A 228,699-nucleotide genomic window follows, 5' to 3' on the forward strand; every position below is an offset into this window, starting at 1 on the left:
GGCGGCGCACCATCGGTGACATCCTCACTGCGTATCCGGATGGCGACGCCATTGGCTTGCGCATTGAGGCGCAGCGCCACGGCGCCGTTGGTGTCAATTTCCGCCGCGATCACCGCGCGCGCCCCGGCTTTTGCCGCCGCGATGCCGACCAGCCCCGAGCCGGCGCCGAGGTCGAGCACGCGCTTGCCGGCGACGATCGACGGACGGTCGAGGATGTGGCGGGCCAGCGCCGCGCCGCCCGCCCAGACATAGGCCCAGTAGGGTGGCTGCGGCTCCGCCCGGCCCTCGTCACCGTCGTCCGGTTCGAGCAGCCGCCGCAGGCCGCTGCCGGGATGCGCCTGATAGAGCCGGACCTCCGGCACTGATGTCACCGGCGCCAGCCGCATGTTCGCCTTGATGAATTCCGCCGGCTCGGGTGCGTTCGCCCGCTCTCGCCTCAGGCCGTCCGTGGGATCCCTCAAGCCTGGTTCCGCAACGCGCGACGCAGGATCTTGCCGACCGGTGTCTTCGGCAGTTCGGTGCGGAACTCGATGTGTTTCGGGCGCTTGTAGCCGGTCAGGTTCTCGCGGCAGTAAGCCATCAGCGCCTCGACGGTGAGCGCCGGATCCTTCTTGACCACGAACAATTTAGGCACTTCGCCCGAATGCTCGTCGGGCACTCCGATCGCCGCCACTTCCAGCACGCCGGGGTGATGCGCCACCACTTCTTCCAGTTCGTTGGGATAGACGTTGAAGCCGGAGACCAGGATCATGTCCTTCTTGCGGTCGACGATCTTGGTGTAGCCGCGTTCGTCCATGAAGCCCATGTCGCCGGATTTGAAGAAACCGTCCCTGGTCATGACCTTGGCGGTCTCGTCGGGCCGGTTCCAGTAGCCGGCCATCACTTGCGGGCCGCGGATGCAGATCTCGCCCACCTCGCCGAGCGGCACGTCGTTGCCGTCATCGTCGCGGATGGAGATTTCCGTGGAAGGCAGCGGCAGGCCGATCGTACCGGTGAAGTCGCCGGAGCTGAACTTGTTGGCGGTCGCCACCGGCGAGGTTTCGGAGAGCCCATAGCCTTCGCTCACAGGGCAGCCGGTCAGTGCCTTCCAGCGTTCGGCAACGCCCTTCTGGACCGCCATGCCGCCGCCCAGCGTCAGGATCAGCGGCTTGAAGTCCAGCTTGCGGAAGTCCTCATTGTTGAGCAGCGCGTTGAAAAGCGTATTGAGGCCCGGGAAGATGTGCATCGGGTATTTCGCCAGTTCCTTGACGAAGCCCGGAATGTCGCGCGGGTTGGGGATCAGCACGTTCTGTGCACCCTGCTGCATGCCCATCAGCGCGTTCACCGTCAGGGCGAAGATATGATAGAGCGGCAACGCGCAGATGAAGTTGGGGTGCGCCGGTTTCGGCTTGACGGTGTAAGCGTCCTCCACCCACAGCGAATTCTGCGCAACGTTCGAAAGCACGTTGCGATGCAGCAGCACGGCGCCCTTCGAGACGCCCGTGGTGCCGCCCGTATATTGCAGGAACGCGATGTCGTCGCCAGAGACCGCAGGCGGCTTGAAGGCGATGGTCGCGCCGGTCTTGAGCACGGCATTGAATTTGACGTGTCCGGGCAGCGACCATGCCGGAACCATCTTCTTCACCCGCCGCACGACGAGGTTGACGATGGCGCCCTTGAGGCCGCCCAGCATGTCGCCCATGGCGGCGACGATGACATGCTTCACCGTCGTTCTGGCGATCACCGCCTGCAGCGTGCCGGCGAAGTTCTCGAGGATGACGATCGCCTGCGCGCCTGAATCATTGAGCTGGTGTTCCAGTTCGCGCGGCGTATAGAGCGGGTTGACGTTCACCACGGTGTAGCCGGCGCGCAGGACGGCCATCATCGCCACCGGATATTGCAGCACGTTCGGCATCATCAGGGCCACGCGCGCGCCCTTCTCCAGGCCTCTTGCCTGCAGGTAGGCACCGAATGCAGCCGACAGCCGCTCGAGCTCGGCGTAGGTGATAGACTTGCCCATGCACACGAAGGCCGGCTGTGCGCCGAATTGCTTGCAGGCGCCGACAAGAAACTCGCCGATGGACTTGTAGGGCAGGGCGCCGATCTCCGCCGGCATGTTCTTCGGATAGCTTTTCAGCCACGGCTTTTCCGGCAGGCCGGCGGTAAGCTCGGTGATCGCCTTCGGCAGGCCCCTCGAGGCGGACTTGGCGGCGGCCGGCTTCCCGGCCGCTGTCTTTCCGGTTGCCGGCCCGGTTGCCGGCTTGCCCGCCTTCGCGGTGGCCGCCTTGGCCTTTGTCGTGGCGGGTTTGGCGGCCGGCCTCGCCGCCGGCTGGGGGTGCGCTGCTTTAGCGGTCGACTTGGCCTTCGGCGAGGCGGCAGACCCGGCAGCCTTGGGTGCATCTGTTGGGGCGGCGGCCTTGGCCTTTGCTGTCGTCTTGCCTGCTTTTGCCACCTGTCTCTCCCTGTCGGCTTCGATCTGGGGCGCCGGCCTCCTGACAAAGCGTCCTCCACATCGGTCGCGGATTTCCGGGAAATCCGGCCATCGTCTATGTATTGTGTCTATCGGCGACCGTGCAAGTCTTGCCCCGGCGACAGGGCGGGGAAAGATTTGCCGCTGGACTCCGATACTCCAATCACCATCGCGTCGTGCCTCGGCGGGAAGGCGGACCTCCGACCGTCAGGCCGCCCCGGGTCGTTTCCGAAGGCGGAGGATCAATAAAAAAATGCAGTTGTTAACAATGTCGTGAGCGGAAAAGATTGCTCGTTTTTTCTATCGCTGGGGCACAATCCGGATTCTTTTCCTGCTTCCCGTGGGGTACGCACGCTAGGTGTTCCAAAGGCCAACAAACGGTGCTTATATGCGCGCTTCGCGAGCCTGATAGAGGGGCTTGAGAGAAAATCAGGGAGTGCTCAATGAAAAAGACAATGACTTTTGCAGCCGCGTTGCTGGCTGCAAGCGTCCTCAGCGGCATGGCCAGTGCCAAGACGCTCGTCTATTGCTCGGAAGCGTCGCCGGCCAATTTCGATCCGGGTACGACGACTGGCGGTAACGACTTCGACGCGTCTTCGCGCACCGTCTATTCGCGACTGGTCGAATTCAAGCATGGCGGCACCGAGATCGAGCCGGGCCTCGCCGACAAATGGGAAATTTCCGACGACGGTCTGGTCTATACTTTCCATCTGCATCCGGGGGTGAAGTTCCAGACCACCGACTATTTCAAGCCGACGCGCGACCTCAACGCCGATGACGTCGTCTTCTCCTTCGATCGCCAGTTCAACAAGCAGAATCCCTGGAACGGCGACAAGTATCTGCCGAACCTCACCTGGGACTATTACACCGGCATGGACATGCCGAAATATGTCGCCAAGTGGGAGAAGGTCGACGACCTAACCGTGAAGCTGACGCTGACCGAGCCGAACGCGCCGATGCTGGCCAATCTGGGCATGGACTTCGCCTCGATCGTGTCGAAGGAATATGCCGACCAGCTGCAGAAGGACGGCAAGATGGCCGACTTCTCGACCAAGCCGATCGGCACGGGCCCGTTCCAGTTCGTCGACTATCAGCTGGATTCGGTTATCCGTTACGCAGCCAACCCCGACTATTTCAAGGGCAAGGAGAAGATCGATGACCTCGTCTTCGCCATCACGCCTGACGCGACCGCTCGTATCCAGAAGGTGCTGGCCGGCGAATGCGACATCGCGCCCTATCCGAACCCGGCCGACATCGCCACCATCAAGGCCAACAAGGATGTGACCCTGATGGATCAGGCCGGCCTGAACATCGGCTATATGAGCTACAACACCACCATCCCGCCGCTCGACAAGCCCGAGGTGCGTCACGCGCTCAACCAGGCGATCGACCGGGAAGCCCTGATCAAGTCGCTGTTCCAGGACGCTGGCGCAACGCCCGCCGAGAACCTCATCCCGCCGACCATGTGGTCGTGGGACAAGGATGTGAAGACCGATGCCTACAACCCGGACGAGGCCAAGAAGGTGCTCGAGGCTGCCGGGCTGAAGGAAATCCAGCTCTGGGCTTCCGATCGCGTTCGTCCCTACAACCCGAACTTCCAGCGTGCCGCCGAACTGATCCAGGCGGATTGGGCCAAGGTCGGCGTCAAGGCAACCATCGTCAACTATGAGTGGACGAAGTACCGCGAGGAAGGCAAGAAGAAGGACCGTCCCGGCGCTTTCCAGATCGGCTGGACCGGCGACAATGGCGATCCGGACAACTTCTTCGCCACTCTCTTCGCCTGCTCCGCCATCGGCGTCTCGAACTATTCGAGCTGGTGCGACAAGGATTTCGAGGACCTGATCCAGAAGGCCAAGAAGACCAGCGACCAGGCTGAGCGCACGAAGCTCTATCAGCAGGCGCAGGTGATCTTCGCGAAGGAAGCCCCTGCTTTCCTCCTGGCGCACAGCCAGGTCTACTCGGTGGTTCGCAACAATGTCACCGGCTACAAGATGGATCCTCTCGGCATTCACCGCTTCGACGGCGTTGACAAGGCCGAATAATATTGCGAACGGGGCGGCGCAACTAGGCGCCGCCCCATTCCATATTGACGATGCTCCGATATCTTCTCAATAAAATTGCCCTCCTGATCCCGACCCTGGTCGGGATCACCATCTGTGCCTTCGCCTTCGTCCGGCTGTTGCCCGGCGATCCGATCCTCGCAATGGCCGGCGAGCATGGCGTCGCCCCGGCCCGCTACGAAGAGCTCAAGCAACAGTTCGGCTACAATCTGCCGATCTGGGAGCAGTATGCGCGCTATGTCGGCGAGGTCGCCACCGGCGATTTCGGCGTCTCCATTTCGTCCAAGCGCCCGGTCCTCGAGGAATTCAAGACGCTCTTCCCGGCGACGCTGGAACTGTCCTTCTTCGCCATGATCTTCGCCATGGTGATCGGCATTCCCGCCGGCATCTTCGCCGCCGTCAAGCGCGGCTCTTGGTTCGATCAATCGCTGATGGGCACCGCGCTTGTCGGCTATTCGATGCCGATTTTCTGGTGGGGCCTGCTGCTCATCATCTTCTTCTCCGGCTATCTCGGCTGGACGCCGGTCTCGGGCCGTATCGGCCTGCAATTCTTCTTCAAGCCGATCACCGGCTTCATGACCGTCGACAGCCTCCTCTATGGCAAGTGGGACGCATTCCGATCGGCGCTCAGCCATCTCGTCCTTCCGGCGATCGTGCTCGGCACCATTCCGCTGGCGGTAATCGCGCGCCAGACCCGTTCGGCCATGCTGGAGGTGCTGGGCGAGGACTATGTCCGCACAGCGCGCGCCAAGGGCCTGTCGTCCGCCCGCGTCGTTGGAGTGCATGCACTTCGCAACGCGCTGATCCCGGTCGTCACCACCATCGGCCTGCAGGTCGGCACGCTGCTCGCAGGCGCCATCCTCACCGAAACCATCTTCGCCTGGCCGGGCATCGGCAAGTGGATGGTCGATTCCATTTTCAAGCGCGACTATGTCGTCGTGCAGTCAGGCCTGCTCTTGATCGCTCTCATCGTCATGGCGGTGAACCTCATCGTCGATGTGCTCTACGCCGTCATCAACCCGCGCATCAGGGCGGCGTAGATGAGCCAGTCGACAGAAATCGCCCCGATGGCCGCCGGCAGCCCGGACCGGCTCACCGGCCTCAAGACCTTCTGGCACTATTTCTCGGTGAACCGCGGCGCCGTGATCGGCCTGTTCGTCTTCATCCTCCTGGTGCTGGCCGCGCTCTTCGCGCCCCTGCTCGCGCCCTACGCGCCGGATGTCCAGGACAAGACCGCTTTTCTGCGGCCCCCGGCATGGCAGGAAGGCGGCTCGACGCAATATCTGCTCGGCACCGATCCCGTCGGCCGAGATATCCTCTCGCGCCTGCTCTACGGCGCGCGCTTCTCGCTGCTGATCGGCGCGGTCGTCGTTACGCTGGCGCTCACCGGCGGCATCACGCTCGGCCTGCTCGCCGGATATTTCCGCGGCTGGGTCGATGTCGCGATCATGCGCGTCATGGACCTGATCCTGGCCTTTCCGTCGCTGCTGCTGGCCCTGGTTCTGGTCACCATCCTTGGCCCTGGCTTGTTCAACGCCATGCTGGCGATCGCGCTGGTCTTGCAGCCGCATTTCGCCCGCCTGGTTCGCGCGGCCGTCATGGCCGAGAAGAGCCGTGAATATGTCGTGGCGGCGAAGGTCGCGGGCGCCGGCCATATCAGGCTGATGCTTGCCACCATTCTGCCGAACTGCCTGGCGCCGCTGATCGTCCAGGGCACGCTGTCCTTCTCCAACGCCATCCTGGAGGCCGCAGCGCTCGGCTTCCTCGGCCTCGGCGCGCAGCCGCCGACACCGGAATGGGGCACCATGCTCGCCTCGGCGCGCGAGTTCATCCTGCGCGCCTGGTGGGTGGTGACTTTCCCGGGCCTTGCCATCCTCATCACCGTGCTTGCCATCAACCTGGTCGGCGACGGCTTGCGCGATGCGCTCGATCCCAAGCTCAGGAGGTCGTGATGGCGCTGCTCGACATCCAGAACCTCGTCGTCGAATTCCAGACCGCGTCGGGACCGTTCCGCGCCGTCGACGGCGTCTCGCTCCACGTCGACGAGCGCGAGGTGCTGGCCATCGTCGGCGAATCCGGCTCGGGCAAGTCGGTGTCGATGCTTGCCGTGATGGGTTTGCTGCCGTGGACGGCCACCGTCACCGCTGACCGCATGACCTTCAACGGCCGCGATCTCCTCAAGATGAGCCCGGGGGATCGTCGCAAGATCATCGGCAAGGACATCGCCATGATCTTCCAGGAGCCGATCGCCAGCCTCAATCCCTGCTTCACCGTCGGCTTCCAGATCGAGGAAGTGCTGCGCTTTCACATGGGCATGGACAAGGCCCAGCGCCGTGCGCGCGCGATCGAGCTTTTCAAGCAGGTGGGCATTCCCGATCCCGCCGATCGGCTCAATTCCTTCCCGCACCAGATGTCGGGCGGCCAGTGCCAGCGCGTCATGATCGCCATGGCGATCGCCTGCAACCCGAAGCTGCTGATCGCCGATGAGCCGACCACCGCGCTCGACGTCACCATCCAGAAGCAGATCCTCGATCTGCTGGTCTCGCTGCAGGCCAAATACGGCATGGGCCTGATCATGATCACCCACAATATGGGCGTGGTGGCCGAGACCGCCGACCGCGTCATCGTCCAGTACAAGGGTCGCAAGATGGAAGAGGCCGACGTGCTGTCGCTCTTTGAATTGCCGAAGAGCAACTACACGCGCGCTCTGCTCTCCGCGCTGCCGGAAAATGCCGTCGGCGACCGCCTGCCGACCGTGTCCGACATGCTGTTCGAGCCCGCGCCACAGGAAGCCAGGGTGACCGGAGCGGGCGCATGACCAAGGTCGTCGAAGGCAAGGACATCAAGCGGGACTACCATGTCGGCGGCGGCCTGTTCCGCGGCGCGCGCACCGTGCATGCGGTCAAGGGCGTCTCCTTCAGCGTCGACAAGGGCAAGACGCTTGCGATCGTCGGCGAGAGCGGCTGCGGCAAGTCCACGCTCGCCCGCATCATCACGCTGATTGACCCGGCGACGTCTGGCGAGCTGTTCATCGACGGCAACAAGGTCGACATCGCCAGGGACGGCCTGTCGAAAGAGATGCGCCGCAAGGTGCAGATCGTTTTCCAGAACCCCTATGGCTCGCTCAATCCGCGCCAGAAGATCGGCGATGTTCTCGGGGAGCCGCTGCTCATCAACACCGACAAGTCGGCCGAGGAACGGCGCGAACTGGCGATGAAGATGCTGAAGAAGGTCGGGTTGGGACCGGAGCATTACAACCGCTACCCGCACATGTTCTCGGGCGGCCAGCGCCAGCGCATCGCCATCGCCCGCGCGCTGATGCTGAACCCGAGCCTGCTGGTGCTGGACGAGCCGGTTTCGGCGCTCGACCTCTCAGTGCAGGCGCAGGTGCTGAACCTGCTGGCCGACCTGCAGGACGAGTTCCAACTGACCTACGTCTTCATCAGCCACGACCTGTCGGTGGTGCGCTACATCGCCGACGACGTGATGGTCATGTATTTCGGCGAAGCGGTCGAATACGGCCCGCGCGACGAGGTGTTCTCCAACCCTCAACACGCCTACACCAAGACGCTCTTCGCCGCGACGCCGCGCGCCGACGTGGCCTCGATCAAGGCGAGGCTGGCGAAGAAGAAGGCGGCCTGACGCAAGGCGTCAGGCACCGATCCATCACGACAACTTCGCGATAATCGCCCGCAGGGCTTCGCCGAATTTGTGCACTTCTTCCATCGTGTTGTAGTGCACCAACGAGGCGCGGATCGCGCCGCTGTCCATCGACAGGTTCAGCCGCTTCATCAGGCGCGGCGCATACATATGGCCGTCGCGGATGCCGATCTGCATGGCGGCCATCTCCTCGACGATCCGTTGCGGCGACAGCTTGCCGATGTTGAAGCAGAAGGTCGGCACGCGCTCGTCGATGCGCGCCTCGTCGGCAACGCCGTAGATGGTGGCGCCGCAATCCTTCAACACCTTCATCATCTCGCGCGCCAGCATCAACTCGTAACCACGGATGGCGCCCATACCGGCGACGATGTTGTCGCGGCGCGAGCGATTGTTCTCGGGCAGGAAGTTCCGGCCGATCGATTCAAGATATTGGACGGCCGCATCCATGCCCGAGACATTCTCGTAGATGAAGGTGCCGGCCTCGACCTTGTAGGGCGGCTCGTCGGGAATGAAATCCTCGCGGAAGGTGGGCAACCGCTTCAGCGTGTCGAAGCGGCCCCACAGGAAGCCCATATGCGGTGAGAAATTCTTGTAGCCGGAGCAGACGAGATAGTCGCAGTCCCAGGCTTGCACATCCATCAGCCCGTGCGGTCCGTAGTGCACGCAGTCGAGGAACACTTCGGCGCCGGCGGCATGCGCGATTTTCGCCACAGAGGCCACATCGACGATCGAGCCGATCGAATGCGCCGTCACCGTGCAGGCGACGAGCCGGGTGCGTTCCGAGACGAGCGGCTTGAGGTCGTCGACATGCAGGTTGCCGTCCTCGCGCATGCGCCACCATTTGAACTTGGCACCGGAGGATTCCAGCGCCAGCCAGGTGGCGATGTTGGCGTCGTGATCCATGTCGGTGACGATGATCTCGTCGCGCTCCTGAAGCATCTGGCCGATGCCGAGGCTGACCAGCCGGATAAACGAGGTCGCGTTCATGCCGAAGCAGATTTCGGACGGGCTGTAGGCGTTGATGAGGAGCGCAACGCTTGTCCGCGCCCGCGCGACCGACTGGTCGACGGTGACGCTGCGGCCATAGCGGCCGCCGCGCTGCACATTGTGCGAAACCAAGTGGTTGGTCACGGCATCCAGCACGCTTTGCGGGATCTGCGCGCCCGCGGCATTGTCCATGAATATGAAATCGCCGGCCTGCTTGAGCGCCGGGAACATGTCCCGGATTTTTCCGACGGGAAATGCGGCGGCGTTCATGCGGTCGGTCTGATGTCTGTTCACGGGGGTACGCTCCAGGGGGGAATTTGGACGGATCGATTGGTCAGGTCAGCGCGTCTTCTCGGTCTGGAAGCGGCGCTCCAGCAGGCTGACGAGGCGGACCATCGGCCAGAGGAAGATGAGATAGACCAGCGCCGCCCCGATCAGCGGCGAGGGGTTTGCGTAGAGCGACTGCGCATTGGTCGCCTCCTTCAAAAGTTCAGGCAGCGCCACGGTCGAGGCCAGCGAAGTGTCCTTGAACATCGAGACGCAGTTGCTGGTCATCGGCGGGATGACCACGCGGATCGCCTGAGGCAGCACCACCTTGCGCAAGGTCAGCATGAAAGGCAGGCCGAGCGCTTGCGCCGCCTCGAACTGGCCCTTCGGAATGCTTTCTATGCCGGAGCGGAACACTTCGGCAGAGTAGGCCGACATGATGATGGCGAATGCCGTCACGGCGGACGCCCAGGACGACAGGCGGATGCCGAGGAAAGGCAGCGCGTAATAGATCAGGATCAGCACCACCAGCACGGGCAGGGCGCGGAAGATGTCGGTATAGCCGATGGCAAGCCAGCGCAGCGGCTTCGGCCCATAGAGCCGCACCAGGCTGATCACAAGTCCGACAATTATGCCGATGACGATGCTCATCAGCCCGAGCAGCAGTGTGTTGAGGAAGCCGCGCAGCAGCGCCGGCAGGCTCGACGCAATGACCTCGGGGTTGAAGAAGGTGTCGATCAGCGACATGTGAGCGTTCCCGAACCGTTTGCGTCTTGCGACGCCAGAGCCAAGCCGGTTTACCGGGATCGGCGAAGCCTACCAGAGAGGGCCCCCGGGCAGGTCTTGTGTGAAACGGGACGTGCCGGCCTTGCGAGCCGGCACGTCGCCTTTGTCCGTCGCCGCTCAGGCCTTGGGCATCGGCATTTCCTTGACGGTCGAGGAGTCGGCCGGGGCATCGGTGCCGAACCACTTCTTGTGGATGGCGGCCAGCGTGCCGTCCTTCTTCATCGCTGTCAGCGCGTCGTTCAGCTTGCCGAGCAGCGGATGGTCCTTGCTCATCATCAGCCCGTACTGCTCGCCCGTCTTGATGCGCTGCTTGACGACGAGGTCCTTCATCTTCTGGAAGGAATACTGCATGCCCGGGATGTCGCTGACGGCGGCGTCGACGCGGCCCGCGCTGAGGTCGAGCAAGAGGTTCTGCTGCGTGTCGTAGCCCTTCACGTCGCTGAAGCCGTCGGCCGCCTGGTGGTTCTTGACCCAGGTCTCGCCGGTGGAACCGGACAGCACGCCGACGATTTTGCCCTTGAGGTCGGCCTCGGTGTTGATCGCGCTGTCGGTCTTGGTGGCGATGCCCATGTCGGAATCATAGTAGGGCTGGGTGAACGACAGCGTTTTCAGTCGCTCCGGCGTGATGGTGATCGAGGAGATCGCGACATCGATGCGATTGGAGCTGACAGCCGCAAACAGGGCCTGGAAGCCAAGATCGGCGATATCGGTGGTCATGCCGATGCGCTTGGCCGCTTCGTTGATGATATCCACCTCGAAGCCCTCGAAGGTGCCGCTCTCGTTCTTGTATTCGAAGGGTGGATTGGTCGGGTAGGCGCCGACATTGAGAACGTCGGCGGCATAAGCGGTGGCGGGGCCGGCGGCGATACCGATGGCCGCGGCCAGAACAAGCAGGTTGCGACGCGTAAAGCTCATTTGGTTTCCCTCTGGGTCTTCCCTCTGGTTGTCGATCGGGCGGGGCTTGCCCCGCACGGTTTCTTGCCGCCCCGCCTCCCAGCGGGGCGTCAATTCATGGCGGCGACCATGCGCTCCAGCGCGGTCGCGATCTGGTCGCGGTCACGGCACACACACATGCGCAGGAATGCTGCCGCCGAATTTCCAAACAGGTGACCGGGCGCCAGCCCGACCCGTGCGGTCTCCAGGATACTGGCGCAGACCTGCCGCGCATCGCTTTCGCCTTCCATGGCGAAGAAGGCATACATGCCGCCGCGCGGTTTGGTCGGCAGGATGATGCCGGGGATTTGCGCCAGCCTGTCATAGGCGAGGTCGAGGCCAGTCCTGATCCGCTGCCTGATTTCCTCCACCAGCGGCTCGCCCTGGCGGATTGCGGCAACGGCGCCCGCCTGGATCGGTGCTGCTGTGCCGCTGTTGACATATTGCGTCATCGCGCCAAGCTGATCGGCAACGCCTGAAGGATGCGTCAGCCAGCCGATACGCCAGCCGGTCATCGCCCAGGCTTTCGAGAAGCTGTTGACCGACAGCACCCGGTCGCCGTCCTCGGCGATCTGCAGGATCGAAGGCGCGACGTCGCCGTCGAAATAGAGCCGGCCATAGACCTCGTCTGAGATGATCCAGATGCCGGTGCGCCGGCTGAAATCAAGCAGCGCCCGCATCTCCTCGCGCGACGCGGTCCAGCCGGTCGGGTTGGACGGCGTCGACAGGAAGATGGCGCGGGTGCGCGCGTCGCAGGTTGCGAAAAGCCGGTCGAGATCGAGCTGCCAGTCGCCCTTGAAGTCGAGCGAGAACGGCCGCGGCTCGCCGCCGATCAGATGGATGGCATTGTGGATGTTGGGCCATTGCGGCGCGACATAGACAACGTTGGTGCCGGTATCGACCAGCAGTTCCAACGCCAGATAAAGCGCCTGCATGCCGCCCGGCGTCACCGTGGTGCGCGCGATAGGGATGGAGCGGCCGTGGATGCGCGTCTGGTACTCCGACAGCGCCTCGTTGAGCGGGCCGTGCCCGCGCATGTTGGGAACGTAGAAGGTCAGGCCCTCGTCGAAAGCGGCCTTTGCCGCGTCGCGGATGAAGGCCGGCGTCACCATGTCGCCCTCGCCGTACCACAGCGCGATCACATCGCCGAGTTCCCGGGCGCGGACCGCCAGGTTTGCGATGTTTTCGGTGTGCAAGTCGCGAATTTGCGCCCGCACGCCATCGAACGCATAGCGCGCGCTGGACGACGACTGGGGCAACACAAACGACAAGGACGGAACCCTCCCACCCGGAGCCCATGATGGACTGCCAGATCTCTCGGCACGGCAGCCGCAATCGACTTGGATGCTATCCAAAGTGCCGGGCTTTTCAAGGCAAAAGTTTTAAGCTTAAAAAATTCAGACGGCCCGTTGCTCCGCCGATACGCCTTTTGGCCTCTATTCCAGTTCCTCGCGCGCGGCGGCGCAGTTCGCTGCTGCGCCGGCGCCAAGGAACATCGTGTCGCTGGCCAGCACGAAGAAGCTCGCGCCGATGGCTGCCCATCGGCCGACATTTTGCGGGCTGGCGCAGAATATGCCGGCGGTCCTGCCATGGGCGAGCGTCGCGGCGATGATGCTCTTGATTGCCGCATCGAGCCTGTCCGCGCCCTTTGGCCCGACTGCGTCGATCGACACCGAGAGATCGCCTGGGCCGACGAAAACCAGGTCGATTCCGTCGACGGCCGCGATCGCCTCGATATTGGCCAGCCCTTGGGCGGTCTCGACCTGGACGGCCACGACGATCCGATCATTGGCGGCGGCAAGATATTCGGGAATGCGATAGCCGTAGCCGGCGGCCCGGCCGGGGCCGACGCCGCGATCGCCCATCGGCGGATAGCGCGAGGCCTTGACGGCCATCGTGGCCTGGGCGGCTGTCGAGACGCGAGGAACGAGCACGCCTTGCGCGCCGCTGTCCAGCGCCGACTGGATGGCTTCCGGCGCGTGTCCGGGAACGCGCACCATCGCCGGCACGCGATGCACGTCGGCGGCGCGCACCATGGCCTCGATCATGTCGCGCGAGATCTGCGCGTGTTCCCAGTCGATGCACAGGAAATCGAGACCGGAGGATGCCATCACTTCCACGGCGACCGGATGGGGAATTGCGACGAAGGACCCGATGAGGTTCGTCTTGCCGACGCATTTCTGGCGGAACTCGCTCATACCGATCCCCTGTTCGTGCTCCCAATGCATATCCGCAAACGACAGCGAGGCGAAGCTATTTCAGGCTTGAAATATTTTTGCCGGGGCCTAGCGTATCGGGCCTACTTACGCCCAAGGCTTCCGGACATGATCAAGGCACATCCCCTGCACGGCCCGAACAGATTGAAGCTCGGCGTCTTTTCCACGAACGCCGATGGCGGGCTTGCGATCACCGATGTGCCGGAGCGCTGGACGGCGAGTTGGCAGGACAATCTGACGGCGGCGCAGATCGCCGACCGCGCGGGCCTTGAATTCATGCTGCCGATCGCAAGATGGCGCGGTTTCGGCGGCCGCAACAAGGTGCGCGAATTCTCCTTCGAGACCTTCACCTGGGCCGCCGCCCTTGCCGCCGCCACCGACCGGATCGGCCTGTTCATGACCGTGCATGTGCCGCTGGTGCATCCGCTCTACGCCGCCAAGGCGCTTGCGACGGTCGACCATGTCAGCCAGGGCAGGGCGGGGCTCAACATCGTCTGCGGCTGGAACCCGAAGGAATTCGGCATGTTCGGCACGCCGCTGGTCGAGAAGGGCTATGACCAGGCCGCCGAGTGGATCGAGATCCTCGAACGTCTCTATGCCTCGAGCGAGCCGCTCGATTATGAGGGTACCTATTATCGGCTGAAGGAGGCAGTAAGCCGGCCGGCCAGCCTGCAGGTGCCGCGCCCGGTGACTATGAATGCCGCCTTCGGCGGTCCGGGCCGCGATTTCGCTGCTGCACGATGCGACTACCTGTTCACGACCTTTTCCGAGATGAGCGATGCCGGCAAGCATGTCGCCGACATCGGCGAGCGGGCCGCCAGGATAGGCCGCGACGTCGGCGTCTACACCGTGGCGCATGTGGTCTGCCGTCCGACCATGGAAGAAGCGCAGTCCTATTACACGCGCTACGCCGTCGCGATGGCCGATCACGAAGCGGTCGATGCCCACATGGCGGGCAAGAAGGAATTCTCCCAGTCGCACGACCCGCATGCCTATGACCGCTATCGCCAGCGTTTCGCGGGCGGCGCCGGCACCTATCCGCTGGTTGGCACACCGGAGACGATTGCCGCCGAAATGGCGGAAATTGCCGGGCATGGCTATCAGGGCATCGCGCTGTCCTTCGTCAACTACACGCAGGAACTGCCCTATTTCTGCGACCACGTGCTGCCGCTGCTCAGGCAGGCGGGGCTTCGCCAGTAGCTACTCCGGTATCACCGCGGTCGCCTGGATCTCCACCTTGGCGCGGTCCTCGACCAGCGCCACAACCTGCATGGCCGCCATCGCTGGAAAATGCCGGCCGATCACGTCGCGATAGGCCTCGCCGATGCCTTTGAGGTTGCCGACATATTCGGCCTTGTCGGTGAAATACCAGGTCATCGAGGTGATGTGCCGCGGCTCCCCGCCGGCTTCCGCCAGCACGGCGACGATGTTTGCGAGCGTCTGGCGCACTTGGCTCACGAAGTCGTCGGTCTCGAACTTGCATTCGGCATTCCAGCCGACCTGGCCGCCGACGAACACCATGCGGCCGCGCGCCGCGACGCCGTTGGCATAGCCGACCGGTTTGGCCCAGCCCTCCGGCTGCAGGATCGTGTGCATGTCTAGCCTCCCCAAATCAGATAGCGCCAGCAATAATGCCGTTCGAAAAATTCACAGGCCCGGCCGGCAACTCAAGCCGCTCCCATCACCTGCCTGGCGATCACCACTTTCTGCACGTCCGAGGCGCCCTCGTAGATGCGCAGCGCCCGGATCTCGCGATATAGGCTCTCGACGATGTGGCCCTTGCGCACGCCGTCGCCGCCGTGCAGTTGCACCGCCTTGTCGATCACTTCCTGCGCCTTGTCGGTGGCGAAGAGCTTCGCCATCGCCGCCTCGCGGGTGACGCGGGCAGCTCCCATGTCCTTGGTCCAGGCCGCGCGATAGATCAGCAGCGCGGCGGCATCGACATCCAGCGCCATGTCGGCGATGTGGCCCTGCACCATCTGCAACTCCGCCATCGGCGCCCCGAACAGTTTGCGTTCGGCGGCCCGCCTGACGCTCTCGTCCAGCGCGCGGCGCGCGAAGCCGAGCGCGGCCGCGCCTACAGTCGAGCGGAAGACGTCGAGCACCGACATGGCGATGCGGAAACCATCGCCTGGCTTGCCGATCATGGCGGAAGCCGGAACGCGGACATTATCGAAGGAGAGCCGCGCCAGAGGGTGAGGGGCGATGACCTCGAGACGCTCGGCGATGCCAAGACCACTCGTCTCGGCCGGCACTATGAAGGCGGAAATGCCCTTGGCGCCCGGCGCCTCGCCGGTGCGCGCGAAGACGACATAGAGGTCGGCGATGCCGCCGTTGGAGATCCAGGTCTTTTCGCCGGAAAGCAGGTAGTCGCCGCCGTCGCGGACTGCCGTCATCTCCATATTGGCGACGTCCGACCCCGAGCGTGGCTCCGACAGCGCAAAGGCGGAGATCGCCCGGCCTGCCCGCGTCTTGTCCAGCCAGCGTTGCTGCTCCGGCGTGCCGAACAGCGATATCGCGCCGGTGCCCAGCCCCTGCATGGCGAAGGCGAAATCGGCGAGCCCGTCATGGCGCGCGAGCGTCTCGCGCGTGATGCAGAGCGCGCGGACGTCGAGCGGTGCGGGGGCGGTCGGGTCGAGCGCCGTCGGCCTCAGCCAGCCGTCGCGGCCAAGCATTGCCACGAGTTGGCGGCAGGCGGCGTCGACGTCATGGTGGTCGACGGGTAGATTTGTCGCGCACCAGACGTCGAGTTTTTCGGCGAGCCCGCGATGGCGATCTTCGAAGAAGGGCCAGTTGAGGAAGGAGCGGTCTGGCATCAATTCCCCTCGAACACCGGCTTTTCCTTGGCCACGAACGCGTTGTACGCCCGCTCGAAATCGCCGGTCTGCATGCAGATCGCCTGCGCCTGCGCTTCCGCCTCGATCGCCTGGTCGAGGCCCATCGACCATTCCTGGTTGAGCTGCGTCTTGGTGATGCCATGCGCGAAGGTGGGCCCGGAAACGATACGCGCCGCCATGTCGAGCGCATCGGCCTCGAGCGCCGCCGGCTCCACCAGGCGGTTGTAGAAACCCCAGCGCTCGCCCTCAGTCGCGCTCATGGTGCGGCCGGTATAGAGCAGCTCGGCGGCGCGGCCCTGGCCGATGATGCGCGGCAGGATCGCGCAGGCGCCCATGTCGCAGCCGGCAAGGCCCACGCGGGTGAACAGGAAGGCCGTCTTTGCCTCCGGCGTCGCGATGCGGATGTCGGAGGCCATGGCGATGATGGCGCCGGCGCCGACGGCCACGCCGTCGACGGCGGAGATAATAGGCTTGCCGCAGTTCAGCATCGCCTTGACGAAGTCGCCCGTCATGCGCGTGAAGGCGAGCAGCTGCTTCATGTCCATCTTGACCAGCGGTCCGATGATGTCGTGGACATCGCCGCCCGAGCAGAAATTGCCGCCATTGGGCAGGAACACCACGGCGTCGACGTCGTCGGCATAGACTAGATCGCGAAACGTATCGCGCAGCTCGGCATAGCTGTCGAAGGTCAGCGGGTTCTTGCGATCGGGGCGGTCGAGCCGGATTTTCGCCACCTTGCCTTCGACCTGCCAGAGGAAGTGCTTGGGTTTGAGCTTCGCCATGGCGCTCATTCGCGTCCCTCCCAATTGCTGCGGAACGATTTCAGCATGCCGGCCAGCCGCCGCGCCTCATCGTCGCTGACATTGCCGAGCAGCTCTCCGACCCAATTCTCATGCGCGGCGGCGATCGCGGCGAAAGACTTCGTGCCGTCCTCGGTCAGCCGCACCATCGAGGTGCGGCGGTCGCCATTGCGCCGCGCCCGCGTCACCAGCCCTTCGGAAACCAGCCGGTCGACAATGCCCGTGACATTGCCGTTCGATACCAAAAGGAAACGCGACAGGTCGCTCATCAGCATGCCTTCCGGCACGCGGTAAAGCGCCGCCATCACGTCGAAGCGCGGCAGCGTCGTGTCGAACTCCTTCTTCAGCCGCTCGCGCAGCTCGGCCTCGATGGTGCGCGACGCGCGCAGCAGGCGTATCCACAGCCGCAGCCTGTCCTTGCCCGGACCGGCGGAAGTCGGTCCCGCTACCATGTCTCGCCTCCGGAAATAGAGATCGTCTGTCCGGTGATCGATCGCGCTGCATCGCTGCACAGCCACAGCACGGCGTCCGCGACTTCCTCGGGCTGGATGAATCGCCCTTGCGGATTTGTTGCCGACAGGGTCTTTCGCGCTTCCTCCGCCGAACGTCCCGTTTTCTCGGCGATGCGCCGGATGGACTCCTCCAGCATGTCGGTCTCGACGAAGCCCGGGCAGACGGCGTTGACGGTGACGCCGGATTTGGCGGTCTCGGCGGCCAGTGCCCGCATCAGCCCGACGACGCCATGCTTGGCCGCGACGTAAGGCGCGACATAGGCGTAGCCCTTCAGGCCGGCGGTGGAGGCCACGAACACCATGCGTCCAGCCTTCCGCTCCATCATGCCGGCCAGTGCCGGTTTCACGGTCAGGAGGGCGCCGGTGAGGTTGATGTCGAGCGTTAGCTGCCAGTCCGCTAAAGAGGTCTTGTGCGCCGGCGCGCTGCCTGCCATGCCGGCATTGGCAACGACGATGTCGAACGGTCCGCGCGCGGCTTCCGCCTTCTGGTAAACGGCCGCCATGTCGCCCTCGTTCGTGACGTCGGCGGCGAGTCCAAAGATGCGGTCATTCTCCTTGGCGACTTCGGCCAGCGCGGCCTCGCGCCGCCCGCAGATGGTGACGGCAACCCCGGCCTCTGCCAGCGCCAGCGCGATGGCCTTGCCGACGCCGGAACCGCCGCCGGTGACCAGCGCGTGCCTGCCGGTGATTTCGCGCGCGATGTTCATACTTTGAGCCCCGCCGCTGCTTCGCGTTCGGCCAGCCGGTAGATCTGGTCGCGTCCGGGTAGATAGGGATCGGGCCATTTGACGCCGCGATCGCCGAGCGTCACTGCCGCGTGCAGCGTCCAGTAGGGGTCGGCAAGATGCGGCCTTGCCAGCGCCACCAGGTCGGCGCGGCCGGCCATCAGGATCGAGTTGGCGTGATCGGGCTCGTAGATGTTGCCGACCGCCATCGTCGCGATGCCGACCTCGTTGCGGATGCGGTCGGAAAACGGCGTCTGGAACATTCGGCCATAGACCGGCCTGGCGGCGATCGAGGTCTGGCCCGCGGATACGTCGCAAAGGTCGATGCCGGCTTCGTGCAGCAGCCTGGCGATCTCGACCGCGTCGGAGGGCGTGACGCCCTCGATTCCCACCCAGTCATTGGCCGAGATGCGCATCGAGATTGGCTTTTCCGCCGGCCACACCGCGCGCACCGCGTGGAAGATTTCGAGCGGATAGCGCATGCGGTTTTCCAGCGAACCGCCATAATCGTCGGTACGGCGGTTGGTCAGCGGCGTGATGAAGGCCGACAGCAGGTAGCCATGCGCGGCGTGGATCTCCAGCATGTCGAAGCCGCAGCGCTTCGCCATCTCGGCTGAGGCGACGAACTGATCGCGCACCATGTCCATGTCGGCGCGGTCCATCGCCTTCGGCATCTGGTTCTTCGGCGACCATGGCACGGCCGAAGGGGCCATCACTGGCCAATTGCCGGAGGTGAGCGGCACGTCGGTTCCTTCCCAGCCGACGCGGGTTGAGCCCTTGGCCCCGGAATGGCCGATCTGGGCGCAGATCTTGGCTTCGGTCTCGGTATGGACGAAATCGACCAGACGCTTCCATGCGACCTCATGCTCGGGCTTGTAGAAGCCCGGGCATCCGGGCGTGATGCGGCCTTCCGGGCTGACGCAGGTCATCTCGATATAGACAAGCCCGGCGCCACCCTTGGCGCGCTCGGCATAGTGAGCAAAATGCCAGTCGGTCGGGCAGCCGTCGACCGCCTTGTACTGCGCCATCGGTGAGACGACGATGCGGTTGGTGAGCGTCATGTCGCGCAGCCTGAACGGCGCGAACATCGGCGCGCGGCGTAAGCTGTTGCCGCCGGCGCCGGCCTTGCGCTGGAACCATTCCTCGGCGTTCCCCAGCCATTCGGCGTCGCGCAGGCGAAGGTTCTCGTGACTGATGCGCTGCGAGCGGGTGAGCAGCGAATAGTTGAACTGAACTGGATCCAAACCGAGATATCGTTCGACTTCCTCGAACCATTCGAGCGAATTGCGCGCCGCCGATTGCAGCTTCAGCACCTCGGTGCGCCGTGCATCCTCATATTTGCGGAAAGCCGCTTCGAGGTCGGGCTCGGACTCGACATAGTCGGCAAGCGCCACCGCGCTCTCCAGCGCCAGCTTGGTGCCCGAGCCGATGGAAAAATGCGCCGAGGCCGCAGCGTCGCCCATCAGCGCCAGGTTCTTGTACGACCAGCGCTCGCACAGCACGCGCGGGAAGTTGATCCAGGCCGAACCTCTGATGTGGTTGGCGTTGGTCATCAGCTGATGGCCGCCGAGATGCTTTGCAAAGATGCGTTCGCAGGTCGCGATCGATTCCTGCTGCGTCATCTGGCCGAAGCCAAAGGCATTCCAGGTCTGCTCGCTGCATTCGACGATGAAGGTCGCGGTCTCGCTGTCGAACTGGTAGGCGTGCGCCCACACCCAGCCATGCTCAGTCTTCTCGAAGATGAAGGTGAAGGCGTCGTCGAATTTCTGTCTCGTCCCGAGCCACACGAACTTGCATTTGCGGGTATCGATGTCCGGCTTGAAGACATCGGCGAAGACGGCGCGCGACTTCGAGTTCAACCCGTCTGCGGCAACCACCAGGTCATGCGTCTCCATGAAGGGTCTGGGATCGGAAATCTCGGTCTCGAACATCATCTTGATGCCGAGCTCGCGGGCACGTCGCTGCAGGAGGATCAGGAGCCGCTTGCGGCCGATGCCGCAGAAGCCGTGGCCGGACGACACCGTGCGCACGCCGTCATGGATGACGGCGATGTCGTCCCAATAGGCGAAATGCTTCTTGATCCAGACGGCGCTGACCGGGTCGTTTTTGGTCAGGTTCTCCAGCGTCTCCGCCGACAGCACAACGCCCCAGCCGAACGTGTCGTCCGGGCGGTTACGCTCATAGACTGTCACTTCATGCGCGGCGTCGCGCAGCTTCAGCGAGATGGCAAAGTAGAGCCCGGCCGGCCCGCCGCCGAGAACCGCAACCTTCATGTCTTGCGATCTCCTCTAGGGCAATTCCAGGAAAAGTGCATAGCGGTCTTCCGTCCGGAATTGCGTGAAGCGCTTTAAAGGTCTCCGGGGCCGCCGAATGGACCAGCGGCTCCGACTGTCAGTATCACGCCCGCGACAAATTATTTCAAGCTTAAAGTTTTATAATTGAACGATGGCCGCGCGCGATCTTTATCGACTCATTTGGCCGGATCCTTCGGACTCCACAGCACCGTCTCGGCGCCCTTTTCATAGGCCATGCCATCCGGGTAGCTGATCGCCTCCAGCTGCAGTCCCCACGGCGCCTGGAAATAGAGGATGGTCTGGCCCGCGGCAGGGCCTTCCTTCACCGGCAGCGGTCCCATCCGGGTCTTCACGCCCTTGCCCTCGAGATAGCTCTTCGCGGCGGCGACGTCGTCGACATAGAAGGCGATGTGGAAGCCGCCGATGTCGCTGTTCTTCGGCGTCAGGTCCTTCTGGTCGGGCGCGGTGTATTTGAACAATTCGATGTTCGATCCATAGCCACAGCGCACCAGGGTGATCTCCTGGATCACCGCCTTGGGATCGACACCGAGCAGGTCCTGCATGAAGGTACCCTTATCGTCGGCAAATGGCCCGAAGGACATCGCCTTCTTGCAGCCGACGACATTGGTGAAGAAGTCGACGGCCTGCTTCATGTCCGGCACGGTTATGCCGGTGTGGTCGTGACCGCGCATGCCGGGGATCGCATCCGCCGAGGCGGCTCCCATTGCGCCGAACAAGGAGGCCGCGAGGATCGCCGCCTGGATTGCGTATTTCATGTCACCCTCCGTTGGCGGGCTGACTGTTCTTGCGCACATCCGAGGCCCGCTGGTCGGCGTGCGGATATTAAGAACTCACGTCATGCCGAGGCCTTGGGCTGCAGCCAGTCCGGATCGATCTCCGGCAGCGGGATGGCGGCGAGCAGGTCGCGCGTGTAGGTTTCCTTCGGGTTGTCGAACAGCGCGTCGGTGGCGCTGGCCTCGACGATCCTGCCTTCGCGCATGACGATGACCTGCTGGCAGAGCCGCCGGATCACCGAAAGGTCGTGGCTGATGAAGGCGACCGTCAGTCCCATCACGGCGGCGAGCTTTTCCAGCAGCGTCAGGATCTGCGCCTGCGTCGAGACGTCGAGGCCGGAGACGATCTCGTCGGCCAGCACGAATTTCGGCGACAGCGCGAGCGCCCGCGCGATGCCCACGCGCTGGCGTTGCCCGCCGGAAAGCTCGTGGCGGTAACGGCTGGTGAAGCTCTGCGGCAGGCCGACGCGCTGCAAGGCTTCCGCGACGCGCTCCTTCAGCCTGTCGCCAAGCCCGTTCTGCCTCAAGGGGGCTGCGATGATGTTGAAGATCGTATGCCGCGGATTGAGCGACGACATCGGGTCCTGGAAGATCATCTGCAGGTCGCGGCGCAGCGGCCTCAGCTCGGCTTCCGATAGGTGGCTGATGTCGCGCCCCTCCAAGCTTATCGAGCCGGCGCTCGGCTCGATAAGGCGCACCAGCGCGCGGCCGAGCGTCGACTTGCCCGAGCCGGACTCGCCGACGATGCCGGTGACCGATCCTTTGGGGAGGTCGAAGTCCAGCCCTTTGAGGATTTCGGCCAGCGGCGCGCGGCCGATCAGCGGCTTGCGCGTCATGTCGGGCAGCGCAACCTTCAGCCCGCGCACCGAAAACAGCGGCTCAGCCATGGCCCGGCCTCCAGTCCTTGTCGGCCGCCGCGATCTCCGTAGCCAGTCCGGCGAGCACACTTTCGTCCACCGGCTTCAGCGAGGCGTAAGGATCGGTGTAGCGCGGCGTCGCCGCGATCAGCGCCCGCGTGTAGGCGTGCTGCGGCGCCGCGAAGAGGGCCGCGGTTTCGGCCTCTTCCACCACCTTGCCGGCATAGAGCACCGACACTTTCTGGCTGATCTTGGCGACGACGCCGAGATCGTGGGTCACGAACAGGATCGCAGTGCCGTGCTCGCGCTGCAATTGCGCGATCAGCCGCAGGATCTGCTTCTGCACCGTCACGTCCAGCGCCGTCGTCGGCTCGTCGGCGACGATCAGCCTCGGCTCCGCCGCGAAGGCCGCCGCGATCAGCACGCGCTGACGCATGCCGCCGGAGAGCTCATGCGGATAGCTTTTCAGCACGCGCTCCGGGTCGCGGATCTGTACCTCGTCGAGCAATTGCCGGATCCGCTGGTCGGCCCTCTCGCCGCTCCAGCCGAGGATGCGTACCAGCCGGTCGGTCATCTGCGCGCCGATGCGGCGCGACGGGTTGAGCGCGGTTAGCGGATCCTGCGGGATCAGCGCCGTGCGCGCGCCGATCAGATTGCGCCGCGCCCTGGCATCGAGCCGGCCCAGGTCCTCGCCCTCGATCAGCATCTCGCCTTCGACGACGCGCACGCTTTTCGGGAGTACGCCGAGCACCGCCTTGCCGATCATCGTCTTGCCGGCGCCGCTCTCGCCGACCAGCGCGCGCACCTCGCCGGGCTGGACGATGAGCGACACCGAGCGCAGCACGCGCTGGCCGTTGGGCAGCACGGCGCTCAAGCGGCGGATGTCGAGGCACGCACTCATCGCAGCACCGGATCGAAGCGCGCCTTTAGCGCCTCGCCGAACTGGCTGAAGGAAAGCACTGTCAGGATCAGCGTGATCAGCGGGAACACCAGCACCCACCACGCCTGATGGATCGACAGCCTTCCCTCGGCGATGATGCTGCCCCAGGTCGGATCATCGGTCGAGATCGACAGGTTGACGAAGGACAGGATCGCTTCGACGATCACGGCAATGCCCATTTCGAGCGACAGCAGCGCCACCACCGACGGCAGCACATTGGGCAGCACTTCGCGCAGCATGATGCCGATGCGGCCATAGCCGGCAATGCGCGCGCTCTCGACATAATCCATGCGCGCCTGGCTCATCGCCTCGGCGCGGATCACCCGGCAGAAACGCGTCCAGTCGATGATCGCGATGGCGAGAATGACGGAGCTCAGGCCCGTGCCCAGCACCGCGACAAGCAGGATGGCGAACAGCACCGGCGGGAACGCCATCCAGACGTCGACGACGCGCGAGATGATGCGGTCGGCCCAGCCGCCGAAATAGCCGGCGATCAGCCCCAGCGCCGAGCCGAGAAGGCAGGCCGACGTCGCGGCGGCGAACGCGACGATGAAGGCGATGCGGCCGCCGAAGATCAGCCGCGACAACAGATCACGACCCAGGCTGTCGGTGCCCAGCCAATAACCGGGTTCGGCGCCGTCCAGCCAGAAGGGCGGCAGGCGCTCCAGCATCAGGTCCTGCGCCAGCGGGTCTTGCGGCGCGATCAACGGTGCGAAGATGGCGGCCAGAAACGCCAGCAGAAGCCAGCCGCCGGCCAGCCACAACCGTGGGCTCACGCCGCGTCGGGCGATGCGCGCCTCATCCATGGCGCAGCCTCGGATTGAGCAGCGCATACATCATGTCGACGGCAAGGTTGATGAGCACGAAGAGCAGCGCGAAGACCAGAACGATGCCCTGGATCAGCGGCAGGTCGCGGTTGATGACGGCGTCGATCGCCATGTTGCCGAGGCCCTCATAGGAAAACAGCCGCTCGACGATCACGGTGCCGCCGATGAGGAATGTGAACTGCACGCCGACCAGCGTCAGCGTCGGCAGCGCCGCGTTCTTCAGGGCTTCGCGCAGGATCACCTGGGTTTCGGAAAAGCCTTTCACCCGCGCGAGCACGACATAGTCGAGGTCCAGCACTTCCTTCAGCGACTGTTTGAGCAATTGGGCGATGATCGCCGCCAGCGGCAGTGCCAGGGCGACGGCCGGCATCAGCATGTGCTTCAGCAAATCCCAGGTCAGGTCGAAGCGCAGCCTGAGGATGCTCTCGACCAGGTAGAACTGGGTGACGAAAGGCAGGTCCAACTGCGGCGACACCCGGCCGGAAATGTCGAAGACAGGCACCAGCACGCCGAACAGAAGGATCAGCACAAGACCCCACAGGAAATCGGGGATGGAGAGCGTCGCGCCGCTGGCAATGTCGATGCCGGCTTCGACCGCCGTGCCGCGCGAGCGAGCGCCGAGGATCGCGGCAGTCGCGCCGATCGCGATCGCCATCAGCAATGCTACGGTTGCAAGCTCCAGCGTCGCCGGCAGCCGGTTGAAGACCAGGCCGAGCACGTCCTGACGCAGGGAGATCGATGTGCCGAAATCGCCGTGCAGCACGCCGCCGAGCCAGATGAAGAATTGCTGCACGATTCCCTTGTCGAGCCCGTAGAGCGCGCGCAGCCGCGCAATGTCGTCATCGCTGGCGCCGGGCGGCAACATCATGGCGATCGGGTCGCCGGGCGCCACGCGGATGACGACGAAGACGACGATGGCGACGCCAAACAGCGTCACCAGCATCGTCAACAGACGAACGAGGAATCTCTGCAGCACCATGCGCCGATATGTCCGGATGAGAATGCGCGCCGTCTTGCGGGCGGCGCGCGGGCAATCCGGCTATCAGGCCGCCGGGGTCATCAGCGCCGGCAGCAGCGCGCCGGAAATATGCTGTACGACATTGACCTTCTTCGAGTGCACGATCGGCTGCGCGTACTGGATCAGCGGCAGCACATAGGCCTGCTCGGCGATGTATTTGTCGACCGCCTTCCAGCCGGCGATGCGCTTGGCCTCGTCCTTCTCGCCCCAAAGCGGACCGATCTTGGCGTCGAGATCGTCCGTCTTCCAGGACGAGTGCGGCGACGGTCCGAACATGGCGAAGCCCGTCGAGGTGGTCGGGTCGCCAATGGAATTGCCCCAGTTGTAGAAGGCGGCCGGCGCCAGCTTGTGTGCGGCGCGCAGCTCGTAGTGCTTGGCGATTTCGTAGACCTCGATCTCGGCCTCGATGCCGACCTTGCGCCACATGCCGACGATCGCCTGCACCATCTCGTAGTCCTTGGGCTTGAAACCCTTGGTCGTCTGGATGGTGAACTTGGCGGGCTTCTTGGTCGAATAGCCGGAAGCAGCCAGCAGTTCCTTGGCCTTGTCCGGATTGTGCTCGACCTTGATCGACGGATCGAAGGCCGCATATTCCGGCGTCTCCAGCGTCGCGATCGGCAGGCCGTAGCCGCGCAGCAGGCGCTTGACCAGGAGTTCCTTGTCCACCGCCATGACGGCCGCCTGCCGGACATTCTTGTCGAGCATGGCGTCCTTGTTGTTGAAGAAGATCATGCCGATGTCGGAGACGTTCTTGATCGAGCCGGCCAGCCCGCTCTTCTTGATGAGGCGGTCATATTCCTCGTAGGGGATTTCGAGCGTCACCTGCGAGGAGCCGGATTCGATCTCGGCGACGCGGCTCGCCGCGTCGGTGACGAACTTGATCGTCACATTCTCAAAAGCGGGTTTCGTGCCCCAGTAATGCGGATTGGCCTTCAGCCGCAGGAAGGCATTGCGCTCGAACTTGTCGACCATATACGGCCCGGTGCCGATCGGCGCCTTTTCGAAGCCTTCGGCGCCGACCTTCTCGTAATAGGCCTTCGGCAGGATGTAGCCGGTCAGGAAAGACATCCACTTGAAATAGACAGGGTCGAACTGCACGACGTCGCCGGTGATCTTGTTGCCGTCGATCTTGAAATTGTTGACGTTCTTCCAGACGAACTGGATCGGGTTGCCGGTCTTCTCGTCGCCGGCGCGCTGCAGCGACCACACCACGTCTTCCGCGGTGAACGGCGAACCGTCATGCCATTTCACGCCGTCGCGCACCGTCATCGTCACCTTGGTGCGATCGTCGTTCCAGCCCCATTCGGTGAGCAGTCCAGGCGTGAAGGAAAGGTCCGGCTTCTGCCCGATGATCTGGTCGAACACCGACTGATAGAGGCCCTGGATGGTCGGGTTGACGGCCGACGGCCCGGTTGTCGGATCCCATGAGGGCAGGTTGACGTTGTAGGCGATGGTGAGTTCGTCCGCGGCCTTTGCCGCCCTCGGCAGTCCAAGCGTTGCCGCGCCGATCGCCGCCGCGCCATAGCCAAGCAAGTCACGTCTGTTGATGGTCATGGTCGTTCCCCTTGTTGGTTGTCATTTGTCCGCGCGGCGTTTTCGTTCGGTGGTGGGCAACCGCGCCTTGTCCATCCCGGAACTCTATCTCTTTGTCGAAGCATGATCTCTCTCCGAAAACCGGTTCCCGCTTTTCGGGATCATGCTCTAGTTCCCTCCCAGCTGCTGGGCGAGCATGAAGCCGGAGCCCGCGCCCGTCCCTGCGCCGGGCCATGTCGCGGCGCCCGTCAGGTAGAGGTTGGCGACCGGCGTGTTCCAGCGCGCGAAACCGCGCGCCGGACGGAAGAGGAAGTTCTGCGCCAGATGATGGCTGCCGCAGATCTGGTCGCCGCCGACGAGGTTCGGGTTCTCGCGCTCGAGGTCGAGTGGCGAGAACACGGCTCGGCCGAGGATCTTCTTGCGCAGGCCCGGCGCGTAGCTCTCGATAATGTCTAGCACGCGCTCGGCATATGCGTCCTTGATCGCATTCCAGTGGGCGGGTGCGATTGTGCCGGCCGCGTCGCCGAGGATCTCCGCCGGCAGCATGCGCACCTGCACCCACAGCACATGCTTGCCTTGCGGCGCGCGCGAAGGGTCGACGGCCGTCGGCTGGCCGACCACGAGCACCGGCTGGTCGGGTAGCAGGCCGGCGATCGCTTGCTGGTAGACGCGCGACATGGCGTCGAGCGACGGCGCCAGATGCACATAGGCGAACTGGCGAAGCTCCGCGCCGGCGCTCCAGTCCGGCAGGTCGTCCATCGCCAGATGGATCATCATCGTGCCCGGCGCGTGGCGGAACGTCTTCATCGCCGTGTCGAAGCCGGCGTCGCCCGAGCCGTTGGGCAGCAGCTTGCCCGGCAGCGCTTTCGGCGCGACACCGGCAATGACAGCCTTTTTCGCGAGATGAGTTTCGCCGGAGGCAAGCCTAACCCCGGTTGCCTTGCCGCCGGAAACCATGATCTCGGCGATTTCCGCGTTGGTGGTGATCTTGCCGCCGGCCGCTTTCACCATGCCGGCCAGCGCCCGGACGATGGTGTCGGCGCCGCCTTTGCCCAGCACCATGCCGAAACTCTGGTTGGCCATCGATTCCAGGTAGGGGAACACAGCACCCCCGGCGATGTCGGGCGCGAAGTCGAGATGCATGCCCCAGGCCGCGAGCGTCGTGCGCACATGCGGCGTCTCGAAATTCTCCTCCAGCCACGCGCGCGGCGACGACAGCAGCAACCGGGCCGTATCGAGGGCGCCGGCCAGGCCCTTCTTGCGCCACAGGTTCCAGCCCGTGCCGGCCAGCGCCCTAGCGCCCATCGGCGAGCCCAGCAGGCGGAACAGATGCTCGGCCTCGCCTGGAAAGGCGTCGACCAGGCGGCGCCATGCGGCGTCGTCAGCCACCGAGAAGGCGGCCAGCCGCGACGCCGTCTTTTCGAGGTCGTTGCTGACGCCGAACCATTTCCGGTCGGGAAAGGCGCTGGCGAAACAATCGGCCACGGGCGCGAATTCCAGCCCGTGGATTTTCAATTCATTTGCATATTTCCGGTGGAAGGCCGAGCCGGCGAAGAGGCTCAAATTCATCGCGCCGAAATCGTGTCGGAAACCGGGAAGCGTGTATTCGGCGGTCCGCACCGCGCCGCCGATTGCCTCGCTGCGCTCGAAAGCCGCTATTTTCCAGCCTTTGAGCGCCAGATGCGCGGCGCATGCCAGACTATTGTGGCCCGCCCCGACAAAGATGGCGTCGAACTCGCTCACGCCTCGCCCCAAAATGCTTTATGCTTAAAGATAATTGCAGATGCATATGTTTTCGTCTAGTAGGTATATTAAGGGCCGCAACGAGCCTTGATGATCACCGACAAGAGGGAACGAAAGACCATGGACACGCAGAAACTCCTCGGCGAGGTCGCCGGCCAGCTGCTCTCGGGCGCCATCAAGGTGGTCGACCTGTCGGCCCCGCTCGGGCCCGACACGCCCTTGATCAAGCTGCCGCCGGAGCTTGCCGTCGACACACCGAAGGTCGAGATCCACTCGATCTCCAAATACGACAAGAACGGCCCGTGGTGGGCCTGGAACTGGCTGAAGCTCGGCGAGCATTCGGGCACGCATTTCGACGCGCCGCAGCATTGGATCACCGGCAAGGATTATCCGGACGGCGCCACCGACACCATCCCCGCACAGAATTTCGTCGGCCCGGTCAACGTCATCGACTGCTCGAAGGAAGCTGCCGCCGACCACGATTTCCTGCTCACCGTCGACCATATCAAGGCCTGGGAGGCCAAGCATGGCGCCATCAATCCGGGCGAATGGGTGGTGATGCGCACCGACTGGTACAAGCGCAACGGCTCGGAAGCCGAGTTCCTCAACGCCAACGAGACCGGCCCGCACACGCCCGGCCCGACGGCGGAAGCCATCCAGTTCCTTATCAGCAAGGATATCAAGGGCTGGGGCTCGGAGACGATCGGCACCGACGCCGGCAAGGCCGGCGGCATGGAGCCGCCGTTCCCGGCCCACACGCTGATGCACAAGGCCAACCGCTACGGCCTCGCCAGCCTGTGCAATCTCGACCAGCTGCCGCCGAAAGGCGCGATCCTGATCGCCGCTCCCCTCAAGATCGAACACGGCACCGGCAGCCCGATCCGCGCTCTGGCGCTGGTGCCTCGGGGTTAAAGCCAAGGCCACGACGGTGACCGCCCCCGATCACATCATCGTCGGCAGCGGCATCAACGCCCTGGTCTGCGCGGCGATGCTTGGCGCCAAGGGTGCCAGGGTGCTTGTGCTCGAGCGCAACGACCGCATCGGCGGCTGCATGCGCACCGAGGAGATCACGGCGCCGGGCTTCGTCCATGACGTGATGGCAACGACCTTCGTGCTGTTCATCACGTCGCCGGCCTTTGCCGCGCTCGGCAAGGACCTTGCGCGGCACGGGCTGGAATTTTGCCACACCGCCACGCCGACAGGCGTGCTCACGCCCGACGGCCGCAATGCCGTCGTCACCACCGACCGCGCCGCAAACATCGCGGCGCTGAACCGGATCGCTTCCGGCGACGGCGACCGCCATGGCGGCGATGTCGGCGGTATCGAGCGCGATGCGGGGCTGCTCTTCGGCCTGCTTGGCGGCGCGCTCTGGTCCTATCCGACGACGAAGCTTGTCGCCGGCGAGGCCTGGCGGCGCGGCCCGCGCGAACTTGCAGCCTTCATGGGCGAGGCGCTGGTGCCCGCGCGCGGCTGGCTGGAAACGACTTACACATCCGATGTCGTCCGCGCGCTCTGGGCGCCCTGGGTGCTGCACGCCGGGCTTGGACCGGAAGATGCCTTCTCCGGCCAGATCGCCAAGGTCATCGCCTTCGCGCTGGAGGCGGCCGGCGCGCCGATCGTCAAGGGCGGCGCCAGGAACCTGCTTGCCGCCTTCGAGGCGCTGATCAAGGAACGTGGCGGCGAGATCCGCGTCAACGCCGACGTCGCCTCGATCGTCCGGAGCGGCGGCCGCGCCTCCGGCGTGCGGCTCGCCTCCGGCGAGACCTTGAGCGCCGCCAAGAGCGTCATCTGCTCGGTAACGCCGACGCAACTTTATGGCCGTCTGCTCGGCAACGATGCCCCACAGCGCGATGTCGAGGCGACGCGCGTTTATCGCTACGGCAAGGGCAACTTCCAGATCCATTATGCGCTGGACAAGCCGCCGGCCTGGCGCGGCGAGGGCCTCGACAAGGTGGCGCTGCTGCATCTGACGCCGGGGCTCGATGGCGTGTCGAAAGCCTGCAACGAGGCGGTGCGCGGCCTGCTGCCCGAGGTGCCGACGGTCTGCGTCGGCCAGCCGCATGCGCTCGACCCGTCGCGCTGCCCCGAGGGCAAGGCGATCCTCTGGCTGCAACTGCCCGAGGCGCCGCGCCACATCAAAGGCGATGCCGCGGGCAAGCTCGAAGCGCCCGCCGACGGCCGCTGGACCGATGCGTTGCGCGAAGCCTATGCCGACCGCGTCGAGGAGATCCTTGGCCATCACATCGATGGTTTCCGCGGGACCGTGATCGCGCGCCGCGCCTATTCGCCTGCCGATCTGGAAGCGATGAACGTCAATCTGGTCGGAGGCGATCCCTATGGCGGCTCGTCCACCGTTGACCAGTCCTTCCTGTGGCGGCCGTTCAAGGCGAGCCGCAACCACGAGACCGGCATCAAGGGCCTCTATCATATCGGCGCCTCGACCCATCCGGGCGCGGGCCTCGGCGGCGGCTCAGGCTTCCTTTTGGCGGGGCGGCTCTGATGGAACAGAAGCTCGCGGAAAAGCGCCAGCGCATCTCGACCCTCGGCCAGATCGGCCTGCAGCAATTCGCGCCCTATCTGATGAACCGGATCATGGGCCGCTACAACGCCACCTTGCGCGACGACTTCCGCAAGCAGGGCCTGACAATTCCGCAGGTGCGCACGCTGGCCGTGCTCTCGGTCACCGACGGCGTCACCGTCAACGATCTCTCGGTCTATACGGTGATCGAGCAGTCGACCTTGAGCCGCACGCTCGACACGCTTGAAGGCCAAGGCCTCGTGCGGCGAGAGCAGGGCGTCACCGACAGCCGCTTCCGCCATGTGTTCCTCACCGATGACGGACGCGCGCTCTTCACCCGCGCCTGGCCGGCCATGCATGACGCTTTCGAGGCGATGTTCGACGGTGTCGACGACGCCGAATACGCGGCGCTCATCGCGACGCTGCAGAAAATGCTGAACAATATCCGCAAGCACGAGATCTAGTGCATGTCGCCCAAAAGTGCATCCCGGTTTTGGGGAAACGACATGCATAAACAAAGACTTTAGATGTACGCGCCGCCGCTTGGCGGCAACGGAAGGAGGCAGAGATGGCCGAACGGTCTTTTGCCAAGGAAGTCGAAAAGCTGAGGCTAGGGGACGGCGAGGAGTTCGCCGGCGAGGGCATCCTCGCCATCACCAAGGCGCTGCTTCAATGCGGCGTCGGCTATGTCGGCGGCTACCAGGGCGCGCCGATCAGCCATCTCATGGACGTGCTTGCCGACGCGCAGGACATTCTGGGCGAACTCGGCGTGCATTTCGAGGCGAGCGCTTCAGAGGCGACCGCCACCGCCATGCTTGCCGCTTCGGTGCACTATCCCATCCGGGGCGCGGCCACCTTCAAGTCGACCGTCGGCACCAACGTTGCTTCGGATGCTCTAGCCAATCTGGCGTCGGGTGGCGTCACCGGCGGCGCGCTGATCATCGTCGGCGAGGATTATGGCGAGGGCTCTTCCATCATGCAGGAGCGCAGCCACGCCTTCGCCATGAAGAGCCAGGTCTGGCTGCTCGACCCGCGCCCGAACCTGCCCTCGATCGTCAAGGCGGTGGAGGATGGCTTCGAGCTGTCTGAAGTCTCGAACACGCCGGTGATGCTGCAGGTGCGCATCCGCTGCTGCCACGTCCACGGCCACTTCATCGCCAAGGACAACAAGCGCCCGCCTATGTCGGTTGCCGACGCTCTCTCGGCGCCGCGCCGCGACACCGGCCGCATCGTGCTTCCGCCCGCTTCCTTCCTGCATGAGAAGGAGAAGGTCGCCAAGCGCTGGCCGGCGGCGGTGGATTTCATCAAGAGCCGCAAGATCAACGAGATGTTCGGGCCGGATCACGGCTCCGTCGGCATTGTCATGCAGGGCGGCATGTATAATTCCGTCATCCGGGCGCTGCAGCGGCTTGGCCTTGCCGACACCTATGGCGACACCGACGTGCCGCTTTATGTGCTCAATGCCGTCTATCCGCTGGTCGACGACGAGTTCCTGTCCTTTTGCGAAGGCAAGCAGGCGGTGCTGGTCGTCGAGGAAGGCCAGCCCAACTACATCGAACAGGCCTTTGCCGCGATGCTGCACAAGGCAGGCCGCGGCACCAAGCTGGTCGGCAAGGAACATCTGCCGATGGCCGGCGAATACACCGGCCAGGTCATGCTCGACGGCATCGGCTCCTTCCTCCGCGCCAACGCTCCGCATCTGCTGCCCGGCGAGGTCCGCGCCCCGAACAAGCTTGGCGAGGGCGTCGATACGGCCGACCTCATCAATGTCGTTCCCGGACGTCCGCCGGGCTTTTGTGTCGGCTGCCCGGAGCGACCGATCTTCGCCGCGACCAAGCTGGTCGAGGAGGAGTTCGGCAAGCACCACATCGCCTCCGATATCGGCTGCCATCTGTTTTCGATCATGCCGCCCTTTGAGCTGGGCGCAACCACCATGGGCTACGGGCTGGGGCCAGCCTCGGCTTCCGCCTTCAATTCGCCGGAAGCAAAACGCCGCTCGATCTCCTTCGTCGGCGATGGCGGCTTCTGGCATAACGGCCTGACCTCCTCGATCGGCAACGCCGTCTTCAACAAGAATGACGGCGTCATCGTCATCGTCGACAATTTCTACTCGGCCGCCACCGGCGGCCAGGACATCCTGTCGTCGCGCGCCAACAACCGCACCAAGTCCACAAAACATCCGATCGACGAAGCGGTGAAGGGCATGGGCGTCAAATGGCTGCGCCACATCGACCGCACTTATGATGTCGGCAAGATGCGAGCCGCATTGCGCGACGCGTTGACGACCGAGGAGAAGGGGCCGAAGGTCATCGTCGCCTCGTCCGAATGCATGCTGAACCGCCAGCGCCGCGAGAAGCCGCAGGTCGACAAGGCGATCAAGGGCGGCGAGCGCGTGGTGAAGCCGAAATTCGGCGTCGACGAGGATATCTGCACCGGCGACCATGCCTGCATGCGGCTTTCCGGCTGCCCGTCGCTGTCGGTCAAGTCGCTCGACGATCCGCTGCGCGACGATCCTGTCGCCGCGATCGACCAGAACTGTGTCGGCTGCGGCAATTGCGGCGAGGTGGCGGATGCCGCCGTGCTTTGTCCGTCCTTCTACCGGGCGGACGTCGTCCACAATCCCGGCCGCTGGGACCGTTTCCTGGAAAGCGCGCGCCGCGCCGTCATCGGCTTGTTGCAGCGCCGTCGCGAGAGCCGCCGCCTGATGTTCGCCGATGCTTGACCAGGCCCCACCCTTGCACCCGAAAGCGGGCGCCAATGATGATGAGCGCGTGATAAAGCTTGCCGTGCTCGCAGTCGGCGGCCAGGGCGGCGGCGTGCTGGCCGACTGGATCACCGACGTCGCCGAGCGCAACGGCTACATCGCGCAGTCAACGTCGGTGGCCGGCGTCGCCCAACGCACGGGCGCGACGATCTATTACATAGAGATGGCCCGCGACACCGGCCGGCTGCCGGTCTTCGCGCTGTCGCCCTCGCAGGGCGACGTCGACATCCTGATCGCCGCCGAGCTTATGGAAGCTGGCCGCGCCATCATCCGCGGTTTCGTCACGCCCGAGCGCACGACGCTGATCGCGTCCTCGCACCGCATCGCCGCCGTCTCGGAAAAGATCGAGCCGGGGGATGGCCGCGCCTCGTCGGGCAAGGTGCATGCAACGGCTGAGGTTGCCGCGAAGCGCTTCATCGCCTTCGACATGGAGAAGATCGCCGCCGAGAACGGCACGATGATCTCGGCCAGCCTGCTCGGCGCGCTGGCAGGTTCGGACGCGCTGCCGTTCACGCGGGAAAGCTACGAACAGTCGATCGGCGCCGGCGGTCGCGGCGTGAAAGCCAGTCTCGCCGCCTTCGGCGCTGCTTATGATCGCGCGCGCGGCATCGCGGCCGCTCCGGCGAACGAGAAGGCAGTTGCGAAACCTGCCGCGCGGGAAGCCACGTCAACTGCGAAGGTCAGCGGACCGGAAACACTGGTGAAGGGCTGGCAGGAACTCGCCGCCCGCGTCGCGCGGCTGCCGGAACCGCTGCGCGACATGGCCGGACGCGGCCTGAGGAAGGTAGTGGACTATCAGGACATCGCCTATGGCCGCGAATATCTCGACCGGCTGGACAGAGCGATTGCGGTGGATGATGCGGCGCGCGGCTATGCGCTGTCGATCGCGGCGGCGAAACATCTCGCCAACGCCATGTGCTATGACGACATGATCCGCGTCGCCGACCTCAAGACGCGTTCGACCCGCGACCGGCGGGTGCGCAAGGAGGTCGGCGTCAAGGAAGGCTCCGTCCTGCAGGTCACCGAGTACTTCCATCCGCGCATCGAGGAGTTTTGCGGCACGCTGCCGTCAGGACTTGGCAGCTACATCGAGAGCCGCCCGAACCTCGCCGCCTTCCTCGACCGCCGCATCAATCGTGGGCGCCGCATCCGCACCGACAGCTTCACCGGCTTCGCCATGCTATGGTGTATAGGCGGCCTTCGCCGCTGGCGCCGCCGCCTGTTGCGCCACAAGGTCGAGGCCGGGCATCTTGAGCGCTGGTACAGCCTGGCGCTCGGCTATGCGCGCGGGGACTATGCGCTTGCCACCGAAATCCTGAACTGCCGCAGGCTGATCAAAGGCTACAGCGACACCCATGCCCGCGCCCAGTCGAAATTCGACCGTGTGCTGTCGGCGCTGCCCATGCTCAAGAGCCGTGAAGACGCAGCCGATTGGATCCGCCGCCTGCGCGAGGCGGCGCTGAAGGACGAGAAGGGCGACATGCTTGACGGCGCGCTGAAGACGGTGGCGACGCTGGGCGAAAGCCCGACCTGATAGGCGTCGAGCTGGCGGCGCGGCCTACTCGGTCGCTTCCCGTCCCGAGACCTGCTCGACGACGATCCGGAAAAAGACGTGCGGGATGCTATCTGATGTCGGAGGCGTGACAGGCTTGAGCGCGCCGGGCTCCCACCAGTCGGTATGCTTGCTTAGCACCGACCAGGCATGGTCGCGCTGAACCTTATGGCCGACCCGGTCCGGCAGTTCCTCATAGCGGCCGTCGACGATCACACTTCTCCATCCACGGCCCTGGGTGTGTTCATCGACCTGGGCGCACACCAGGGGATTGGCCCGCATCCAATCGATCTTCTTGCCCTCAAGCGAGAATGCATAGAGATGACTGTCGGCGTAAGCGTAGTTGAAGCATACGACGTAAGGTCGTCCGTCCTTCACGCATGCCAGATGGCCGGTGCGGTTCGCCGCCAGCAATTTCGTGCATTCCAAGGTAGAGAGCGTGCGGATCATCATCGCTATGATCTCCTGTTTTCAGCTGGCTTTCGGCCTTAACAATCCGTCAGTCCTTTCTCGCCAGTCGTCAACCCTAATGCGGGACGCCCCCTTGCTCGTTGATATGGATCAATTTGATGTCGGGCGGCCTGGGCTGGCCATTGCAACGGCGCGGCTTTTGAAGGCAAGCCGTCAGGCACTGAGTACCCAATCACCAAGTGCCGGAAACGTCGAACGGATCCAACGAGAATGTGATCGGTCTCGCCCGACGGATTTGCGCGTGTCTTCCGTTCAACGGCGGTAGGGATGAATGACGGAGACAGCGCATGTTCACCAAAAACTTTCTGCCCATCGCTTTGGCTGCCGGCACATTGATGTTGTCCGGCGCAGGCTCGGAGGCCATGCCGATGGCCAAGCCGAGCGCCTCGCCGCTGCCGGTCGAGACCATCGGCTGGCGCTGCGGCCCCGGCTGGCACATGAACCATTGGGGAAGATGCGTGCCGAACGGCCGGGTGATCATCCGCCCGATGCATCTGCGCCATTGGCACCCCGGCTTCTGGTATCACGGCCGCTGGCATCACGGTTTCTGGAGCTGATGATCGCTTCCGAGAGCGAAGAGAGCGCCCGCCCCGGAAACGGCGCGGGCGCTCTTTCACCTATGCGATGAGATCGCGCATCGGCTTCAGCGCGGCCGATTCCGGAAAGACCTTGTCGCCGAGCAATGCGGCGGAGAGCCCGAACTGATCAGCCAGCAGCCCCTTCAGCACCGCCCGCACATCACTGGTCGGTGCCAGATCACGCTGTTCGTAAAGTTGGGCCGGCTTCAGTCCGGGCCAGTCGGCGATGACGCGGCCGCCTTTGATCGCGCCGCCGGCCAGCAGCACCACGGTGCCGGTGCCGTGGTCTGTGCCGACCGTGCCGTTGATGCGCGCCGTGCGGCCGAATTCGGTGATAGCGACGACCGTCGTGTCTTTCCAGCGCGAGCCGAGCCCTTTCTCGAATTCCTCGAAGGCGCCGTCGAGGCCGCCGAGGAGATTGGCCAGCCGTCCGGTGGCGCCGCCTTCGTTGACATGCGTGTCCCAGCCGTCGAAGGCAAGCGCCGCGATGCGCGGCCCGTCGTCGGCCGCCATCAGCCTCGCCGCGCCTTGCGCCGACTGCCGCATGCCGGCGGCATTGTCGAGGCCGCCTTTCGGTTTCATCGTCTTGCCATCAAGCACGTCTCCCATTGCCATCCGGTCGGCGTCGAGGCCTTTCCGCAGCGCCGCCGCCAGCACCGGGTCGCGATGATCGTAGAGGTCGAGCACACGCTCGACCAAGGCATCGCCGGGCGTCGGCAGGGCTTGCGGGGCCCAGCCGAGCACCGGCGCGGCGCCGCGGATCACCAGCGGCGTCGATGGTCCGACCGCGAGGCCGCCGGCCTTGGCGATCCTGTCGCCGGCCGGCAGGCTGGCCAGCGCCCGGTTGAGCCAGCCGGTGGTTGCGTTGCCGGGGCCGGGCAGGCCACTCTCCAGCACGTCCTGTCCGTCGAAATGCGAGCGGTCGCGGTAGCCGGTCGCGGCCGCGTGCACCACCGTTGCCTGGCCCGCCCTGAACAGGCGCGCGAAGACCGGCATCGCCGGATTGACGGCGAAGAAACCGTCGAGCGGCAATGCCGGGTTGGCGCCTGAGAGCGAAAGCGCGATGTCGCCATGCAGGCCGGCATATTCCGGGTCGCCGACCGGCCCGACCGTCGACAGCCCGTCCAGCGCGCCGCGCAGCACGATGACGATCAGGCGCGGATCGCGATTGCCGGCGGCCCGCGCGAATCGCGGCAGATAGGCCCAGGCAAACAGCGCGCCGCCGCTCATCAGCACCGCGCGGCGGGACAGGTTCGGGGTTTCGCAAAGAAGGCTCATGACCGCATCTCCCGTTAACTCACCGGCGCTGGAACTCTGGCGCCATCAACAGCAGCGCCAGGCCCTGCTGCCTGGACTCCGCGCGCGAAATCGCCTGGCGTGTCTCGGCCGACACGGACGTGCCGATCAGCGACGCCAGCATCTCGTCGGGGTTGCCGATGTCTTGCGCCTGCCGGGCTGCCTGCCAGGCGATATCCAGCCGGGTCTTGAGGCCCTCGGGGGAGGTCCATGCATCCGTCTGATCGGAGAAGCCGTTCGGCCCGGGCGGCTGCCAGAGCGGTTCGCCAAGCGCCCTCAGCCAGCGGAGCGACCTTTGTGGTTCGTTGCCTCCGGTGGAACCGATCGCGCGCCGCAGCGCCACGACATAGTCCAGTGGAGAACGAAGCTTCGCCAGCGGCGTCGACCAGGCTTCCGGCATGTCGATAAGCGCCACGGCCATCGCCAGCAGATCGCCATCGGTCTTCGTGAAGACGGCGGCCAGGCGAGCGATCGCTGCCGGTGGCGGATCGTCCGAGATGAAATGACGGGCGAGCTTGGTGGCGATGTGCCGCGCGGTGGCCGGGTGGCGGGCAATGTCGTTGAGCGCCGCTTCGGCCTGGCCCATGCCGCCGCCTGGATAGGTTTTGCCAAGCAGCGTCGCTTCGCCCGGTTGGTGGGTGTTGGCGTTGAAGACGAACGCGCCCGGTTCCCCGAGCCGCCCGTTGCGGCCTGCCATTGTCCAGCCGGTCAGCATGCCGGCGAAGCTGGTGACGTCGGCCTGGCTGTAGCCGCTGCCGACGCCCAGCGTGTGCAATTCCAGTATCTCGCGGGCGAGGTTTTCGTTGAGGCCGCGACCGCGCCGCTTGCCGGCGCGGGAGTCCGGGCCGATCGACTGCTGGTTGTCGAGATAGAAAAGCATCGCGGGATGATGCTCGACCGCCAGCAGCATGTCGGCGAAGCGTCCGAGCGCGAAGGGGCGGATCGCCTCGCGCTCGAAGGCGCCGGCGCTTGCCCGCACGACCGGCGCCTTGGCGGCGGAGACGCAGAAATGGTTCGACCAAAAGCCGACCAGCCGCTCGACCAGACCGGCATCGGCATTGAGCGCCTTGTCGAAGCGGGCTTGTGCTTCGCCGCGATAGATATCGGCCTCCACCCGCGGCACGGCCGGCTTGCTGCCTGTCCCGCCTGAGCCGCCCGGCTCTTCAACGGCGGTCGGCGGGATGGTGGGTGCCGTCTTCAGATTCCTTGCCGCCTTGCGTTCCGCTGCCGCGGTCATGCTGGCCTGGATCGAAGCGGTGCTGTCCAGCAGCCCGGCATTCCTCGGATCGTCCGGAGAAATGAGCGCGATGTCCTGCTGCTTGAGCTCGGCCTTGAGGTAACCGCGCGGGTCGGCGGCGATCTTGCCGCGCTCGTCGCCGGGTCTTGCGCCCAGGCCGAAGCGGTTGAGCGCGACCAGGACAGGGTCCGGCGGCGTTGCATTTGAAGCGGTTAAGGCCAATCAAGCCTCCATCTCACCGGTCGGCGCTCGCCGCGTCGACCGGAATTGCTCCGGTCATCGGATGCCTCATTGATGCCGGCCGCAGCACAGGCATCGCGAGGCGGTTCTTACCAGCGGCGCCAGTGGTGCCAGTGGTGGTACGGATGCCAGGCCGGGCCGATATAGACGCGCGGTCCACCCCAGTAGTAATAGCCAGGATAGATCACGCGACGGTTGGGCACGCAGCGGCCCCAGTAGTTGGGATGCCAACCAGGGCCGCAACCCCAGGCGACATGCTCGACGAGCGCGGGCGCCGGCGCGACCGGTGCGATGGGCATCGCCGAGGCGGCGCTTGCGGCGGCCGTCCCGCCGATGGCGAGCGCGGCCGCGATCGAATATTTCATCAGACTGTTCATGGGATACTCCCGAAAGCTTGACGTTTAAGAGAACCTGCCCGCCGCCAGAGGCGGTCACAGGCTTGTCCCTGCTTCCCTTGAACGGGCGTGGCCGCGCTTTCCGTCGCCTCTCACGGCGTTTTTTTTGCGGGCGGCTGCTTGCCGGCACGCCGAAGCAAGGCGTCGGCTAGCAGCTGGCGATCTTGCGGTGAACCCGACGCGGCGAACTCGATTATGCTTTGCTCCAGCCGGGTGCGCACGGTGACGTCGGCATTGCGCGCACGGGCCAGGGCGGCCGCAAGCGCGTTCGTGTCGAGGGTCGGTTGCTGCAGGAGGTTGGCAGCCTCCCGCCGCGCGGCCTGTCCATCGAGGATCACGTCACGGGATTGGCGGCGCACCTCGCGCAGCGCCTGGCGGAAGATCTTGCGGTCGGCCGCAGGCAGTCGACCACCCGCCGATTCCAGCGAAAGGCCGGGATTGGATTTGCCGATCAGCCAGCCGGCTCCGCCGGCCAACGCTCCGATCAGAAAGACATTCAGCACCAGGGATGCCGCTACGAGACGGGGGTTCATAGATCCTCCTCGACCTGGTCGGCGTCGGGGCCGGCATCGCCGAACGACGTCGCATTGGCGTCCATCACATAGTGGTCCGCGGCAGGGTCCGGCGTGACCACGGTGATCAGCGCCAGCCCTGCCACGGCGCCGGCCAGGCCGACACCTGCAAGCCCGAAGCCCAGCCACCAGAACCGCCGCCGCCGCTTTTGCCTGACCGAGGTAACGGCCCCGGAGACAATCGCGCCATAAAGTGTCGGGCTGGGTGCTTTGACCCGATGCCGGTCAAGCATGGTGTCGAGCCTGCTGGCGTGCGCCAGGATAGCGCGGCCCTCGTCGGTCTCGGCAAACAGTATCGCGGCGGCCTGCTCGGCAGCCGGCCAGCGATGCAATGCGCCGCCATAGGCATCCGCCAGCGCGGCAAAGCGCTCGGCATCCATCGGTCCTTCAAACGGGTTCTCAGCCATTTCTTTCCCCCTTCCGCCGGTTTGACGTGGCCCCCCACGTTCTTGTCCGCAAAGCCGGCGACTCCTGCGCGGCCTCAGTCATCGCCATCGCCTCGGACGAGCATGGCCTGCAAGGAGCGACGACCCCGCGCGAGCAGGCTTTCCAGCGCATCGACGCTGATCTGCATGGCGCCGGCGGCCTCGATGTTGGACAGCTCCTGATAATAGACCAGCACGATCGCCTCGCGCTGGCGCGGCGCGATGCGCTGCAGCGCCTGGTTGACCCTGCGCTCTTCGTCGCCTGGCGTTGCATCGGGAAGCAGCGCTTCATCGGCGACCTCCGGCAGTTCGTCCGTCGTCCATTCGCGCCGGCGCCGCAGCCGGTCGTAGCAAACGTTGAGCGCGACCCGGTGGATCCAGGTGTCGAAACGCGCCTGTCCCTGGCGCCAGCCCGAGGCGTGGCGCCAGATGCGCACGAAGGTCTCCTGGGCGACGTCCTCGGCCTCCGCGGCATCGCCGAGCATGCGCGCGGCCAGGGCAAGGATGCGCGGCAGCTTGCGCGCCACCATCGTCTGCACGGCGGCGGGGTCGCCGGCGCCGATGCGCCGTACCAGTTCTTCGTCCGGATCGGCGCCCATCAAACGGGGCGCTCGAGACTGTCATTGTGCGCCATAACCTCTCGGTCATTGCTCCTGATTGGGAGCGGTTTTGTGGCCGGGCCTCTCGTCGGCGTCGAGCACGCCGTCGCCATTCTTGTCGAGCTTGGCGAAGCGCTTGGCGAGGAAGGCGTCGAGCTCGCCCCTGTCGACGAAGCCGTCCTTGTTGGTATCCATGCGCGCGAAGGACTTGGCCGGGTCGCCCTTGGCCTTGCGCGCGGTCTGGAAAGCGGTCCACTCGGCGAGGCTGACCTTGCCGTCATTGTCCGTATCCGCCCGCATGAACGCCTTTTCCCTGCGCGCTTCGAACTTCTCCAGCGTCAGGCCGGACTTGGCCGTAGCTGAAGTGCCCGGCGTCTGGGCCGGCGCGGGGGCAGGGGTAGGCGGCGTCGTCGTCTGGGCGACCGCGGCCGCGGTCTGCAAACCAAGGGCAACGACGATTATAGTGGCGCGGATCATGCTCTCGTCTCCGGTTGACGCGGCCATTGGCGGCCACGCTTCAGCCGTTAAACGCGGCGACGAGCGAAATCCGTCGGTCCTTTTGGACAGGACAGCAAATCCATCGGATCCGGCCGCGCCGGACCGCTTCCGAACAGAAGCGACGACTATCTCTGGTTGTCGACCACCACCAGCTGGTCCGGCTTGAAGCCGGCATGCTGCGGGGTCCAGACGTCGCCTTCGCGGTTGAACCAGTGGCACAGATACATGCCGGAGGCCGCACCATCGCTGACGGTCATTTCCGGGCCTCCGGATTTCAGCCTGACGACGTCTCCGGTCTTGAAACTATTGGGCATTTCGACCTCCCATGCTGACAGAGGGAGTTTCCCACCAAAGGCGATTCCCGACAATGGCCGAGCTGCGCCGATGACATGGTACAGGCTAGGAAGGCGTGAAAATTGATGCAACTTGCATGACACGCCGTGCAGCACTCCATGCGTGGTCGGATCGTGTCGAGGGCGTGAGGCCGAAGCGGGCGGTCCGATCGCTCCTTGTGTTCAATCGGTGTAGCGCTGCGGAGCCGGCGGCCGCGCCCGATTGGCGTGTCTTCTCAGGCGGAGGTCGGTCATGGACCGTTTATCGGGCCACCGTGCTTTTGCCTTCGTAACCGCTGCCGACAGATTGTCCGCTTCAACCCTTCTGATCTCGGTTGGACGCGGGCTGTTGCCGCCTGCTCCGAAATTGACGTGATAGACCGTCCATCTCCTCGGCACGGGCACGCGGATGGAAGCCCGGCTCGCTTTTTGTGGTTAGGACTTTGATGTCCGCAAGCCGGGCATGCGCCGACCGATGGGCGGGGGGCTTGGGGTTATCAGCCGGCGCGATCGCGAGACTGTCTGATTTGCCCGCTAACCCACAATCGACCGAGGTCCGTCCGGCCGGACGCATTGGTCCGAACGGGCCAAAGATATAGCCCCTTATTCCGTTGGGGCAGGTTGTCTGCGCCGGTGAACTTTTGCCGCCTGCCTCATTGCCTATGGCTGACCCATGGGCGGACCCCCTCAAACGAGCGGCCCCCGCAACAATTGGTTCTCGTGGAGAAATTTGGTGCCGCTTGCGTGACTCGAACACGCGACCCCATCATTACGAATGATGTGCTCTACCAACTGAGCTAAAGCGGCCCGGGAAGCGTCAGGCTTCCAGAATGGGCTGGGTGATAGACGCAACCGCTCCCTAATTCAAGATGGGCAGCGGTGAATTCCGGCCTTGTCGGCGGCAATTCCGATCTACGGTTACCGCGCGACGGGCGCAGGCGTTGCCTGCGGCGGCGTACTGGCCGACCGTCCTTTGCGCCTGGCTGGCCGGCGCGGCCGCGCTGGCGGTGACGAAAAATGTTGATTTTCCAGCAAAAAATGCCGAAATGGCGTTGGATACGCCGGCAAGGCAGCCGCTCGCCCGTTGATCGATTGGCCGCCTGCGGCTAACGATCAGGGAACTGTGAGCGAACGCGCAGAGGGAGCTCGCTTGGACCCCATCGAGAAAGCTATCCGCAATGCCTTCGAGAAGGGCAATGCCGAGGACCGGGTGTTCCGCGAGAGGGTCTATCGATCCGCCTTTGCGGCGCTGGACCGTGTCTTGCAGGCCAATCCGAACATCACGGTCGAGGCCGCCATCGGCCGCCGCAAGGCGGTGCAGGCCAAGATCGCCGAGATCGAATCCGAATTCCTGCCGGCCATCCCCGATGTGACGCTGCCGCCCGAAAACGTCGCGCCGGCCGGCAATGCCGCGCCGGGGCCCCGCGTCGACTATCCGGCCGCGTCGACCGCGCCATCGGTCGACGCGCCGCGGCCACCGTCGCAGACCGCGCCGTCGCCCTCCATCACGGTCGACGGCCCGGTGCAGTCCGATGCTTCGGACCGGCCGCGCTCGCGCGTGCTGCCGCGCGTGCCCGACATCATGCCGGACGAAACGGCGCTTCCCGACGCGCCGTCGCTGGATGATTCGCCGGGCGCTCCCGTCGGTAATGGCGCCCAGGTCGCGCCCGATCGCGACGAGCGGAGAATCAGGGGCCGGCGGCTGCCGCTGACCGCGATCTTCGTCGTCGCGACGCTGCTAGCCGCCCTTGGCATAGGCGGCTATTTCGCGAGCCAGACCGGGGTCTTCAAGACGGCCGCGCAGCTCGACACCGGTCCGCCGGAACCGACGCCGACCCTTGACAGCGAGGATTCGTCGCAGCCGGGCGATACAGGCTCGCCCCAGAAGCCGGGCGAGGCGGATCAGTCGAAGAACTGGATCACCATCTTCTCGCCCGCCGACCCGACCCATGTCAGCACGCCCTCCGACGCCGGCGCCGACGCGATGAAGGACGATACCGGCCAGTTCCTGCGCATCCGCTCCGGCGCCTCGGGCTCAGCCATAGCCTTCGATGTCGGGCAGGGCGTGCTGGAGAAGCTTGCCGGCAAGCATGCCATGTTCGACATCATCGCCCGCTCGGAAGAGGGCAAGGAGACGCAGATTTCGGTCGACTGCAATTTCGGCGATCTCGGCGATTGCGGCCGCAAGCGCTACGCGGTCGGTCACGAACGCAACGAATATCTGTTCGACCTGCAGTTTGCCGACAAGCACCCAGGCGCCGCCGGCACCATCGCCGTCAACTCCGACTTCGACCAGAAGGGCAAGTCCGTCGACATCTACGAGATACGCGTTTCGATCGCGCAGTGATCGCGTGTACTTATCGACGGGCGCGACGCACGCCACCCGTTGCTTCGCGCCAACCGCCCCTCGGGGGAGTATCACGTGGCGGCTGCTCCCGACCGCCCCTTGATGGGGAAGGTCGCGCCGCGGGCGCGGCTGGGGTGAAGCGCCGACGTCAAACCTGTTATCAATCCAGCAGCGCCTGTAGCGTCTCAATGCGGTCGGCTTCGGCGGCCGGCTTGTCCCATCGCAGCCGCGAGATGCGTGGAAAGCGCATCGCCACGCCCGATTTGTGGCGTGTCGAGCGGTTGAGGCCTTCGAACGCCACCTCCAGCACCAGGCCGTTCCGGCGGTCGGCACGCACCGAGCGCACCGGCCCGAAGCGCTCGATCGTGTTGTCGCGGACATATTTGTCGATCTCTCTCAGCTCCTCGTCGGTGAAGCCGAAATAGGCCTTGCCGACAGGCACCAGCTCTTCCGATCCCTCGGGACCGGACCAGACGCCGAAAGTGTAGTCGGAATAGAAGCTGGAGCGCTTGCCGTGGCCGCGCTGCGCATACATCAGAACCGCATCGATGGTGTGCGGGTCGCGCTTCCACTTGAACCACGGGCCTTTTGGCCGGCCTGCAAGATAGGGCGAATCCCAGCGCTTCAGCATCACCCCTTCGATGATCGGATGCGGCGGCGCCTGGCGCAGCCGCTCCAGCGCCTCCCAATCGGGAAACTCGACCAAGGGCGAGAGGTCGAAGCGGCCGGGGTCGAGGGTTTTGACGAAAGCCTCGAGCCGTTCGCGGCGCCGGGCAAAGGGCAGCGCGCGCAAATCCTCGCCGTCGATCTGCAGCGCGTCGTAGCAACGCATGAAGGCCGGATATTGCTGCTGGATTTTCGGCGACACGCTCTTGCGGTTCAGCCGTTGCTGCAGGTCGGAAAAGGTGCCGGTCGCTTCGCGCGGGTCGCCGACCAGCAGCTCGCCGTCGAGCGCGGCTTCGAAATTCATGGCCGCGGCAAGGTCCGGAAAGGCGCCGGACACATCGTCGCCGGTGCGCGAATAGAGCCTGCGCACGCCGCTTTCGCACACGGCCTGCACACGGATGCCGTCCCACTTCCACTCCGCCGCATAGGCGGTGTGTTCGAGTTTCTCGAGGTCGCCGTCGTCGACGGCGTTGGAGAGCATGACCGGCCGGAACAGCGCGAGCGCCGCGCTTATAGGCTTCTCCGCTCGCCCTTCCAGCCAGGCGAACAACTCGGTGTAAGGCGGCGTCAGCCCGTGCCAGAGCTCCTCGATCTCGGCGACGTCGACCTTGCCGAGATCGGCCAGAGCCTGCTTGGCGAGCCGCGCCGACACACCGATGCGCAAGCCGCCGGTCACCAGCTTGATCATCGCGAAGCGCGCCGAGATGCCGGCGCTGTCCAACAGCCGCGCCAGCACTTTCGGCCCGTCGGAGCGGCTCGCCGCCTGCAGCTTGCCGACCACTTCGGCAAGCGTCGGCGCGTGGTTCGGGATATGCCCCGCCGGTTGCGGCCAGACCAGCGATACGGTCTCGGCGAGGTCGCCGACATAGTCGTAGGAATAGCCGAACAGCACGGGGTCCATGCGCTCGACCACCAGCGCGCGCAGCATCGCCGGCTTCACTGCAGCGATGTTGAGGTCCCCGGTGATCGCCGCCAGCGCCAGCCCGCGATCTGGGTCCTCGACACTGCGGAAATAGTCGGTGAGCAGCGTCAGCTTGCCGTTGCGCGACGGCGTCAGCACGAGACGGTCGAGGAGCTCTGCGAAGCGGTTCACGTCAATCGCCCTCGTCCTCGTACCCGACCAGGTGCAGCGGCTTCGCCGCGATGCCTTCGAGCTCGCACCAGCGCACCAGCGCCTCCTCGCGGCCATGCGTGACCCAGATTTCCTCCGCGCCTGTCTCCTTGATCGTGAGGATCAGCTCATCCCAATCGGCATGGTCGGAAATGATCAGCGGCAGCTCGACGCCGCCCTGCTTGGCGCGTTGGCGGATTCGCATCCAGCCTGACGCGAAGCAGGAGATCGGGTCCGGAAAACGCCGCGCCCAGCGGTCGGCGAACGCCGAAGGCGGTCCGACGACGATCGCGCCGGCGAAATCGGCCTTGCCGCCCCTTTCGACCGTGGCCGGCTCCAGCCGGCCGAGATCGATCCCCTGGCCCTGATAATATTCGCTGAGCTTGGCCAGCGCGCCGTGAATGAAGATCGGCCTGTCATAGCCGGCATCGCGCAGCAGGCGCATCACGCGCTGTGCCTTGCCCAGCGCATAGGCGCCGATCAGGTGCGAGCGTTCGGGAAATTGCGCCGCCGATTTGAGCACGCGGGCGATCTCCTCATGGTCGGGCGGATGGCGAAACACCGGCAGTCCGAAGGTCGCCTCGGTGATGAAGACATCGCACCGTATCGGCTCGAACGGCAGGCAGGTGGCGTCCTTCTGCCGCTTGTAGTCACCCGAAGCGACAATGCGCATGCCCCGGTGCTCGACGCAGATCTGCGCCGAGCCCAGAACATGCCCCGCCGGATGAAAGGTGACGGCGACGCCGTTGACGTCGAGCGTTTCGCCAAGGACTGCCGGCTGCGTCGTTCCGGCAAAATCCTCGCCATAGCGCAGCCCCATGATGTCGAGCGTCTCTTGCGTGGCGAGCACCGAGCGGTGGCCGGAGCGCGCGTGGTCCGAATGACCGTGCGTGATCAGCGCCCGCTCGACGGGGCGTACCGGGTCGATGAAGAAATCGCCGGGCGGGCAATAGAGGCCCTCCGGCCGGGATTTGAGCAGTTCGCTGGCGCGCATGCCTGGAAGATAGTGGCTAAATTCTGCGCGGGAAGCCCGTTGCAAGAGACTGCTGACTCATCCTAAAGCCATCCGCGCCGTGCTGCTCGACGCGCCCTGCTCGTCCACCGGCACGGTGCGCCGAGGCTCAGCATCGCAGGTGGGATTCTTCACGAATGAAACCGCTCCAGGCCTCGTCGGGCGATTTGAATGCCGATCGTCGCGCCGATTTCGCCGAGATGCTGCTTGCCTCGGGCGAGCCTGCGCAGGCGGCGGAACTTCTGCTCGGCGCGTTGGAACTCGCGCCGCAATGGGCCGCCGGCTGGTTTCGCCTTGGCGAGATGCATGAGGCGGCAGGCCTGCTCGACCAGGCGGCGCAGGCCTGGGCCATGGCGCTGAAGCTGGAGCCCGCCGACCGTCTTGGCGCCGCGCTCAAGCTTCAACTGATCGGCAAGGCGCCCGCCGTCACGGCGCCGCCCAGCGCCTTTGTCGAGACCTTGTTCGATCATTACGCCGACACTTTCGAGGAGTCGCTTGTCGGGAAGCTGGGCTACCGGCTGCCGGACTTCCTCGGCCAGGCTATCCGCAAGGCGAGGTCCGACCGATTCCGGCTGGCCCTCGACCTCGGCTGTGGCACCGGCCTGATGGGCGAAAGGCTGCGCCCGTTCGTCGACCGGCTGGAGGGCTACGACATCTCGGCCGGCATGCTGAGGAAGGCAAAGGCCAAGGGCATCTATGACCTGCTTTCAAAGGCCGACCTTCAGCGTTTTTGCCACTCCGGCCTGGGAGCCGACCTCGTGGTCGCGGCCGACGTGTTCATCTATGTCGGGGCGCTCGAGGGAATCGTCGGCGCGGTTGCGGACATGCTTGCCGATGGCGGCATCTTCGCGTTCTCGGTCGAGACGCTTGCCGGCGGCGGTGATTTCACCCTGCGCCCATCGCGGCGCTATGCCCACTCCGAAGCCTATGCGCGACGCGTCCTTTCCGCCAACGGGTTTGCCGTCCTGTCGCTGGAAAGCATGGTCATCCGCCACGATCGGCGTGACCCGGTCGAAGGCCTTGCCATCGTGGCCGGCTTCCAGGCTAGAGCTGCCTCAAAGAAGAATTCGGCGACCGGTTGAGCCCGCGCTTGCTGCGAAAAAGCCTGAATGGCATGGTCGAGGTCGCGCGGGGCGGGTATCGAGTCTTTGTTCGTGCAATTTCGGGCGACATGCCGCTATGCACTTTTCCGGAATTGCTCCAAGGAGGGATCCATGCGCTGGACCATGGTTGCATTGGCGTCTTGCCTGACGGTCGCCGGCTGTGTCGGCGGCACGTCGATGGCCGAGCGACAGGACGAGGATATTCAATCCTCCTTGCAATATGACGAAGTGCCTTGCGATCAGTTGCTGGCGCAGCGCAATCAACTGGCGCAGCAGAACAACCTCCCAGTCACGGCCAAGCCCAGCTTCTCCAATCCGGCGATGGGCTTCGGCCCGTTCACGCCGGATATGCGCTCCAAGGCATCGCGCGACAGCAACAAGGCGAGCGGTGAGATCGACGCCATGAACCGCTCGATCGAGCGCCGCGATTGCGGCAAGCCGAAGAAGAAGGAAACCTTCGGACTGCCTGGCTCGAAACCGTCCTAATGCCCGAAAGTGCGCAGCGGTTTTGCGAAAACGACAGCGCGCCGCCAGAAATCAGTAGCCTGCCTCGCGATCGACCAGATTGTCGAGCTTTTCGCCGCGCTCGAAGGCATCCATCTGGCGAAGCATGATCGGCGCCAGGTGGGCCGGGTCCGACGTCGCCGCCGCGTGTGGCGTGATGAAGACTCTCGGATGGCTCCACAGGGGGCTCGTCTTCGGCAGCGGCTCGACCTCGAACACGTCGAGGCTGGCTTCTTTCAGCGTGCCGTCGTCCAGCGCGCGCAGGATATCGGCATCCTTCTGCAGCCGGCCGCGACCGGCATTGATCAGCACGGCGCCGCCGAGGCCGTTGCGGCGGCGCAGTTCCTTCAGCACGCCGTAGTTGATGATGCCTTGCGTGTGCGGCGTCAGCGGCAAGAGCACGACCAGGATATCGGTGGCATTGAGGAAGGGGATCAGCCCCGCTTCGCCGGCATAGGTCGAAACGCCTTTCATCGGCCGCTCGCTGCGCGACCAGCCGTTCACGGCAAAGCCGAGCGACAAAAGCACGGATGCCGCCGCGCGGCCGAGATGGCCGAGGCCCATGATGCCGACCGAAATGTCGCCGGCCGGGCGCTGCAGCGGCTCGTGCCAGATCTTCTTCGGCTGCTGCGCGCGATAGAGCATGCCGTGGCGATGGTGATCGAGCACCCGCCAGGCGACATATTCGGTCATGTACTGGGTGAGATTGTCGGCGACGACCCTGACGATCGGCACGGCTGGCAGGCCGGGATCGGCGAAGATATGGTCGACGCCCGCGCCGACCGAGAAGATGGCTCGCAGGTTGGGCAGCCGTGACAGCAGGTTCGGCTTGTGCTTCCACACCACCGCGTAGGCAATCGAGGGATCGTTGGCGCCGGCCGGCTCCAGCACCACCTCGCGCTCGGCCGCCAGCAACTGGTGCCAGCGCTGTGGATGAAAGGCCGTGACGGCAAGCAGGATTTTGCCCTTTTCCATCTGCGGATATGTCTTCCCTGTTTTGTCGGTCCTGGATTTGAGGAAAAGTGTGTAGCGGTTTTCCGTCCGGAGTTGCGCGAAATGGCTATTCGCTGACCACGCCAGTCGGCGCCGTCTCGATCTTGAAGGCCGCCGCCATCAACGCCCGCGTGTAGTCCGTCTGCGGGCTGCCGAAAATCTGCTCGGAAGGACCCGCTTCGACGACCTTCCCATTGCGCATGACTATGACGTCATTGGCAAGGGCGCGCACGACCTTGAGGTCGTGGCTGATGAAGAGAAAGGCGAGATTGTGCTTGGCCTGCAGGTTGCGCAGGAGATCGACCACTTGCGCCTGCACGCTCATGTCGAGCGCCGAGGTCGGCTCGTCGAGCATGACGAAGCGAGGATTGAGCACCATGGCGCGCGCGATCGCGATGCGCTGGCGCTGGCCGCCGGAAAATTCATGCGGGTAGCGGTAGCGCGTCTCGGGATCGAGCCCGACCTCGTTCAGCACTTGGACGACCTTGTCGTCACGCTCGTCGGGCGAGAGTTTGGGCTCGTGAATGCGCAGTCCTTCCTCGATGATCTCGGCGACGGACATGCGCGGGCTCAACGATCCGAACGGATCCTGGAAGACGATCTGCAATTCGCGCCTCAGCGGCCGCATGGCGCTGAAGGAAAGCTGGTCGATGTCGCGGCCGTTGAAATTGATCGCCCCCGTCGACGAGATCATCCGGGCCAGCGCCAGGCCCAGCGTCGTCTTGCCCGAGCCGGACTCGCCGACGACGCCGAGCGTCTGGCCGGCGCGCACGGTGACGTCGATGCCGTCGACGGCTTTCACATTGTCGACGGTACGGCGGAAGAAGCCGCGCTTGATCGGGAACCAGACCTTGATGTCCTTGCCGGTCATCACCGCCTTTGCGTCCGCGTTCGCCGCCGGCGGCCTGCCCTTCGGCTCGGCGGCCAGCAGATGCTTGGTATAGGGGTGCTGCGGATTGGCGAAGATCTCCTTGGTCGGGCCGGTTTCGACGATCTTGCCCTTGGTCATCACGCAAACCCGGTCGGCGATCTTCCTGACGATGCCGAGGTCATGCGTGATGAACAGCATCGACATGCCCTTGCGGCTTTTCAAGTCCGCGAGCAGTTGGAGGATCTGCGCCTGCACGGTGACGTCGAGCGCCGTCGTCGGCTCGTCGGCGATCAGAAGCTCCGGCTCGTTGGCCAAGGCCATGGCGATCATGACGCGCTGGCGCTGGCCGCCGGAGAGTTGGTGCGGGTAGGCGTCGAGCCGTTTCTCCGGGTCGCGGATGCCGACTTCGTTGAGCAACTCCAGCACGCGCGCCCTGGCCTGCCGGTCGCCGAGGCCCTGATGCAGCTTCAGCACCTCGATGACCTGCTGCTCGACCGTATGCAGCGGGTTGAGCGAGGTCATCGGCTCCTGGAAGATCATGGTGATCTTGTTGCCGCGCACGCCGCGCAAGGCTTTTTCTCCGGCTGCCAGCAGGTCGGCACCCTGGAACAGGATCTTGCCCGACGGATGGCTGGCCATGGGGTAAGGCAACAGCTTCAGCACCGACAGCGCCGAGACCGACTTGCCGGAACCGGATTCGCCGACCAGCGCCACGGTCTCGCCCTTGCCGATATCGAAGGACACGTGATCGACCGCCATCGACGATTTGCCGCCTTGCCCGAAGGCAACGCTCAAGTCGCGGACGGAAAGCAGGGCTTCGGTCATTGGAACGTCTTGCGCGGATCGAAGGCGTCGCGCGCCGCCTCGCCGATGAACACCAGCAGCGACAGCATCAGCGACACGGTGACGAAGCCGGAAATGCCGAGCCACGGCGCGTTGAGATTGCTTTGCGCCTGTTTCATGAGTTCGCCCAGCGAAGGCGAACCTGGCGGCAGGCCAAAGCCGAGATAATCGAGCGAAGTGAGCGTCGAGATCGCGCCGCTCGTCAAGAACGGCAGGAAGGTCAGGGTTGCCACCATAGCGTTGGGCAGGAGGTGGCGGAACATGATGGTCAGATTGGGCACGCCAAGCGCCCGCGCCGCGTTGACATACTCGAAGTTGCGCGCGCGCAGGAACTCGGCGCGCACCACGCCGACCAGCGCCACCCAAGAAAAGACCAGCATAAGGCCGAGCAGGATGAAGAAGCCCGGCGGCAGGATGGCCGAGATGATGAGCAGCAGATAGAGCACCGGGATCGCCGACCAAATCTCGATCACGCGCTGGAACAGAAGGTCGGTCCAGCCGCCGAAATAGCCTTGCACCGCGCCCGCTGCGACGCCGATCAACGAGGAGCCCGCGGTCAGGATCAGGCCGAACAGAACCGAGATGCGGAAGCCGTAGATGAGCCGGGCCAGCACGTCGCGCGCCTGGTCGTCCGTGCCCAGCCAGTTCCAGTTGCCGACGATGCAATCCGGATCGGCGGCCTTCTGCGGATACTGGCTGCAGCGCTTCTCCGCATCATATTCCCAAGAAGGTTTGGCCGGGGCGGCTTCGGGGATGGCGTTGTTGACCGTGCGGTAGGAATAGCGGACCGGCGGCCAGATCATCCAGCCATTGGCATTGATTTCGTCGCGGATGACCGGGTCGCGGTAGTCGGTCACGGCATAGAAACCGCCGAACTTCTCTTCCGGGTAGGCGACCAGCACCGGGAACAGGATCTCGCCCTTGTAGGAGACGATGATCGGCTTATCGTTGGCTATCCATTCCGAAAACAGCGACAGCACGAACAGGACCAGGAAGATCCACAGCGACCAGTAGCCGCGCCGGTTGGCCTTGAAATTCTGCCATCGACGGCGGTTGAGTGGCGACAGCCACGGCCGCCTGGTGCGTTTCGGCGGGCTTCCCGCGGCGGCCTCTGACATCAGACGTCTCTCCGCTCGAAATCGATACGCGGATCGACCCAGGTGTACATCAGATCGGACAGCAATCCGACGAGCAGGCCCAGCAGCGAGAAGATGTAGAGATTGGCGAACACGACGGGGTAATCGCGTTGCAGGACGGATTTGAAGCCGAGCAGCCCGAGGCCGTCGAGCGAGAAGATGTTCTCGATCAGCAGTGAGCCGGTGAAGAAAGCCGAGATGAAGGCGCCGGGAAAGCCGGCGATGACGATCAGCATGGCGTTGCGGAAGACATGGCCGTAGAGCACCCTGTGCTCGGACAGGCCCTTGGCGCGCGCCGTGACCACATATTGCTTGCGGATCTCCTCGAGGAAGGAATTCTTGGTGAGCAGCGTCGTCGTGGCGAAGGCGGACAGGACCAGCGCCGTCAGCGGCAGCGTCATGTGCCAGAAATAGTCGACGATCCTGGCCGGCCAGGACAGTTGGTCCCAATTGTCGGAAACGATGCCGCGCAGCGGGAACCAGTCCCAGAAGGAGCCGCCGGCGAACAGCACCATCAAGAGGATGCCGAACAGGAAGCTCGGAATGGCGTAGCCGACGATGACGACGCCGCTGGTCCACATGTCGAACGCCGAGCCGTCCTTGACCGCCTTGCGGATGCCGAGAGGTATCGAGATCAGGTAGGAGAGGATCGTGATCCAGATCCCGAGCGAGATCGACACCGGCATCTTCTCTAGTATCAGGTTGAGCACCGAGATGTCGCGGAAATAGCTGTCGCCGAAATCGAAGCGCAGGTAATTCCACAGCATCATGCCGAAGCGCTCCAGCGGCGGCTTGTCGAAGCCGAACTGCTTCTCGAGCTTCTTGATGAATTCAGGGTCCAGCCCTTGCGCGCCGCGGTATTTCGAGCCGACATCGCCCGCCGCGTCGAAATTGGCCCCGGCGACATCGCCGCCGCCGCTGCCGAGGCGATCATTGCCTCCCTGGTTGTTGAGGCTTGCGATGACCTGCTCCACAGGTCCGCCTGGCGCGAACTGGATCACGGCGAAAGAGATTGCCATGATGCCGAACAGCGTCGGGATCATCAGCAGGACGCGGCGCAGGATATAGGCGCCCATCAGGCGGCCGATCCCGCGTGAATGATCATGTCAGGCTTTGCCAATCTTTGCCGCCTTGCCCTTGTCGACCCACCAGAGCGTTTCGACCGGAAAGCCGAAATCGGGTTTCTGCTCGGGGAAGCCGAACATGTCCCAAAAGGCGCTTCGGTGATTCGCCAGGTACCAACTTGGAATCCAATCGCGCCGCGCGCGCAAGACCCGGTCGAGCGCGCGCATCGCAACCGTCAGGGTTTCGCGATCCTTGGCGGCGCCGACGGCATCGATCAGCGCGTCGATGGCCGGGCTCGCTATGCCTGGCAGGTTCCTAGAGCCCGCAATGCCGGCGCTGCGCGAGTGGAAGAAAATCTCGAGATCGTCGCGGGTCGGCGTGGCGCCGAAACTGAAAGCAGCCGAGAGCAGATCGAAATCGTATGTCGATTGCCTGAGCTGGTATTGCGCTGAATCGACGAGCCGGATCGAGGCGTCGATGCCGATCGCCTTCATGTTGTCGACCCAGGGCGAATAGATCTGGACGAAGATGTCGTCATCGGCGAGGATCTCGGCTGACAGCCGCCCGCCCTTGTCGTTGACGACGAAATCGCCCGAACGTTTCCAGCCCGCGTCGCCGAGAAGCTTGGCCGCCTTGCCGAGCAACTGGCGGTCCCGTCCCGAGCCGTTCGACACCGCCTGGGTCACGGCCTCGCCAAAGGCTTCGGGCGGAATCTGATCGCGCAACGGTTCCAGCAAGGCCAGTTCCTGCGGCGAGGGTTTTCCCTCGGCGCGATAATCCGACTTTTCGAAGCAGGACTGCGAGCGCTCGTAGGAGCCGTAGAAGAAATTGCGCCGCGTCCATTCGAAATCGAAGCAGAGCGCGATCGCCTGCCGCACGCGGGGGTCGCGGAACTGCTCGCGCCTCTGGTTGACGGCGGTGGCCTGCATGGAAGGCACTTTCTCAGCGGGGAACTCGCGCTTCACCACCCTGCCGTCCTTCACGGCCGGAAAATCATACCCTGTTGCCCAGATGCGCGAGACGAATTCCTCCTTGTAGAGGATCTCGCCCTTCTTGAAGGCCTCGAACGAGGCGTTGCGGTTCTGGTAGAACTCGATGCGGATACGCTGGAAATTGTTCTGGCCGCGATTGACCGCAAGGTCGTTTCCCCAATAGTCCGCAACCCGCTCATATTCGATCCAGGCGCCGGCCGACCAGCGGCCGACCTTATAGGCGCCCGAGCCGAGCGGCGGGTTGAGCTGCGAGGAATCGAACGGATTGGCGCTGAAGAAGGCCTTGGACAGGATCGGATACTGTACGACGTTGAGGATGGTGCGCGCCGTCTGCTTGCCGGTGAATTTGAGCTGCAGCGTGTGCGTATCCACCGCGATCGCGTCCTCGAGCTGCGCGAGCGGCAGCGAATAGTCCGGATGGCCCTTGTCCTTCAGCAGCTTGAAGGTGAAGGCCGCGTCCTCGGCCGTCAGCGGCGAGCCGTCATGAAAGCGCGCCTGCGGGCGCAGTGCAAAGGTGAAGCCGTTGCGGTCGTTGGAAAGCGTGACGCCTTCGGCGATCAGTCCGTAGACGGCGTCGGGCTCGTCCAGCGCCCTTGCCATCAACTGGTCGAAGCACAGCTCCATGCGCTGAGGAGCGGAGCCTTTCGGCACGAAGGCGTTCATCGTATCGAAGGTGAGCGGGCTCTGGTTGGCGCCCCAGTTGGGCGGCAGGAAATTGAAAGAGCCGCCTTGCGGCGCGTTGACATCGACATAGTCGAAATGCGTGAAATCCGGCTTGTATCTGAGATCGCCGAAAGCCGACAGGCCGTGCAGTTTGACGCCCGTGGCGGTGTCCGCGAAAGCCCTGCCGGGCAACAGCGCGGCGGCCGTCGCCGCGGCGCCGAGCGCCAGGAAGTCGCGGCGCGGAAGCACAGACCGCCGCCCCATCAGTTGCCGCTCTTGTATTTGGCGGCCAGCGCCTTTTCCTTGTCGGTGTCGATCCACCATGAATCGATGTCGGCGCCGCGGTAGCTGGGCTGCTTGTCCGGAATGCCGAACTTGTTCCAATAGGCCAACCACACCACCGCGCGATAGAATTGCGGCACCACATAGTAGTTCCACAAAAGCACCCGATCGAGCGCACGGGTGGTGGCGACGAGGTCCTCGCGGTCGGTGGCGAAGATGATGCGGTCGACCAGCGCGTCGACCACCGGATCCTTGATGCCCGAATAGTTGCGCGATCCCGGCGTGTCCGCCGCTTTCGAGCTCCAGAAGTCGCGCTGCTCGTTGCCCGGCGATTCCGACTGCTGGAGCAGGCTGGTGATGACGTCATAGTCGAAATTGTTGACGCGGTTGATGTACTGGGTCTGGTCGATGATGCGCAGACTGGCGTCCACGCCGATCTTGCGCAGGTTGGCGATCCAGTTGCCGGTCAGCACCTGGTCGGTTTCGTTCCAGCCGACGATCTCGAACTTGAACGGCTGGCCGGTCTTGGCATTGACCATCTTGCCGCCCTTGATCACCCAGCCTGCCTGGGCGAACAGGTCGACGGCCTGTTTCAGATATTTCCGTTCCGCCTGCGGCGAGTCATAGACCGGCAGCTTGAATTCCTGCGTGAAAAGCTCCGGCGGCAGCTTGTCGCGGTATTTTTCGAGGATTTCCAGCTCCTTGCCCTGCGGCAGGCCGCTCGATGCCAGCTCGGTGTTCTGGAAGTAGCTGGCGGTGCGGGTGTTGTAGTTGAAGAACAGCGTGCGGTTCATCGTCTGGAAATCGTATGGATAAGTCAGCGCCTCACGCACCCGCCGATCCTGGAACAGCGGCCGCCGCTGGTTGAGCATGAAGGCCTGCATCGGCTCCGGCGAAGTGGTCTTGAACTCCTTTTTGGTGACGTCGCCGGCCTTGATTGCCGGAAAATCATAGAACGTCGCCCATTTCTTCGAGCTGTTTTCCGGCTTGATGTCGTCGAGCCCGCCCTTGGTGAAGGCCTGCCACGCGGCGTTGTCGTCCAGCATGTAGGTGAAGCGCTGGGTGTCGAAATTCTCGCGCCCGATCTTCACCGGCAGCTTGGCGCCCCAATAGTCGGGCACGCGCTGCCAGACGATTTCCGAACCCGGCTTGAAGCTGGAGATCTTGTAGGCGGCCGAACCCAGCGGCGGCTCCTGCGTCGGCTTGGTGATATCGCGCTTCTTGCCGTTGGCGCCGGTTCCTTCCCACCAATGCTTCGGCAGCACGACGAGGTCGCCGAGGATCTTGGGCAGTTCGCGGTTGCCCTTCTGGTTGAAATGGAACTCGACCTCGCGGTCCGAGACCGCTACCGCTTCGGTCACATTCTCGAAATAGCGGCTGTACATCGGGCTGTTGGCCTTCAGCACCTGGAACGACCAGATCACGTCTTCGGCGGTGATCGGCTGGCCGTCATGCCATTTGGCGCGCGGGTCGAGCCGGTAGGTCGCCGAGGAATAGTCGGACGGATACTTGTAGGCGTCGGCAATCAGGGGATGGCTGACGCTGCCTTCGTCCGTCGCCTGCTCCATCAGCGTGTCGTAGAGTAGTCCACCGCCGAAGGGCTGCAGGCCCGCGGCCGGCGACCCTTGCACGATGTAGGGGTTGAAGCTGTCGAACGTGCCCTGGACGACGGAATTGTATGTGCCGCCCTTCGGCGCGTCCGGGTTGACGTAATCGTAGTGCGGGAAATTCTCGCCATATTTCGAAGGCCCGATCAGCGAGGACGTCGTGTGCCAGTCATCGGCGAGACCGGCCTGGAGGCTGGCGGCGAAGGCGATCGCAAACGCCGATGCGAAAAGCGTGCGGAAGCGGCCAACCTTCATGGGGTCTCCTTCGTCGCGAAATTCAATCACCGCAATCTAGATCATCTGACGCCGGTGAAAACCGCAAGGGCCGCCTTTGTTGCCGTCCTTACAGCTTTCCTAACAGAAAAGCCGGGACGAACCCGGCTTTTCCAAGGAAGTCTCTATGACAAATTATTATTGAGCGGGCGCGGCGGGCTTGGCCGGAGCGGCTCCCTCGGCCGGCTTGGCGGCGCCGTCCGCCGGCTTGGCGGCGTCGGCGGGCTTGGAAGCATCGGCGGCGGCCCCGGGCGCCGGCAGCGGCTTCGGATTATCCGACAGCGTGCGAAGATAGGCGATGACGTCGGCGCGGTCTTCATCCTTCGGCAGGCCGGCGAAGCCCATCGCCGTGCCCTTCACGAACTTCTTTGGCGAGGTGAGGAAGTGGTTCAGGTTGTCGTACGTCCAATGTTCCTGGCCGCCCTTGGAGAAATCCTTCATGCCGCTCGAATAGGCAAAACCGGCATGCTCGGCGACGGGACGGTCGACGATGTCCCAGAGATCAGGACCGACCTTGTTCGGACCGCCCTTCTCACCCGAGTGGCAAGCCTGGCATTTCTTGAAGATGGCGGCGCCCGCTTCCGCCTTGGCGGTGGCGAGCAGCTCGGCGATCGGCTTGGCTGCGGCCGCGGGAGCGGCCGCACCGCCCTCGGTCTGCTCCTGAGCTTCGATGGCGAAGCCGGGCTTTTCGGGTGCCGGCGAGGCGAACAGGCCGTCCGAGACGAGACCTATCGAAAAGATGACGAAGCAGGTTCCCAGAAATCCGCCGAGCAGCTTGTTGACTTCGTTGGAATCCATACGCCCCTTGCTCCCTTTTCCGGCGGACCGTCCCGTCCACTCCGTCCGTCGGTATCGCGAACTGCCTCGAAAGGCCAGTCAAATCGGGCGGAAACTAGGTCTTTTGCTCTGGCGTTGCAACACCTATAAGGGCGCGTCCAGTGAGACCTTTTGCCACTTTTCCATCCGCATTTTTCGACCGCCCGGAAATCTGATGTCAACCCTGATCCTTATCCCCGCCCGCATGGCCTCGACGCGCTTGCCGGGCAAGCCGCTGGCCGACATCGCGGGCGCGCCGATGATCGTCCATGTCGCGCGCCGCGCCGCCGAGGCCGGGCTCGGCCGCGTCGTGGTGGCGACCGATACGCCAACCGTTGCGGAGGCCGTGCGGGCGCATGGCTTCGAGGCGGTCATGACCCGTGTGGATCATGAATCGGGCTCCGACCGCATCTTCGAGGCGCTGACGGCGCTCGATCCCGAAGAACGAGTGGAAACGATCGTCAACGTCCAGGGCGACCTGCCGACCATCGATCCCGGGATCATCGGCGCGTCGCTGCGGCCGTTCGAGGACAGATCGGTCGACATCGCCACGCTCGGCGTCGAGATCGTGCGCGACGAGGAGAAGACCAATCCGAACGTGGTCAAGATCGTCGGCTCGCCGCTGTCGTCGACGCGGCTTAAAGCGCTCTACTTCACCCGCGCCACCGCGCCCTGGGGCGAGGGGCCGCTCTACCACCACATAGGCCTCTATGCCTATCGCCGCGCGGCGCTCGAGCGCTTCGTGGCGCTGAAGCCATCGCCGCTGGAGCGCCGCGAACGGCTCGAGCAGCTGCGCGCGCTGGAAGCCGGCATGCGCATCGACGCCGAGATCGTCAATTCGCTGCCGCTGGGCGTCGACACGCCCGACGACCTCGAACGGGCACGAAAGATCCTTTCAAACTGAGAAATCCGCATGGCCGAGAAGACGAACAGAATCTCTTTCCAGGGCGAACCCGGCGCCAATTCCGACACGGCCTGCCGCAACATGTTCCCGTCGATGGAACCTTTGCCTTGCCCGACCTTCGAGGACGCGTTCAACGCGGTCGAGACCGGCAAGGCGGAGCTCGCCATGATCCCGATCGAGAACACGATCGCCGGGCGCGTCGCCGATATCCATCACCTCCTCCCTGAATCGAGGCTGCATATCGTCGGCGAATATTTCCTGCCGATCCACTTCCAGCTCATGGTGCTGCCCGGCGTGAAGCGCGAGGAGATCAAGACCGTCCATAGCCATATCCACGCGCTCGGCCAGTGCCGCAAATACATTCGCAAGAACGGCTGGAAGCCGGTGATCGCCGGCGACACGGCCGGTTCGGCGAAGATGGTGTCGCAGGTCAAGGACCGCACCATGGCCTCGCTGGCTCCGGCTTTGGCCGCGGAACTCTATGGGCTCGACATCATCGAGAAGAATGTCGAGGACACGGACTCCAACGTCACCCGCTTCGTCGTGCTGACCAAGAGCAAGCAGTGGGTGGAGCGCCCCACGCCGGACGCCAAGATGATGACGACCTTCATCTTCCGTGTCCGCAACGTGCCGGCCGCGCTCTACAAGGCCATGGGCGGCTTCGCCACCAACGGCATCAACATGACCAAGCTCGAGAGCTACCAGCTCGGCGCCTTCACCGCGACGCTGTTTTACGCCGACATCGAAGGCCATCCGGACGACCCGCTGGTCAAGCTGGCATTGGACGAGCTGCGCTTCTTCTCACGCGAGGTGCGCATCCTCGGCGTCTACCCGGCAAGCGCCTCGCGCGAGCAATGGAAGGTTGCGGATTAGCCGGCGCAATTCAGATCAGGCCGGCCTGACCTGAATTTTCAGCCGAAGCCCAGCGGCACGTAGTCGATCTCCATGAACTTCTCGACCTCGGGCACCCAGCGGTCGCGCACGAAGGCGACGTGGTCGGGATGCTCGTTGTAGCGCGTGTAGGCGGCCTGGTCGGCGAACTCCATCGAGAAGCCGAACTGGTAGTCGTTCTTCGGGCTCACCTGCCGCAACTGCTCGAAATGCGTGACGCCCTTGATGCCGGTGAGGATTTTCTTCGCGTCGTGCAGGAACCGCTTTGTCTCCAGGGACTGCAGCGGATGCTTCAACGTGAACACGACGGTATGACGGATCATTCTTCTGCTCCTATTCGCTGTCGACCCAGGCGCGGATGAGGTGATGGGCGATCGCCCCTTTCGGCGGTGTGATCAAACCGCCGGCATGCTGCCTGTCCAGCATCGAGCGCACCTCGTCGCGAAGAAACCAGCGGCAGTCCTCCAACTCGTTGAGGTCGGCCTGGATATCCTCGTTGAGCGGCTCGCCGAAGCAGCCGATCATCAGTGAATACGGGAACGGCCAGGGCTGGCTGGCGTGATAGACGACGCGGCCGAGCCGGATACCGGCCTCTTCCAGCGTCTCGCGCCGCACCGCCGCCTCGATCGTCTCGCCGGGCTCGATGAAGCCGGCAAGGGCCGAGTACATGCCCGGCGCGAAATGCCGGCCGCGCCCCAGCAGGCATTTCTCCCGCGTCGCCGTCAGCATGATCGCCACCGGATCGGTACGCGGGAAATGGTCGGTGCCGCAGGCCGGGCAGTGGCGCCTGTAGCCGCCGGCGCGCATCTCCGATCGGTTGCCGCATTTCGAGCAGAAGGCGTGGCTGGCGTGCCAGGCGAGCAGCGCCGCCCCTTGCGCCAGCGCGCCGGCGGCCGCCTCGTCGATCAGCCCTTGCATATAGACGGAACGATAGTCGATCGCCTTGATCGGCGCTGGGAGATTCTCCGGCTCGATGCCCGCGGGCACGGCCAGCACCGGGCCGGCGTCGGAGAAGCCGAGCAGCACGCCACCATCGAGCGAGACATCGAAAGCGTCGCTCTCGGCCACGTCGAACCAGGGGTCGAACTTGCCGTCGTCGGGTTTGAGGTAGAGCCGGCCGGCATGCATCAGCATCAGTCGCGCGGTCGGGTCGGCCAGCGCCTTTTCGACTGCGTCGTCGGCGCGGTTCTCGGACTGCCGATCGATCCGGTTGCCGGCGAAACCGACGAATTGGCTCGGCTCGCGCAGGGGCGCGTCAAACAGGCGAAAGCTCATGGGGACTCGGTGGCTTGGGAGACTCGAAGGTGCTGGATGGACACTGGTCAGCTTATAACGCTGCCTTCATCGTTTCGGCAAACCGCCTGATGTCGGAGCGCTGGTAGGGTTCGCGCATGCCGTGCCCCCAGACCGGCCCCGGCCAGCCGGAATCGCCCTCGGAGCGGGCGACGACATGGACATGCAACTGCCGCACGATGTTGCCCAGCGCGCCGGTGTTGATCTTGGTGCAGCCGGTCACCCGCTTCAGCGCCTGCGCCACCATGTTTGTCTCGAAGGTGAGCATCGCCTGGTCGAGCGGCGTCATGTCGTGAAGCTCCTCGATGCCCGGCCGCTGCGGCACCAGGACCAGCCACGGCCAGCGGCGGTCGTTCATCAGCCTGAGTTCGCAGAGGCCGAGCCACATGAGCTGCTCGCTGTCGGCTTCCAGCCGGGCATCCAGCGTAAATCCGGCCGTCAGGCCAGGCTGCATCGGCGTTTCCCTCGCTTTGTGTATTATGTTCCAAACCGGTGAACGCTAGAGCGGCGGCAAGGTGGCTGCAAGCGATTCATTGGCCGCTGTCATCGATTTGAAGGTCTGCCGCCGGCGGAATATTCGGGTGGCTCTTGGCGATGCTGTGCCTCGGCCCTTGCATTTCGCCGCTGGATTGCCGATATGGAGCGCGGGAGGTTGGTGGTGGACGATCCACTCGCCAACCGGGTCAGGTCCGGAAGGAAGCAGCCCTAACGAGCCCGGAACGGGTCATTGTTCCAGCCTCCCGCCTCTTCGCCTTTCTCCCGCGACATTGACGGCGCCAAGCCGTGCGGGTGAGATTATGCGGGGGAATCGGCCGCCCTCCGTCGCGGTCCTGGGAGCTTTTGACGGCGAATGAGCGAAGCCGGGAATTTGGGGACCGAAAAGGCTGGCGCCTATCGCGTCCTGGCGCGCAAATATCGCCCTTCGAATTTCTCCGAGCTGATCGGCCAGGAGCCGATGGTCCGCACGCTGACCAATGCGTTTGCCACCGGCCGCATCGCCCAGGCCTGGATGCTGACTGGCGTGCGCGGTGTCGGCAAGACGACGACCGCGCGTATCCTGGCGCGGGCGCTCAATTACAAGACCGCGACCGTCGACCAGCCCTCCGTCGACCTTTCGATCCCCGGAGAGCATTGCCAGGCGATCATGGAAGGCCGCCATGTCGACGTCATCGAGATGGACGCCGCCTCGCACACAGGCATTGACGACATCAGGGATATCATCGACCGGGTGCGCTACGCGCCGGTCTCGGGCCGCTACAAGGTCTACATCATCGACGAAGTGCACATGCTCTCCACGCAGGCCTTCAACGGCCTTTTGAAGACCCTGGAAGAGCCGCCGCCGCACGTCAAATTCATCTTCGCCACCACCGAGATCCGCAAGGTGCCGATCACCGTCCTGTCGCGCTGCCAGCGCTTCGACCTGAGGCGCATCGATGCCGGTGCGCTGGTCGGACATCTGTCCTCGATCGCTGCCAAGGAAGGCATTTCCGTCGACGACGAGGCCCTGGCAATGATCGCGCGGGCCGCCGAGGGCTCGGCGCGCGATTCGCTTTCCATCCTCGACCAGGCAATCGCCCATGGCAGCGGCGCCGTCAGCGCCGACGCGGTGCGCGCCATGCTGGGCCTCGCCGATCGCGCCCGCATCATCGATTTGTTCGAGCATGTCATGAGAGGCGACGTTGCGTCGGCCTTGGCCGAGTTCCGCGCGCAGTATGACACGGGCGCCGATCCGGCCGCCGTGCTCACCGATCTTGCCGAGTTCAACCACCTCGTCACCCGGCTGCGCTTCGTGCCGACGGCCGCCGACGATGCGTCGCTTTCCGAGGACGAGCGCCGGCGCGGCGCCGAATTCGCCCGCACGCTCTCGGTGCGCGTGCTGTCGCGGACCTGGCAGATGCTGCTCAAGGGCATTCCCGAGGTGCAGTCCTCAAATCGGCCGGTCAGTGCCGGCGAAATGGTGCTGATCAGGCTGGCGCATGCCGCCGACCTGCCGACCCTGGACGAGGCGCTGAAGTCGCTGGAGGGTGCGGGGCCGCTGCCGAACGGCGCGCCGCGCGTCAATGGCGCCCCCGCAAATCCGGGCAACGGCGGCGGCGCAAGTGCCGTCGCGCAGACCCGGATGCCCACCTCAAATGGCGGCGCGCAGACCATGCGTCTGGTCGATGCGCAGCCCGTTCCGGAGGCCTACGTTGCGGCGCCCACGCCGGTCGCCGAGGTGCCTGTCGTTCCGGTCAAGTCGTTGGCCGACATTGTCGCGCTTGCCGACGCCAATCGTGACATGGCCTTCAAGGTGCTGCTGAAGCGTTGCGTGCGGCCGGTGCGCATCGAGCCCGGCCGTCTCGACGTGACCCTGACCGACGACGCGCCGAAGATGCTGCTCAACGACCTGACGACCAAGCTGCGCGCCTGGACCGGCCGCAACTGGCTGGTGTCGCTTTCGAAGGAAGAGGGCGGCCAGACATTGGCCGAGATGGAGACGACGAAGCGCGAGAACGCCTTCTCCGACGCCAAGAGCGACCCGACGGTCGCCGCCATCCTCGCCCGCTTCCCCGGCGCCAGGATCATCGACGTGCGCATTCCGGACACGCCGGACGTGGAAGAGGCCGAGGCCGAAGTGCCTGTGGAGCCCGCCGCGGATGACGACGAGATTTGAAGCAACAAAAGGACATTTGAGATGAAAGATCTTCTCGGCCTGATGGGCAAGGCGAAGGAAATGCAGGCCAAGTTCCAGGCCATGCAGGAAGAGGTCGCCACGCTCGAGGCGACCGGCCAGGCTGGTGGCGGTCTGGTCAGCGTCACGCTCACCGGCAAGTTCGAGATGAAGGCGCTGAAGATCGATCCGTCGCTGATCAAGGCGGACGAAGCCGAGATCCTCGAGGACCTCATCCTGGCCGCCTACAATGACGCCAAAAATAAGGTGGAGCAGGTCATGCAGGAGAAGACCAAGGCGTTGACGGCGGGCTTGCCGATTCCACCTGGAATGAAATTGCCGTTCTGAGCGGCGTCCGCCAGTTAATTGATTATGAACGGAAATTGAGCCCGAGCCCCGATATTAACCATTTGCCGGCGTTGCTCACGGGCTCATTTCGCGACTTTCATAAAGTTTTACCCAAGTCGAGAATTTGCTAACCCTCTAGCCATCTTTTTGCCTGAAAGAGTCTCATTCTTGCCACATCTCGGGGCGGGCTGGCATCTTGGACATGAGGCTTTTTTGGTGATCGCGACGCGATGGAAGACGCCGCTGCTGCTTATCGGCATCGTCACTTCCCCCTTGCTGCTGGCCGGCTGCAGCCAGACCACTTCATCCCATGGCATGTCGGTGTCGGGCCTGACCGATGCGCTGACGCCGAGCTTCCTGACGCGTTCCTCAAGCCATTCGCTCAAGGACAAGGAGTGCCTTCAAAGGGCGATGTTCTTCGAGTCGAACCGGTCGAGCCGCGACGGCATGATCGCTGTCGGCACGGTCGTGATGAACCGTCTGCGTTCGGGCCAGCATGGCAACACCATCTGCGAGGTCGTCGGCGAGAAGGGCCAGTTCGCGCCCGGCGTGCTGACGCGGCCGATGAATTCCAAGGCGCTGCCCGATGTCGAGGAAGCCGCCGAAGCGGTGCTGCGCGGCGAGCGCAAGGCCAAGCTCAAGAACACGATGTATTTCCATACAGCGGGCCTGCGTTTCCCCTACAAGAACATGCATTACACGATGGTGGCCGGCGGCAACGCCTTCTACGAGAAGCGAGGCCGCAACTGGCAGCCGCTGCCGGACGAGCCGATGGTCGCCATGGCTTCCGACAAGCAGCAGAAGGTCGACCCCGCCGCGCCCGTGCTGATGGCTTCCGCCGAACCGGTGGTCAAGACGATCGTGCGGCCGGATCCGGCCAAGCAGGCCGCGATGACGGAACCGGCGCTTCCGGCCAAGGCGGCTATCGTTCCGGCCGAAGAGACCTATGTGACGGCCGCCGCGGCGCCGTCGCAGAAATCCGGCCGCCTCGCGCAGAAGCAGCTCGCGCAGAAGCAGATGGTGGTGGCGATGCAGGAGCCGATGGCCGAACCGGACGCCTCGCGTTTCGGGGGTGCGCTCAAGGGCCGCTATATCACCTCGGTGCCCAGTGCGCCGCAGGAGGCGGCGATGGGCTTCCAGTCGACGCCTGAGAACACCGACGCCATCGGCGCGATGATCGTCAGCCAGGATCGGCCGCTGGAAACCAACTGACCCTGATCGCATTCAACGCGGGGCTCGTGATGGCAGCATGGCGGGCCCTGTTTCGTCGCGACAGTTCCAAACCGCTCGGAAAAATCCTAGATCAAGGCGATGTCGAAGAGAATCGCCGGTCCGGAAATCGAACGCCTGATCCAACTCCTGGCCAAGGTGCCCGGGCTTGGGCCGCGCTCGGCCAGGCGCGCCGCGCTCCATCTCATCAAGAAGAAGGAACAGCTGCTCGAGCCTTTGGCCGCCGCCATGGGCGAGGCGGTCGACAAGGTTCGCATCTGCTCGACCTGCGGCAATGTCGACACGTCCGACCCTTGCATGATCTGCACCGATGCGCGCCGTGACGCCGGCACGCTGATCGTCGTCGAGGATGTCTCGGACCTCTGGGCGCTGGAGCGGGCGGCCGCCATGAACGTGCGCTACCATGTGCTCGGCGGCACGCTGTCGCCGCTCGACGGTATAGGTCCCGACCAGCTCAACATCCGTTCGCTGGTCGACCGCGTCGCCGGCGGCGAGGTGAAGGAAGTCATCCTTGCGGTCAACGCCACCGTCGAGGGACAGACGACCGCGCATTATTTGACGGATCAGTTGTCGGGCTTTGATGTGAAGGTGACGCGGCTGGCGCATGGCGTGCCGGTCGGCGGCGAACTCGACTATCTCGACGAAGGCACGCTGGCCGCGGCACTTCGCTCGAGGACGGCGTTTTGAGGGGAATTGGGAGGATGCGCGCCATGACCGAGAGGCATCCTTCGAAGATTGTGCCGGGCATTCCGGGCACGAGAGGACGCGGCTTTTGTGTGCCTGCTCTCGCATTCCTGCTGGTCGCGATGATCGGACTTTATTCTTCCCCGACCCGCGCCGCTCCCATCGACGACCAGTTCCAGGCTTGGCTCCAAACCGACCTCTGGCCTGAAGCCAAGTCCAAGGGCATTTCGAAAAAAACCTTCGATGCAGCCTTCATCGGCGTGAAGCCCAACCTGAAACTGCCGGACCTCGTCATGCCCGGCGAGAAACCGACGACGCCTGAGAAACAGCACCAGGCCGAGTTCGGTCCTCCAGCCAATTATTTCGCAGAAAAGATCGTTCGGGCCGTGACCTCGGGCGCAAGGACGCGCGAGAGCGCCAACGCCAGGACGCTCGGTTTGATCGAGAAACGCTATGGCGTGCCGGGCGAGATCGTGCTGGCGATCTGGGGTCGCGAGACCGGCTTCGGCGCGGCCAAGATGCCATACGATGCCTTCGAGGTGCTGGGCACCGACGCCTTCATGTCGACCAAGAAGGATTTCTTTCGCACCGAGGTGCTGGCGGCTCTGGAGATCGTCGAACGCGGGCTGGCGCCGGTCAATGCGATGAAATCATCCTGGGCCGGCGCGCTCGGCCAGCCGCAATTCATGCCGACCTCCTTCCTCAAGCACGCCGTCGACTTCGACGGCGACGGTCGGCCCGACATCTGGAATTCCACCCCCGACGTGCTCGCCTCGATCGCCAACTACCTCGTCCACTATGGCTGGGTGAGGGGGCGCGGCTGGGGTGTCGAGGTGACGGTGCCGGCAAATGTCTCCTGCTCGCTCGAGGGACCCGACCAGGGCAAGAAGATCTCCGACTGGGTGGCGATGGGCATCAGGCGCGTCGACAACAGGGCGTTTGCGGCAAGCGAATTGAAGGCCGAAGGTCTCCTTCTGATGCCGGCCGGGCGCAGCGGACCGGCCTTCATCGTCACGCCGAACTTCTATGTGATCAAGCAATACAACAACAGCGACCTCTACGGCCTGTTCATCGGCCATGCCGCCGACCGCATCGCCAAGGGCGACGCCACCTTCGCCGGGACCTGGGGCGCGGTCGGCGATCTCCATCGCTCCGACATAGCCGCCTTGCAGCGCGCGCTGGAGGCCAAGGGCTACGATGTCGGCAGCGCCGATGGCCTGCCCGGCTTCAAGACCCGCCGCTCGATCGGCATCTGGCAGGCCAAGAACGGCAGGCCCGCCACCTGCTTTCCCGATGCCGGCCTCGTCGCGGCACTGAAATAGCTCCGAATTTTAGCAGATTTTTCCGGATACGCCGCGACGGTCGATCAGCCTGTGCGTCGACGGACCTCGGACGATCCTGGACCAATATGCCGTCGTGCAAATGCTCGTTGCCGGGTCGAGTGCTCCCCGTTATGGTGTTGACCAACTGGACAAAAACCGTCCGGGGGCCGCCATCCGGTCCGGCAGGAAAATGCCTCAGCCTTGAGCCGGGAACTCGGGGTCAACAAAACAGGGAACGATCACCATGATGCTGGAAAAGTTTGCTCTTCGCTCTCGCGCCTTGCTTGCGGGCGCCGCGTTGTCCGCGCTGCTCGTCGCGCCCGCTTTCGCGGTCACGCCCGCCGATACCTTGGTCGAGGGCTTTGCCATCGACGATATCATTTCGATGGATCCGGGCGAGGCGTTCGAACTGTCGACCGCCGAAGTCACCGGCAACACCTATGATCTCCTGGTCCGTCTCGACCTCAGCGATACCTCGAAGGTCAAGCCCGACCTCGCCGAGAGCTGGAGCGTTTCCGATGACGGCCTGACCTACACCTTCAAGCTCAAGCCGGGCATGAAGTTCGCCTCCGGCAATCCGATCACCGCGGCCGATGTCGCCTATTCCTTCGAGCGCGCCATCAAGCTCGACAAGAGCCCGGCCTTCATTATCAACCAGTTCGGTATCAGCGGCGACAATGTCACCCAGAAGGCCAAGGCAGTCGATGACACCACCTTCCAGTTCGTCGTCGACAAGCCCTATGCGCCGAGCTTCGTGCTGAACTGCCTCTCCGCCACGGTCGCTTCCGTTGTCGACAGCAAGCTGGTCAAGGAACATGTCGCCGCCGTCACGCCGAGCGCCGACTACAAATGGGACAACGACTTCGGCAACGCCTGGCTGAAGACGGGCTATGCCGGCTCCGGGCCTTATAAACTGCGCGAATGGCGCGCCAATGAAGCGGTCGTGCTGGAGCGCAACGACAATTACAATGGCGAGAAGGCAAAGCTTGCCCGCGTCATCTACCGCAACATGAAGGAAAGCTCCGCGCAGCGCCTGGCGCTGGAAGCCGGCGACATCGACGTTGCCCGCAACCTGGAGCCCAACGATCTCGACGCCATCGCCAAGAACGCCGATCTCACCACCACCAGCGCGCCGAAGGGCACGGTCTATTACATCAGCCTCAACCAGAAGAACCCGAATCTCGCCAAGCCCGAGGTGCGGCAGGCCTTCAAATATCTGGTCGACTACGATGCGCTGAGCACGACCATCCTCAAGGGCATCGGCGAGATCCACCAGTCCTTCCTGCCGAAAGGCGACCTTGGCGCGATCGACGACAATCCCTTCAAGCTCGACGTCGCCAAGGCCAAGGAACTGCTTGCCAAGGCAGGGCTGCCCAATGGTTTCAAGGTGACAATGGACGTTCGCACCGGCCAGCCGACCACCGGCATGGCGGAATCGATCCAGCAGACGCTCGGCCAGGCCGGGATCCAGTTGGAGATCATTCCGGGTGATGGTAAGCAAACGCTGACCAAATACCGCGCCCGCAACCATGACATCTATATCGGCAACTGGGGCCAGGATTATTTCGATCCGAATTCCAACGCCCAGACCTTCGCCTCCAATCCGGACAATTCCGACGCCGCCAAGATCAAGACATTGGCCTGGCGCAATGCCTGGGACATTCCGGACCTGACCAAGGAGACCGAGGCGGCGTTGCTGGAGAAGGATTCGGGCAAGCGCGCCGACATGTACAAGGACCTGCAGCAGAAGATCCTCGACACCAGCCCCTTCGTCATCATCCACCAGCAGCTGGAAGTGGCGGGCTTGCGTAAGAACCTCAAGGGCTTCGCGCTCGGCCCGAGCTTCGACACCAACTTCGTCGGTCCGGTGTCCAAGGAATAGTGTCTTCGGACGCCTCGCGTGAGCGTAGCTGAAAACCAGGTGGTGGCGGGGCGCGGCAGCGCCCGCGCCTTCGCCGTTCTGTCGTCTCTCGGCCGCTTCCTGGTCATTGCGGTGACGACCTATCTCGGTCTCCTCGCGGTGACCTTCTTCATCGGCCGCGTCATTCCGATCGATCCGGTTCTTGCCGTTCTGGGCGACAGGGCTCCCACCGCCGTCGTCGAGCGCACGCGCCGCGAAATGGGCCTCGACCTGCCGTGGATCGAGCAGTTCTACCTCTATGTCAAAGCAGCGCTGAGGGGCGATTTCGGCACCTCGGTGCTGACCACCAATCCGGTGATGTCGGATATCCGCCGCGTCTTCCCGGCGACCATCGAGCTTGCGACGCTGGGCACGCTGATGGGCGCCATCATCGGCGTGCCGCTCGGCGTACTGGCCGCGGTCAAGCGCGGCAGCCTGATCGACCAGATCGCCCGCGTCGTTGGCCTTATCGGCTATTCCGTGCCGATTTTCTGGCTTGGCCTGCTCGGGCTGGTGCTGTTCTACGCCAAGCTGCAATGGATCGCTTTCCCGGCGCGACTCGACGTCGTCTACGAATACACCTTCACGCCGATAACCGGCTTTTACCTGCTCGATGCCGCGATCCAGGGGCAGTGGGACGTCTTCCACGACGCATGGCGTCATATCGTCCTGCCGGCCGCGCTGCTCGGGTATCTGTCGCTCGCCTATATCAGCCGCATGACCCGCTCCTTCATGCTGAACGAGCTGGCGCAGGAATACATCGTCGCGGCGCGCGCGAAGGGCCTGTCGGAGACGCGCATCATCTGGGGCCACGCGCTGCGCAACGCCGCCGTGCCGATGGTGACAGTGATCGCGCTTTCCTATGCCAACCTGCTCGAAGGCTCGGTGCTGACCGAGACGGTCTTCTCCTGGCCGGGCATCGGCCTCTACATCACCAATTCGCTGCAGAATGCCGACATGAACGCCGTGCTTGGCGGCACCATCGCCATCGGCTCGGTCTTCATCGCCATCAACCTTCTGTCCGACCTGCTCTACCGGCTGCTCGATCCGAGGACGAAGGTTGGATGAGCGCTGAAATCATCCAATCCCGCCGCGAATGGCTGCTGAGCGACCGGCCGGCATCGCGCCTGCAGGCAAGGCTGGGCCGCGCCTATGTCGCCTGGCGGCGCTTCTCCGCCAATCGGCTGGCGCTGGTCGGCATGCTGATCATCATCGCGCTCTTGGTGGTCGCGGCTTTTGCCGATGTGCTGGCGCCCTATTCGCCGACCATTGGCGATCTGAAGAACGCTCGCCTGCTGCCGCCGGGCGCCGCGCACTGGTTCGGCACAGACGACCTCGGCCGCGACATCTATTCGCGCATCGTCTATGGCGCGCGCTGGACGCTTTACGTGGTGATCCTCGTCGCCGTCATCGCCGCCCCCATCGGCCTCCTGGTCGGCACTGTCGCCGGTTATGCCGGCGGCTGGACCGACACGATCCTGATGCGCATCACCGATATCTTCCTCGCCTTTCCGAAGCTGGTGCTGGCGCTCGCCTTCGTCGCGGCGCTCGGGCCCGGAATCGAGAACGCCGTCCTGGCGATAGCCATCACCTCCTGGCCGCCCTATGCCCGCATCGCGCGCGCCGAGACGCTCACGGTGCGCAACTCCGATTACATCAAGGCCGTGCAACTGATGGGCGCCTCGCCCTTCCGCATTGTGCTGCGCCACATCATGCCGCTCTGCATCTCCTCGCTGATCATCCGCGTCACGCTCGACATGGCGGGCATCATCCTGACCGCCGCGGGTCTCGGCTTCCTCGGCCTCGGGGCGCAGCCGCCTTTGCCTGAATGGGGCGCGATGATTGCGTCCGGCCGCCGCTTCATCCTCGATCAGTGGTGGGTTGCCGCCGCCCCGGGCGCGGCCATCCTCATCGTCAGCCTCGGCTTCAACTTGCTGGGCGACGGCCTGCGCGACGCGCTCGATCCCCGGAGTGGTGACCAATGAGTGGTGACCAATGAGTGGCGACACGCTTCTCGACGTCGACGACCTGCGCGTCACCTTCCCGACGCGCACCGGTCTGGTAAAGGCCGTGCGCGGCGTCTCCTTCTCGCTCGGTCGCGAGCGCCTGGGCATTGTCGGTGAGAGCGGTTCCGGCAAATCGCAGACCGGCCGCGCAATCATGGGCCTCACGCCGCCGCAGGCCGAGGTTTCGGCGAAGAAGCTCGCCTTCGACGGCATCGACCTGCTGTCCATATCGCTGCGCGAGCGCCGCGCGCTGCGCGGAAACCGCATCGCCATGATCCTGCAGGATCCGAAATATTCGCTCGACCCGGTGATGACCATCGGCCGCCAGATCGTCGAGACGCTGCGCACGCACGAAAAAGTCTCCAAGGCCGAGGCGCGCGAGCGCGCGCTGGCCATGCTGCAGGCGGTGCAGATCCGCGATCCGGCCCGCGTCTTCGACCTTTACCCGCACGAGGTCTCGGGCGGCATGGGCCAGCGCGCCATGATCGCCATGATGCTGGTCACCGGACCCGAACTGATGATCGCCGATGAGCCGACCTCGGCGCTCGACGTCACCGTGCAGCTCGACGTGCTCAAGATTCTAGACAAGCTCGTCTCCGAGCGCGGCATGGGCCTCATCTTCATCTCGCACGACCTGCGCCTGGTCTCCTCCTTCTGCGACCGCGTCGTCGTCATGTATGCCGGCAAGGTGGTCGAGCAGATCAAAGCGTCCGAACTGCGTGACGCCCAACATCCCTACACGCGCGGCCTGCTCAACTGCATGCCGAGGATCGGCTTCGAGCGCCATCCGCTGCCTGTCCTCGACCGCAAGCCGGAGTGGGCTGCATGACGGCCGCCATTACCCTCGAAGGGCTTGAGGTGGTCTTCGACCGTTTTCGCGCGCTGAAGGGCGTCAGCCTCGAAGTGCGGGAGGGCGAATCCTACGGGCTGGTCGGCGAGAGCGGTTCCGGAAAGTCGACGCTTCTGAGGGCCATCACTGGCCTGGCGCCTGTCGCTTCCGGCAAGATCACCGTCAACGGCAAGACCTTGGGCAAGACGCGCGACAAGGCCTTTTACCGCGAGGTGCAGATGGTGTTCCAGGACCCGTACGGCTCGCTGCATCCGCGCCAGACGGTCGACCGCCTGCTGCAGGAGCCCCTCGCGATCCACGGCATAGCCGACGGCGAGAAGCGCATCCAGCGCGCGCTTGATGAGGTCGGTCTCGGCAACGGTTTCCGCTTCCGCTATGCGCACCAGCTCTCTGGCGGCCAGCGCCAGCGCGTGGCGATTGCCCGCGCGCTGATCCTCGAACCTTCGGTCCTGCTGCTCGACGAGCCGACCTCGGCGCTCGACGCCTCGGTGCAGGCGGAGGTGCTCAACCTGCTGGAAGAGGTCCGGCGCCGCCGCAAGCTGACCTTCCTGATGGTCAGCCACGACCTCGCCATCGTCACCCATATGTGCGAGCGGCTGATGGTGATGCAGAACGGCGAGGCGGTGGAAACGCTGACCGCAAGCCAGCTGATCGGTCACCGCGTGAGCGAGGACTATACGCGCAATCTGCTCAGGGCGAGCGAAGGGTTCGTGCGGACAGCGTGACTTCGTCCGGAGGGGGCTATTTTATGGGCGAGTGGAAATTCTCAGATCCGCCCAATGTCGCGGTATTCGTGGACAAAGGCATCTTCCGCCGGGATGATTGGATCGCATATGTGTCGCATGATGACGAAGACGGTAGTTGGCAATTCCATAACAGCGCTCCGGGGCCTGTCGCTGATGACGACATAATGCTCGTCGGCCTGCAGGAAGTGGTTGAGCGAGATGAGAGCATTGTCGAACTAGCCGATTTGCCCGAGGGTTGGCACGCTTGGCGCAACTCGAAATCGTCGCCTTGGCAGCGTGCAAAATCGCCGCCCGTGGCTTTCAATGACAACGATGATCCGGCAGGAAGTTAAGTAGGGCTTTCTATCGGTTCGCCGGCATCGACAACCGGGAACTCCCGCCCATCCTTCGGCTCCTTGATCCTGAACCACGTCACATAAAGCGCCGGCAGGAACAGTAGCGTGATCGCCGTTCCCGCGATGATGCCGCCCATCATGGCGTAGGCCATAGGCCCCCAGAATACTTCGCGCGCGATCGGGATCAACGCCAGGCTGGCGGCGGCCGCTGTCAGCGCGATCGGCCGCATGCGATGCTCGGTCGCTTCGATCACCGCCGCCCAGCGGTCCTTGCCTTCCTTGACCAGATCCTCGATCTGCACGATCAGGATGACGGAATTGCGGATCAAGATGCCGATCAGCGCGAGCACGCCGAGGATGGCGACGAAACCGAGCGGCGCGCCGCTGGGCACCAGGGCCGCCACCACGCCGATCAGGCCGAGCGGCGCCACCGCCACCACCAGGAACAGGCGCTGGAAGCTCTGCAACTGCACCATCAGGATCGTCGCCATGGTGAACAGCATCAAGGGCACCACGGCCGCGATCGGCCCCTGGCTCTTGGCGCTTTGCTCGACGGTGCCGGCGGTCTCCACCGAATAGCCGGCCGGCAGCTTGGCGATGAAGGCATCGACCGACGGCTTCAGCTCATCGACGACAGTTGCCGGCAGCACGTCGCCGATCAGCCCGGCGCGCACGGTGATCGTTGGCGTCCGGTTGCGCCGCCACACGGTCGGCTGCTCCAGATCGTAGCGGAAGTTGGCCACGGCGGCGAGAGGGATCGATTCGCCGTTGCCGGTCGGCAATTGCATGTTCTGCAAGGTCTCGATCGAGCCGCGCTCGGCCTCGCGCGAACGCGCGACGACATTGATGAGATAGGTCGCGTCGCGCACCTGCGTGATCGTTGAGCCGCCAACCGTGCTGTTCAGCGCGCTGGCGATGTCGGACGAGGTGATGCCGAGCTGGCGCGCCTTGTCCTGCAGCACGTCGACCCGCAGCACGCGCTGCGGCTCGTTCCAGTCGAAGGTGGGCGCCGCCAGCTTGGGATTGGCCGAGATCACCCCGGCGAACTGCTGCGCGAGTTCCCTCACCGTCTGTATATCGGGACCGCCGACGCGGTACTGCACTGGCCGGCCGACCGGCGGGCCAAGCTCCAGCAATTTGACGAAAGCGTCTGTGCCGACGAACTCCTCGCGCAGCAGCTTCTCCAGCGCAGGCTTCAGCCGGTCGCGCGCCTCGAGGCTCTTGGTGACGATGACGGTCTGGCCGAAATAGGGATTGGCGGGCTGTACGTCATAAGCCAGAACGAAGCGCACGGCGCCCTGGCCGATATAGGAGGAGAAGCGCTCAATGTCGGGATTGCCGACGAGCGCCCGCTGCTCGAAGCGCTCCATCTGGTCGCGCGTCTCCGTGATCGAGGAGTTCTGCGGCAGGTTCCAGTCAACGATCAGCTCCGGCCGGTCGGACGGCGGGAAGAACTGCTGCTGCACGAGGCCGAAGCCGGCGACCGAGGCGGCGAACAGCAGCACTGTCGCGATGATTGTCAGCCAATGGCGACGAACGGAGAACACGAGCACGCGCCTGAACAGCAACGTGAAGCGTCCGGGCTGGTCGTGATGCTTGGCTTTCATCGTCGCCGGCAGGATGGTGACCCCAAGCAGCGGCGCGAACAGCACCGCCACGACCCATGACACGAGCAGCGATACCGCGATGACGACGAAGAGCGTGAAGGTGTATTCGCCGGCGGCGCTCGAATTGAGCCCGATCGGAATGAAGCCGGCGACCGTCACCAGCGTTCCGGTGAGCATCGGGAAAGCGGTCGAGGTATAGACATAGGTCGCCGCCTTGCGAAGATTGTCGCCGACCTCCAGCCGCGCCACCATCATCTCGACCGCGATCATCGCGTCGTCGACCAGAAGGCCGAGCGCGATGATCAGCGCGCCGAGCGAAATGCGCTGCAGCGATATGCCGAGATACTCCATGGCGGTGAAGGTGATGGCCAGCACCAGCGGAATCGACAGCGCGACGACGAAGCCGGCGCGCATGCCGAGGCTGATGAAGGAGACGGCGAGCACGATGGCGACCGCCTCGAACAGCGCCCGCGTGAAGCCCGATACCGCCTCCTCGACGATGACCGGCTGGTCAGCGACCAGATGCACGCCGACGCCGACCGGCAGGTCGGCCAGCACCTTGTTCATCTCCTCATGCAGCGCCTCGCCGAATTTGAGCAGGTTGGCGTTGGGTTTCATGCCGACGGCCAAACCGATCGCATCCTGGCCGTTGAAGCGGAACAGCGCCGTCGGCGGATCGACATAGCCGCGTCGGATCGTCGCCACGTCGCTGAGCCGGAAGAAGCGGTCGTTGACGCGTAGGTTGATGGCGCGCAGGCTTTCCTCGGACGCGAACTGGCCGCCGACGCGCACGCTGATGCGCTCGGGACCGGACTGGATGACGCCAGACGGGGTGATCGCGTTCTGCGCCTGCAGGCTGGCCACGATTTGCTGCTGGTTGAGGCCGAGCGCCGCGATCTGGCGGGTCGAGAATTCGAGATAGATCGCCTCGTCCTGCGCACCGACCAGATCGACCTTGCCGGCATTCGGCACGGTCAGGATCTTGGTGCGGACGTCCTCGACATAGTCGCGCAATTGGCGCGGCGTCAGCCCGTCGGCGGTGAAAGCATAGATGTTGCCGTAGACGTCGCCGAAGCGGTCGTTGAAGAACGGTCCCTGCACGCCCTGCGGGAATTGCGCCTTGATGTCGTTGACCATGTTGCGCACCTGAAGCCAGTTCGGCACGACGTCGCGCGCCTTGGTGGTGTCCTTCAGGTTGACGAAGATGACGGTTTGGCCGGCGGTGGTGATCGATTTGGTGTAGTCGAGGCTGTCGAGCTCCTCGAGCTTCTTCTCGATGCGGTCGGTCACCTGCTGCACCGTCTCCTTGACCGAGGCGCCGGGCCAATTGGCCTGGATGATCATGGTCTTGATGGTGAAGGCGGGGTCTTCCTCGCGGCCGAGATTGAGATAGGAGAAGATGCCAGCCACCACGAAGACCAGCATGAAATACCAGACAAGCGAACGGTGGCTGAGCGCCCAGTCGGAGAGATTGAAGCCCTTCATCAGATCCCGCCCTCCGGCACCTTGACCTTCTGGCCTTCGCTCAGGCTGTGGACTCCTGCGGTGACGACGCGCATGCCGGCCTCCAGCCCGTCGGCCACCGTGAAGCTGTTGCTGCTCTTGGACACGATCTTGATCTCGCGCATGCTCACGCTGGAGGATTGCGGATCGACGACCCAGACTTTGTCGGACCCGTCCTTCTTGAGCAGCGCCGACATCGGCAGTTCGATCGTGGGGCTGACCTTGGTCACGCGCGTCGCCGTGATCGTCGAGCCGAGCCGGAACGCCGTTGGCGGATTGACCAGCGTGAGCTTGACGCGCCGTGTGCGGGTAGCGCCTTCCGATTGCGGCGCGACCTCGCGCAGCCTGGCCTCGGTCTTGATGGTCGGCAGCGATTGCAGGGTGATCTCGAACGGCGTGCCGGCGGTCAGGTCGCCGGTCAACTGGTCGGGAATGTCGACCACGGCCTCGCGAGGATCGGTGCGCGCCACGGTGACGACGGTCTGCCCGGCGGAAACGGTTTGGCCCACCTCGGCGCCTGTAGCGGTGACGACGCCGTCGAAGTCCGAGAACAGGCGGGCGTAGCCGAGTTGCTCCTGCGACTTGGCCAAAGCGGCATTGGCGCGCTCGACGCCTGCTTCCGCTGCCTGCCGCGCCTGCTTCGCGGCATCGAATGTGGCTTGCGAGGTGTTGGCCGACGCAAGCAGCTGGCGCTGGCGTTCCTCGCTTGCGGCGGCGTTGGCGAATTGAGCCTGCGCATTCGACAGATCCGCTTTCGATGCCTGGACGGCAAGCTCCAGCGCTGTCGGGTCGAGCGCGGCGATCGTCGTGCCCTTGGTGACGAGGTCGCCGACCTTGACGTCGCGGGAGACGACGCGGCCGAGCAGGCGGAATGCAAGGTCGGCGCTGTATTGCGGCTCGACCGAGCCGGCGAACCCGAAGGTCTCGACCGTCTTCGGCTGGACTACCATCGACAGAACCGGCCGGATGACCTCCGGTGGCTTCTCCTGCGAACGCGAGCAGGCGGCAAGCGCTGCAAGGATAAGCAGGGCTGCGATGCGCGGCAGCAGGTTCATTGCTTTGCTTCCGCCACTTCGATCGTCTGTCCGGGGCTGAGCAATTGTCCGCCGGCGGTGACGACGCTCTGGCCTTCCTGCAAGCCCTTGGCGACGACGACCACGCCGGAATCAAAGGCGAGCACCTCGACCGGCGTCTCCTTCACCGCCTTGCTCGTCGGATCGACGATCCATACGGCTGGCTGGCCGCGGGTCGATGTCAGCGCCTGCCATGGCAACAGGATTGCTTTCACCGACCGGGCGCTGACCGTGCCGATGACGGCGGCCCCCAATGGCATGCCGACCGGCGTGTCGGGGATGCCGACCTTCACCCGGATCGATCCCGTCGCGGTATCGACCGCCGGCGAGATCTCACGCACTTCGCCCGCGGCCCGCACCTGCGGGTCCGAAAGCAGCGTGATCGTCACCGCGGGCGAGGGCGCGTTCTGCGCAACCAGCGTTTCATGAACGTTGAACACGGCGTCGCGATCGCCGTCCTCGGCGATCGTGAATACCGTCTGCGCCGCCTGCACCACCTGTCCGGCCTCGACCTGACGCGCCGTGATGACGCCGGCGGCCCCCGCCTTGAGCTCGGTGTAGGAGAGGTTTTCCTTGGCATTGGCCAACGCGCTTTGCGCGGCGTCGACGCTGCCCTGCGCCACTTTGAGTGTCTGGTTGGCGCTGTCGAAGTCGCGCCTGGTCGTGAAACCCTGCGAGAGCAGTGTCTTCTGCCGTTGGTAGGTGGCTGCGGCCTGGGTCAACTGCGCCTGCGCTGCATCGAGATCGGCCTGAACCGAGCGCAGATCCGAACTCCTGCTCCTGCGGGTCGATGCGGGCAAGCACCATGCCCCGTTCGACATGCTGGCCGACATCGACCAGTCGCTCGGCGACGCGGCCGCCGACGCGGAAGGAGAGATTGTTGAGCGTGCGCGCGGCGATCACGCCGGTCAGCGAGGTCCGTGGCGCATAATCGGCGAGCGCGACCGTCTGCGTGGTCACCATCACCGGCAGCTTCCTTTCCGCCGACTGCTTCTGGCAGCCGGTTGCCGAAAGCGCCGCGCCGGCACAGGCGATCGACAACAAGGTTCTTGGACGAAGAAAAAGGCGTAGCAGCGAAGACGGCAAGGCCGACGATGTCGCGTTCGTGCTCATGGTTTCCCTCAGTCCGTGGGAGCGGGTCCCGATGGGGTTACACGCCGCGGATGACACGAGATTAATCGATCGGCGGGAAAAGAAAACTATCTCCAGAGGGCATTTCGGCGGGCTGGTTAGGATCGCCTCTTTCTGCCTGACGCAATTCCTCACGGAAAGCCGCGCCGCATCATTGCTGGAATTGCTGCCAGGCAGGCCCAATCGACTGGCCATGGTGCCGACTTGAGGAAAACATGAAATAAGGACAGAAGGGTTCGACAAAACGAAACGGGCTTTCGCCCGATGAGGGATGAAATGAAGAATTCAGCTATTTCGGAACGCAAGAACCATTCGATCTCGCGTGGTGTCGGCATGACGACGCAGATCTATGCCGACCGCGCCGAGAATTCGGAAATCTGGGATGTCGAAGGACGCCGCTATATCGACTTCTCGTCCGGCATCGCCGTGGTCAACACTGGCCACCGCCATCCGAAGGTGATCGAGGCGGTCAAGGCGCAGCTCGACCGCTTCACCCACACTTGTCACCAGGTCGTGCCTTATGAGAGCTACGTGCATCTCGCCGAGCGTCTCAATGGCATGCTGCCCGGCAAGTTCGACAAGAAGACCATCTTCGTAACCACTGGCGCGGAGGCGGTCGAAAACGCCATCAAGATCGCCCGCAACGCCACCGGCCGCCAGGCGGTGATCGCCTTTTCCGGCGGCTTCCATGGCCGCACCTTCATGGGCATGGCGCTGACCGGCAAGGTCGTGCCATACAAGGTCGGCTTCGGCGCGATGCCGGCCGACGTCTTCCACGCCCCGTTCCCGGTCGCGCTGCACGGCGTTTCGGTCGCGGATTCTCTCGCCGCTCTCGACAAGCTGTTCAAGGCCGACGTCGATCCGAATCGCGTCGCCGCCATCATCGTCGAGCCGGTGCAGGGCGAGGGCGGCTTCTATGAAGCGCCGCGCGACTTCATGGCCGCGCTGCGCAAGATCTGCGACCAGCACGGCATCCTGCTCGTCGCCGACGAGGTGCAGACCGGCTTTGCCCGCACCGGCAAGATGTTCGCCATGGATCATCACGACGTGGCGCCCGATCTCACCACAATGGCCAAGAGCCTCGCCGGCGGCTTCCCGCTGGCGGCCGTCACCGGCCGCGCCGAGATCATGGACGCGCCCGGCCCCGGCGGCCTCGGCGGCACCTATGGCGGCAGCCCTATCGGCGTCGCCGCGGCGCATGCGGTGCTCGACGTGATCGACGAGGAAAAGCTCTGCGACCGCGCCAATGCGCTGGGCGCCAGGCTGAAGCAGCGGCTGGACTCGATCCGCGACGACGTGCCGGAGATTGTCGACATCCGCGGCCCCGGCTTCATGAACGCCGTCGAGTTCAACGACGTGAAGAAGGGCCTGCCGTCGGCCGAGTTCGCCAATGCGGTCAGGCTGAAGGCGCTGGACAAGGGCCTCATCCTGCTCACCTGCGGCGTATACGGCAATGTCATCCGCTTCCTGTCGCCGATCACCATCCAGGACGGCGTCATGACCGAGGCGCTGGATATTCTGGAGACCTCGATCCGCGAGGCGCGGGTGGCTTAAGGGCGCGCCTTGCATTCCTCCTGACGGCTTAGTCGAAGCGGTTGATGTGCCGTCAGGAGCTAGGATTCTGTAGCCAGACTGGAATATCCGTCTTGGCGTGCAGAACCCGCCAGACATCGATATGGTCGGTCTGTTCGAAATAGAAAATCAGATATGGATAGCGCTTGAATTGCACGCTGCGCAGACTTGGTAGTCCAATTTCATAGCCAAATCTCAGAGAGCCCGATCCCGGATGGCGGGCTATCAGTTGAAGGGCGCTTTCGAGGTCGTCCACGTAGCCCAGCGCCACGTGTGAACCAGCTTCTCGCGCATAATAATCAACAGCGTCCTCGATATCGCGCAGAGCACGGGTTCGAGGAATAATTGGCTTGGTGGCCACTAACTTATTGGCGCTGGGCTCGTTTCCTCAGCGCTGCGAAATAGTCGTCGTCAACAGCAGCAGCGGCCGGCGATGACGCACCCTCGAGGAGCAGGCGGCGAAGAAGCTGACGGTCCTGATCGCGGCGGATCAATTCACGCACATACTCGCTGCTTGTGCCATAGCCGCGATCCGTCACCTGCTGATCGACGAAATGCTTCAAGCTGTCGGGCAGTGAGATATTCATCGTGCTCATTCAGCCATTTTAAGGCTCATGGCAAAAATTGGCAATCTCTATGCGGTGGCCCTGGCCGATTCCATACCCTGGAACGCCGCAAGCGCCGCCTTCAGCGCGTCCGGCCCGCCTGCCACCGTCTGCGGCGTCGGCGAGAAGCCGGCGCCGAGCATCTTGCGGCCGAGCATGTGGTCGGCCGGCCGGTTGACGGATTCGATGCCGAGCAGCCGGTTGCCGGCATAATGGTAGATCGAGAACTTGTTCTCGGCCGGCTCGCCCAGCACGACATGGTGATCGCCGCCCTGCGTCAGCCCCACCATCTGCAGCTTCATGTCGCCGATGTCCGACCAGAACCAAGGCACAGCCGAGAACGGTTCGGCGTGGCCGAGGATGGTGCGCGCGGCAAGCCGCGCCTGGTCGGTGGCGTTCTGCACCGATTCCAGCCGCACGTTGCCGCCGGTGAACCAGTGCCGGTAGGAAGCGGCGTCGCCGACGGCGAGGATTTCGGGGATCGAGCTCCGCATATGCTGGTCGACGCGGATGCCGTTGGCGACCGCGATGCCGGCGGCCTCTGCCAACTCGACATTGGGCACCACGCCGATGCCGATGATCACCATCTGCGCCGGCAGGCGCTCACCGCCTGTCGTGATCGCGGCCGAGACATGGCCGCTTTCACCTTCCAGGCGGGCAACTGTGGTGCCGGTCAGGATGCGCACGCCGGTCGCCTCCAGCCGCTGGCGCACGTGCGCGGCGATTGTCGGCGCCACGGCCCGGCCGAGCAGCCGGTCGACGGCCTCGACGACGGTGACGTTACGGCCCGCGGCCCTCAATGTCGCCGCGATCTCGAGGCCGATGAAGCCGCCGCCGAGAATGACCACGTCCTCGGTTTGCGTGCTGAGCTCGCGGATCGTCCGCGCGTCGGCCAGCGAGCGCAGCGAGACCACGCCGGTGAGGCCGGCGCCGTCGAGTTTGAGCAGGCGTGGCCGCGAGCCGGTCGCAAGGATCAGCCGGTCGAAGGCGAGCTTTCCGCCGCCTGCGACATTCAACCGACCCCCGCTGGCATCGATAGCGTCGATGCGCAGGCCCGGCCGATAGTCGATAGTGTTGCCGGTGTAGAAGGCCTCGCCGCGCAGGGGCTGCGGCTTGGCCTCGGCGTCCTTGATGAAGGTCTTTGACAGCGGCGGCTTGTGATAGGGCAGTTCCTTCTCGTCGCCGACCAGGATGACAGGCCCTTCATAGCCCTCCTCGCGCAGACTGGCAGCGGCCTGCACGCCGGCATGGCCCGCACCGACAATCACAACCCCGTTCGTCATCGCAAACCCTTCTGCCAGCAAATATAGGCTCTTGCGCCAAGTGGCGATTGTCCGCGGACGCCGCAAGAGCCCACGTTCGGGTCGCATCGGGAACGGCTGCCTGTCAATCGAACCATCGGCGATTTCGCGGCAGGTGTCGGGCTTTAAAGTTGATAGTTCCAGTTTAGAATAGTTCTAAAGTATTGTTTCAATTGATTTTTTCTTCCTCGCCAGTTGACTTCCGGTCTCGTGGCCGCTTTATGGAAGGCCGCGCGCAAAGCGCAGTCCCTTTGATGTCTGGGCCTTGAACCCTTTCGATTGGAGGCAATTGGGTGTTTTTCTATCGCGAACCGCGCATCGGCGCGGCCACCAATTTTGCCGGCATGCTCATGCCTCGGCGCGCATGCGCACATGCGCCTTTTGCTGAATTTCCCTGGAACTGGAGAAAGATCATGACGGCACGTACTGGCGGCAGGCTGGCTGCGATCTGCGCCACGGTTGCGCTGACGGCGGCGGTGTTCGTGTTGCCGGCGAAAGCCGAGACCGACGCGAAGGCGGTGATCAAGACCTATGCCGACATCGCGCTGGCCAAATACGAGGATTCGCTGACCACCGCTGAGGCGCTGGACAAGGCGGTCGACGCGCTCGTCGCCAGCCCCTCCGCCGATACGTTGAAAGCCGCCCGCGAAGCCTGGAAGGCGGCGCGCGTTCCGTATCAGCAGACCGAGGTCTATCGCTTCGGCAACAAGATCGTCGACGACTGGGAAGGGCGCGTGAATTCCTGGCCGCAGGATGAGGGCCTGATCGACTATGTCGCCAAGAGCTACGGCACCGAGTCGGACGAAAACGCGCTCTACACAGCCAACGTCATCGCCAACAAGGAGATCGAGATCAACGGCAAGAAGGTCGACGCCTCGAAGCTGACGCCGGAATTCCTGTCCGGCACGCTGCAGGAGGCTGGCGGCGTCGAAGCCAATGTCGCGACTGGCTACCATGCCATCGAATTCCTGCTCTGGGGCCAGGACCTGCACGGCACCGGTCCCGGCGCCGGCGAGCGCCCCTACACGGACTACGACCTCAAGAACTGCAGCAACGGCAATTGCGACCGTCGCGCCGAATATCTGAAGTCGGCCAGCGATCTTCTGGTGTCCGACCTCCGCGAGATGGTCGACAATTGGAAGGAAGACGGCGCGGCGCGCAAGAACCTGATCGACGGCGATGCCAATGCCGCCATCTCCACCATCTTCACCGGCATGGGCTCGCTCTCCTATGGCGAGCTCGCCGGAGAGCGGATGAAGCTCGGCCTTTTGCTGCACGACCCGGAAGAGGAGCATGACTGCTTCTCCGATAACACCTACAACTCGCACCTTTACGACGCGATCGGCATCCGCGCCGCCTATCATGCCAGCTACACCCGGCTCGACGGCTCCGTGGTTTCGGGTCCGTCGGTGTCCGACATGGTGAAGGCCGCCGATCCGGCGATCGACAAGGAACTGTCGGGCAAGCTCGACGCCACCCTGGCCAAGATGGAGGCCATCAAGGCGCGCGCGCTTGCCGGCGAGGCCTACGACCAGCAGATCGCGGAAGGCAACACCGAGGGCAACGCCACCGTGCAGGCGGCGATCGATGCTTTGCTCGACCAGACCAAGTCGATCGAACGCGCCGTCGGCTCGCTCAAGCTGAACCAGATCGCCTTCGAGGGCTCCGACAGCCTCGACGCTCCCGACAAGGTGTTCAAGTAAGCTTTAGACGTACCCATCAAGCCAAGCGGCGCCGGACCGGCGCCGCCAGCCAGAGCAAGTCAATGCTGATCTGCCATTGCAACATCATAACCGAGAAGGAGATCGAGCAGACGATCGTCGGTCTGCTGGATGAGGATTCCTGGCAGTTGATCGTGCCAGCGAAGGTCTATCACGCGATGCGCAAGCGCGGCCGCTGTTGCGGCTGTTTCCCAAATGTGGTGGAAACGATCATTCGGGTCACCGAGAACTACCATGCCCGCACAGAGGTGGGCGGCGTGGATATCGTTTCACACCTGGATCGCGTGCGAGGCTTGCGCGGCCAATACGGGAGCAGAACCCATGAAAGGCGAACCGCAGATCATCGAGCGGCTTAACGAAGCCCTGTTCCTGGAGCTTGGGGCCGTCAACCAGTACTGGGTGCATTATCGTCTGCTCGAGGATTGGGGCTACACCAAGCTCGCAAAGAAGGAGAGGGCGGAATCGATCGAGGAAATGCACCACGCCGACAGGCTGATCGCGCGCATCATCTTCCTCGAGGGACATCCGAACCTGCAGTCCGTCGCGCCGCTGCGCATCGGCCAGAACGTCAAGGAAGTGCTCGAATCCGATCTGGCCGGCGAATATGACGCACGCACCGCCTACAAGCGCTCGCGCGAGATCTGCCACGAGGCCGGCGATTACGTTTCGATGAAGCTGTTCGAGGACCTTTTGACCGACGAGGAAGGACATATCGATTTCCTTGAAACGCAGCTCGATCTGCTGGCCTCGATCGGCGAGGAGAAGTACGGCCTGCTCAACGCCGACTCGGCCAACGAGGCGGAGTAAGGACATGCGGGAATGCGGCGCCCCGTAGGTTTTTCGGGCCGCTCGCGGCCGGCCGCAATTGACGGCCCGCCACTTCGGAAGATCCCGCGGTACCGGATTGGTCGCGGGGCATCGCTTTTGCTTGCGATCATGCTTTCCGCATCCGCCTTGGCCGTCGAGCCGGCAGCTCTACCGGCCAGCCGCACCGATCTGACGCCGAATGATCAGGCGCGGGTTCTGGCAGTCACCAAGCCGACCACAGATTTTACCAGGCCCGAGCCGTTTGAGCTGATGCAGGGCGGCGCCGGCACCTCGCTCAAGGACGTCAACCGCGACGCGTTCTCGCAATCCTCCGCCAACATCACCTTCGAGGAAGAAGCGACCTTCAAGCTTGGCAACGCGCTTTTCCGCAAGAACTGGGTGTCGTCGCCGTCCTCGACCCAGGCCTCGGACGGGCTCGGCCCGCTGTTCAACGAGCGCGCCTGCCAGAACTGCCATCTGAAGGATGGCCGCGGCCGCCCGCCGGAAGGCGCAGGCTCGACCTCGATGTTGCTCCGGCTTGCGCGCGACGCCGCCAGCGCGGAGGAAGAAGCCGAACTCGCCGACCACAAGGTGCTGAACTTTCCCGATCCGGTCTATGGCACGCAATTGCAGGATCTCGCGGTCCCCGGCCTCAAGGGCGAGGGCCGCATGCGTGTCGATTACACGCAAGAGAACGTGGCGCTCGGCGACGGCACCGTCGTTTCGCTGCGCAAGCCAAGCTACTCCGTCGACAATCTCGGCTGCGGACCGCTCGATCGCCGCACCACGCTGTCGCCGCGCCTGACTCCGCCGATGATCGGGCTCGGCCTGATCGAGCAGATCGCGCCAGTCGATATCCTCGCCCACGCCGATCCGGACGATCGCAACAGTGACGGCATTTCGGGCAGGCCGAATATCGTGCGCGACGAGTTGAGCGGCGAGGTGACCTTGGGCCGCTTCGGCTGGAAGGCCCAGGCAGCGTCGATTCGACAGCAGGCGGCCGACGCCTTCGCCGGCGATATCGGCATCTCGACGCCTGAAATGCCGAAGCATTGGGGCGATTGCACGCAAGCACAGAAGGATTGCCTTGCCATGCCGAACGGCGTGCAAGAACGCCTCGGCACCGCCGAGGCGCCGCCTCCGGTGATGGACCTCGTCACCTTCTATTCCCAGAACCTAGCCGTGCCGGCGCGCCGCGACATCGGCAACCCCGACATCCTTGCCGGCAAGAAGCAGTTCTACGAAATGGGCTGCATTGCCTGCCATACGCCGAAATTCGTCACCTTGCGCGGCACGCCCGACAAGGCGCAGTCCTTCCAACTGATCTGGCCCTATTCTGACTTCCTCCTGCACGACATGGGCGAGGGACTTGCCGACGGGCAGCGTGTGGGCGAAGCGAGCGGCAGCGAATGGCGCACCCCGCCGCTCTGGGGTATCGGGCTCACCGCGGCGGTCAACGGCAATGCCTTCTATCTGCATGACGGCCGCGCCCGCACGCTTGCCGAGGCGATCCTATGGCATGGGGGCGAGGGCCAGAAGGCGCGCGACCGCTTTGCCGGCGCCGCCACGGCCGATCGTGACGCGCTTATCAAGTTCCTGGAGTCGCTCTGATGTCGAAACGCGTCGCTCTGATGTCGAAACGTCTTGCCCTTGCCCTTCCGCTTTTTCTGGCCGCCACCTTGCCCGCATCAGCCGCGGTCAAGGCCTCCGATGTCATCGGCCGCGCGATCGACGGTTTCGTCCGCCCGGCCTATGCCAGCCTCGGCGAGCATGCGGCGGGTCTGACCAAGGCGGTGCGCCAGCTTTGCGAAACGCCATCCGAAAAGAATCTCGAAGCGGCGCGCTCGGCGTTCTCAGGCACCGTGGAGGCTTGGTCTGTAGCCGAGATCATCGCCTTCGGACCGATCAAGGAGAATAACCGGCTGGAACGGATGCTCTATTGGCCGGACCGCAAGAGCATTGGCCTGAGGCAAGTGCAGGCCACCCTCGCATCCAGGGATCCGTCAGCCGCCGATCCGACGCAACTGGCGCAAAAAAGCGTCGCCATGCAGGGCCTCGGCGCGCTCGAATATGTTCTTTACGGCGACGGCGCCGAAACCCTTGCCGGGAAGGATGATCCTTATCGCTGCGCTTATGGCGCGGCGGTCGCCGGCAACATCGAAACGATGGCCGGCGAGGTGCTTGATGCCTGGCAAAAGCCCGACGGCTTCGCGTCGCTCTGGGCCAATCCGGGGCCGAAGAACCCGCTCTACCGCGACGGCAACGAGGCGGTGACGGAACTCGTCGGCGTCTTCATAAACGAGCTGGAAATGATCCGCGACGTGCGGCTCAAGGGCTTTCTCGGCACAAGGCCTGATGCCGACAAGCCGAAGCAGGCGATCTACTGGCGCTCGCGGAACACAACGGCTTCGCTGGCCGCAAACCTTTCGGGTGTCGACCAGCTGTTCGAGGTTTCGAAGCTTGGCGACGCGCTTCCCGCCGATGCGCGATGGATGGCCGAGTCCATCCACATCCAGATCGCCAATGGCGTGGCGACCGCACAATCCGTCGACGGCCCGATCGACAAGGCGCTCGCCGATCCGGCGCTCCGCGACAAGCTCGAGCATTTCGCGCTGATAACCTCCAGCCTCTCGACCTTGATCGGCACGAGGATGACCGCCGAGTTCGGCCTGACCGCCGGCTTTTCGTCGCTGGACGGGGACTGAGCATGACCCCAAAAAGTTGCAGACTTTTTGGACAAGGTCACGCACCGAGGGAGATCGTCCCATGAGAACCGCCCTCATCGACCGCCGCGATTTCCTGCGCGCCGCGGGCGCCGGCTTTGCCGTCGCCATGGCGCCGCGTGCCTGGGCCGACACGCTTGCGGCGGACGCCGTCTTCGCCACGGCTTTCGTCAAGCGCGACGGCAGCTTCGGCGCCGCGGTGCTTTCCGAGGCCGGAAAAATCCTGCACATGATCGATCTGCCCGATCGCGGCCATGACGTCGCTTTCGATCCGGTGTCGAAGCGCTCGGTCGTCTTTGCCCGGCAGCCTGGCACCTTCGCGGTGGTCTTCGACCATTCCGGCAGCGACAAGCCGTTGACCATCGCCAGCATCGCCGGCCGGCATTTCTTCGGCCACGGCGTGTTCTCGCCCGATGGCGCCTTGCTCTATGCGACCGAGAACGACTTCGACAATGCGGCGGGTGTCGTGGGTGTCTATGACGCGAAGGCAAAGTTCAGTCGCGTCGGCGAGTTCCCGACCTATGGCATGGGTCCGCACGAGCTGCTCCTGCTCGGCGATGGCCGCACTTTGGTCATCGCCAATGGCGGTATCGAAACCCATCCCGACTATGGCCGCGCCGAGCTCAACATCGCGACGATGAAGCCCTCCTATACGCTGGTCGACCGCCTCACCGGCGACCTGATCGAGAAGCACGAATTGCCTCCGGCGCTGCATCAGCTCTCGATCCGCCATATGGACCGCGACCAGGCGGACACCGTCTGGTTCGGGTGCCAGTATCGCGGGCCGGCGACCGACAGCCCGGCGCTCGTCGGACGCGCCGCGCGCGGCAAGCAGCTCGAACTCCTGGAGATGCCGCGAGATGTGCTCTCCGGCTTGCGCAACTACATCGGCTCGGTCGCCGTCAATGTCGCGACAGGCACCGTCGCCGTCACCTCGCCGGAAGGCAATTCGATGGCCGTTCTCGACGCCGCCAGCGGGCGCGTGGTCGCGGCCAGGCCGCTGGTGGAGGTCTGCGGCCTTGCGCCTGACGGCGCCGGCTTCCTGGCTACGACCGGTGACGGTAAGATCGTCGGCGGCGCCGGCGCGATCCGTTCCGAGCCGGACTATGTCTGGGACAACCACGTGCTGCGCATCGCGGCCTCGGCCTGACAACAAGGTGCAGGTGTTGCGGTGAAGCTAAGCCGCTTAACATTTCTCCGCTCTGGGCCTTGCGGCGGCGTTCTATGCCGGGCAGAGGGAATTGTGTCTCGATCCAGTTCTTCAATCAGCCCACCGCCCGCATGATGCTGCCCGTATGAAGTCGCTCGTATGAAGTTGCTCGCCATCGACTGCGCTGCCAATCTCTGCGCCGCTTGCGTCTATGACGCGGACGCGGGCAAGGAGCTTGGCCGCGAGGTCCGTGATCTTGGCAAAGGCCATGCCGAGCATCTTATGGCTGTCATCGAGACGGCCCTGCGTGCCGGCGGGATCGGCTACCCCGGCCTTGACGCCGTTGCCGTCTCGATCGGCCCCGGCTCGTTCACCGGCCTGCGCGTCGGTGTCTCGACCGCCCGCGGTCTGGCGCTGGCGCTGAAAATTCCGGCAATCGGTGTGACGACGCTGGAAGCCCTGGCGGCTGAGGGAGCAAATGCCTTTCCCGGGCGCGCGGTGCTCGCGGCGCTCGACGCCGGCCGCGAGGAAATCCATGTGGCGCTCTACGATAAAGCGTTAGTTGAAGCTTACAGACCTTCGGCGGCCACGCTTTGCGAGGCGACGGCCATGGCCATCGGCGCCGAGGCGGTCCTTGTCGGCACCGCCGCGCCGCGAATTGCCGAGGCGGCCGGTCGTGCCTTCGATGCCGGTCCGGTTGCGGCCACCGCCGACATTTCGACCTATGCCAGGCTGGCTTCAGCCAAGGGGCCGGGCGAGAAGCCGAAGCCGCTCTATCTGCGTGGTGCCGACGCCAAGCCGCAGGCGGGTTTCATTCTTCCAAGACAAAATCACAAGGGCCAGAACGAAGACCAAGATCCTAAAAAGCAGGAGCCGGTTCCTGGGAAGGTTCATGGTCCTGAAGGAAACGACGCCTGATGCGCATACCTTTCTTTCAGCCGCGCCGCAGGGACTATGCCCTGGAACCGTTGACGGAGGGCGACTCCGCGGCGGTCGCGGCGCTGCATCGCGAGGATTTCGTGAGGCCCTGGACCGACGGCGAATTCGCCGCGCTCCTCGAACAGGAGACGGTGTTCGGCTATGCGGCGCGCGAAACCGGCCAGGGCGCCAAGCCTCCGGTTGGCTTCGTGCTGGCGCGGCTCGCGGCCGGCGAGGGTGAAATCCTGACCGTGGCTGTCGCCCGCTCGCATCGCCGCCAGGGCCTCGGCTGGCAGTTGATGGACGCGGTGCTGCGCGAACTTCATGCGCAGCGCGCCGAGGCGCTCTTCCTGGAGGTCGACGAGACCAATGCGCCGGCGATCGGGCTTTACCGCAGGCTCGGCTTCCAGCAGGTCGGTCATCGGCCGAACTATTATCGCTCGACCGAGCACGGTCCGACCGGCGCGCTTGTCATGCGCCGCGATCTTCGCTAGCCAGACGCCGGTTGGGGCCGGAGCGAATGACCAAGAAATTACGGATTTTCCTGGCGCTCGGCTACGTCGTCGTCTGTTCCCTGGTGCTGGTGCCGCTGCAGATGCTGTCGATGAAGACCGGGCTCTGGCCTGAAACCTTCATCCTGAAGATCTGGCATAGAATGGTCCTTCGGGCGCTTGGGTTTCGGGTGCATGTGAAGGGCGCGCTGACCGAGCAACGCCCCCTGCTGGTGGCGGCCAACCACATTTCCTGGACCGATATCATGGCGCTTGGCTCCTTTGCCGATGTGAAGTTCATCGCCAGGGCCGACATGGAGGGCTGGCCGCTGATCGGCATGTTGTCCAAGCTGCAGCGCACCGTCTTCATCGAGCGCGAGCGCAAGCGCACCTCCGGCGACCAGGCAAGCGAGATCGCCAGGCGCATGGCCAACGGCGATGCCATGGTGCTGTTCGCCGAGGGCACGACGGGCGACGGCAATCTCGTGCTGCCATTCAAGAGCACCCTGTTCGGCGCTGCATCTATGGCGATTTCGGAGGGCGCGACGGAGCAGGTCTTCATCCAGCCCGTCGCGATCGCCTATACGCGGTTGCACGGCATGCCGATGGGCCGCCGTCACCGCCCGATGGTCTCCTGGATCGGCGACCAGGATTTGATGCCGCATCTCAAGGGCCTGCTTGCCGAGGGTGCGATCGATGCCGAGGTGCATTTCGGCGAGCCGGTGCCGTTTTCCAAGGGCTCGAACCGCAAGGAAACGGCAAAGCTCATGGAAGCCAAGGTGCGCGAGTTGATGCAGGCCGTCCTTGCCGAACCGGCCAAAAGCCGGTGAGCCTGAGGCTGCGCGGCGCGATTCGGCCAGAATCGTCTGTTTTTTGTCACGAAAAGGCGATAGAAGCCCGCCGATGGAATTGAACACGATTGAGAGCCAAGGCATCGGCGCTGCCGCCGACCACTCGACCGGCACTGGCAGCACGGCGAAGAAGGTCTTCGTCAAGACCTATGGCTGCCAGATGAATGTCTACGATTCTCAGCGCATGACCGATGCGCTGGCCGCTGACGGCTACGTCGCCACCGACACCGTCGAGGACGCCGATCTGGTGCTGCTGAACACCTGCCACATCCGTGAAAAGGCAGCGGAAAAGGTCTATTCCGAACTTGGCCGCATTCGCGACATGAAGGCCGAACGCGCCGAAGCGGGCCGCGAACTTTTGATCGGCGTCGCCGGCTGCGTGGCGCAAGCCGAAGGCGCCGAGATCATCCGCCGCGCGCCGGCGGTCGATCTGGTCATCGGCCCGCAGACCTACCACCGGCTGCCCGACGTGCTGGCAAGGGTGCGTGGCGGCGAGAAGATCGTCGTGACCGAATACGCCATCGAGGACAAGTTCGAGCATCTGCCACAGCCGAAGCGCGCCGAGCTTGCCAGGCGCGGCGTGACCGCTTTCCTGACTGTGCAGGAAGGCTGCGACAAGTTCTGCACCTTCTGCGTGGTGCCCTATACGCGCGGCTCCGAAGTCTCGCGTCCGGTGGCGCAGATCGTTGCCGAGGCCGAGCGCCTGGCCGATGCCGGCGTGCGCGAGGTGACGCTGCTCGGCCAGAACGTCAACGCCTGGCATGGAGTTGGCGAGAATGGCGAGGAATGGGGTCTCGGGCGCCTGCTGTTTCGGCTGGCGGAAATCCCGGGCCTGGCGAGGCTGCGCTACACCACAAGCCATCCGCGCGACATGGACGACGAACTGATCGCCGCGCATCGCGACCTGCCCGCCTTGATGCCGTATCTGCATCTGCCGGTGCAGTCCGGCTCCGACCGCATCCTCAGGGCTATGAACCGGCGCCATACGGCGCGCGACTATCTGGCGCTCATCGGCCGCATCCGTTCCGCACGAACCGACATCGCCATGTCCGGCGACTTCATCGTCGGCTTTCCTGGCGAGACGGAAGCGGATTTCGAAGCGACGCTGAGGCTGGTGCGCGAGGTGGGTTACGCCTCGGCCTTCACCTTCAAATATTCGCCGCGTCCCGGCACCCCAGGCGCCGAGATGGACGGTCACCTCGCCGAGGCGGTGAAGGACGAGCGGCTGCAGCGCCTGCAGGCGCTGATCAATGAGCAGCAACGGGATTTCATCGCCAGCCTCGTCGGCCGGACCATCAGCACGCTGATCGAGAAGCCCGGCCGCCGCCCTGGCCAGATTGTCGGCCGCTCGCCATGGCTGAACCCGGTTATTCTTGACGACAAGGCCGGTGGAATCGGTGACATTATCGATGTGCGAATCACGAAGACGGGCCCCAACAGCCTGTTCGCCGAGTTGGCCTAGCCAAAAGCCTCGGCAGATGAGGAGAGACGGTTGAGCGCTGCCGAACTGAAGAATCCGCCCCAGAACCAGGCTTCCGGGGCTTCCGACATGGCGCACATCGTACTGACCTTCGACAACAACAAGCTTGCCAGCGCCCTTTACGGTCAGTTCGACGAGAATTTGGCGCGCCTCGAGCAGAAGCTAGGCGTGGATATCCGCTCGCGCGGCAACCAGCTTGCGATCAAGGGCTCGGCTTCCGCCGCCGAACAGGCGCGCCGCGCGCTGGATACGCTCTACGGCATCCTGCAGAAGGGGGTCGACATCGGCCAGTCGGATGTTGACGGCGCCGTTCGCATGGCAATCGCCGCCGACGACCAACTGACGCTGCCCACCATGGAGCGCAAGGGCAAGGTGTCGGCCGCCCAGATATCGACGCGCAAGAAGACGATCTACGCCCGCTCGCTGACCCAGGACGCCTATATGCGGGCGCTCGAGCGTTCGGAAATGGTCTTCGGCATCGGCCCGGCCGGCACCGGCAAGACCTATCTCGCCGTGGCGCACGCGGCCATGCTGCTCGAACGCGGCATGGTCGAGCGCATCGTGTTGTCGCGCCCGGCTGTCGAGGCGGGCGAGCGGCTGGGCTTCCTGCCCGGCGACATGAAAGAGAAGGTCGATCCCTATCTGCGGCCCCTCTATGACGCGCTTTACGACATGATGCCGGCCGACAAGGTCGAGCGCGCGATCGCGGCCGAGGTCATCGAGATCGCGCCGCTCGCCTTCATGCGCGGCCGCACGCTGGCGCATGCGGCGGTGATCCTCGACGAGGCGCAGAACACCACGCCGATGCAGATGAAGATGTTCCTGACCCGTCTCGGCGAGAACTCGCGCATGATCGTCACCGGCGATCCGACGCAGATCGACCTGCCGCCGAACACCAAGTCTGGCCTGGTCGAGGCGCTGCGCATCCTCGACGGCGTCTCCGGCATCGTCACCGTCCGCTTCAACGAAGGCGACGTGGTGCGCCACCCGCTGGTCGCCGAGATCGTCAAGGCCTATGACCGCGACGGCAAGCTGGCGCGAGGGCTCGGCGCCGAAAGCTGATCAAGGCTGCATGGCTGAAGACACCAGATCTCCTACCGGAATCCCGGTCGATATCGATATCTTCGTCGAAGCGGGCGCTTGGCCCGCGGAAGTCGAGTTGGCGCGTCTCGTCGATCGCGCCGTCGCAGCCGCCTTTGCCGAAACCGGCGTCAGCGGCGCCTCCGAGCTCAGCGTCGTCTTTTCCGACGATGCCCATATCCGGACGCTCAACGCCGAATGGCGCGCCAAGGACAAACCCACCAACGTCTTGTCGTTTCCGGCTTTTCCGTTTCCGAAAAGCGGTCCGTTGCCGCCAATGCTGGGCGACATCGTGCTGGCTTCCGAGACGGTGTCGCGCGAGGCCGCACTGGAAGACAAGCCGCTTGCGAACCATATCACCCATCTCGTCATCCATGGCCTCCTGCATCTTCTGGGCCATGATCACGAGACCGACGCCGAGGCCGAGGAGATGGAAGCGATCGAGCGCGCCGCGCTTGCGAGGCTTGCCATTCCCGATCCCTACGCGTAACAAAAAAGCTCAATTGACCCGATGGCGATGAACGACACACCAGAAACTGCCGCCCGTCCGGACGCCGGCAGTGCTGCCAAGCCTTCCGAAAAGACGGAAGAGGGCTCCAGTCCGAGTATTCCCACCGGCAGCGCGGCCGCGGAGCCGACGCATGCCGGTCCTTCCCTCTTCGACCGTGTGCTGGGCCTGTTCCGGCACCGCAACGGCACCAGCCTGCGCGAGGAGATCGCCGGCGCGCTTGCCGAGACGGCGACCGATGCCGGCGCCTTCTCGCCCGGCGAACGCGCCATGCTCAACAACATCCTGCGCCTGCGCGAAGTACGGGTCGAGGACGTCATGGTGCCACGCGCCGACATCGAGGCCGTCGAGATCAACACCACGCTTGGCGACCTGCTCGGCCTTTTCGAGCAATCCGGCCATTCGCGCATGCCGGTCTATTCCGAGACGCTCGACGATCCGCGCGGCATGGTCCACATCCGCGACGTTCTCGCCCACATCACCAAGGTCGCCCGTGTCAAGAAGGGCCGCACCAGAGCGAAGGCGCCGGTAACGACGGCGCTCGATCTTGCGCAGGTCGATCTCGCGCGCACCATCGGCGATCTCAATCTGATCCGCGAAGTGCTGTTCGTGCCGCCCTCCATGCTTGCCTCCGACCTGATGGGGCGCATGCAGACGACGCGCACGCAGATGGCGCTGGTCATCGACGAATATGGCGGCACCGACGGCCTCGCCTCGCTGGAGGACATCGTCGAGATGGTGGTCGGCGACATCGAGGACGAGCATGACGACGACGAACCGATGATCACTCAGACGGGCGACGGCGTGTTCGTGGTCGACGGCAAGGCTGAGATCGACGAGGTCGCCAAGATGATCGGTGAGGACTTCGCCGCCGGCGAGCACGGCGAATATGTCGACACCATCGGCGGCATGATCTTCAACACGCTAGGCCGCGTCCCGGCCAGGGGCGAAGTCGTGCAGGCCATTCCAGGCTTCGAGTTCCATGTGCTCGATGCCGACCCGCGCCGCGTCAAGCGCGTGCGCATCGTGCAGAGTCAGAAGGGCGAGCGTCAGCGCCGCCGCGCCGCGCGCGCCGAGCAGGCCTGACATCCCGGCATGCCATCCGGCGATCCGTTCAGGCACGCGGTTCTGGGCTCCGGCGTCTTCTACCGGGATCCGCGCGCGGCTATGGCCTTTCTGCAGGCGGCCTTCGGTTTCGAGCCGAGCATGCTGGTGAGCGATGCCGACGGGCGGCTTGTCCATGCCGAAATGCGCTTCGGCGACGGCTATATCGTCGTTGATTCCGAATGGGCCGATCATGTCTCCAGTCCCGCCTCCGTCGGCGGCAGGAACACACAGTCCGTCTATGTCCGTCTGCAGCAGGATCTTGATGTTCATTGTGAAAAGGCGCGTGCGGCGGGCGCGGTAATTCTCGAGGAGCCGGCGGATCATTTCTACGGCGAGCGGCAATATCGCGCCCGCGATCCCGAAGGTCATGTCTGGACTTTCACCCGGACCGTCCGCGTCGTGCCGAAGGACGAAGCCGAGCAATTGAGCGGCCTGCGGATCGACGGCTGGCATAGGTAGCACCATCGTGTATCAGCCCGCGCTTATCCGGGTTTGGAACGCCGGGCGGGGCCTGTTAAACCTCTAGCTCCCTGATTCGCGCGACTTGGGAAGCTGAATGCAGCGCTTTGCCGGCCGGATAATTCTGCTGTGGGGGTGGCGGCGGGCGCTGGTGGCCTTTGCCGCCGGGGCGCTGGCGGTGCTTGCCCAGGCGCCTTACGATTTCTTCGCGGTCTGCTTCGTTTCGTTCCCGGTCCTGGTCTGGCTGCTCGACGGTGCCACCGGCGAGGCATCCGACGGCTGGTTCAGGCGCCTGAGGCCGGCTTTCGCCACGGGCTGGTGGTTCGGTTTCGGCTATTTCCTGGCCGGCCTCTGGTGGATCGGCCAAGCGTTGCTGGTCGAGGCCGACAGCTTCGCCTGGGCCTTGCCTTTTGCCGTCGTCGGCATCCCACTCGCGCTGGCCTTCTTCTATGGCTTTGCCGCCGTGGTGGCGCGGCTGTTCTGGAGCAGCGATATCGGCCGTATCGCCGCCCTTGCCTTCGGTTTTGGCCTCGCCGAATGGTTGCGCGACTTCCTCTTCACCGGCTTTCCCTGGAATGCCGTCGGCTACGCGGCGATGCCGGTGCCGCTTCTGATGCAGAGCGTGTCGGTGACCGGCATGGTCGGCATGAACGCGCTCGCCGTTTTCCTGTTTTCGCTGCCCGCGCTGGTTGCGGCGCGCCGGCATCTGAGGCTGGGCCTTGCCCTGTTCGTCATCCTCGTCGCCGCCCATGTCGGCTTCGGCTATTTCAGGCTCGCCACCCCGGCCGAGCCGGCGACACGCTCCCTTGACGTCCGCATCGTCCAGCCCGCGGTCGATCTCGGCGAAAAGTGGGACGCCTCGGTGCGCGACCGCATCTTCGCAACTTTGCTGGGGATATCGGGGAAGGCGCCCGAAGAAGGTCATGCTAAGCCCCAGCTCATCCTGTGGCCGGAGACATCGGTGCCGTTCCTCTTCACCGAGCGTCCGGACGCGCTGACGGCGCTGGGCGACATGCTGGCCGACGGCCAGATGCTGATCGCCGGTGTCGTGCGCGAGGAGGGCGGATCGGCGAATGCCGGCAGCCGCTATTACAATTCCGTGGTGGCGGTCGACGACAAGGGCGAGATCGTCGATGCCGTCGACAAGGTGCATCTGGTTCCCTTCGGAGAGTATCTGCCCTTCGCCGATCTTTTCGAACGCTTCGGCATTGGCCAACTCGTTGCCGGACCGATGAATTTCTCCGCCGGCAACGAGCGGCATCCGATCAGCGTGCCGGGCGGCCTGCGCGCCGCCCCTTTCATCTGCTACGAGGTGATCTTTCCCGATCTCGTCGCCGCCGACGCAGCGTCGTCTGACGTAATCGTGAACGTCACCAACGACGCCTGGTTTGGCGACACGCCGGGCCCATACCAGCATTTCCGGCAGGCCCAGATCCGTGCGGTGGAGAATGGGCTGCCTCTGTTGCGCGCGGCTAACAATGGCATCTCCGCGATCGTCGATTCGCGCGGCCGAATCGTGGATGCGCTTGCCGTGAACGCGCGCGGCGCCATCGACGCCCACGTGCCGGTTTCCGGACGGTCCCTGCTCTCCCCCCAACAGCGGCGCATTAACGGATTGCTGATCATGTTGCTGTTTGCGCTGATTGCCTTCACGTTGAATGTAAGGCAGCGGCTACGGGTGAATTGACAGTCGGCACATTAGAAACTCATACTGTAACGCCTAAAATTTTCTTGAAGTCGGTTGGAGGGTTCTGTTGGGGCAGGTGGCTCCGGCTTCATATGGGCGGAACAAAATAGAAAAAGCCGGAAAAATTCGGCGAGGAAAAAATGACAGAAGAAAATAAGAAGAAGCCGAATCCGATCGATATCCACGTCGGGAGTCGCATCCGGCTGCGTCGCAATATGCTTGGAATGAGCCAGGAAAAGCTGGGTGAAAACCTCGGCATAACGTTTCAGCAGATCCAGAAGTACGAAAAGGGCACGAACAGGGTTGGCGCCAGTCGTCTGCAGGCGATCGCCTCCATCCTGAGCGTTCCCGTCGCCTTCTTCTTCGAGGATGCCCCAGGTGAGGAGGCCGGCGGTGCCAACCGGGGATTTGCCGAAGACTCCTCGATGGCATTCGCCATCGAATTCTGCGGCAGCCCTGAAGGGCTTCAACTCAACCGCGCCTTCGTCAAGATCGGCGACGTCAAGGTGCGCCGTCGGATCATCGATCTGGTGAAGGCGCTCGCCGCCGACGACACCGATTGACTGTCTCGTGTCACCGGCGGTACCGCTCCGCCGGTGGCATAGCCGGCCTTGCCTACATTCATGCCAGATCCGTCGCGCCGCTTGACGAGCAGCGCCCGGCACCGCTAACACGTGGCGCGCCAAAATCGGCAGCCTGCCGATCTTTTCAAGAGGGGACACCCGTGACGCGGCAGAATTATCTCTTCACCTCGGAATCCGTCTCCGAGGGTCATCCCGACAAAGTCTGTGACCGTATCTCCGACGAGATCGTCGATCTCGTCTATCGCGAGGCCAAGAAGACGGGCATGGATCCGTGGAAGGTTCGCGTCGCCTGCGAAACGCTGGCCACCACGAACCGCGTCGTCATCGCCGGCGAGGTCCGCGTCCCCGATACGCTTCTCAAGAAGGACAAGGCAGGCACCATCCTGAAGGATGCGTCCGGTCATCCCGTGGTCAACCCGACCAAATTCAAGTCGGTTGCCCGCAAGGCGATCCGCGAGATCGGCTACGAGCAGGCCGGCTTCCACTGGAAGAACGTGAAGATCGAGGTGCTGCTGCACGGCCAGTCGCCCGACATCGGCCAGGGTGTCGACAATGCCTCCGACCGTCAGGGCGAGGAAGGTGCCGGCGACCAGGGCATCATGTTCGGTTACGCTTGCCGGGAGACGCCGGACCTGATGCCGGCGCCGATCTATTACAGCCACAAGATTCTCGAATTGCTCGCCGCCGCGCGCCATGAAGGCAAGGGCGAGGCCGGCAAGCTCGGACCGGATGCCAAGAGCCAGGTCACCGTGCGCTATGTCGACGGCAAGGCGGCTGAAGTCACGCAGATCGTGCTCTCCACCCAGCACCTCGACGCGAGCTGGGACTCCAAGAAGGTTCGCGAGGTCGTCGAGCCCTATATCCGCGAGGCGCTTGGCGACCTGAAGATCGCCGAGGACTGCAATTGGTATATCAACCCGACCGGCAAGTTCGTCATCGGCGGGCCAGACGGCGATGCCGGTCTCACCGGCCGCAAGATCATCGTCGACACCTATGGCGGCGCGGCGCCGCACGGCGGCGGCGCCTTCTCGGGCAAGGACACCACCAAGGTCGATCGCTCGGCCGCCTATGCAGCGCGCTACCTTGCCAAGAATGTGGTGGCCGCCAAGCTTGCCGACCGCTGCACCATCCAGCTTTCCTACGCCATCGGCGTCGCCCAGCCCCTGTCGATCTATGTCGACCTGCATGGCACCGGGAAGGTGGACGAGTCGAAGCTCGAGGACGCGCTGCGCAAGGTAATGGACCTTTCGCCATCGGGCATCCGCAGGCATCTCGACCTTAACAAGCCGATCTACGCAAAAACCTCGTCCTACGGCCATTTCGGCCGCAAGGCCGGTCGCGACGGGTCCTTCTCATGGGAGAAGACCGATCTCGCCAAGGCGCTCAAGGACGCCGTCGCCGCCTGACGTCAACGGATGCAAAGCACAGACCGAGCCGGGCGACCGAAGGCTTCTTCGGCCGTCGGCACGGCAAGACGATACGCCCGCAGCAGGCAATTGCCCTTGATAGCGGCCTGCGCGAGTACCGGATAGACCTGACGGCGGAAGCGCCCGCGGATCTGACGGGCCTGTTCAAGGCGGAGGTTTTGGCGCTCCAGCTTGAGATCGGTTTCGGCGGTGGCGAGCATCTCCTGCATCGCGCCACCGAATCGCCGGCAATCGGCTTCATCGGCGTCGAGCCTTTCGTCAACGGCATGGCCAAGATGATGACGGCGCTCGGCAAGGCGCCGCTCGGCAATCTGAGGGTCTATGACGACGACGCCACGCGCCTGCTCGACTGGCTGCCGTCGGCCTCGCTCGACGGTGTAGACCTGCTTTATCCGGATCCGTGGCCGAAGAAGAAGCACTGGAAGCGGCGCTTCGTCAGCGCCGCCAATCTCGGCCGCTTTGCCCGCGTGCTGAAACCGGGCGGCAAGTTCCGTTTCGCCTCCGACATCGACAGCTACGTGAACTGGACGCTGCTTGCCTGCCGAGATCACGGCACTTTCACATGGCAGGCTGAAGACGCCGCCGGTTGGCACCGGCCTTACGAAGGCTGGCCCGGTACACGCTACGAGGCCAAGGCCATCCGCGAGGGAAGGCGGCCTGCCTATCTGACCTTCATCCGGAAATAGCGGGGCGATCCCCGGGCTCGATCACTGGCTGAAAACCCGCGCACTCTCCAATCAGGAGAAGGGCTTTACGGCCGTTCTCGTTGTCCACGAAGCCGGCCGGGTGGTTGGATATTATGGTTTTGGCCCCGACGGCCGTCGTGCCATCGATCTTGCCGCGATCGTCCCGCACGGGACAACCGCCCGACCGGGTGCCGTGCTTGGCCCTCGGCCAGCTTGCGACCGACATCGGTTGGGCTGGGCGCGGCATCGGCACGGGTTTGGTAAGGCATGCCGTTCGGCGATGCATTCAGACGGCGGAACGGATCGGAGGGCGCGCGTTGATGGTCAATTCCATCGATGCAGAGGCGGCGCGGTTCTGGTACCGCCACGGGTTTCTCCCGACGCGGGACTATCCGCTCATCCTATTCCGCTCGCTGGCGGCAATTGCAGCGTCGCTCACTGAGACCCAGAAATAACGCACGAAGTGTCAGCGGGTAGCGCTTCCGTTATGAGGCTGGAAGCGGCCGATCGTGTCTAAAGCCGCCGGATTGATGCCGGCTCCCGGCCGCGGCGGTGCGGCTTGCGGCCACGCTCGACGGCACGCGCCGCGGCCGCCGCGCCGCCGAATGTGTTGAAGAAGTCACCGATGATGAAAAGCAATCCACGGTCCATATGATCAACGGCGCGCCACACGCGCGTCCTTCTCTTTTGCCTTGCGACATAGGTGGTTGCTTGTGCCGCTGTCCACAAGGCGGCCTGCCGCATGGCGGCCATGCGCGGCCCGCAACCTCGCCGTCTCGGCATGAACTTCGCCCCGGACCGCCTGCAGGCTTGAAACGCAACCCGGGATCGTCTATATGAGCCTCAAATTCTTGGTCGGTATGACGAAGAGTGGGTCCACCCGGTCCCGCTCTTTTTTGTTACCTGCCGGCCGGAAACGAAGAAGCGACAGGGATCTGATGACTGCAGCGGCAAGCGAGGCCGACGACCGTATCATCCGCGAAAGCGGCATCGATGCGCGTATTGCGCTGATCGTGCAACCGGTGCTCAAGGCTATAGGCTTCCGTCTCGTGCGCGTGCAACTGACGGGCCAGAACGGGCTGACGCTGCAGATCATGGCCGAACGCGAGGACGGCACCATGACCGTCGAGGATTGCGAAGAGGTCAGCCGCGCGGTGTCGCCGGCGCTCGATGTCGAGGATCCGATCGAAAAGGCGTATCATCTCGAAGTGTCGTCGCCCGGCATCGACCGGCCGCTGGTGCGCAAGTCGGATTTCACCGCCTGGACCGGCCATCTGGTCAAGCTGGAGACGTCGGTCCTCGTCAGCGACCGCAAGCGCTTCAAGGGCAAGATCGCCGAGGCTGACGCCGACGGCATCCTGATCGAGCGCGACAAGGCGGCCTATGGCGAGGAGCCGACGGTGCGCGTGCCTTACGACGCCATCGCCGAAGCCCGGCTGGTGCTGACCGACGATCTTATCCGCGATGCCCTGTCGAAGGACAACCGGGCTCGCAAGGAAGCCAGGAAGCGCCGCGGCGAAGCGGAAGACGCCGCCGGCGAGGAAAATGAAACCGAACAGGAAAGTTGATTGAGTAGCCGGGCGGCATGCCCGGCGCGAAATCGGGAGAAAGACGATGGTTGTAAGCGCCAACAGGCTTGAACTGCTGCAGATCGCCGACGCGGTCGCGCGTGAAAAGTCGATCGACAAGTCGATCGTCATCGCCGCGATGGCCGACGCGATCCAGAAGGCGGCGCGCTCTCGTTACGGCCAGGAGACCAACATCCGCGCCGACATCAACCCGAACACCGGCGAGATGAAGCTGCAGCGGCTGATGGAAGTGGTCGAGAAGGTCGATGACTACGCGACGCAGATCGCGCTTTCCACCGCACGCGAGCGCAACCCGGACGCACAGCTTGGCGACTTCATCGCCGAGCAGCTGCCGCCGATGGATTTCGGCCGCATCGCCGCGCAGTCGGCCAAGCAGGTCATCGTGCAGAAGGTGCGTGAGGCCGAGCGCGACCGCCAGTATGACGAATACAAGGACCGTATCGGCGAGATCGTCAACGGCACCGTCAAGCGCGTCGAATACGGCAACGTCATCGTCGATCTCGGCCGCGGCGAGGCGATCATCCGCCGCGACGAGCTGATCCCGCGCGAGAACTACAAGTATGGCGACCGCGTCCGCGCCTATGTCTATGACGTGCGCCGCGAGCAGCGTGGCCCGCAGATCTTCCTCTCGCGCACGCATCCGCAATTCATGGCCAAGCTGTTCACCATGGAAGTGCCGGAAATCTACGACGGCATCATCGAGATCAAGTCGGTCGCCCGCGATCCGGGCTCGCGCGCCAAGATCGCCGTCATCTCGCGCGACTCCTCGATCGATCCGGTCGGCGCCTGCGTCGGCATGCGCGGCAGCCGCGTCCAGGCGGTGGTCGGCGAATTGCAGGGCGAGAAGATCGACATCATTCCGTGGTCGCCCTCGGCCGCTTCCTTCATCGTCAACGCGCTGCAGCCGGCCGAAGTGGCCAAAGTGGTGCTCGATGAGGACGCCGAGCGCATCGAAGTGGTGGTGCCGGACGACCAGCTCTCGCTGGCCATCGGCCGCCGCGGCCAGAATGTGCGCCTTGCCTCGCAGCTGACCGGCTGGGACATCGACATCCTCACCGAGCAGGAGGAGAGCGAGCGTCGCCAGAAGGAATTCGTCGAGCGTTCGGCGCTGTTCATGGAGGCCCTCGACGTCGATGAGATGGTCGGCCAGGTGCTCGCCTCCGAAGGCTTCACCAGCGTCGAGGAAGTCGCCTATGTCGACTCGGGCGAAATCGCCTCGATCGACGGCTTCGATGAGGACACAGCTTCGGAAATCCAGACCCGCGCCCGCGAATATCTGGAGAAGATCGAAGCCGAGCATGACGAAAAGCGCAAGGCGCTGGGCGTCAAGGACGAGTTGCGCGAGATCCCGGGCATCACCACCGCCATGATGGTGACGCTTGGCGAGGACGGCGTGAAGACGATCGAGGATTTCGCCGGTTATGCGGCGGACGATCTGATCGGCTGGAAAGAGCGCAAGGACGGCGAGACCAAGGTCTATCCGGGCGTGCTCGCCAGTCACGGCGTCTCGCGCGCCGAGGCCGAACAGATGGTGCTCGCCGCTCGCAGGCTGGCCGGATGGATCACCGAGGAAGAGCTCGCCGCCGAGCAGGCAGCGCCTGGCGAAACCGTTGGTGCGTGAGGTGACCACCAATCGCACAGACCGTGGACGAGATGAACGATCGCACTTGCATCGTTACGCGCAGGCAGGCCGAAGCGGATAAACTGATCCGCTTCGTCGTCGGCCCGGATTCGGCCGTCGTTCCCGACATTAAAAGGAATCTGCCCGGCCGTGGTTGCTGGGTCACCGCCGATCGCCTACATATCGAGAAGGCGGCGGCGAAGAACCTGTTCGCCCGCGCCTTCAAGGCTCAGGTGACCGTTCCATCCGATCTCGGCGGTATGGTCGACGGGCTGCTTTCCAGATCCGCTCTGGGTATGCTTGGCCTTGCCCGTAAGGCCGGCGCGGTCGTTCTTGGCGCCGCCAAGGTCGAGGGCGCGGTGCGCGACGGGCAGGCGCTGCTCGTGCTGCATGCGACCGAGGCTTCGGACGACGGTGTCCGCAAGATCAGTCAGGCGCGGCGGGCTACCGTCCATCTCGGCGGCCCCGCCATTCTTGCCTACAAACTTTTCTCCGAGGCCGAGTTGAGCTTGGCATTGGGGGGTACAAATGTGATACATGCTGCCGTTCTCGCGCAGGACGCGGGACTGGCGGTTGAGAAGCGCGTTGTGGCGCTCGACCGATATCGGGGCGGTACCCCGAACGATCTGGCAATGCTTGCGGCCGTTGCTGACGAAGATGATGCCGCAGAGGATATGGAATGAGCGATACGAAATCGGGCGACGACAAGACGTTGAGCGTTACGCCGAAGAAGACCTTGACGCTGAAGCGTCCTGGCATCGAGCAGGGCACCGTGCGCCAGAATTTCTCGCATGGCCGCACCAAGTCGGTCGTGGTCGAGACCAAGAAGCGCAAGTTCTCGCTGCCCGGCGACAAGCCGGAGCCGGTGTCGCCATCTGTCTTCACGCCGAAGCCCGTCGCCGCTGCTCCTGCTCCCGCCGCGCCTGTCGTGCAGGAAGCGCCCAAGGCGCCGCCCCCGCCGCCGGAGCGTTCGGGCATGGTGCTGAACGAGCTGTCGCGCGGCGAGATGGAAGCGCGTCGCAGGGCGCTGGAAGGCTCCAAGGCCCGCGAGGCCGAGGATCGCCTGCGTGCTCAGGAAGATGCCAAGCGCCGCGCCGAGGACGAGGAACGCCGCAAGCGCGAGCGTGACGAATCCGCGCGCCGTCAGGCCGAGGAGGAAGCTCGCCTGCAGGCCGAGGCCGAGTCGCGGCGCCGTGCCGAGGAAGAGGCTCGCCGTCGCGCGCCGCTGGCCGCCGAGGTCGCCTCGTCGGATGACGAGGAAGATGTCAAGCCGCGGCGTGCCGGTAGTTCCGGTGCTGCTGCCAGTGCGCCGGTGCGCCGTCTCGCCACGCCGGAAGTGGCACGGCCGGCCAAGCCGACCAAGGGCGAGGAAGATCGCCGCCGCGGCAAGCTGACGCTGAACTCGGCGCTGTCGGATGACGACGCGCGCGCTCGCTCGCTGTCGTCGATGCGCCGCCGCCAGGAAAAATTCAAACGCGCGATGCATAATGAGCCGCGCGAGAAAGTCATGCGCGAAGTGATCCTGCCCGAAACCATCACCATCCAGGAACTCGCGCAGCGCATGTCCGAGCGCGCCGTGGACGTGGTCAAGTACTTCATGAAGCAAGGCCAGATCCTGAAGCCGGGTGACGTCATCGACGCCGACACGGCCGAACTGGTGGCTTCCGAATTCGGCCACACGGTCCGCCGCGTCGCCGAGTCCGACATCGAGGAAGGCCTGTTCAACATCGCCGACCGTCCGGAAGACCTGGTGTCGCGTCCGCCGGTCGTGACGATCATGGGCCATGTCGACCACGGCAAGACCTCGCTGCTGGACGCGATCCGCAACGCCAATGTCGTATCCGGCGAGGCCGGCGGCATCACCCAGCACATCGGCGCTTACCAGATCGAGAAGAACGGTCACAAGATCACCTTCATCGACACGCCCGGCCACGCCGCCTTCACGGCCATGCGCGCCCGCGGCGCGCAGGTCACCGACATCGCGGTGCTGGTGGTGGCGGCCGACGACAGCGTGATGCCGCAGACGATCGAATCGATCAACCATGCCAAGGCGGCCGGCGTGCCGATCATCGTGGCCATCAACAAGATCGACAAGCGCGACGCCGACCCGCAGAAGGTGCGGACCGAACTGCTGCGCCACGAAGTGTTCGTGGAATCGATGGGCGGCGAGGTGCTGGACGTCGAGGTTTCGGCGACCAAGGGCACCAATCTCGACAAGCTGCTCGAGGCGATCCTGCTGCAGGCCGAAGTCCTCGACCTCAAGGCCAATCCCGACCGTACGGCGGAAGGCGCGGTCATCGAGGCGCAGTTGGACAAGGGCCGTGGCCCCGTCGCCACCGTTCTGGTGCAGACCGGCACGCTGATGCCGGGCGACATCATTGTCGCCGGCAACGAATGGGGCCGGGTCCGCGCGCTCGTCAACGATCGCGGCGAACATGTGCAGGAAGCGCCGCCGGCGATGCCGGTCGAGGTGCTGGGCCTCCAGGGCACGCCGCAGGCGGGCGACCGCTTCGCCGTCGTCAACAACGAGGCCCGCGCCCGCGAGATCACCGAGTACCGCCAGCGCCTGGCGCGCGACAAGGCAGTGGCCAAGCATGCCGGCCAGCGCGGCTCGCTCGAGCAGATGATGTCGCAGTTGCAGGCGAGCGGGCTGAAGGAATTCCCGCTGGTCATCAAGGGCGACGTGCAGGGTTCCATCGAGGCGATCAACGCCGCTCTCGAAAAGCTCGGCAACGACGAAGTCAGGGTGCGGATCGTCCATTCGGGCGCCGGGGGCATCACCGAAAGCGATGTCTCGCTGGCCGAGACGTCGGGTGCCGCGATCATCGGCTTCAACGTGCGCGCCAATGCCCAGGCGCGGACCGCCGCGGCCGCGGCCGGCATAGAGATCCGCTACTACTCGATCATCTACAACCTCGTCGACGACGTGAAGGCCGCTCTTTCGGGCATGCTTTCGCCGGAGCGGCGCGAGACCTTCATCGGCAACGCCGAGATACTCGAGATCTTCGACATCACGAAGGTCGGCAAGATCGCCGGTTGCCGCGTGACCGAAGGCAAGGTCGAGCGTGGCGCGGGCGTGCGCCTGATCCGCGACAACGTCGTCGTCCACGAGGGCACGCTGAAGACGCTCAAACGCTTCAAGGACGAGGTTTCGGAAGTGCCGGGCGGCCAGGAATGCGGCATGGCCTTCCAGAACTACGAAGACATGCGCGTCGGCGACGTCATCGAGTGCTTCCGCGTCGAGATGGTGAGCAGGACGCTCTAATTCGGGTACTTACCGAAGACAGACGGGTGGCGGCCGCAAGGCCGCCGCCTAAATTCCTTTGTGCATGCGAGACGTTGCATGCTCGACATGTGGCGTGGTCCCATCCCGCGCCTCACGATTTCAGGACCGAGGAAATGCCCCGTTCGACAACATCAGGCCCCTCCCAGCGCATGCTGCGCGTCGGTGAGCAGGTGCGCCATGCCCTTTCCGAGACGCTGCAGCGTGGCGAGATCATCGATCCGGTGATCGAAAACAGCGTGGTATCGGTCTCGGAAGTGCGTATGTCGCCCGACCTCAAGATCGCCACCGCGTTCGTTTCGCCGCTCGGCGCGGGCGACACAGGCGCCGTGGTCGAGGCGCTCAACAAGCATGCGAAGTTCATCCGCGGCCGTGTTTCGGGCGCGCTGAGGCAGATGAAGTACATGCCGGAATTCCGTTTCCGGCTCGATACCTCCTTCGACAATTTCGCCAAGATCAACGAACTGCTGAAGTCGCCCGAAGTCGCGCGCGATCTCGGTGACCACAAGGACGAGGAATAGTGGCGCGTCGCGGTAAGAAGAAAGGCCGGCCGGTTTCCGGCTGGGTGGTGTTGGACAAGCCGGTCGGCATGGGCTCGACCGAGGCCGTCTCCAAGATCAAATGGCTGTTCCAGGCCGAGAAGGCCGGCCATGCCGGCACGCTCGATCCGCTGGCCTCCGGCATGCTGCCGATCGCGCTTGGCGAAGCGACCAAGACCGTTCCTTACGTGCAGGACGGCGCCAAAATCTACCGCTTCACGGTGGCCTGGGGCGAGGAGCGCTCGACAGATGACCTCGAAGGCCCGGTGACCAACAGCTCCGGCCGTCGCCCGGCGGAGGCCGAGGTGAGGGCGCTCTTGCCGAAATATACCGGCATCATCATGCAGACGCCGCCGCAATTCTCGGCCATCAAGATCGCCGGCGAGCGCGCCTATGACCTCGCCCGTGAAGGCGAGACCGTCGAAATACCGGCGCGCGAGATCGAGATCGGCCGCCTCGACATCGTCGAGCACGGCGCCGACAGGACGGTTTTCGAGGTCGAATGCGGCAAGGGCACCTATGTGCGCTCGCTGGCCCGCGACATGGGCCGCGATCTCGGCTGCTTCGGCCATATCGCAGAATTGCGTCGCGTCGAGGTCGAGCCGTTCACGCCGGACGATTTCGTCACAATAGCCGAACTGGAAGCGGCCCGTTTTGGCGGCAAGACGCAAGCAAGCCCGGACGATGCCGAGGCCCCGGTCGATGAGGTTCCGGTCGATTTCGGCGCCATCGATGCGCTGCTGGTCGAAACGGCGGCGGCGCTCGATTGCCTGCCGCAGGTCGCGGTCAGCGACGATGCGGCGACTAAGATCCGTCTCGGCAATCCCGTCATCATTCGCGGTCGCGACGCGCCGGTCGAGGCCGAGGAGGCCTGCGCCACAGCACGCGGCAAGCTCGTGGCTATCGGCGCTATCGAGCAGGGCATGTTCAAGCCCAAGCGGGTCTTTGTCGGCTGAAATCGGTACAAGCGTTCGAGATTGACGCGGTTTCGGACGGAACGACCGCTGCGCGCCTTCCCTCGATTTGCTGCACGGTATGACGTTCCGTTCGCTCGTCCTCCGGATATAACTCTTTGTTGGAGCATGATCTTTTCCGAGAGCCGGTTCCCACTTTTCGTGATCATGCTCTAATCTCGGCTGAGCGCGGAGGCCCAGGGATTTCATGGCAAAGGATGATACAGGCAAGAAGCGGGCGCCGCAGATAACGCGCCGGCCGCCTGTCGGGGCCTCGCCGGGCACGCTTATAGCCGATCCGGCGGCGCGGCGCAGCGAGCTTCGGCTGACATTGATCTCGCCTCAGAAATACCAAACCATCGACAACGCCTCGATCGACGATCTCAACACCCACTGCGAGAAATGGCCTGTCGTCTGGCTGGATTGCACGGGGCTTGCCAACATCCCTCTGATCGAGGAGATCGGCCGCGTCTTCAACCTGCACCCTCTGGCGCTGGAGGATGTCGTCAACACCGGCCAGCGGCCCAAGGTGGATTTCTTCGAGGACCATGCCTTCGTCGTCATGCGCATGATCGACGATATCACCTCGCATCGCTACGAGCAGATCGCGCTGTTCTTCGGCGGCAATTTCGTCGTGACTTTCCAGGAACGCGAGGGCGATCCATTCGATCCGGTACGCAGGCGCATTGCGGCCTCACTGCCCAACCGGCTGCGTTCTCGCGCCGCCGACTATCTCGCCTACGCGCTCATCGATGCCATCGTCGACAGCTATTTCCCACCGGTCGAGGCGGCGAGCGAGATGGTCGACGGCATTGAGGACGAGATGCTGAACAGGCCGCACAAGCAACAGATGCGGCAGCTGCATGAACTGAGGCGCGACGCCAGCGTGCTCAAGGGCGTGCTGTGGCCGATGCGCGACGCGCTTGCGACGCTGATCCGCAACGAAGTGCCCTTCGTGAAGGCCGAGACCAAGATCTTCTTCAACGACACGCTCGACCATTCGCTGCGGCTGATCGAACTGGTCGAGAACCAGCGCGACATGCTGACCGGCCTGATCGAGATGCATCTGTCGCTGACCCAGGCCCACACCAACGACGTCATTTCCTATCTGACGATCGTCTCGGTGATCTTCATGCCGCTGACCTTCCTGGTCGGCGTCTGGGGCATGAATTTCGATCCGGAAAGCTCGCCTTGGAACATGCCCGAGCTCAAGGCCTATTACGGTTATCCGGCCTCGCTTGTGTTCATGGCGCTGGTCGCCGTCGGTCTGATTGCGTTCTTCAAATGGAAGAAGTGGCTGTAGCCATTGAATTCTCCCTTTTGGCTACCGGACCCTGCGACAAGCCGGCTTTACGATTGGGCTGGCGTTTTTTGCGGAATTGCCCTATATGCGCCGCAGCTTCGCGCCCTGACGCGTCGCTTGCACTGGCCCCTGCTGGACGACATCCCGGCTGTGGGCGTCCCGTTTCCTCCAACAGATAAGGAAAAGCACGATGTCGATTACTGCCGAGCGCAAGAAGGAACTGATGACCGAATTCGCGACCGCGAAAGGCGATACCGGGTCTCCGGAAGTCCAGGTTGCCATTCTTTCCGAGCGTATCAAGAACCTGACCGAGCACTTCAAGGACCACAAGAAGGACAACCATTCCCGCCGTGGCCTGCTTGCTCTCGTTTCCCAGCGCCGCAGCCTGCTTGACTATCTCAAGCGCAAGGATGACGGGCGCTATCAGACGCTGATCGACAAGCTCGGTCTTCGTCGCTGACGAATTGACCGGCGGGCTCTCCAAGGGGGGCCCGCCGGTCGCGCATTGGCGCATCGGATGGTCCGGTGCCTCGATGCTGGAAAAAGGAAATTCCCCTCCGCGCCTGGCGCGTTCCGGAAACATCGTTTTCGGCGTCATGCGCAGTGTCGGCCGATCAGTCGGCCAACCGGGTTCCGGACTGCAGAGGGCTATCCGGAACCGCCCATGGACGGTCATGGGGCAGGATTGCAGGATGCTCGCTCGGCTTGTGAGCCGGATTTATCGAGCTTCCCGTTGTCTTGCCCGTGGCTGCCCGAAGGAAGCTAGGGAAGGGAGAACCCGCGACCGTTAAGGACGGCGCGGCCCTTTCCGCATATGAAGGACAAGATATGTTCAATCAACACAAAGTGGAAATCGAATGGGGCGGCCGTCCGCTCATCCTGGAGACCGGCAAGATCGCGCGCCAGGCTGACGGCGCCGTGTTGGCCACCTATGGCGAGACCGTGGTCCTGGCCACCGTCGTCTCGATGAAGGAGCCGAAGCCCGGACTCGATTTCTTCCCGCTTACCGTCAACTACCAGGAAAAGACCTATGCCGCCGGCAAGATCCCGGGCGGCTACTTCAAGCGCGAAGGCCGTCCGAGCGAAAAGGAAACGCTGGTTTCCCGCCTCATCGACCGCCCGATCCGTCCGCTTTTCGCCGACGGCTACAAGAATGACACCCAGATCGTCGTTACTGTCGTCCAGCATGATCTCGAGAACGATCCGGACATCCTGTCGATCGTCGCCACCTCCGCCGCGCTCACGCTTTCGGGTGTGCCCTTCATGGGCCCGATCGGCGGTGCCCGCGTCGGCTACATCAACGGCGAATATGTGCTCAATCCGCATATAGACGAGATGCAGGAATCCAAGCTCGACCTCGTCGTCGCCGGCACCGCCGACGCCGTGCTGATGGTCGAATCCGAGGCCAAGGAACTCTCCGAGGACCTGATGCTTGGCGCCGTGATGTTCGGTCACAAGAGCCTCCAGCCGGTGATCGACGCGATCATCAAGCTGGCCGAGGTCGCCGCCAAGGAGCCGCGCGACTTCACCGCGCCGGATCATTCCGAGCTCGAAGGCGAGATGCTGAAGATCGTCGGCAACGAGCTTCGTGAAGCCTACAAGATCACTGAAAAGCAGTCGCGCTATGCCGCGGTCGACGCGGTCAAGGCGAAGGTCAAGGCCGCTTTCGCTCCTGCCGAGGGCGAGGAAGCCAAGTATACTTCCGAGCAGATTGGCACGGTCTTCAAGGAACTCCAGGCCAAGGTCGTGCGCTGGAACATCCTCGACACCGGCTCGCGCATCGACGGCCGCGACCTCAAGACCGTGCGCAAGATCGTCTCCGAGGTCGGCGTCCTGCCGCGCACCCATGGTTCGGCGTTGTTCACCCGCGGCGAGACCCAGGCGCTGGTGGTTGCCACGCTCGGCACCGGCGAGGACGAGCAATATGTCGATTCGCTGACCGGCATGTACAAGGAGAAGTTCCTTCTTCATTACAACTTCCCACCCTACTCGGTCGGCGAGACCGGCCGCATGGGCTCGCCCGGCCGCCGCGAAATCGGCCACGGCAAGCTTGCTTGGCGCGCGATCCATCCGATGCTGCCTTCGGCGGAGCAGTTCCCCTACACGCTGCGTATCGTGTCTGAGATCACCGAATCCAACGGCTCGTCCTCGATGGCGACCGTCTGCGGCACTTCGCTGGCGTTGATGGATGCCGGCGTGCCGCTGGCAAAGCCGGTCGCCGGCATCGCCATGGGCCTGATCAAGGAAGGCGAGCGCTTCGCGGTGCTCTCCGACATCCTGGGCGACGAGGACCATCTCGGCGACATGGACTTCAAGGTCGCCGGCACCGCCAACGGCGTCACCTCGCTGCAGATGGACATCAAGATCGAGGGCATCACCGAGGAGATCATGAAGATCGCACTGGACCAGGCCAGAGATGGCCGCCAGCATATCCTCGGCGAAATGGCCCATGCCCTGACCGGCGCCCGCCCCGAACTCGGTGAGTTCGCGCCGCGCATCGAGGTCATGCATATCCCGACTGAGAAGATCCGCGACGTCATCGGTTCCGGCGGCAAGGTGATCCGCGAGATCGTCGAGAAGACCGGCGCCAAGATCAACATCGAGGACGACGGCACGGTCAAGATCGCTTCGGCGAACGCCAAGGAGATCGAGGCGGCGAAGAAGTGGATCCACACCATCGTCGCCGAGCCGGAAGTCGGCGAGATCTACGAGGGCACCGTCGTCAAGACGGCCGACTTCGGCGCCTTCGTCAACTTCTTCGGCCCGCGCGACGGTCTCGTCCACATCTCGCAACTCGCCAGCGAACGCGTCGCCAAGACCTCCGATGTCGTCAAGGAAGGCGACAAGGTTTGGGTCAAGCTGATGGGCTTCGACGAACGCGGCAAGGTTCGCCTGTCGATGAAGGTCGTTGACCAGGCGACCGGCAAGGAAATCGTCCAGGAAAAGAAGAAGGCCGAGGGCGAGGAAGACGCCGCCTGATCGTCCTGATCGAATAAATCAAGACGGGCGCGTCGCAAGTCGCGCCCGTTTCTATTTCAGGGCCATGGGGACCCGTCCGCAATTGCATCGGAACGAAAGGTTCCAAGGAGCAGGTGAATGGCCGCGGAACCGCTCAAGACGCTGTTCTACCCGTTCGAGGCCGGGGCGCTGCCCCTGCCGGGAAAGGGTGCCCGCGTTCTGTTCCTCGGTGCCGAACCCGGCTTCCGTATGCCGGCAGTCTTCGATGCGACGCTGCATCTGGTACAGGGTTTCAGGCCACATTTTCGCGCCTTGCAGGCGTCTGGCTATGCGGTCACGCCGCGGGCGCAAGGCCAGGACTACGACATCGCCTTCGTGCTTGCCGGCCGGCATCGCGGGCAAAACGAGTTGCGCATCGCCGAAGCCATCGAGCGCGTCGCGCCGGGCGCGCTTGTCGTCGTCGCCGGTAGCAAGGACGACGGCGTTGACAGCCTGCGCAAGCGGATCAACGCGCTGGCTCCCCTCGAAGGCCATCTGCCGAAGCATCACGGCATTGCTTTCTGGTTCCGTAGGAACGGCGCGGAGGCGGCCGTGACTCTGCGCGCGGCCAACCTCGATCTTGTCATCGAGGGCGGCTTCAAAACCGCGCCTGGCATGTTCTCCTTCGATCGGATCGATGCCGGTTCGAAACTGCTCGTTGCGAGCCTGCCTGACGATCTAAAGGGCAATGTTGCCGACTTCTGCGCCGGTTGGGGCTATCTGGCAGAGGACGTTCTGCGGCGCTCGCAGGGCCTCACCGCGCTCGATCTCTACGAAGCGGATTTCGAGACCCTGGAGGCGGCCAGGGTCAACGTCCGTGGCGGCGCCATCGAGCCGCGCTTCTTCTGGATCGATCTGCTGACCGAGGCGGTCGAGCGGCGCTACGACGCGATCGTCATGAACCCGCCTTTCCACAACGGCCGGGCCGCCGATCCGGGTATCGGCGCAGGCATGATCCGCGCCGCATCAAGGTCGATGAAACCGGGCGGCCGCCTGTATATGGTCGCCAACCGCCAGCTTCCTTACGAACAGGTGCTGTCGGCGGCCTTTGCCAACCATGCCGAGATTGCCCGCGACGGCATGTTCAAGGTGTTTTGGGCGCGCCGTTGAAAGCAATTCCAGCAAAAGTGTGAAGCGGTTTTCCGTCCGGAATTGCGGCAGGGGAAAGCAATTCCAGCAAAAGTGTGAAGCGGTTTTCCGTCCGGAATTGCGCCGGGAAAGGCGAGTTGCCTACTGCACGCTGACGATGCGGGCGTGCTCGTGCGTGCCGAAGACGGGCCGCGCTTCGCCGAGCTCAACCTCGAGCGGCGCCGGCCGGCCGAACAGATAGCCCTGGACCACCTCGCAACCAGCGGCCCTGAGCAGTGTTGCCTGGTTCTCGGTCTCCACACCCTCGGCGATGATGCCGACGCCAAGCGCCCGCGACAGGCCGACAATGGTCGAGACGATCGCGCCGGAACTGGAGTCGGTGTCGATGCGGCTGACGAAGGAGCGGTCGATCTTCAGCTTGCCGAAGGGGAAGTCGATCAGGTAGCTCAGATTGGAATAGCCGGTGCCAAAATCGTCCACGGCCACCGAAATTCCCATCTCGGCAAGCTGCTCCAGGATCGTCGCGGCGCGGTCGCGATCCTGCATCATCGCCGTCTCGGTGACCTCGAGCTCCAGCCGCGAAGGCTTGATGCCGGTCGATTCCACCACCTCCCGGACGATCCCGACGAAATCCTTGGTCATGAACTGGACCGGCGAGATGTTGACGGCGACGAAGCAGTCCTGCGGCAGGTAACGGGCGTCGCTGCAGGCCTTGCGCAGCACCCATTCGCCGATCGGATTGATCATGCCGGTTTCCTCGGCGATCGGAATGAACTCCATCGGCGGGATCATGCCGCGCTCCGGATGCTTCCAACGGATCAGCGCCTCATAACCGACAACGCGGCCGCTCGGCAGGTCGAACTGCGGCTGATAGTGGAGGCTGAAGTCGCCACGGTCGAAGGCGATCTTCAGCTCGGCCTCTATCCATTGCCGATAGTCCGCCACGCGGCCCATGTCGGAATGGAAGGCACACCAGTTGCCGACACCGCTGGCGCGCGCGTTCTGCAGGGCCAGGTTCGAGCGGCGCAGGATCAGAACCGGGTCGACGCCGTCCTTCGGCATCGCCACGATACCGACCGACAAACTGACCGACTGCAGATGGCTCTGCAACTGATAGGGCTCCATCATCTCGCTGATGAGTTTTTCAATCAGCCGCTCCATCGAACCCCTTATGTCGCGGTCCGGCAGAAGCACCGCGAACTCGCCGGCGCCGATGCGGCCGATAACCGCGTTCTTCGGCATGTTCTCCTTCAGCCTGGCGGTGAAGGCGCGGATCAGTTCGTCGCCCTGGCTGTAGCCGATGGCGTCGTTGATCTGCTTGAAGCGGTCGATATCGATGTCGATCAGGAACACCGGCTCGCCGGTCCGGATCGTCCCGGAGGCGGCCTCGGCTATCTTGCTGACCATGGCCTGGCGTGAAAGCAAGCCGGTCACCTTGTCGAAATGGGTTTCCTTGAAGACATAGGCCGCCGATTCATCGACACCCGCGAAGAACGACAGCGCGGCGCCACCAGCGGCAAGCGCGCAGAGCGCGGCGATGACGCCTGCCATCGTTTCGGCCGGCATGCCGGCCATGCCGTCGCCGAAGCCGAACCTCAAGCCCCATAGACCAAGGATGAAACTGCCCATGCCGGAGCTGGCGATGGTGATCAGCCGGAACAACGGCGTACGTCTGGGATTGCTGACTGCGGGCATGCATGGTCCCCGGATTACGGGACCTTATAGCGGACATCTCCTTAAAATGAGTTTCCGCCAAAGAATCCAATTTTAACCGGAACAACTACTGCCGCGGCCGCAAGCTATTCGCGCGTGCCGTCGTTCTGCTTCAATTCCTCCAGTGCCGGCATCGAAACGATGTGGTAGCCGGAATCCACATAATGGATCTCGCCGGTGACGCCTGAAGACAGATCGGAGAGCAGGTAAAGCGCCGAGCCGCCGACTTCGTCGATGGTGACGGTGCGCCGCAACGGCGAATTGCGCTGCTGGTAGGAGAACATGTGGCGGGCATCGGACACACCGGAGCCGGCCAGCGTCCGCACCGGTCCGGCCGAGATGCCGTTCACCCTGATGCCGCGGGGACCGTAATCATTGGCAAGGTAGCGCACGCTAGCCTCAAGCCCGGCCTTGGCGACGCCCATGACATTGTAGTTCGGCATAACCCGGACCGAGCCGGCATAGGTGAGCGTGATCATCGAGCCGCCATTGCCCATCAGCGCGGCGGCGTTGCGCGCCACCTCGGTGAAGGAGTAGCAGGAGATCACCATGGTGCGCACGAAATTGTCGCGGCTGGTGTCGGCGTAGAGGCCCTTGAGCTCGTTCTTGTCGGAAAAGCCGATGGCGTGCACGACGAAATCCAGCCCGCCCCAGGCCCTGTCGAGGGTCTCGAAGGTCGCGGTGACCGAGGCGCTGTCCTCAACGTCACAGGGCACGATCAAGGAGGCCCCTACCTTCTCGGCAAGCGGCTTGACCCGCCGCCCGAACGCGTCGCCCTGGTAGGTGAAAGCCAGCTCCGCCCCATGTTCCGATAGCTTTTTGGCGATGCCCCAGGCGATCGAATGGTCGTTGGCGACGCCCATGACAAGCCCGCGCTTGCCCTTCATCAACCCGTCCATGAATGGCAATCCTTATGCGGAATAGCGCTGGAAAACCAGCGTTGCGTTGGTGCCGCCGAAGCCGAAGGAGTTGGACAGGACGGTGTCGATCCTGGCGTTGTCGATGCGCTTGCGCACGATCGGCATGCCCTCGAATTCTGGATCGAGCGCCTCGATATGGGCGCTCTCGCCGATGAAGCCGCCCTGCATCATCAGGATCGAATAGATCGATTCCTGAACGCCAGCCGCGCCCAGCGAATGGCCGGTCAGCGACTTGGTCGAGGTGATGTAAGGCATCTTGTCGCCGAACACCTCGCGGATGGCGCCCATTTCCCTGGAATCGCCGACCGGCGTCGATGTGCCGTGGGTGTTGATGTAGTCGACCGGCGACGATACGGTCGCAAGCGCCTGGCGCATGCAGCGCACGGCGCCTTCGCCGGAAGGGGCCACCATGTCGTAGCCGTCGGACGTCGCGCCGTAGCCGACGATCTCGGCATAGATCTTGGCGCCGCGCGCCTTGGCGTGTTCCAACTCCTCCAGCACCAGCACGCCGGCGCCGCCGGCGATGACGAAACCGTCGCGGTTGACGTCATAGGCGCGCGAAGCGGTCGATGCATTGTCGTTGAACTTCGACGACATCGCGCCCATGGCGTCGAAAAGGTCCGACATCGTCCAGTCGAGGTCCTCATGGCCGCCGGCAAACATCATGTCCTGCTTGCCCCACTGGATCAGCTCATAGGCGTTGCCGATGCAATGCGCCGAGGTCGAGCAGGCGGACGAGATCGAATAGTTGACGCCATGGATCTTGAACCATGTGGCGAGGGTTGCCGATGCCGTCGACGACATCGCCTTCGGCACAGCGAAAGGACCGATGCGCTTGGGACTGTTGTTCTTGATCGTGGTTTCGGCCGCTTCGACGATCGTCCGGGTCGAAGGACCGCCGGATCCCATCACGATGCCGGTCCGCTCATTGGTGATGTCGCTTTCGCCCAAGCCGGCATCGGCGATCGCCTGGTCCATGGCGACATGGTTCCAGGCCGCGCCTTGGCTCAGGAAACGCATGGCGCGGCGGTCGATCATCGGTGTGGGATCGAGCGTCGGCGCGCCCCAGACCTGGCAGCGGAAGCCGTGTTCGGCGAAGGAATTGGAAAAGCTGATGCCCGATTTGGCATCGTAAAGCGAGCTCTGCACTTCATTGGCATTGTTGCCGATCGACGACACAATGCCGAGCCCTGTCACTACGACCCGTCTCATTCGCAACTCCTTCCGGCGTATTCGGGCGTAAAACCTAGCCGGTTTTCGCCTGTCATCATACGCAAATAAACTGACGTGGCGCCCATTGGGTACACGGGCGCCGTGGCGAAAAACGGTCAGGCGGCCGACTGCTTGGACAGACCGACCTTCAGATCCGTGGCCGCGTATATGGGTTCGCCATCCGCCTTGAGCCAGCCATCGGCTATGCCCAGCACCAGGCGGCCGCGCATCACGCGCTTGAAGTCGACGCCGTACTCGACCTTCTTCACCGACGGTGTCACCATGCCCTTGAACTTCACCTCGCCGGTCGAAAGCGCCATGCCCTTGCCCGGTTCGCCGAGCCAGCCGAGGTAGAAGCCGGTCAACTGCCACATGGCGTCGAGACCGAGGCAGCCCGGCATGATCGGATTGCCGATGAAGTGGCAGGCGAAGAACCACAGATCCGGCTTGATGTCGAATTCAGCGCGGATGAAGCCCTTGTCGAAAGCGCCTCCGGTTTCGCTGATCTCGGTGATGCGGTCGAACATCAGCATCGGCGGGTAGGGCAACTGGGCGTTACCCGGCCCGAACAGGTCGCCGCGGGCGCAGGCAAGCAGTTCCTCGTAATCGTAGCTGGACTTTTGACCCGCCATCAAATTTTGTCCCCGTGTTCCTCGCGGGCGGCAGGGCGCCCTTCGGTGGTTTCCTAACACACTCTGTTTGCGGCCGGAAACCGGCGTTTGCGCTTAACCCGTGCGCCTGCCCGGGTCAATGCGCGCTATTGATCGCATTCGGACTACAGAATATATGTCGGCAGATGTCCGGTCTTGGCTTTTGACGTCTTTTTGCCAATCCGGAACTGTTGATGCGCTGGGCAACAAGCTTCGAAGCGAAGAGATGGATTCGGGCTACCGGAAGGAAAATGTGGCTGTGGACAAGCGGGTTCGCGAAGCCGGCCTGAGGCCGACGCGCCAGCGCATAGCTCTGGCCGACCTGCTTTTCGCCAAGGGCGACCGCCACCTGTCCGCCGAGGAATTGCACGAAGAGGCGATTGCCGCCGGCGTGCCGGTTTCGCTGGCGACGGTCTACAACGCGCTCCACCAATTCACCCAGGCCGGCCTGCTGCGCATCCTGGCGGTCGAAGGCGCGAAAACCTATTTCGACACCAACACGTCCGACCATCACCACTTCTACGTCGAGGGCGAGAACCGCATTTTCGATATTGAAAGCGGCCCGGTAACGGTCTCCAACCTGCCAGTGCCCCCCGAGGGCATGGAGATCGCGAATGTCGACATCGTGGTGAGGCTGCGCCCCAAGCGCCGCGACTGATCCGCTGGCGATGCGCCCGGTCGACCTGGCCGTCCGGCTGGAATGGGTCACCGCTGCCGCGGCGGCCATCATTTTCTACATGATGTCGGGCGTCTCGTGGTGGCTGTTCGCGCTGCTCATCCTGACCCCCGATCTGTCGATGCTCGGCTACCTAGCCGGGCCGCGCGCAGGCGCAATCGCCTACAACGCCCTGCACATCCTGATCTTGCCGCTGGTTCTTGCGCTCGCCGGCAAGCTCTTCGATAATTCAACGGTGACGGCGATAGCGCTGATCTGGATCGCGCACATCGCCATCGACCGCGCCCTTGGTTATGGGCTGAAATTGTCCACAGGTTTTCAGGATACTCATCTCGGGCGCATCGGGCGCCGTGGAGATGCTTCCGTCAGGCTCAGTTCTTGACTTTCTCGCCGGGATAGGCGCCCCAGACCTGCGACTGTGCCATCCAGCCGGTGTGTCCGTCGAAGGTCATTTCGCACCATTGGCCGTCGCATTTCTTGATCGAGCCGATTACGCCGGGCTCGATTATTGCGACGACACCGGCATCCTTGTCCGGCTCGTCGAGCAGGTTGATTTGACCACCCTTGCCGCGCTGCCAGGGCGCGACGATCGCGGTGCGGCGGCCGGAAAGCAGCGACTGGTTGATCCAGCCTTCCGACCCATCGGCATCGCGCACGCGGCGCCAAGTGTCGAATTCCTGGATGACTTCCATCGGCAGCCCGGCCTTCAGATACATCCAGTTGACGGAATAATTGGCGCCAGGGCCGACGCGCGAATTGACGCGGGCCGGTTTCAGGCTGACGAAGCGCGGCAGCGGCAGGCCGCTTGGGCCAAGCGTAATGGTTTGCGCCGGCGCGGCCGCGCTTTGCGCGAATGCCTGTGGCGCGCAGAGGAGGGTGCCAAGGATGGCCGCGCTGATGGCCAGGCGAAGCGACGCGAAACCAGACACTTTCATTCCTTTCGGCGCCGGTCCGTCGGATAAGCGCCCCTTTTTCTTTGTCTTCGACGGCACCGCTTGTTACAGGAGTGGGCTGATGCCGCGACTGGTTACAAGTTTCGCCTGTCTTGGTTAAAGAGGTCTCAACGAGATCGGTTTCGAGAGCATGATCCCGAAAAGTGGGAACCGGTTTTCGGAAAAGATCATACTCCAAAAAAGGGTAGGGTCAGGATGACGATCAAACGAAACGTAATCCTGATCTAGGAAGCTTCGGGGATAAAATGGCAGGCAAAAAACGGCCCCTCGTAGTGATCACGCGCAAGCTGCCCGACCCGGTGGAAACCCGCATGCGCGAGTTGTTCGACGCGCGGCTGAATGTCGAGGACCGGCCGATGACGCAGCCGGAGCTGGTCGCGGCGGTCAAGGAAGCCGACGTGCTGGTTCCCACCATCACTGATCACATCGACGCGGCGCTGATCGCCCAGGCCGGCGAAAACCTCAAGCTGATCGCCAATTTCGGCAACGGCGTCGACAAGATCGATGTCGCGGCCGCCGCCAAGAAAGGCATCACCGTCACCAACACGCCGAACGTGCTCACCGAAGACACCGCCGACATGACCATGGCGCTGATGCTAGCCGTGCCGCGTCGACTTGCCGAAGGCGCCAATGTGCTTACAAGCGACAAGAAATGGGCCGGCTGGTCGCCGACCTGGATGCTTGGCCGGCGCATCTGGGGCAAGCGTCTCGGCATCGTCGGCATGGGCCGAATCGGCACGGCGGTCGCCAGGCGCGCCAAGGCCTTCGGCCTGTCGATCCACTACCACAACAGGCACCGTGTGCTGCCGGCGGTCGAAGAGGAACTGGAGGCGACCTACTGGGAAAGCCTCGACCAGATGCTGGCCCGCATGGACATCATCTCGGTCAATTGTCCCTCGACGCCGGCGACGTTCCACCTGCTGTCCGGCCGCCGGCTGGCGCTGATGCAGCCTTCGGCTTACCTCGTCAACACGGCGCGCGGCGACATCATCGACGAGGAAGCCCTTGTCAAGCTCATCCATGACGGCAAGATCGCCGGCGCCGGTCTCGACGTCTATGAGCACGAGCCGGCGCTGAACAACAAGCTCCTGAAGCTTGCCGCCAAGGGCAAGGTGGTGCTTTTGCCGCATATGGGCTCGGCCACGCTCGAGGGCCGCATCGACATGGGCGAGAAGGTGATCATCAACATCCGCGCCTTCTTCGACGGCCACCGCCCGCCGGACCGCGTCCTGCCGCTGAGGACCTGAAGGCTTATGCGGCCACGGTGATCGCACCGTCCGCGGCGACGGTCAGCGCTTCTCCACGGTAGGCATCGAACTCGCCGCGGTCGAGCCGCACCGCAACCGGCGTTTCCCAGCCCATTTCGCGGGCGACGATCAGGCCGAGCAGAAGGATGGCGTCCGGCTCATGCAGCACCAGGGCTGCCGGCGCGCGCCCGTTATGGACGAGCTCCATCAGAACGGCAGAGGCCGACGACGAGCCGATCGTGCCCGGCAGGAACAGCACCCGGCCCGAAATCACTTCGCCATGTTGCGGATGGCGCACATCGGCGATGCGCCCGGTCCCGGGATCGACGCCGCCCCAGAAGCTGATCGGCGCCGACAGCACCAGCGCCTCGCCTTCGCCGGGCTTGCCCGGCACCAGGATCTCGGTTGCCGCGCTCATGCGGCAATATCCGAGAAGACAGGCTTGCCGAGAACCGCGCTTTCGACGCAATCGGCAAGCGAGGCGTAGAGCACCGCGTAGCCGGTGTTGCCTGGCGCGTAATGCGCGAACTTGCCCGAATTGGTCATCAGCACGCCGTTGCCCAGGTCCGGCATGATCGGCGTGACCACCACGCATGTGTCGGCGACGATGACGACGCCGCTTGCTTCGAGCCTGCTTCGCCGGCCCTCCTGCTCCAGCAGGGCAAGCGCGTGGCGGCCGGTGCAGGCATAGATAGGCACGGCAAGCCGCCGCCCGGCGATCAGCCGCTCCAGGCTGCCGAATTCGGCGGGCGACAGATGCGGGCTGCCGATCGCCACCGCATCGATCGTCTTGGCCGCCGCCGCGGTGGACAAGCCCGCGCGCGCCTTCGCCGCCATCTGAGGCGTCACGCGGATCACGGCCTCCGGTTCCGGCCCGGCCAGGATCGTTTCGACGTCAGGCGCCTCGGGCGTCACGCCGGCAATGTGGAACAGGCCTACCGCGCCGGAAGATGCGGCCGCCGCGCCGAAGGCTTTCAGCGCGTCCTCGCCGGGATGGCTGCCCACGCCTCTGACGACGCCGATCGCATTACCCACCTCGCGGCCATAGAGGCTGCCCAGGACAGGCCAGGCGACCTCCGAGGCTAGAAAGGAGGGCGACAGGTCCGAGACATCGAAAACGAGCCGTGCGCGGCGATTATCGGGACGGTGCAGGCCGTAATCCGGCGCGCGGCCGGTAAGCGCGCAGGCAATGTCGAGGAAATCGCCATAGCGGTTGGTGCGCGCGCCAAGCACCGAATTGCAGAAGACGACCGCATTGGACTCGCCCCAGGCCACGTCGCTGCCGAGCGCGGGCCTGTGCCCGGCCTGATAGGGCGCGCAGGTCCAGCTCTGTTCGCAGCCGAGCTTGCGATAGGCCTCCATCATCCGCCGCGCCATGCCGCGCCGCGGCTCCGCGAGACGAATGCGCGAACAACCCATAAGGTCGAGCGCTCCGACATTGAGCGTCGAGCGCACCGCCACCTTCGCGCTGCCTTCGACCAGCCTCTCCGCGAACAATGTGCCGGAATCGCCGTGATAGAGCGCCCCGTCGATATGCGCGGAAGCGATCGGGATGAGCCGAGGCGCGCCGAGCAGCCGGGCGCTTTCGGCGACGATACGCATCGCCATTCCGGCGCCATCCTGGCCGGCGGCGATCGCCTGTTCCTGCGGGCTGAGGGAGAGACTCACGACAGCACCTTTTGCATGGTGATGGAGGTCGGCCTGTCATAGCCCGCATGCGCCGTGCGCTCAGTCTCGCGAAAGCCGAGCCGGATGAAGGCTGCATGGTTCGACGTCAGTTCGATACGGGTCTGGAGCTCGATCCTATCCTTGACGCGTTCGCGGGCAAGATCCTCGACCGCCCGCATCAGCCGGGCCCCGATCCCCTGGCCTTGGAGCTGTGGCTCGACCGCGAGTTTACCGATATAGAAGTCCCGCTCCCGCTCCAGCGCGAAGACGCAGCCGACGATGCGGCCGTTCTCGACAGCTATAAAGCCGGCCTCCCGTTTCGCCTTCTCGCCAAGGCCGTCGGCCGTCAAGAGATGCGCCGACGACGGCGGATCGATGACCCCGTCCATATAGGCAAAGGCCCGACGGACCAGCGCGAGCAAGTCATCCCAGCGGTCGAAATCGGCGGCAAGCCGAACTATGGAGGGGCCGACGCTCTGGTCCATGCGCTCAGACGGCCTTGTAGCGGATAGTATCAAAGCGGGCCGTGAGCCCATCGTAGAGCAGCAGCCGCCCGATCAGGGGCTCGCCGATGCCGGTGATCAGCTTGATCGCTTCCATCGCCTCCAGCGCGCCGATGACCCCGGTCAGCGCGCCGACGATGCCCGCGATTGCGCAGGACGGTACCAGCCCTTCGGGAGGCGCTTCTGGGAACAGGTCGCGATAGCTCGGATTGCGCTTGCCCTCGGCGTCTGCCTCGAATGGCTTCAGCACCGTCACCGAGCCGTCGAAGCGGCCAACGGCGGCTGTGACGAGGGGTTTCTCCTCGTTGGCGCAGGCATCGGCGGCCGCGTAGCGCGTTTCGAAATTATCGGAACCGTCGACGACGATATCGTAGCGGGCGACAAGGGCAGGGGCATTCTCCGCCGTCAGCCTCAGGCGATGAGATTCCACCGTGACGTTGGGGTTGATGCGTATGATCGCTTCACGTGCGCTGTCGGTCTTGGCCATGCCGATCGTGTCGCTGCCGTGGATCACCTGCCGCTGCAGGTTGGACAACGAGACCGTGTCGTCGTCGACGATGCCGAGCGTGCCAATCCCGGCCGCGGCGAGATATTCGAGCACCGGCGCGCCGAGCCCGCCGGCGCCGATCACCAGCACCCGCGCCCGTTTGAGCTTCTGCTGGCCCGGCCCGCCGATCTCAGGAAGCACGATGTGGCGGGCATAGCGTTCGAGCTCTTCGTCGGTAAGGGCGGCATCGGTCATAGCCGGATCATATCGTGAGCGGAAAATCTTGTCATGCACGGGCAAAGCGAAGCTTTGTCCCGCCGGGCAAAGCCAGGCTTTGTCCCGCCAAGCAAAGCGAAGCTTTGTCCCGCAGTCCAAGCACCCGCCAGGTTGGTCAGCCGGTCGGACCGACGCTGCCGTGATCGACCGTCAGGAACTGCGCTCGGCCCTCGAGGCTGGAAAACAACGCGGCATCCGTGCCCGTCATGAAGGCCTGGCAATTCAGCTCCTCGAGGATGGAGAACAACGCCGCACGCCGGCCCGCATCGAGATGCGCGGCGATCTCGTCCAGCAGGAGGATCGGCGTCAGGCCCGACATCTCGCCGGTCAGCCTTGCATGCGACAGCACGATGCCTACCAGCAGCGCCTTCTGCTCGCCGGTCGAGCATAGATCGGCCGGCATCGACTTCGGCCGGTGCCGCACGATCAGGTCCGAGCGGTGCGGGCCGTCAAGCGTTCGGCCCGCCGCGCGGTCGCGCTCGCGGCCATTGGCAAGTACGGCGCGATAGCGTTCCTCGACGTCCACCGCCGGTGCGTCGCCGAGCGCGCTTTCCAGGTCGCCCGCGAGGCTGATGTCGGCTTGGGGAAACGGCCCGCTGCCAGGCAGCCTGTCGATCATGGCGGCGAGCAGGCGCACCAGCTCGGCCCGCGCCGCGGCGATCGCCACTCCGGTCTCCGCCATCTGAGTCTCGATCGCGTCGAACCAGGCGCCGTCACGGGAGCCATCGGTAAGCAACCGGTTACGGCCGCGCATCGCCTTCTCATAATCGAGCGCGCGCTGGCCATGGCCGGGGTCGATTGCCAGCACCAGCCGGTCGAGGAAGCGGCGGCGGTCCGCCGCCGGCCCGGGGAACAGTCCATCCATCGCCGGCGTCAGCCAGACGACCCGCAGCCATTCCAGCATATCCTCCGCCGATCGTGCGGGCGCTCCGTTTATCCGCACTCGCCTGCCGCTTTCGCCGGCTGTGTCGCCGCCCGAAACGCCAGTGCCGATCTCGACCTGGCCCTCCGGTCCCTCAACGCGCGCATGCAAGGCAAAGCCGCCATCGCCGCCTTCGCGCGCCACATCCGCATAGGGCGCGCGGCGCAAGCCCCTGCCTGGCGTCAGGAATGAGATTGCTTCCAGCAGATTGGTCTTGCCCGCGCCGTTGTCGCCCGAAAGCACCACCGCGCCGGGGGCGAACTCAAGCGACAACGCCGCGTAATTGCGGAAGTTGGTAAGTACTAGCTTACTTATATAGCTTTGCTGCCGAAGCTGTTTCGCATCCGCGGTCACGGCGACATATATGCCTGTCCCGGACCTAGACCCGCATCGGCATCAGCACGTAGAGCGCGGTTTCGTCGGCCATGTCATGGATCAGCGTCGGGGAGCCGGCATCGGCCAGCATGAACTTGGCTTCCGAACCCGTGAGCTGGGCGGCGACGTCGAGCAGGTATTTGGCGTTGAAGCCGATCTCGATCGGGTCCGACGAATAGTCTGCCGCCAGTTCCTCGGTGGCACTGCCCGAATCCGGATTGTTGACGGCCAAAGTGACCTGGCCGTCATTGATCGACAGCTTCACGGCTCGGCCGCGTTCGGAGGAAATGGTCGAAACGCGGTCGACGGCGGCGGCAAAGCTCTGGCGATCGATGATCAGCTTCTTGTCGTTGCCGGTAGGGATGACGCGCTGGTAGTCGGGGAAGGTGCCGTCGATCAGTTTCGAGGTCAACACCACGCTGCCGATGGTGAAGCGGATCTTGGTGTCCGACAGTTCGGTGGTCACCGGGACGTCGGGGTTGTCGATCAGCTTCTGCAACTCGCTAACCGTCTTGCGCGGAATGATGATGCCGGGCATGCCTTCCGAGCCGGCAGGCGCGTCGATCTCGGCGCGCGCCAGGCGATGCCCGTCTGTAGCCACCGAACGGAGCTTCAGCTTGCCGCCGACTTCAACGGCATGCAGGTAGATGCCATTGAGATAGTAGCGCGTTTCCTCCGTCGAGATGGCGAACTGGGTCTTGTCTATCAGTCCCTTGAGCGCTGCCGATTCCAGCCGGAAGATATGCGAGAACGAGCCGGCCGAAAGCTCCGGGAAGTCGGATTGCGGCAGGCACTGCAGGCGGAAACTCGACCGGCCGGAGGTGACGGTCATAGCGTTGCCGTCCTCGTCCGTCTTCAGCATCACTTCGGCGCCGTCGGAAAGCTTGCGCACGATGTCGTAGAGCAGATGCGCCGGCACCGTCGTCGCGCCGCCGCGCTCGACCTTGGCGGGCGTGGCCTCTGTCACCTCGAGATCGAGGTCGGTAGCCTTCATCTCAAGGCTCGCGCCCTCGGCGCTGAGCAACACGTTGGACAGGATCGGTATGGTGTTGCGCCGCTCGACCACGCGATGGACGTGGTTGAGGGACTTGAGGAGATTTGACCGTTCCAGGATAACACGCATGACGAAACAGGCTCGCTTCAATGAATGAACGGGTCACCGGCGGCCGGCACCCCGCGAAAGCCCTGAAAGGCTTTCAGAATCTCTGTAAGCTGACAGTAAAAAGCCTGCGAACGCAAGCCCGCGGCACCGGTTCCGGCCGGCTGCGCGGGCTTTCTGGGGATAAAGCCGGCGACACGCGTCGCCGGCCATTTTTGCACCGCCTCAAGCCTGGTCGTTGATCAGCCTTCTGAGCAGTTCGAGCTCCTGCGCAAGCGTGTTGTCGGCGCCCGAAAGATCCTCGATCTTGCGCACGGCATGAAGCACTGTCGTGTGGTCGCGGCCGCCGAAACGCCGCCCGATCTCCGGCAATGAGCGCGGCGTCATGACTTTCGACAGATACATGGCGACTTGCCGCGGCTTGACGATGGTGCGCGTGCGCCGGTTCGACAGAAGCTCGGTCTTTGACACGTTATAGTGGCGCGCCACGATGCGCTGGATGTCCTCGATGCGCACCCGCTTCGGCTCGCCCGAGCGGTAGATGTGGCCGAGGATCTCGTCAATGCGGTCTATCGTGATCTGGGGTTCGAAGGACTGGCGGAACAAGAGCTGGTTGAAGGCGCCTTCAAGCTCGCGTCCACTGCCGGTCACAGTGCGGGCGACATGCTCCAGGATCTCGTCCGAAATGTCCAGCGAGGTGTCATCGGACCCGGCCGTGGCGCGGCGCAGCTTCAGCATGCCCAGCCGCATGGCGAAATCCGGGGCCGACATTTCCAGCGCCACGCCTCCATTGAGGCGCGAACGCACGCGCGGCTCCAGCGATTCCAGTTCCGACGGCGGCCGGTCGGCCGCGACCACCACCTGCTTGGCGCTGTCGAGCAGCATGTTGATCAGGTGGCAGAACTCATGCTGGATCGATTTGCCCTGCAGGAACTGCATGTCGTCGATGATCAGGAGATCGATGTCGCGCAGTTGCTCCTTCAACGTCAGCGCGTTGTTGTCGCGGATCGCGGTGGCGAAGCGCCACATGAAATACTCCGCCGTCAGATAAACGACGCGCGACTTGGGATTATGCCGCAGCGACTCCGCCGCGATCGCCTGCAACAGGTGCGTCTTGCCGAGCCCCACTGTCGCATGCAGGAAAAGCGGGTTGAAACGCACCGCACTCGACTGCGATTCCGCCACGGCCCTGGCCGCGGCGAAGGCCACCCTGTTCGACGGTCCCTCGATGAAGGAGGCGAACGTGTAGCGCGGGTCGAGCGGCGACCCCAGCACATTGTGCCGGAACTCCGGTTCCGCGGACGCGCCCTGGCGGGGCGTCGGCACCCGCTGTTCCACTCGTCCGGCGCTCGCGGTGCCGTTGGCGAGCGCGGTATGCGTCTGCTTTGTCATCTTGCGCGCCGGCGCGATTTCCGGCTCGACATGGTTGCGCCCCTGGCGCGTTGCGGTGCGCACGACGATCTCGATCTTGAGGACGTCGGAATCCTCATGCCGCCACAGCTCCGCGATAAGCTCGAGATAGTGGCCGTTGATCCAGGATCGCAGGAAGGCCGTCGGCACCGAGATGCGGACAATGCCGCGGGAGGCCTCGGCGACCTTCATACGTCCAAACCAGCTCGAATAAACCTCGGCCCCGAGGCGCGCCTTCAACTGGGTCTTGACCCGCTCGAACTTCTGTTCCGCGTCGCTGGATGCCGCCACGTCGTCTCCCCCGACAAGAGTTGCTGAAAATGGGAGGTCGCCCACCATCTCCCTTTCAATGCCGCTTTGCATGATCAAAGTTCCTTGCCTTCTCGTACCCATTTCCCGCCGGGGATGCGCCTCCTGCATCCTTGGCCCGGCGACCTCATTTGCTGCGCTCACCGCCGCCGCCGGCAATGGTTGTCGCAGCTCGCGCAAAGGACCAGCCGCCGGCTCCGCACGCCGGCCTTCAACAAAGACAAGGCAATACTTCTCCCTCCGGCGAAAACGCCGGTGAGACATCGACTGCCATGTACAATTACGCCAGTCCCCTACCCGCACCGAAGAGACAAACCAAGCCTCACGCGGAATTGCTCCACGTCATGAATTCCGCCATTTTCTGCTGGCCGATTCAGGCTGGGTCAGGGGCTAGAGCCCATCCCTTCGATGGATGGGACATTACCGAAATCGCTGTGGATAGGGCAAGGCCACATCTAACGGTTTTTTAACGAATCTGGTCGCCGGACGGGGCTTGAAATCAGGTGCGGCGAGGGCACTTTTTGACAAAGCCATTGTGATTCAAACCCTTTTCCGGAGAATATGAAAAAGGCCGCCCGAAACGAAATATTCTGAAATAATTCTCTTGACAGCAACTTCTCCCCCGCTGCCGGACCTTGAGTTGAACAAGCTGTGGATGACCGGCTGCAAGCCTTTGAAAAAAATAATGATTTTTTGCCAGTCAAATCTGGGCAGGCACCAGGGGAAGGGCTTGCCGGCATCGGCGGCGCTGACTATGCCGGCAAAACATTACTGGCATGGGAATCGCGTCCCAAGCGTTGCTTGCGAGCCAATTTTTTAAGTACTTGCCGGCAAACGAAAAAACCCGGCCTCTGCGGCCGGGTTCAACATCGATCGGTTAAGGATTATTTCGGTCAGGCCGACAGCGTCTTGACCCGCTGGGCCAGCCGCGAAACCTTGCGGGAAGCCGTGTTCTTGTGGACGACGCCCTTGGTGGCGGCGCGCATCAGTTCCGGCTCAGCAGCCTTGAAGGCTGCCACCGCCGCCGCCTTGTCACCGGCGGCCAGCGCCTCTTCGACCTGGCGGACATAGGTGCGGACGCGCGAGCGGCGGTTCTTGTTGACCGCAGCGCGGCGGGCGATCTTGCGCGTAGCCTTTTTGGCCGAGGAAGTGTTGGCCATGATGCCTCTCTTCTGATCTGGTGAGCGCCAGCGATGTCGCAGGGCGCAAAAAAACAAACGGGCAGCCACGGGGCCGCCTCGGTTGGTGGGGCTTATAGTTCAGCTTTTCCGGCTCGTCAACGCCGCTTCGCGGTCTTTTTGGGCCTCGATGCTGTCCTGCAAAATCGCGGCCACCTGGGCGAAGACCTTAGCGGTTCGTGAAATTGGGCTTTCGCTTTTCGACGAAGGCGGCCATGCCTTCTTTCTGGTCGTCGAGCGCAAACAGCGAATGGAACAGGCGGCGCTCGAAGCGCAGCCCCTCGGCCAGCGTCGTCTCGTAGGCGCGGTTGACGGCCTCCTTGGTCATCATGACCGAAGGCATTGAGAATTCGGCGATCTTCGTCGCCGCCTTCAGCGCTTCGCCGAGCAACTCCGCGACGGGGACCACCCGCGACACCAGTCCGCAACGCTCGGCCTCGGCCGCATCCATCATGCGCCCTGTCAGGCACATATCCATCGCCTTGGACTTGCCGACGAAGCGGGTGAGCCGCTGGAATCCGCCCATGCCCGGCATGACGCCGAGCGTGATTTCTGGCTGGCCGAACTTGGCGTTGTCGCCGGCGATGATGAAGTCGCACATCATGGCCAGTTCGCAGCCGCCGCCGAGCGCATAGCCCGCGACCGCCGCGACGATGGGCTTGCGCGTTCGCGTGAATTCTTCCCAGCCGACGAAAAAATCCTGCGTGTAGGCGTCGGCGAAGGACATCGCCTGCATTTCCTTGATGTCGGCTCCGGCGGCGAACGCCTTTTCCGAGCCCGTGAGAACCATGGCGCCGATCCCCGCATCGGCGTTGAATGCGCCAGCCGCCGCCACCACCTCCGCGAGAACCTGCGAATTCAGCGCATTGAGCGCCTTGGGCCGGTTCAGCGTGATCAGTCCGACCCTGCCGCGCGTCTCGACGAGAATGGTTTCATAAGCCATGGCTTCGCTTCCTCCGGCGGCACTGGGATGATCGGTACCCGTTCCTAGCTTACCGCTGACAGGTCCGGCAATAGAAGGTCGAGCGGCCGCTTTGCACGATGCGCTCGATGTGGCCCCGGCAGCCCGGCTTCGGGCATGGCTCCCCCTCGCGATCGTAGACCGCGAAGGAATGCTGGAAATAGCCAAGCGATCCGTCGGCCTGGACATAGTCGCGAAGCGAGGAGCCTCCGGCGGCGATCGCGTCGGCGATGACCGAGCGGATCGCCTCGGCAAGGCGCTCGCTTTGTTCCTTCGCTTTCTTGGCCGACCCGGCAATGGTGCCGGCTTCGCGCAGCGGCGAGAGGCCGGCGCGCCACAAGGCTTCCGCCACATATATGTTGCCAAGCCCGGCGATCAGCCTCTGATCGAGCAGCGCCGCCTTGAGCGGCGATCTGCGTCCGTCGAGCAGCGACGCGAGCAGCGCCCCGTCAAGCGCGTTGCCGGTCGGCTCCACGCCCAGCCCGGCCAGCATCGGATGCGTGTCCGGCGCGCCTTCGGCAAACAGCATGAAGCCGAAGCGGCGCGGGTCGTTGAAGATGACGCGCGAACGCTCGCCCCTCGGCGAGACGACGTCGAACACGACATGGTCATGCGCCGCGATCTTCGAACGCTGGTGATGGAAGGAGCCGGGGGTGCCGCCGCTCCCGTCGGATTCGACCCGGAACGACCCCGACATGCCGAGATGGCAGATCAGCGTCGGGCCGTTCTCGACATGCATGGTCAGATATTTGGCGCGTCGGCCAAGCGCCGTCACGGTCTTGCCGGTCAGCCGCTGCGAAAAGCGTTCGGGAAAAGGGAAGCGGAGGTCGGGCCTGCGCGCCTCGACCTTGACGAGCCGCGCCCCTTCGAGCACGGGCTGCAGTCCGCGCCGGACGGTTTCGACTTCAGGCAGTTCAGGCATGGTCGCCTATCGTCGCTAGGAAGGAGGTCCCGTGGCGGCCGGCTGCGAGGCCAAGGTGATCCGCGACGGTCTCGCCGATATCGGCGAAGGTAGGTCTCAGGCCGATGTCGCCCCCCTTCAGGCCCGGCCCGACGCCGATCACCGGAACACGCTCGCGCGTATGGTCGGTGCCGCGCCAGGTCGGGTCGTTGCCGTGATCGGCGGTGAGGATCAGGAGGTCGCCCGGCCGGGCGCGCGACAGCGCCTCCGGCAGCCGGCGATCGAAGGCTTCTAGCGCGGCCGCATAGCCGGCGACGTCGCGCCGGTGCCCGAATTCGGTGTCGAAATCGACGAAATTGGCGAAGACCAGGTCGCCCTCGCCGGCATCGTCCATCGCGCCGAGCGCCGTGTCGAACATCGCCATGTTGCCGCCCGCCTTGCGCACCTCCGAGATACCGCGATGGGCGAAGATGTCACCGATCTTGCCCACGGCGATGACCTTGCTGCCGCGGCCGGTCAGCCGGTCGAGCAGTGTCTCCTCCGGCGGCGGCACGGCATAGTCGCGGCGGTTGTGGGTGCGCTGGAACGTAGCCGGTGTCTCGCCCACGAAAGGACGCGCGATCACCCGTCCGATCTTCAGGGGGTCGACCAGCCGGCGCACCGTCAGGCAAAGCGCATAAAGCCTGTCGAGGCCGAAATGCGTCTCATGCGCGGCGATCTGCAACACGGAATCGACCGATGTGTAGCAGATTGGTTTGCCAGTTCGGATATGCTCTTCGCCGAGCCGTTCGATGATCTCGGTTCCGGGCGCATGGCAATTGCCGAGGATGCCCGGCAACTTGCCTTCGCCGATGATCGCTTCGGTCAGCTCAGCCGGAAAGGCCGGCACGGTGTCGGGAAAATAACCCCAGTCGAAGCGCACGGGCAGGCCGGCGATCTCCCAGTGACCGGAGGGTGTATCCTTGCCGCTCGATACTTCCTGGGCGGCTCCGTGGAAGGACGAGGCAAGCAACGGCGGATTGATGTCGAGCGCAAGCCCGGTCGCCGTCCGTGCCGCCCTGCCAAGCCCGAGCGACATCATGTTGGGCACGGCGAGCGGACCTTTGCGCAGGCCTTGCCGATCGGCGCGACCTTCTCCACAGGCCTGGAAAATATGTCCGAACGTGTCGGCGCCGGCATCGCCGTAGCGTTCGGCATCGGCCGCGCCGCCGATGCCGAAAGAATCGAGAACGAACAGGAAAGCGCGCGCCATTGGTATCATTGTTGTCAGTCCTGGTCGCCAGACATAAGGTTCCCCGGCGGTGTTGGCAAATCGGAAACCAAACCGCAACCGCTTCGCGCCATAGTTGCGACGAGGCACGGATGCGGCGGGAGCAGGGCGAGCATGGCGAGGCGCGGCAAAACCGCGGCAAGGCAGGTCGTGAAAATATGCGCGGCCGCGCTCGTGGCGTTAGGCGCCGCTTCCTGGCCGGCATGCGCCGACTGGCGTGACGACATCGGCACGTTCCGCATTGGCATTGTCGCCGAGCCGGGTGGCGGCAACACCGTCTCCGGGCTTTCACGCCTGACGGACGCCTATGCCGATGCGCTGGGCATGAGGGTCGAGTTCGTCGTTGCGCGCGACTACGCCGCGCTGATCGAGGCGCAGGCGAGTGGGCGCGTGCAATACGCGATCTATTCGGCTCTCGCCTATGCCACGGCCTCCGAGCGCTGCGGCTGTGTCGAACCGCTGGTGGCTCCGGTCGATGCCGACGGCGCCGTCGGCATCCGCTCCGTCCTGGTGACGCGCGACGGCAGGCTGCCGGGTCTTGCCGCCATCGCTTCACATCGGATCGCGATCGCGCCGGCCGACAATGTCGGCGGCGCGTTGCTGCCGCTGGCGGCCCTTTCCGCCCAAGGCGTCAAGATTGCGCAGGATTCGCCGTTCCTGGCACGCGCTGCTTCGGCCACCGGCGCGGAGACGATGTTGAGCGGCGGCGAGGTGGACGGCCTGTTCGGCTGGGAGCCGGCCGACGCCGACGGCCAACCCGCCCGTTCCCGCGGCACGGTCGCGCGGCTGGAGGCCGCGGGCATCCCCGAGGCGTCGCTCCGGCTGTTGTGGACGTCGGGCTTGCTGCGCTACGGCCCGCACGCGGTGCGCAGCGATCTCGATCCGGAGGCAAAACGGCGGCTGACGGTCTTCCTGACCAATGTCAAATCACAGACGCCCGATGTCTACGACCTGCTCGAGCGGGCGCATTCCGGCGGCTTTGCGCCGGCTGCGCAGAAGGATTATGCGATGGCTCTGGCGATCGTGCGGCGGGAAACGGCCGCAAAAGAATAGCCTGTCAGCAGTCGCTGCAGGGAATCGTCGGGCTCCGGCGAGGCCGCAGGTAGTAGGTTTCGCTCATCGATATGTTGTTGAAGGCCGAGGTCAGCCCGAGCGTCTGCGAATTGTTGGCGGACCAGGTGATGATCGGTTTGTAGCCAAGGTCGCTTTCCACCCTCACCAGGAAGGTGTTGCGGATACTCAGCGTCGAGGGAACCGTGGTGATGGTGTCTTTTGCCGCGTCGACGCTGTAGGTGGTGCCCACGAGCTTGCGCGACCAAGCGACCTGCACCCTCGGCGACGCCTCGTCCGTTATCTGTATGCCCGTGATGATGATCGTCGGCAAAGAACGGTTGTAAGGCTGCAGCGTCGATGTGCCGATCTTCATCATCGCGTCGAGATCGGCCTTCATGACCGTCTGCTGTTGAGTTACGAGGTCGGCAACCATGCTGCCGATGCGGCTGACCTTCTTGCTGGTCTCGATGGCCTGCGAGGCCTCCATCGTGATGAAATACATGATGAGGAGCACCGGCACGATGAACGCGAACTCGATCGCCGCGATTCCGCGGCGATCGCGGCGGAACCGCCCCGCCGTTGCCGAGATCCATCGCAGTGCCCCCGCACTATGCATATCGTCCTCCACGCCGCGGCTTGGCCGTCGAGCAGTCTCAATTGTCGTTGAACGGTTCGTTCTGCCAGGTCACGGACGCGAAATGCAGCGTGTTGCCGTTCTTCAGATTGGCCATCGACTTGGCCATGAAGTCGGTCATCACCGGCCATTTGTAGAATACCCGCAGCATGTTGATGGACTCCGCCAGTCCCGGAGAGACGGTAGGGGTCGTCGAGGTCGTGCCTTGCGTCAGCACGATATCCCCATCCACGATCTTGAAGCCTGCCGTGGCAGCGTCGGCGAAACTCGAATATTCGCGCAGATCGACCAGCAGTGGAGCATTCGGTCCGGTATCGGTGCAGTTGTTGGAAACCATGATCTGCAGTTGATTGCAGATCAGTTGCTTGATGGAGGCTTCGGTGACGTTCGTCTTCTGCAACTGCCCGGTTCGCAACTGACGGGCCACGTCATCGGTGGCATTGGCCATTACCTCCTGGCCGGCGAAGGAGATGCAGCTCTCCAGGATAGCGAACACGAGCAGCGCGAACGGTATGGCCAGCATCGCGAATTCCATAGCCGTGCTGCCGCGTCTGTCGCTGAAGAAACCGGGGCCGGATTTGGCGCGCGCCTCGCCGTCCATTCCGTTGCCGGATGTGCCACCCTTGCTCATTTAAGTTCCTGCCGATCCCTTAGCGGTACCGGCGGCAAGGTTAGCGAAAACCCATTGAGGTCCGGTTTGGATGATCGTTAAATTCGCCGGGCAAGCTTTAAGCTGTCTTTAAGGCCAGCATGGGAGCCCCAGGTTGGAGTTCAGTGCGCGGCGCTTATTTCGGATTCGGAAGCCTTCTCGGCCTCGGTCTTGTAAGCACTCTCGCAATAGGGAGTGCAGGACATGGTCTGGACTTCGGCGCGCCTGTAGATTCGCACCGAGGAAGCAGCCTGTCGCACGACGGTCACCTGTTCATCGATGATAGGGCTGCCGTCCGAGTCGAGCACGACCAGATTGGTGACACCGAAACCCTTGCCGGTGAGGACGATGGTCGAGGCGTCTTGCACGGAGGCGTCGGCGATCGCAGGATTGCCGATGACAACAGTGTCGGCCGCGCGTGCCAATTTGACGATCTTCGCCTGGTTCATGGTGACTTCGATGCCCGCGCCGGCCCTGGCCGGGATGACAAAGGCAGCAACTGCCAGCAACGCGGCGACTGGAAACAGCGATCTCGACAACGTCATTGAAGCGCTCCGGGCGGGCAGATTCTTCAACGGAACATGAACGAGATTGGTGAACCAACGGTTAAACCGTGCCGGATGTCCATATAGAACGGTCTGCCCCAGGCTTCGCGCACCGATTGTAATCGCTGTTTAGTAATATTGCGGGAGCCGCTGGTTTCCTGGGCCCACACATGGCCGACGGCGCTTAGCCCACGGTTAACCACGCAGCGGGTTCGCTACGGGAAAGGAATCGGTAAGGCTGTTTATTAAGCCGATCGAAACGGCTTTTCCCTAGATTCGCGACATCCGATCAACCGCCAGAGAAGTTGACGGAAGTGCTGTAACACGTGGAGTAGGAGCTCTCGAATGTCTAATCTCATTGCACGTTTCGTGAAGGACGAATCCGGCGCGACCGCCATCGAATACGGTCTGATCGCCGCTCTCATCGCGCTCGCCATCATGATCGGAGCTGGCGCGCTCGGCACCTCGCTGAACGCCAAGTTCCAGAACATTGCCAACACGCTCAACGGCGCCGGCGGCTGAAAGCTGACGAGCCGGGCGATAAAATCGCGCGTTCGAATGAAGGGGCCGCCTAGGGCGGCCCTTTTCTTGTTCAGCAGACGATTTGAACGTCCAGCCTCACCGATCGTTAATCCAGCGCGCCTACGATGCCGCTGAGAAATCTGGCCCGGGGGCACGCCGCATCCATGCTTGAAGCCGTGATCTTCGTCATCTTTCCTTTCTGCATGCTCTTTGCGGCGATCTCCGACACATTGTCGATGACGATCGCCAACCGCGTTCCCGTGCTGCTGGTGGCGACATTCGGGCTTGTCGCGCCACTCACCGGCATGGACTGGGCGACCTATGGCTGGCACTTTGCGGCCGGCGCCCTGGTGCTGGTGACGACATTCGGCTTCTTTGCGCTTGGCGGCATGGGCGGCGGCGACGCCAAGCTTCTGGCCGCGACGGCTCTTTGGATGGGCCTCAACATCAACCTGGTCGGCTATCTGGTGACGTCATCCGTCATCGGCGGCCTGCTGACCGTCGCAATCCTCGCTTACCGGAAATCGCCGCTGGCCATGTATACCGGCCACAGCCGCTTCCTGCGCAACTTCGCCGACGAAAGCGTGGGCATACCCTATGGCGTCGCGCTTGGCGCGGGAGGGCTGATCACCTTTCCGGATTCGCCGCTGATGGTCTGGGCGCTGCATAGGCTCGCGGCGTAGGCTTGGCGAACATCGAGGCCGGCGATCCCCGGGCGGCATAGCCGGCTTTGCTAGATGCCCAGGCGGCGTTAGCCGCCTTTGTTAGACGCCGAGGCGGCCCGCGCCGCCTTTTTTGTTAACGCCGGGCCGTTAGATCTAATTTGAGTAAACCTTAAATTAATCACGATCGTAAGCATTGCATTAACCTTGTTTTGACGATTGCACCTGCAAAGTCCGGCCTGGCGAGGTGGTTTGCCACGAGGCGAAGGGTTTCGGACGAATGCCAGCATCCCGATTGATTATTCTGGGCGTGGCTGCGGTCGCGGCGGGTGGCGCGGGCTATGTCGCGAAGAACATGGTCACCACGCCGCCGCCCCAGGTCATTGTCGACGCGCCAAGGCAGCCGGCGATCGCACTGCAGGACGTGCTGGTGCTTTCGGGCGACGTGGCGATGGGCAGCCAGCTCGGCAAGAACATCAGTTGGGAACAGTGGCCTGCCGACGGCGTCAATGCCAATTTCATCACGCGCGCCGCCGAACCTGACGCGATCGAGAAGCTCAAGGGCTCCGTGGCGCGCGTCGCGATGTACACCGGCGAGCCGCTGCGCCGCTCCAAGCTCGTGGGCGAGGGGCAGAGCTTCATGTCGTCGATCCTGCCTTCCGGTATGCGCGCCGTCGCCACGGCGATATCGGCCGACACATCCGCCGGCGGCTTCATCCTGCCCAACGACTTCGTCGACGTCATCATGACCCGGCGCGCCGACACCGGCAATGGCGGCAGCGGTTTCAATACCGCGACGATTCTCAAGAACATCCGCGTGCTGGCCATCGACCAGACCATCCAGGAAGACGAGGAAGGCAAGAAGACCAGGGTCGGCCAGACAGCGACGCTGGAGCTGACGCCTCAGCAGGCTGAGATCATCACAGTGGCGCAGCAGATGGCAGACCGCCTGACGCTCGCGCTGCGTCCGATCACCGATATCCACGAAAAGAATACGGACGAAGCCGACTACCTGGTCAGCGGCAATGGCCGCCGCGGGACGGTGCGTCTGATCAAGTCGGGCGAAGTCTCCGAGGTGGGAGCAAGAAAATGAGCCTCAACGGTAAACTGCTGCCCTTCCTGTCCGCCGCGGCGATCGGCCTGCTCCTGATCGGCAACGCCGCCTCGGGGCTGGTCGAAGCAAAGGCCGCGAGCGCCAGCGTATCGGCCTCCGTCGCCACGCAGCGCGTCAAGCTCGGCCTCAACAAGTCGGTGGTCATCGATCTGCCGAACGACGCCTACGACATCCTCGTCGCCAATCCCGCGGTTGCAGATGCCGTGACCCGCACGGCGCGTCGCATCTACCTGTTCGGCAAGGCGGTGGGCGAAACCAACATCTTTGTCTTCGGACCCAATGGCGAGCAGATCGTCAGCCTGGACCTGGCCGTCGAGCGCGACGTTGCCGGGCTGGAGGACTATCTGAAGCGCTTCATCCCATCGTCGCAGATCAAGGTAGAACTCCTCAACGACAACGTTGTCCTCACCGGCACGGTCGACACGCCTCTCGATGCCAAGCGAGCCGTCGACCTGGCGACCATCTTCGTATCCGGTGGTGAAGCGACGACGGGTCAGTATTCGCAGACCGCCGCCGGCGGCTCGGTCAACGGCGGTGTCGACATCAACAACCCCGACCAGCAGCGCCGGGTCTCGAAAATTGTCAACCTCCTGCAGATCATCGGCGACGACCAGGTGACGCTCAAGGTGACCGTCGCGGAAGTGAGCCGCTCGGTGATGAAGCAACTCGGCGTCAATATGGTTGGCAACGGGGGAAGCAACGGGATCAGTTACGGCGCGATCAGCGACAATTTCATGGGCTTGGGTAAACAGCTGTCGAATTCGGGCGCGACCATCGGCAGCTCGTCACTGACAGCTTACATCAATGCCATGGAGCAGTCGGGGGTCATGAAGACATTGGCCGAACCGACCCTGACCGCCGTCTCCGGCGAGAAGGCCACATTTAAGGTTGGCGGCGAGTACAATATGGTGAGCGGTGTCACGGCCAATGTGTCCACCGACAATCAGACCGGCCTAAAGAACTATACGATGGACAAGATCGAGTACGGTATCGGTCTGGAATTCCAGCCGGTGGTTCTCTCGCCGGGTCGCATCAGCCTGAAAGTCAGGACAGCCGTCTCTGAGCCGACCACCGAGGAATCCGTATCGCTTTCCTCCGGCGTGACGAGCCCCGGCACCAACATCCTGTCGTTGCGTAAGCGCCTTGCGGATACGACGGTCGAATTGCCCTCCGGCGGCTCGATGATGATCGCTGGCCTGGTCCGCGACGACGTGAGGCAAGCTGTCGCTGGACTGCCTGGTCTCTCCAAGATCCCTGTCCTCGGCACGCTCTTCCGAAGCAAGGACTTTGTGCGCAACGAGAGTGAACTCGTCATCATCATCACGCCCTATTTGACACGGCCGGTGGCGCGCAACGATCTCGCCAAGCCGGATGACAATTTCAATCCTGCGAGCGACGGCGCCGGCATGTTCCTCGGCCGCGTCAACCGCGTCTACGGCACAATGCAGACAGACAAGCCCGCCGGCCGTTACCACGGCGTCGTCGGCTTCATCTACAAATGAGTGGGAATGCGGATATGTCCAAGTCAGCATCGAAGGTCGTGACGATCCGGGCGGTATCCGGCATCGCAAGAGTCCGTCGCTCGGCGCTCCCGGCCCTGGCGGTCGCGCTTGCTGCGTCGCTCGCCGGATGCGCCAACCGCGACAGCATCACTGTCGGATCGATCCCGGATGATTACCGCACGACCCATCCGATCGTCATCGCCGAGAAGAACCAGAAGATCGACCTGCCCGTCGGCGCCGGCGACCGCGGCATGACCGGCGCGCAGCGCGACGCGCTGCTCGGCTTTCTCGACGGATACGACAGGAGCGCCGCCCCGGCGCTGACGATCGCGATGCCTGCCGGCTCCGCGAACGAGGCTGCCGCCCGCGCTGCCGGCCGCGATTTCGCCCGGCTCGCCATGGCGGCGGGCGTCAAGCGCGACCGTATCGCCATGACATCCTACCAGTCGGCTGTGCCGGAGGCGTCCGCGCCGGTGCGCGTCTCCTTCGTCGCGGTGAGAGCCCAGACCGACAAATGCGGACGCTGGCCCGCCGACCTCCTGGAGACGTCGGAGAACAAGCACTATGCCGACTTCGGCTGCTCCTACCAGAACAATCTTGCGGCGCAGGTGGACAATCCCAACGATCTCATCGGTCCGCGCAAGCAGTCCGAGATCGATGCAGAAAATCGGGGCGCGGTGATCGACAAGTATCGCGCACGGGGAATCTCGGACGAGTTCCTTGGCAACTCGGAAGTGACTTACTGAGCGGCCGGACGACGAAGAGAGCAGTCACGGAAAGAGCATGACGATGAGCAATCTTGCCTACGACACGCCCTCGGAAACCGGCGACCTTTCGCAGCAGGACATCGCCGCCATGCAGGCGCTGCGTCCGGTGCCGCGCATTTCGATCCAGGCTTTCTGCGAGACCGAAGGCGTCGCCAGCCCCGTGGGGCGCGCAGGCGAGGATCGCCGCATGGCCAAGGCGCATCTCAAGGTCCACATGGGAGGCATCCCGACCGCGATCGAGTTCTATCAGTCCGCGCCGACGCCGAACCTGATCCTGCTGGAATCGCGCAGCGAACCGAAGCAACTGCTGGAGCAACTCGGTCAGCTCTCGGAATACTGCGATCCGTCCTCGAAGGTCGTGGTCATCGGCCACTACAACGATGTCGGGCTCTATCGCGAGCTGATCCGTTCGGGCATTTCGGAATATGTGATCGCGCCGGTCTCGATGACCGATATCGTCAGCGTCGTGTCGTCGATCTTCGTCGATCCGGAAGCGGAACCCATCGGCCGGTCGATCGCCTTCATCGGCGCCAAGGGCGGCGTCGGCTCCTCGACCATGGCCCACAACGTCGCCTGGGCGATGTCGTCGCTGTTCAAATCCGAAGTCGTCATCGCCGATCTCGATCTCGCCTTCGGCACCGCCAACATCGACTTCGACCAGGACCCGGCCCAGGGCATCGCCGAGGCCGTGTTTTCGCCTGAGCGGGTCGATGAGGTCTATCTCGATCGATTGCTGGCCCAATGCGCCGAACATCTGTCGCTGCTAGCGGCTCCCTCCACGCTGGAACGCGTCTATGATTTCGACGCCGAGGCGTTCACCCAGATCATCGAGGTGGCGCAGCGCAGCGCGCCCCTGGTGGTCCTCGATGTCCCTCACATCTGGAGCGGATGGACGAAGAGCACGCTGATCAAGGCCGACGAGATCGTCATCACGGCCACGCCCGAGCTCGCAAACCTTCGCAACACCAAGAACATGGTTGACATGCTGAAGCGGCTGCGTCCGAACGATCCGCCGCCAAAGCTGATCATCAACCAGGCTGGCGTGCCGAAACGGCCCGAGATCGCGGCTTCCGATTTCGCCGAGCCGCTCGGTATCACGCCGATGGCGGTGATCAACTTCGAGCCGCTCCTGTTCGGCAACGCCGCCAACAACGGCCGCATGCTGAGCGAGATGGACGCCAAGAGCCCGGTCGTCGCCACCATCAACGAGATTGCGCATGTGCTGACCGGACGCAGCGAAATCAAGGCAAAGAAGAAGGCAGGCCTGGGGTCGATCCTCGGCAAGCTCTCGCGCAACAAGAAATGACGCTGATTGAGCGGCATCGGGTAGTCGATCATGTTTGGTAAAAGAGGTAAGGACGACGGCAACCGGGTGACACCCGAATTCCGCCCGCCGGCATCCGCTCCCGCCGCTCCCGCTTCAGCGGGGACGATGACGGTCGAGCGGCCGGCTGCGCCGGCATCCAACGCGCCGGCCGCGCAGCCGGCTCGCCGTCCGGTCGAGGCTCCGCCGATGGCGCCCGAGCCGCCAAGAAAGGTCCAGCGAGAGCGCTCGGAGACCTACTACGACACCAAGAGCCAGGTCTTCTCCGCCCTCATCGATACGATCGACCTGTCGCAGCTCGCCAAGCTCGATCCAGAGAGCGCACGCGAGGAAATCCGCGATATCGTCAACGACATCATCGCGATCAAGAACTTCGCGATGTCGATCTCCGAGCAGGAGGAACTGCTCGAAGATATCTGCAACGACGTTTTGGGCTATGGACCGCTGGAGCCGCTGCTTGCCCGCGACGACATAGCCGACATCATGGTCAACGGCTCCAAGAACGTCTACATCGAAGTCAACGGAAAAGTCGAACAGACCGGCGTCCGCTTCCGTGACAACCAGCAATTGCTCAACATCTGCCAGCGCATCGTCAGTCAGGTCGGCCGCCGCGTCGATGAATCGAGCCCGATCTGCGACGCGCGCCTTCCCGACGGTTCGCGCGTCAACGTCATCGCGCCCCCGCTGTCCATCGACGGCACCGCGCTCACCATCCGCAAGTTCAAGAAGGACAAGCTGACGCTGGACCAGCTGGTCAAGTTCGGCGCCATCTCGCCGCAAGGCGCGGAAATCCTGAAGATCATAGGGCGCGTCCGCTGCAATGTCGTCATCTCGGGCGGCACCGGCTCGGGCAAGACGACGCTGCTCAACTGCCTGACCAACTATATCGACCGTGATGAGCGGGTCATCACCTGCGAGGACTCGGCGGAACTGCAACTGCAGCAACCGCATGTGGTCCGTCTCGAAACCCGGCCGCCCAATCTCGAGGGCGAGGGCGAGGTCACCATGCGCGACCTGGTCAAGAACTGCCTGCGCATGCGGCCCGAGCGCATCATCGTCGGCGAAGTGCGCGGACCGGAAGTGTTCGATCTGCTGCAGGCGATGAACACCGGCCACGACGGCTCCATGGGAACGATCCACTCGAACAGCCCGCGCGAATGCCTCAACCGTATCGAATCGATGATCGCGATGGGCGGCTATTCGCTGCCGCAGCGGACGGTGCGCGAGATCGTCGTCGGCTCGGTCGACGTGATCATCCAGGCGGCCCGCCTGCGCGACGGTTCGCGCCGCATCACCCACATCACCGAGGTGGTCGGCATGGAAGGCGACGTTATCATCACCCAGGATCTCGTCCTCTATAACATCAAGGGCGAGGACGCGAGCGGCCGGCTGGTCGGCGAGCATGTGTCGACAGGCATCGGCCGCCCGCATTTCTGGGACCGCGCCCGTTACTACGGCGAGGAGCAGCGCCTCGCCAATGCGCTCGAGGCGATGGAGAAACGCGCTGACTGATGCATCTGGAGGCCTGAAGCAATTCCAGGAAAAGTGCGCAGCGGTTCGCCGTGAGGAATTGCGGCCAAACGAGGAGACAGGTCGGTTCGCGGTTTATCTGAAACGGCGAAATACCTTGGGGTTCGCGGTCGATGTTCGGAATTGACACCACCGTATTGGCGTTCGTCGTGCTTGCCGGCTTCAGCGCCGGCGCGCTGGCCTATGCTTTCCTGTTTACGCGCATCGACAACGAGAAGCAGGCCGGCAAGCGGCTTCAGACCATCAAGACGGCCGAAACCGACCGGTCGGTGGTGAAAGCCACGCGCGACCGCGCCGCGGAAGCGGTCAAGCGGCGCAAAGGTCTTCAGGACTCTCTCAAGCAGCTCGACGAAAAACAGAAGACCAACGATCGCAACGTCAAGAAACCGCCCCTGAAGGTTCAGATCCGCCAGGCCGGCATGCAGGTTCCGATCGAGCGTTTCTATATCTATTCCGCGGTCTGCGGGATCATCCTGACGGCCTTTCTCTTTTTCCTCGGCGCGCCTCTGTGGGCTTTGCCAGGCGCCCTGTTGGCGGGCGGTCTCGGCCTGCCGCGCTGGTTCGTGTCGTTTCGCCGCACACGCCGCGTCAAGGCCTTCCTGGAAGAGTTCCCGAACGCGCTCGACATCATCGTGCGCGCGGTCAAGTCCGGTCTGCCGCTCAACGACGCGATCCGCTTGATCGCCAACGAATTGCCCGAACCGGTCCGTTCTGAATTCCGCCGCATCGTCGATTCCCAGCAGATGGGCATGTCGGTGCCCGACGCCGCCATGCGCATGACCGAGACCATGCCATGCAGCGAGGCCGGCTTCTTCGGCATCGTCATCCAGATCCAGTCGCAGGCCGGCGGCAACCTGTCCGAGGCGCTGGGCAACCTTTCGCGCGTCCTGCGCGACCGCAAGAAGATGAAAGCCAAGGTCCAGGCGCTTTCGATGGAAGCCAAGGCATCCGCCGTCATCATCGGCGCGTTGCCCTTCGTCGTCGCCTTCCTCGTCTACCTGTCGAGTCCGAACTACATCATGCCGCTGTTCACCACCAATATCGGCAACCTGATCCTCGGCTGCGCGGGTGTGTGGATGTCGATCGGTATCCTGGTGATGCGCAAGATGATGAACTTCGAAGTGTAGGGGGACGAATCAGGTGACAGAGCAGGTCGTCAAAACACTTACCGACCCTTCCTTCCTGATCGCGATGCTGGTCGGTATCGCCGTGTTCGCGACCGCCTTCACGCTCATGCCGGCGTTCGGCAGCACGTCGCTCAAGTCCCGCATGAAGAGCGTGGCGCTCGAACGCGACAAGTTGCGCGCCGAGCAGCGGGCGCGGCTGGCCAGCGAGGCCGACCGCCGTCGCAAGGGCCTGCGCGAGGAACAGTCCATCGGCATGCGCAACATCGTCGATCGCCTCAATCTTCGGCGCGCGCTCGTCGATGAAGGCACGATCCAGAAGCTCAAGGTGGCGGGCTTCCGTGGCCAGAACCCGATGACGCGTTTCCTCTTCTTCCGCCTCGTCCTGCCATTCGTCGGGTTTGCCTTGGCGGCCATCTATCTCTTCGTGCTGGGTGGGCTGCCGCAGCAGCCGCCTTTCATCAGGCTGTTCGTCTGTGTCGTTGTCGCCTATGGCGGCTTCTACACGCCGATCCTCTACGTCAACAACCGCGCGACCAAGCGCAAGCAGTCGATCCAGTTGGCGTGGCCGGACGCGCTCGATCTTATGCTGATCTGCGTTGAATCCGGCATGTCGGTGGAAGCGGCTTTGCGCAGGGTTGCCGACGAAATCGGCACGCAGTCGGTGGCGCTTGCCGAGGAATTCGTGCTCACCAATGCCGAGCTGTCCTATCTCCAGGATCGCAAGGTCGCCTATGAGAACCTGGCAAGCCGCACCGGCCTGGAATCGGTGAAGTCGGTAACACAGGCCCTGGTCCAGGCCGAACGCTACGGCACGCCGGTGGCGCACGCGCTGCGCGTGCTCGCCTCGGAGAGCCGCGACATGCGCATGAACGCCGCCGAGAAGAAGGCCGCCGCACTTCCGCCGAAGCTCACCGTGCCGATGATCCTGTTCTTCCTGCCGGTCCTGTTCGCCATCATCCTGGGTCCGGCCGGCATTCAGGTCAGCCAGCGCGGCATCTTCGGCGACCAGCACAGCTCCTCGAGCCAGTAGGCGGGCTGTTCTCATAAATCAAAGAGCCGCGCGGGGTTCGCGCGGCTTTTCATTGTCGAAGCGGTCGGCGCTTGGCGGCGCTGTCAGTTGGTGGCGACTTTCGGCTTGCCTTTGCTCTTGTCCTGGTCCTTCAACTGGCTCCAGGCGTTCTGCTGGGCAAGCATCTGGCGCAGATAGGCGATATTGGCCTGCGCCTGCTCGGGCGACAATTCCTGCGAGGCGATCTTCTCGGCTTCGTCGAAGCGGCCTTGCAGGCCGACGACCAGCGCGAGGTTCTGCCGCACCCGGCTGTCGGCGCCGGGCTGCTGCGCAGCCGAGCGCATGTAGGTTTCCGCGGTGCGCAGATCGCCTTCGAGCACATAGGACATGCCGAGATTGGACAGTACCGAAGGTTCGTTCGGCTTGAGCTCCAGCGCCTTGCGGTAATTCTGCCGAGCTTCGTCCTTCTGCCCCATCTGGTCGAGAATGGCGGCTTCCGCCGATACCAGCCTCCAGTCCGGATATTCCGGCGTTTGCGCGCGGCGCACGGCGTCGAGCGCCGGCTCGAACTGACCGTTGGCAGCGAGCGCCTTGCCGTAGGCGGCAAGCACGTCGCGATCCTTGGGGTAGGCGATCGCCAGCTTGCGCATCACCGCCAGCGACTGGTCGGCATCGCCGTCCATCTGCAGCGCCGCCGCGAAGTTCATCGCCAGGCGCCTGTCGTTCGGATTGCGCGCGTAGGATTCGCCAAGCCTGGATGTGGCCGTGTGCAGTTCGCCGGCCGACATCGTTTCCAGCGGCCTGCTGTCGGAACGCGAGATGGAACCGGTGGTCAATTGGCTGGTGCTGCCGCAACCCGCCACGCCGGCTGCAAGAGCCGCCATGAGCGCCGTGCTGATCAGATGCTTGGCTCTGAGGTTCAACGCTTTTATCGGCATCGGCGCCCGGTCTCCATTCCTGTGCGGCCATTGGCTGGCCGTCTTCCCTCCCGCAGAAATATTCTGTTAACCCTAACGGATCGTTAAGAAGCCGACTCGTCGCGTTCGGCCGGAGATCATCGCATGCCTGTCGAACTCGTCGAACAAAGGCCGGAAGCCGCCTTGCCTGTCTATCTGGTGGCAAAGGAAACGCTTGAAGCCGCGGCGCTGCCGCCGTCCGCCCTCGCCTGGGCCAGGGCCAACGGTTTTTCCGGCGAGGCCGGGCGCACGCTGGTCCTGCCGGGTGAGGGCGGTCGCCTTGCCGGCGCGCTGTTCGGCACGGGCGAAGGCGAAAGCGCGCTTGCTCTCGGCGCGCTCGCAAGGGCGCTGCCGGAAGGCGAATGGTATTTCGCGTCGGACTTGCGCCAACCCGGTCTGGCTGCGCTTGCGCTCGTCCTCGGCGGCTATGTCTTCACGCGTTATGGCAAGAAGCCAGGCAAGGCGTTGCGCTTTGCACTTCCCGAAGGCGCGAATGGCGCTCATGTCCGTCGCATCGCCGATAGCGTGTTCCTGGCACGCGACCTTGTCAACACGCCGACCAGCGATCTCGGCCCGGCCGAGTTGGAGGAAGCCGCCCGGAAACTCGCGGCCGACCACGCAGCCGATATCTCCGTGATCCATGGCGATGACCTCCTGGCGCGCAATTTCCCGATGATCCACGCCGTTGGCCGTGCCTCAACCGGAGCGCCGCGGCTGATCGACATGACATGGGGATCGAGCGCTGCGCCGAAGGTGACGCTGATCGGTAAGGGCGTCTGCTTCGACACCGGCGGCCTCGACATCAAGCCGTCATCGGGCATGCTTCTGATGAAGAAGGACATGGGCGGCGCGGCCAATGTGCTGGGCCTCGCTTCCATGATCATGGCGGCGAAGCTGAATGTCCGGGTGCGGGTGCTGATCCCCGCCGTCGAGAATTCGATCGCGGGCAATGCCTTCCGGCCAGGCGACGTGCTGCGCAGCCGCAAGGGCATCACCGTCGAGATCGGCAACACGGACGCCGAAGGGCGGCTGGTCCTGGCCGATGCGCTGGCGCTGGCTGATGAAGAGCAACCCGAATTGCTTGTCGACATGGCGACGCTCACCGGTGCGGCCCGTGTCGCGCTCGGCCCCGATCTGCCGCCTTTCTACACCGCCGACGAGGTGCTCGCCGCCGACCTCGCCGCCGCGTCAGTAGCGGTCGAGGATCCGCTGTGGCGCATGCCGCTGTGGCGCCCCTATGATGGGAAGCTTTCCTCCAAGGTTGCCGACATCAACAACGTCACCACGGACGGTTTTGCGGGATCGATCACCGCGGCGCTTTTTCTCAAGCGCTTCGTCGAGAAGACGGAGCGTTGGGCGCATTTCGACATCTTCGCCTGGAATCCGGCCGATCGCCCCCATGGCCTGACCGGGGGCGAGGCGCAGGGTATTCGCGCGCTGGAGCGGGTGATTACGCAGCGATTTGTCTAGGGCAATTCCAGCAGAAGTGCTTGGCGATGCTCCGTCCGGAACTGCGTAAAAACAGAGACTTAGAGCGGTTCCGCGATCCCGGGAGACGCTGAACCGCTCCACGCCGGAAGATCGAGGCGGCGCAAAAAAGCCGTCACTGAAACGGAACCGAAACAATTTGCCGGCATGCTGGGGCGATGTCGATCTCGATGCGCCCGAGTCAGGCCTTGCGACTGTGGCAGCAGGTGATGCTGGCCCAGGTGCGCGAAGGCGCGCCGGATCTCACCATGCGCCAGACGGCGATCCTGTTCACCATCTATCTCGATCCGCCGCCGCACACGGTGCGCGGGCTGGCCGCCAGGCTCAACGTCACCAAGCCGGTCATCACCCGCGCCCTCGACACGATGGGTGCGCTGAAGCTGGTCTCGCGCCACCGCGACGAGCTCGACAAGCGCAACGTGCTGATCCGGCGCACGGTGGAAGGCGCGCTCTTTGTCGAACGCTTCGGCGATGGTATCGTTGCCAGGGCGCAAGAGCTGCCCATCTGACCTCGTCGCCGCCATCCGACCCCATCGCAGATTGACTGGATTATCGATTTGACCGCCAGGGATGCTCGCCTTCATGCCTTCCGCTCCGACCTTGCCGATGCGAGGCTGAAAGGTGAGGTCGCCGCCGACCGCTTCGTCACCGGCCGCCCGGCGCGTATCACGGCGTCGGTCGCCGACCTGCGCAAGGCGCCGCGCCCCGACGCGGGCGTGAACACGCAGGCGCTGCTTGGCGACGACGTGCTCGTCTTCGAGGATGCCGAAGGCTGGGCCTGGCTGCAGACCGAGCGCGACGGCTATGTCGGCTATGTGGCGGACAATCTCATTGGCGCGCGCGAACAGGCGCCCACGCACGTCGTTTCGGTGCCGCGCACGTTCCTCTATCCCGGACCGGATCTGCGCTTTCCGATAAGCGGACAGTTGTCGATGGGCTCGACCGTGACGGTGACCGGCGCGGCCGAAACGCGCGGCACGCATTATGCGTTGTTGCCCTCCGGCCAGGCGATCATCGCCGGCCATTTGCGGCCGACCGCCGAACTGGCCGGGGACTACGTCACCGTCGCCGAAAGCTTCCTGGGCACGCCCTATCTGTGGGGCGGGGTCTCCGGCTTCGGCATCGACTGCTCCGGCCTCGTCCAGCTTGCGATGCGCATGACGGGCAGGCACGTGCTGCGCGACTCCGACATGCAGGCCGCGTCGATCGGCACGCCGATAGAGCTGGGTCCCGACTATTCAGGACTCCGGCGCGGCGACCTCGTCTTCTGGAAGGGCCATGTCGCGATCATGACCAACGAGAAAGACATGATCCACGCCAACGGCCACACCATGCTGGTCTCGCGCGAGGGGCTGAAGGAAGCGGTCGACCGCATCGGCTATCTTTATGGCGGCCCGACGGGGTTCAGAAGGCCCTGATCTTTCCTTCTCGCCGTAAACGGGGCGAGGAGCGATGATCCCTTTTTGTTCCGATTTTCCTTGGCGATCGCGTGCCGCCGCGCTACCTCTTGCGGGTGACCGAGCAGCCGCGCCTTGCCGAACAGAATGCCGCCGTCCTGCTGCCCGAGCCATTCGTCAAATGGTTCGGCGAAAAGGGCTGGTCGCCGCGCGCCCATCAGCTCGAGCTGCTGGCGAAGGCTCAAGGCGGACAATCGGTGCTGCTGATCGCGCCGACCGGCGCCGGCAAGACCCTGGCCGGCTTCCTGCCGTCGCTGACCGAGCTTGCCGATCGTCCCAAGCGCAAGCCGGGCCAGGCGCATCGCGGCATCCACACGCTCTACATCTCGCCGCTTAAAGCGCTGGCCGTCGACATCGAGCGAAATCTCGGCAAGCCGGTCGAGGAGATCGGTCTGCCGGTCACCATAGAGACCCGAACCGGCGACACGCCCTCGCACAAGCGCCAGCGGCAGAAACTCGCGCCGCCCGATATCCTGCTCACCACGCCCGAGCAACTCGCGTTGCTGATAGCCTCGAACGACGCCAGGCGCTTCTTCGAGGACCTTCGCTATGTCGTGCTCGACGAATTGCACTCGCTGGTCACCTCCAAGCGCGGACATCTGCTGGCGCTCGGCCTGGCGAGGTTGCGGGCCTTTGTGCCCGGCCTGCAAACGATAGGCCTCTCAGCCACCGTGGCCGAGCCCGACGAATTGCGGCGCTGGCTGGTCAGCCAGGCTTCTCCCGGTGCCATGTCCGAACTCATCGTCGTCACGGGTGGCGCCAAGCCCGAAATATCAATCCTCGACTCGGAAGAGCGGGTGCCTTGGGCCGGACATTCGGCCCGCTACGCTACGCCCGAGATCTATCGCGAGATCAAGCGGCACAAGACCACGCTGCTGTTCGTCAACACGCGCAGCCAGGCCGAGCTGCTGTTCCAGGAGCTATGGCGCGTCAATGAGGATACCTTGCCGATCGCGCTCCATCACGGATCGCTGGATGTCGCCCAGCGCCGCCGCGTCGAGAAGGCCATGGGTGAGAATGCGTTGCGCGCCATCGTCGCTACCTCCACGCTCGACCTCGGCATAGACTGGGGCGACGTCGATCTGGTCGTACATGTCGGCGCGCCGAAAGGCGCCAGCCGCCTGGCGCAGCGCATCGGCCGCGCCAACCACCGCATGGACGAGCCGTCGAAGGCGATCCTGATCCCGGCCAATCGCTTCGAGGTTCTGGAATGCCGCGCCGCGCTGGATGCCAACTATCTCGGCGCCCAGGATACGCCGCCGCTTGTCAATGGCGGGCTGGATGTCTTGGCGCAGCACGTGCTGGGCTGCGCCTGCGGCGCGCCATTCCATGCCGATGCGTTGTTCGATGAAGTGAGGACTGCGGCACCCTACGCCAGCCTGGACAGGCCGACATTCGACCGGGTCATCGACTTCGTCGCGACCGGAGGCTACGCGCTGAAAAATTACGAGCGCTATGCCCGCATCCGGCAGACCAGGGAGGGTTTGTGGCGCGTATCCCATCCCCGCGTCGCCCAGCAGTACAGGCTGAATGTCGGCACCATCATCGAAGTGCCCGCGCTCAACGTTCGCTACGTCCAGGCCGGGAGCAGGGGGGCAGCCTCGCGCGGCGGCAGGGTGCTGGGAAAGATCGAGGAAGCATTTCTGGAGACTTTGACCCATGGCGACACCTTCATGTTCGCAGGCAAGATCCTGCGCTTCGAAGGCATTCGCGAGAACGAGTGTTTCGTCTCGAACGCACCGGGCAGTGACGCGAAGGTGCCCTATTATGGCGGCGGCAAATTCCCGCTTTCGACCTATCTCGCCGAGCAGGTTCGCGCCATGCTCGACGACCCGCAGCGCTGGAAGAAGCTTCCCGAGCAGGTCGCGGATTGGCTGCGGTTCCAGGCAGACAAATCCGTTCTGCCGAAACGCGACGACCTTTTGATCGAAACCTTTCCACGCGGCAACCGCTACTACCTCGTCGCCTATCCGTTCGAAGGCAGGTTGGCGCATCAGACGCTCGGCATGCTGCTCACGCGACGGCTGGACCGGGCGGGCGCGAAGCCGGTCGGTTTCGTGGCCACGGACTATGCGCTGGCCATCTGGTCGCTGGCCGACATGGGCCGGATGTTCAAGAACGGGAAACCGTCGCTGGCCACGCTGTTTGATCAGGACATGCTGGGCGATGATCTGGAAGCCTGGTTTGCCGACAGCTGGCTTCTCAAGCGCACCTTCCGCAACTGCGCGCTGATCTCCGGACTGATCGAAAAGCGCCATCCGGGCAAGGAGAAAAGCGGCCGCCAGGTCACCGTCTCGACCGACCTGATCTATGACGTGCTGCGCACCCATGAACCCGACCATATCCTGCTGCAGGCCACGCGCACGGACGCGGCGACCGGCTTGCTGGATGTCAGTAGACTTGCCGAGATGCTATCGCGCATTAGCGGTCGAATCATGCATAAGAACCTCGAGCAGATATCGCCGCTTGCCGTGCCGATCATGCTTGAAATCGGCAAGATGCCGGTGAATGGCGAGGCGGACGAGGCGCTGTTGATGGACGCCGCCACCCTCGTCGAAGAGGCCATGGGGCCTGAGATGACCAACTGAAAGAGAGGGCTGAGAGGGGATGAATTTTTCGCTGACGCGCGCAACGCTGATCGCCGAGGCCGACCTTGTCGGCATCGCCGGCGAACGCGCAGTCTGCGACCGGCGCGGCGTTCTCTATTTCCCCGACCTGCGCCTGCTAGCGGTCTCCGACCTGCATCTTGAGAAAGGCTCGTCCTTCGCCAGGCGCGGCGCGCTGATCCCGCCTTACGACACTGGCGCCACCTTGCTTCAGCTGCAGGCGGTCATCGCCGACTACCAGCCACGCATCGTCGTCAGCCTCGGCGACTCTTTCCATGACGGCGGCGGCGCTGACCGCATGCATTCGAGCTTCCGCGAGCGGCTGGAGGCGATGATGGCCGGCCGCGACTGGTTCTGGGTAGCCGGCAACCACGACCCGGAAGCGCCGGCAGACCTGCCGGGCGAGACGGTCAAGGAACTCGCCATCGGCTCGCTGATCTTCCGCCACGAGCCGTCGAAAGTCCGCGTCGAGGGCGAGATCGCCGGCCATCTCCACCCTTGCGCGCGCATCGTCCAGCGCGGCCGCTCGGTCAGGCGGCGCTGCTTCGCCGGCGATGGCGGCCGCATGATCATGCCGGCCTTCGGCGCCTATACCGGCTCGCTCAACGTGCTCGACCGCGCCTATGCCGGCCTGTTCCGGCTGGAAACGCTCGTTGCCTATATGCTCGGCGCCCAGCGGATTTTCGCTATCTCCCGCCCAATGCTGCGGCCGGGGTGAGGACTACTCTCGCCCGTAATAGAGCGTCACCGTGTGCTTCGCTTCGGCGAAGAACAGCCAGCGCTCGACCAGTATGCCGGTGAGTTGTGCGATGGCTGCAAGCACGGATGCGATCGTGCCCAGCGGCCATGGCACAAAGAACACGGTCACCAGCAGGACAGCGGGCACAGCGAAAGCCAGCGCCTGCGTGACCCGCCGAAGCTTCGCGCTGTGCTTGCGCGCGATGCGGAACCCCATTTCCTTCAGCAGGTAGTTCTCCTCGGTATGCGGCCATTCGATCGATCGCACGGTGCCGCCGGCGAAGCCTGTCGCCGTGTTGGCGGTGGTGGGGATTTTAAGGTGGTCGTTGTGCCGCCAGGTCGCGAGCTTCCAGCCCCAGCCGACCAGCGTGGCAAATAGAGCCCATATGAGCATCGCCGTTGAACCCAGCTTGAACGCCTGGAGCAAGGCGTTGGCGAGAACGCTTCCGGTCATCGCTGCGAAGATAAGATAAGCCGGCAAAGTATAGCGGCTGTGCCATTGCGCGATCGGCTTCAGCGAGGCATAGATCATCCCGGTCGTACAGACCGTGACCACGGCACCGGCTGCCGCCATCAGCCCGGCGACCGTCGCCCAGCCGCCGCTCTTGCCGAGAAACACCCAGCCAATGGCGAAGAGGCAGGCCGGAATGAAGGTCGCGACCGACGCCACGCCCTCGCGTGACAGCCACGAGCTGCGCCATTGCGAAAAGGCGCGCCAGGCCCGCTCGGGCCGGCCGAGATGGCCGGTCGAGGAGAGCAGGCCGGCGGCGATCAGGCCCAGAGCCAACGACATGCCGATGAGGCCGAGCCAGAAATCGGCCGGGATCGCTCCAAACCCGCCGAGCAGGCCGAGCAGCGCCAAAAGGCCGTAACCGGCCCCGGTGGCGGTGGTGAAGAATACGACCGAGAAAGCGGGATGCATGGTTGCGCGAAGCTAGTTCGAAAGCATGCGGTCGATCCAGCCGAGGAAACCGCCCTCGGCTTTGATCGGCTCAAGTGCAGGAGCGTTCACCTTGGCGGCACGTTCGCTGCGCGCGCGCGGCGGCAGATATCTGTTGGTCGGCTTGTAGCCGAGCTCCGGCATCAGCGCCACGCCGCCACGCTCCTCGACAAGCTGCGAGATCGCCGAGGCCGGATCGCCGAGATCGCCGAAATGCCGGGCGCTGGTCGGACAGGCGGCGACGCATGCCGGGATGCGGTCGTCCTCGGCCAGATTGTCGTTGTAAATGCGGTCGACGCAGAGCGTGCATTTCTTCATCACGCCCACATCGGTATCGAACTCGCGCGCGCCATACGGACAGGCCCAGCTGCACAGCTTGCAGCCGATGCATTTATCCTCGTCGACCAGCACGATGCCATCCGAGGCGCGCTTGTAGGAGGCGCCGGTCGGGCAGACGGTGACGCAGGCCGGCTGCTCGCAATGCAGGCACGAGCGCGGGAAGTTCACCGTGCGGCCGCCCAACTCCGTCGTGTGCTCGTAACTATGCACCCGGTTGAACCAGACGCCGTCGACATGCCCGCCATAAGGGTCGATGTCGGTCAGCGGCGCCATATGGCCGCCGGTGTTCCATTCCTTGCAGGCGGTGACGCAGGCCTGGCAGCCGACACAGGTGTCGAGGTCGATGACGAGGCCGAGCTTTTTCTCGGTCCGGGGGGAAGGCAGGTCATTCGGCGGCTTCCCTCTTCATGCGGAACGCAGCGCCGAAGCGAAGCACATCCGGCGAAAGCTCGAAATGCGGCGGGCGTTCGAAACGCTCGAATTGCGGTTCGGTGAAGCCGGCTTCCTCAGCCGCGCATTTGACGATCCGCACGCGAAGGTCGAACCACGCCGCCTGTCCCGTGACCGGGTCCGAATTCGAATAGCGTTTGCCATTGGCGTCCGCGGCTGTCCGGTCGCCGATGACGTGGTTTAGCAGGAAGCCGCGGTTGCTCTCCGCCGCGTCGTCCTTCAGGCCCCAGCTGCCGCGCCGCTTGCCGATCGCGTTCCAGGTCCATACCGTATCCGGGTTAACGCCGTCGATCAGCTTGATCTGGCCCTTCACCCGGCCGGCGACGCTTTCGATCCACACCCAGTCGTCGTCCGCAAGGCCACGCCTGCCAGCCGTCTGGCGGTGGACGAACAGCCGGTTCTGGCTGGTGATCTGCCGCAGCCAGGCATTCTGCGAGCCCCAGGAATGGTACATATGCATCGGCCGCTGCGTCAGCGCATGCAGCGGATATTCTTCGAGATCGACGGTGGCCTCCTCGAAGGGCGCATACCAGAAGGGCAGCGGGTCCATATAGGCCTCGATGCGGCCCCGCTCCGCATCGGGCGGCTGCGTCTTGCCATGGCCGCGCGCGGCGAGGCGAAATCGCTGCATCGGTTCGGAATAAAGCTGGAAGACGATCGGCTCGGCCTTTGGGACAAAACCCATCTCGACGGCGAAGTCGAGATAAGCGCGGTTGCCCATCTTGTAGTAGCGCTGGTCGTCGGCGAATTCGTGGTGCCAGAAGCCGCCATTGTCGATGTAGCGCTGCAATTGGTCGGGGTTGGCGTCGCCTTTGCCGATCGATCCGCCGTCCTTACCACGCCAGCCAGCTAAAGGGCCGATGCCGGGCGTGCGCTGATGGTTGACGATGTAATCGGCATAGTCCCGGTACTTCGCCGAGCCGTCCTCGTCGACGAAGCCGGGCAGACCGAGCCGTGCGCCGAGCTCGATCAGCACCGACTGGAACGGCCGCACGTCGCGGTCCGGCTGCACCACCGGATGGCGTATGGCGTCGGCGGCCCCGTCGGCATGGCTGATCGGCCTGTCGAGCAGGCTGATGCAGTCGTGCCGCTCGAGATAGGTAGTGTCGGGCAGCACCAAGTCCGCGAAGGGCACGGTCTCGGAATAATAGGCGTCGGAGTAGATGATGAACGGGATCCTGTAGGCGCCCGCCTCGTCCTTGTCGGTCAGCATGGCAATCGTCTCGACCGTGTTCATCGACGAGTTCCAGGCCATGTTCGACATATACATCATCAGCGTGTCGATCGGATAAGGGTCGCCGGCCCAGGCATTGCGGATGACCGAGTGCATCAGCCCATGCGCAGCGAGCGGCGCCTCCCAGGAATAGGCCTTGTCGATGCGGGTGGGCTTGCCGGCCTCGTCGACGAGAAGATCTTCCGGCCCGCAGACGAAGCCGAGCGGCATGCCGTCGAGCGGCGTCGCCGGCTGGGCGTCTTTTCCGCATGGCTTCGGCCCAGGCGGCGCCGAGCGCGGATAAGGCGGCTTGAAGCGGAAACCGCCCGGAACGTCCACCGTTCCCAGCAGCACCTGCAGCAGGTGGATGGCTCGGCAGGTATGAAAGCCGTTGGAATGGGCCGAGATGCCGCGCATGGCGTGCATGGATACCGGCCGGCCTTTGATCGTCTCGTGCCGGCGGCCGGCCCAGTCGGTCCAGGCGACCGGCAGTTCGATCGTCTGTTCGAAGGCGACATGCGCCAGTTCCGCGGCGATCCGGCGAATAGTGTCAGCGCAAAGGCCGCAGCGCTCCGCCACGGCGTCGGGCGAGTAGGCCTCGTCGAGATAGCGCTCCGCAATGAGCTGGAACACAGGCACGCAGCGCTGCCCGCCTACGTCATAGCTGCCGGTCAGCGCCGGCTTTGCCGCGGGGTCGGCCGCGTTGACCGGCCGCTTCGCCACCCTGTCCCACGCAAGCGGATTGCCTTCCGCGTCGCGAACGAACAACCCGTCATCGGCGCGCCCCGGCTCCTGCACGACCAGCACGGGCGCGTTGGTGTAGCGCAGCAGATAGTCGAGATCGACGCGGCCTGCCTTGAGCAATTCATGGACAAGAGCCAGCACGAACAGGCCGTCCGTGCCGGGCCGGATGCCGATCCAGTCGTCGGCGATGGCGTTGTAGCCGGTACGGCAGGGATTGATCGAAACCACCTTGGCGCCGCGCGCCTTGAGCTTGCCGAGGCCGATCTTGATCGGGTTGGAATCATGGTCCTCGGCGACGCCGAACAGCATGAAGTACCGGGTGTTGTCCCAGTCCGGCTCGCCGAACTCCCAGAACGAGCCGCCGATCGTGTAGAGCCCGCCGGCTGCCATGTTGACCGAGCAGAAGCCGCCATGCGCGGCGAAGTTGGGCGTGCCGAATTTCGACGCCCACCAGCCGGTCAGCGATTGCGACTGGTCGCGTCCGGTGAAGAAGGCGAGTTTTCTCGGGTCGGCGCGGCGGATCGCCGACAGCCGATCGGTGGCGATGGTCAGCGCTTCGTCCCACTCTATCTCGCGGAACTCGCCCGAGCCGCGCGGCCCCGTCCTCAGCAGTGGTTTCCTCAGCCGCGCCGGGCTGTAATGCTGCATGATGCCGGAGCTGCCCTTGCCGCAGATTACGCCGCGGTTTACCGGATGGTCCTTGTTGCCGTTGATGTAGCGGACCTTGCCGTCCTTGATGTGGACGTCGATGCCGCAGCGGCAGGCGCACATGTAGCAGGTGGTCTTGGCGACACGATCGGAGACGCTTGGCGAGGTCTCGACGCCGTCGCCCTCATTTGGTGCGTGGGTGTCGGCCAGCGGCCGCTGGGAGGCTGCGGAATTGGCGCCGCGCGGCGCGGCTTTGCTCATGATCCGCGAGCGCTCTTGCCGTTCGTCGTCTTGGCCTTTGTCTTGGGTCCGGGGCCGCGCATGTAGTGGAGCTCAGGGTGGTAGCGCTCGCCGGCGAACTGCCGTTTCAACCGTCGGCTCCAATGCGCGAACAGGGATTTGAAGCGCCCCATCATTTCCAACTCTTGGCGCAGAACGGCCAATTTTTTCCAATCTCGAGCAAAAACTTAGAACAAAGCAATTGATGCGTCTAACAAGCAGCTCTTGTAATTCCAATCGATTTTGCTTCTTAGTAGTCCATGACCCTCGATCAGTTGCGCATCTTCGTCGCCGTCGCCGAGCACGGCCACATGACCAAGGCCGCCGAGCGACTGGGCATCTCGCAGTCCGCGGCGTCCGCCGCCATCCGCGCGCTCGAAAGCCAGCATGGGGTGCGCCTGTTCAATCGGGTCGGCCGCAACATCGAATTGGCCCAGACCGGCCACCGCTTCCTGCCGGAGGCGAAGGCGGTTCTGGATCGCGCCGCGGCCGCGCGCGGCGTGCTGGAGGATGTCTCGCAGACCATCGCCGGCAGCCTGTCGATCGCGGCCAGCCAGACCATCGCCAGCTACTGGCTGCCGCGCCGCCTGGCGTCCTTCCACGAAGCCTATCCGGCCGTGAAGCTGAGCGTGACGATCGGCAACACCAGGCAGGTCGAGACCAATGTGCTGGACGGCCGAGCCGATTTCGGCTTGGTCGAGGGCCGCACTGAGTCCGACATCCTGCGCCGCGCCACTGTCGATGAGGACCGCATGATGCTGGTCGTGGCGCGTTCGCATCCCGAGACACCGATGACGCGAGCCGGAAACCTCGATATCAGGGCGCTGCGCTGGATCATCCGGGAGGGCGGGTCGGGCACGCGGGAGGCGCTGGAGGATTTCGCGCACGGCCAGGGGGTTCCGCCGGCGGAGCTGCAGATATTCCTCGTCCTGCCCAGCAACGAGGCCGTTCGCCAGGCGGTGGAGGCCGGCGCTGGGGCCACGATCATCTCGGAGCTCGTCGTCGCGCGCTCCCTGGCGGAGGGCAGCCTCAGGGCGGTGCCGGTCGAATTGCCGAAGCGCGACTTCGCCATGATCACACACCGTGACCGGCAGGCGAGCCTCGCCCAGATGGCGCTGAAGGCGCATCTCACCGGGAAGGTGGAAACGCCGGCAAGCGCGGAATAATCAGGCGTATTTGCGCTGCGCGTCGAGCGCCAGCCCAAGGCCGACCGAGCCGAACATGTCGCCTTCGATGACGCAGGCCTGCGGCACCAGCGACAGGATTTGTTGCCTCGCCAGGGGGATCGCGGTCGAACCGCCGGTGAGGAACACGGCGGTGATGGCCGAGGCGACAATGCCGGCGTCGGCGATCGTCTGTCTCACCGTCGCGGCCACGCGCTCGATGTCGCCGCTGATCGTCTCCTCGAGACCGGCGCGCGTGATCTCGGATGAGAAATGCGCGCCGGGCAGCGACACCTTCACCTCGGCCGAGGGCTGGTCGGTCAGCGCGATCTTGGCCCTTTCGACAAGCCCCGCCATCGCATGGCCATAGCGATGCTCGACGACATGGATGAACCGGTCGACGAGGTCGGCGCGTTCGGCCTCGTAGCGGATCTGTCGCAGGTCGTTCATCGCCCTGGCGGTGTAGACGAGGTTGATGCGCTGCCAGGTCGCCAGGTCGATGAAATAAGCCGCCGGCAGGTTGCGCTTGTGGTCCTTGGTTCGCGTCAGATAGCCGAGCTCTGGCATGACATGGGTGATGCTGAGCAACCGGTCGAAATCGGTGCCGCCGATATGGATGCCGCGGTTGGCCAGGATATCCGCCTTGCGGTCGGTCGAGCGCGCGCGCTCCGGCGAAACCCGCACGATCGAGAAGTCGGAGGTGCCGCCGCCCATGTCGACGATCAGCGCCAACTCCTCGCGGGCGACCTTCTGCTCGTAATCGAGCGCTGCCGCGATGGGCTCGAACTGGAAGGCGACGTGCCTGAAGCCCTGCGCGCGGGCGGCCTTTTCCAATTCGCCCTGCGCCTTCGAGTCGGCGGCCGTGTCGTCGTCGACGAATTGCACGGGCCTGCCGAGCACCACGTTCTCGACCGGACCGCCCGCGTCGTCTTCCAGGCGCTTCTTGAGATGATCGATGAACAGGCCGATGATGTCGATGAAGCCGATCTGACGTGCCTTGATGCGCGTCTTCTCATTGGCGAGCGAGCTGCCGAGAACGCTCTTCAGCGAGCGCATCAGACGGCCTTCGATGCTGTCGGTGTAGTCGCTGATCGCGCGCCGGCCGAAATAGGTGTGGCCGTCCTCGAAATTGAAGAACACGGCGCTCGGCAAGGTCGGTTGCTCGCCTTCCAGCGCCACCAGTCGCGCCCGGCCGTTGCGGATCACGCCCACGGTGGAATTGGACGTGCCGAAATCGATGCCGCCGAATGCCGATCGCATCGCAGCCTCCTGTCGTTGTTCGATAGCGGCAGGCCAACGCATTGCGCGCCGACGTCCGGAAGGCCGGACCGCTCTATCGAAATTGAATGTATTGCTTGTCCCTAGGGCTGGGAGGCGGCGGTTTATCGCATCATCGCCAGGAGGGAAACCCCTTTCATCTTCAATCCTTGCGGAAGATGAGCCGGCCCAGCCAGCCGGTCAGCATGGCCAGCGATATGGCGAACACGCCATAGAGGAAGGAATATTCATGCGCGACGCGGAAGATCGACTGCTCGAAGCCGGACTTGCGTATTTCGAGCTGGGCCGAGCTCTCCTTGATGAACAGGCCGCTCTTGAACAGGAACGCGCGCGCCTTGTGCGTGCCGACCGGAACATTGGGCGCCAGGCGCACCGTGGCGCGAAATAGGTTCTGCGACAGGAACTGGACGCCGCCCACATTCTCGCTGTAAAGGCCGGTCGCCGCCTTGCGGTCGCGAAGCGCGGCGGTGAACTCCTCGATGGTGGCCGGGTTGTCGGTCTCGTCGGCGGGTTTCATGTAGAGGTTCTGTGCGCCGAGCGAGAGCTGCTTGTATTTGGCGGGCTCGGCGATGTCCTGCAGCGGTCGTGTCGTCGCGACGGAATACGAGACCGGCACGTTCTCGAACGTCTCAGAGTCCAGGTTGATCCAGACGCCGAGCACGCGGTCCTTGCGCCGCACGACAACAGGACGTGGCGGTCCTTCGAGCACGACGATCACGTCGTAGCGCCCCTGGCGCGCGACCAGCGGATCCGCATTCTCCAGCGATCCGAAGATGGTGAGGTCGGCGCCCGAGAAACCGGCCGTGATCGAAATAGCGTCGGTCGACAGGCCGATCTGGATGCTTTCGGCCGGCGGCGTCTGCGCCGTCGCCGGGGAAAGGGCTAGGAGCATCGACAACGTGACGGCGGCTGCAAATGCTCTCAATCCCGCCATCAGTTGAGGCCCGCGGCGGAAAGCGAATAGAGGTTGGGTGGCGTCACGAAGAGATCGGCGGCAAGGCGGATGGCCACGGCCAGCACCAGCATCGCAAGCAGCGCCCGCAACTGTTCGCCGCGCAGCCTCTGGCCGGCCTTGGCGCCATATTGCGCGCCGGCGACGCCGCCGGCCATAAGCAGGAAGGCCAGGATGACGTCGACCGTCTGGTTGGTCGTTGCATGCACCAGGGTGGTGTAGGCGGAGGTGAAGATGATCTGGAACAGCGAGGTGCCGATAACGACATTGGTCGGCACCTTGAGCAGATAAATGAGTGCCGGAACCATGATGAAGCCGCCGCCGACGCCCATGATCGACGACAGGAAGCCGATCGCGGCGCCCAGGCCAAGCACCGGAATGACGCTGACGAACAGCTTCGAGGCGCGGAAGCGCATCTTGAACGGCAGTCGGTGGATCCAGTTGTGCTGCCCGGATTTCTTGAGCACCGGCGCCGCGCCGCTGCGGCTGGCGCGCAGCGCGTTGACGCTTTCCACCAGCATCAGCCCGCCCACCGTGCCGAGCAGCACGACATAGAGCAGCGAGATGAAGAGGTCGAGCTGGCCGAGGCGGCGCAACAGCGCGAAGACGAATATGCCGGCCGTCGAGCCGACGATGCCGCCGACCAGAAGGACGCCGCCCAGCTTGAAGTCGAGCGTGCCGCGCTTGAAATGCGAGAGCGCGCCGGAGAAAGAGGAGGCGATGACCTGGTTGGCGCCGGTGGCAACCGCGATCGCCGGCGGGATGTTGTAGAAGATAAGAAGCGGCGTGATCAGGAACCCGCCGCCGACCCCGAACATGCCCGACAGGAAGCCCACCGCCGCGCCCATCGCCAGCAGGACGAAGACGTTGACGGAAATTTCCGCGATCGGGAGATAGATGCCCACCCGTCTGTCTCGATCAGTTTGCTTGTCGGCGCATTGTGCCGTCCCGGACAATAAAGCACCGAAAAGCCAATTTTTTCTTGCACCGGCGCGGCGGCGGGATCAAACCCCGCCGCCGCGCCGAAACAAAAACCATCTCAATCAGTTAACAGGCAAATGTGTGGCAAGGCGTCGCGTATGCGACACGCCTGCTGTTATTTCTTCGCAAGCAGCGCCTTGACGAGTGGCGCGTCGATCTCCCCGGTCGGGCTCATCTTGTTATCGGTCTGGAAGGCCATGATGGCGTTCTTGGTCTTGCCGCCTATCACGCCGTCCGCGTTGCCCGCGTCATAGCCGTTCTTGTTGAGGATCAGCTGGATGTTCTTTACCGCCTTCGTCATGTCGATGCCGGCGGTCGTTTGCGGCGCGCTGTCCTGCCAGGATTCCGGGATGTCGGCCGAGTTGGCGGCGGCATTGAGCGGCTTGGCCTTCCACAGTTCAGTGGCGGCGCGCGCCCGCTCGAGCTGCTCGGGGCGCAGCGCATTGGCGATCTCGTCGCGCTTGGCGGCGGCGTCCTTGTCGCCGGTCTTGGCAACGAGAGCGAACCATTTGTAGGACTCCTCGAGGTTCTGCTTCATGCCGACGCCCTTGGCGGCCAGGATACCGAGGTTGAACTGGCTGTCCTTGACGCCAAGGTCGGCGGCTTCCTGGAACCAGTGCGCGGCCGATTCATTGTCGGTCACGCCGTCCGCCGCCATGGCGAACAGCACCGCCAGATTGTGCATGGCGCTGGCGTTGCCCTGTTCGGCGGCGAGCTGGTAGTAGGTCTTTGCCTTCTTGATGTCGCGCGCGACGCCGATGCCCTTTTCGTAGAAATTTCCGATCCGGTATTCGGCCGGCGCGAAGCCGAGCTCTGCCGACTGCTCATACCATTTTGCGGCGGCCTTCATGTCTTCCTTCACGCCGCGCGATTCCGCGTAGCGCGAGCCGATCTCGAACAACGCCTTGGCGTCGCCGCCGGCGGCCGCCTCGTGCAGCGCCATCGGACCAATTTCGGAAGGGATGTCGAATTTCGCCGCGGCCGTCTGGCCTGCCGCCGAGGGCACGGCACCTGTCGTGTCGGCGGAGGTGGCAGCTGGCATGCTGGCCGGGGCTCCGTCGGCTGCCGGACTGGCCGCCGCCTGTTCCTTGGCCATAGGCTGCGTGTCGCTATCAGCTTCTGTCGCGGTGGCGGCCGCGGGCACGGACGGCGTTGCCGAAGCCACCGGCGCGGGCTCGGCCGGCATGGCGTGGGTATTGTCGGAACTTGATAGGGTAGAAGTGGCCGTCGCCGTTTCCTGGGCGGGCTCGGCCTGCCTGACGGGACGGGTCGGCGCGCTTTCAACCTTTGCCGTGCCCGTGTCGGCCTTGGGCGTGTCGACCTTCGGTGCGGCGGTGGCATCGAGCGAAGCCGTGTCGACCGTCTGCGTGGAGATGATCGAGGCGGGCTGGTTGGTCGCCGTTTCGACCGGGTCGGACAAGAACGCCTTGCCCAGTTGCAAGCCGGCCAGCGCCATCATGATCGCGGCGGCGGCCATCAGGATCGGCTTGCGCCGCGCCTTGAGCAGGTCGCCTATCCTCAGCGCCTTCACCGGGCCGGTCATGGTCGATTGCCGCTTCAGCGTGTCGGCTTCCGCGGCCGCCGCCTGTGCCGCGCGGCGGGCGGCGGCGATGAAATCGGACTTGGCGGCATCGCTCTCGGGGCGTCGAGCCTGCTGGCCGCCGCGCTCGTCGCGCACCCGCTTCATGATGGCGTTGAGGTCCGGCGCTCCGGAGCCGGGTTCCAGTGGCCTGTTGGCGGCCTTGGGGTCGAGCGGCTCGTCGATGTCGACCCTCGGCACGTCACCGACCGGCGTAGAGCCGGCAAGCGGTTGCGTGTCCGCATCCTTCTTGCCCCTGAACGCGCGCGCCAGGCCGCTGAACATCGATTTCCTGCGGCCGGCCGCCTCGTTCTTGTCGCCGATCACATCCGGCCCGAGCGCCGCCATGGCCGCCGCCGCGGCGGCTTCCGCGGGCGTGCGCGGGGCATCTGGTTCATCGCGCATGATCGCCGCGGCGCGGTCTTCCAGGCTGGCCATGTCTCCCATGAGCGGCAGCGGCTGGTCGATGTCCATCGAGGGCGCGTCCCGCACAGCAATCATGCCGCCGCGGTCGCCACGCCTGGCTGCGGGTTGCGGATCGACCAGTTCGCTGACCGCTTCGCTGGTCTCGCTTGATTCCAGCGAGCCCAGCCGGTCGACGATCTTGAGCAACGTGTCGTGGATCGCCTCGAATGTCCGCGAGTTGCGCTCGTCGGAGCGACGGGTGAGCGCTTCGAGCGTCTTCAGGTCCTGGGCGAGGCCGGCAACAGCGGTCGCGTTGGTCTGGGCCGTGCTTGACGCCGAGTCGGCAAGCGATCTGACAGCGCTCTCGGCCGCCTCGCGCGCCACGGTCAGGATGGAATCACGCGTGCCCGCCAGCGACTTCTCGATCTCGTTGAGACGTGGGCTGATGTCCTCGAATTCAGGCAGCGGTACGCCGGGCTTGGAAAGATGCGCCGACAGGCCTGCGACCTGCGCCTCCAGGCTGCGGATCAGAGCCGGATCGATGCCTTCGACCTGTCGCGCGGATGATTCCAGCCGGCTGGAGATATCGTCGAGCCGGCTTTCCAGTCCGCGGATGGCCATGTCGTTGGCGGGGTCCGACGTACGTGTTTCGATGCGCTTGGCCAAAGCGGTGAAGCGGGCGTCGATCGCCTCCATGATGCCGGCGCTGTCGTCCTGGCGGATGCGCTGGTCGAGCCTGTCGGCGACTTCGTCCAGTCGCCGCTCGAGATCGCGGAACAGCATATTGCCCTGTTCCATCGCATCGCCTTGGCGACGCTCAAGCAGCATGGACAGCGCGTCGAAACGCTGCTCCAGGCCCTGGAAGATATGGTCGACGTCGGGCATGGCCGGCGCGCGGTCCATCTTTTCGGTGATCAAGGCGATCTGCTTGCCCAGCCGTTCCATGGCCTGCTCGGGCAGGTCGACCCTGCCGGCCAACTGGTCCACGCGGCTGGTGAGAAGGTTCAGATGATCGACCACCTCGGCGCCGGGCCGCGACTGCGCGACCTCTTCAATCTGCTGGGCCAGCGAGGCGATGCGCTTCTCGATCCGGCCGAAGGTCTCGGGGTCGAAGGAATTGGCCTGCGCGGCCACGGTCGAGGCGACGATGGCGCGCGAAATCTCGTCCAGCCGCTCGTCGATCATGGCGAGCGTTTCGCCGCCGCGCGCGGTGTGCTGGCCGGCGAAGCGGTCGACCGCGCTGGCGAGCGTGCGAACCTTTTCTTCCAGGGAGCGCAGAGAAAGCGATTCCGGCAGGTTGTTGACTGCGCTGCTGATCTGTTCGAGCCGCTCGGTCAGCACCGAAAGGTTCGGGCCTTCCGCGCGCTTGCGCTGGTCTGCGTCTACGCGGTCCTCGAAGGCGCTCCAGCGGCGGTCGAAATCGTCCCAGCGGCGGTCGACCTTCTGGAGGCTTTCCTCACGCGCCAGCGTGTCGAGAGCACCCTTTACCTGTTCCAGTTCCAGTCGCAGCAGGTTGACGCTGCGGTCGTCGCTTTTTTCGGCGAGCGTCTGTATGGCGCTCGAGAGCCGCTCGAATTCGAGGCCGAGCTCGGCGCTGCTCTTGTCCGGCAGGCCGTTGGCGCCGCGCTGGCTGTTGGCCTGCAAGGCAAGATCGATGTCCTGGCGAAACGCCTCGAATTCACGCTGCAGGCCGGCGGTCATCTGGTGGCGCAGTTCCTCGCGCAGCCCGCGCAGTTCGAGGGCAATCTTGCCGACCATGGCGACGCTGTCTTCCTGACCACGCACCCGGTCGATGTCGCGCGCGATCGCCTGATAGTTCTGGCCGTAGGCAGGCGCGGCGGGAGCCGGGTCTTGCGGCCGCTGTGCGCCGGGATTCTGCGGCGCACGGTCCAGTGGCCTTTGCGCGGAATAGGAATCCTCATACCAACGGGGCTGGCCGTAAGGCTGCGTGCTCGGATAGCGCGGCTCGACCGGCGACCGCCGCGGGTCGGGGCGATCGGGCATGTCGGCGCGCGTCCGGTCCAGCCGCTGCTCCAGCGTTTCGAGCGAGCGGTTCAGTTCTTCGAGCGACGTGTGCGGCCGGCGCTGCCTGCCGGCGTTGAGTGTATCGAGATAGGACCGCTTGCTGTTCATCGATGCGCCCGTGTTCAGAATGGCCGGCCAAGGCCGGTTTCCCAGTAGCCTGCCGGGGACGAAGCGAACCGAGCGGTTTTGCCGCGGAGGAAGATTGGCTTCCCGGGTTTTCACCCGCGCTTCGAAAACCGTGAATAATTCGCTACAGGATAACCACGGGTGACCGACACGCGCACATTTCGCCCAACGTGGTAAACAAGGCGTTAACCAAGCTTAAGAAGTCTCGCATAAATCGTGAGCCGCACGACAAGCTGGGTAATCCGGGTGCGGCATAAAGGTCGGATTCGACAACGCCCTTGCGTCACCCCGCGGCTGTCGGTATAGGATTGACGTAAACGTAAAAGGCGCGAAGCCGTGTCTCTTGCGATTGACTTGTTGCAACCACGATTGGAAGCACGCCCCCGCTTCCATCCAGGCGACGCTTGGTCCGCGACCGCGGCGCCACCAGGGGAAAGCCAGTGACCATGAAACTTGTTTCGCCCGGCGAAGCCGCGGCCAATACCAATGACATTCCGGCCGAGGCCGGCGAGGAATTCGTTCGCATCGGCGAGATGGCCAAGAAATACGGCGTGACATTGCGCACGCTGCGTTTCTATGAAGACAAGGGCCTTCTCAATCCGCATCGCGATGGCTCGACCCGCCTCTATACGCGCCGCGACAAGGCCCGGTTGAAGCTGATCCTGCTCGGTCGCAAGGTCGGATTCTCGCTTCGCGACGTCAAGCAGATGATGGATCTCTACGATCCGACCGGCACCAACACCAAGCAGCTGCGGCTGGCCCTCGACAAGTCGGAAAAGCAGCTGGCCCGCCTGCAGAAGCAGCGCGCGCTGATCGACGACGCCATCGGCGAATTGAGCAACTCGATGTCCGTCGTACGCCAGATGCTCATCGAGCGCACCGCGGCGCCGCAGGCCAGCGCTGCCGGTTGAACGCTCGCGTTCAGCAGCGACAATCCCGCAAATGAAGAGCCGCGCGGCCATGGCCGCGCGGCTTTTCTGTCGCCACGATGCCGGAAGGCTCACAATTTTTTTGCTGCGACGAAGTTGACGTTTACGCAAACGTCAATATTTGCTATCGGGGCATCGAGTTTGACCCGGCCTGCTGTCCAGTACGTGGACAGGCAACCGGTGGGCCGCGACTATACAGGCCGGGACCATATAAGGGTGGAGGAAGGCATGACGATCTACAGGGCGCCGATCCAGGACACGCTGTTCGTGCTCAACGACGTGCTGGGCTATCGCCGCTATTCGAACCTTCCGGGCTTCTCGGACGCGACGCCAGACGTTGTCGAGGCGATCCTCGCCGAGGGCGCCAAGCTCGCCGAGAACGTCATGCACCCGCTGAACCGCGTCGGCGACATGGAAGGCTGCGTGCGCCATGACGATGGTTCGGTGACGACGCCCAACGGCTTCAAGGACGCTTTCGATCAATATTGCGCGGGCGGCTGGATGGGGCTGGCCGCACCGGCCGAGTTCGGCGGCCAGGGCCTGCCCTACACGGTGCACACCGCGGTCTCCGAATACATGGTCTCCGCCAACATGGCGCTGATGATGTATCCCGGCCTGACGCAGGGGGCGATCGCGGCGATCGTCACCCACGGCACGGACGAGCAGAAGGCGACGTGGCTGCCGAAGCTCATCGAGGGCGTCTGGACCGGCACCATGAATCTCACCGAGCCGCATTGCGGCACCGACCTCGGCCTGCTGCGCACCAAGGCCGTTCCCAACGGCGACGGCACCTACAAGATCTCCGGCCAGAAGATCTTCATCTCCGCAGGCGAGCACGACATGTCGGACAACATCGTCCACCTGGTGCTGGCCCGCGCCGAGGGCGCGCCGGAAGGCGTGAAGGGCATCTCGCTGTTCATCGTGCCGAAGTTCAAGCTCGATGCCTCGGGCAATCCCGGTGAGCGAAACACGCTCGCCTGTGGCTCGCTCGAGGAAAAGATGGGCATCCACGGCAACTCGACCTGCGTCATGAACTATGACGAGGCCGAGGGCACGCTGCTCGGCGAATTGAATGGCGGCCTGAAGGCCATGTTCACCATGATGAACGAGGCCCGCCTCGGCGTCGGCCTGCAGGGGCTTTCGATCTCCGAGATCGCCTACCAGAACGCGGTTTCATACGCCAAGGACCGACTGCAGGGTCGCTCCCTGTCGGGCGCCAAGGCGCCGGACAAGAAGGCTGATCCGATTATCGTCCATCCCGATATCCGCCGCTCGCTGATGACCATGAAGGCCTTTAACGAGGGCGGCCGGGCGCTGGCGTTATGGACGGCGATCAAGTCCGACGTCGCGCATCGTTCTGGCGACGACAAGGACCGTCAGGCGGCCGACGACTACACCGGCCTGATGACGCCGGTGGTCAAGGGCGTGCTCAGCGACAGGGGTTTCGATCACGCGGTGATGGCGCAGCAGGTGTTCGGCGGCCACGGTTATATCGAAGAGCATGGCATGAGCCAGTTCGTGCGCGACGCCCGCATCGCCATGATCTATGAGGGCGCCAACGGCATCCAGGCGCTCGACCTCGTCGGCCGCAAGCTGGCGCAGAACGGCGGCCGCGCGGTGCAGGCCTTCTTCAAGGAGGTCGGTGAATTCTGCGAGGAAAACCGCGCTGACGAGAAGATGGCGCTCTTTACCAAGGCGCTGAAGAAGGGCCTCAACGACCTTCAGGCGGCCACCATGTGGCTGGTGCAGAACGCGATGGCCAAGCCTGACAATGCAGGTGCCGCCTCGACCGACTACATGCATCTCTTCGGCCTCGTGGCGCTGGGCTACATGTGGGCGCAGATGGCGAAATCGGCGCAGGCCAAGCTCGCGGAGGGCGCCAATGGCGCTGGCGTGTTCTACGACACCAAGCTGGTGACCGCGCGCTTCTTCATGGAGCGCATCATGCCGGAGACGGCGACGCGTCTTGCCCGCATTTCCAGTGGGGCGGACACGCTGATGGCGCTGCCGGCGGAAGCGTTCTAGGTTTGGCGGACCGGCCCCGGGCCGATCCTCACATTTGTCGGAACGCGGAGGAAATCGTGGCGACAAATCCAGCCGAAATTCTTGGCCTGCCCAAGCCCGCCTGGGCGGCGGACGAGGTCGGAATGCTCTACGACATGGCATCCCGCTTCATGTCGGAAGAGATCGCGCCGCGCTATGACGAGTTCGAGAAGAACGAGATGTTCGACCGCGAGAGCTGGCTTAAGGCCGGCGCTGCCGGTCTGCTCTGCGCCTCCATGCCGGAGAAATATGGCGGTTCGGGCGGCACCTTCGCGCATGAGAGCGCCATCATCGAGGCGATCGGCCATGTCGGGGTCGACGGCTTCGGCATCGGGCTCCACAACTCGATCGTCGCGCCCTACATCCTGCATTACGGCTCGGAGGAGCAGAAGGAGAAATGGCTGCCCAAGCTTGCGACCGGGGAGCTGATCGGCGCCATTGCCATGACCGAGCCCGGCGCCGGCTCCGACCTGCAGGGCGTTAAGACCCGCGCCGAAAAGGACGGCAACCATTACAAGATCAGCGGCTCGAAAACCTTCATCACCAATGGCCAGCTCGCCAATCTGATCATCGTCGTCACCAAGACCGATCCGGACAAGGGCGCCAAGGGCACCTCGCTGATCGTCGTCGAGACCGATCAGGTCGAAGGCTTTGAGCGCGGCCGCAACCTCGACAAGATCGGGCTCAAGTCGAACGACACGTCCGAGCTGTTCTTCAACGAAGTGCGTGTGCCGACCTCGAACCTGCTCGGCCACGAGGAGGGCAAGGGCTTCGTCCAGCTGATGCAGCAATTGCCGCAGGAGCGACTGCAGATCGGCACCGGGGCCATCGCGATGATCGAGCGGGCGCTGGCGCTCACCATCGACTACGTCAAGGAACGCAAGGCCTTCGGCAAGGCGGTCATCGATTTCCAGAACACCCAGTTCAAGCTGGCCGAATTGAAGACCGAGGCCACGATCGGCCGCGTCTTCTACAATGACTGCGTCGCACGCCATATCGGCGGCGGCCTCGATCCCGTGACTGCCTCGATGGCCAAGTACTGGCTCAGCGACCTGCAGGGAAAAGTCGTCGACGAATGCCTTCAATTGCATGGCGGCTATGGCTACATGAATGAATATCCGATCGCCCGCATGTACCGCGACGCCCGCGTTCAGCGCATCTACGGCGGCACCAACGAAATCATGAAATTGCTGATCGGGCGCTCTCTGTGAGCGCCGCTGTTGGCAAAGCCAGGGAGCACGAAAATGACTGAGGCTTACGTCTATGATGCCGTGCGCACGCCGCGCGGCAGGGGCAAGAAGGATGGCTCGCTGCATGAGGTGCCGGCGGTGCGGCTAGCGGCCAGGACCCTGGAAGCCCTGCGCGACCGCAACGGGCTCGACACGGGCACTGTCGATGACATCATCTTCGGCTGTGTCGACCCGGTCGGCGAGGCGGGGGCTGTCATTCCGCGCGCCGCTGCCTTCGAGGCCGGCTACGCGACCTCGGCGCCGGGCATGCAGATATCGCGCTTCTGCGCCTCGGGTCTCGACGCCATCAACTTCGGCGCAGCCAAAATCGTCCAGGGGGCGGACGAGATCGTCATTGCCGGCGGCGTCGAATCCATGTCGCGCGTTGGCATGGGCATGTCCGGCGGCGCCTGGTTCATGGACCCCTCCGTTGGCCTGCCCGGCTGGTTCGTGCCGCAAGGCATCTCCGCCGACCTGATCGCCACCAAATACGGCTTTTCCCGCGACGACGTCGACGCCTATGCCGTCGAGAGCCAGAAGCGCGCCGCCAAGGCCTGGGCCGACGGCCGCTTCAAGAATTCGGTGATCCCGATCAAGGACCAGAACGGCCTGTTGATCCTCGACCATGACGAGCACATGCGGCCGACGACCGACATGCAGTCGCTGGCCTCGCTCAATCCGTCCTTCGTCATGCCCGGCGAAATGGGTGGATTCGACGCGGTCGCCGTGCAGAAGCATCCGGAAGTGGAGGAGGTCAACCACGTCCACCACGCCGGCAATTCCTCCGGCATCGTCGACGGCGCCGCCGCCGTGCTGCTCGGTTCCAGGAAGGCCGGCAAGGCGATGGGGCTCAAGCCGCGCGCACGCATCCGCGCCTTCGCCAATATCGGCTCGGAGCCGGTGCTGATGCTGACCGGACCCGTCGACGTCACCGAGAAGCTCTTGAAGCGAGCGAAGATGAAGCTGTCGGACATCGACCTGTTCGAGCTCAACGAAGCCTTTGCTTCCGTCGTGCTGCGCTACATGCAGGCCTTCGACATTCCGCACGACAGGATCAACGTCAACGGCGGGGCGATCGCCATGGGCCATCCGCTCGGCGCCACGGGCGCCATGATCCTGGGCACGGTGCTGGACGAGCTGGAGCGCCGCGACCTAAACACCGCGCTGGTCACGCTCTGCATCGGCGCCGGCATGGGCACCGCCACCATCATCGAACGCGTCTGAGGGAGAAGACCATGAGCTACACCAATTTCACCCTCGACCTGGACGCCGACGGCATCGCACTGATCACCTGGAACATGCCGGACCGCTCGATGAACGTCTTCACCGAGGAGGTGATGCGCGAACTGAACGCCATCGTCGATAAGGTTGCCGGCGACGTCGCCATCAAGGGTGCTGTCATCACCTCCGGCAAGGACAGCTTCTCCGGCGGCGCCGACATCGCCATGCTGCAGAAGATGCTGGCCACCTTCGCCGCGGATAAGGAGAAGGATCTCGAGAAGGCGACCAAGGCGCTGTTCGAGAATGCCGGCTACATGACCGGCCTGTTCCGCAAGATCGAGACTTGCGGCAAGCCGTTTGTTTCGGCGATCAATGGCACCTGCATGGGGGGCGCCTTCGAGATGTCGCTTGCCTGCCATGGCCGTGTCGCCGCCGACAGCGACAAGGTGAGGATGGCGCTTCCCGAGGTGAAGATCGGCATCTTCCCGGGCGCCGGCGGCACCCAGCGCGTGCCGCGGCTGACCGATCAGCAGCAGGCGCTGCAGATGCTGACCTCCGGCCAGAACCTGACGCCGCAAAAGGCGAAAGCCATGGGCCTGATCCATGAGATCGCCGAGCTTTCGAAGCTTGTCGAGACAGCCAAGGCGATGATCAAGAACGGCCTGAAGCCGGTGGCGCCGTGGGACGAGAAGGGTTTCAAGCTGCCGGGCGGTCCGATTTATTCGGCGGCAGGCGCCAATCTCTGGCCGCCGGCGATCGCCATCCTGCGCCGCGAAACCTACGGCAACTATCCGGCCGCTGCCGCGATCCTGAAATGCGTCTATGAAGGCCTGCTGGTGCCGTTCGATACCGCGCTCAGGATCGAGCAGCGCTATTTCACCGAGATCATGCAGTCGAAGGAGGCGGCGGCGATGATCCGCTCGCTGTTCCTGTCGCTGCAGGAATTGAACAAGGGCGCGCGCCGCCCCGCCGGCGTGCCGGACACCAAGTTCAAGAAGATCGGCATCCTCGGCGCCGGCTTCATGGGCGCGGGTATTGCCTATGTCACCGCGCGCGCCGGGATTCCGGTGGTGCTGCTCGACCGCGACCTGCCGTCGGCCGAGAAGGGCAAGGCGCATTCCGACAGCCTGATGGCTGACCAGGTCAAGAAAGGGCGTGCCAAGCCGGAAGACAAGGACAAGCTTCTGTCGCTTATCACGCCGACGGCCGACTATGGCGACCTTGCCGGCTGCGACCTAGTCGTCGAGGCTGTCTTCGAGGATTCGAACGTCAAGAAGGAAGCCACCGAAAAGGCGGAAGCGGTGCTGAAGTCGTCGGCGATCTTCGCGTCCAACACGTCCACGATCCCGATCACCGCGCTGGCGAAGAACTCGGCGCGGCCGAAGAACTTCATTGGCATCCATTTCTTCTCGCCGGTCGACAAGATGATGCTGGTCGAGATCATCCTCGGCAAGAAGACCAGCGACAAGGCCCTGGCCGTCGCCTTCGATTTCGTGCGTGCCATCAAGAAGACGCCGATCGTGGTCAACGACACGCGCGGTTTCTACGTCAACCGTTGCGTGCTGCGCTACATGTCCGAAGCCTACAAGATGCTGATCGAGGGGGTGCCTGCGCCGATGATCGAAAATGCCGCCAAGGCCGCCGGCATGCCGGTCGGACCGCTGGCGCTGACCGACGAGACGGCCGTTGACCTTGCCCAGAAGATCATGAAGCAGACCATCAGGGATCTTGGCGAGAAGGCCGTTGATCCGAGCCAGATGGCGCTGATCAACACCATGGTCGACGCGCACGGCCGCTTCGGCCGCAAGAACGGCAAGGGTTTCTACGATTATCCGGCAAAGCCCGCGAAAAAGAAGTTGTGGCCGGGGCTGAAGGACCTCTATCCGCAGCTGAAACCCGAGAAGGTCGACTATGAGGAGCTCAAGCAGCGCCTGCTGGTCACCATCGCGCTGGAAGCGGCGCGCGTGATGGAAGAGGGCATCGTCACCGATCCGCGCGAAGCGGATGTCGGCTCGATCCTGGCCTTCGGCTTCGCGCCCTTCACCGGCGGCGCGCTGTCTTATATCGACGGCATCGGCGCCAAGCGTTTCGTCAAGATCGCCAAGGGCCTGCAGAAGAAGTATGGCGCCGAGTTCAAGGCGCCGAAGCTTCTGCTCGACATGGCCGAGAAGGGCGAGACCTTCTACCAGCGCTTCGACCCCTACCAGAAGGGCGAGGCCAGACAGGCGGCCTGACGAGCCAGCATGTATGTCTGGGCGCGAATGGCCCCCACCATGGCCACGGCGTGGAGCCGTGGCCCTTACCGGGTCGGTGAGGAAGCGGCGCGAACAGGCCAAAGCGACCTGATCAGGCAGCGAGGCGCTTCAAAAGCGGCTTATCTGTTGGTCGGTGTGAAGGAAGGTCCGGACGCCACATTTCGGTGAGCAATTCTTCCTGGCCTTCTATGCCGCCGTGGATTTCGGTGGCGCCGGTGGACAAGGGCGTAACTGCGCGCTAGACAGGACTGAGGCATTTTTTCCTGTTTTCAAAGGAGCGCGCGCGTGCTGTCACACGACCGCGTATGGGCCGCAATCGACGCTCTCGCCGAGCGTTATTCGCTGTCGGCTTCCGGCCTTGCCCGGCGCGCAGGCCTTGATTCGACGGCCTTCAACAAGTCGAAGCGCCTGTCGTCCGACGGCCGGCCGCGCTGGCCGTCGACCGAATCGCTGGCCAAGATCATCGAGGCTACCGGCGCGTCGCTCGAGGAATTCACCGGACTGATCGAAGGGCGCTCCGGCGCGTCGGCGGCGAATAAGCGCAGCGCCGTACCGTTGCTCGGCTTCGCCCAGGCCGGCGCGGGCGGTTTCTTCGACGATGCCGGCTATCCGGCGGGGCAGGGCTGGGATCTGGTCGAGCTTCCGGCGCGCGCGACCGAGACGTCCTACGCGCTGCAGGTGCAAGGCGATTCCATGCTTCCGCTCTACCGCAATGGCGATGTGCTGATCGTCGAACCCGGCGCGCCGACCCGCAAGGGCGACCGTGTCGTGGTCAAGACAACCGCCGGGGAGGTGATGGCCAAGGTGCTCGACCGGCAAACCGTGAAATCGGTCGTGCTGGTTTCGCTTAATCCCGCCCACCCGGACAGGGACATTCCGGCGCGCGATATCGAATGGGTGGCGCGCATCGTCTGGGCGAGCCAGTAGGTCCGGGCTGGTGCGGCTTGTTCCAACAGCCCTCGCGGCTCTGGCGATTCCGCTCATGGCGGCGCTCGTCGTTGCCGGCGGACACACGGTCAAGAGCCATGAGAGCGTCATCACGGTCGATCGGATCGATCCCATCGCCGGTGCGCTTCCCACCGTCGGCGGGGACGCGCTTTCCGCTTCTGACGCGCCGCAAGAGCCGATGACCTCGGCCATTTCCGCGCCCGCCGCTCCGCAGCCACCGAACCCCGCTCTTCACTCGAGGGCCATCGATCCCGAAACGGTGGCGCCCCCGGCACTGTCGGACCAGGAGCTCGAACGGGTGGAACCGCGCGCGCCGCTCAGCGATCTGGCGCTGGCCGGGCCGCCCAAGCCGCCCAAAACGAAGATGCCAGGCGACTGGAACGGCACGAAATTGTTCCAGCCGGTCGCCGTCGCCGCCGGGCTGATCGAGGGGAAGGGCTACGCCGTTGCCGTTTCCGGCGTGGACGTCGTCAAGGCGGATGAAACCTGCAGCGAGGACGGCAGGAGCTGGGCCTGTGGTGCGCGCGCCAGGACAGCCTTTCGCGCCTTCCTGCGCGGTCGGGCGGTCGCGTGCGCGGTGCCACCGGAGGGCGGCCGCGACACTATTTCCGCCGAATGCCATATCGGCAACCAGGACATCGGCCAGTGGCTGGTCGAGAACGGCTGGGCGCGTGCCGCGCAAGGCGGTCCCTACGTCGAGGCCGAGAACAAGGCCCGCACCGCAAGAAAAGGTATTTTCGGGCCGGCGCCGAAGCTTGACGGCCTGCCGGCGCTGCCGGCCGCAGAGGAACCGGCGCCCGCCGCGCCGGATTCGATCCTGCCGGCCGATGGCGGCGACGTTACGCCGCCAGCTGACCAGCCAGCGCCCGGTCAATGAGCGCGCGTGTCTCGGCGATGCCGTAAAGCGCCGCGAACGAGCCGAAGCGCGGCCCGCGTTCCTGGCCGATCAGCACCTGGTAGATCATCTGGAAGAAGGCCACCGACACGCCGGGTCCGCCTTCCGGGCTCTGCTTGGAATGGTCCTGATAGCGCTCGATCTTGCGCGCCACGTTGAGCGCGGCGTTCTGGATCGCCTCGCTGTCGGCGCCTTGCGGCAGCCTGCCAAGCGCCTCGGAAAGCTTCGCCAGCGCATCGCGCTCCACCTCATCAGCGGCACGGTAGACCTTGGCCGGCTTCACGAAGTCGTCGAAGTAGCGAATCGCGTAGCCGGTCAGCCGGTCGAGCTCCGGGTGCGTTGCGGGCGTCACGCCCGGCGCATGGCGCGAGATGAAGCCCCAAAGCACCGCCTTGTCATGCGCGTTGGAGGCGCTCACCAGGTTGAGCAGCAGCGCGAAGGGCACTGGCAGGTCGATGGCCGGCGGATTGCCGTCATGCATGTGCCAGACAGGATTGCCTAGCCGCTCCTTCCAATCCTGCCGCGGATAGGCGCCCAGGAAAGTGTAATACTCGTCCACGGCCTTCGGGATGACGTCGAAGTAGAGTTTCTTCGCCTGTCGTGGCCGCTGGTACATATAGAGGCCAAGGCTCTCCGTCGGCGCGTAGGTCAGCCATTCGTCGATGGTCAGGCCATTGCCCTTCGATTTCGATATCTTCTGGCCTTCTTCGTCGAGGAACAGCTCGTAGACGAAATGCTCCGGCGCGCGTCCGCCGAGGATGTTGCAGATGCGGTCGTAGATCGCAGCGTTGGTCTGGTGGTCCTTGCCGAACATCTCGAAGTCGACGCCGAGCGCAGCCCAGCGCATGCCGAAGTCCGGCTTCCACTGCAGCTTCACATGGCCGCCCGTTACCGGCAGCGTCGTCTCGGTGCCTTCGTCGTCGAAGGTGATTGTGCCGGCCTTGGCGTGTACATTTATCATCGGCACGTAGAGCACGCGGCCGCTCTTGGGCGAGATAGGCAGGAACGGGCTGTAGGTCGCCTGGCGCTCCGGCCCAAGCGTCGGCAGCATCACGCTCATGATCTCGTCGTAGCGTTCGGCGGCGCGCAGCAGCACTTCGTCGAACCTGCCGGCCTTGTAGTATCTGGTCGCGCTGGCGAACTCATAGTCGAAGCCGAACGTGTCCAGGAAGCGGCACAGCATCGCGTTGTTGTGGTCGGCGAAGCTCGCATAGTCGCCGCCGAACGGATTGGGCACAGCCGTCAGCGGCATATGCAGATAGGGCTCGAGCGCGGCGCGGTCCGGCACGTTGTCCGGGATCTTGCGCATGCCGTCCATGTCGTCGGAGAAGCACAGAAGCTTGGTCTTGACTTTGTCCCCCGTCAGCACCCGGAAGGCATGCCGCACCATGGTCGTGCGCGCCACTTCGCCGAATGTGCCGATATGCGGCAGGCCGGAGGGACCGTAGCCGGTCTCGAACAGGACGGTCTCGGGAAAGTCCTTACCTTTGTATCGCGTGATGATCTTCTTGGCTTCCTCGAACGGCCAGGCCTTGCTCTCTGCCGCCGCGGAAAGCATCTCGGGATTGAGATCGATGATGTTTGATCCCGTCATGTCGAAGTTCCAGTCATGGCCGTCTGCGCGGCGGATAAGATTTGTCGACCGGTCTGTAGGCGCGCGAGACCGGAGCGTCAACGATTTGCGGTGGTTTTCCTTGCGGCGCCACAATGGCGCTCCTACGTTGGAGCGCGATCATACGGTGCATGTCGCCCCCAAGTGCCCCGTGCCTTGGTGGCAACGAGATGCACGGCCCTGGAGTTTTGAATGCCTCCATTGACGCCGCACGAAGCCCTCATCCACCTGATGGTCATCACATCGGCCTCCGATCGCGACATGACCGATGTCGAGCTGGCCCGGATCGGCGACGTCGTCCGATCCTGGCCGGTGTTCGTCGACTTCAACCAGGATCGGCTGGTTGCGGTGGCCCAAGCCTGTCAGAAGGCGCTGCACGAGAAAGACGGCTTGGAAGGCGTACTCGATCGTGTCACCGCGGCGCTGCCGGAGCGGTTGCGGGACACGGCTTACGCCGCCGCCTTCGAGGTCGCCGCGGTCGATCTCGAAATGCGCATGGAGGAAGTCAGGGTGCTGCAGCTCATCCGTCTCAAGCTCGATCTCGACACGCTGACGGTTGCCGCGATCGCGCGTGCCGCGAAAGCCCGCCTGCGCACGCTCACCTGAAGGCGCATCGCGTCGCCGCGCCTGCCGGACGCCTTAGAAGAAGCTTACGGGGAAATAGCGCAGGTAGAATTCGGCGAAGGTGCCCTTGATCGAGATTTCCTGCAGGGCGTAATCGAAGGCGGCGGCAAGCGCGGTGTCGGTCTTGCGGGTGGCGATCGCCATGCCCGAGCCCAGATATTCAGGCGCCAGGTACGGACCGCCGGCGAACCGGCAGCAGCCGGCGGCGTCCGAGCCGGCCAACCAGAAGGCGAAGCGCATGCCGTCGCCGAAAGCGGCGTCGATCTTGCCGGCCTTGAGGTCGACGTAGAGGCCTTCCGGCGTGTCGAAGGTCACCACCTGCACTGTGGCGAAGTAGTCGCGCAGCATCTTCTCATGCGCCGAGCCGGCGACGACGCCGACCCGCTTGCTGCGCAGCTTGTCGAGAATTGGCTCGGCGAAAGCCTTCGCCTTCGGCATGATGAAGCGCGCCGGGAACTGCATATAGGATCGCGAAAACGCGTACTTCTCGCGGCTTTGCGGCGTCGCGGCGATGCCGGCGATGATCGCCTCGCCCTCGCCTTTCTGGAGGGCGTCCTCCAACTCGTTCCACGGCAGGGCCTGGACCTGGCATTTCTCGACAACGCCCAATTCCGCGCAGATTGCCCGCGCCAGATCGATGTGGAAACCCGAGAGGCGGCCCGAACCGTCGAGGAAGTTGAAGGGCGGAAAATCGGTGGTGGTGAGGAATCTGAGCCGCGGCAGCGCGGTGAGGTCGGGTTTCGGCAGCCGCTCCTTGGCATCCCACAGCACCGGCACCTGCGGCTCCGCGCCTTGAGTCGCGCCGGCAAAGGGCAGTGTACCGGCAAGTGCGGACATCAGGGCCAGAAATATCCACCGCAAGGTCACGATCTGGCTCCGCGCACATCCCCGATCGGAGGCTTTTGGTATGAAAATGATGCAGGCACAACGGTTTTTGATTTCACGCGGCTAAATTAAGCGTATCATTCCCAGCGTTGCAAATGACCCCGTGCGCCGGAAGGGGGAAGCTACCGGCGTTGTGGGGAAGGTTGCGGCTTGGGGTTGATGGCGAAGGGGTGTTCGGCCATCTACCCTGGGTAAGGAAAAAGCAGAAGCAACATGGGGTAGATGTTGCGATGGGCCTGTTCGACAGAACTTTGGAATACATAGACCAGTTGCAGAATGCTGGCACCGCGGCGGCGGTTTGCGAGAGGCTTCTGGGCGTCACTTCGAATTTCGGCCTGACGGCGCTGATGGCGGGAACCGTGCCGCAGCCCGGCACGCCGCGTGGCCAGCAGAAACAGCACGTGCTGCTTTGCGATTGGCCTGGCGATTGGCTTGAGCGCTATGTCGCGCGCAACTATGTGGACCACGATCCGGTCGTCAGCCACATGAAGCAACTACAGGCGCCGTTCCAATGGCGGGATGCCTCCAAGAGCGCCTTGATCGACAAGGGCAGCGACGAAGTCATGGGTGACGCGCGCGAGTTCAAGTTGCGCGACGGCCTGGCGCTTCCGCTGGTCACGCTCGACGGCCAGATCGTCATGGTATCGCTGGGCGGCGAGACCGTTGAACTGTCGGATGCCGAATTCGGAATGGTGTCGCTGGCGTCGACCTATGCGATCGGTCGCGCCATGCAACTGCATACCAAGGCCGAAAGGGTCGTTGATCACATAGAATTGACGGCGCGTGAGCGGGAATGCTTGCAATGGGCGGCCGTTGGCAAGTCCGAATGGGAGATATCTCAAATTTTAGGCATCTCGGAACACACTTCGGAGAAACATCTTCTTAACGCCAAGAGCAAACTGGGTGCTGCGAACCGGGTTCAGGCTGTCGCAGAGGCGATTAGACGTGGCTATATTAGCTAGGTCGGCCGTGCCGACCTAGAAATTCTTGCCTGCGCATTCGCGCATATTTCAAGGGACATCACGGCCGTATCTTCCTCTCACGCCTAGGAGACGGCTAATGCTCTTTGCCCTTACCACTCAAGAATTGATGGAACGCCCCGACCTTTGGGAGGCCGTCCACCGCCTGCGCTACAAGGTCTTCGTAGAGGAAATGGGATGGACCGATCTCGATCGTCCTGACCAGCTCGAGATCGACCAGTTCGACCATGACGAGGCAGAGCACCATCTGGTCATTCGCAACGGTGAACTGGCCGGTTACCAGCGCATGCTGCCCACCACCCGGCCGCATCTTCTGACGGACGTGCTGTCGGACCTCTGCGAGGGTCCGTCCCCCTCGGGTCCAAACGTCTGGGAACTGACCCGCTACGCGGTCGCTCCGGGTTTTCGTGACGGCAAGCGCGGCGTCTCGACCGTCGGCACGGAACTGATCGCCGGCTTCGTCGAATGGGGCCTCAACCGCTCCGTCAACCAGGTCATCATCGAGTTCGAGCCGATGTGGGTGCTGCGGGCGCTGCAACTGCACTTCCTGGCGAGGCCGCTCGGCTACCAGCGCACCTATGGCAACCAGCAGGTCGTGGCCACGCTGCTCACCTTCACCGAGCACACGCTCGATGTCGTGCGGGCTCGCCGCAATCACTACCTGCCGGTGCTGAACCGGGGCTATCCGGGTCAGCTCGGCCTTAGGCAGGCTTCGTGATGGAGGCGGTCATGAGTTTCCATCCCGAACCGGAACTGCGCGGCCACACGCTGGTCGTCACCGTGTCCTCGCATGACGGCCGGCCGGTGCTCGACAGGCACGCTTATGCGAGTCTCGCCAGGACCTTGCACGAAGCGGCAGTCGACGACGAGGTCCGCGTCGTCATGCTGCGCGGCCTTGCCGGGTGCTTCTGCCTCGGCGGCGACTTCTCGGAGTTTCTCGACGCCACCAAGCACCGAGAGCTGATCGCCGCCGTCACCGACATGTTCCGCATGCTGGCGACCTTCCCCAAGCCGGTCCTTGCCTGTGTCGACGGCGATGCCGTAGGCGTCGGCTGCACCATCCTGTTCCATTGCGATATGGTGATCGCATCCAGGGGCAGCACCTTCAGGGTGCCTTTCGTCGATTTCGGCCTGGTGCCGGACGCGGCGACCAGCATTCTGGCGCCCCAGAAGCTCGGCTATGCCGGAGCCTTCCGCTTCTTCTGCCTGGGTGACACACTCGGCGTGGAGGACGCAAGGGCGCTCGGTCTCGTCGGCGAGGTCGTGACGGAAGGAAGCGCCGAGGAAGCAACGCTGGCGAGGGCGAAACATCTCGCCAAGAAGCCGGTGGCGGCACTGCTGCAGACGCGGAGCCTTCTCAAGGGCGATACGGACGTTTTGTGCGATCGTATCGATCACGAGATCACGCTGTTCCAGCAGGCGCTCCAGGATGACACCACGCTGAAGCGGCTGCAGCGGATCGCTCGCCTGGCCGCTTGAACTGTCACGACAATCTCAGCGCCGCGCCTGCCGGAAGGCCCGCGGCGCTGTAACCAGCGGCCTTGATGCATGCCGCCGCCCCAACCCGTCTCGGGCCTGAGGGCATGCTTCTTGGGCGACATGCATCAATCTTTCAGGAATTTGGGCCCTTCGCCGATGATGTTCTTGTCGGGCTTGCCGACGGCATCTGGATTGCGGCCCTCATAGGGCAGCGACAGCAGGATACGCTGGATAACCGCAAGCCGGGCGCGGCGCTTGTCGTTGGCGCGCACGATGATCCAGGGCGAGAACGCCTTGTGTGTGCGCTTGACCATCAGGTCGCGAGCCTTGGTGTAGTCGTCCCATTTGTTGACGGCCGCGATGTCGATCGGCGAGAATTTCCAGCTCTTCAGCGGCGACCAGCGGCGGTCATGGAACCGCTCGAGCTGAGTCTCGCGGCCGATGTCCAGCCAGAACTTGAAGAAATGAATGCCTTCGTTGCAGATCATCCGCTCGAAATGCGGCGTCTCGTCGAGGAATTTCTCATGCTGCTCGGGCGTGCAGAACCCCATGACGGGCTCGACACCGGCGCGGTTGTACCAGGAGCGGTCGAAGGTGACGAATTCGCCCGAAGTCGGGAAATGGGCGACATAGCGCTGGTAGTACCATTGCCCGGCCTCCGTCGACGTCGGCCTGGGCAACGCCACGTTGCGGGCCGTGCGCGGGTTCATGTACTGCCGCAGCACGAAGATCGTGCCGCCCTTGCCGGCCGCGTCGCGCCCTTCGAAAAGCGCCATCACCCGCCCGCCGGTGGTCTGCAGCCAGGCCTGCGCCTTGACCAGTTCGATCTGCAGCCGCTCGAGCTCCTTTTCGTAATCCTGGTCTTGCATCTTCTTGTCGTAGGGATAGCCGCCGGTGGTCAGCTTTTTGTCCTCGATCCAGTCCGGAAGCACCGGGTTGTCGATATCGAACTCGCGCTCCTTGCCGCCGATCTTGATCTTGATTGGTGCCGGTGCCGGCACTGCTTCAGCGGTTTCCGGGGCTTTTTTCATCCAGACGAACCTTTCCAGTTTGGGGACTCATGCTATGGGAGCCAGTGCGGCGTGCCCATCCGGGCACAAAGGCGCTGTAGCATTTTGATTTTGCGCATGAACCTTCGCGAAAATCGATCCCGATTTTCAGGGCCGCATGCGCCAGGCCAGTCAAGCAGCGAGCCGCTGACCGGTCGACGGGATGCGGGGTAGCACGGGCCTATGGCAGAGACGGGCGCGGGGCAAGACAGCAGAGGGCAGGCCGTAGCGGCCCGGCTTTGGCGCAACCGTCGGCTGCTGGCCGCGGGCATCGCCGCGATTATTGCCGTCTACGCTTTCGCCGGCGCCTCCGTTTATGTGCCGCTGCTGGCCCTGGTCGTGCTGGCGATCGCGGCGATGCTGCCTGCCGATGCCGAGCGCCAGTCAGCCGCCGCGTCCGCCGCGATCGAGGCCAGCGGGCTGCAGCAACTGTCCGGAGAGTACCTGGCGGCTGCTGTCGCCGATCCGCTGATCATCTTCGACCATTCCGCCGCCATCGTTCACGCCAACGCCGCCGCTTTCGCGGCCTTCGGGGGCCTCGCGCCGGGCATGTCACTGGCCTTGAAGTTTCGCGCGCCGGAAATGCAGGCGTTGCTGGACAGCATTCTGTCGGGGCAGGTCGCCGCCAATGCCGTCGACTACACCGAGAAGCTGCCGGTGGAACGGACTTACCGGGTCAGCGCGTCCACGGTCGGCCATGCCACCTGCCTCTATGTGTTGGTGTTCAAGGATCAAAGCGAGACGCGGCGCATCGATCGCATGCGGGCCGACTTCATCGCCAATGCCAGCCATGAGTTGCGTACGCCGCTCGCCTCGATCGCCGGCTTCATCGAGACGCTGCGCGGGCCCGCCCGCAACGATCCGGCGGCGCGCGACCAGTTCCTGCAGATCATGCAGAACCAGACCGGCCGCATGGCCCGCCTGATCGACGATCTGCTCTCGCTCTCGCGACTGGAAATGAAACCCTATCTGAGACCGGGCACGGAGGTCGATCTTCGCCAGACGATCGACAGCGTCATCGATTCGCTAGGGCCGCTGGCCGGCGAGAACGGCCTGGTGATCGAGCGGGAGTTCGCCAACGGGCGGCTTGTCGTTCCCGGCGACCGCGACGAGCTGTTCCAGGTCTTCGAGAATCTCCTGGAGAACGCCTGCAAGTATGGCCAGTCAGGCGGACGTGTAACCGTATCGATTGTCGGCACGGAGGACAGCCAGCAGCCGGGGTTCGACGTCACGATCAGGGACTACGGCCCGGGCATCGCCGAAGAACACATCCCGCGCATAACCGAACGCTTCTACCGCGTCGACGTCGAAAACAGCCGCACGCAGAAGGGCACCGGACTTGGCCTTTCGATCGTCAAGCATATATTGACCCGTCATAACGCAAGATTGTCGATCAAGTCGGAAGTCGGGAAGGGCGCGGCGTTCACGGTTCATTTGCCGGCTCGCTGATCCGTGTATTGTCGCCAACCGAGATTTTCTTCTTTCTGTCACGCGGTTCGCGTATCAGCGGCGGATTGAGGGAACGCATAAGCCGGCACAAACCGGGAAGGCATCCAAATGCAGTCCGTCCACACTGTCAGTGCCTATGATGAGGAACTGAAATTCCTGTCGAAGCGCATTGCCGCGATGGGCGGTCATGCCGAGCGCATGGTCGAGCAGGCCATCGCGGCCCTGGTCAATGTCGACCATGGCCTTGCCCAAAAGGTCATCCAGGATGACCTTGTGCTCGACGAAGCGCAGCGTGAGATCGACGACAAGGCCATCATCATCATTGCCAGGCGCCAGCCGATGGCGACGGATCTCCGCGAGATCGTCGGCGCGATCCGGATCTCGGCCGATATCGAACGTGTCGGCGATCTCGGCAAGAACGTTGCCAAGCGTGTGGCGTCGGTCGGCGGACGCCAGCCGAACAGCCTTTTCCGTGGTCTGGAGGCGCTTGCCAACCTGGCGTTGACGCAGCTCAAGGAAGTGCTCGACGTCTACGCATCGCGCTCGGTCGAGATGATCGGCTTCGTGCGCGACAGGGATGACCAGATCGACGCCATGTACACCTCGCTGTTCCGCGAGCTTTTGACCTACATGATGGAAGATCCGCGCAACATCACGCCCTGCACGCACCTTCTGTTCTGCGCCAAGAACATCGAACGCATCGGCGACCATGCGACCAACATCGCCGAGACCATCTACTATATCGTCACCGGCGACCAGATGCCCCCCGAGCGGCCGAAGGGAGACAAGACCGATAAGGTCGTGCTTCCCGGCATCGTATCGGCCAAGTGAAGTCAGGCCCTCTCGAAGGGCTCTCCGATTTTAGGCTCAGCTCGCCTGGATCGGGCTGCTCGAGTCCGATCGTAAACTGTTGCTGAGGGTGTAGGCGCAGTCCACCTGCATGACCTGGCGATCGAGGATGCCGAGCATCCGCACCAGCTGCTCATGATCGAGCAATTGGGCGATGCCCTGTTCATCGTGCCCGCACCGCGCAACGGATCGTCGGCCGCGTCGCCTCAGGTTTTCTGCTGGTTCAGCTTGGAGCCGCCATCGCCGTCTTCCTTGTCCATTTCCTTGACGATATCCTTGAAGGTCCGGAAGAAGCGTTCCATGTAACCCATGGTCTTGTTGAAATCCTCTTCGCTGGGCAGCTTCGATTCCAGCCGGGCGGAGAGCGAATTCTCGAGCTTGGCGACACGCGCGTCGAGCGCCTTGACCGAATTGTCCAGCCGGTCGATCTCGTCCTGATAGGCGGCTCGCTCGTCCGCCGCCATCTTGCAGACAAGCTGGCCTGAGCGTTCCTCGCAGATAGACATGGCCCCGGTCCTAGTGTCCATGCGGACATAACCGTTGGCCGACTTCTCCAGGCGGAAGTGATCGGTCTCCTCGGAATAGGCGGAGACGGCAACCAGCGAGCAGAGCGCCGCCGGGATCAGGATGTGGTGAAGACGCATATTGTCCTCCATGAGCGACTGAAGGCGGGCTATCACAGGTTTGCGCCGGAAATGGGGAAGAGTCGAGCTCGAGCCTTCCCCGTGCCTTCAGTTCGGACTATAGCGCGACAATGTCTCAGATTATCTACAAGATCGCGCCCGAGGCGCTGTGGCGCGAATCGGAGAAGGATGGACGCTTCACCGGAGCGCCGATCGATGTCGCCGACGGCTTCATCCATTTCTCGACCGCCGCGCAGGTGCGCGAGACAGCGGCCAGGCATTTCGCGGCCCAGACGGGCCTGCTGCTCATCGCCATTGACGGGAACAAGCTGGGCGACGCGCTGAAATATGAGGTATCGCGCGGCGGCGCGCTGTTTCCCCATCTCTACGCCCCGCTTGCTCTCGATGCCGTTGTCTGGGTGAAGCCGCTGCCGCTCGGCGCCGGCGGCCACGAATTCCCTGCGCTGGAGGGCGAATGAGCGTGCTCGACCGGATCGGCCAGAAGCTGCTTTTCTCCTTCGATCCGGAAACCGCGCATGGCATGTCGATCGCCGCGCTGCGCTGCGGACTGCCGGTTGGCGCGACGGCGCCGCGCGACGCGCGGCTCAAGACCAGTCTCTGTGGCCTCGATTTCCCTAACCCGCTCGGCATGGCCGCCGGCTACGACAAGAACGCCGAAGTGCCGGACGCGCTGCTTGGGCTCGGCTTCGGCTTTGCCGAGGTCGGCACCATCACGCCGCTGCCGCAACCGGGCAACCCGAAGCCGCGCATCTTCCGGCTGACGGCGGATGAGGCAGTGATCAACCGGCTGGGCTTCAACAATGAAGGTCACGCGGCCGCCGAAAAGCGGCTTGCCGCGCGCAAGGGGCGCCCAGGTATCGTTGGCGTCAACATCGGCGCCAACAAGGACAGCGCCGACCGCATCGCCGACTATGAGCGCGGTGTTGCCCGTTTCGCGCCCTATGCGAATTATCTGACAGTCAACATCTCCTCGCCCAACACGCCGGGCCTGCGCAACATGCAGGCGCGCGAGCAACTCGGGGAGTTGCTGTCACGAGTGATAGCCGCGCGTGCGGCGGCCCCCGTGCAGCCGCCCGTCTTCCTCAAGATCGCGCCGGACCTTGTCGAAGCCGAGTTGGAGGACATCGCCGCCGAGGTCGCCGAGAAGAAGATCGACGGCGTCATCGTCTCCAACACGACGCTATCGCGGACCGGATTGCGAAGCGGCGGACTGGCGAATGAAACCGGCGGTCTCTCGGGGAAACCGTTGTTCGAGCGTTCGACCGCGGTTCTTGCCCGCATGCGCAAGCTGCTCGGCCCTCGGATGGCCATCATCGGTGTCGGCGGTGTCGTTTCCACTGAAGCCGCATTGGAGAAGATCCGCGCCGGCGCCGATCTGGTCCAGCTCTACACCGGCATGATATATGCCGGACCCACGCTACCCGGGCGCATCGTCGCCGGCATGGCGCGGTTCGCGGAGCAGGAAAGGCTGACGTCTCTGCGCGCGCTACGCGACAGCAGTGTTGATCAATGGTGCGGCAAATCTCTTCCAGGATGTTAGGGTTGTTTGGCCGGGTTCGCCTCTCTCGCCAAAACCTGCAGCCGATAGATATTCAGCAAATCGACCATGTTGTCGATTGACAGTGGCCATCCATTTGGCAGGCTTTTCTCAGAGTATCTCGGTGGAGAACCCGGCTCACCTCTCAATTTCAAGCTGTAGCCAATCGATTTGCCATGGCGAGCGTTCCGCACATAAAATTCATGAATGTCTCGCCAGGCAATCTTCCTCGGAACCTTGAGGCCACCATGCAGTTCGAGGCCATAACTGTCGAGCCGTAAGACGTATGGACGAAATATCTCTATAATGTAGACAAGGGCGAAAATTCCAAAGGATATTACAAAGAACCATCCTTGGATGACCGAGTCAGGATGATTCTGAGGTCGACAAATTACAAAAAATCCCACGCAAATTACGCCAACGCAAACAGCCAGATTCAAGAGTCCTTTGGCTCGCGATCCTCGGATTATCCGCGGTTCAAGCGCGATGAGTTCCTGGCCCATTGGTATTCCAAAAATCCCGTTCAACGGTTCCTTAGCAGCCAAGACTATCCAACTGCTAGGGCGTATCGAACGCTGTCCGCACCCTGAGCCTGAGCATGGCAAGCAAGCTCAATCCCCGCACCAGCAGGAAGACATGCAGCGACGCCCACAGGCCGTTGTTGCCAAAGGCCGGCGCCAAGGTGATGAGCGCGGCGCTGAAGGCCAGGAACGACAAAAGCATCATGTTGCGCATATCGCGCGACCAGGTGGCGCCGATGAAGACGCCGTCCATTTGGAAGGCCAGCACGCCGCTCAGCGCCGTGAAGGCCGCCCAGGGCAGATAGGTATCGGCGACCGCGCGGACTTCCTGGGACGTCGTCACCAGCGCCACCAGGCCAGCGCCGGCCGTCAGCAGGATGAGTGTGGCGATGCCGGCAAGCCCAAAGCCCCAGATCAGGGTAAGCCGGACGGCTCGCCGGAACGGAGCGGGCGCATGCGCGCCGATGGCGCGGCCTGCAAGCTGCTCGGCGGCGGTGGCGAAACCGTCGAGGAAATAGCCGGCGATGAGGAAGAAGTTCATCAGTACGGCATTGGCGGCAAGTGTCACCGTGCCGAACTGTGCGCCCTGCCGGGTGAACAGCGCGAAGGCGCCAAGCAGCGCGAAGGAGCGGATCATGATGTCGCGGTTGAGCGACAGCATGCGCCGGTAGGCGGGCAGGTCGAGGATGCGGCGACGCGACGGCCGCTCCAGCTTGCCGAAACGGCTGAGCAAGATGGCAAGGCCAAGCAGCATGGCCAGGAATTCGCCCGTGACCGTCGCCCAGGCCACGCCGGCGACGCCCCAGCCGAGTTCCAGGCCGAGCAGGAAGCAGAGCACGATGTTGATGCCGTTGAGCACGGCCTGCAGCATCAGCCCGAGCCCGCCCTCGCCGCGCCCCAGCACGTAGCCCAGTATGGCGTAGTTGATGAGCGAGAAGGGCGCCGACAGCAGCCTGATGCGGATATAAACCGACATCGCCGCGCTGACGCGCGGTTCGGCGCCCATGAACCATTGGCCGGCCACGGCAAAGAGCGGGGAAAGGGCTGCGAGTATGACCCCTGCGACAACCGCGATCAGCACGGCGCGCCAAAGCACCGCCTGTTCCTCCAACGGATCGTCACGCCCGAAGGCCTGGGCGACGAGGCCGGTGGTGCCGGAGCGCAGGAAGTTGAAGGTGGTGAAGACGACGTCGAAGACCAATGATCCCGCCGCCAGGCCGCCAAGCAGGGCCGCGTCGCCGAACTGGCCGACCACCGCGGTGCCGACGATGCCGAGCAGCGGCGTCGTCAGATAGGCAAGCGTCATCGGCACGGCGATCGCCAGCACCGAGCGGTTGGTGACGGCGAAGGCTCTGCCGCTGGTCTGGGTCGCATCCAAGGGGATTGGTGCCTGGCTGATTGCCGCTTGATCGGAGACCCGATGTGCCCCAGTTTGCGCGCGTCGCGCAACCTCCGTCCACCCGCCAACCGAACATCAAGGTTGGTGCAGACCGCTCCAATCCATGTCGCTGCAGATCGTCCATCACCCCGACTACGATGCCGGCTTCGCCGCCAACCATCGCTTTCCGATGAGCAAGTATCCGCTGCTGATGGAGGCCTTGCGCATGCGCGGGTTGGCTGCGAAAGGGACGCTTTCGATGCCGGAGCCGGCGCCGGCGGCCTTGCTGAAAGTCGCGCATGCGGCGGACTATGTCGACCAGGTGATCGCCTGCCGGGTGCCCGAACGAATAGAGCGCGAGATTGGCTTTCCGGTCGACCCGCGCGTATCGCTGAGGGCACAACTCGCCACAGGCGGGACGATGCTGGCGGCACGGTTGGCGCTGAGATACGGCCTTGCTTGCAACGCCGCCGGCGGCAGCCACCATGCACGGCGCGCGCAAGGCGCCGGCTTCTGCACCTTCAACGATGTCGCGGTCGCCTCGCTGGCGTTGCTGGCAGAAGGCGCGGTCGAAAACGTGCTGATAGTCGATCTCGACGTGCATCAGGGCGACGGCACGGCGGACATTCTGAAGGATGAATCGCGCGCCTTCACCTTTTCCATGCATGGCGAGCGCAACTACCCGGTGCGCAAGATCGCTTCCGACCTCGACGTGGCCCTGCCGGACGGTACCGGCGACGACGCCTATCTCGAGCGGCTTGCCGCGATCCTGCCGGAGCTATCCCGGCAAAGGCGCTGGGACATCGTCTTTTACAACGCCGGCGTGGATGTCCACGCCGAAGACAGGCTCGGTCGGCTGGCGCTGACCGACGAAGGTTTGCGCGCCCGCGAAGACATGGTCATCGGCCATTTCCGCAACCGCGGCGTGCCGCTGTGCGGCGTTATCGGAGGCGGCTATTCGAACGACGTGCCGGCGCTTGCCGCGCGGCACGCCGCTCTTTTCGAGGCGGCGGCAGCCTTTGCCTGACTCTCGCCGGGCTACTTCCTGTAGCTTGCGATCCTGAGGAGGATGAAGGCCGGCACGACGATCGCGGCGCCGAGCAGGATATAGCCCAGGAAACGGTCGACGGCGTGGAAGCCGAGGTTCCACAGGTCGATGAAGAACTGGCGGATGCCATACAGCACGTCCATCGGGCTCCAGCCGAAGGCGTGCATGACGAGGCCGACCAGGAAGGAGACCACGAGCAACTTCACGAGCACCCTGAGTGGCGTATCGCCAAGGAAGCGTGTCAGTGCGGACAAGGCCGTTCTCCGGTTTGAGCTGCCCCGATTCGGCGGCACGGTATCAGAGATACGCACTCGATAGTCCGCCATCAAGCAGCCAGAGGGCGATGCAGCTTTGCCGATTGATTGAGGCCCTGCCATCATGGTAACGAGGCGGCTGCGCGGGTATGATGTAATGGTAGCCTGTCAGCTTCCCAAGCTGAACGCGCGGGTTCGATTCCCGCTACCCGCTCCACCTGCGAGCTGAAGGGCTCGGCCCGACTGTCAGGAAGACACGCGCTACGCGCATGTCAGTGCCGACGCAGCGGCGCGATCTCGCTGGTCACGGAGCAGCTTGCCGCGCTCAAAGGCAGCGGCTCGACGCACGCAGGGTCACTAGGTCTCGAAGCGCCAATCCTTTGGACTATGCCTATCCATTTGACAATAAATCGGTATTCGCCGGAACTAAATCCGCCTGACTGGCGTTTGGGGTCGCTTGAGGCGCACAGGATGACAAACGGAGCAATACTGGTCGTTGAAGACGAGACAATGATATTGCTCGACCTCGAGTCGGCGCTTGAGGAGGCGGGCTTCGAGGTGGTGTCGGCCAACAGCGGAACGGCCGCCTTGGCAGTCTTCGACGCAGATCCGGACAAGTTCAAGGCGCTGCTGTCGGATATAAGGCTCGGGCCGGGTGCATCAGGTTGGGACGTGGCTCGTCACATTCGCCAGGTCAATTCCACGATCCCGGTTGTGTATATAAGCGGCGACAGCGCCGGTCAGTGGGGTGCCGAGGGTGTGCCCAACAGCATCATGATAAGCAAGCCGTTCTTCATGCCCCAGATCGTCACCGCCTTATCGACGCTGATGAATGACCAGCCGCCAAATCCAGACCAGCCAAACCCAGACTAGGACGCGACCGCAAGTTCCGGCTGAAGCCGGAAAATCAGCAGAACCTGAGCTCTCCGATCGCGTGTCACGACTAGGCTCTTCCGATACGACTTTGGCCGGCGGCAGCCGATACTTACACTCGCACACTGTTCATGCGCAGGTGTGATCTGTCAGGCGGAAGATGTCAGATGCCCCTACAGCCGTGGTCAAGAGGCCACCGTGAGGTTGCGGGGCTTCAGTTGCTGTCGCTGGACCGTTCCGCGCCATTGCATCATGTAGAGCAATCGCCGGGACTGGCACTGCCGCGGCACTCAACCGGCCAACCGACCCATGCCTTCACCCTTTCGCAGGGAGCGGGCTGTCAGTTAATTCCGGTGAAGTAGATGGAAATGCCGGCGCCGATCGAAGCAAGGCCGATAATGAAGGCCATGAATGCTTTGAATCCGTTGCCGCCGTTATCAGTTCTGTCCATGGAAATCCCCGCAATTGCGATGCGAATTTGAACGCACGACACGGCAAAAAGGTTGCGTGTAATCGACACCTCGATCATTGCGTACCCGCTCCACCCGGAGTCCGAGCCGAGCTCGCAAACGTGCAAACGGTGCGAGTCTTGCACCATCGGTTCAAGCCGGCGACACAGCTTCATCCCATTGCTGTCGTCCAGGTAACGGATCGACGCAACATTGGGTCTCGCACTGCCGTGCAAGACCCAACTTCGTATCATCGGTGGTAGAGGATTCGATTACAGCCAGACGCCGACCCACACGCGCTCGCGCCAGCAGCGGCGGTGCCAACGGCCATGGCGCCAGACGCGGCGGCAGACCCTTCTCCAAACGCGCCGGCGGTGACGCCGGCGGCGCCAGCGCCAATGTCCATGGTGACGGTGGTGCGATATCAGGTCCACCTCGGCCGGATCGTCGCTTTCAAAGACGGCATTGTCCGGCTTGTCGAGTTCGTCCAGTATTCCGTTGCCGCCGGGAATACCGGCAACGGCCTTGCTGGGGCCGGCCAGGCTCGCAAGTGCCGCCGCCCCTGCAACGCCAAGCATTCCGGTCAAAAACAACCGACGTTCCATCAAAAACCTCCCGAGCTGTTGAACATCGGCAGCTCTTCCCTCACCCGCAACGGGCTCCAGCGAACGACCGATCGGTTTGAACGTACAAATGGCTTTCTCGTTCCATCACCCAACTTCGCGCAAAATGAAGTCATGCAGCATTTTCGCGGCGGGCGAGAGCGCGCGGTTCTTGACGGTGATAAGGCTGTATGGCCGGACCTCGATATCGAACTCGGTCTGGACCACGTCTATGGCGCCGGCCAACCCATCGGCCCCCTGGATGAACCTGGCGACCTGGATCGAGACCGGCGCGATGGCGTCGGACTGCGCCACCATCACCAACGTGAGCAGCAGCGACGAGGTGTTGAGGATACGGTCGGGCAGCGGAATGTCGCGGTTCAAGAAGTTGCTTTCCATCGCCTGACGAAGCGGCGAACCGCCGGACTGGAACACCCAGTCATAACCCGCCGTGTCCTCCAGCCGCACCATCTTGCCGCTTGCCAGCGGATGGCCGCGGCGCACGATGAGACAGGCCTTCTCGACGCCGATGACGCGAGATTCGAAGAGGCGCGGGTTAAGGTCGTCCGGGATGCGCGCGATGATGAAGTCGTGGCGCGACGCAATCAGCTCGCGGGCCAGCACGTTCGAGGTCTCGACCTGCATGGTGATCTCGATGCGCGGATAGATACGGCGGATTTCGCGGATCGCCGGCACGGCCAATTCGATGGCCGGGGCCGTCACCGCGCCGAGGAAAACCGAGCCGCCCTTGCCGGACTTGAGCTCGGAAATCTCGCGATCGGCCTCCCGCATCTCGAGCAGGATCGTGCGAGCGCGGCGAGCGAGCGCCTTGCCATAAGAGGTAAGCGCCACCCCGCGTGGCAGCCGCTCGCACAACCTGACATCGAGCACTGCCTCCATCTCGGCGATCATGCGCGAGGCGGCGGGCTGCGAGATATTCATCACCTGAGCTGCCGCGCTCACTCGTCCGTGATCGTCCAGCGCGGCGATCATGCGCATGTGACGGAGGCTCAGGCCACTGCGCAGAAGCGTGTCGCCATCTCCTTGCGATTCCTCGTAACTACTTGAAGTTGCAACGGGATTTATCGATTCTGCCATGATTCCGAGCCTCCGAGCCGGGTTTCTGTCAACCTTCTAATCCATATCAGTTTCGATATAGCAATCACCAGAGATCGCATTTGACAGTTATGTCAAAGCGCCACACCCTTCGCGCGTTCCGGGGCGTGAAGGTCGGTAGCGACAAAAATCGTATCGATTTAACCAGCGTCCCGGGGCCGATTGGGAGGATACCGGAGATCGATAATGCCGACAGTGGCGCGCCAGCGCACCTGCTCGACTGCGCGGCCCGCGAAGCCCCGAGGTGTCGCGTCCATCAACCAGGGAGAGTAATCGTGAAGATCATCAAGACACTGGCCGCCATCGCGGCCCTTGGCGTCGCCGCCATGACTTATTCGGCGCATGCCGCCGACAAGGGTCTCATCGGCGTGCTGATGCCGACCAAAACCTCGCAGCGCTGGATCAACGACGGCGACGCCGTCAAGTCCCAGCTCGAGAAGCTCGGCTACACGGTCGACCTGCAATATGCGCAGGACGATATCCCAAACCAGCTCAGCCAGCTGGAAAATGAAATCACCAAGGGCCCGAAGGCGCTGATCATCGCCTCGATCGACGGCACCACCATGGCCGACGCGCTGCAGAAGGCCAACGATGCCGGCGTGGTCGTCGTCGCCTATGACCGCCTGATCAAGAAGACCAAGAATGTCGACTACTACACCACTTTCGACAATTTCGGCGTCGGCGTGATCCAGGCGAATTCCCTGGTCAAGGGCCTCAAGGAGCGCTTCCCGAACACCAAGCCTTGGAACGTCGAACTGTTCGGCGGCTCGCCGGACGACAACAACGCCTTCTTCTTCTACAACGGCGCCATGTCGATCCTGCAGCCGCTGATCGACAACGGCTCGATCAAGATCAAATCCGGCCAGATGGGCATGGACAAGGTCGGTACGCTGCGCTGGCTAGCCGCCACCGCCCAGGCCCGCATGGACAACCTGCTCTCGGCCAACTACTCGGACGGCAGCCGCGTCGACGGCGTTCTGTCGCCTTATGACGGCCTGTCGCGCGGCATCACCGCCTCGCTGCGCGCCGTGGGTTACGGCACGGACGCCCAGCCCTGGCCGATCGTGACCGGCCAGGACGCCGAGACCGCCTCGGTCAAGCTGATCATCTCGGGTGAGCAGTATTCGACCGTGTTCAAGGATACCCGCGACCTCGCCAAGGCGACCGTCGAACTGGTCGACAAGGTGCTCTCGGGCGGCAAGCCCGATGGCCTCGACACCAAGACCTACAACAACGATGTCAAGGTCGTGCCCGCGATCCTGCTGACGCCGCATGAGGTCGACAAGTCGAACTACCAGAAGCTGGTCGTCGACTCCGGCTACATCAAGGCTGAAGACCTGAAGTAATACGGTCCCCAACGAAGGGGTCCCGCGCAACGCGGGGCCCCTTTTCGTTCACCAGCGACCCCGGTATTGTTTTTGCCGGCTTCCGCAGCGCGATGCGCCGTCATGGCGCGAAAGGCGCCGCGGCATGTTGATTTCGCGCATGGCATTTTCCGTTGACGGAAAGCCTGCGCCAGGGAGCAGAACCTGATGGCCTCAACGATTTTGGAGATGCGCGACATCACCAAGACGTTTCCCGGCGTGAAGGCGTTGTCCAACGTCAACCTCAGCGTCGAGGAAGGCGAGATCCACGCCATCGTCGGCGAGAACGGCGCCGGCAAGTCGACGCTGATGAAGGTGCTGTCGGGCGTCTATCCCTCCGGCACCTATGACGGCCAGATCATCTTCCGCGGCCAGGAATGCCATTTCAAAGGTATTCACGACAGCGAGCGTATCGGCATCGTCATCATCCACCAGGAGCTTGCTTTGGTGCCGATGCTGTCGATCGCGGAAAACATCTTCCTGGGCAACGAGCACGCCACCTTTGGCGTCATCGACTGGGATGCCAACGAGGCACGCACTGCCGCCCTGCTCAAGAAAGTCGGGCTCAAGGAAGACCCCAAGACGCTGATCACCAATATCGGCGTAGGCAAGCAGCAGCTTGTCGAGATCGCCAAGGCGCTCAGCAAGGAAGTGAAGCTCCTGATCCTCGACGAGCCGACGGCCTCGCTCAGCGAAAAGGACAGTCAGGCGCTGCTCGACCTCCTGCTTGAGTTCAAGCGCCAGGGCATGACCTCGATCCTGATTTCGCACAAGCTCAATGAGGTGAACCGCGTAGCAGACAAGGTCACGGTGATCCGCGATGGCCGGACCATCGAGACCTTGCCGAGGAAGGATATCAGCGAGGATCGCATAATCACCTCGATGGTCGGCCGTCCGCTGGACGACCGCTACCCGCCGCGCGAGCCGCAAATCGGCGACGTCGTTTTCGAAGTGAGAAACTGGTCGGTCTACCATCCGATCCATGCCGAGCGGCAGGTGATCAAGAACATCGATCTCAATGTGCGCAAGGGCGAGGTGGTCGGCATCGCCGGGCTGATGGGCGCCGGCCGCACCGAATTCGCGATGAGCCTGTTCGGCCGCTCCTACGGCCGGCACATCACCGGCGATGTTTTGCTCGAAGGCAGGTCGATCGACCTCTCATCGGTGAGCAAGGCCGTGGAGAACCGCATCGCCTACGTCACCGAAGACCGCAAGACCTACGGCCTCAACCTCATCGACCACATCAAGCACAATGTGACCTTGGCCAACCTGGGCGGCGTCTCCAGCCGCGGCGTCATCGACGACATGCGCGAGATGAGCGTGGCCAACGACTACCGCAAGAAGACCAATATCCGCGCCTCCAGCGTCTACCAGCTGACCGGAAACCTGTCGGGCGGCAACCAGCAGAAGGTGGTGCTGTCGAAGTGGCTGTTCGCCGATCCGGAAGTTCTGATCCTGGACGAGCCGACCCGCGGCATCGACGTCGGCGCCAAGTACGAAATCTATACGATCATCGCGCGCCTCGCCGCCGAAGGTAAGGCGATCATCGTCATATCGTCGGAAATGCCTGAGCTGCTCGGCATCTCCGACCGCATCTACGTGATGAACGAAGGGCGTATCGTAGGCGAAATGGCGGCAAGCGACGCGAGCCAGGAAAAAATCATGCGCGCCATCGTTCGGGGAGAAGGAAAAGCATCATGAGCACGGAAAGCGCTCCCGCGCCGCAGAGCGGCGTCGCCGAGGACGTCAAGCAGGGACAGCGCGTCGCCGTCTCGGCATTGGCGACGAACCTGCGCGAATATGGCCTGATCATCGCGCTGATCGTCATCATGCTGTTCTTCCAGTACACGACGTCGGGAACGCTGTTCAAACCGGTCAACCTCTCCAACCTGGTGCAGCAGAACTCGTTCATCATCGTGATGGCGCTCGGCATGCTCTTGGTGATCGTCGCCGGCTATATCGACCTCAGCGTGGGATCGGTCGCCGGCTTCATCGGCGCGCTGGCGGCGATGATGATGGTCATCTGGCCACTCGGGATATTCTCGAATCCGCTGGTGGTCTCGATCGTCTGCCTGATCGTGGGAGCGCTGATCGGCGCCGCGCAAGGCTACTGGATCGCCTATCATAAGATACCGAGCTTCATCGTGACGCTCGCCGGCATGCTGATCTTCCGCGGCATCTGCCAGGCGCTGCTTGGCGGCGGCTCCTCGGTCGGCCCGCTCCCGGACAGCTTCAAGGCGCTGAGCTCCGGCTTCATCCCGGACGTGATCGGCCCGCTGACGCTGATTCCGCCGACGGTGAACGCCGCCGGCAAGACTATCATAGGCAGCGGGCTTACGCTGCACATGACGACGGTCGTGCTCGGCGTGATTGCCGTACTCGCCTACGCCTATTTCGGGCTGAGGACCCGGCGCAGGCGCGAACGGCATGGCTATGAGGCCGAGCCTTTCCTGTTGTTCGTCATCAAGACGCTGGTCGGCAGCGCGCTGGCGCTGTTCCTGGTCTTCCAGTTCGCGAGCTACAGGGGCTTGCCGGTCGTGCTCCTGGTGATGGGCGTGCTGATCTCGCTGTTCGTGTTCGTGACCAAGCGCATGACCATCGGCCGCCGCATCTACGCCATGGGCGGCAACGCCAAGGCCGCGCAGCTATCGGGCATCAACACCGAAAGACTGACGCTGCTCGTCTTCGTCAACATGGGCGTGCTGTCGGCGCTTGGCGGCCTGATCATCGCGGCGCGTCTCGGTCAGGCCGTGCCCGCGGCGGGTCTGGGCAGCGAGCTCGACGTGATCGCGGCAGTCTTCATCGGCGGCGCCTCGGCGATGGGCGGCGTCGGCCAGGTGATAGGCGCCGTGGTCGGCGGCTTCATCATGGGCGTGATGAACAACGGCATGTCGATCATGGGCGTCAATGTGGACTGGCAACAGGTGGTCAAGGGCCTTGTGCTGCTCGGCGCCGTCATCTTCGACGTCTACAACAAGAACAAGGCCTAGTGCATGTTGCCCAAAAGTGCCTGGCGGTTTTGGGGAAACGACATGCATCAAGACAACGGCCAAGGCCGGAAGCGGATTTAAGGAGGCATACGGGTTCTAGATCGCGGAGCTGCCGGCAGACCCGTCGGCGCAAGAAGTCCAGGCAAGGACCAGACTCGCGAGCGCAATCCGGACGAAGAATTTCAACCGTGGCTTGGATTTCTCCACGCCGCGCTGGTCGAGGTTTGCTTGCGAGGCGGCCTCGACCAGTCAAGATGAGAGAGGGTTCAACATGCTGATCTCCCAGATCCTCGACGACGCCGAGACCATCCGCGTCGTCGCCCGCAACGGTGGCGGCAAGACCAAGGTCATCAACGGCGCGCGCAGCGTCTATTCGCTGGCAATGGAGGCCGCGCGGACAGGCACCGGGCTCGAAGCGCTGATCGAGCGCAAGGGCTATGGCGAGACGGTCGACCTCGATGCCGCCTACAAGAGGGGCAGGCTGGTGTCGCCCATCAACCATCCCGATCCGGCGCATCTGCATCTCACCGGCACCGGTCTCACGCATCTCGGCTCCGCGGCGACGCGCGATTCCATGCATAAGAAGCTCAGCGAGGGCGGCGAGGAGGAACTCACCGATTCCATGAAGATGTTCCGCATGGGCCTCGAAGGCGGCAAGCCCGCCAAGGGCGAGGTCGGGGTGCAGCCCGAATGGTTCTACAAGGGCAACGGCACGATGGCAGTGGCGCCGGGCGCGCCGCTGGTGTCGCCGGCCTTCGCGCAGGATGGCGGCGAGGAGCCCGAGATCGCCGGCATCTACGTCATTGGCGACGACGGCGCGCCGTTCCGTGTCGGCTTCACGCTGTCCAACGAATTTTCCGACCATGTGACCGAGCGGGTGAACTATCTGTTCCTCGCCCATTCCAAGTTGCGCAACGCCTCGTTCGGACCTGAAATCCTGATCGGCGACCTTCCTGCCGATGTCAGGGGCTCATCACGCATCTGGCGCGACGGCAAGCTGCTTTGGGAAAAGCCGTTCCTGTCCGGCGAAGCGAACATGTCGCACACCATCGCCAATCTCGAACACCACCACTTCAAATATTCGGCCTTCCGCCAGCCGGGCGACGTGCATGTGCATATGTTCGGCACCGCTACATTGTCCTTCGCCGACGGCATCAGGACCGAAGCCGGCGACGTGTTCGAGATCGAGGCCAAGGATTTCGGCTTGCCGTTGCGCAACCCGCTGGAGATCGAAAAGCCGGTGAAGGTGACGGTGAAGGCGCTCTAGAACGGACAGGGCTGGATGGACCGAAAGCGGATCGGCTTTGCGTTGATGGGCCTTGGCCTTGCCTTCGTCTTTATGTCCTCCACCGCCTATGGCGCAGCCAAATGCAGTCCGGTCTCCTACCGCCAAGCCCGATCGGCGATGACGAGCCGGCTTATGGCCACCGGTTATTCCAAACCGCAAGTGGGCTTCCTGATGCGCAACACGGATCGCATGACATCGGCGCTGCAGGCCAGCGGGCTCAACGACAAGGCCAAGGCTTGCGGCATCGACTCCGCGCGAGCTTACGTCCTCGCATGCCTCGACAAGCAACTGTTCCCTTTGCAGTCCGGCACAAGCGCCTCGCTAGACGACGAGAGCCAAACAAGGGGATTTTGGGGCAGAAAGCGCCTGACCGTACGCGAACTGCTGTTCATCGGCGAGTTCTATGGCTGTCTTGGCGCTGCGAAAGCATATCTATTTCGCGGCTAACGCCAGCGAGGCTGAGCTGTCGCAATCACCGCGCCGTACGGAAATGCTTGGAGAGCTTCAAGCCCTGCGCCTGATAGTTCGAGCCGAGATCGGTGCCGTAAAGCGCCTGTGGGCGCTTCAGCATATGCTCGTAGACGAGGCGGCCGACGATCTGGCCGTGATCAAGGATGAAGGGCACTTCGTGGCTGCGCACTTCGAGCACGGCGCGGCTGCCGCTGCCGCCGGCTGCGGAGTGACCGAATCCCGGATCGAAGAAGCCGGCATAATGGACGCGGAACTCGCCGACCATCGGGTCGAAGGGCGTCATCTCGGCGGCATAGAGCGGCGGCACATGCACGGCCTCGCGGCTGACCAGAATGTAGAACTCGTCCGGGTCGAGCACCAACTCGCCGGCGCCGCTCTTGTAGATCGGCTCCCAGAAATCGACGACATCCTGCGCGGCGCGCTTGTCGACGTCGACCAGGCCGGTGTGGTGCTTGCCGCGATAACCGACAAGCCCGTCCTTGTCGCCGTCGAGGTCGATGGAAAGCGCGATGCCGCCGCCGGAAATGTTGGGCGGCTCGGTGGCGACCAGCATCTCGGCGCGGTGAAGATCGCGTAGCTCGTTCTCCGAGAGCACCGCATTGCCGATGCGGAAACGGATCTGCGACAGGCGCGAGCCGGCGCGCACCACGATCGGGAAGGTGCGAGGGCTGACTTCGAGGTAGAGGGGACCGTGATAGCCGGCGGCGATCTTGTCGAACTCATGGCCGCGGTCGGTCATCACCCGCGTGAAAATATCGAGACGGCCGGTGGAGCTCTTAGGGTTGGCCGAGGCGGAAACCCCGGCGGGCAGCGCCAAGCTTTCAAGCAGCGGCACGATATAGACGCAGCCGGTTTCCAGCACCGCGCCCCCGGCGAGGTCGATCTCGTGCAGCTTCAGCCGCTCGAGCTTGTCGGCGACCAGATGATCGGGCCCCGGCAGGAAGGAAGCGCGCACGCGATAGGCCCTGTCGCCGAGCCTGAGATCGAGGCTGGCCGGCTGGATCTGGTCGGCGTCCGGCGCGCGCGGCGACTTCAGCGCTTTCGCCTTGAACAGCGCCGCGATCTCCTGATCCGGAAGAATGCCTGTCTGCCGCAAAGGCTGGCTCCATCGAGGCCGGTCTCTTTGTGGCAGGTTCTTGCCGCAAAACCGCTGGACACTTTTGCGGAACCTGCCTGGTACAAACCTCTTAATGAAGCCGGCAATTGACGCAAGCGCCGCGCGGGTCTAAAGGGTCGTTATCCCGTGGTGATTTGGCCGGTCGGCTTGCAGCCACGTTAAACAAGTCGCTAAAGGACCGTCGAGCCGCAAGGCTATATGGACCGGTTGCGACTTCGCGGCCGGTTTTTTTGTGTCTGGAAGCAGGGCTATGAGCATCAAGAAGCGCAACTGGAAACCTCAGACGGCACTCGTGCACAGCGGAACGCTGCGTTCCCAATTTGGCGAGACGGCCGAGGCGATGTACCTCACGCAGGGCTATGTCTACGAGACGGCGCAGGCCGCGGAGGCCCGCTTCAAGGGCGAGGAGCCCGGCTTCATCTATTCGCGCTACGCCAATCCGACCGTCGACATGTTCGAAAAGCGCATGTGCGCGCTGGAGGGCGCCGAGGATGCCCGCGCCACGGCCTCCGGCATGGCCGCCGTTTCCGCCGCATTGCTCTGCAGCGTCAAGGCCGGCGACCATATCGTCGCCGCGCGCGCCCTGTTCGGCTCCTGCCGGTGGATTGTCGAGACGCTGGCGCCGCGCTACGGCATCCAGGCGACGCTGGTGGACGGGCGAGACATTGCAAACTGGGAGAGGGCGGTCAGGCCGAACACCAAGCTGTTCTTCCTGGAAAGCCCGACCAACCCGACGCTGGAGGTGGTCGACATCGCCGCGGTCGCCAGGCTCGCCAATTCGATCGGGGCGCGCGTGATCGTCGACAACGTCTTCGCCACGCCGCTGCAACAGAAGCCCTTGCAACTCGGCGCCCATATCGTCGTCTATTCGGCAACCAAGCACATAGACGGCCAGGGCCGCTGCCTCGGCGGCGTCATCCTCTCCGACAAGAAATGGATCGACGAGAACCTGCACGACTATTTCCGCCACACCGGGCCGAGCCTGTCGCCCTTCAATGCCTGGACGATGTTGAAGGGCCTGGAAACGCTGCCGCTGCGCGTGCGCCAGCAGACCGAGAGCGCCGGCAAGATCGCCGATTTGCTGGCCGGCAGGCCGGAGATCGCCCGCGTCATCTATCCTGGCCGCGCCGACCACCCGCAGGCCGATATCGTCAAGAAGCAGATGTCCGGGGGCTCGACGCTGATCTGCCTCGAGGTGAAGGGCGGCAAGCAGGCGGCATTCGCCTTCCAGAACGCGCTCGATATCGTGCTGATCTCAAACAATCTCGGCGACGCCAAGAGCCTGATCACCCATCCGGCGACGACGACGCACAAGAACCTGAGCGACGAGGCGCGGGCAGAGCTTGGCATCGGGCCCGGCACGCTCAGGCTCTCCGTCGGCCTTGAGGACACGGACGATCTGCTGGAGGACGTCGAACAGGCGCTGAAGGCGGCGAGATAGCGGACGCCACAAGGAAGGGACAGCGTGGGTGCCGTTCAGGCGCCTTCTTCCAGCTCGGTCATCGCCTTGGTGCGGATGGTCATGGCATTGCCGCGCCAATCGACCGCGCCTCCCAGCCATCCCCGCACCCAGATGGCGGGCAGCATGACGTCGCGCACGATCATCGCGGTCACGCTGAGCGGCGACAGATACCAGCCTTTTGCCCAGGCGAGCAGGCATTCCGGCAGATAGGCGACGACCAGCACGCAGAGCGCCGCCGTGGGCAGGCTGACACCGGCGCTCGCCGCCGCGACCAGGCCAAGCAGCAGCGGCAATGCCGCGCCGGTCAGGATCTCCGGTGCGAAGAACAGCGGGAAGGTGACGCGGCGCAGCCTTGCCCAGCGCGCCTGGCGCGACCAGATCTCACCGAGCCGGCGCTGGCCGAGCGGCTGCTCGAACGGCGAGGCGACGAGATTGACCTTGAGACCGAGTCCGTTGACCAGCTTGGTCGCCGCCGCATCCTCGGCGATCTCGGCGGCCAAGGCATGGATGCCGCCATTGGCATCCAGCATCGGCTTGTTCCACAACATGCTCTTGCCCTGGGCGAAACCGAGGCCGAGGGCCTCGCCGGCATACTGCCAGCGCGCCTGCAGCGTGTTGAGGAAGGCACATTCGACCTCGGCCCAGAAACCGTCCGGCCGAGAGCCGATCGGCGTCGAGCAGACGAGGCCGGTATCCGGGCGCCATGCCGCCATCATCTGCTGGACGTAGTTCGCCGGCATCAGCACGTTGGAATCGGCGAGGATCGCCCAATCGTAGCGCGCCGCCTGCCATCCCTTGACGCAATTGTTGAGCTTGGGATTGGCGCTGATGCGATCGTCGCCGACCAGAAGCCGCGCCGGAACCTTGGGGTTGAGCGCGATCGCCGTATCGATGAGCTTCGCCACCGGGTCTTCGGCATGCGCAACGCAAAAGATCAGTTCATAGCGCGGCCAATCGAGCGAGAAGGCGCGCCGCAGCGTCTCTTCCGTGAACGGCTCGACGCCGCGCGACGGCACGATGATCGAAACCGGCGGCCGCAGGCCGGAGGGGGGCGCAACGACACGCCGCTTCTTAAGCCGCGACGAGGCGAGCAGGATGCTGGCGAGATTGGCGAGAAGAAGGGCTGACGAACCCAAGGCGGCTGCGATAGTCAGTTCCATTGAGATATGGTCACTCCCGGCAGAGAGTTTCACCGTTTCGGCGAAACGGCGAACCACTCTATCTCTTTGTTTTCACGCAATTGCGGACGGAAAACCGTTTACACTTTTCCTGGATGCTCTGGGCCGAACGCGGCCGTTTGATCAGTCGACGGAGCGCCCGAGTCGCCCGGCATGGCCTGTGCACACCAACATTGTCGTGTGTCACTTAAATGACATTGTTTTTCGGCACGTGCGGCAAAGGCTGGCGGTATGACCGGCGCCTCGCGTGATAACAGCGAAGCGCCGCGCATATTCCACGCGGCGGCAACCGGAGTAGCCCATGTATCGCGCAGTGACGCGCAACATCGAAGTGCTGGTCAGGCCGTTCTATCTGGAGGATAGAGTCCGACCCCTCCGAGAACCGCTACGTCTGGGGCTATCAGGTGACGATCGACAACCGCTCCGACGAGTTCGTCCAGCTTTTGTCGCGCTACTGGCACATTACCGACGGCCAGGGCCGTGTCGAGGAGGTGCGCGGCGCCGGCGTCGTCGGCGACCAGCCGGAGCTCAACCCCGGGGATAGCTATCAATACACATCAGGCTGCCCGCTCTCGACATCCTCGGGCATCATGGTCGGCCATTACACGATGCGCAACGGCCGCGGCGAGACCTTCGATATCGCCATTCCAGCCTTCTCGCTCGACATGCCGGGGACAAGGCGGACGGTGAATTAAGAACTCGAGTTCCTCGAATTAAGAACTCGAGTTCCTCTCCCCCTCAAAGCGGGGGAGAGGAAGGGGACCTTCTCAATTCACGAACTCGGCCGGGTCGAAGTCGTATTGCGTCGAGCAGAACTCGCAGGCGACATGGATGCCACCCTCCTCTGTCGACTCCTTGATCTCCTCGGCCGAAAAGCCCTCGAGGATGCCGCGGATCTTCTCGCGCGAGCAGGAGCACCGGTCGTCGACCGGCACGCCGCGGAAGACGCGCACGCCGTGCTCGTGGAAGAGCCGGTAAAGCAGCCGCTCGGCGCCCACAGTCGGATCGATCAGTTCCGTCTGCTCGATCGTGCCGAGCAGCGCCAGCAATTCCTGCCAGGAATTGTCGGCCGGCTGGTCGGTCACCTCGCGGTCGTCGCCGTCACCCCCAGAAATATCGGGAATGCGCATGCGCTCCGGCGCCTGCGGCAGGAACTGCGCCAGGATGCCGCCGGCCCGCCATTGCTCACGCGCTCCGCCTGGACCTGGCGTGACCAGCTTGGCGACCGACATCCTGATATCCGTCGGGATCTGCTCCGATTGGCGGAAATAGGTGCGAGCGGCATCCTCCAGGGAAGTGCCGTCGAGCTGGACGATGCCCTGATAGCGCTGCGTGTGTGCGCCCTGGTCGATGGTCAAGGCCAGCACACCGTTGCCGAGCAGCGCCTGCTGCGAGGTCTCGCTGGCGTCGATCAGGGCCTGCAGCCGGTCGGCATCGAAGCGCGCATAGGCGCGCAATGCATGCGGTGTCGTGAAATCAGCCACCAGCATGTCGACCGGGCCATCGGTGCGGGTCTGCAGGATGAACTTGCCTTCGAACTTCAGCGAGGTGCCGAGCAGGACGGTGAGCACGCAGGCTTCCGCCAGCAGGCGGGCGACGGGCTCGGGATAATTGTGGCGGCTCAAAATAGCGTCGAGCATCGTCCCGAGCTGCACGGTGCGGCCGCGCACATCGAGCGGCGCTACCTCGTAAGGCACGACATGATCGTCGCCGGCGAAGCCGAATTCACCGAGTTGGGGTTTATGCTCAGCCAAGGTCTGGGTTTCCAACATGACAAAACTCCGGGGCGCAGCCATGCAACCCGATGAGCCGCATGCGTCCAAGCGCGTTCAATTTACGTGATGGCCCGCAAATAGGCATCACATATCCCCGGATCAAGTCGACACTCCCCGGTACCAGTCGGCGCCAGTCGTGTCGGATCAAGCGCCCAGGCACCAGGCCAGCACAGCCTTCTGGGCGTGCAGCCGGTTCTCGGCCTCGTCGAAGACCACCGAATGCGGCCCGTCGATTACTTCGTCGGTGACTTCCTCGCCGCGATGCGCCGGCAGGCAGTGCATAAACAAGGCGTCGGACTTGGCCTTGGCCATAAGCGCAGCGTTGACCTGATAGGGCAGGAAGACGTTGTGACCGCGGGCGCGGTGCTCCTGGCCCATAGAGACCCAGCTGTCGGTGACCACGCAATCGGCCTGGTCGACCGCTTCCTCAGCGGAACGCGCGAACCTGACCTTCCCGCCATTGGCCTTCGACCAGTCGACATATTTCTCGAAGGGCTCGCTGCCCTCCGGCACCGCGACATTGACGTTGAAACGGAACCGCGCCGAGGCTTCCAGGAGCGAGTGCAGCACATTGTTGCCGTCGCCGGTCCAGGCAAAGGTCTTGCCGGCCACCGGGCCGCGATGCTCCTCGAAGGTCATGATGTCGGCCATGATCTGGCAGGGATGCGTGTCGTCGGTCAGCCCGTTGATGACAGGAACCGTTGCATTCTCCGTCAGCTCGATCAGCCGGTCATGCGAGGTGGTGCGGATCATGATGGCGTCGACATAGCGCGACAGCACTTTTGCCGTGTCGGCGATGGTTTCGGAACGTCCGAGCTGCATCTCGGTGCCGGTCAGCACGACCGTCTCGCCGCCGAGCTGGCGCATCCCGACATCGAAGGACACGCGGGTGCGCGTCGACGGCTTGTCGAAGATCATGGCCAGCACCTTGCCATCGAGCGGTTTGGAACGCTCGCCGGCCTTGAGCCTGGTCTTTCGCGCCATCGCGTCGTCCAGCATGATGCGCAGGTCGCCCGCGGAAACGGCGGACAGGTCGGTGAAGTGGCGGACACTCATCGGCAGGTTTCCAGAAACTATTTCGCGGCTTCGGCCGCTATCGCGTCGGTCAGGCCCTTGGCGCCGCTACGGATGCGCTTCAGCGCCTCGCCGATCTCCTCGTCGGTGACGGTGAGCGGCGGCAGGAGACGGATGACGTTGTCGCCCGCCGGCACGGCAAGCAGGTGCTGGTCGCGAAACGCCATGTTCACCTTGGTGTTCGGCATGGCGCATTTCAGGCCGAGCATCAGGCCGATACCCCTTATGTCTTCAATGACATCGGGAAACTCGTCCGCGACGGCCGCAAGGCCCTGTTTCAACAACAGCGCCTTGTGCTGCACGTCTTCGAGGAAGCCGTCGGCCAGCACCACGTCGAGCACGGCATTGCCGACCGCCATCGCAAGCGGATTGCCGCCGAATGTGGTGCCGTGCACGCCGGCGGTCATGCCGGTCGCCGCCTCATCCGTGGCGAGGCAAGCGCCCATCGGGAAGCCACCGCCGATGCCCTTGGCGATCGCCATCAGGTCGGGCGTGACGCCGGCCCATTCGTGCGCGAACAGCTTACCGGTGCGGCCGATGCCGCACTGGACCTCGTCGAAGATCAAAAGCAGGCCGTGCTGGTCGCAAAGCTGCCGCAGGCGCTTGAGCGATTGCGTTGGCACCGGGCGGATGCCTCCCTCGCCCTGCACCGGCTCGATCAGGATCGCCGCGGTCTCAGGCGTGATCGCCTTTTCGGCGGCGTCGATGTCATCGAAGGCCACTTGGTCGAAACCCTCGACCTTGGGCCCGAAGCCTTCGAGATATTTGTACTGGCCGCCGGCGGCGATCGTCGCCAGCGTGCGGCCATGGAAGGCGCCCTCGAAGGTGATGATGCGGAAACGCTCGGGATGGCCCTTGACGAAATGATATCGCCTGGCCGTCTTGATCGCGCATTCCAGCGCCTCGGCGCCGGAATTGGTGAAGAACACCTTGTCGGCAAAGGTCGCCTCGACCAGCCGCTCGCCCAGCCGGCGCTGTTCCGGGATCTCATAGAGGTTGGAGACATGCCAGAGCTTGGCTGCCTGCTCGGTGAGCGCCGCGACAAGATGCGGATGGCTGTGGCCGAGTGAGTTCACCGCTATGCCGCCCGCGAAGTCGAGATATCGCTCGCCCCTGTCGGTGACCAGCCAGGTCCCCTCACCACGGTCAAAAGCCAGGGGTGCGCGAGCAAAGGTCTCGAAAAGCGCCGAACCGCTCATTATATGCGTCTCCGGAACCGGAAATCAAAAAAGCCGCCAATGCGGCGGCCTTTGCGGCTTATCATGTTTTTCGGCCATGAAGTCAACGAAAACGTCACGCAGAAGCGCGTGGCATGCCTCCGACGCCACGCCGGCTCATGAGCAGCACCGGCAAGTTGGGGAAAACCGAAAAAACCGAATCGTGTTGCCCTGGGGACTCTTGTCACCGAGTCAGCGCATAAGGTATTTGTAGTCGAGAAATAACTAGATTTCGTGCGGCGGATCTAAATCACCCGATATATGTGGTGTCGTTTGCCCGGCGAGAGCCGGGTCGGGAACGGATTCTGACTACCGCACGCCTCAGCAGGAGCGCGGCCCCATGAATTGGACTGATGAGCGGGTAGAACTTCTCAGAAAATTGTGGTCGGAGGGCCTGAGCGCCAGCCAGATCGCCGCTCAGCTTGGCGGAGTGAGCCGCAATGCCGTCATCGGCAAGGTCCATCGCCTGAAGCTGTCAGGCCGCGGCCGCGCAACAGCTGCCCCGGCGCGACAGAAGAAGGTGACGCAAGGCGCCTCGATGCAGAAGTCGGTGACCCGCGCCGCAACAACCGCGCGTCACGTGACCACCACCATCGGCGCCACCGCGCTGCAGGTGCAGTTCGACGCCGAGCCGGTGGCGCGCCACTATATCCGCCCGGTCGAGAACGTGGTGGTGCCGATCTCACGGCATCTGCAACTCGTCGAGCTGACCGAACGCACCTGCAAATGGCCGAACGGCGATCCGCTCTCGGAAGACTTCAGCTTCTGCGGCAACGATGCCGCCGAGACCGGGCCTTACTGCAAGTATCACGCCCGCGTCGCGTTCCAACCGGCCGCGGAGCGGCGCAGGGCAAGGTAAGGCGCATTTTGAGTAGTAAGGCAGTAAGGGAATAGGTTAGAGACTGCGCCTGAGAGCGCTGCTTTTTCGCTATTCCTCACTTACTGCCTTAATCCTTTATTCAGAGCCATCCGTTCTTCTTGAACCGCCAGTACAGAAACCCGCAGGTCAGCGCGATCACCGTGAACCGGGCCTCAAACAGCGCCTTGTCCTCGACCGCCTCGACCTCGACCTAGATCGGTTCCAGCACCGACGATGAAATCAAGGATGGCGTAAAGGACGAAATGCTCGCCCCTGGCGAACGGATGCGGACAGCATTCCCGATACTGGCGCAGGAGCAGCGCACAGCGATTTTCCGTCCGGAATTGCGCAGACAACGTCCGGGCCGCCCCGGGAAAAACGCGCCGACGGCCTTTGCCGCTTGAAAACGCGCCGCGCCGCCGCATAATCATTCCGATCCCCGCAAGAAGCAGAAAATCCGGTGGGATCGGGGGAGGGACATTTGCCGTTGGGCCACACTTTCGTCATTGCCGACGATCATCCGCTTTTTCGCGGTGCCCTCAAGGAGGCGCTGGCCGGCATCGGCGACGTCGCCGCGATCCACGAGGCCGGGGATTTCGATAGCGCCAAGGCGCTGGTGCTGGCCAATGAGGATGTCGATATGGTGCTGCTCGACTTGTCGATGCCTGGCGCCAGCGGGCTCTCGGGCCTGATCTCGCTGCGCGGCATCAATCCGGCGGTGCCGCTGGTGGTGGTGTCGGCGCATGACGATCCCGTCACTATCCGCCGCGCGCTCGATCTTGGCGCGTCCGGCTTCATCTCCAAATCGGCCAGCATGGAGGAAATCCGCGCCGCCGTGCAGGCCGTGCTTGCCGGCGATATCGCGGCGCCCCCCGATATCGAGCTCGGCGTCGAGCGCGACCCGGAAATCTCCGACCTGATCAAGCGCCTGCAGGCTTTGACGCCGCAGCAGACACGCGTGCTCGGCATGCTGGCGGAGGGCCTGCTCAACAAGCAGATAGCCTATGAGCTCGGCGTCTCCGAGGCGACCATCAAGGCGCATGTTTCGGCCATACTGCAGAAGCTCGGCGTCGACAGCCGCACTCAGGCGGTGATCCAGCTCTCCAAGATCGGCAATGACCCGCTGCAGCCGGTTGGCTGAGCTGCCCCTGCCACTATTCCGCCGCCGGCGCCAGCGGTCTGACCCTTGCCATCATCGAGCGCAGCACCGCGGGCTTCAGCGGCTTGTTTATGACCGGAACGTCGAGCCGGCTTGCCGCCGCGCGAACTTCGGTGGAGCGGTCTGCGGTGACCAGCACGCAGGGCAGGTCCTGTCCGTAGGCGGCGCGCAACGCGCCAATCGCGTCGAGCCCGGTGCCGCCGTCGAGATGATAGTCGGCCAGCACAAGGTCCGGCTTTGGCGCGCCTGGCCTCGGAAGATCGCCTGATCCCGAAGCCGTCTCGACATGACAGCCCCAGCCTTCCAGCAGCAGCCGCATTCCGTCGAGGATGCGCGCGTCATTGTCGATGCAGAGCACGTTGAGCCCGGCGAGCGACGAGGCGGCGCGGGCCGGCGCCTTGCCGGTCTCGCGCGGCGGCGCCGCGACCTCCGCGACCGGCAGGATGACGGAAAAGCGCGTGCCCTTGCCCGGGTTGGAATAGATGCGAATCTCAAGCCTCAGAACCCGGGCTATGCGGTCGACGATGGAGAGGCCGAGGCCTAGGCCCTCCGCCTCGCGGGCGCCTTCGTCCAGGCGGGTGAATTCATGGAAGACGGTGTTGAGCTTGTCGCCGGCGATGCCGATGCCGGTGTCGATCACCTGGATCTCCGCCAGCTCGCCGCGCCGTCGCACACCCACCAGGACGCGACCCTTGCGCGTGTATTTGATGGCGTTCGACACCAGGTTCTGGATCAGGCGGCGCAGCAGGTTGCGATCGGTCATGACGCCGAGCGAGGACGGTATGATCTTGAACTCGAGCTTCTTTTCGGCGGCCAAAGGGCGGAAATCATTGCCGATCTGGCTGAGCAGTCCCCCGAGGCTGAAGGCGGTGTCTTCCGGCTTCATTGCGCCGGCGTCGAGCCGCGAGATGTCGAGGACCGCGCCGAGGATGGTTTCGACCGATTCCAGCGAGGACTCGATGTTGACGGCCGCCTTGCCGGCCGGTCCTTTGCCGGCTTTCTCGATCAGTGACGAGCAATAGAGCCGGGCGGCGTTGAGCGGCTGCAGGATGTCGTGGCCGGCGGCGGCGAGGAAGCGCGTCTTGCCGAGGTTCGCCTCCTCGGCCAGCATCTGCGCCTGCGCCAGTTCCTCGTTGACGCGGGTGAGCTCGATCGTCCGGGTCTTGACCCGCTGCTCCAGTGATTCATTGGCCCGCTTCAGTGCCAGGTCCTGCTCGACGCGGCCGGAAATGTCGGCATAGGTGGCGACGATGCCGCCGTCCGGCATCGGGTTGGAGCGCAGTTCCAGGATGCGTCCGCTGGTCTTCAGCTCCATCTGCCATGGCCCGGCGAAGCTGGTCAGCCGGTTCAGCATGGTCACCCGCTGGTCGGCCGGAATATCGCCGCGGTCGGCCAGATGACGCAGGATCCGGTCGAGCGACACGCCGACCTGGCCCATCTCGTCCGGCAGGTCGAACAACGCCCTGTATTGCCGGTTCCAGCAAATCAGCCGGAAATCGCGATCGAAGACGGTGATGCCTTGTTCCATCTGGTCGAGCGCGATCTGGAGCAGGTCGCGATTATGCTGCAGCGCCTCGGTGGCGTCGTCGAGCAGCCTGAAGGCATCTTTTGAATCCCGGTCGTTGCGGCGGAAGAGCAGCGAGAGGATGAGCCGCGCCGAGGACGAGCCGACGGCGCTTGCAAGCAATTGCTCAGAGAAGCGGATGACATCCATGCTCGCCTGCTCCTTGCCGTGGAGCGAAACATTCGCGTTCTTCTCGAAGGACTGGAAGGAGCGCTCCGTGCGTTCGACACCGAGATAGCGCGAAATCGTGTCCTTGAGGTCGTTGACGGTGACGGCGGTGCGAAAGCGGCGCAGGCTGGGCATGGGGCTCGCCTCGCGTGGCACGAAGATTGCCGCCTGGATGCGCTCCAGGGGGACGGACGCGCGCGACAGCGATCCCAGCACGAAGAACAGGGCATTGACCGACAGGCTCCACAGCACGCCGTGGTTCAGCGGCTCGCCGACCGTGCCGAACAGCGCTTGCGGCCTCAGCGCCTCGAAGCCGAACAGGCCATAAACGACGATGTCGGAGTCGGGACCGGCGAGCGAGGGCAGCAGAAGCGTGTAGCCCCAGACGGCGATGCCGGCGATCATGCCGAGCGCGGCGCCCCGGCCGTTGGCGCGGCGCCAGATCAGGCCGCCAATCAGAGCCGGCGCGAATTGCGCGATGGCTGCGAACGACATCAGCCCGATCGAGGAAAGCCGCGCGCTGTTGGTGCTCTCGCGGTAGTAGAGGAACGCTATGAACAGCAGGATGAAGATGGACGCGCGGCGCACGTTGAGGATCAGCGTCGACCAGTCCTCGTTCTCCGAAGTGCTGGTCTTGAGCACGCGGCGCACGAACAGCGGAATGATGAGATCGTTGGAAATCATGATCGACAGCGCAACGCTCTCGACGATCACCATGGCGGTCGCCGCCGACAGGCCGCCGACGAAAGCGGTCATGGCGAGCACGTCATGGCCGCCGAGCAGCGGCAGCGACAGCACATAGAGGTCGCTGCTGGTCTTGGCGCCGACCAGCGACAGGCCGGCAAAGGCGATCGGCAGCACGAAGAGGTTGATCGTCACGAGGTAGAGCGGAAACAGCCAGGTCGCCGTGCGCAGTTCCGCCTCGCTGCGGTTCTCGACGATGGTTACGAAGAATTGCCGCGGCAGCATAAGAATGGCAAAGCCGCTCAAGCCGGTCAGCACCAGCCAGGTGGCGAGGGAGGTGTTGTAGCTCATCGCCTGGCGCACCTGGCTGTTGGCGGCGAGCTTGGCGAACATGTCGGCGGGGCCGCCGAAGATCAGGAACAACACCATCAGGCCGATGGCGAGAAAGGCGGCGAGCTTCACTACGGTCTCGACCGCCACCGCCAGAACCAGCCCGTCCTGATGTTCCGTGGCGTCGGCGTGGCGGGTGCCGAACAGCACCGCGAAGAGCGCCAGAAGCATCGCAACCACCAGCGAGATATCGCTGACGAATGGATCGAAAGAGGGCGGCGAGCCGGTATAGTGTTCGATCATCAGGCTTACCGAGCCCGAGATCGCCTTGAGCTGCAGCGCGATATAGGGCACGGCGCCGATCGTGGCGATCAACGTCGCGATCGCCGCAACGGTGAAGCTCTTGCCGTAGCGGGCGCCGAGGAAGTCGGCGATCGAGGTGATTTTCTCGCTCTTCGCCAGTCGGACCAGGCGGTTGAGCAGCGGGAAGCCGAACACGAAAACCAGCACCGGACCGGTGTAGATGCCGAGGAATTCGAGGCCGCGCTCGGACGAAAGGCCGACCGAGCCAAAGAAGGTCCAGGAGGTGCAGTAGATGGCCAGGCTGAGCGCGTAGATAAACGGCCGCGCCCGCCCAAGCCCGGTGGTGGCGGCGGCACGCCGGTCGCCGACGCTGGCAATGGCGAAAAGCAGCGTCACATAGGCGATCGCAATGATGACGACGAACCAGCCTTGCACGGCCCGTGCTTCCTCCCTGGCCGGTCTCCCATCCGGCCCGCCCAGGCAATTCCAGGAAAACTACCAGATGGGGTTTGCGTCCGGAATTGCGTGAGCACAACTACGCAAATCGGTCGAGCATCCCGATAGGGCGCTCGCCCGATTTGACGCAATCACAGCTCGGTCCTCAAGTCCATCGCGGCTTTCGGCGCATATACTGATGACGATGCGTAACATAAACCGGTGCCTTCGCTGTTTTTCCGGTTTTGCAGCCGGGGGTTTTTGTTATTGTGGACGCGGGGTCGATGCCCACGGATATTGGTGCGGCGGCAGCTCGGCCCGCTACGGCAGGAGGGACGAATGCTGAAAGAATTCCAGGAATTCATTTCCAAGGGCAACGTTATGGACCTTGCCGTAGGCGTCATCATCGGCGCTGCCTTCGGCAAGATCGTCACCTCGCTGGTCGACGATATCATCATGCCGTTCATCGGCGCGCTCGGAGGCGTCGATTTCTCCAACTACTTCATAGGCTTGTCGCATAACGTGACGGCCACCAACCTGGTGGATGCCCGTAAACAGGGCGCGGTATTCGCCTATGGCAGCTTCATCACCCAGGTCATCAATTTTCTGATCATGGCCTTCATCATCTTCCTGATGGTCAAGGCGGTGAACAACTTGCGCAAGCGGCTGGAGCGCGAGAAGCCCGCCGCCGCAGCGGCCCCGCCGCCGGCCGACGTGCAGCTCCTGACCGAGATCCGCGATCTTCTCGCCAAGAAATAACGCAGCCGCAAGCATTCTGGACCAAAACCCCGGCCGCTTGCGGCCGGGGTTTTCTGTTTCCCTATCTGCTATGAGCGCTGCCGGGACAGGAACGGATTTGCCATGACCTTGATCGATACCCTGCGCGCGGAAGCGCGCGCCGCGCCGGAAAGCGGCATCGTCGCCGTCATCAACCACGGCCGCTTGCGCGAAGGCCTGATCCCGCTCTGGGCCGGAGAAGGCGATCTGCCGACGCCATCCTTCATCAGCGATGCCGCCGCCAGAGGATTGGCCGATGGCGAGACTTTCTACACGTGGCAGAAGGGCATTCCCCCGCTCAGGCAGGCGCTCGCCCGCTACTATGCCAGGCATTTCGGCAAGACCTTCGCGGAGGAAGAGTTCATCGTCACCGCATCCGGCATGCATGCGATCCAGCTGGCCATCGATGCCATCGCGGGAAGCGGCGACGAGGTGATCTACCTATCGCCGGCCTGGCCGAATTTCGCCGCGGCTGCCGGCGTGGCGGGCGCCGTGCCGGTGCCGGTCACGCTCGACGAGTCCGGCAATGGCTGGTCCTGCGATGTCGAAAAGATCGCCTCCGCTGTCACGCCGCGCACCAAACTGTTGTTCATCAACACGCCGTCCAACCCGACCGGTTGGACCGCCGATAGGCAGACGCTCCAAGCAATCCTCGATCTTGCCCGCGCAAAGGGCCTTTGGATCATCGCCGACGAGATCTATTCGCTGTTCCACTATGGCCATGGCCGCGCGCCGTCCTTCCTCGACGTCGCCACGCCCGAAGACCGCATCCTCTTCGTCAACAGCTTTTCCAAGAACTGGGCAATGACCGGCTGGCGCGTGGGCTGGATCAAGGCGCACCCGTCCCTGCAGCAGGTGTTCGAGAACCTGATCCAGTACTCGACCTCGGGCGTCGCCCAGTTCATGCAGCGCGGCGCTGTCGCCGCCCTCGATGAAGGCGACGGCTTCATCGCCGAACAGGTGGAGCGCGCGCGGGCCGCGCGCGATCTCGTCTGCGGCATCCTGGGCGAAACCGGTAAGGCGCGGTTCACCGTGCCGCAGGGTGCTTTCTATCTGTTCTTCAGGATCGACGGCATCACCGATTCCCGGTCCGCCGCCTTCGACATCGTCGACAACGCCAATGTCGGCCTGGCGCCCGGCACCGCCTTCGGCCCCGGCGGCGAAGCCTTCCTCAGGCTTTGCTTCCACCGCCGCCTCGATCAGCTCGAGGAAGCGGCGCATCGCCTGGCGAAATGGATGAAGACGATGTGAGCGAGGCGGCTTCAGCCACCTGACTTCGGCACCAGCAGTGGAATGATGCGATCGGTCTTGGCGACGGCGGGTCGGCCGGAGCCGGCATAGGGGATGCCCAGCGCATCCCAGGTCTCGACCAGTGCGTCCTGCAATTCGGCGATCAGCGCGTCGGAGTGGAACGGCGTCGGCGTGATGCGCAGCCGCTCGGTGCCGCGCGGCACCGTGGGATAGTTGATCGGCTGGATGTAGATGCCGTGCACGCCGAGCAGCCGGTCGCTGGCCATCTTGCAAAGCTCGGGATCGCCGACCAGCACCGGCACGATGTGGGTGGCCGATTCCATCACCGGCAGCCCGGCCGCGGCAAGCACCTGCTTGGTGCGCGCCGCCTGGCGCTGCTGCGCGTCGCGTTCGGCCTGCGAGCGCTTCAGGTGACGGATCGAGGCGGTGGTGGCGGCCGCGATCGCCGGCGGCAGCGCCGTGGTGAAGATGAAGCCCGGCGCGTAGGAGCGCACCGCGTCGATCACGGCACTGGTGCCGGTGATGTAGCCGCCCAGCGTCCCGAACGCCTTGGCCAGCGTCCCCTGGATGATGTCGATGCGGTCGGCCAGGCCTTCGCGCTCGGTGATGCCGCCGCCGCGCGGCCCGTACATGCCCACCGCATGCACCTCGTCGATATAGGTCATGGCGTTGTAGCGCTCGGCGAGCTCGACGATCTGCCTGATCGGCGCGATGTCGCCGTCCATCGAATAGACGCTCTCGAACACGATCAGCTTGGCGCGCTCGCGGCCCGCCGCCTGCAACAGGCTCTCCAGATGCGCGACATCGTTGTGGCGGAAGATCTTCTTTTCCGCGCCCGACCGGCGCACGCCCTCGATCATGGAGGCATGGTTCAGTTCGTCGGAGAGCACCAGGCAGTTGGGCAGCAGCCGGGCAATGGTCGAGATCGAGGCCTCGTTGGAGACGAAGCCGGAGGTGAAGACCAGCCCGGCTTCCTTGTCATGCAGGTCGGCGAGTTCCTGCTCGAGCTCGACCAGCGGGTTGGAGGTGCCGGAAATGTTGCGGGTGCCGCCGGCGCCCGAGCCCATCTTGCCGGCCGCGGTCTGGAAGGCGGCGATCACATCCTCGTTCTGGCCCATGCCGAGATAGTCGTTGGAGCACCATACGGTGATCTCCTGGGCGCGGCCGTTGGAACGCCAGATGGCGCGCGGGAACTTGCCCACAATGCGCTCGAGATCGGCGAAGACGCGGTAGCGTCGCTCAGCGTGCAGCTGGTCGATCGCATCCTCGAAAAACCGCTGGTAATTCATGTCGACTTTCCAATTTTGCGGCGGATCATAGTCACTGCCCCATGCCTCGTCCACCGGACCAAACCGGTCAAAATGCCACGCCCTTGCCCTGTTCCTAACGATCCCGGATCGTGGCCTATTCCCGGCTGTTTGAAGCAGTTCTGTTTCAGTACGATGCCTCTGACGGGAGGAACTGTTACGGGATTAACATTGGAAGGGTAATGTTTGTCGCCCAGAAGTGCGCAGCGGTTTTGGGCGACATGCATCGGACAATACAGGCTTGCGGCGGGGTTTCCAGCGCGGGGGCTGTTGAGACAGTTTCCGATAAATCTTGATCAGCGAGGTAGATGATGACGGTTTTGGTGACGGGCGGTGCCGGCTATATCGGCAGCCACATGGTCTGGGAGCTGCTGGACGCCGGCGAGGGCGTCGTGGTGCTCGACCGGCTTTCCACCGGTTTCGAATGGGCGGTGGCCCCCGAAGCGAAACTCGTCGTCGGCGATGTGGCCGACCGCGACCTGGTCGCCCGGATAATCCGAGAAAACAAGGTCGACGCCATCATCCACTTCGCCGGCTCGATCGTGGTGCCGGAATCGGTTTCCGACCCGCTCGGCTACTATGAGAACAACACCTGCAAGACCCGCACGCTGATCGAAACCGCCGTGCGCGAGGGCGTGCCGCATTTCATTTTCTCTTCCACCGCCGCCGTCTATGGCGGCGCCGGGCTGGAGCCGGTGCGCGAGGATGCCCGCCTGGCCCCGGAATCGCCCTACGGCCTTTCCAAGCTGATGAGCGAATGGATGCTGCGCGACGCAGGCCTCGCTCACGACATCCGCTATACGGCGCTGCGCTATTTCAATGTTGCCGGCGCCGATCCCAAGGGCCGCACCGGTCAGTCGACGCCCGGCGCGACGCATCTCATCAAGGTCGCCTGCGAGACCGCGCTCGGCAAGCGCCCGTTCATGCAGGTCTTCGGCACCGATTATCCGACGCCGGACGGCACTTGCATGCGCGATTACATCCATGTCAGCGATCTGGCCGCCGCGCACCGGCTGGCGCTCCAGCGGCTGCGTGGTGGCGGCGCGAGCCTCGTCGCCAATTGCGGCTACAGCCATGGCTATTCCGTGCTCCAAGTAATCGATAGCGTGCGCCGCGCCTTCGGCCATGATTTCGACGTGCGCATGGGCGACCGCCGGCCGGGCGATGCCGCCGCCGTGGTCGCCAATTCCGAGCTTGCCCGCAAGGAGTTAGGCTGGACGCCGCAACGCGACGATCTGGACCTGATCGTCAACGACGCGCTGGCCTGGGAGCGCATCCTGACGGGCAAGAACTCCGTGAGAAGCTGACCTATTGGGCCAAGGGCTCGTGCGGCCTCCGCAGACGCGTTAAGGGATAGCCGGAGCGGTACGCAGAAGCGCGCCGCCCGATACGATCCTTGAGGGCGGCATGAAGGTCCTGGTTCTAGGCGCCGGCGCGGTTGGCACGGCGGCCGCGTATTATCTGGCAAAGGATGGTCACGAGGTTACGGTGATCGAGCGCCATGAGGCTGCTGCGCGCGGCACCAGCCAGTCGAATGCCGGTCTGGTGTCGCCCGGGGATGCCACCGCATGGGCTTCGCCCGCCGCCCTGAAAACCTTCCTGCGAGCGCTCTGGAACCACGACCTCGGCATCAAGGTCAGGCTGCGCCTCGATCCGTATTTCTATGCCTGGAGCCTGCGTTTCCTGCGCGAATGCACCGTGGCGCGGCTGCGCGCTAACACGCAGGTCAAGCTCAGGCTCGCGCTCTATTCGCGCGACTGCATCAATCAACTCTCCGAGGAGACCGGCATCCATTACGACGAGCGCAAGAAGGGCATCCTCTATTTCTTTCGCTCGCAAAAGAGCCTCGACACCGGCACCGACAATTATCGCTATCTCGGCGAGCAAGGCCTGCCGATCGAGGTCGTCGACCGCCAGCGCCTGATCGAGCTGGAGCCTGGCCTTGCCGGGGTCAAGGAGAAGATCGCCGGCGGCATCTATTCGCCGATCGACCAGACCGGCGATTCAAAGCAATTCGTAGACCAGCTCGCCGCCTTTGGGGCCGAGAAGCTCGGCGTCAAATTCCTGTTCGGCACGACGATCCAGGGTCTCGACATCGAAGGCGATCGGGTGCGTGCCGTCATGACATCGTCGGGGCCGGTGGCGGGGGATGCCGTCGTCATATCGATGGGGCCTGAAAGCGGTCTCCTCGGCCGCCGCTACGGCGTCGATCTGCCGGTCTATCCGGTGAAGGGCTATACGGCGACGATTCCCTTGGAGGACGAGAGCAAGGGGCCTACCATGGGTGGCGCCGATGAGGACCGGCTGATCGGCTATTCGAGGCTGGGCAATCGCCTGCGCATGTCCTCGACAGCCGAGTTCACCGGTTTCGACCGCAGCTTCAAGCCGGCCGATTTCAGGACCATCCTGGAAACCGGCAAGGATCTTTTCCCTGGCGCCTTCGACGAGAAGAAGGCCGTGCTGTGGGCAGGTCTGCGGCCGATGATGCCGAGTTCAGTGCCGGTCTTCGGCCAGGCGAAATACCGCAATCTCTATCTCGACACCGGCCATGGCCATCTTGGCTGGACCATGGCCTGCGGCTCCGGCAAATTCCTGACCGACCTTGTTGCCGGCCGCAAGCCTGAGATCGATCCGCTGGGCCTGCTTTACGGGATGGCGCGCTGACGCGAGCGGCTTAGAGTTTCACGGCCTGCTGCCAGGCCAACGCGTATTCGCCCCAAGCGGGCTCGGCTGAAGGTTCCGTTCGTTCGCCTTTGCTCATGATATTAGCGCCATCCGATGCAAGCAGCGCCGCGCCGATGCTGGTTCCGGTGGAGGTCTCCGACGCTACGACAGGCCTTCCCGTTGCCGCCGCCAGCATGCGGATGAAAAGCGGGTTCTGCGCGAATGGTCCCTCGACGGTCGTCAACCCGTCACCCCCGATCAAATCCAGACAGGTCGCGGTCGCCAGCGCTAGGTAGAACGAGATGGCGGCGAAGCGCTGGCCGGGGCTTAACGTTTCGGCGTTGAGCCATTGCGCGGCGCGGCTCGGGAACGGTCCGGAGCCCTGTTGGGTGGAAGGCAACAGCAAGACCTGGCGCCCCAGCACGGCCACAACATCGCCTTCGCTCCATTCCTGTGGCCGGCCCTCGGTCAGCAGCGAGAACTCGCGTCCGCCCATGAACCGCGCCGACGGCACCGGATCGCCGAGCGCATTGACATTGACCAGCGTGTCGCGCGCCGGGTCGAGCTCGACCTTCCGGCCGCCCACCGCCATCGACACCACCCACGTGCCGGTCGAGACGACTGAGAAGGGCGGTCGATCGGACAACAGGTGCGGCAGCAGCGAGGCGTTGGAATCGTGCAGCCCGCAGAAAGCCGGGGTTTGCGGATCCAGCCCCGTCCGTCGCGCCAGCTCCGGCAGGATAGGTCCGAGCCGGTCCTTTGCCGGCCGCACCGGCGCCATCAGCCGGCGCCAGCCCATCTTGTCGACCAGCGAGGAATAGTCGGGCGCCCAGGGATTCCACAGATCGGTATGGCAGCCGAGCGACGTCACCTCGTTGGCGGCCACGCCGGTCAGCCGCAGCGCCCAGTATTGCGGATACATCAGCATCGCGGCGGCCTTGGCGAAGTCAGCTGGAAAGCGCTTCTGCAGCCAGAAGAACTGCGCGCCGAGATTGAGGCCGATCGGCAGCCGAGGCGTGCCGGTCTCGGCAAAGGGCGGACGCACGGCGTCATAGTCGGCTGCAAGCTGGTCGGGGCCGTCGAATTCGTAATCGAGCACCGGCAGCGCCAGTTCACCCGAGCCATAGACCAGCGCGCCGGTCGCGCCATGCGTGGTGATCGAGATCGCATCGATCCGCCGTTCGCGGTTGAGGTCGGTAAGGCTGTCAAGGATGAACGTCCACAGCGCCTCGACATCGTGATGCGGGTAGGGTGCCTGCCGCAACGGCTCGTTCGCCTTGCGGCGCAGCGCAATCTCGCTCAGCGTGCCGAGATCGACCAGCGCCACCTTGGCGTTGGTCTTGCCGATATCGATGACGGCGATTGTACGAGGGACCCTCATTCCATATGGAACATCGTTTCCAGCGGCACCGCCACCGGCTCGTTGTCGGACCTGGTCTCCATGACGTCGGCCATATGCGCCCACCAGCGCTGCATCACGCGGTGCTTCGGCAGATCGGCCATGCCATGATCGTCACGCCGCCACAGCACGCCGAACAGGATGCTGGTCTCCTCGTCGAGATGGATCGAATAGTCGGAGACGCCGGCCTCTTTCAGCAGCGAGACCAGCTCAGGCCAGATCTCGTCATGGCGGCGCTTGTACTCGGCCTTCATGCCGGAATTGAGCTTCATCTTGAAGGCGTATTTCTCCATCAGGCGAAGCGCCCTTCGCGCAGCCGCCGCCAGACGATCGGCAGCGCGATGACGATGATCAGCAATAGGCCGATGAAGATCGACATGACGATGCCCGGCACGTTGAGCAGGCCGAGGCCGAACGTCACCAGTCCCATGATGAAGGCAGCGAGCACGACGCCGAGGATCGAGCCGGCGCCGCCCAGGATCGACACACCCCCCAGCACCACCATGGTGATGGCCTCCAGCTCATAGCCCTGCGCGATCGATGGCCGCGTCGAGCCGAGCCGCGAGGTGATGAGCACCGAGGCAATGCCCGACATCAGCCCGGTCAGGCAGAACAGGATGAACTTGATGCGGGCAACGCGCACGCCGGAGAACTGGCAGGCGACCGGATTGTTGCCGATGGCGAAGACGCGCCGGCCGAAGCTCGTGCGGTGCAGCACGAACCAGTAGATCAGCGCCGCGACGAGGAACAGCGCCAGCTCGAACGAGAACACCCACCAGACGTAACCCTGGCCGAAGAAGGCGAAGCTTTGCGGATAGCCTTTGTAGGCCTGGTCGCCGAGGATGATGAAGGCGATGCCGCGGAACAGGCTCATCGTGCCGATTGTGACGACGATCGAAGGCAGGCCGAGGCGGGTGACGAGCAGCCCGTTGAAGGCGCCGCAGCCGAACCCTACCGCAATACCGATCAGAACCAGCACCGGCGTGCCGGCGCCGGCCTGCACCGCCATGCCCATCATCGTCGAGGCTAAAGCCACGATCGCCGCGACCGACAGATCGATCTCGCCCGAGATGATCAGCAGCGCCATCGCAAGCGCGATCAGGCCTTTTTCCGTAAAGTTGAAGGTCAGGTCCGACAGCGACCACGGATCGAGGAAATAGGGCGAAGCGAAACTGTTCACCGCGAAGATGAGGACCGCGATGACGACCAGCAGCGCTTCCCAGGAGAAGATCGCCGAGGAAAGCGGCTTGTCGAGCCGGTCGGGGATGCGGCGCAGGGCAGGGGTGTCGGTCATGCCGCTTCCGCCTTTCTCAGGATGATACGGCCCTGCCGGCGCTCGCCGCGCGCATTGAGCACCACGGCCAGGATGATGGCGCTGCCCGAGATCGCCATCTGCCAGAAGGGCGAGATGTTGATGACCGGCAGCGCGTTGGAGATGATGCCGAGGAACAGCGCGCCCAGCACCGCGCCGCCGACCGAGCCGATGCCGCCGGCGATCGAGATGCCGCCGATGACGCAGGCGGCTATGATGTTGAGCTCATAGCCGTTGGCGACCTCGACCGAGGCGATCACGTAGCGCGAAATCCACAGATAGCCGGCGAGCCCGCCGATCATGCCGGAAATGCAGAAGACGATGAATTTGGTGCGGCCGACGTCGATGCCGGCATAGACCGAGGCGGTCGGGTTGACGCCGATGGCGTGGATCGAACGGCCGATCTGCGTTCGCGTCATCACCAGGAAGAACAGCGCGATCACGATGATGGCGATCCAGGACAGCACCGGCAGGCCGAGGAACGCGGCGCGCTGGAAGTTGATGAAGTCGGGGCTCATCTGGTCGGCATTGACCCATGCGCCGCCGGAAACGACGAAGGTGGCGCCGCGATAGATGGTCAGCGTGCCGAGCGTCACCACGATCGAGGGAATGTTCAACCGCCAGACCAGGAAGCCGTTGATGGCGCCGAGCATCAGGCCGACGGCGAGCGCGATGACGATCAGCGCCGGGATCGGGATCCCCGGGTGCGCGGCGTTGAGCATCGCCACCACCATTCCGGTGAAGCACAGGTTGGACGCCATCGACAGATCGATCGAACGCGTCAGGATCACCACCATCTGTCCCAGCGCCAGGATCATCAGGATCGAGGTGTCGTTGAACACCTGGCGCAGATTGGCGGGGTCGGCGAAGCCGGGAAAGCGTGTCGAGATCAGGCCGATCAGCACCAAGATGCCGGCGAGCAGCCAGATTTCGCGGTATTTGAGGAAGCTCTTCATGCCGCGATTCCCGCCGCCGTTCGAACCAGCGTCTCGGCGTCTAGGCCTTCGTTGTCATAGGTCGCCGCGACGCGGCCTTCGCGCATGACCACGACGCGGTCCGACATGCCGAGGATTTCCGGCAGCTCCGACGACACCATGATAACCGAAAGCCCTTGCTCGACCAGTTCGGCCATGAAGCCGTGCACGGCCGCCTTGGAGCCGATGTCGATGCCCTTGGTCGGTTCGTCGAGGATGATCACCTTCGGTGTCGTGGCCAGCCATTTGGCGATGACCACTTTCTGCTGATTGCCGCCGGAAAGCGTGCCGACGTCCTGGCTGAGCGAGGACGCGCGCAGGTCGAGCCGCTCGGTGTAGGAGCGGGCGAGCGAGAATTCTTCCGCCAGCCTCAGCACGCCGGATTTCGAGGTGCGCGCAAGCGACGGCAGCGACACATTCTGGAAGATCGGCATGCCGATCACCACGCCCTGCTTGCCGCGTTCTTCCGGCACATAGACGATGCCGGCCTCGATCGAATCGGCCGCCGATCTCGGCGCGATCGTCCGGCCGTCGAGCGAGATGGCGCCTCGGCTGGTGCGCGTGATGCCGGCGATCGCCTGCATGACCTCGCTGCGGCCCGCCCCGACCAGGCCATAGAAGCCGAGGATCTCGCCCTTGCGCAATTCGAAGCCGATGTCGTCGAATTCGGTAGGATGCGACAGGCCGGAGACGGAAAGCACGGGCGCGCCGATCTTCGGGTCGCGCCGCGGGAAGATATGGTCGACGTTACGGCCGACCATCATGCGCACGATCTCGTTCTGACCGGTGTCCTTGAGCAGCCCTTCGCCGACCATTTCGCCGTCGCGGAAGACGGTGTAGCGGTCGGCGATGCGGTATATCTCGTCGAACTTGTGGCTGATGAAGAGCACCGCCTTGCCTTCGCTCTTCAGGAATTCGATCAAGAGGAAAAGCTCCTCGATCTCCTTCATCGAAAGCGCCGCTGTCGGCTCGTCCATGATGACGATGCGCGCGTCGATCGACATCGCGCGCGCCACCGCCACCAGATGCTTGTTGGCGATGCCGAGGTCCTTCAGCCTTGCGTCGGCGTCGATATGGCCGGCGCGCATTGTCTCCAGCACCTCGCGGGCATCTTTGCGCATGGTGCGCCAGTCTATGGTGCCGAAACGGGTGCGCGGCGCATGGCCAAGGAAGATGTTCTCGGCGACCGAGAGATCGTCGAACAGCACGGTTTCCTGGTGGATGGCGGTGATGCCGTGGCCGAACGCGGCATGCGCGCTGGGCAGCGCCGTGGCCACGCCGTCGATGCCGATCTCGCCGGAATCGGGCTGGTAGATGCCGGTCATGATCTTGACCAGCGTCGACTTGCCGGCGCCGTTCTCGCCGATCAGCGCCGTCACCTGTCCAGGGTAAAGCGAGAGGCTGACATTGTGCAGGGCGCGGACGCCCGGGAAACTCTTGGAAATGCTTGAAAGCGTCAGGCGGGGAGAGGCGCTTTGCGAAGAGCCAGAGGGCTCGGGCCGCTCAATTCCCGCTTTGCGCTGGGCTGTCGTGTCCATATCCGTATCAGGCCCTGAGAAGGTCCGTTTGAAGATGCGGCGGGACAATTGTCCCGCCGCATGAGCTTGGAGTCGACCAGGATCAGTAGATCTTGGAGAACTTCTCGATGTTGGTCTTGTCGAACTGGAAGGGCGGAGCCATCGCGGCCGAGTTGGTGTCGTCGAGCGTCACCTTGCCCACGCGGCCGATCGACAGCGTGGCGCCGGGCTTGGCCTCTTCCTTCTTCACGGCGAGGTCATGAGCGAGGTAGATCGCCGAGTAGCCAAGGTCGATCGGGTTCCACAGCGCGACCGCCTGGCTGGCGCCGTTGTCGATGAACTTCTTGAACTCCGACGGCAGCGCGAGCCCGGTGACATTGACCTTGCCGATCAGGTTCTCGTCGGTGACGACCTGCGCGGCGGCAACGACGCCGACGGTGGTCGGCGCGATGATCGCCTTGAGGTTCGGATAGGACTTCAACAGGCCCTTGGCCTCGTCCGTGCTCTTGGCCGAGTCGTCATCGCCATAGACGGTGGCGACCAGCTTGATCTTCGGGAACTTCTCCGGCAGCACCTTCTTGGCCGCTTCGATCCAGGCGTTCTGGTTGGTCGCCGTCGAGGACGCCGAGAGGATCGCGACGTCGCCGCCTTCCGGCAGGTAGTCGGCGGCAAGCTTGATGATGGTCTCGCCGATCAGCCCGGTGTCGGACGGGTTGAGGTGGAGCTGGCGGCCTTCCTTGGCGACGCCGGAATCCCACGAAATCACCGTGATGCCACGCTCCATCGCCTTCTTCAGCACCGGCACAAGCGCATCGGCGTCGTTGGCCGAAACGGCGATGGCGTTGACCTTTTGCGCGATGAGCGAATTGATCACCTCGATCTGCGCTTCGGCGGTAGCCTTGGTCGGGCCGGTATAGATGACGTCGACATCGCCCAGCTCCTTGGCCGCTTCCTCGGCGCCCTTGTTGGCGGCGTCGAAGAAGCCGTTGCCGAGCGACTTCACCACCAGCGCGATCTTGACGTTCTCGGCATAGGCGGCATTCACGAACATGGCGGCGGAAAAGGCCGCCGTGACCAGCAGTTTCTTCAATAAGCTCATCGAACATCCTCCCTTGAGCGTTGCATTCCATCGCCGCCGCGGGCGTGAGTTCCCTCAGGCCTGCAGTGAAGATTCTTCCTTGTCGCTTGACTGTTTGCGGGCGACGATCAGCGCCACGCCCGCGTCTTCCAGCATCTTGGCCTCGCGGTCCTCGATGCCCTCGTCGGTGATCACGGTCGCGATGCGCGACAGCCCGCACAGGATCAGGCTGGAGCGCATGCGGAATTTCGAGGAATCGACCAGCACCACCAGTTCGTCGGCCTGGTCGATCAATTTCTGCTCCGCCTGGATCAGCAGCGGGTCGCCTTCCATCAGCCCGAGCGGCCCCAGCCCCTGCGCGCCCATGAACATGCGGCGCGCATAGAAGTTGCGCGTCACGTCGTTGTCGAAGGGCGACAGGATGATGTTCTGCTCGCGGTAGATCGTGCCGCCCGACAGCATCACCGTGTTCTTGGAGTGCTTGAGCAGATGCTCGGCGATCGGGAAGGAATTGGTGAAGATCGGCATGCGGCGGCCGGTCAGGAAATGCACCATCTGGAAGGTGGTGGTGCCGCCATTGATGATGATCGGCTCACCATCCGTGCAAAGGTTCACCGCTTCGCGCGCGATTACCCGCTTCTGCGCGGCGTTCAGAGTCTCGTTGACGGAGAAGGGGCGGCCGGCAAGGCCGATGAACTGCGGCGGCGAGATCGCCTCGGCGCCGCCGCGCACCCGGCGCAGGCGCTTCTGGACATGCAGCGCCGCGATATCGCGCCGGATCGTCGCCTCGGAGGAATCGGTCAGCTCGACCATCTCCTGCACCGTCACCACAGGCTTTTCCTGGACGGCGGACAGAATGATCCTGTGGCGCTCTTTCTCGTGCATGGTTCCTCCCTGCCAAAGCATCAGGCCTTAGAAAACGCGCAGTGTCAATCATTTCCGATCATATATTTTCATTGTGCAGTGCAATATGATTGATATTGACCGTTTGTGATTGACAAGCGCGGCGCTTGCGTAGACATTCCCGGGCGAGAAATGAGGGGCGCGGCGTTCGCGCTCCAAGGGAGGATATCCATGCTCGACAAGCGCTCCGGCTCGCGCCTCGCCAATCTGTGGGACGATGCGAAAGCCGAAGGGATGAGCGGTCCCGAGCTCCTGGTCTATCGCTCGAACACACTCGGATCCGACAAGCGCGTCACCAATTATGGCGGCGGCAACACCTCGTCCAAGGTCTGGCAGAAGGACCCGCTGACCGGCGAGGAGGTGGAAGTGCTGTGGGTCAAGGGGTCGGGCGGCGACAGCGCTTCGATCAAGCTTGACGGCTTCGCTACCCTCTACATGGACAAGCTGCGCGCGCTCAAAGGTCTTTATCGCGGCGTCGAGCATGAGGACGAGATGGTGGAGTATCTGCCCCACTGCACCTTCAACCTCAATCCGCGCGCGGCCTCGATCGACACGCCGCTGCACGCCTATGTGCCGAAGGCCTGCGTCGATCACATGCATCCCGATGCCATCATCGCGATCGCCGCCGCCAAGGATTCAAAGGCGATCACCAAGGAAATCTTCGGCGACGCGATCGGCTGGCTGCCGTGGAAGCGGCCTGGCTTCGAGCTTGGCCTTTGGCTGGAGAAATTCTGCATCGACAACCCCGCGGCCAAGGGCGTCGTGCTGGAAAGCCACGGCCTGTTCACCTGGGGCGACACGCCCAAGGAATGCTACGGGACCACCATCTCGGTGATCAACCAGGCGATCGACTGGTTCGAGCGCCGGTCGGAAGGCGTGGCTATCTTCGGCGGCGAGGCGGTGAAGGCGCTCGACGCCCCCGCGCGCCGCGCCATCGCGGCCAGATTGATGCCGAGGATCCGCGGCCTGATTTCCGAAAAGAGCCACAAGCTCGGGCATTTCGACGACCAGCCGGCCGTGCTCGAATTCGTCAATTCGAGGGATTTGCGTCCGCTGGCGGCGCTCGGCACGTCCTGCCCCGACCACTTCCTGCGCACCAAGATCCGGCCGCTGGTGATCGAGTTCGATCCGGCAAAGCCCGATATCGACGCCGTCATCGCAAGGCTGGCCGACGACATTGCCGAATACCGCGTCGGCTACCAGGCTTATTACGACGCCTGCAAGCATTCGGATTCGCCCGCCATCCGCGACCCTAATGCCGTGGTCTATCTGATGCCCGGCGTCGGCATGTTCACCTTCGCCGGCGACAAGGCGACGGCGCGCATCTCCGGCGAGTTCTATGTCAACGCCATCAACGTCATGCGTGGCGCCTCGACGGTCTCGTCCTATGTCGGCCTGCCGGCCCAGGAAGCCTTCGACATCGAATACTGGCAGCTCGAGGAAGCAAAGCTTCAGCGCCTGCCGAAGCCGAAGGCGCTGGCCGGGCAGATCGCGTTGGTCACCGGCGGTGCCGGCGGCATCGGCCGCGCCACCGCGAACCGGCTGCTGCGCGAAGGTGCCTGCGTGGTGCTGGCCGACATCGACGAGGCGGCTTTGGCCAGTGCCAATGACGAACTGTCGAAGGCATTCGGAAAAGACTTCGTCCGTCCGTTGCGGATCGATGTGACATCGGAGGACCAGGTTGTCGCCGGTTTCGCCGAAACCTCGGTCGAGTTCGGCGGGGTCGACATCCTGGTCTCCAATGCCGGCCTGGCGTCGTCGGCGCCGATCGAGGAAACGACCCTATCGTTGTGGAACCGGAACATGGATATCCTGTCCACAGGCTATTTCCTGGTTTCGCGCGAGGCCTTCCGGCTGTTCCGTACCCAGAAGATCGGCGGCAATGTCGTCTTCGTCGCCTCCAAGAACGGGCTCGCGGCTTCGCCGAACGCTTCGGCCTATTGCACGGCCAAGGCGGCCGAGATTCATCTCGCCCGCTGCCTGGCTCTTGAAGGGGCGGAGGCGCAGATCAGGGTCAACGTCGTCAATCCGGACGCCGTGCTGCGCGGCTCGAAGATCTGGACCGGCGAGTGGAAGGAACAGCGCGCCGCCGCCTACAAGATGTCTACCGACGACCTGGAGGAGCACTATCGCTCGCGCTCGATGCTGAAGCGCTCGGTCTTCCCGGAGGATATCGCCGAAGCGATCTACTTCTTCGCCTCCGACATGTCCGCGAAGTCGACCGGCAACATCGTCAACGTCGACGCTGGCAACGCGCAAAGCTTTACGCGCTAGGCGCACGTCCCTTCTCCCTTTTACGGAGAGAAGGTGCCCGAAGGGCAGTTGAGGGGCCGGGCGCCAGCCAACGAGTTCTGGGAGGAATTGCATGTCCGAAACGATTATCCGCGCCGATCTCGTCGCCAGCCATAACGCCGCGCGCAAAGCAGACCTCGAGCGCGACTACGCCTCGCTTGGCGAGCGCCTCGACCGGCGCGGCATCGCCATCGACGCCATCCGCGACAAGGTCGAGAAATTCGCTGTGGCGATCCCCTCCTGGGGCGTCGGCACCGGCGGCACCCGCTTTGCCCGTTTTCCAGGCCCGGGCGAACCGCGCGACATCTTCGACAAGATCGAGGACTGCGCCGTCATCAGCCAGCTGACGCGCGCCACACCCACCGTTTCGCTTCACATTCCATGGGACAAGGCCGATCCGAACCGGTTGAAGCAGGCGGCCTCGCGCTTCGGCCTCGGCTTCGACGCGATGAATTCCAACACCTTCTCCGATGCCAGGGATCAGAAGCTCTCCTACAAATTCGGCTCGCTGTCGCATGCCGATGCCGGCACGCGCCGGCAGGCGGTCGAGCACAATCTCGAATGCATCGAGATCGGCAAGACGCTAGGGTCGAAGGCGCTGACGGTATGGATCGGCGACGGCTCGAACTTCCCCGGCCAGGTGAATTTCGCAAAAGCCTTCGATCGCTATCTCGAGGCCATGCGCGAGATCTATGCCGGCCTGCCGGACGACTGGCGGCTGTTCACCGAGCACAAGATGTATGAGCCGGCCTTCTATTCGACCGTCGTGCAGGACTGGGGCACCAACTACATCATCGCCAAAGAGCTCGGCGACAAGGCCTTCTGCCTGGTCGACCTCGGCCATCACGCGCCCAACGTCAACATCGAGATGATCGTGTCGCGGCTGATCCAGTTCGGCAAGCTCGGCGGCTTCCACTTCAACGATTCCAAATATGGCGACGACGACCTCGACGCCGGCTCGATCGATCCCTACCGGCTGTTCCTCGTCTTCAATGAACTGGTCGATGCCGAACTGTCCGGGGCCAAGGACTTCCATCCGGCGCACATGCTCGACCAAAGCCACAACGTCACCGATCCGATCGAAAGCCTGATGCTGTCGGCGGTCGAGGTGCAGCGCGCTTACGCGCAGGCCCTGCTGGTCGACCGGAAGGCGCTCGAAGGCTTCCAGGAGGCCAATGATGCGCTGATGGCGACGCAGACGCTTAAAGCCGCCTACCGCACCGATGTCGAGCCGATCCTTGCCATGGCGCGGCTGAGGACCGGCGGCGCCGTCGATCCCATCGCGGCCTATCGCGAGGCCGGCTACCGGGCGAAGGTCGCGGCGGAACGGCCGGCGGTTGCCGGCGGTGGTGGCGGCATCGTTTGACAGGCAGATATCCGATTTGATCTGGTCCAGCGCCATTGGCGGTGGACAGGTCCGCCGGCAGGGTCTTTCCTAGGCGTACCAACGCCAGGAGCACCGCCATGCCCTTGACCCGTCGCACGCTGATCGGCGTCGCCGTTTCGCTCGCAGTTACCCTCACACCGTCGACCATAGCCTTCGCCGCCTCACCGGCTCCCGCCAAGGGTGAACATGGCATGGTGGTGACGGCCCAGCACCTCGCCACGGAGGTCGGCGTCGATGTGCTGAAGAAGGGCGGCAATGCCGTCGATGCTGCTGTCGCGGTCGGCTACGCGCTGGCCGTCGTCTATCCCAATGCCGGCAATATCGGCGGCGGTGGTTTCATGACCGTGCGCATGAAGGACGGCCGCACGACCTTTATCGATTTCCGCGAGCGCGCGCCGCTTGCCGCGACGAAAACCATGTATCTCGACAAGGACGGCAATCCGATGAAGGGCGCCAGCCTCGATGGCTATCTGGCGGTCGGCGTGCCGGGCTCGGTCGCCGGCTTCGAGATGGCTCGCATGAAATACGGCACTCTGTCCAGGCAGGATCTGATGGCGCCGGCAATCGCTTATGCCAAGGATGGCTTCGTGCTCAACCAGGGCGACGCGGCATCCCTTGCCGGCGCTGCCGCGCGTCTGGCGAAGGATCCGGCGGCCGCCGCCATCTTCCTGAAAAAAGACGGCAAGCCCTATGGTGTTGGCGAGAAACTCATTCAGTCGGACCTTGCCGCCTCGCTTTCGGCGATCTCGAAAAACGGCGCGGACGCCTTCTACAAGGGCGCCATAGCGGATGAGATCGTCAAGGCGAGCGGCGCCAAGGGCGGCATCCTCGCCAAGGGCGATTTCGAGCAATATGCCGTGCGCGAGCTGAAGCCCGTGACCTGCTCCTATAGGGGTTACGAGATAATCTCCTCGCCGCCGCCGAGCTCGGGCGGCGTCATCATCTGCGAAATCCTCAACGTGCTGGAAGGCTATCCGCTATCCTATCTCGGCG

General features: G+C 64.0%; 209 protein-coding genes, 2 tRNA genes, 1 other RNA gene, 2 pseudogenes and 1 riboswitch (2 of these 215 cut by a window edge). Of the genes and pseudogenes, 113 read left to right on the plus strand and 101 right to left on the minus strand.

The window, feature by feature from the left end; translation table 11 throughout:
• Both ACR64R_RS25600 and ACR64R_RS25605 read right to left on the minus strand, forming a co-directional pair.
• Nucleotides 1-386, minus strand: partial view of a class I SAM-dependent methyltransferase gene (locus tag ACR64R_RS25600; protein ID WP_487362548.1) — the 5' portion only. Its footprint begins 247 nt before the window's first position; the window shows 386 of its 633 coding nt (coding positions 1-386); the start codon lies at nt 384-386; the stop codon falls past the left edge of the window.
• 71 nt (nt 387-457) lie between these two features.
• Nucleotides 458-2,431, minus strand: a complete 1,974-nt coding sequence (locus ACR64R_RS25605; protein ID WP_487359024.1) for a long-chain-fatty-acid--CoA ligase — start codon at nt 2,429-2,431, stop codon at nt 458-460.
• Nucleotides 2,432-2,892: 461 nt separating this feature from the next.
• Here ACR64R_RS25605 and ACR64R_RS25610 point away from each other — a divergent pair, with 461 nt between their 5' ends.
• Genes ACR64R_RS25610 through ACR64R_RS25630 form a run of 5 tightly spaced genes read left to right on the plus strand, consistent with a single transcriptional unit; the run spans nt 2,893 to nt 8,151 of the window.
• Nucleotides 2,893-4,491: an ABC transporter substrate-binding protein gene (locus ACR64R_RS25610; protein ID WP_487359025.1), complete on the plus strand. Its 1,599-nt coding sequence runs from the start codon at nt 2,893-2,895 to the stop codon at nt 4,489-4,491.
• Nucleotides 4,492-4,541: 50 nt separating this feature from the next.
• Nucleotides 4,542-5,549: an ABC transporter permease subunit gene (locus tag ACR64R_RS25615; protein WP_487359026.1), complete on the plus strand. Its 1,008-nt coding sequence runs from the start codon at nt 4,542-4,544 to the stop codon at nt 5,547-5,549.
• Complete coding sequence (locus tag ACR64R_RS25620; RefSeq protein WP_487359027.1) at nt 5,550-6,461, plus strand: ABC transporter permease subunit; 912 nt, start codon at nt 5,550-5,552, stop codon at nt 6,459-6,461.
• Nucleotides 6,461-7,327, plus strand: a complete 867-nt coding sequence (locus tag ACR64R_RS25625; RefSeq protein ID WP_487359028.1) for an ABC transporter ATP-binding protein — start codon at nt 6,461-6,463, stop codon at nt 7,325-7,327. Before ACR64R_RS25620 ends, ACR64R_RS25625 begins: the two co-directional genes overlap by 1 nt.
• A complete protein-coding gene (locus tag ACR64R_RS25630) occupies nt 7,324-8,151 on the plus strand; it encodes a dipeptide ABC transporter ATP-binding protein (RefSeq protein WP_487359029.1) in 828 nt (275 codons plus the stop codon). The genes ACR64R_RS25625 and ACR64R_RS25630 overlap by 4 nt, the downstream gene beginning before the upstream one ends.
• A gap of 24 nt (nt 8,152-8,175) precedes the next feature.
• Here ACR64R_RS25630 and ACR64R_RS25635 read toward each other — a convergent pair whose 3' ends face one another.
• The 5 genes from ACR64R_RS25635 to ACR64R_RS25655 form a co-directional block, all read right to left on the minus strand.
• Nucleotides 8,176-9,450: a cysteine desulfurase-like protein gene (locus tag ACR64R_RS25635; protein WP_487359030.1), complete on the minus strand. Its 1,275-nt coding sequence runs from the start codon at nt 9,448-9,450 to the stop codon at nt 8,176-8,178.
• 45 nt (nt 9,451-9,495) lie between these two features.
• A complete protein-coding gene (locus ACR64R_RS25640; protein WP_487359031.1) occupies nt 9,496-10,170 on the minus strand; it encodes an amino acid ABC transporter permease in 675 nt (224 codons plus the stop codon).
• A 156-nt stretch (nt 10,171-10,326) separates the two neighbouring features.
• Entirely contained in the window at nt 10,327-11,124 is a 798-nt protein-coding gene (locus ACR64R_RS25645) for an ABC transporter substrate-binding protein (protein ID WP_487359032.1), read from the minus strand.
• Between the two features lie 89 nt (nt 11,125-11,213).
• Nucleotides 11,214-12,413: a pyridoxal phosphate-dependent aminotransferase gene (locus ACR64R_RS25650; RefSeq protein WP_487359033.1), complete on the minus strand. Its 1,200-nt coding sequence runs from the start codon at nt 12,411-12,413 to the stop codon at nt 11,214-11,216.
• Nucleotides 12,414-12,578: 165 nt separating this feature from the next.
• Nucleotides 12,579-13,340, minus strand: a complete 762-nt coding sequence (locus tag ACR64R_RS25655) for an HpcH/HpaI aldolase family protein (protein ID WP_487359034.1) — start codon at nt 13,338-13,340, stop codon at nt 12,579-12,581.
• Nucleotides 13,341-13,466: 126 nt separating this feature from the next.
• Between ACR64R_RS25655 and ACR64R_RS25660 the strand changes: the two genes are divergently transcribed.
• Nucleotides 13,467-14,558, plus strand: coding sequence for an LLM class flavin-dependent oxidoreductase (locus ACR64R_RS25660; RefSeq protein WP_487359035.1), 1,092 nt, complete (start codon nt 13,467-13,469; stop codon nt 14,556-14,558).
• Here ACR64R_RS25660 and ACR64R_RS25665 read toward each other — a convergent pair whose 3' ends face one another.
• From ACR64R_RS25665 to ACR64R_RS25725, 13 genes are all read right to left on the minus strand, one after another.
• Nucleotides 14,559-14,954, minus strand: coding sequence for a RidA family protein (locus tag ACR64R_RS25665; protein ID WP_487359036.1), 396 nt, complete (start codon nt 14,952-14,954; stop codon nt 14,559-14,561).
• Between the two features lie 71 nt (nt 14,955-15,025).
• Nucleotides 15,026-16,174, minus strand: coding sequence for an acyl-CoA dehydrogenase family protein (locus tag ACR64R_RS25670; protein ID WP_487359037.1), 1,149 nt, complete (start codon nt 16,172-16,174; stop codon nt 15,026-15,028).
• Nucleotides 16,174-16,986 (minus strand): enoyl-CoA hydratase family protein, encoded by an 813-nt coding sequence (locus tag ACR64R_RS25675; protein ID WP_487359038.1) that lies wholly within the window; start codon nt 16,984-16,986, stop codon nt 16,174-16,176. Before ACR64R_RS25675 ends, ACR64R_RS25670 begins: the two co-directional genes overlap by 1 nt.
• Complete coding sequence (locus ACR64R_RS25680; protein ID WP_487359039.1) at nt 16,983-17,447, minus strand: MarR family winged helix-turn-helix transcriptional regulator; 465 nt, start codon at nt 17,445-17,447, stop codon at nt 16,983-16,985. Before ACR64R_RS25680 ends, ACR64R_RS25675 begins: the two co-directional genes overlap by 4 nt.
• Nucleotides 17,441-18,214, minus strand: coding sequence for an SDR family NAD(P)-dependent oxidoreductase (locus ACR64R_RS25685; RefSeq protein WP_487359040.1), 774 nt, complete (start codon nt 18,212-18,214; stop codon nt 17,441-17,443). The genes ACR64R_RS25680 and ACR64R_RS25685 overlap by 7 nt, the downstream gene beginning before the upstream one ends.
• Nucleotides 18,211-20,505 (minus strand): bifunctional salicylyl-CoA 5-hydroxylase/oxidoreductase, encoded by a 2,295-nt coding sequence (locus tag ACR64R_RS25690; RefSeq protein ID WP_487359041.1) that lies wholly within the window; start codon nt 20,503-20,505, stop codon nt 18,211-18,213. The genes ACR64R_RS25685 and ACR64R_RS25690 overlap by 4 nt, the downstream gene beginning before the upstream one ends.
• Before the next feature lie 197 nt (nt 20,506-20,702).
• Nucleotides 20,703-21,302: a VOC family protein gene (locus tag ACR64R_RS25695; RefSeq protein ID WP_487359042.1), complete on the minus strand. Its 600-nt coding sequence runs from the start codon at nt 21,300-21,302 to the stop codon at nt 20,703-20,705.
• Nucleotides 21,303-21,382: 80 nt separating this feature from the next.
• A complete protein-coding gene (locus tag ACR64R_RS25700) occupies nt 21,383-22,207 on the minus strand; it encodes an ATP-binding cassette domain-containing protein (RefSeq protein WP_487359043.1) in 825 nt (274 codons plus the stop codon).
• Nucleotides 22,200-23,078 carry an ABC transporter ATP-binding protein gene (locus ACR64R_RS25705; protein WP_487359044.1) on the minus strand — a complete coding sequence of 293 codons (879 nt, stop codon included), beginning with the start codon at nt 23,076-23,078 and terminating at the stop codon, nt 22,200-22,202. Before ACR64R_RS25705 ends, ACR64R_RS25700 begins: the two co-directional genes overlap by 8 nt.
• Nucleotides 23,075-23,923, minus strand: coding sequence for an ABC transporter permease (locus tag ACR64R_RS25710; RefSeq protein WP_487359045.1), 849 nt, complete (start codon nt 23,921-23,923; stop codon nt 23,075-23,077). The genes ACR64R_RS25705 and ACR64R_RS25710 overlap by 4 nt, the downstream gene beginning before the upstream one ends.
• Nucleotides 23,916-24,923, minus strand: a complete 1,008-nt coding sequence (locus tag ACR64R_RS25715) for an ABC transporter permease (protein WP_487359046.1) — start codon at nt 24,921-24,923, stop codon at nt 23,916-23,918. Before ACR64R_RS25715 ends, ACR64R_RS25710 begins: the two co-directional genes overlap by 8 nt.
• A 63-nt stretch (nt 24,924-24,986) precedes the next feature.
• Nucleotides 24,987-26,516: an ABC transporter substrate-binding protein gene (locus ACR64R_RS25720; protein ID WP_487359047.1), complete on the minus strand. Its 1,530-nt coding sequence runs from the start codon at nt 26,514-26,516 to the stop codon at nt 24,987-24,989.
• Between the two features lie 147 nt (nt 26,517-26,663).
• Nucleotides 26,664-28,238, minus strand: a complete 1,575-nt coding sequence (locus ACR64R_RS25725) for a phytoene desaturase family protein (RefSeq protein WP_487359048.1) — start codon at nt 28,236-28,238, stop codon at nt 26,664-26,666.
• A 120-nt stretch (nt 28,239-28,358) separates the two neighbouring features.
• On the opposite strand from ACR64R_RS25725, the gene ACR64R_RS25730 reads away from it, so the two are divergent.
• From ACR64R_RS25730 to ACR64R_RS25750, 5 genes are all read left to right on the plus strand, one after another.
• Nucleotides 28,359-29,150 (plus strand): cyclase family protein, encoded by a 792-nt coding sequence (locus ACR64R_RS25730; RefSeq protein WP_487362549.1) that lies wholly within the window; start codon nt 28,359-28,361, stop codon nt 29,148-29,150.
• 16 nt (nt 29,151-29,166) lie between these two features.
• Complete coding sequence (locus ACR64R_RS25735) at nt 29,167-30,738, plus strand: phytoene desaturase family protein (protein WP_487359049.1); 1,572 nt, start codon at nt 29,167-29,169, stop codon at nt 30,736-30,738.
• On the plus strand, nt 30,738-31,220 hold the full coding sequence (locus ACR64R_RS25740; protein ID WP_487359050.1) for a MarR family winged helix-turn-helix transcriptional regulator: 483 nt from the start codon (nt 30,738-30,740) through the stop codon (nt 31,218-31,220). Before ACR64R_RS25735 ends, ACR64R_RS25740 begins: the two co-directional genes overlap by 1 nt.
• A 104-nt stretch (nt 31,221-31,324) precedes the next feature.
• Complete coding sequence (locus ACR64R_RS25745) at nt 31,325-33,478, plus strand: thiamine pyrophosphate-dependent enzyme (RefSeq protein WP_487359051.1); 2,154 nt, start codon at nt 31,325-31,327, stop codon at nt 33,476-33,478.
• Entirely contained in the window at nt 33,471-35,054 is a 1,584-nt protein-coding gene (locus tag ACR64R_RS25750) for an indolepyruvate oxidoreductase subunit beta family protein (protein WP_487359052.1), read from the plus strand. The genes ACR64R_RS25745 and ACR64R_RS25750 overlap by 8 nt, the downstream gene beginning before the upstream one ends.
• Nucleotides 35,055-35,078: 24 nt before the next feature.
• Here ACR64R_RS25750 and ACR64R_RS25755 read toward each other — a convergent pair whose 3' ends face one another.
• Nucleotides 35,079-35,525 carry a pyridoxamine 5'-phosphate oxidase family protein gene (locus ACR64R_RS25755; RefSeq protein WP_487359053.1) on the minus strand — a complete coding sequence of 149 codons (447 nt, stop codon included), beginning with the start codon at nt 35,523-35,525 and terminating at the stop codon, nt 35,079-35,081.
• Nucleotides 35,526-35,830: 305 nt separating this feature from the next.
• Here ACR64R_RS25755 and ACR64R_RS25760 point away from each other — a divergent pair, with 305 nt between their 5' ends.
• Nucleotides 35,831-36,100, plus strand: coding sequence for a GCG_CRPN prefix-to-repeats domain-containing protein (locus tag ACR64R_RS25760; protein ID WP_487359054.1), 270 nt, complete (start codon nt 35,831-35,833; stop codon nt 36,098-36,100).
• A gap of 60 nt (nt 36,101-36,160) precedes the next feature.
• Here the strand turns inward: ACR64R_RS25760 and ACR64R_RS25765 are convergent, their stop codons facing one another.
• The 9 genes from ACR64R_RS25765 to ACR64R_RS25805 all read right to left on the minus strand — a co-directional run bounded on the left by ACR64R_RS25765 (nt 36,161) and on the right by ACR64R_RS25805 (nt 42,522).
• Nucleotides 36,161-37,399, minus strand: coding sequence for a DUF1501 domain-containing protein (locus tag ACR64R_RS25765; RefSeq protein WP_487359055.1), 1,239 nt, complete (start codon nt 37,397-37,399; stop codon nt 36,161-36,163).
• 19 nt (nt 37,400-37,418) lie between these two features.
• Nucleotides 37,419-38,876, minus strand: coding sequence for a DUF1800 domain-containing protein (locus ACR64R_RS25770; protein ID WP_487359056.1), 1,458 nt, complete (start codon nt 38,874-38,876; stop codon nt 37,419-37,421).
• A 107-nt stretch (nt 38,877-38,983) separates the two neighbouring features.
• Entirely contained in the window at nt 38,984-39,271 is a 288-nt protein-coding gene (locus ACR64R_RS25775) for a GCG_CRPN prefix-to-repeats domain-containing protein (RefSeq protein WP_487359057.1), read from the minus strand.
• A 110-nt stretch (nt 39,272-39,381) separates the two neighbouring features.
• The gene (locus ACR64R_RS25780; RefSeq protein ID WP_487359058.1) at nt 39,382-39,822 is read right to left on the minus strand and encodes a periplasmic heavy metal sensor; all 441 of its coding nucleotides are present in this window, start codon (nt 39,820-39,822) and stop codon (nt 39,382-39,384) included.
• Nucleotides 39,819-40,268 (minus strand): hypothetical protein, encoded by a 450-nt coding sequence (locus tag ACR64R_RS25785; protein ID WP_487359059.1) that lies wholly within the window; start codon nt 40,266-40,268, stop codon nt 39,819-39,821. Before ACR64R_RS25785 ends, ACR64R_RS25780 begins: the two co-directional genes overlap by 4 nt.
• A 74-nt stretch (nt 40,269-40,342) precedes the next feature.
• Nucleotides 40,343-40,885 (minus strand): RNA polymerase sigma factor, encoded by a 543-nt coding sequence (locus ACR64R_RS25790; protein ID WP_487359060.1) that lies wholly within the window; start codon nt 40,883-40,885, stop codon nt 40,343-40,345.
• Nucleotides 40,886-40,930: 45 nt separating this feature from the next.
• Complete coding sequence (locus ACR64R_RS25795; protein WP_487359061.1) at nt 40,931-41,362, minus strand: EF-hand domain-containing protein; 432 nt, start codon at nt 41,360-41,362, stop codon at nt 40,931-40,933.
• 146 nt (nt 41,363-41,508) lie between these two features.
• Nucleotides 41,509-41,697, minus strand: a complete 189-nt coding sequence (locus tag ACR64R_RS25800; RefSeq protein WP_487359062.1) for a YodC family protein — start codon at nt 41,695-41,697, stop codon at nt 41,509-41,511.
• 749 nt (nt 41,698-42,446) lie between these two features.
• Nucleotides 42,447-42,522, minus strand: a tRNA-Thr gene (locus ACR64R_RS25805).
• A 343-nt stretch (nt 42,523-42,865) separates the two neighbouring features.
• On the opposite strand from ACR64R_RS25805, the gene ACR64R_RS25810 reads away from it, so the two are divergent.
• On the plus strand, nt 42,866-44,062 hold the full coding sequence (locus ACR64R_RS25810) for a hypothetical protein (protein WP_487359063.1): 1,197 nt from the start codon (nt 42,866-42,868) through the stop codon (nt 44,060-44,062).
• A 160-nt stretch (nt 44,063-44,222) separates the two neighbouring features.
• Here the strand turns inward: ACR64R_RS25810 and ACR64R_RS25815 are convergent, their stop codons facing one another.
• Both ACR64R_RS25815 and ACR64R_RS25820 read right to left on the minus strand, forming a co-directional pair.
• Complete coding sequence (locus ACR64R_RS25815; protein WP_487359064.1) at nt 44,223-45,821, minus strand: cisplatin damage response ATP-dependent DNA ligase; 1,599 nt, start codon at nt 45,819-45,821, stop codon at nt 44,223-44,225.
• Nucleotide 45,822: 1 nt separating this feature from the next.
• Nucleotides 45,823-46,833 carry a ligase-associated DNA damage response exonuclease gene (locus tag ACR64R_RS25820; protein WP_487359065.1) on the minus strand — a complete coding sequence of 337 codons (1,011 nt, stop codon included), beginning with the start codon at nt 46,831-46,833 and terminating at the stop codon, nt 45,823-45,825.
• A gap of 155 nt (nt 46,834-46,988) precedes the next feature.
• Between ACR64R_RS25820 and ACR64R_RS25825 the strand changes: the two genes are divergently transcribed.
• Entirely contained in the window at nt 46,989-47,933 is a 945-nt protein-coding gene (locus ACR64R_RS25825) for a methyltransferase (protein WP_487359066.1), read from the plus strand.
• 132 nt (nt 47,934-48,065) lie between these two features.
• Nucleotides 48,066-48,440 (plus strand): hypothetical protein, encoded by a 375-nt coding sequence (locus ACR64R_RS25830; protein WP_487359067.1) that lies wholly within the window; start codon nt 48,066-48,068, stop codon nt 48,438-48,440.
• Between the two features lie 51 nt (nt 48,441-48,491).
• On the opposite strand, the gene ACR64R_RS25835 is transcribed toward ACR64R_RS25830, so the two are convergent.
• The 7 genes from ACR64R_RS25835 to ACR64R_RS25865 all read right to left on the minus strand — a co-directional run bounded on the left by ACR64R_RS25835 (nt 48,492) and on the right by ACR64R_RS25865 (nt 57,981).
• Nucleotides 48,492-49,433 (minus strand): 2-hydroxyacid dehydrogenase, encoded by a 942-nt coding sequence (locus tag ACR64R_RS25835; protein ID WP_487359068.1) that lies wholly within the window; start codon nt 49,431-49,433, stop codon nt 48,492-48,494.
• Nucleotides 49,434-49,518: 85 nt separating this feature from the next.
• The gene (locus ACR64R_RS25840; protein ID WP_487359069.1) at nt 49,519-51,147 is read right to left on the minus strand and encodes an ABC transporter ATP-binding protein; all 1,629 of its coding nucleotides are present in this window, start codon (nt 51,145-51,147) and stop codon (nt 49,519-49,521) included.
• Entirely contained in the window at nt 51,144-52,283 is a 1,140-nt protein-coding gene (locus ACR64R_RS25845) for an ABC transporter permease (RefSeq protein WP_487359070.1), read from the minus strand. Before ACR64R_RS25845 ends, ACR64R_RS25840 begins: the two co-directional genes overlap by 4 nt.
• Nucleotides 52,283-53,377, minus strand: a complete 1,095-nt coding sequence (locus ACR64R_RS25850) for a microcin C ABC transporter permease YejB (RefSeq protein ID WP_487359071.1) — start codon at nt 53,375-53,377, stop codon at nt 52,283-52,285. The genes ACR64R_RS25845 and ACR64R_RS25850 overlap by 1 nt, the downstream gene beginning before the upstream one ends.
• 30 nt (nt 53,378-53,407) lie before the next feature.
• Nucleotides 53,408-55,285 carry an extracellular solute-binding protein gene (locus ACR64R_RS25855; RefSeq protein ID WP_487359072.1) on the minus strand — a complete coding sequence of 626 codons (1,878 nt, stop codon included), beginning with the start codon at nt 55,283-55,285 and terminating at the stop codon, nt 53,408-53,410.
• Nucleotides 55,285-57,165 (minus strand): extracellular solute-binding protein, encoded by a 1,881-nt coding sequence (locus tag ACR64R_RS25860; protein ID WP_487359073.1) that lies wholly within the window; start codon nt 57,163-57,165, stop codon nt 55,285-55,287. The genes ACR64R_RS25855 and ACR64R_RS25860 overlap by 1 nt, the downstream gene beginning before the upstream one ends.
• A gap of 156 nt (nt 57,166-57,321) precedes the next feature.
• Nucleotides 57,322-57,981, minus strand: coding sequence for a c-type cytochrome (locus ACR64R_RS25865; RefSeq protein WP_487359074.1), 660 nt, complete (start codon nt 57,979-57,981; stop codon nt 57,322-57,324).
• A 193-nt stretch (nt 57,982-58,174) separates the two neighbouring features.
• On the opposite strand from ACR64R_RS25865, the gene ACR64R_RS25870 reads away from it, so the two are divergent.
• A complete protein-coding gene (locus ACR64R_RS25870; RefSeq protein ID WP_487359075.1) occupies nt 58,175-58,903 on the plus strand; it encodes a 3-deoxy-manno-octulosonate cytidylyltransferase in 729 nt (242 codons plus the stop codon).
• A gap of 9 nt (nt 58,904-58,912) precedes the next feature.
• Nucleotides 58,913-59,776: a prephenate dehydratase gene (locus ACR64R_RS25875; protein ID WP_487359076.1), complete on the plus strand. Its 864-nt coding sequence runs from the start codon at nt 58,913-58,915 to the stop codon at nt 59,774-59,776.
• Between the two features lie 38 nt (nt 59,777-59,814).
• Here ACR64R_RS25875 and ACR64R_RS25880 read toward each other — a convergent pair whose 3' ends face one another.
• From ACR64R_RS25880 to ACR64R_RS25890, 3 genes are read right to left on the minus strand one after another with little or no spacing between them, the layout of a single operon-like run.
• Nucleotides 59,815-60,117, minus strand: a complete 303-nt coding sequence (locus tag ACR64R_RS25880; protein WP_140843772.1) for a Dabb family protein — start codon at nt 60,115-60,117, stop codon at nt 59,815-59,817.
• Nucleotides 60,118-60,127: 10 nt separating this feature from the next.
• Nucleotides 60,128-61,069, minus strand: coding sequence for an NAD(+) diphosphatase (nudC, locus tag ACR64R_RS25885; protein WP_487359077.1), 942 nt, complete (start codon nt 61,067-61,069; stop codon nt 60,128-60,130).
• 52 nt (nt 61,070-61,121) lie between these two features.
• Entirely contained in the window at nt 61,122-61,541 is a 420-nt protein-coding gene (locus ACR64R_RS25890; RefSeq protein WP_487359078.1) for an HIT domain-containing protein, read from the minus strand.
• Between the two features lie 193 nt (nt 61,542-61,734).
• Here ACR64R_RS25890 and ffs point away from each other — a divergent pair.
• The 12 genes from ffs to ACR64R_RS25950 all read left to right on the plus strand — a co-directional run bounded on the left by ffs (nt 61,735) and on the right by ACR64R_RS25950 (nt 73,155).
• An RNA gene (gene ffs / locus ACR64R_RS25895) (signal recognition particle sRNA small type) lies at nt 61,735-61,831 on the plus strand.
• A gap of 106 nt (nt 61,832-61,937) precedes the next feature.
• Nucleotides 61,938-63,740 carry a DNA polymerase III subunit gamma/tau gene (locus ACR64R_RS25900; protein ID WP_487359079.1) on the plus strand — a complete coding sequence of 601 codons (1,803 nt, stop codon included), beginning with the start codon at nt 61,938-61,940 and terminating at the stop codon, nt 63,738-63,740.
• Between the two features lie 21 nt (nt 63,741-63,761).
• Nucleotides 63,762-64,085: a YbaB/EbfC family nucleoid-associated protein gene (locus ACR64R_RS25905; RefSeq protein ID WP_487359080.1), complete on the plus strand. Its 324-nt coding sequence runs from the start codon at nt 63,762-63,764 to the stop codon at nt 64,083-64,085.
• Nucleotides 64,086-64,301: 216 nt separating this feature from the next.
• Complete coding sequence (locus tag ACR64R_RS25910) at nt 64,302-65,297, plus strand: cell wall hydrolase (protein ID WP_487359081.1); 996 nt, start codon at nt 64,302-64,304, stop codon at nt 65,295-65,297.
• A 99-nt stretch (nt 65,298-65,396) separates the two neighbouring features.
• On the plus strand, nt 65,397-66,002 hold the full coding sequence (recR, locus tag ACR64R_RS25915; RefSeq protein WP_487359082.1) for a recombination mediator RecR: 606 nt from the start codon (nt 65,397-65,399) through the stop codon (nt 66,000-66,002).
• A gap of 23 nt (nt 66,003-66,025) precedes the next feature.
• Entirely contained in the window at nt 66,026-67,321 is a 1,296-nt protein-coding gene (locus tag ACR64R_RS25920; protein WP_487359083.1) for a lytic murein transglycosylase, read from the plus strand.
• Nucleotides 67,322-67,565: 244 nt separating this feature from the next.
• The gene (locus ACR64R_RS25925; protein ID WP_487359084.1) at nt 67,566-69,203 is read left to right on the plus strand and encodes an ABC transporter substrate-binding protein; all 1,638 of its coding nucleotides are present in this window, start codon (nt 67,566-67,568) and stop codon (nt 69,201-69,203) included.
• 18 nt (nt 69,204-69,221) lie between these two features.
• The gene (locus ACR64R_RS25930) at nt 69,222-70,289 is read left to right on the plus strand and encodes an ABC transporter permease (protein ID WP_487359085.1); all 1,068 of its coding nucleotides are present in this window, start codon (nt 69,222-69,224) and stop codon (nt 70,287-70,289) included.
• Nucleotides 70,286-71,206: a nickel transporter permease gene (gene nikC, locus ACR64R_RS25935; RefSeq protein WP_487359086.1), complete on the plus strand. Its 921-nt coding sequence runs from the start codon at nt 70,286-70,288 to the stop codon at nt 71,204-71,206. Before ACR64R_RS25930 ends, nikC begins: the two co-directional genes overlap by 4 nt.
• A gap of 10 nt (nt 71,207-71,216) precedes the next feature.
• Nucleotides 71,217-72,056, plus strand: coding sequence for an ABC transporter ATP-binding protein (locus ACR64R_RS25940; protein WP_487359087.1), 840 nt, complete (start codon nt 71,217-71,219; stop codon nt 72,054-72,056).
• Complete coding sequence (locus ACR64R_RS25945) at nt 72,053-72,802, plus strand: ABC transporter ATP-binding protein (RefSeq protein WP_487359088.1); 750 nt, start codon at nt 72,053-72,055, stop codon at nt 72,800-72,802. Before ACR64R_RS25940 ends, ACR64R_RS25945 begins: the two co-directional genes overlap by 4 nt.
• Before the next feature lie 23 nt (nt 72,803-72,825).
• The gene (locus ACR64R_RS25950) at nt 72,826-73,155 is read left to right on the plus strand and encodes a hypothetical protein (protein WP_487359089.1); all 330 of its coding nucleotides are present in this window, start codon (nt 72,826-72,828) and stop codon (nt 73,153-73,155) included.
• Here the strand turns inward: ACR64R_RS25950 and ACR64R_RS25955 are convergent.
• The 3 genes from ACR64R_RS25955 to ACR64R_RS25965 are packed head-to-tail and all read right to left on the minus strand — an operon-like array spanning nt 73,152 to nt 78,141.
• A complete protein-coding gene (locus ACR64R_RS25955; RefSeq protein WP_487359090.1) occupies nt 73,152-76,250 on the minus strand; it encodes an efflux RND transporter permease subunit in 3,099 nt (1,032 codons plus the stop codon). The genes ACR64R_RS25950 and ACR64R_RS25955 overlap by 4 nt on opposite strands.
• Complete coding sequence (locus ACR64R_RS25960) at nt 76,250-77,323, minus strand: efflux RND transporter periplasmic adaptor subunit (protein WP_487359091.1); 1,074 nt, start codon at nt 77,321-77,323, stop codon at nt 76,250-76,252. The genes ACR64R_RS25955 and ACR64R_RS25960 overlap by 1 nt, the downstream gene beginning before the upstream one ends.
• The gene (locus ACR64R_RS25965; protein ID WP_487359092.1) at nt 77,320-78,141 is read right to left on the minus strand and encodes an efflux RND transporter periplasmic adaptor subunit; all 822 of its coding nucleotides are present in this window, start codon (nt 78,139-78,141) and stop codon (nt 77,320-77,322) included. The genes ACR64R_RS25960 and ACR64R_RS25965 overlap by 4 nt, the downstream gene beginning before the upstream one ends.
• Nucleotides 78,142-78,293: 152 nt before the next feature.
• Between ACR64R_RS25965 and ACR64R_RS25970 the strand changes: the two genes are divergently transcribed.
• Complete coding sequence (locus tag ACR64R_RS25970; RefSeq protein WP_487359093.1) at nt 78,294-78,680, plus strand: hypothetical protein; 387 nt, start codon at nt 78,294-78,296, stop codon at nt 78,678-78,680.
• Between the two features lie 68 nt (nt 78,681-78,748).
• Nucleotides 78,749-80,026 carry a 4-aminobutyrate--2-oxoglutarate transaminase gene (locus tag ACR64R_RS25975; protein ID WP_487359094.1) on the plus strand — a complete coding sequence of 426 codons (1,278 nt, stop codon included), beginning with the start codon at nt 78,749-78,751 and terminating at the stop codon, nt 80,024-80,026.
• 52 nt (nt 80,027-80,078) lie between these two features.
• Here ACR64R_RS25975 and ACR64R_RS25980 read toward each other — a convergent pair whose 3' ends face one another.
• Genes ACR64R_RS25980 through ACR64R_RS25990 form a run of 3 tightly spaced genes read right to left on the minus strand, consistent with a single transcriptional unit; the run spans nt 80,079 to nt 81,932 of the window.
• The gene (locus tag ACR64R_RS25980) at nt 80,079-80,405 is read right to left on the minus strand and encodes a type II toxin-antitoxin system RelE/ParE family toxin (protein WP_487359095.1); all 327 of its coding nucleotides are present in this window, start codon (nt 80,403-80,405) and stop codon (nt 80,079-80,081) included.
• A 4-nt stretch (nt 80,406-80,409) separates the two neighbouring features.
• Complete coding sequence (locus ACR64R_RS25985; protein WP_487359096.1) at nt 80,410-80,640, minus strand: type II toxin-antitoxin system ParD family antitoxin; 231 nt, start codon at nt 80,638-80,640, stop codon at nt 80,410-80,412.
• Nucleotides 80,641-80,678: 38 nt separating this feature from the next.
• Nucleotides 80,679-81,932: an NAD(P)/FAD-dependent oxidoreductase gene (locus tag ACR64R_RS25990; RefSeq protein ID WP_487359097.1), complete on the minus strand. Its 1,254-nt coding sequence runs from the start codon at nt 81,930-81,932 to the stop codon at nt 80,679-80,681.
• A gap of 431 nt (nt 81,933-82,363) precedes the next feature.
• On the opposite strand from ACR64R_RS25990, the gene ACR64R_RS25995 reads away from it, so the two are divergent.
• The 19 genes from ACR64R_RS25995 to ACR64R_RS26085 all read left to right on the plus strand — a co-directional run bounded on the left by ACR64R_RS25995 (nt 82,364) and on the right by ACR64R_RS26085 (nt 100,084).
• Nucleotides 82,364-83,653: an imelysin family protein gene (locus tag ACR64R_RS25995; RefSeq protein ID WP_487359098.1), complete on the plus strand. Its 1,290-nt coding sequence runs from the start codon at nt 82,364-82,366 to the stop codon at nt 83,651-83,653.
• A 62-nt stretch (nt 83,654-83,715) separates the two neighbouring features.
• Nucleotides 83,716-84,027 carry a (2Fe-2S)-binding protein gene (locus ACR64R_RS26000; protein WP_487359099.1) on the plus strand — a complete coding sequence of 104 codons (312 nt, stop codon included), beginning with the start codon at nt 83,716-83,718 and terminating at the stop codon, nt 84,025-84,027.
• On the plus strand, nt 83,993-84,478 hold the full coding sequence (gene bfr, locus ACR64R_RS26005) for a bacterioferritin (protein ID WP_487359100.1): 486 nt from the start codon (nt 83,993-83,995) through the stop codon (nt 84,476-84,478). The genes ACR64R_RS26000 and bfr overlap by 35 nt, the downstream gene beginning before the upstream one ends.
• A 129-nt stretch (nt 84,479-84,607) precedes the next feature.
• Nucleotides 84,608-86,089: a di-heme oxidoreductase family protein gene (locus ACR64R_RS26010; RefSeq protein WP_487359101.1), complete on the plus strand. Its 1,482-nt coding sequence runs from the start codon at nt 84,608-84,610 to the stop codon at nt 86,087-86,089.
• Between the two features lie 20 nt (nt 86,090-86,109).
• Nucleotides 86,110-87,183 (plus strand): imelysin family protein, encoded by a 1,074-nt coding sequence (locus ACR64R_RS26015; protein WP_487362550.1) that lies wholly within the window; start codon nt 86,110-86,112, stop codon nt 87,181-87,183.
• Between the two features lie 61 nt (nt 87,184-87,244).
• The gene (locus ACR64R_RS26020; protein ID WP_487359102.1) at nt 87,245-88,351 is read left to right on the plus strand and encodes a DUF1513 domain-containing protein; all 1,107 of its coding nucleotides are present in this window, start codon (nt 87,245-87,247) and stop codon (nt 88,349-88,351) included.
• Nucleotides 88,352-88,510: 159 nt separating this feature from the next.
• Nucleotides 88,511-89,269, plus strand: coding sequence for a tRNA (adenosine(37)-N6)-threonylcarbamoyltransferase complex dimerization subunit type 1 TsaB (tsaB, locus tag ACR64R_RS26025; RefSeq protein ID WP_487359103.1), 759 nt, complete (start codon nt 88,511-88,513; stop codon nt 89,267-89,269).
• Complete coding sequence (gene rimI, locus ACR64R_RS26030) at nt 89,269-89,763, plus strand: ribosomal protein S18-alanine N-acetyltransferase (RefSeq protein WP_487359104.1); 495 nt, start codon at nt 89,269-89,271, stop codon at nt 89,761-89,763. The genes tsaB and rimI overlap by 1 nt, the downstream gene beginning before the upstream one ends.
• Before the next feature lie 26 nt (nt 89,764-89,789).
• Entirely contained in the window at nt 89,790-90,590 is an 801-nt protein-coding gene (gene olsA, locus ACR64R_RS26035; RefSeq protein ID WP_487359105.1) for a lyso-ornithine lipid O-acyltransferase, read from the plus strand.
• Nucleotides 90,591-90,663: 73 nt separating this feature from the next.
• A complete protein-coding gene (gene miaB / locus ACR64R_RS26040; RefSeq protein WP_487359106.1) occupies nt 90,664-92,073 on the plus strand; it encodes a tRNA (N6-isopentenyl adenosine(37)-C2)-methylthiotransferase MiaB in 1,410 nt (469 codons plus the stop codon).
• A gap of 87 nt (nt 92,074-92,160) precedes the next feature.
• A complete protein-coding gene (locus tag ACR64R_RS26045; RefSeq protein ID WP_487362551.1) occupies nt 92,161-93,153 on the plus strand; it encodes a PhoH family protein in 993 nt (330 codons plus the stop codon).
• Between the two features lie 10 nt (nt 93,154-93,163).
• A complete protein-coding gene (ybeY, locus tag ACR64R_RS26050; RefSeq protein ID WP_487359107.1) occupies nt 93,164-93,661 on the plus strand; it encodes an rRNA maturation RNase YbeY in 498 nt (165 codons plus the stop codon).
• 27 nt (nt 93,662-93,688) lie between these two features.
• A complete protein-coding gene (locus ACR64R_RS26055) occupies nt 93,689-94,765 on the plus strand; it encodes a hemolysin family protein (protein ID WP_487359108.1) in 1,077 nt (358 codons plus the stop codon).
• 9 nt (nt 94,766-94,774) lie between these two features.
• Complete coding sequence (locus ACR64R_RS26060) at nt 94,775-95,245, plus strand: VOC family protein (RefSeq protein ID WP_487359109.1); 471 nt, start codon at nt 94,775-94,777, stop codon at nt 95,243-95,245.
• A gap of 97 nt (nt 95,246-95,342) precedes the next feature.
• Nucleotides 95,343-96,932, plus strand: coding sequence for an apolipoprotein N-acyltransferase (gene lnt / locus ACR64R_RS26065; protein ID WP_487359110.1), 1,590 nt, complete (start codon nt 95,343-95,345; stop codon nt 96,930-96,932).
• A gap of 140 nt (nt 96,933-97,072) precedes the next feature.
• Nucleotides 97,073-97,495 carry a helix-turn-helix domain-containing protein gene (locus tag ACR64R_RS26070; protein ID WP_487359111.1) on the plus strand — a complete coding sequence of 141 codons (423 nt, stop codon included), beginning with the start codon at nt 97,073-97,075 and terminating at the stop codon, nt 97,493-97,495.
• A 161-nt stretch (nt 97,496-97,656) separates the two neighbouring features.
• Entirely contained in the window at nt 97,657-98,922 is a 1,266-nt protein-coding gene (gene metK / locus ACR64R_RS26075) for a methionine adenosyltransferase (protein ID WP_487359112.1), read from the plus strand.
• Nucleotides 98,871-99,629 carry a tRNA (guanine(46)-N(7))-methyltransferase TrmB gene (gene trmB / locus ACR64R_RS26080; protein WP_487359113.1) on the plus strand — a complete coding sequence of 253 codons (759 nt, stop codon included), beginning with the start codon at nt 98,871-98,873 and terminating at the stop codon, nt 99,627-99,629. Before metK ends, trmB begins: the two co-directional genes overlap by 52 nt.
• Nucleotides 99,630-99,742: 113 nt before the next feature.
• Nucleotides 99,743-100,084, plus strand: coding sequence for a GNAT family N-acetyltransferase (locus ACR64R_RS26085; RefSeq protein WP_487359114.1), 342 nt, complete (start codon nt 99,743-99,745; stop codon nt 100,082-100,084).
• A gap of 58 nt (nt 100,085-100,142) precedes the next feature.
• On the opposite strand, the gene ACR64R_RS26090 is transcribed toward ACR64R_RS26085, so the two are convergent.
• The gene (locus tag ACR64R_RS26090; RefSeq protein ID WP_487359115.1) at nt 100,143-100,412 is read right to left on the minus strand and encodes a hypothetical protein; all 270 of its coding nucleotides are present in this window, start codon (nt 100,410-100,412) and stop codon (nt 100,143-100,145) included.
• 155 nt (nt 100,413-100,567) lie between these two features.
• On the opposite strand from ACR64R_RS26090, the gene rimP reads away from it, so the two are divergent.
• The 10 genes from rimP (at nt 100,568) to ACR64R_RS26140 (ending at nt 113,024) form a co-directional block, all read left to right on the plus strand.
• Nucleotides 100,568-101,197 carry a ribosome maturation factor RimP gene (rimP, locus tag ACR64R_RS26095; protein WP_487359116.1) on the plus strand — a complete coding sequence of 210 codons (630 nt, stop codon included), beginning with the start codon at nt 100,568-100,570 and terminating at the stop codon, nt 101,195-101,197.
• A 46-nt stretch (nt 101,198-101,243) separates the two neighbouring features.
• Complete coding sequence (nusA, locus tag ACR64R_RS26100) at nt 101,244-102,839, plus strand: transcription termination factor NusA (RefSeq protein WP_487359117.1); 1,596 nt, start codon at nt 101,244-101,246, stop codon at nt 102,837-102,839.
• 32 nt (nt 102,840-102,871) lie between these two features.
• Nucleotides 102,872-103,522 carry an RNA-binding protein gene (locus ACR64R_RS26105; RefSeq protein WP_487362552.1) on the plus strand — a complete coding sequence of 217 codons (651 nt, stop codon included), beginning with the start codon at nt 102,872-102,874 and terminating at the stop codon, nt 103,520-103,522.
• Nucleotides 103,519-106,104, plus strand: a complete 2,586-nt coding sequence (gene infB / locus ACR64R_RS26110) for a translation initiation factor IF-2 (RefSeq protein ID WP_487359118.1) — start codon at nt 103,519-103,521, stop codon at nt 106,102-106,104. The genes ACR64R_RS26105 and infB overlap by 4 nt, the downstream gene beginning before the upstream one ends.
• A 134-nt stretch (nt 106,105-106,238) precedes the next feature.
• Nucleotides 106,239-106,643: a 30S ribosome-binding factor RbfA gene (rbfA, locus tag ACR64R_RS26115; RefSeq protein ID WP_487359119.1), complete on the plus strand. Its 405-nt coding sequence runs from the start codon at nt 106,239-106,241 to the stop codon at nt 106,641-106,643.
• Nucleotides 106,643-107,617 (plus strand): tRNA pseudouridine(55) synthase TruB, encoded by a 975-nt coding sequence (truB, locus tag ACR64R_RS26120; RefSeq protein WP_487359120.1) that lies wholly within the window; start codon nt 106,643-106,645, stop codon nt 107,615-107,617. The genes rbfA and truB overlap by 1 nt, the downstream gene beginning before the upstream one ends.
• Nucleotides 107,618-107,822: 205 nt before the next feature.
• Nucleotides 107,823-108,917, plus strand: coding sequence for a magnesium/cobalt transporter CorA (gene corA, locus ACR64R_RS26125; protein ID WP_487359121.1), 1,095 nt, complete (start codon nt 107,823-107,825; stop codon nt 108,915-108,917).
• A 190-nt stretch (nt 108,918-109,107) separates the two neighbouring features.
• Nucleotides 109,108-109,377 carry a 30S ribosomal protein S15 gene (gene rpsO / locus ACR64R_RS26130; RefSeq protein WP_126079407.1) on the plus strand — a complete coding sequence of 90 codons (270 nt, stop codon included), beginning with the start codon at nt 109,108-109,110 and terminating at the stop codon, nt 109,375-109,377.
• A gap of 368 nt (nt 109,378-109,745) precedes the next feature.
• A complete protein-coding gene (gene pnp, locus ACR64R_RS26135; protein WP_487359122.1) occupies nt 109,746-111,896 on the plus strand; it encodes a polyribonucleotide nucleotidyltransferase in 2,151 nt (716 codons plus the stop codon).
• A gap of 117 nt (nt 111,897-112,013) precedes the next feature.
• A complete protein-coding gene (locus ACR64R_RS26140) occupies nt 112,014-113,024 on the plus strand; it encodes a class I SAM-dependent methyltransferase (protein ID WP_487359123.1) in 1,011 nt (336 codons plus the stop codon).
• Between the two features lie 120 nt (nt 113,025-113,144).
• Here ACR64R_RS26140 and ACR64R_RS26145 read toward each other — a convergent pair whose 3' ends face one another.
• The 4 genes from ACR64R_RS26145 to fabA all read right to left on the minus strand — a co-directional run bounded on the left by ACR64R_RS26145 (nt 113,145) and on the right by fabA (nt 117,480).
• Complete coding sequence (locus ACR64R_RS26145; protein ID WP_487359124.1) at nt 113,145-114,698, minus strand: putative bifunctional diguanylate cyclase/phosphodiesterase; 1,554 nt, start codon at nt 114,696-114,698, stop codon at nt 113,145-113,147.
• 104 nt (nt 114,699-114,802) lie between these two features.
• Nucleotides 114,803-115,615: an enoyl-ACP reductase FabI gene (gene fabI, locus ACR64R_RS26150; RefSeq protein WP_487359125.1), complete on the minus strand. Its 813-nt coding sequence runs from the start codon at nt 115,613-115,615 to the stop codon at nt 114,803-114,805.
• 12 nt (nt 115,616-115,627) lie between these two features.
• Nucleotides 115,628-116,848, minus strand: coding sequence for a beta-ketoacyl-ACP synthase I (gene fabB / locus ACR64R_RS26155; protein ID WP_487359126.1), 1,221 nt, complete (start codon nt 116,846-116,848; stop codon nt 115,628-115,630).
• Between the two features lie 116 nt (nt 116,849-116,964).
• Nucleotides 116,965-117,480, minus strand: coding sequence for a 3-hydroxyacyl-[acyl-carrier-protein] dehydratase FabA (gene fabA / locus ACR64R_RS26160; RefSeq protein ID WP_149790431.1), 516 nt, complete (start codon nt 117,478-117,480; stop codon nt 116,965-116,967).
• Between the two features lie 244 nt (nt 117,481-117,724).
• On the opposite strand from fabA, the gene irrA reads away from it, so the two are divergent.
• Together irrA and ACR64R_RS26170 are read left to right on the plus strand one after the other, a co-directional pair.
• A complete protein-coding gene (gene irrA / locus ACR64R_RS26165) occupies nt 117,725-118,156 on the plus strand; it encodes an iron response transcriptional regulator IrrA (protein ID WP_487359127.1) in 432 nt (143 codons plus the stop codon).
• 10 nt (nt 118,157-118,166) lie between these two features.
• Complete coding sequence (locus ACR64R_RS26170; RefSeq protein WP_487359128.1) at nt 118,167-118,556, plus strand: DUF4260 domain-containing protein; 390 nt, start codon at nt 118,167-118,169, stop codon at nt 118,554-118,556.
• Here the strand turns inward: ACR64R_RS26170 and ACR64R_RS26175 are convergent.
• Entirely contained in the window at nt 118,546-119,103 is a 558-nt protein-coding gene (locus tag ACR64R_RS26175) for an SH3 domain-containing protein (protein ID WP_487359129.1), read from the minus strand. The two genes, ACR64R_RS26170 and ACR64R_RS26175, sit on opposite strands and share 11 nt — an antisense overlap.
• A gap of 269 nt (nt 119,104-119,372) precedes the next feature.
• Between ACR64R_RS26175 and ACR64R_RS26180 the strand changes: the two genes are divergently transcribed.
• On the plus strand, nt 119,373-120,374 hold the full coding sequence (locus ACR64R_RS26180; protein WP_487359130.1) for a 2-hydroxyacid dehydrogenase: 1,002 nt from the start codon (nt 119,373-119,375) through the stop codon (nt 120,372-120,374).
• Nucleotides 120,375-120,378: 4 nt separating this feature from the next.
• On the opposite strand, the gene ACR64R_RS26185 is transcribed toward ACR64R_RS26180, so the two are convergent.
• The 11 genes from ACR64R_RS26185 to ACR64R_RS26235 form a co-directional block, all read right to left on the minus strand.
• Nucleotides 120,379-120,792 carry an aconitase X swivel domain-containing protein gene (locus tag ACR64R_RS26185; RefSeq protein WP_487359131.1) on the minus strand — a complete coding sequence of 138 codons (414 nt, stop codon included), beginning with the start codon at nt 120,790-120,792 and terminating at the stop codon, nt 120,379-120,381.
• A complete protein-coding gene (locus tag ACR64R_RS26190; RefSeq protein ID WP_487359132.1) occupies nt 120,789-122,042 on the minus strand; it encodes an aconitase X in 1,254 nt (417 codons plus the stop codon). The genes ACR64R_RS26185 and ACR64R_RS26190 overlap by 4 nt, the downstream gene beginning before the upstream one ends.
• Entirely contained in the window at nt 122,039-122,527 is a 489-nt protein-coding gene (locus ACR64R_RS26195) for a GNAT family N-acetyltransferase (protein WP_487359133.1), read from the minus strand. Before ACR64R_RS26195 ends, ACR64R_RS26190 begins: the two co-directional genes overlap by 4 nt.
• A 4-nt stretch (nt 122,528-122,531) precedes the next feature.
• Nucleotides 122,532-123,287 carry a molybdopterin-synthase adenylyltransferase MoeB gene (locus ACR64R_RS26200; RefSeq protein ID WP_487359134.1) on the minus strand — a complete coding sequence of 252 codons (756 nt, stop codon included), beginning with the start codon at nt 123,285-123,287 and terminating at the stop codon, nt 122,532-122,534.
• Nucleotides 123,288-123,423: 136 nt separating this feature from the next.
• Nucleotides 123,424-124,584 carry a DNA replication/repair protein RecF gene (recF, locus tag ACR64R_RS26205; RefSeq protein ID WP_487359135.1) on the minus strand — a complete coding sequence of 387 codons (1,161 nt, stop codon included), beginning with the start codon at nt 124,582-124,584 and terminating at the stop codon, nt 123,424-123,426.
• Nucleotides 124,585-124,609: 25 nt separating this feature from the next.
• On the minus strand, nt 124,610-125,728 hold the full coding sequence (gene dnaN / locus ACR64R_RS26210; RefSeq protein WP_487359136.1) for a DNA polymerase III subunit beta: 1,119 nt from the start codon (nt 125,726-125,728) through the stop codon (nt 124,610-124,612).
• Nucleotides 125,729-125,929: 201 nt separating this feature from the next.
• On the minus strand, nt 125,930-127,405 hold the full coding sequence (gene dnaA, locus ACR64R_RS26215) for a chromosomal replication initiator protein DnaA (protein ID WP_487359137.1): 1,476 nt from the start codon (nt 127,403-127,405) through the stop codon (nt 125,930-125,932).
• Nucleotides 127,406-128,316: 911 nt separating this feature from the next.
• A complete protein-coding gene (rpsT, locus tag ACR64R_RS26220) occupies nt 128,317-128,583 on the minus strand; it encodes a 30S ribosomal protein S20 (protein WP_140645317.1) in 267 nt (88 codons plus the stop codon).
• A 187-nt stretch (nt 128,584-128,770) separates the two neighbouring features.
• The gene (locus tag ACR64R_RS26225) at nt 128,771-129,544 is read right to left on the minus strand and encodes an enoyl-CoA hydratase (protein WP_487359138.1); all 774 of its coding nucleotides are present in this window, start codon (nt 129,542-129,544) and stop codon (nt 128,771-128,773) included.
• 49 nt (nt 129,545-129,593) lie between these two features.
• Nucleotides 129,594-130,484 carry a bifunctional DNA-formamidopyrimidine glycosylase/DNA-(apurinic or apyrimidinic site) lyase gene (mutM, locus tag ACR64R_RS26230; protein ID WP_487359139.1) on the minus strand — a complete coding sequence of 297 codons (891 nt, stop codon included), beginning with the start codon at nt 130,482-130,484 and terminating at the stop codon, nt 129,594-129,596.
• Nucleotides 130,477-131,715 carry a phosphopentomutase gene (locus ACR64R_RS26235; RefSeq protein ID WP_487359140.1) on the minus strand — a complete coding sequence of 413 codons (1,239 nt, stop codon included), beginning with the start codon at nt 131,713-131,715 and terminating at the stop codon, nt 130,477-130,479. The genes mutM and ACR64R_RS26235 overlap by 8 nt, the downstream gene beginning before the upstream one ends.
• Nucleotides 131,716-131,847: 132 nt before the next feature.
• On the opposite strand from ACR64R_RS26235, the gene ACR64R_RS26240 reads away from it, so the two are divergent.
• On the plus strand, nt 131,848-132,786 hold the full coding sequence (locus ACR64R_RS26240) for a phosphate/phosphite/phosphonate ABC transporter substrate-binding protein (RefSeq protein ID WP_487359141.1): 939 nt from the start codon (nt 131,848-131,850) through the stop codon (nt 132,784-132,786).
• Between the two features lie 4 nt (nt 132,787-132,790).
• On the opposite strand, the gene ACR64R_RS26245 is transcribed toward ACR64R_RS26240, so the two are convergent.
• The 3 genes from ACR64R_RS26245 to ACR64R_RS26255 all read right to left on the minus strand — a co-directional run bounded on the left by ACR64R_RS26245 (nt 132,791) and on the right by ACR64R_RS26255 (nt 134,614).
• Entirely contained in the window at nt 132,791-133,402 is a 612-nt protein-coding gene (locus tag ACR64R_RS26245; RefSeq protein ID WP_487359142.1) for a TadE/TadG family type IV pilus assembly protein, read from the minus strand.
• Between the two features lie 37 nt (nt 133,403-133,439).
• Nucleotides 133,440-134,021: a TadE/TadG family type IV pilus assembly protein gene (locus tag ACR64R_RS26250; RefSeq protein ID WP_487362553.1), complete on the minus strand. Its 582-nt coding sequence runs from the start codon at nt 134,019-134,021 to the stop codon at nt 133,440-133,442.
• 170 nt (nt 134,022-134,191) lie between these two features.
• Nucleotides 134,192-134,614 carry a pilus assembly protein N-terminal domain-containing protein gene (locus tag ACR64R_RS26255; protein ID WP_487359143.1) on the minus strand — a complete coding sequence of 141 codons (423 nt, stop codon included), beginning with the start codon at nt 134,612-134,614 and terminating at the stop codon, nt 134,192-134,194.
• Between the two features lie 345 nt (nt 134,615-134,959).
• Here ACR64R_RS26255 and ACR64R_RS26260 point away from each other — a divergent pair, with 345 nt between their 5' ends.
• The 9 genes from ACR64R_RS26260 (at nt 134,960) to ACR64R_RS26300 (ending at nt 144,192) form a co-directional block, all read left to right on the plus strand.
• Nucleotides 134,960-135,136: a Flp family type IVb pilin gene (locus ACR64R_RS26260; protein ID WP_487359144.1), complete on the plus strand. Its 177-nt coding sequence runs from the start codon at nt 134,960-134,962 to the stop codon at nt 135,134-135,136.
• 164 nt (nt 135,137-135,300) lie between these two features.
• Nucleotides 135,301-135,819, plus strand: a complete 519-nt coding sequence (locus tag ACR64R_RS26265) for an A24 family peptidase (protein ID WP_487359145.1) — start codon at nt 135,301-135,303, stop codon at nt 135,817-135,819.
• 259 nt (nt 135,820-136,078) lie between these two features.
• Complete coding sequence (gene cpaB, locus ACR64R_RS26270) at nt 136,079-136,891, plus strand: Flp pilus assembly protein CpaB (RefSeq protein ID WP_487359146.1); 813 nt, start codon at nt 136,079-136,081, stop codon at nt 136,889-136,891.
• Nucleotides 136,888-138,414 (plus strand): type II and III secretion system protein family protein, encoded by a 1,527-nt coding sequence (locus tag ACR64R_RS26275; RefSeq protein WP_487359147.1) that lies wholly within the window; start codon nt 136,888-136,890, stop codon nt 138,412-138,414. Before cpaB ends, ACR64R_RS26275 begins: the two co-directional genes overlap by 4 nt.
• A 14-nt stretch (nt 138,415-138,428) precedes the next feature.
• Nucleotides 138,429-139,160, plus strand: coding sequence for a CpaD family pilus assembly protein (locus ACR64R_RS26280; RefSeq protein ID WP_487359148.1), 732 nt, complete (start codon nt 138,429-138,431; stop codon nt 139,158-139,160).
• A 43-nt stretch (nt 139,161-139,203) separates the two neighbouring features.
• A complete protein-coding gene (locus tag ACR64R_RS26285; protein ID WP_487362554.1) occupies nt 139,204-140,487 on the plus strand; it encodes a CpaE/TadZ family protein in 1,284 nt (427 codons plus the stop codon).
• A 30-nt stretch (nt 140,488-140,517) separates the two neighbouring features.
• A complete protein-coding gene (locus tag ACR64R_RS26290) occupies nt 140,518-142,017 on the plus strand; it encodes a TadA family conjugal transfer-associated ATPase (RefSeq protein WP_487359149.1) in 1,500 nt (499 codons plus the stop codon).
• 131 nt (nt 142,018-142,148) lie between these two features.
• The gene (locus ACR64R_RS26295) at nt 142,149-143,162 is read left to right on the plus strand and encodes a type II secretion system F family protein (RefSeq protein ID WP_487359150.1); all 1,014 of its coding nucleotides are present in this window, start codon (nt 142,149-142,151) and stop codon (nt 143,160-143,162) included.
• A gap of 13 nt (nt 143,163-143,175) precedes the next feature.
• The gene (locus ACR64R_RS26300; RefSeq protein WP_487359151.1) at nt 143,176-144,192 is read left to right on the plus strand and encodes a type II secretion system F family protein; all 1,017 of its coding nucleotides are present in this window, start codon (nt 143,176-143,178) and stop codon (nt 144,190-144,192) included.
• Between the two features lie 83 nt (nt 144,193-144,275).
• Here the strand turns inward: ACR64R_RS26300 and ACR64R_RS26305 are convergent, their stop codons facing one another.
• Entirely contained in the window at nt 144,276-145,109 is an 834-nt protein-coding gene (locus ACR64R_RS26305; protein ID WP_487359152.1) for a tetratricopeptide repeat protein, read from the minus strand.
• Nucleotides 145,110-145,232: 123 nt separating this feature from the next.
• Between ACR64R_RS26305 and ACR64R_RS26310 the strand changes: the two genes are divergently transcribed.
• From ACR64R_RS26310 to pdeM, 5 genes are all read left to right on the plus strand, one after another.
• Nucleotides 145,233-146,597, plus strand: a complete 1,365-nt coding sequence (locus ACR64R_RS26310; RefSeq protein ID WP_487359153.1) for a leucyl aminopeptidase family protein — start codon at nt 145,233-145,235, stop codon at nt 146,595-146,597.
• A gap of 176 nt (nt 146,598-146,773) precedes the next feature.
• Nucleotides 146,774-147,124: a MarR family winged helix-turn-helix transcriptional regulator gene (locus tag ACR64R_RS26315; protein ID WP_487359154.1), complete on the plus strand. Its 351-nt coding sequence runs from the start codon at nt 146,774-146,776 to the stop codon at nt 147,122-147,124.
• A gap of 48 nt (nt 147,125-147,172) precedes the next feature.
• On the plus strand, nt 147,173-148,033 hold the full coding sequence (locus ACR64R_RS26320; protein WP_487359155.1) for a C40 family peptidase: 861 nt from the start codon (nt 147,173-147,175) through the stop codon (nt 148,031-148,033).
• A gap of 95 nt (nt 148,034-148,128) precedes the next feature.
• Nucleotides 148,129-150,660 (plus strand): ligase-associated DNA damage response DEXH box helicase, encoded by a 2,532-nt coding sequence (locus tag ACR64R_RS26325; protein ID WP_487362555.1) that lies wholly within the window; start codon nt 148,129-148,131, stop codon nt 150,658-150,660.
• A 19-nt stretch (nt 150,661-150,679) separates the two neighbouring features.
• Nucleotides 150,680-151,396: a ligase-associated DNA damage response endonuclease PdeM gene (gene pdeM / locus ACR64R_RS26330; protein ID WP_487359156.1), complete on the plus strand. Its 717-nt coding sequence runs from the start codon at nt 150,680-150,682 to the stop codon at nt 151,394-151,396.
• A gap of 3 nt (nt 151,397-151,399) precedes the next feature.
• Here the strand turns inward: pdeM and ACR64R_RS26335 are convergent, their stop codons facing one another.
• The 4 genes and pseudogenes from ACR64R_RS26335 to ACR64R_RS26350 all read right to left on the minus strand — a co-directional run bounded on the left by ACR64R_RS26335 (nt 151,400) and on the right by ACR64R_RS26350 (nt 156,193).
• Nucleotides 151,400-152,338, minus strand: a complete 939-nt coding sequence (locus ACR64R_RS26335; RefSeq protein ID WP_487359157.1) for a dimethyl sulfoxide reductase anchor subunit family protein — start codon at nt 152,336-152,338, stop codon at nt 151,400-151,402.
• A gap of 12 nt (nt 152,339-152,350) precedes the next feature.
• Nucleotides 152,351-153,084: pseudogene (locus tag ACR64R_RS26340) on the minus strand (4Fe-4S dicluster domain-containing protein).
• Nucleotides 153,081-156,011, minus strand: a complete 2,931-nt coding sequence (locus tag ACR64R_RS26345) for a molybdopterin oxidoreductase family protein (protein ID WP_487359158.1) — start codon at nt 156,009-156,011, stop codon at nt 153,081-153,083. Before ACR64R_RS26345 ends, ACR64R_RS26340 begins: the two are co-directional and overlap by 4 nt.
• Complete coding sequence (locus tag ACR64R_RS26350) at nt 156,008-156,193, minus strand: hypothetical protein (protein ID WP_487359159.1); 186 nt, start codon at nt 156,191-156,193, stop codon at nt 156,008-156,010. Before ACR64R_RS26350 ends, ACR64R_RS26345 begins: the two co-directional genes overlap by 4 nt.
• 96 nt (nt 156,194-156,289) lie before the next feature.
• Between ACR64R_RS26350 and ACR64R_RS26355 the strand changes: the two genes are divergently transcribed.
• A complete protein-coding gene (locus tag ACR64R_RS26355; RefSeq protein WP_487359160.1) occupies nt 156,290-157,195 on the plus strand; it encodes a LysR substrate-binding domain-containing protein in 906 nt (301 codons plus the stop codon).
• On the opposite strand, the gene ACR64R_RS26360 is transcribed toward ACR64R_RS26355, so the two are convergent.
• The 4 genes from ACR64R_RS26360 to ACR64R_RS26375 all read right to left on the minus strand — a co-directional run bounded on the left by ACR64R_RS26360 (nt 157,196) and on the right by ACR64R_RS26375 (nt 164,520).
• A complete protein-coding gene (locus ACR64R_RS26360) occupies nt 157,196-158,452 on the minus strand; it encodes an Hsp70 family protein (RefSeq protein ID WP_487359161.1) in 1,257 nt (418 codons plus the stop codon). It lies immediately after the preceding gene.
• Nucleotides 158,453-158,612: 160 nt separating this feature from the next.
• Nucleotides 158,613-159,404 (minus strand): TIGR02186 family protein, encoded by a 792-nt coding sequence (locus tag ACR64R_RS26365; protein ID WP_487359162.1) that lies wholly within the window; start codon nt 159,402-159,404, stop codon nt 158,613-158,615.
• Nucleotides 159,404-160,327, minus strand: coding sequence for a sulfite exporter TauE/SafE family protein (locus tag ACR64R_RS26370; RefSeq protein ID WP_487359163.1), 924 nt, complete (start codon nt 160,325-160,327; stop codon nt 159,404-159,406). Before ACR64R_RS26370 ends, ACR64R_RS26365 begins: the two co-directional genes overlap by 1 nt.
• Nucleotides 160,328-160,518: 191 nt before the next feature.
• Nucleotides 160,519-164,520 carry a peptidoglycan-binding protein gene (locus ACR64R_RS26375; RefSeq protein WP_487359164.1) on the minus strand — a complete coding sequence of 1,334 codons (4,002 nt, stop codon included), beginning with the start codon at nt 164,518-164,520 and terminating at the stop codon, nt 160,519-160,521.
• 464 nt (nt 164,521-164,984) lie between these two features.
• Between ACR64R_RS26375 and ACR64R_RS26380 the strand changes: the two genes are divergently transcribed.
• The 7 genes from ACR64R_RS26380 (at nt 164,985) to ACR64R_RS26410 (ending at nt 174,040) form a co-directional block, all read left to right on the plus strand.
• Nucleotides 164,985-165,449, plus strand: a complete 465-nt coding sequence (locus tag ACR64R_RS26380; protein ID WP_127867640.1) for a MerR family transcriptional regulator — start codon at nt 164,985-164,987, stop codon at nt 165,447-165,449.
• Between the two features lie 246 nt (nt 165,450-165,695).
• Nucleotides 165,696-167,492 carry an acyl-CoA dehydrogenase gene (locus ACR64R_RS26385; RefSeq protein WP_487359165.1) on the plus strand — a complete coding sequence of 599 codons (1,797 nt, stop codon included), beginning with the start codon at nt 165,696-165,698 and terminating at the stop codon, nt 167,490-167,492.
• Nucleotides 167,493-167,548: 56 nt separating this feature from the next.
• Nucleotides 167,549-168,721 carry an acyl-CoA dehydrogenase family protein gene (locus ACR64R_RS26390; protein ID WP_487359166.1) on the plus strand — a complete coding sequence of 391 codons (1,173 nt, stop codon included), beginning with the start codon at nt 167,549-167,551 and terminating at the stop codon, nt 168,719-168,721.
• 33 nt (nt 168,722-168,754) lie between these two features.
• Entirely contained in the window at nt 168,755-169,963 is a 1,209-nt protein-coding gene (locus ACR64R_RS26395; protein ID WP_487359167.1) for an acetyl-CoA C-acetyltransferase, read from the plus strand.
• Between the two features lie 11 nt (nt 169,964-169,974).
• Nucleotides 169,975-172,194 (plus strand): 3-hydroxyacyl-CoA dehydrogenase NAD-binding domain-containing protein, encoded by a 2,220-nt coding sequence (locus ACR64R_RS26400; protein WP_487359168.1) that lies wholly within the window; start codon nt 169,975-169,977, stop codon nt 172,192-172,194.
• A gap of 306 nt (nt 172,195-172,500) precedes the next feature.
• A complete protein-coding gene (locus ACR64R_RS26405) occupies nt 172,501-173,142 on the plus strand; it encodes a S24 family peptidase (RefSeq protein ID WP_487359169.1) in 642 nt (213 codons plus the stop codon).
• A 10-nt stretch (nt 173,143-173,152) separates the two neighbouring features.
• Complete coding sequence (locus ACR64R_RS26410; RefSeq protein ID WP_487359170.1) at nt 173,153-174,040, plus strand: thermonuclease family protein; 888 nt, start codon at nt 173,153-173,155, stop codon at nt 174,038-174,040.
• Here the strand turns inward: ACR64R_RS26410 and ACR64R_RS26415 are convergent.
• A complete protein-coding gene (locus ACR64R_RS26415) occupies nt 174,003-175,652 on the minus strand; it encodes a lysine--tRNA ligase (protein ID WP_487359171.1) in 1,650 nt (549 codons plus the stop codon). The genes ACR64R_RS26410 and ACR64R_RS26415 overlap by 38 nt on opposite strands.
• A 210-nt stretch (nt 175,653-175,862) precedes the next feature.
• On the opposite strand from ACR64R_RS26415, the gene ACR64R_RS26420 reads away from it, so the two are divergent.
• Complete coding sequence (locus tag ACR64R_RS26420; protein ID WP_487359172.1) at nt 175,863-176,276, plus strand: tellurite resistance TerB family protein; 414 nt, start codon at nt 175,863-175,865, stop codon at nt 176,274-176,276.
• 33 nt (nt 176,277-176,309) lie between these two features.
• On the opposite strand, the gene ACR64R_RS26425 is transcribed toward ACR64R_RS26420, so the two are convergent.
• A complete protein-coding gene (locus ACR64R_RS26425) occupies nt 176,310-177,131 on the minus strand; it encodes an ABC transporter substrate-binding protein (RefSeq protein ID WP_487359173.1) in 822 nt (273 codons plus the stop codon).
• 278 nt (nt 177,132-177,409) lie between these two features.
• Between ACR64R_RS26425 and ACR64R_RS26430 the strand changes: the two genes are divergently transcribed.
• From ACR64R_RS26430 to ACR64R_RS26440, 3 genes are all read left to right on the plus strand, one after another.
• The gene (locus ACR64R_RS26430) at nt 177,410-178,141 is read left to right on the plus strand and encodes a LuxR family transcriptional regulator (RefSeq protein WP_487359174.1); all 732 of its coding nucleotides are present in this window, start codon (nt 177,410-177,412) and stop codon (nt 178,139-178,141) included.
• A gap of 97 nt (nt 178,142-178,238) precedes the next feature.
• Nucleotides 178,239-178,877, plus strand: coding sequence for an acyl-homoserine-lactone synthase (locus ACR64R_RS26435; RefSeq protein ID WP_487359175.1), 639 nt, complete (start codon nt 178,239-178,241; stop codon nt 178,875-178,877).
• An 11-nt stretch (nt 178,878-178,888) separates the two neighbouring features.
• Nucleotides 178,889-179,638, plus strand: a complete 750-nt coding sequence (locus ACR64R_RS26440; protein WP_487359176.1) for an enoyl-CoA hydratase-related protein — start codon at nt 178,889-178,891, stop codon at nt 179,636-179,638.
• Between the two features lie 125 nt (nt 179,639-179,763).
• Here ACR64R_RS26440 and ppk2 read toward each other — a convergent pair whose 3' ends face one another.
• The gene (gene ppk2 / locus ACR64R_RS26445; protein WP_487359177.1) at nt 179,764-180,669 is read right to left on the minus strand and encodes a polyphosphate kinase 2; all 906 of its coding nucleotides are present in this window, start codon (nt 180,667-180,669) and stop codon (nt 179,764-179,766) included.
• Between the two features lie 201 nt (nt 180,670-180,870).
• Between ppk2 and ACR64R_RS26450 the strand changes: the two genes are divergently transcribed.
• Together ACR64R_RS26450 and phoU are read left to right on the plus strand one after the other, a co-directional pair.
• Nucleotides 180,871-182,136, plus strand: a complete 1,266-nt coding sequence (locus ACR64R_RS26450) for an ATP-binding protein (RefSeq protein ID WP_487359178.1) — start codon at nt 180,871-180,873, stop codon at nt 182,134-182,136.
• A 108-nt stretch (nt 182,137-182,244) separates the two neighbouring features.
• Nucleotides 182,245-182,967 (plus strand): phosphate signaling complex protein PhoU, encoded by a 723-nt coding sequence (gene phoU / locus ACR64R_RS26455; protein ID WP_487359179.1) that lies wholly within the window; start codon nt 182,245-182,247, stop codon nt 182,965-182,967.
• A 224-nt stretch (nt 182,968-183,191) separates the two neighbouring features.
• Here phoU and ACR64R_RS26460 read toward each other — a convergent pair whose 3' ends face one another.
• Nucleotides 183,192-183,629 (minus strand): hypothetical protein, encoded by a 438-nt coding sequence (locus ACR64R_RS26460; RefSeq protein ID WP_487359180.1) that lies wholly within the window; start codon nt 183,627-183,629, stop codon nt 183,192-183,194.
• A 110-nt stretch (nt 183,630-183,739) separates the two neighbouring features.
• Here ACR64R_RS26460 and ACR64R_RS26465 point away from each other — a divergent pair, with 110 nt between their 5' ends.
• Both ACR64R_RS26465 and ACR64R_RS26470 read left to right on the plus strand, forming a co-directional pair.
• The gene (locus ACR64R_RS26465; RefSeq protein WP_487359181.1) at nt 183,740-184,087 is read left to right on the plus strand and encodes a DUF952 domain-containing protein; all 348 of its coding nucleotides are present in this window, start codon (nt 183,740-183,742) and stop codon (nt 184,085-184,087) included.
• Complete coding sequence (locus ACR64R_RS26470; RefSeq protein ID WP_487359182.1) at nt 184,084-185,169, plus strand: quinone-dependent dihydroorotate dehydrogenase; 1,086 nt, start codon at nt 184,084-184,086, stop codon at nt 185,167-185,169. The genes ACR64R_RS26465 and ACR64R_RS26470 overlap by 4 nt, the downstream gene beginning before the upstream one ends.
• Here ACR64R_RS26470 and ACR64R_RS26475 read toward each other — a convergent pair.
• Both ACR64R_RS26475 and ACR64R_RS26480 read right to left on the minus strand, forming a co-directional pair.
• Nucleotides 185,166-185,669 (minus strand): STM3941 family protein, encoded by a 504-nt coding sequence (locus ACR64R_RS26475; RefSeq protein WP_487359183.1) that lies wholly within the window; start codon nt 185,667-185,669, stop codon nt 185,166-185,168. The genes ACR64R_RS26470 and ACR64R_RS26475 overlap by 4 nt on opposite strands.
• Before the next feature lie 55 nt (nt 185,670-185,724).
• Nucleotides 185,725-187,065 carry an MATE family efflux transporter gene (locus tag ACR64R_RS26480; RefSeq protein ID WP_487359184.1) on the minus strand — a complete coding sequence of 447 codons (1,341 nt, stop codon included), beginning with the start codon at nt 187,063-187,065 and terminating at the stop codon, nt 185,725-185,727.
• A 124-nt stretch (nt 187,066-187,189) separates the two neighbouring features.
• Between ACR64R_RS26480 and ACR64R_RS26485 the strand changes: the two genes are divergently transcribed.
• On the plus strand, nt 187,190-188,092 hold the full coding sequence (locus tag ACR64R_RS26485) for a histone deacetylase family protein (RefSeq protein ID WP_487359185.1): 903 nt from the start codon (nt 187,190-187,192) through the stop codon (nt 188,090-188,092).
• An 11-nt stretch (nt 188,093-188,103) separates the two neighbouring features.
• On the opposite strand, the gene ACR64R_RS26490 is transcribed toward ACR64R_RS26485, so the two are convergent.
• Entirely contained in the window at nt 188,104-188,367 is a 264-nt protein-coding gene (locus ACR64R_RS26490) for a DUF6460 domain-containing protein (RefSeq protein WP_126096252.1), read from the minus strand.
• Between the two features lie 143 nt (nt 188,368-188,510).
• Here ACR64R_RS26490 and ACR64R_RS26495 point away from each other — a divergent pair.
• Both ACR64R_RS26495 and ACR64R_RS26500 read left to right on the plus strand, forming a co-directional pair.
• Nucleotides 188,511-188,584, plus strand: a tRNA-Gly gene (locus ACR64R_RS26495).
• Nucleotides 188,585-188,838: 254 nt separating this feature from the next.
• Nucleotides 188,839-189,240, plus strand: coding sequence for a response regulator (locus ACR64R_RS26500; protein ID WP_487359186.1), 402 nt, complete (start codon nt 188,839-188,841; stop codon nt 189,238-189,240).
• Between the two features lie 340 nt (nt 189,241-189,580).
• On the opposite strand, the gene ACR64R_RS26505 is transcribed toward ACR64R_RS26500, so the two are convergent.
• From ACR64R_RS26505 to ACR64R_RS26515, 3 genes are all read right to left on the minus strand, one after another.
• Nucleotides 189,581-189,769 (minus strand): hypothetical protein, encoded by a 189-nt coding sequence (locus ACR64R_RS26505; RefSeq protein WP_487359187.1) that lies wholly within the window; start codon nt 189,767-189,769, stop codon nt 189,581-189,583.
• 192 nt (nt 189,770-189,961) lie between these two features.
• Nucleotides 189,962-190,294 (minus strand): protamine-2 (modular protein), encoded by a 333-nt coding sequence (locus tag ACR64R_RS26510; protein ID WP_487359188.1) that lies wholly within the window; start codon nt 190,292-190,294, stop codon nt 189,962-189,964.
• Nucleotides 190,295-190,399: 105 nt separating this feature from the next.
• Complete coding sequence (locus ACR64R_RS26515; RefSeq protein ID WP_487359189.1) at nt 190,400-191,389, minus strand: LysR family transcriptional regulator; 990 nt, start codon at nt 191,387-191,389, stop codon at nt 190,400-190,402.
• 293 nt (nt 191,390-191,682) lie between these two features.
• On the opposite strand from ACR64R_RS26515, the gene chvE reads away from it, so the two are divergent.
• The 5 genes from chvE to ACR64R_RS26540 all read left to right on the plus strand — a co-directional run bounded on the left by chvE (nt 191,683) and on the right by ACR64R_RS26540 (nt 197,496).
• The gene (chvE, locus tag ACR64R_RS26520) at nt 191,683-192,753 is read left to right on the plus strand and encodes a multiple monosaccharide ABC transporter substrate-binding protein (protein ID WP_487359190.1); all 1,071 of its coding nucleotides are present in this window, start codon (nt 191,683-191,685) and stop codon (nt 192,751-192,753) included.
• A gap of 186 nt (nt 192,754-192,939) precedes the next feature.
• Nucleotides 192,940-194,472, plus strand: coding sequence for a multiple monosaccharide ABC transporter ATP-binding protein (mmsA, locus tag ACR64R_RS26525; protein ID WP_487359191.1), 1,533 nt, complete (start codon nt 192,940-192,942; stop codon nt 194,470-194,472).
• Nucleotides 194,469-195,761 (plus strand): multiple monosaccharide ABC transporter permease, encoded by a 1,293-nt coding sequence (gene mmsB / locus ACR64R_RS26530; RefSeq protein ID WP_487359192.1) that lies wholly within the window; start codon nt 194,469-194,471, stop codon nt 195,759-195,761. Before mmsA ends, mmsB begins: the two co-directional genes overlap by 4 nt.
• Before the next feature lie 271 nt (nt 195,762-196,032).
• Nucleotides 196,033-197,028 (plus strand): AraD1 family protein, encoded by a 996-nt coding sequence (gene araD1 / locus ACR64R_RS26535; RefSeq protein ID WP_487359193.1) that lies wholly within the window; start codon nt 196,033-196,035, stop codon nt 197,026-197,028.
• A gap of 153 nt (nt 197,029-197,181) precedes the next feature.
• Complete coding sequence (locus ACR64R_RS26540; protein WP_487359194.1) at nt 197,182-197,496, plus strand: hypothetical protein; 315 nt, start codon at nt 197,182-197,184, stop codon at nt 197,494-197,496.
• A gap of 25 nt (nt 197,497-197,521) precedes the next feature.
• On the opposite strand, the gene ACR64R_RS26545 is transcribed toward ACR64R_RS26540, so the two are convergent.
• Nucleotides 197,522-198,616 (minus strand): 2'-deoxycytidine 5'-triphosphate deaminase, encoded by a 1,095-nt coding sequence (locus ACR64R_RS26545; RefSeq protein ID WP_487359195.1) that lies wholly within the window; start codon nt 198,614-198,616, stop codon nt 197,522-197,524.
• A gap of 137 nt (nt 198,617-198,753) precedes the next feature.
• Nucleotides 198,754-198,831, plus strand: a riboswitch (SAM riboswitch).
• A gap of 56 nt (nt 198,832-198,887) precedes the next feature.
• Here ACR64R_RS26545 and ACR64R_RS26550 point away from each other — a divergent pair.
• Nucleotides 198,888-200,078, plus strand: a complete 1,191-nt coding sequence (locus tag ACR64R_RS26550) for an O-succinylhomoserine sulfhydrylase (protein ID WP_487359196.1) — start codon at nt 198,888-198,890, stop codon at nt 200,076-200,078.
• A gap of 35 nt (nt 200,079-200,113) precedes the next feature.
• On the opposite strand, the gene ACR64R_RS26555 is transcribed toward ACR64R_RS26550, so the two are convergent.
• A complete protein-coding gene (locus ACR64R_RS26555) occupies nt 200,114-201,259 on the minus strand; it encodes a ceramide glucosyltransferase (RefSeq protein ID WP_487359197.1) in 1,146 nt (381 codons plus the stop codon).
• Between the two features lie 319 nt (nt 201,260-201,578).
• Here ACR64R_RS26555 and apaG point away from each other — a divergent pair.
• Nucleotides 201,579-201,972, plus strand: a pseudogene (apaG, locus tag ACR64R_RS26560) (Co2+/Mg2+ efflux protein ApaG).
• A gap of 72 nt (nt 201,973-202,044) precedes the next feature.
• On the opposite strand, the gene ACR64R_RS26565 reads toward apaG, so the two are convergent.
• From ACR64R_RS26565 to ACR64R_RS26575, 3 genes are all read right to left on the minus strand, one after another.
• Nucleotides 202,045-203,073, minus strand: coding sequence for an Hsp33 family molecular chaperone (locus ACR64R_RS26565; protein WP_487359198.1), 1,029 nt, complete (start codon nt 203,071-203,073; stop codon nt 202,045-202,047).
• 123 nt (nt 203,074-203,196) lie between these two features.
• The gene (argF, locus tag ACR64R_RS26570; RefSeq protein WP_487359199.1) at nt 203,197-204,108 is read right to left on the minus strand and encodes an ornithine carbamoyltransferase; all 912 of its coding nucleotides are present in this window, start codon (nt 204,106-204,108) and stop codon (nt 203,197-203,199) included.
• Nucleotides 204,109-204,125: 17 nt separating this feature from the next.
• The gene (locus ACR64R_RS26575; protein WP_487359200.1) at nt 204,126-205,325 is read right to left on the minus strand and encodes an acetylornithine transaminase; all 1,200 of its coding nucleotides are present in this window, start codon (nt 205,323-205,325) and stop codon (nt 204,126-204,128) included.
• 358 nt (nt 205,326-205,683) lie between these two features.
• Here ACR64R_RS26575 and ACR64R_RS26580 point away from each other — a divergent pair, with 358 nt between their 5' ends.
• Both ACR64R_RS26580 and ACR64R_RS26585 read left to right on the plus strand, forming a co-directional pair.
• Complete coding sequence (locus ACR64R_RS26580; RefSeq protein ID WP_487359201.1) at nt 205,684-206,202, plus strand: GcrA family cell cycle regulator; 519 nt, start codon at nt 205,684-205,686, stop codon at nt 206,200-206,202.
• 481 nt (nt 206,203-206,683) lie between these two features.
• The gene (locus tag ACR64R_RS26585) at nt 206,684-207,343 is read left to right on the plus strand and encodes a response regulator transcription factor (RefSeq protein ID WP_487359202.1); all 660 of its coding nucleotides are present in this window, start codon (nt 206,684-206,686) and stop codon (nt 207,341-207,343) included.
• 13 nt (nt 207,344-207,356) lie between these two features.
• Here the strand turns inward: ACR64R_RS26585 and ACR64R_RS26590 are convergent, their stop codons facing one another.
• Nucleotides 207,357-210,845, minus strand: a complete 3,489-nt coding sequence (locus tag ACR64R_RS26590; RefSeq protein WP_487359203.1) for a PAS domain-containing hybrid sensor histidine kinase/response regulator — start codon at nt 210,843-210,845, stop codon at nt 207,357-207,359.
• Between the two features lie 339 nt (nt 210,846-211,184).
• Here ACR64R_RS26590 and mscL point away from each other — a divergent pair, with 339 nt between their 5' ends.
• Together mscL and ACR64R_RS26600 are read left to right on the plus strand one after the other, a co-directional pair.
• On the plus strand, nt 211,185-211,604 hold the full coding sequence (mscL, locus tag ACR64R_RS26595; protein WP_487359204.1) for a large conductance mechanosensitive channel protein MscL: 420 nt from the start codon (nt 211,185-211,187) through the stop codon (nt 211,602-211,604).
• A 102-nt stretch (nt 211,605-211,706) separates the two neighbouring features.
• Entirely contained in the window at nt 211,707-212,873 is a 1,167-nt protein-coding gene (locus ACR64R_RS26600; RefSeq protein ID WP_487359205.1) for a pyridoxal phosphate-dependent aminotransferase, read from the plus strand.
• A gap of 11 nt (nt 212,874-212,884) precedes the next feature.
• Here ACR64R_RS26600 and hemA read toward each other — a convergent pair whose 3' ends face one another.
• Entirely contained in the window at nt 212,885-214,162 is a 1,278-nt protein-coding gene (gene hemA, locus ACR64R_RS26605; RefSeq protein ID WP_487359206.1) for a 5-aminolevulinate synthase, read from the minus strand.
• Nucleotides 214,163-214,491: 329 nt separating this feature from the next.
• Here hemA and galE point away from each other — a divergent pair, with 329 nt between their 5' ends.
• The gene (gene galE, locus ACR64R_RS26610; protein WP_487359207.1) at nt 214,492-215,487 is read left to right on the plus strand and encodes a UDP-glucose 4-epimerase GalE; all 996 of its coding nucleotides are present in this window, start codon (nt 214,492-214,494) and stop codon (nt 215,485-215,487) included.
• A 100-nt stretch (nt 215,488-215,587) separates the two neighbouring features.
• The gene (locus ACR64R_RS26615; RefSeq protein WP_487359208.1) at nt 215,588-216,844 is read left to right on the plus strand and encodes a D-amino acid dehydrogenase; all 1,257 of its coding nucleotides are present in this window, start codon (nt 215,588-215,590) and stop codon (nt 216,842-216,844) included.
• Between the two features lie 10 nt (nt 216,845-216,854).
• On the opposite strand, the gene ACR64R_RS26620 is transcribed toward ACR64R_RS26615, so the two are convergent.
• From ACR64R_RS26620 to ACR64R_RS26650, 7 genes are all read right to left on the minus strand, one after another.
• Complete coding sequence (locus ACR64R_RS26620; RefSeq protein ID WP_487359209.1) at nt 216,855-218,225, minus strand: FGGY-family carbohydrate kinase; 1,371 nt, start codon at nt 218,223-218,225, stop codon at nt 216,855-216,857.
• Complete coding sequence (gene rhaM / locus ACR64R_RS26625) at nt 218,222-218,536, minus strand: L-rhamnose mutarotase (protein ID WP_487359210.1); 315 nt, start codon at nt 218,534-218,536, stop codon at nt 218,222-218,224. Before rhaM ends, ACR64R_RS26620 begins: the two co-directional genes overlap by 4 nt.
• Nucleotides 218,536-219,537: an ABC transporter permease gene (locus ACR64R_RS26630; RefSeq protein WP_487359211.1), complete on the minus strand. Its 1,002-nt coding sequence runs from the start codon at nt 219,535-219,537 to the stop codon at nt 218,536-218,538. Before ACR64R_RS26630 ends, rhaM begins: the two co-directional genes overlap by 1 nt.
• Complete coding sequence (locus ACR64R_RS26635; RefSeq protein ID WP_487359212.1) at nt 219,534-220,511, minus strand: ABC transporter permease; 978 nt, start codon at nt 220,509-220,511, stop codon at nt 219,534-219,536. Before ACR64R_RS26635 ends, ACR64R_RS26630 begins: the two co-directional genes overlap by 4 nt.
• The gene (locus ACR64R_RS26640) at nt 220,508-222,067 is read right to left on the minus strand and encodes a sugar ABC transporter ATP-binding protein (RefSeq protein WP_487359213.1); all 1,560 of its coding nucleotides are present in this window, start codon (nt 222,065-222,067) and stop codon (nt 220,508-220,510) included. The genes ACR64R_RS26635 and ACR64R_RS26640 overlap by 4 nt, the downstream gene beginning before the upstream one ends.
• Nucleotides 222,068-222,149: 82 nt before the next feature.
• Entirely contained in the window at nt 222,150-223,145 is a 996-nt protein-coding gene (gene rhaS, locus ACR64R_RS26645; RefSeq protein WP_140814717.1) for a rhamnose ABC transporter substrate-binding protein, read from the minus strand.
• Nucleotides 223,146-223,199: 54 nt separating this feature from the next.
• Nucleotides 223,200-224,009, minus strand: coding sequence for a DeoR/GlpR family DNA-binding transcription regulator (locus tag ACR64R_RS26650; protein ID WP_487359214.1), 810 nt, complete (start codon nt 224,007-224,009; stop codon nt 223,200-223,202).
• A gap of 189 nt (nt 224,010-224,198) precedes the next feature.
• On the opposite strand from ACR64R_RS26650, the gene ACR64R_RS26655 reads away from it, so the two are divergent.
• The 3 genes from ACR64R_RS26655 to ggt form a co-directional block, all read left to right on the plus strand.
• Nucleotides 224,199-226,301 carry a bifunctional rhamnulose-1-phosphate aldolase/short-chain dehydrogenase gene (locus ACR64R_RS26655; protein WP_487359215.1) on the plus strand — a complete coding sequence of 701 codons (2,103 nt, stop codon included), beginning with the start codon at nt 224,199-224,201 and terminating at the stop codon, nt 226,299-226,301.
• A gap of 91 nt (nt 226,302-226,392) precedes the next feature.
• Nucleotides 226,393-227,685, plus strand: a complete 1,293-nt coding sequence (gene rhaI / locus ACR64R_RS26660) for an L-rhamnose catabolism isomerase (protein WP_487359216.1) — start codon at nt 226,393-226,395, stop codon at nt 227,683-227,685.
• 98 nt (nt 227,686-227,783) lie between these two features.
• Nucleotides 227,784-228,699 carry the 5' portion of a gamma-glutamyltransferase gene (gene ggt, locus ACR64R_RS26665; RefSeq protein WP_487359217.1) on the plus strand. It continues 824 nt past the right edge of the window, so 916 of the gene's 1,740 nt are visible here — the first part of the coding sequence; the start codon lies at nt 227,784-227,786; its stop codon lies beyond the right edge, outside the window.

Source organism: Mesorhizobium sp. MC2-1-1, from assembly GCF_057597255.1.

Coding starts and splice junctions, on each gene's coding strand:
- ACR64R_RS26400 (WP_487359168.1), top strand. CDS start 169,975: ATGAGCTACACCAATTTCACCCTCGACCTGGACGCCGACGGCATCGCA.
- ACR64R_RS25765 (WP_487359055.1), bottom strand. CDS start 37,399: ATGAGCCTTCTTTGCGAAACCCCGAACCTGTCCCGCCGCGCGGTGCTG.
- ACR64R_RS26630 (WP_487359211.1), bottom strand. CDS start 219,537: ATGACCGACACCCCTGCCCTGCGCCGCATCCCCGACCGGCTCGACAAG.
- ACR64R_RS25865 (WP_487359074.1), bottom strand. CDS start 57,981: ATGGATTCCAACGAAGTCAACAAGCTGCTCGGCGGATTTCTGGGAACC.
- ACR64R_RS26170 (WP_487359128.1), top strand. CDS start 118,167: ATGCGCCCGGTCGACCTGGCCGTCCGGCTGGAATGGGTCACCGCTGCC.
- ACR64R_RS26650 (WP_487359214.1), bottom strand. CDS start 224,009: ATGCACGAGAAAGAGCGCCACAGGATCATTCTGTCCGCCGTCCAGGAA.
- rimI (WP_487359104.1), top strand. CDS start 89,269: ATGCGCATACCTTTCTTTCAGCCGCGCCGCAGGGACTATGCCCTGGAA.
- ACR64R_RS25785 (WP_487359059.1), bottom strand. CDS start 40,268: ATGGCTGAGAACCCGTTTGAAGGACCGATGGATGCCGAGCGCTTTGCC.
- ACR64R_RS26365 (WP_487359162.1), bottom strand. CDS start 159,404: ATGGCGGGATTGAGAGCATTTGCAGCCGCCGTCACGTTGTCGATGCTC.
- ACR64R_RS26465 (WP_487359181.1), top strand. CDS start 183,740: ATGTCTCAGATTATCTACAAGATCGCGCCCGAGGCGCTGTGGCGCGAA.
- lnt (WP_487359110.1), top strand. CDS start 95,343: ATGCAGCGCTTTGCCGGCCGGATAATTCTGCTGTGGGGGTGGCGGCGG.
- ACR64R_RS25625 (WP_487359028.1), top strand. CDS start 6,461: ATGGCGCTGCTCGACATCCAGAACCTCGTCGTCGAATTCCAGACCGCG.
- ACR64R_RS26275 (WP_487359147.1), top strand. CDS start 136,888: ATGAGCCTCAACGGTAAACTGCTGCCCTTCCTGTCCGCCGCGGCGATC.
- ACR64R_RS25620 (WP_487359027.1), top strand. CDS start 5,550: ATGAGCCAGTCGACAGAAATCGCCCCGATGGCCGCCGGCAGCCCGGAC.
- ACR64R_RS25675 (WP_487359038.1), bottom strand. CDS start 16,986: ATGAGCGCCATGGCGAAGCTCAAACCCAAGCACTTCCTCTGGCAGGTC.
- ACR64R_RS25990 (WP_487359097.1), bottom strand. CDS start 81,932: ATGACGAACGGGGTTGTGATTGTCGGTGCGGGCCATGCCGGCGTGCAG.
- ACR64R_RS25925 (WP_487359084.1), top strand. CDS start 67,566: ATGATGCTGGAAAAGTTTGCTCTTCGCTCTCGCGCCTTGCTTGCGGGC.
- ACR64R_RS25740 (WP_487359050.1), top strand. CDS start 30,738: ATGGAACAGAAGCTCGCGGAAAAGCGCCAGCGCATCTCGACCCTCGGC.
- ACR64R_RS26315 (WP_487359154.1), top strand. CDS start 146,774: ATGTCGATCTCGATGCGCCCGAGTCAGGCCTTGCGACTGTGGCAGCAG.
- ACR64R_RS26425 (WP_487359173.1), bottom strand. CDS start 177,131: ATGTCCGCACTTGCCGGTACACTGCCCTTTGCCGGCGCGACTCAAGGC.
- ACR64R_RS25890 (WP_487359078.1), bottom strand. CDS start 61,541: ATGCAGCCTGGCCTGACGGCCGGATTTACGCTGGATGCCCGGCTGGAA.
- ACR64R_RS25900 (WP_487359079.1), top strand. CDS start 61,938: ATGAGCGAAGCCGGGAATTTGGGGACCGAAAAGGCTGGCGCCTATCGC.
- ACR64R_RS26640 (WP_487359213.1), bottom strand. CDS start 222,067: ATGGACACGACAGCCCAGCGCAAAGCGGGAATTGAGCGGCCCGAGCCC.
- ACR64R_RS26375 (WP_487359164.1), bottom strand. CDS start 164,520: ATGAACAGCAAGCGGTCCTATCTCGATACACTCAACGCCGGCAGGCAG.
- ACR64R_RS25645 (WP_487359032.1), bottom strand. CDS start 11,124: ATGAGCTTTACGCGTCGCAACCTGCTTGTTCTGGCCGCGGCCATCGGT.
- ACR64R_RS25775 (WP_487359057.1), bottom strand. CDS start 39,271: ATGAACAGTCTGATGAAATATTCGATCGCGGCCGCGCTCGCCATCGGC.
- ACR64R_RS25985 (WP_487359096.1), bottom strand. CDS start 80,640: ATGAGCACGATGAATATCTCACTGCCCGACAGCTTGAAGCATTTCGTC.
- ybeY (WP_487359107.1), top strand. CDS start 93,164: ATGGCTGAAGACACCAGATCTCCTACCGGAATCCCGGTCGATATCGAT.
- bfr (WP_487359100.1), top strand. CDS start 83,993: ATGAAAGGCGAACCGCAGATCATCGAGCGGCTTAACGAAGCCCTGTTC.
- ACR64R_RS26450 (WP_487359178.1), top strand. CDS start 180,871: ATGGCAGAGACGGGCGCGGGGCAAGACAGCAGAGGGCAGGCCGTAGCG.
- ACR64R_RS26475 (WP_487359183.1), bottom strand. CDS start 185,669: ATGGGCCAGGAACTCATCGCGCTTGAACCGCGGATAATCCGAGGATCG.
- ACR64R_RS25975 (WP_487359094.1), top strand. CDS start 78,749: ATGAAGAATTCAGCTATTTCGGAACGCAAGAACCATTCGATCTCGCGT.
- ACR64R_RS26435 (WP_487359175.1), top strand. CDS start 178,239: ATGCTCTTTGCCCTTACCACTCAAGAATTGATGGAACGCCCCGACCTT.
- ACR64R_RS25660 (WP_487359035.1), top strand. CDS start 13,467: ATGATCAAGGCACATCCCCTGCACGGCCCGAACAGATTGAAGCTCGGC.
- ACR64R_RS25995 (WP_487359098.1), top strand. CDS start 82,364: ATGACGGCACGTACTGGCGGCAGGCTGGCTGCGATCTGCGCCACGGTT.
- ACR64R_RS26470 (WP_487359182.1), top strand. CDS start 184,084: ATGAGCGTGCTCGACCGGATCGGCCAGAAGCTGCTTTTCTCCTTCGAT.
- ACR64R_RS25690 (WP_487359041.1), bottom strand. CDS start 20,505: ATGAAGGTTGCGGTTCTCGGCGGCGGGCCGGCCGGGCTCTACTTTGCC.
- ACR64R_RS26000 (WP_487359099.1), top strand. CDS start 83,716: ATGCTGATCTGCCATTGCAACATCATAACCGAGAAGGAGATCGAGCAG.
- ACR64R_RS25820 (WP_487359065.1), bottom strand. CDS start 46,833: ATGCGCGCCAGCGAACTGCTCAAATCCCGGCCGGAGGGCCTCTATTGC.
- ACR64R_RS26420 (WP_487359172.1), top strand. CDS start 175,863: ATGCCTCCATTGACGCCGCACGAAGCCCTCATCCACCTGATGGTCATC.
- ACR64R_RS26105 (WP_487362552.1), top strand. CDS start 102,872: ATGAACGATCGCACTTGCATCGTTACGCGCAGGCAGGCCGAAGCGGAT.
- mutM (WP_487359139.1), bottom strand. CDS start 130,484: ATGCCTGAACTGCCTGAAGTCGAAACCGTCCGGCGCGGACTGCAGCCC.
- ACR64R_RS25610 (WP_487359025.1), top strand. CDS start 2,893: ATGAAAAAGACAATGACTTTTGCAGCCGCGTTGCTGGCTGCAAGCGTC.
- ACR64R_RS25695 (WP_487359042.1), bottom strand. CDS start 21,302: ATGAAATACGCAATCCAGGCGGCGATCCTCGCGGCCTCCTTGTTCGGC.
- ACR64R_RS25830 (WP_487359067.1), top strand. CDS start 48,066: ATGCGCTGGACCATGGTTGCATTGGCGTCTTGCCTGACGGTCGCCGGC.
- ACR64R_RS26260 (WP_487359144.1), top strand. CDS start 134,960: ATGTCTAATCTCATTGCACGTTTCGTGAAGGACGAATCCGGCGCGACC.
- ACR64R_RS25840 (WP_487359069.1), bottom strand. CDS start 51,147: ATGACCGAAGCCCTGCTTTCCGTCCGCGACTTGAGCGTTGCCTTCGGG.
- galE (WP_487359207.1), top strand. CDS start 214,492: ATGACGGTTTTGGTGACGGGCGGTGCCGGCTATATCGGCAGCCACATG.
- rpsO (WP_126079407.1), top strand. CDS start 109,108: ATGTCGATTACTGCCGAGCGCAAGAAGGAACTGATGACCGAATTCGCG.
- araD1 (WP_487359193.1), top strand. CDS start 196,033: ATGCTGATCTCCCAGATCCTCGACGACGCCGAGACCATCCGCGTCGTC.
- ACR64R_RS25790 (WP_487359060.1), bottom strand. CDS start 40,885: ATGGGCGCCGATCCGGACGAAGAACTGGTACGGCGCATCGGCGCCGGC.
- ACR64R_RS26580 (WP_487359201.1), top strand. CDS start 205,684: ATGAATTGGACTGATGAGCGGGTAGAACTTCTCAGAAAATTGTGGTCG.
- ACR64R_RS26460 (WP_487359180.1), bottom strand. CDS start 183,629: ATGCGTCTTCACCACATCCTGATCCCGGCGGCGCTCTGCTCGCTGGTT.
- ACR64R_RS25920 (WP_487359083.1), top strand. CDS start 66,026: ATGACCGAGAGGCATCCTTCGAAGATTGTGCCGGGCATTCCGGGCACG.
- ACR64R_RS26255 (WP_487359143.1), bottom strand. CDS start 134,614: ATGACGTTGTCGAGATCGCTGTTTCCAGTCGCCGCGTTGCTGGCAGTT.
- trmB (WP_487359113.1), top strand. CDS start 98,871: ATGGGAGAAGACCGATCTCGCCAAGGCGCTCAAGGACGCCGTCGCCGC.
- mscL (WP_487359204.1), top strand. CDS start 211,185: ATGCTGAAAGAATTCCAGGAATTCATTTCCAAGGGCAACGTTATGGAC.
- ACR64R_RS25615 (WP_487359026.1), top strand. CDS start 4,542: ATGCTCCGATATCTTCTCAATAAAATTGCCCTCCTGATCCCGACCCTG.
- ACR64R_RS25940 (WP_487359087.1), top strand. CDS start 71,217: ATGAGTGGCGACACGCTTCTCGACGTCGACGACCTGCGCGTCACCTTC.
- ACR64R_RS26265 (WP_487359145.1), top strand. CDS start 135,301: ATGCTTGAAGCCGTGATCTTCGTCATCTTTCCTTTCTGCATGCTCTTT.
- ACR64R_RS26010 (WP_487359101.1), top strand. CDS start 84,608: ATGCTTTCCGCATCCGCCTTGGCCGTCGAGCCGGCAGCTCTACCGGCC.
- ACR64R_RS25800 (WP_487359062.1), bottom strand. CDS start 41,697: ATGCCCAATAGTTTCAAGACCGGAGACGTCGTCAGGCTGAAATCCGGA.
- ACR64R_RS25870 (WP_487359075.1), top strand. CDS start 58,175: ATGTCAACCCTGATCCTTATCCCCGCCCGCATGGCCTCGACGCGCTTG.
- ACR64R_RS26555 (WP_487359197.1), bottom strand. CDS start 201,259: ATGGAACTGACTATCGCAGCCGCCTTGGGTTCGTCAGCCCTTCTTCTC.
- mmsB (WP_487359192.1), top strand. CDS start 194,469: ATGAGCACGGAAAGCGCTCCCGCGCCGCAGAGCGGCGTCGCCGAGGAC.
- ACR64R_RS26430 (WP_487359174.1), top strand. CDS start 177,410: ATGGGCCTGTTCGACAGAACTTTGGAATACATAGACCAGTTGCAGAAT.
- rhaM (WP_487359210.1), bottom strand. CDS start 218,536: ATGGAGAAATACGCCTTCAAGATGAAGCTCAATTCCGGCATGAAGGCC.
- tsaB (WP_487359103.1), top strand. CDS start 88,511: ATGAAGTTGCTCGCCATCGACTGCGCTGCCAATCTCTGCGCCGCTTGC.
- ACR64R_RS26180 (WP_487359130.1), top strand. CDS start 119,373: ATGGCAGGCAAAAAACGGCCCCTCGTAGTGATCACGCGCAAGCTGCCC.
- pdeM (WP_487359156.1), top strand. CDS start 150,680: ATGAATTTTTCGCTGACGCGCGCAACGCTGATCGCCGAGGCCGACCTT.
- ACR64R_RS26305 (WP_487359152.1), bottom strand. CDS start 145,109: ATGCCGATAAAAGCGTTGAACCTCAGAGCCAAGCATCTGATCAGCACG.
- phoU (WP_487359179.1), top strand. CDS start 182,245: ATGCAGTCCGTCCACACTGTCAGTGCCTATGATGAGGAACTGAAATTC.
- ACR64R_RS25705 (WP_487359044.1), bottom strand. CDS start 23,078: ATGAGTGCGTGCCTCGACATCCGCCGCTTGAGCGCCGTGCTGCCCAAC.
- ACR64R_RS25835 (WP_487359068.1), bottom strand. CDS start 49,433: ATGGAAAAGGGCAAAATCCTGCTTGCCGTCACGGCCTTTCATCCACAG.
- ACR64R_RS25685 (WP_487359040.1), bottom strand. CDS start 18,214: ATGAACATCGCGCGCGAAATCACCGGCAGGCACGCGCTGGTCACCGGC.
- ACR64R_RS26500 (WP_487359186.1), top strand. CDS start 188,839: ATGACAAACGGAGCAATACTGGTCGTTGAAGACGAGACAATGATATTG.
- ACR64R_RS25655 (WP_487359034.1), bottom strand. CDS start 13,340: ATGAGCGAGTTCCGCCAGAAATGCGTCGGCAAGACGAACCTCATCGGG.
- ACR64R_RS26615 (WP_487359208.1), top strand. CDS start 215,588: ATGAAGGTCCTGGTTCTAGGCGCCGGCGCGGTTGGCACGGCGGCCGCG.
- corA (WP_487359121.1), top strand. CDS start 107,823: ATGGCAAAGGATGATACAGGCAAGAAGCGGGCGCCGCAGATAACGCGC.
- pnp (WP_487359122.1), top strand. CDS start 109,746: ATGTTCAATCAACACAAAGTGGAAATCGAATGGGGCGGCCGTCCGCTC.
- ACR64R_RS26395 (WP_487359167.1), top strand. CDS start 168,755: ATGACTGAGGCTTACGTCTATGATGCCGTGCGCACGCCGCGCGGCAGG.
- ACR64R_RS25855 (WP_487359072.1), bottom strand. CDS start 55,285: ATGGGGCGGCGGTCTGTGCTTCCGCGCCGCGACTTCCTGGCGCTCGGC.
- olsA (WP_487359105.1), top strand. CDS start 89,790: ATGACCAAGAAATTACGGATTTTCCTGGCGCTCGGCTACGTCGTCGTC.
- ACR64R_RS25755 (WP_487359053.1), bottom strand. CDS start 35,525: ATGATGATCCGCACGCTCTCTACCTTGGAATGCACGAAATTGCTGGCG.
- ACR64R_RS25880 (WP_140843772.1), bottom strand. CDS start 60,117: ATGATCCGTCATACCGTCGTGTTCACGTTGAAGCATCCGCTGCAGTCC.
- miaB (WP_487359106.1), top strand. CDS start 90,664: ATGGAATTGAACACGATTGAGAGCCAAGGCATCGGCGCTGCCGCCGAC.
- ACR64R_RS25825 (WP_487359066.1), top strand. CDS start 46,989: ATGAAACCGCTCCAGGCCTCGTCGGGCGATTTGAATGCCGATCGTCGC.
- nikC (WP_487359086.1), top strand. CDS start 70,286: ATGAGCGCTGAAATCATCCAATCCCGCCGCGAATGGCTGCTGAGCGAC.
- ACR64R_RS25665 (WP_487359036.1), bottom strand. CDS start 14,954: ATGCACACGATCCTGCAGCCGGAGGGCTGGGCCAAACCGGTCGGCTAT.
- ACR64R_RS26280 (WP_487359148.1), top strand. CDS start 138,429: ATGTCCAAGTCAGCATCGAAGGTCGTGACGATCCGGGCGGTATCCGGC.
- fabB (WP_487359126.1), bottom strand. CDS start 116,848: ATGAGACGGGTCGTAGTGACAGGGCTCGGCATTGTGTCGTCGATCGGC.
- ACR64R_RS25955 (WP_487359090.1), bottom strand. CDS start 76,250: ATGAAGGGCTTCAATCTCTCCGACTGGGCGCTCAGCCACCGTTCGCTT.
- ACR64R_RS26070 (WP_487359111.1), top strand. CDS start 97,073: ATGACAGAAGAAAATAAGAAGAAGCCGAATCCGATCGATATCCACGTC.
- infB (WP_487359118.1), top strand. CDS start 103,519: ATGAGCGATACGAAATCGGGCGACGACAAGACGTTGAGCGTTACGCCG.
- ACR64R_RS26355 (WP_487359160.1), top strand. CDS start 156,290: ATGACCCTCGATCAGTTGCGCATCTTCGTCGCCGTCGCCGAGCACGGC.
- ACR64R_RS25750 (WP_487359052.1), top strand. CDS start 33,471: ATGCTTGACCAGGCCCCACCCTTGCACCCGAAAGCGGGCGCCAATGAT.
- ACR64R_RS26290 (WP_487359149.1), top strand. CDS start 140,518: ATGTTTGGTAAAAGAGGTAAGGACGACGGCAACCGGGTGACACCCGAA.
- irrA (WP_487359127.1), top strand. CDS start 117,725: ATGGATTCGGGCTACCGGAAGGAAAATGTGGCTGTGGACAAGCGGGTT.
- ACR64R_RS26045 (WP_487362551.1), top strand. CDS start 92,161: ATGGCGCACATCGTACTGACCTTCGACAACAACAAGCTTGCCAGCGCC.
- ACR64R_RS26245 (WP_487359142.1), bottom strand. CDS start 133,402: ATGCATAGTGCGGGGGCACTGCGATGGATCTCGGCAACGGCGGGGCGG.
- ACR64R_RS26295 (WP_487359150.1), top strand. CDS start 142,149: ATGTTCGGAATTGACACCACCGTATTGGCGTTCGTCGTGCTTGCCGGC.
- ACR64R_RS26380 (WP_127867640.1), top strand. CDS start 164,985: ATGAAACTTGTTTCGCCCGGCGAAGCCGCGGCCAATACCAATGACATT.
- ACR64R_RS26635 (WP_487359212.1), bottom strand. CDS start 220,511: ATGAAGAGCTTCCTCAAATACCGCGAAATCTGGCTGCTCGCCGGCATC.
- ACR64R_RS25950 (WP_487359089.1), top strand. CDS start 72,826: ATGGGCGAGTGGAAATTCTCAGATCCGCCCAATGTCGCGGTATTCGTG.
- rpsT (WP_140645317.1), bottom strand. CDS start 128,583: ATGGCCAACACTTCCTCGGCCAAAAAGGCTACGCGCAAGATCGCCCGC.
- ACR64R_RS26565 (WP_487359198.1), bottom strand. CDS start 203,073: ATGGCTGCGCCCCGGAGTTTTGTCATGTTGGAAACCCAGACCTTGGCT.
- ACR64R_RS26600 (WP_487359205.1), top strand. CDS start 211,707: ATGACCTTGATCGATACCCTGCGCGCGGAAGCGCGCGCCGCGCCGGAA.
- ACR64R_RS25745 (WP_487359051.1), top strand. CDS start 31,325: ATGGCCGAACGGTCTTTTGCCAAGGAAGTCGAAAAGCTGAGGCTAGGG.
- ACR64R_RS25715 (WP_487359046.1), bottom strand. CDS start 24,923: ATGGTGCTGCAGAGATTCCTCGTTCGTCTGTTGACGATGCTGGTGACG.
- ACR64R_RS25680 (WP_487359039.1), bottom strand. CDS start 17,447: ATGGTAGCGGGACCGACTTCCGCCGGTCCGGGCAAGGACAGGCTGCGG.
- ACR64R_RS26185 (WP_487359131.1), bottom strand. CDS start 120,792: ATGAGCGCGGCAACCGAGATCCTGGTGCCGGGCAAGCCCGGCGAAGGC.
- ACR64R_RS26620 (WP_487359209.1), bottom strand. CDS start 218,225: ATGAGGGTCCCTCGTACAATCGCCGTCATCGATATCGGCAAGACCAAC.
- ACR64R_RS26335 (WP_487359157.1), bottom strand. CDS start 152,338: ATGCATCCCGCTTTCTCGGTCGTATTCTTCACCACCGCCACCGGGGCC.
- ACR64R_RS25760 (WP_487359054.1), top strand. CDS start 35,831: ATGTTCACCAAAAACTTTCTGCCCATCGCTTTGGCTGCCGGCACATTG.
- ACR64R_RS26510 (WP_487359188.1), bottom strand. CDS start 190,294: ATGGAACGTCGGTTGTTTTTGACCGGAATGCTTGGCGTTGCAGGGGCG.
- rbfA (WP_487359119.1), top strand. CDS start 106,239: ATGCCCCGTTCGACAACATCAGGCCCCTCCCAGCGCATGCTGCGCGTC.
- ACR64R_RS26060 (WP_487359109.1), top strand. CDS start 94,775: ATGCCATCCGGCGATCCGTTCAGGCACGCGGTTCTGGGCTCCGGCGTC.
- argF (WP_487359199.1), bottom strand. CDS start 204,108: ATGAGTGTCCGCCACTTCACCGACCTGTCCGCCGTTTCCGCGGGCGAC.
- ACR64R_RS26485 (WP_487359185.1), top strand. CDS start 187,190: ATGTCGCTGCAGATCGTCCATCACCCCGACTACGATGCCGGCTTCGCC.
- rimP (WP_487359116.1), top strand. CDS start 100,568: ATGACTGCAGCGGCAAGCGAGGCCGACGACCGTATCATCCGCGAAAGC.
- ACR64R_RS26415 (WP_487359171.1), bottom strand. CDS start 175,652: ATGACGGGATCAAACATCATCGATCTCAATCCCGAGATGCTTTCCGCG.
- ACR64R_RS26550 (WP_487359196.1), top strand. CDS start 198,888: ATGAGCATCAAGAAGCGCAACTGGAAACCTCAGACGGCACTCGTGCAC.
- ACR64R_RS26360 (WP_487359161.1), bottom strand. CDS start 158,452: ATGCGATCGGCATTCGGCGGCATCGATTTCGGCACGTCCAATTCCACC.
- ACR64R_RS25905 (WP_487359080.1), top strand. CDS start 63,762: ATGAAAGATCTTCTCGGCCTGATGGGCAAGGCGAAGGAAATGCAGGCC.
- ACR64R_RS25850 (WP_487359071.1), bottom strand. CDS start 53,377: ATGGGCGCCTATATCCTGCGCCGCGTCCTGCTGATGATCCCGACGCTG.
- ACR64R_RS26515 (WP_487359189.1), bottom strand. CDS start 191,389: ATGGCAGAATCGATAAATCCCGTTGCAACTTCAAGTAGTTACGAGGAA.
- ACR64R_RS26505 (WP_487359187.1), bottom strand. CDS start 189,769: ATGATCGAGGTGTCGATTACACGCAACCTTTTTGCCGTGTCGTGCGTT.
- ACR64R_RS26020 (WP_487359102.1), top strand. CDS start 87,245: ATGAGAACCGCCCTCATCGACCGCCGCGATTTCCTGCGCGCCGCGGGC.
- cpaB (WP_487359146.1), top strand. CDS start 136,079: ATGCCAGCATCCCGATTGATTATTCTGGGCGTGGCTGCGGTCGCGGCG.
- nusA (WP_487359117.1), top strand. CDS start 101,244: ATGGTTGTAAGCGCCAACAGGCTTGAACTGCTGCAGATCGCCGACGCG.
- hemA (WP_487359206.1), bottom strand. CDS start 214,162: ATGAATTACCAGCGGTTTTTCGAGGATGCGATCGACCAGCTGCACGCT.
- ACR64R_RS26345 (WP_487359158.1), bottom strand. CDS start 156,011: ATGAGCAAAGCCGCGCCGCGCGGCGCCAATTCCGCAGCCTCCCAGCGG.
- ACR64R_RS26090 (WP_487359115.1), bottom strand. CDS start 100,412: ATGCCGAGACGGCGAGGTTGCGGGCCGCGCATGGCCGCCATGCGGCAG.
- ACR64R_RS25720 (WP_487359047.1), bottom strand. CDS start 26,516: ATGACCATCAACAGACGTGACTTGCTTGGCTATGGCGCGGCGGCGATC.
- ACR64R_RS25795 (WP_487359061.1), bottom strand. CDS start 41,362: ATGATCCGCGCCACTATAATCGTCGTTGCCCTTGGTTTGCAGACCGCG.
- ACR64R_RS25710 (WP_487359045.1), bottom strand. CDS start 23,923: ATGGATGAGGCGCGCATCGCCCGACGCGGCGTGAGCCCACGGTTGTGG.
- ACR64R_RS26195 (WP_487359133.1), bottom strand. CDS start 122,527: ATGGACCAGAGCGTCGGCCCCTCCATAGTTCGGCTTGCCGCCGATTTC.
- ACR64R_RS26385 (WP_487359165.1), top strand. CDS start 165,696: ATGACGATCTACAGGGCGCCGATCCAGGACACGCTGTTCGTGCTCAAC.
- ACR64R_RS26225 (WP_487359138.1), bottom strand. CDS start 129,544: ATGGCTTATGAAACCATTCTCGTCGAGACGCGCGGCAGGGTCGGACTG.
- ACR64R_RS26240 (WP_487359141.1), top strand. CDS start 131,848: ATGGCGAGGCGCGGCAAAACCGCGGCAAGGCAGGTCGTGAAAATATGC.
- recR (WP_487359082.1), top strand. CDS start 65,397: ATGTCGAAGAGAATCGCCGGTCCGGAAATCGAACGCCTGATCCAACTC.
- dnaN (WP_487359136.1), bottom strand. CDS start 125,728: ATGCGTGTTATCCTGGAACGGTCAAATCTCCTCAAGTCCCTCAACCAC.
- ACR64R_RS25945 (WP_487359088.1), top strand. CDS start 72,053: ATGACGGCCGCCATTACCCTCGAAGGGCTTGAGGTGGTCTTCGACCGT.
- ACR64R_RS26235 (WP_487359140.1), bottom strand. CDS start 131,715: ATGGCGCGCGCTTTCCTGTTCGTTCTCGATTCTTTCGGCATCGGCGGC.
- ACR64R_RS26015 (WP_487362550.1), top strand. CDS start 86,110: ATGTCGAAACGTCTTGCCCTTGCCCTTCCGCTTTTTCTGGCCGCCACC.
- ACR64R_RS26310 (WP_487359153.1), top strand. CDS start 145,233: ATGCCTGTCGAACTCGTCGAACAAAGGCCGGAAGCCGCCTTGCCTGTC.
- ACR64R_RS25700 (WP_487359043.1), bottom strand. CDS start 22,207: ATGGCTGAGCCGCTGTTTTCGGTGCGCGGGCTGAAGGTTGCGCTGCCC.
- ACR64R_RS25845 (WP_487359070.1), bottom strand. CDS start 52,283: ATGTCAGAGGCCGCCGCGGGAAGCCCGCCGAAACGCACCAGGCGGCCG.
- fabA (WP_149790431.1), bottom strand. CDS start 117,480: ATGGCGGGTCAAAAGTCCAGCTACGATTACGAGGAACTGCTTGCCTGC.
- mmsA (WP_487359191.1), top strand. CDS start 192,940: ATGGCCTCAACGATTTTGGAGATGCGCGACATCACCAAGACGTTTCCC.
- ACR64R_RS25860 (WP_487359073.1), bottom strand. CDS start 57,165: ATGAAGGTTGGCCGCTTCCGCACGCTTTTCGCATCGGCGTTTGCGATC.
- ACR64R_RS26440 (WP_487359176.1), top strand. CDS start 178,889: ATGAGTTTCCATCCCGAACCGGAACTGCGCGGCCACACGCTGGTCGTC.
- ACR64R_RS25670 (WP_487359037.1), bottom strand. CDS start 16,174: ATGCCAGACCGCTCCTTCCTCAACTGGCCCTTCTTCGAAGATCGCCAT.
- ACR64R_RS25875 (WP_487359076.1), top strand. CDS start 58,913: ATGGCCGAGAAGACGAACAGAATCTCTTTCCAGGGCGAACCCGGCGCC.
- ppk2 (WP_487359177.1), bottom strand. CDS start 180,669: ATGAAAAAAGCCCCGGAAACCGCTGAAGCAGTGCCGGCACCGGCACCA.
- ACR64R_RS26285 (WP_487362554.1), top strand. CDS start 139,204: ATGAGCAATCTTGCCTACGACACGCCCTCGGAAACCGGCGACCTTTCG.
- ACR64R_RS26145 (WP_487359124.1), bottom strand. CDS start 114,698: ATGCCCGCAGTCAGCAATCCCAGACGTACGCCGTTGTTCCGGCTGATC.
- ACR64R_RS25960 (WP_487359091.1), bottom strand. CDS start 77,323: ATGAACCTGCTGCCGCGCATCGCAGCCCTGCTTATCCTTGCAGCGCTT.
- ACR64R_RS25640 (WP_487359031.1), bottom strand. CDS start 10,170: ATGTCGCTGATCGACACCTTCTTCAACCCCGAGGTCATTGCGTCGAGC.
- ACR64R_RS26140 (WP_487359123.1), top strand. CDS start 112,014: ATGGCCGCGGAACCGCTCAAGACGCTGTTCTACCCGTTCGAGGCCGGG.
- ACR64R_RS25780 (WP_487359058.1), bottom strand. CDS start 39,822: ATGAACCCCCGTCTCGTAGCGGCATCCCTGGTGCTGAATGTCTTTCTG.
- rhaS (WP_140814717.1), bottom strand. CDS start 223,145: ATGAGCTTATTGAAGAAACTGCTGGTCACGGCGGCCTTTTCCGCCGCC.
- nudC (WP_487359077.1), bottom strand. CDS start 61,069: ATGAGCTTTCGCCTGTTTGACGCGCCCCTGCGCGAGCCGAGCCAATTC.
- ACR64R_RS26200 (WP_487359134.1), bottom strand. CDS start 123,287: ATGACCGATGCCGCCCTTACCGACGAAGAGCTCGAACGCTATGCCCGC.
- ACR64R_RS26055 (WP_487359108.1), top strand. CDS start 93,689: ATGAACGACACACCAGAAACTGCCGCCCGTCCGGACGCCGGCAGTGCT.
- ACR64R_RS26250 (WP_487362553.1), bottom strand. CDS start 134,021: ATGGACGGCGAGGCGCGCGCCAAATCCGGCCCCGGTTTCTTCAGCGAC.
- ACR64R_RS26540 (WP_487359194.1), top strand. CDS start 197,182: ATGGCCACCGGTTATTCCAAACCGCAAGTGGGCTTCCTGATGCGCAAC.
- ACR64R_RS26575 (WP_487359200.1), bottom strand. CDS start 205,325: ATGAGCGGTTCGGCGCTTTTCGAGACCTTTGCTCGCGCACCCCTGGCT.
- rhaI (WP_487359216.1), top strand. CDS start 226,393: ATGTCCGAAACGATTATCCGCGCCGATCTCGTCGCCAGCCATAACGCC.
- fabI (WP_487359125.1), bottom strand. CDS start 115,615: ATGGACGGGTTGATGAAGGGCAAGCGCGGGCTTGTCATGGGCGTCGCC.
- ACR64R_RS26655 (WP_487359215.1), top strand. CDS start 224,199: ATGCTCGACAAGCGCTCCGGCTCGCGCCTCGCCAATCTGTGGGACGAT.
- ACR64R_RS25730 (WP_487362549.1), top strand. CDS start 28,359: ATGGACACGCAGAAACTCCTCGGCGAGGTCGCCGGCCAGCTGCTCTCG.
- ACR64R_RS25630 (WP_487359029.1), top strand. CDS start 7,324: ATGACCAAGGTCGTCGAAGGCAAGGACATCAAGCGGGACTACCATGTC.
- ACR64R_RS26085 (WP_487359114.1), top strand. CDS start 99,743: ATGGTTTTGGCCCCGACGGCCGTCGTGCCATCGATCTTGCCGCGATCG.